This is a genomic window from Streptomyces sp. NPDC085944 (genome assembly GCF_040686295.1).
GTDB lineage: Bacteria > Actinomycetota > Actinomycetes > Streptomycetales > Streptomycetaceae > Streptomyces > Streptomyces salinarius.
The window spans coordinates 1-190,655 of the sequence record NZ_JBFBJX010000016.1 but is presented as its reverse complement, the minus strand read 5'-3'; the positions used below and the strand labels follow the sequence as shown (position 1 = coordinate 190,655).

General features: G+C 72.4%; 147 protein-coding genes, 4 tRNA genes and 9 pseudogenes. 101 read left to right on the top strand and 59 right to left on the bottom strand.

Annotation, left to right across the window (positions count from 1 at the left end):
- Positions 1 to 184 precede the first annotated feature (184 nt).
- Positions 185 to 463, bottom strand: a complete 279-nt coding sequence (locus tag AB0P07_RS28660) for a hypothetical protein (protein ID WP_356199938.1) — start codon at positions 461 to 463, stop codon at positions 185 to 187.
- Positions 464 to 542: 79 nt separating this feature from the next.
- Between AB0P07_RS28660 and AB0P07_RS28655 the strand changes: the two genes are divergently transcribed.
- Positions 543 to 1,298 carry a GntR family transcriptional regulator gene (locus tag AB0P07_RS28655; protein WP_365555584.1) on the top strand — a complete coding sequence of 252 codons (756 nt, stop codon included), beginning with the start codon at positions 543 to 545 and terminating at the stop codon, positions 1,296 to 1,298.
- A 273-nt stretch (positions 1,299 to 1,571) separates the two neighbouring features.
- Here AB0P07_RS28655 and AB0P07_RS28650 read toward each other — a convergent pair whose 3' ends face one another.
- Positions 1,572 to 2,087 (bottom strand): HAD domain-containing protein, encoded by a 516-nt coding sequence (locus AB0P07_RS28650; protein ID WP_365555582.1) that lies wholly within the window; start codon positions 2,085 to 2,087, stop codon positions 1,572 to 1,574.
- Positions 2,088 to 2,328: 241 nt separating this feature from the next.
- Between AB0P07_RS28650 and ettA the strand changes: the two genes are divergently transcribed.
- From ettA to AB0P07_RS28635, 3 genes are read left to right on the top strand one after another with little or no spacing between them, the layout of a single operon-like run.
- Positions 2,329 to 3,993, top strand: coding sequence for an energy-dependent translational throttle protein EttA (gene ettA / locus AB0P07_RS28645; RefSeq protein WP_365555581.1), 1,665 nt, complete (start codon positions 2,329 to 2,331; stop codon positions 3,991 to 3,993).
- A 2-nt stretch (positions 3,994 to 3,995) separates the two neighbouring features.
- Positions 3,996 to 4,406 carry a thioesterase family protein gene (locus tag AB0P07_RS28640; RefSeq protein WP_102931604.1) on the top strand — a complete coding sequence of 137 codons (411 nt, stop codon included), beginning with the start codon at positions 3,996 to 3,998 and terminating at the stop codon, positions 4,404 to 4,406.
- A complete protein-coding gene (locus AB0P07_RS28635) occupies positions 4,403 to 5,116 on the top strand; it encodes a hypothetical protein (protein ID WP_365555579.1) in 714 nt (237 codons plus the stop codon). The genes AB0P07_RS28640 and AB0P07_RS28635 overlap by 4 nt, the downstream gene beginning before the upstream one ends.
- 38 nt (positions 5,117 to 5,154) lie before the next feature.
- Here the strand turns inward: AB0P07_RS28635 and AB0P07_RS28630 are convergent, their stop codons facing one another.
- The 4 genes from AB0P07_RS28630 to AB0P07_RS28615 all read right to left on the bottom strand — a co-directional run bounded on the left by AB0P07_RS28630 (position 5,155) and on the right by AB0P07_RS28615 (position 13,169).
- Complete coding sequence (locus AB0P07_RS28630) at positions 5,155 to 6,114, bottom strand: ABC transporter ATP-binding protein (protein WP_365555577.1); 960 nt, start codon at positions 6,112 to 6,114, stop codon at positions 5,155 to 5,157.
- A gap of 64 nt (positions 6,115 to 6,178) precedes the next feature.
- The gene (locus tag AB0P07_RS28625) at positions 6,179 to 8,911 is read right to left on the bottom strand and encodes an FtsX-like permease family protein (RefSeq protein WP_365555575.1); all 2,733 of its coding nucleotides are present in this window, start codon (positions 8,909 to 8,911) and stop codon (positions 6,179 to 6,181) included.
- 367 nt (positions 8,912 to 9,278) lie between these two features.
- On the bottom strand, positions 9,279 to 12,584 hold the full coding sequence (locus tag AB0P07_RS28620) for an FtsX-like permease family protein (protein ID WP_365555573.1): 3,306 nt from the start codon (positions 12,582 to 12,584) through the stop codon (positions 9,279 to 9,281).
- 171 nt (positions 12,585 to 12,755) lie between these two features.
- Positions 12,756 to 13,169, bottom strand: coding sequence for a globin (locus AB0P07_RS28615; protein WP_061444711.1), 414 nt, complete (start codon positions 13,167 to 13,169; stop codon positions 12,756 to 12,758).
- A gap of 86 nt (positions 13,170 to 13,255) precedes the next feature.
- Here AB0P07_RS28615 and AB0P07_RS28610 point away from each other — a divergent pair, with 86 nt between their 5' ends.
- Positions 13,256 to 14,230, top strand: coding sequence for a methyltransferase domain-containing protein (locus AB0P07_RS28610; RefSeq protein ID WP_365555571.1), 975 nt, complete (start codon positions 13,256 to 13,258; stop codon positions 14,228 to 14,230).
- Positions 14,231 to 14,259: 29 nt separating this feature from the next.
- Here the strand turns inward: AB0P07_RS28610 and AB0P07_RS28605 are convergent, their stop codons facing one another.
- From AB0P07_RS28605 to AB0P07_RS28545, 13 genes are all read right to left on the bottom strand, one after another.
- A complete protein-coding gene (locus tag AB0P07_RS28605) occupies positions 14,260 to 16,092 on the bottom strand; it encodes an FHA domain-containing protein (protein ID WP_365555570.1) in 1,833 nt (610 codons plus the stop codon).
- A gap of 46 nt (positions 16,093 to 16,138) precedes the next feature.
- Complete coding sequence (locus AB0P07_RS28600; RefSeq protein ID WP_365555569.1) at positions 16,139 to 17,521, bottom strand: VWA domain-containing protein; 1,383 nt, start codon at positions 17,519 to 17,521, stop codon at positions 16,139 to 16,141.
- A gap of 113 nt (positions 17,522 to 17,634) precedes the next feature.
- Positions 17,635 to 19,026, bottom strand: coding sequence for a PP2C family serine/threonine-protein phosphatase (locus tag AB0P07_RS28595; RefSeq protein WP_365555567.1), 1,392 nt, complete (start codon positions 19,024 to 19,026; stop codon positions 17,635 to 17,637).
- A gap of 3 nt (positions 19,027 to 19,029) precedes the next feature.
- Positions 19,030 to 21,729 carry a tetratricopeptide repeat protein gene (locus AB0P07_RS28590; protein WP_365555565.1) on the bottom strand — a complete coding sequence of 900 codons (2,700 nt, stop codon included), beginning with the start codon at positions 21,727 to 21,729 and terminating at the stop codon, positions 19,030 to 19,032.
- Between the two features lie 337 nt (positions 21,730 to 22,066).
- Positions 22,067 to 23,404 (bottom strand): hypothetical protein, encoded by a 1,338-nt coding sequence (locus AB0P07_RS28585; protein WP_365555564.1) that lies wholly within the window; start codon positions 23,402 to 23,404, stop codon positions 22,067 to 22,069.
- A 76-nt stretch (positions 23,405 to 23,480) separates the two neighbouring features.
- Positions 23,481 to 24,527: a glutamate ABC transporter substrate-binding protein gene (locus AB0P07_RS28580; protein ID WP_365555562.1), complete on the bottom strand. Its 1,047-nt coding sequence runs from the start codon at positions 24,525 to 24,527 to the stop codon at positions 23,481 to 23,483.
- Between the two features lie 83 nt (positions 24,528 to 24,610).
- Positions 24,611 to 26,005: a hypothetical protein gene (locus AB0P07_RS28575; RefSeq protein WP_365555595.1), complete on the bottom strand. Its 1,395-nt coding sequence runs from the start codon at positions 26,003 to 26,005 to the stop codon at positions 24,611 to 24,613.
- Between the two features lie 274 nt (positions 26,006 to 26,279).
- Positions 26,280 to 27,251, bottom strand: coding sequence for a BadF/BadG/BcrA/BcrD ATPase family protein (locus tag AB0P07_RS28570; RefSeq protein ID WP_365555560.1), 972 nt, complete (start codon positions 27,249 to 27,251; stop codon positions 26,280 to 26,282).
- A complete protein-coding gene (locus AB0P07_RS28565) occupies positions 27,242 to 28,507 on the bottom strand; it encodes a 6-phospho-beta-glucosidase (protein ID WP_365555558.1) in 1,266 nt (421 codons plus the stop codon). The genes AB0P07_RS28570 and AB0P07_RS28565 overlap by 10 nt, the downstream gene beginning before the upstream one ends.
- A 7-nt stretch (positions 28,508 to 28,514) precedes the next feature.
- Entirely contained in the window at positions 28,515 to 29,426 is a 912-nt protein-coding gene (locus tag AB0P07_RS28560; protein WP_365555556.1) for a carbohydrate ABC transporter permease, read from the bottom strand.
- A complete protein-coding gene (locus AB0P07_RS28555) occupies positions 29,423 to 30,367 on the bottom strand; it encodes a sugar ABC transporter permease (protein ID WP_365555554.1) in 945 nt (314 codons plus the stop codon). The genes AB0P07_RS28560 and AB0P07_RS28555 overlap by 4 nt, the downstream gene beginning before the upstream one ends.
- A 6-nt stretch (positions 30,368 to 30,373) precedes the next feature.
- Positions 30,374 to 31,711 carry an ABC transporter substrate-binding protein gene (locus AB0P07_RS28550; protein WP_365555552.1) on the bottom strand — a complete coding sequence of 446 codons (1,338 nt, stop codon included), beginning with the start codon at positions 31,709 to 31,711 and terminating at the stop codon, positions 30,374 to 30,376.
- 63 nt (positions 31,712 to 31,774) lie between these two features.
- A complete protein-coding gene (locus tag AB0P07_RS28545; RefSeq protein WP_365555550.1) occupies positions 31,775 to 32,992 on the bottom strand; it encodes an ROK family transcriptional regulator in 1,218 nt (405 codons plus the stop codon).
- 211 nt (positions 32,993 to 33,203) lie between these two features.
- Here AB0P07_RS28545 and AB0P07_RS28540 point away from each other — a divergent pair.
- A pseudogene (locus AB0P07_RS28540) lies at positions 33,204 to 33,578 on the top strand (TetR/AcrR family transcriptional regulator); the annotation flags it as partial.
- A 158-nt stretch (positions 33,579 to 33,736) separates the two neighbouring features.
- Here AB0P07_RS28540 and AB0P07_RS28535 read toward each other — a convergent pair.
- The 3 genes from AB0P07_RS28535 to AB0P07_RS28525 all read right to left on the bottom strand — a co-directional run bounded on the left by AB0P07_RS28535 (position 33,737) and on the right by AB0P07_RS28525 (position 36,565).
- Positions 33,737 to 34,024, bottom strand: coding sequence for a hypothetical protein (locus AB0P07_RS28535; RefSeq protein ID WP_365555549.1), 288 nt, complete (start codon positions 34,022 to 34,024; stop codon positions 33,737 to 33,739).
- Positions 34,025 to 34,096: 72 nt separating this feature from the next.
- Complete coding sequence (malQ, locus tag AB0P07_RS28530; RefSeq protein WP_365555547.1) at positions 34,097 to 36,244, bottom strand: 4-alpha-glucanotransferase; 2,148 nt, start codon at positions 36,242 to 36,244, stop codon at positions 34,097 to 34,099.
- A 9-nt stretch (positions 36,245 to 36,253) separates the two neighbouring features.
- The gene (locus AB0P07_RS28525) at positions 36,254 to 36,565 is read right to left on the bottom strand and encodes a hypothetical protein (protein WP_061444727.1); all 312 of its coding nucleotides are present in this window, start codon (positions 36,563 to 36,565) and stop codon (positions 36,254 to 36,256) included.
- A gap of 316 nt (positions 36,566 to 36,881) precedes the next feature.
- Here AB0P07_RS28525 and AB0P07_RS28520 point away from each other — a divergent pair, with 316 nt between their 5' ends.
- The 5 genes and pseudogenes from AB0P07_RS28520 to AB0P07_RS28500 all read left to right on the top strand — a co-directional run.
- Entirely contained in the window at positions 36,882 to 37,415 is a 534-nt protein-coding gene (locus tag AB0P07_RS28520; RefSeq protein ID WP_365555545.1) for a PadR family transcriptional regulator, read from the top strand.
- Positions 37,412 to 38,131, top strand: a complete 720-nt coding sequence (locus AB0P07_RS28515; RefSeq protein WP_365555543.1) for an ABC transporter ATP-binding protein — start codon at positions 37,412 to 37,414, stop codon at positions 38,129 to 38,131. The genes AB0P07_RS28520 and AB0P07_RS28515 overlap by 4 nt, the downstream gene beginning before the upstream one ends.
- A complete protein-coding gene (locus tag AB0P07_RS28510; protein ID WP_365555542.1) occupies positions 38,128 to 39,489 on the top strand; it encodes an FtsX-like permease family protein in 1,362 nt (453 codons plus the stop codon). The genes AB0P07_RS28515 and AB0P07_RS28510 overlap by 4 nt, the downstream gene beginning before the upstream one ends.
- A 105-nt stretch (positions 39,490 to 39,594) precedes the next feature.
- Positions 39,595 to 40,248: pseudogene (locus AB0P07_RS28505) on the top strand (class I SAM-dependent methyltransferase); the annotation flags it as partial.
- A 45-nt stretch (positions 40,249 to 40,293) separates the two neighbouring features.
- Positions 40,294 to 40,668: pseudogene (locus AB0P07_RS28500) on the top strand (Uma2 family endonuclease); the annotation flags it as partial.
- Between the two features lie 46 nt (positions 40,669 to 40,714).
- Here the strand turns inward: AB0P07_RS28500 and AB0P07_RS28495 are convergent.
- Complete coding sequence (locus AB0P07_RS28495) at positions 40,715 to 41,251, bottom strand: HNH endonuclease (protein WP_061444733.1); 537 nt, start codon at positions 41,249 to 41,251, stop codon at positions 40,715 to 40,717.
- A 314-nt stretch (positions 41,252 to 41,565) separates the two neighbouring features.
- On the opposite strand from AB0P07_RS28495, the gene AB0P07_RS28490 reads away from it, so the two are divergent.
- Positions 41,566 to 42,687: a mechanosensitive ion channel family protein gene (locus AB0P07_RS28490; protein ID WP_365555540.1), complete on the top strand. Its 1,122-nt coding sequence runs from the start codon at positions 41,566 to 41,568 to the stop codon at positions 42,685 to 42,687.
- Between the two features lie 19 nt (positions 42,688 to 42,706).
- Here AB0P07_RS28490 and AB0P07_RS28485 read toward each other — a convergent pair whose 3' ends face one another.
- Positions 42,707 to 43,207: a MarR family transcriptional regulator gene (locus AB0P07_RS28485; RefSeq protein ID WP_365555538.1), complete on the bottom strand. Its 501-nt coding sequence runs from the start codon at positions 43,205 to 43,207 to the stop codon at positions 42,707 to 42,709.
- Between the two features lie 144 nt (positions 43,208 to 43,351).
- Here AB0P07_RS28485 and AB0P07_RS28480 point away from each other — a divergent pair, with 144 nt between their 5' ends.
- Positions 43,352 to 44,302: an EamA family transporter gene (locus tag AB0P07_RS28480; protein WP_365555536.1), complete on the top strand. Its 951-nt coding sequence runs from the start codon at positions 43,352 to 43,354 to the stop codon at positions 44,300 to 44,302.
- A gap of 107 nt (positions 44,303 to 44,409) precedes the next feature.
- A pseudogene (locus tag AB0P07_RS28475) lies at positions 44,410 to 44,934 on the top strand (DMT family transporter); the annotation flags it as partial.
- 71 nt (positions 44,935 to 45,005) lie between these two features.
- On the opposite strand, the gene pepN (AB0P07_RS28470) reads toward AB0P07_RS28475, so the two are convergent.
- Positions 45,006 to 47,579 (bottom strand): aminopeptidase N, encoded by a 2,574-nt coding sequence (gene pepN, locus AB0P07_RS28470; protein ID WP_365555534.1) that lies wholly within the window; start codon positions 47,577 to 47,579, stop codon positions 45,006 to 45,008.
- A gap of 113 nt (positions 47,580 to 47,692) precedes the next feature.
- Here pepN (AB0P07_RS28470) and AB0P07_RS28465 point away from each other — a divergent pair, with 113 nt between their 5' ends.
- The gene (locus AB0P07_RS28465; protein ID WP_365555532.1) at positions 47,693 to 48,169 is read left to right on the top strand and encodes a DUF1203 domain-containing protein; all 477 of its coding nucleotides are present in this window, start codon (positions 47,693 to 47,695) and stop codon (positions 48,167 to 48,169) included.
- A gap of 11 nt (positions 48,170 to 48,180) precedes the next feature.
- On the opposite strand, the gene AB0P07_RS28460 is transcribed toward AB0P07_RS28465, so the two are convergent.
- Positions 48,181 to 49,197, bottom strand: coding sequence for an aspartate-semialdehyde dehydrogenase (locus AB0P07_RS28460; protein WP_365555530.1), 1,017 nt, complete (start codon positions 49,195 to 49,197; stop codon positions 48,181 to 48,183).
- A gap of 349 nt (positions 49,198 to 49,546) precedes the next feature.
- Between AB0P07_RS28460 and AB0P07_RS28455 the strand changes: the two genes are divergently transcribed.
- Entirely contained in the window at positions 49,547 to 50,083 is a 537-nt protein-coding gene (locus tag AB0P07_RS28455) for a sigma-70 family RNA polymerase sigma factor (protein ID WP_365555528.1), read from the top strand.
- A gap of 1 nt (position 50,084) precedes the next feature.
- Entirely contained in the window at positions 50,085 to 50,822 is a 738-nt protein-coding gene (locus AB0P07_RS28450) for a hypothetical protein (protein ID WP_365555527.1), read from the top strand.
- A gap of 273 nt (positions 50,823 to 51,095) precedes the next feature.
- On the opposite strand, the gene AB0P07_RS28445 is transcribed toward AB0P07_RS28450, so the two are convergent.
- Together AB0P07_RS28445 and pepN (AB0P07_RS28440) are read right to left on the bottom strand one after the other, a co-directional pair.
- On the bottom strand, positions 51,096 to 52,178 hold the full coding sequence (locus AB0P07_RS28445) for a hypothetical protein (protein ID WP_365555525.1): 1,083 nt from the start codon (positions 52,176 to 52,178) through the stop codon (positions 51,096 to 51,098).
- A gap of 323 nt (positions 52,179 to 52,501) precedes the next feature.
- The gene (gene pepN / locus AB0P07_RS28440) at positions 52,502 to 55,126 is read right to left on the bottom strand and encodes an aminopeptidase N (protein ID WP_365555523.1); all 2,625 of its coding nucleotides are present in this window, start codon (positions 55,124 to 55,126) and stop codon (positions 52,502 to 52,504) included.
- Positions 55,127 to 55,310: 184 nt separating this feature from the next.
- Between pepN (AB0P07_RS28440) and AB0P07_RS28435 the strand changes: the two genes are divergently transcribed.
- The gene (locus AB0P07_RS28435) at positions 55,311 to 55,949 is read left to right on the top strand and encodes a DsbA family protein (RefSeq protein ID WP_365555521.1); all 639 of its coding nucleotides are present in this window, start codon (positions 55,311 to 55,313) and stop codon (positions 55,947 to 55,949) included.
- 120 nt (positions 55,950 to 56,069) lie between these two features.
- On the opposite strand, the gene AB0P07_RS28430 is transcribed toward AB0P07_RS28435, so the two are convergent.
- The gene (locus tag AB0P07_RS28430) at positions 56,070 to 56,711 is read right to left on the bottom strand and encodes a superoxide dismutase (protein ID WP_365555519.1); all 642 of its coding nucleotides are present in this window, start codon (positions 56,709 to 56,711) and stop codon (positions 56,070 to 56,072) included.
- Positions 56,712 to 56,864: 153 nt separating this feature from the next.
- Positions 56,865 to 58,250, bottom strand: coding sequence for an amino acid permease (locus AB0P07_RS28425; RefSeq protein WP_365555517.1), 1,386 nt, complete (start codon positions 58,248 to 58,250; stop codon positions 56,865 to 56,867).
- 371 nt (positions 58,251 to 58,621) lie between these two features.
- On the opposite strand from AB0P07_RS28425, the gene AB0P07_RS28420 reads away from it, so the two are divergent.
- The gene (locus AB0P07_RS28420) at positions 58,622 to 59,206 is read left to right on the top strand and encodes a biotin transporter BioY (protein ID WP_362285403.1); all 585 of its coding nucleotides are present in this window, start codon (positions 58,622 to 58,624) and stop codon (positions 59,204 to 59,206) included.
- An 84-nt stretch (positions 59,207 to 59,290) separates the two neighbouring features.
- On the opposite strand, the gene AB0P07_RS28415 is transcribed toward AB0P07_RS28420, so the two are convergent.
- Positions 59,291 to 60,742, bottom strand: coding sequence for an amino acid permease (locus AB0P07_RS28415; RefSeq protein ID WP_365555515.1), 1,452 nt, complete (start codon positions 60,740 to 60,742; stop codon positions 59,291 to 59,293).
- Between the two features lie 207 nt (positions 60,743 to 60,949).
- Here AB0P07_RS28415 and AB0P07_RS28410 point away from each other — a divergent pair, with 207 nt between their 5' ends.
- Positions 60,950 to 61,435, top strand: a complete 486-nt coding sequence (locus AB0P07_RS28410; protein ID WP_365555513.1) for a ribose-5-phosphate isomerase — start codon at positions 60,950 to 60,952, stop codon at positions 61,433 to 61,435.
- A gap of 88 nt (positions 61,436 to 61,523) precedes the next feature.
- Positions 61,524 to 62,333 carry a DNA-formamidopyrimidine glycosylase family protein gene (locus AB0P07_RS28405; RefSeq protein WP_365555511.1) on the top strand — a complete coding sequence of 270 codons (810 nt, stop codon included), beginning with the start codon at positions 61,524 to 61,526 and terminating at the stop codon, positions 62,331 to 62,333.
- Positions 62,334 to 62,343: 10 nt separating this feature from the next.
- Here AB0P07_RS28405 and AB0P07_RS28400 read toward each other — a convergent pair whose 3' ends face one another.
- Complete coding sequence (locus tag AB0P07_RS28400) at positions 62,344 to 63,630, bottom strand: GNAT family N-acetyltransferase (protein ID WP_365555510.1); 1,287 nt, start codon at positions 63,628 to 63,630, stop codon at positions 62,344 to 62,346.
- Positions 63,631 to 63,792: 162 nt separating this feature from the next.
- On the opposite strand from AB0P07_RS28400, the gene AB0P07_RS28395 reads away from it, so the two are divergent.
- On the top strand, positions 63,793 to 65,028 hold the full coding sequence (locus AB0P07_RS28395) for a PP2C family protein-serine/threonine phosphatase (protein WP_365555508.1): 1,236 nt from the start codon (positions 63,793 to 63,795) through the stop codon (positions 65,026 to 65,028).
- Between the two features lie 105 nt (positions 65,029 to 65,133).
- Positions 65,134 to 65,613 (top strand): HD domain-containing protein, encoded by a 480-nt coding sequence (locus tag AB0P07_RS28390; RefSeq protein ID WP_365555506.1) that lies wholly within the window; start codon positions 65,134 to 65,136, stop codon positions 65,611 to 65,613.
- Positions 65,614 to 65,665: 52 nt separating this feature from the next.
- On the opposite strand, the gene AB0P07_RS28385 is transcribed toward AB0P07_RS28390, so the two are convergent.
- On the bottom strand, positions 65,666 to 66,832 hold the full coding sequence (locus AB0P07_RS28385) for an acyltransferase family protein (protein ID WP_365555504.1): 1,167 nt from the start codon (positions 66,830 to 66,832) through the stop codon (positions 65,666 to 65,668).
- Positions 66,833 to 67,544: 712 nt separating this feature from the next.
- On the opposite strand from AB0P07_RS28385, the gene AB0P07_RS28380 reads away from it, so the two are divergent.
- Entirely contained in the window at positions 67,545 to 67,739 is a 195-nt protein-coding gene (locus AB0P07_RS28380) for a hypothetical protein (protein ID WP_007449834.1), read from the top strand.
- Positions 67,740 to 67,813: 74 nt separating this feature from the next.
- Here the strand turns inward: AB0P07_RS28380 and AB0P07_RS28375 are convergent.
- A tRNA-Gly gene (locus AB0P07_RS28375) sits at positions 67,814 to 67,884 on the bottom strand.
- A gap of 163 nt (positions 67,885 to 68,047) precedes the next feature.
- Between AB0P07_RS28375 and AB0P07_RS28370 the strand changes: the two genes are divergently transcribed.
- The 5 genes from AB0P07_RS28370 to clpX all read left to right on the top strand — a co-directional run bounded on the left by AB0P07_RS28370 (position 68,048) and on the right by clpX (position 72,934).
- Positions 68,048 to 68,124 (top strand) — tRNA-Pro (locus AB0P07_RS28370).
- Positions 68,125 to 68,290: 166 nt separating this feature from the next.
- Positions 68,291 to 69,694 carry a trigger factor gene (gene tig / locus AB0P07_RS28365; RefSeq protein WP_365555502.1) on the top strand — a complete coding sequence of 468 codons (1,404 nt, stop codon included), beginning with the start codon at positions 68,291 to 68,293 and terminating at the stop codon, positions 69,692 to 69,694.
- A gap of 392 nt (positions 69,695 to 70,086) precedes the next feature.
- Entirely contained in the window at positions 70,087 to 70,692 is a 606-nt protein-coding gene (locus tag AB0P07_RS28360) for an ATP-dependent Clp protease proteolytic subunit (protein WP_051005918.1), read from the top strand.
- A gap of 50 nt (positions 70,693 to 70,742) precedes the next feature.
- A complete protein-coding gene (locus AB0P07_RS28355; protein ID WP_365555500.1) occupies positions 70,743 to 71,456 on the top strand; it encodes an ATP-dependent Clp protease proteolytic subunit in 714 nt (237 codons plus the stop codon).
- A gap of 191 nt (positions 71,457 to 71,647) precedes the next feature.
- Positions 71,648 to 72,934 carry an ATP-dependent Clp protease ATP-binding subunit ClpX gene (gene clpX, locus AB0P07_RS28350; protein ID WP_365555498.1) on the top strand — a complete coding sequence of 429 codons (1,287 nt, stop codon included), beginning with the start codon at positions 71,648 to 71,650 and terminating at the stop codon, positions 72,932 to 72,934.
- A 64-nt stretch (positions 72,935 to 72,998) separates the two neighbouring features.
- On the opposite strand, the gene AB0P07_RS28345 is transcribed toward clpX, so the two are convergent.
- Positions 72,999 to 73,967: a hypothetical protein gene (locus AB0P07_RS28345; protein ID WP_365555497.1), complete on the bottom strand. Its 969-nt coding sequence runs from the start codon at positions 73,965 to 73,967 to the stop codon at positions 72,999 to 73,001.
- A gap of 138 nt (positions 73,968 to 74,105) precedes the next feature.
- Here AB0P07_RS28345 and AB0P07_RS28340 point away from each other — a divergent pair, with 138 nt between their 5' ends.
- The 18 genes from AB0P07_RS28340 (at position 74,106) to AB0P07_RS28255 (ending at position 100,638) form a co-directional block, all read left to right on the top strand.
- On the top strand, positions 74,106 to 76,730 hold the full coding sequence (locus AB0P07_RS28340) for a valine--tRNA ligase (RefSeq protein WP_365555495.1): 2,625 nt from the start codon (positions 74,106 to 74,108) through the stop codon (positions 76,728 to 76,730).
- Between the two features lie 333 nt (positions 76,731 to 77,063).
- Positions 77,064 to 78,587 carry a folylpolyglutamate synthase/dihydrofolate synthase family protein gene (locus AB0P07_RS28335; protein WP_365555493.1) on the top strand — a complete coding sequence of 508 codons (1,524 nt, stop codon included), beginning with the start codon at positions 77,064 to 77,066 and terminating at the stop codon, positions 78,585 to 78,587.
- A 6-nt stretch (positions 78,588 to 78,593) separates the two neighbouring features.
- A complete protein-coding gene (locus AB0P07_RS28330) occupies positions 78,594 to 78,950 on the top strand; it encodes a DUF4233 domain-containing protein (RefSeq protein ID WP_365555491.1) in 357 nt (118 codons plus the stop codon).
- A gap of 144 nt (positions 78,951 to 79,094) precedes the next feature.
- Entirely contained in the window at positions 79,095 to 79,508 is a 414-nt protein-coding gene (ndk, locus tag AB0P07_RS28325) for a nucleoside-diphosphate kinase (RefSeq protein WP_365555489.1), read from the top strand.
- Between the two features lie 319 nt (positions 79,509 to 79,827).
- A complete protein-coding gene (locus tag AB0P07_RS28320; protein ID WP_007449816.1) occupies positions 79,828 to 80,847 on the top strand; it encodes a rod shape-determining protein in 1,020 nt (339 codons plus the stop codon).
- Positions 80,848 to 81,045: 198 nt separating this feature from the next.
- Entirely contained in the window at positions 81,046 to 82,080 is a 1,035-nt protein-coding gene (gene mreC / locus AB0P07_RS28315) for a rod shape-determining protein MreC (RefSeq protein ID WP_365555487.1), read from the top strand.
- Positions 82,081 to 82,093: 13 nt separating this feature from the next.
- Entirely contained in the window at positions 82,094 to 82,765 is a 672-nt protein-coding gene (gene mreD, locus AB0P07_RS28310; protein ID WP_365555485.1) for a rod shape-determining protein MreD, read from the top strand.
- Between the two features lie 105 nt (positions 82,766 to 82,870).
- Positions 82,871 to 85,180, top strand: coding sequence for a penicillin-binding protein 2 (mrdA, locus tag AB0P07_RS28305; protein ID WP_365555484.1), 2,310 nt, complete (start codon positions 82,871 to 82,873; stop codon positions 85,178 to 85,180).
- Positions 85,177 to 86,373, top strand: coding sequence for a rod shape-determining protein RodA (rodA, locus tag AB0P07_RS28300; RefSeq protein WP_365555482.1), 1,197 nt, complete (start codon positions 85,177 to 85,179; stop codon positions 86,371 to 86,373). Before mrdA ends, rodA begins: the two co-directional genes overlap by 4 nt.
- A gap of 92 nt (positions 86,374 to 86,465) precedes the next feature.
- Positions 86,466 to 88,409, top strand: coding sequence for a TIGR03960 family B12-binding radical SAM protein (locus tag AB0P07_RS28295; protein WP_365555480.1), 1,944 nt, complete (start codon positions 86,466 to 86,468; stop codon positions 88,407 to 88,409).
- Between the two features lie 57 nt (positions 88,410 to 88,466).
- On the top strand, positions 88,467 to 89,561 hold the full coding sequence (locus AB0P07_RS28290) for a hypothetical protein (RefSeq protein ID WP_365555479.1): 1,095 nt from the start codon (positions 88,467 to 88,469) through the stop codon (positions 89,559 to 89,561).
- 140 nt (positions 89,562 to 89,701) lie between these two features.
- On the top strand, positions 89,702 to 90,478 hold the full coding sequence (locus AB0P07_RS28285) for a TIGR03936 family radical SAM-associated protein (RefSeq protein ID WP_365555477.1): 777 nt from the start codon (positions 89,702 to 89,704) through the stop codon (positions 90,476 to 90,478).
- 274 nt (positions 90,479 to 90,752) lie between these two features.
- A complete protein-coding gene (locus AB0P07_RS28280; RefSeq protein ID WP_365555475.1) occupies positions 90,753 to 94,790 on the top strand; it encodes an Rne/Rng family ribonuclease in 4,038 nt (1,345 codons plus the stop codon).
- 144 nt (positions 94,791 to 94,934) lie between these two features.
- On the top strand, positions 94,935 to 95,996 hold the full coding sequence (locus AB0P07_RS28275) for an iron-containing alcohol dehydrogenase family protein (protein WP_365555473.1): 1,062 nt from the start codon (positions 94,935 to 94,937) through the stop codon (positions 95,994 to 95,996).
- Positions 95,997 to 96,216: 220 nt separating this feature from the next.
- Positions 96,217 to 96,537, top strand: coding sequence for a 50S ribosomal protein L21 (gene rplU, locus AB0P07_RS28270; protein WP_007449531.1), 321 nt, complete (start codon positions 96,217 to 96,219; stop codon positions 96,535 to 96,537).
- A 14-nt stretch (positions 96,538 to 96,551) separates the two neighbouring features.
- Positions 96,552 to 96,806 carry a 50S ribosomal protein L27 gene (rpmA, locus tag AB0P07_RS28265; protein ID WP_003976205.1) on the top strand — a complete coding sequence of 85 codons (255 nt, stop codon included), beginning with the start codon at positions 96,552 to 96,554 and terminating at the stop codon, positions 96,804 to 96,806.
- A 110-nt stretch (positions 96,807 to 96,916) separates the two neighbouring features.
- On the top strand, positions 96,917 to 98,353 hold the full coding sequence (obgE, locus tag AB0P07_RS28260) for a GTPase ObgE (protein ID WP_365555471.1): 1,437 nt from the start codon (positions 96,917 to 96,919) through the stop codon (positions 98,351 to 98,353).
- A 245-nt stretch (positions 98,354 to 98,598) separates the two neighbouring features.
- On the top strand, positions 98,599 to 100,638 hold the full coding sequence (locus tag AB0P07_RS28255) for a glycosyltransferase family 4 protein (protein WP_365555469.1): 2,040 nt from the start codon (positions 98,599 to 98,601) through the stop codon (positions 100,636 to 100,638).
- 79 nt (positions 100,639 to 100,717) lie between these two features.
- Here the strand turns inward: AB0P07_RS28255 and AB0P07_RS28250 are convergent, their stop codons facing one another.
- The 3 genes from AB0P07_RS28250 to AB0P07_RS28240 form a co-directional block, all read right to left on the bottom strand.
- Positions 100,718 to 104,281 carry a CDP-glycerol glycerophosphotransferase family protein gene (locus AB0P07_RS28250; RefSeq protein WP_365555467.1) on the bottom strand — a complete coding sequence of 1,188 codons (3,564 nt, stop codon included), beginning with the start codon at positions 104,279 to 104,281 and terminating at the stop codon, positions 100,718 to 100,720.
- A gap of 23 nt (positions 104,282 to 104,304) precedes the next feature.
- Complete coding sequence (locus tag AB0P07_RS28245; protein ID WP_365555465.1) at positions 104,305 to 106,536, bottom strand: bifunctional glycosyltransferase family 2 protein/CDP-glycerol:glycerophosphate glycerophosphotransferase; 2,232 nt, start codon at positions 106,534 to 106,536, stop codon at positions 104,305 to 104,307.
- A gap of 595 nt (positions 106,537 to 107,131) precedes the next feature.
- Complete coding sequence (locus AB0P07_RS28240; protein ID WP_365555463.1) at positions 107,132 to 109,315, bottom strand: hypothetical protein; 2,184 nt, start codon at positions 109,313 to 109,315, stop codon at positions 107,132 to 107,134.
- 696 nt (positions 109,316 to 110,011) lie between these two features.
- Between AB0P07_RS28240 and proB the strand changes: the two genes are divergently transcribed.
- The 5 genes from proB (at position 110,012) to AB0P07_RS28215 (ending at position 115,017) form a co-directional block, all read left to right on the top strand.
- The gene (gene proB, locus AB0P07_RS28235; RefSeq protein ID WP_365555461.1) at positions 110,012 to 111,115 is read left to right on the top strand and encodes a glutamate 5-kinase; all 1,104 of its coding nucleotides are present in this window, start codon (positions 110,012 to 110,014) and stop codon (positions 111,113 to 111,115) included.
- A gap of 133 nt (positions 111,116 to 111,248) precedes the next feature.
- A complete protein-coding gene (locus AB0P07_RS28230; protein WP_365555459.1) occupies positions 111,249 to 111,833 on the top strand; it encodes a hypothetical protein in 585 nt (194 codons plus the stop codon).
- 74 nt (positions 111,834 to 111,907) lie between these two features.
- Positions 111,908 to 113,194 carry a glutamate-5-semialdehyde dehydrogenase gene (locus tag AB0P07_RS28225; RefSeq protein WP_165287974.1) on the top strand — a complete coding sequence of 429 codons (1,287 nt, stop codon included), beginning with the start codon at positions 111,908 to 111,910 and terminating at the stop codon, positions 113,192 to 113,194.
- Positions 113,195 to 113,291: 97 nt separating this feature from the next.
- On the top strand, positions 113,292 to 113,861 hold the full coding sequence (locus tag AB0P07_RS28220; RefSeq protein WP_165287975.1) for a hypothetical protein: 570 nt from the start codon (positions 113,292 to 113,294) through the stop codon (positions 113,859 to 113,861).
- An 85-nt stretch (positions 113,862 to 113,946) separates the two neighbouring features.
- The gene (locus AB0P07_RS28215) at positions 113,947 to 115,017 is read left to right on the top strand and encodes a hypothetical protein (RefSeq protein ID WP_365555457.1); all 1,071 of its coding nucleotides are present in this window, start codon (positions 113,947 to 113,949) and stop codon (positions 115,015 to 115,017) included.
- Positions 115,018 to 115,030: 13 nt separating this feature from the next.
- Here the strand turns inward: AB0P07_RS28215 and AB0P07_RS28210 are convergent, their stop codons facing one another.
- The gene (locus AB0P07_RS28210) at positions 115,031 to 116,188 is read right to left on the bottom strand and encodes a M48 family metalloprotease (protein ID WP_365555593.1); all 1,158 of its coding nucleotides are present in this window, start codon (positions 116,186 to 116,188) and stop codon (positions 115,031 to 115,033) included.
- A gap of 139 nt (positions 116,189 to 116,327) precedes the next feature.
- Between AB0P07_RS28210 and AB0P07_RS28205 the strand changes: the two genes are divergently transcribed.
- The 9 genes from AB0P07_RS28205 (at position 116,328) to AB0P07_RS28165 (ending at position 121,661) form a co-directional block, all read left to right on the top strand.
- Positions 116,328 to 116,489, top strand: coding sequence for a hypothetical protein (locus AB0P07_RS28205; RefSeq protein WP_365555455.1), 162 nt, complete (start codon positions 116,328 to 116,330; stop codon positions 116,487 to 116,489).
- A 143-nt stretch (positions 116,490 to 116,632) separates the two neighbouring features.
- A complete protein-coding gene (locus AB0P07_RS28200) occupies positions 116,633 to 116,800 on the top strand; it encodes a hypothetical protein (RefSeq protein WP_102928644.1) in 168 nt (55 codons plus the stop codon).
- Positions 116,801 to 116,859: 59 nt separating this feature from the next.
- Positions 116,860 to 117,564, top strand: a complete 705-nt coding sequence (gene nadD, locus AB0P07_RS28195; protein WP_365555454.1) for a nicotinate-nucleotide adenylyltransferase — start codon at positions 116,860 to 116,862, stop codon at positions 117,562 to 117,564.
- Between the two features lie 16 nt (positions 117,565 to 117,580).
- Positions 117,581 to 119,422 carry an LCP family protein gene (locus AB0P07_RS28190; protein ID WP_365555452.1) on the top strand — a complete coding sequence of 614 codons (1,842 nt, stop codon included), beginning with the start codon at positions 117,581 to 117,583 and terminating at the stop codon, positions 119,420 to 119,422.
- A 93-nt stretch (positions 119,423 to 119,515) separates the two neighbouring features.
- Complete coding sequence (rsfS, locus tag AB0P07_RS28185) at positions 119,516 to 119,962, top strand: ribosome silencing factor (RefSeq protein ID WP_061444800.1); 447 nt, start codon at positions 119,516 to 119,518, stop codon at positions 119,960 to 119,962.
- The gene (locus tag AB0P07_RS28180; protein ID WP_365555450.1) at positions 119,959 to 120,630 is read left to right on the top strand and encodes a histidine phosphatase family protein; all 672 of its coding nucleotides are present in this window, start codon (positions 119,959 to 119,961) and stop codon (positions 120,628 to 120,630) included. The genes rsfS and AB0P07_RS28180 overlap by 4 nt, the downstream gene beginning before the upstream one ends.
- Before the next feature lie 141 nt (positions 120,631 to 120,771).
- Positions 120,772 to 120,844, top strand: a tRNA-Ala gene (locus AB0P07_RS28175).
- 438 nt (positions 120,845 to 121,282) lie between these two features.
- Positions 121,283 to 121,456: a hypothetical protein gene (locus AB0P07_RS28170; RefSeq protein WP_365555592.1), complete on the top strand. Its 174-nt coding sequence runs from the start codon at positions 121,283 to 121,285 to the stop codon at positions 121,454 to 121,456.
- 132 nt (positions 121,457 to 121,588) lie between these two features.
- A tRNA-Ala gene (locus tag AB0P07_RS28165) sits at positions 121,589 to 121,661 on the top strand.
- Positions 121,662 to 121,716: 55 nt separating this feature from the next.
- On the opposite strand, the gene AB0P07_RS28160 is transcribed toward AB0P07_RS28165, so the two are convergent.
- Positions 121,717 to 123,330 carry an NADH-ubiquinone oxidoreductase-F iron-sulfur binding region domain-containing protein gene (locus AB0P07_RS28160; RefSeq protein ID WP_365555448.1) on the bottom strand — a complete coding sequence of 538 codons (1,614 nt, stop codon included), beginning with the start codon at positions 123,328 to 123,330 and terminating at the stop codon, positions 121,717 to 121,719.
- A complete protein-coding gene (locus AB0P07_RS28155) occupies positions 123,327 to 124,616 on the bottom strand; it encodes a cytochrome b/b6 domain-containing protein (protein WP_365555447.1) in 1,290 nt (429 codons plus the stop codon). Before AB0P07_RS28155 ends, AB0P07_RS28160 begins: the two co-directional genes overlap by 4 nt.
- A 535-nt stretch (positions 124,617 to 125,151) precedes the next feature.
- On the opposite strand from AB0P07_RS28155, the gene leuS reads away from it, so the two are divergent.
- From leuS to holA, 9 genes and pseudogenes are all read left to right on the top strand, one after another.
- Positions 125,152 to 128,040 (top strand): leucine--tRNA ligase, encoded by a 2,889-nt coding sequence (gene leuS, locus AB0P07_RS28150; RefSeq protein ID WP_365555445.1) that lies wholly within the window; start codon positions 125,152 to 125,154, stop codon positions 128,038 to 128,040.
- Between the two features lie 163 nt (positions 128,041 to 128,203).
- A complete protein-coding gene (locus AB0P07_RS28145; RefSeq protein ID WP_365555443.1) occupies positions 128,204 to 128,983 on the top strand; it encodes a hypothetical protein in 780 nt (259 codons plus the stop codon).
- 79 nt (positions 128,984 to 129,062) lie between these two features.
- Positions 129,063 to 129,908, top strand: a complete 846-nt coding sequence (locus AB0P07_RS28140; protein WP_365555441.1) for a DegV family protein — start codon at positions 129,063 to 129,065, stop codon at positions 129,906 to 129,908.
- Between the two features lie 150 nt (positions 129,909 to 130,058).
- Positions 130,059 to 131,129, top strand: a complete 1,071-nt coding sequence (locus AB0P07_RS28135) for a ComEA family DNA-binding protein (protein WP_365555439.1) — start codon at positions 130,059 to 130,061, stop codon at positions 131,127 to 131,129.
- 89 nt (positions 131,130 to 131,218) lie between these two features.
- Complete coding sequence (locus AB0P07_RS28130; protein ID WP_365555590.1) at positions 131,219 to 133,753, top strand: ComEC/Rec2 family competence protein; 2,535 nt, start codon at positions 131,219 to 131,221, stop codon at positions 133,751 to 133,753.
- A gap of 594 nt (positions 133,754 to 134,347) precedes the next feature.
- Positions 134,348 to 134,920: pseudogene (locus AB0P07_RS28125) on the top strand (N-acetylmuramoyl-L-alanine amidase); the annotation flags it as partial.
- Positions 134,921 to 135,572: 652 nt separating this feature from the next.
- Entirely contained in the window at positions 135,573 to 136,454 is an 882-nt protein-coding gene (locus AB0P07_RS28120; RefSeq protein WP_365555438.1) for a YceI family protein, read from the top strand.
- A 67-nt stretch (positions 136,455 to 136,521) separates the two neighbouring features.
- Positions 136,522 to 136,767, top strand: coding sequence for a hypothetical protein (locus AB0P07_RS28115; protein WP_365555436.1), 246 nt, complete (start codon positions 136,522 to 136,524; stop codon positions 136,765 to 136,767).
- 95 nt (positions 136,768 to 136,862) lie between these two features.
- Positions 136,863 to 137,852 (top strand): DNA polymerase III subunit delta, encoded by a 990-nt coding sequence (gene holA, locus AB0P07_RS28110; protein ID WP_365555435.1) that lies wholly within the window; start codon positions 136,863 to 136,865, stop codon positions 137,850 to 137,852.
- A 241-nt stretch (positions 137,853 to 138,093) separates the two neighbouring features.
- Here holA and rpsT read toward each other — a convergent pair whose 3' ends face one another.
- Positions 138,094 to 138,360 carry a 30S ribosomal protein S20 gene (rpsT, locus tag AB0P07_RS28105; protein ID WP_031038253.1) on the bottom strand — a complete coding sequence of 89 codons (267 nt, stop codon included), beginning with the start codon at positions 138,358 to 138,360 and terminating at the stop codon, positions 138,094 to 138,096.
- A 237-nt stretch (positions 138,361 to 138,597) separates the two neighbouring features.
- On the opposite strand from rpsT, the gene lepA reads away from it, so the two are divergent.
- The 4 genes and pseudogenes from lepA (at position 138,598) to hemW (ending at position 146,258) form a co-directional block, all read left to right on the top strand.
- Positions 138,598 to 140,466, top strand: a complete 1,869-nt coding sequence (gene lepA, locus AB0P07_RS28100; protein WP_365555432.1) for a translation elongation factor 4 — start codon at positions 138,598 to 138,600, stop codon at positions 140,464 to 140,466.
- 309 nt (positions 140,467 to 140,775) lie between these two features.
- The gene (locus AB0P07_RS28095) at positions 140,776 to 142,653 is read left to right on the top strand and encodes an AMP-dependent synthetase/ligase (protein WP_365555430.1); all 1,878 of its coding nucleotides are present in this window, start codon (positions 140,776 to 140,778) and stop codon (positions 142,651 to 142,653) included.
- Between the two features lie 195 nt (positions 142,654 to 142,848).
- A pseudogene (locus tag AB0P07_RS28090) lies at positions 142,849 to 144,980 on the top strand (ATP-binding SpoIIE family protein phosphatase).
- 45 nt (positions 144,981 to 145,025) lie between these two features.
- A complete protein-coding gene (gene hemW, locus AB0P07_RS28085) occupies positions 145,026 to 146,258 on the top strand; it encodes a radical SAM family heme chaperone HemW (protein ID WP_365555428.1) in 1,233 nt (410 codons plus the stop codon).
- A 126-nt stretch (positions 146,259 to 146,384) separates the two neighbouring features.
- Here the strand turns inward: hemW and AB0P07_RS28080 are convergent, their stop codons facing one another.
- Positions 146,385 to 147,194: a DUF3097 domain-containing protein gene (locus AB0P07_RS28080; protein WP_365555426.1), complete on the bottom strand. Its 810-nt coding sequence runs from the start codon at positions 147,192 to 147,194 to the stop codon at positions 146,385 to 146,387.
- A gap of 34 nt (positions 147,195 to 147,228) precedes the next feature.
- Positions 147,229 to 147,972: an MBL fold metallo-hydrolase gene (locus tag AB0P07_RS28075; protein ID WP_365555424.1), complete on the bottom strand. Its 744-nt coding sequence runs from the start codon at positions 147,970 to 147,972 to the stop codon at positions 147,229 to 147,231.
- A 166-nt stretch (positions 147,973 to 148,138) separates the two neighbouring features.
- On the opposite strand from AB0P07_RS28075, the gene hrcA reads away from it, so the two are divergent.
- The 4 genes from hrcA (at position 148,139) to AB0P07_RS28055 (ending at position 152,215) form a co-directional block, all read left to right on the top strand.
- Entirely contained in the window at positions 148,139 to 149,155 is a 1,017-nt protein-coding gene (hrcA, locus tag AB0P07_RS28070; protein WP_102932118.1) for a heat-inducible transcriptional repressor HrcA, read from the top strand.
- On the top strand, positions 149,156 to 150,295 hold the full coding sequence (dnaJ, locus tag AB0P07_RS28065) for a molecular chaperone DnaJ (RefSeq protein ID WP_365555422.1): 1,140 nt from the start codon (positions 149,156 to 149,158) through the stop codon (positions 150,293 to 150,295).
- Between the two features lie 88 nt (positions 150,296 to 150,383).
- Positions 150,384 to 151,469 (top strand): nitronate monooxygenase, encoded by a 1,086-nt coding sequence (locus tag AB0P07_RS28060; protein WP_365555421.1) that lies wholly within the window; start codon positions 150,384 to 150,386, stop codon positions 151,467 to 151,469.
- Positions 151,466 to 152,215, top strand: coding sequence for a 16S rRNA (uracil(1498)-N(3))-methyltransferase (locus tag AB0P07_RS28055; protein WP_365555420.1), 750 nt, complete (start codon positions 151,466 to 151,468; stop codon positions 152,213 to 152,215). Before AB0P07_RS28060 ends, AB0P07_RS28055 begins: the two co-directional genes overlap by 4 nt.
- Before the next feature lie 34 nt (positions 152,216 to 152,249).
- Here AB0P07_RS28055 and AB0P07_RS28050 read toward each other — a convergent pair whose 3' ends face one another.
- A complete protein-coding gene (locus tag AB0P07_RS28050) occupies positions 152,250 to 152,627 on the bottom strand; it encodes a hypothetical protein (RefSeq protein ID WP_365555418.1) in 378 nt (125 codons plus the stop codon).
- Positions 152,628 to 152,726: 99 nt separating this feature from the next.
- Here AB0P07_RS28050 and AB0P07_RS28045 point away from each other — a divergent pair, with 99 nt between their 5' ends.
- The 5 genes from AB0P07_RS28045 (at position 152,727) to AB0P07_RS28025 (ending at position 159,124) form a co-directional block, all read left to right on the top strand.
- Positions 152,727 to 153,230, top strand: a complete 504-nt coding sequence (locus AB0P07_RS28045; protein ID WP_365555416.1) for a hypothetical protein — start codon at positions 152,727 to 152,729, stop codon at positions 153,228 to 153,230.
- A gap of 67 nt (positions 153,231 to 153,297) precedes the next feature.
- Positions 153,298 to 156,501 carry a PDZ domain-containing protein gene (locus AB0P07_RS28040; RefSeq protein ID WP_365555414.1) on the top strand — a complete coding sequence of 1,068 codons (3,204 nt, stop codon included), beginning with the start codon at positions 153,298 to 153,300 and terminating at the stop codon, positions 156,499 to 156,501.
- Positions 156,502 to 156,827: 326 nt separating this feature from the next.
- Positions 156,828 to 157,181, top strand: coding sequence for a histidine triad nucleotide-binding protein (locus tag AB0P07_RS28035; RefSeq protein ID WP_365555412.1), 354 nt, complete (start codon positions 156,828 to 156,830; stop codon positions 157,179 to 157,181).
- An 18-nt stretch (positions 157,182 to 157,199) separates the two neighbouring features.
- Complete coding sequence (locus AB0P07_RS28030; RefSeq protein WP_365555411.1) at positions 157,200 to 158,105, top strand: ribonuclease Z; 906 nt, start codon at positions 157,200 to 157,202, stop codon at positions 158,103 to 158,105.
- Between the two features lie 20 nt (positions 158,106 to 158,125).
- Positions 158,126 to 159,124, top strand: a complete 999-nt coding sequence (locus AB0P07_RS28025) for an adenosine deaminase (protein ID WP_365555409.1) — start codon at positions 158,126 to 158,128, stop codon at positions 159,122 to 159,124.
- A gap of 20 nt (positions 159,125 to 159,144) precedes the next feature.
- Here AB0P07_RS28025 and AB0P07_RS28020 read toward each other — a convergent pair whose 3' ends face one another.
- Positions 159,145 to 160,494: an MFS transporter gene (locus AB0P07_RS28020; RefSeq protein ID WP_365555407.1), complete on the bottom strand. Its 1,350-nt coding sequence runs from the start codon at positions 160,492 to 160,494 to the stop codon at positions 159,145 to 159,147.
- Between the two features lie 311 nt (positions 160,495 to 160,805).
- On the opposite strand from AB0P07_RS28020, the gene AB0P07_RS28015 reads away from it, so the two are divergent.
- The 5 genes from AB0P07_RS28015 (at position 160,806) to AB0P07_RS27995 (ending at position 164,969) form a co-directional block, all read left to right on the top strand.
- Positions 160,806 to 162,101, top strand: coding sequence for a glucarate dehydratase family protein (locus AB0P07_RS28015; protein WP_365555588.1), 1,296 nt, complete (start codon positions 160,806 to 160,808; stop codon positions 162,099 to 162,101).
- 306 nt (positions 162,102 to 162,407) lie between these two features.
- A complete protein-coding gene (locus tag AB0P07_RS28010) occupies positions 162,408 to 163,460 on the top strand; it encodes a PfkB family carbohydrate kinase (protein ID WP_365555586.1) in 1,053 nt (350 codons plus the stop codon).
- A 393-nt stretch (positions 163,461 to 163,853) separates the two neighbouring features.
- A complete protein-coding gene (locus AB0P07_RS28005) occupies positions 163,854 to 164,282 on the top strand; it encodes an FG-GAP repeat protein (protein WP_365555405.1) in 429 nt (142 codons plus the stop codon).
- Positions 164,283 to 164,304: 22 nt separating this feature from the next.
- Positions 164,305 to 164,490: an HNH endonuclease signature motif containing protein gene (locus tag AB0P07_RS28000; RefSeq protein WP_365555403.1), complete on the top strand. Its 186-nt coding sequence runs from the start codon at positions 164,305 to 164,307 to the stop codon at positions 164,488 to 164,490.
- Positions 164,463 to 164,969 (top strand): DUF4262 domain-containing protein, encoded by a 507-nt coding sequence (locus AB0P07_RS27995; RefSeq protein ID WP_365555401.1) that lies wholly within the window; start codon positions 164,463 to 164,465, stop codon positions 164,967 to 164,969. Before AB0P07_RS28000 ends, AB0P07_RS27995 begins: the two co-directional genes overlap by 28 nt.
- A 235-nt stretch (positions 164,970 to 165,204) precedes the next feature.
- On the opposite strand, the gene era is transcribed toward AB0P07_RS27995, so the two are convergent.
- The 3 genes and pseudogenes from era to AB0P07_RS27980 form a co-directional block, all read right to left on the bottom strand.
- Entirely contained in the window at positions 165,205 to 166,158 is a 954-nt protein-coding gene (gene era, locus AB0P07_RS27990; protein WP_365555399.1) for a GTPase Era, read from the bottom strand.
- A 65-nt stretch (positions 166,159 to 166,223) separates the two neighbouring features.
- Positions 166,224 to 166,580 carry a cytidine deaminase gene (locus AB0P07_RS27985; RefSeq protein ID WP_365555397.1) on the bottom strand — a complete coding sequence of 119 codons (357 nt, stop codon included), beginning with the start codon at positions 166,578 to 166,580 and terminating at the stop codon, positions 166,224 to 166,226.
- 82 nt (positions 166,581 to 166,662) lie between these two features.
- A pseudogene (locus AB0P07_RS27980) lies at positions 166,663 to 166,911 on the bottom strand (XRE family transcriptional regulator); the annotation flags it as partial.
- Between AB0P07_RS27980 and AB0P07_RS27975 the strand changes: the two are divergent.
- Positions 166,904 to 167,374: pseudogene (locus tag AB0P07_RS27975) on the top strand (MFS transporter); the annotation flags it as partial. The pseudogenes AB0P07_RS27980 and AB0P07_RS27975 overlap by 8 nt on opposite strands.
- Here the strand turns inward: AB0P07_RS27975 and AB0P07_RS27970 are convergent.
- The 7 genes from AB0P07_RS27970 to AB0P07_RS27940 all read right to left on the bottom strand — a co-directional run bounded on the left by AB0P07_RS27970 (position 167,336) and on the right by AB0P07_RS27940 (position 173,462).
- The gene (locus tag AB0P07_RS27970; RefSeq protein WP_365555395.1) at positions 167,336 to 167,710 is read right to left on the bottom strand and encodes an MmcQ/YjbR family DNA-binding protein; all 375 of its coding nucleotides are present in this window, start codon (positions 167,708 to 167,710) and stop codon (positions 167,336 to 167,338) included. The pseudogene AB0P07_RS27975 and the gene AB0P07_RS27970 sit on opposite strands and share 39 nt — an antisense overlap.
- Positions 167,707 to 169,017 (bottom strand): hemolysin family protein, encoded by a 1,311-nt coding sequence (locus AB0P07_RS27965; RefSeq protein ID WP_365555393.1) that lies wholly within the window; start codon positions 169,015 to 169,017, stop codon positions 167,707 to 167,709. The genes AB0P07_RS27970 and AB0P07_RS27965 overlap by 4 nt, the downstream gene beginning before the upstream one ends.
- Entirely contained in the window at positions 169,014 to 169,511 is a 498-nt protein-coding gene (ybeY, locus tag AB0P07_RS27960) for an rRNA maturation RNase YbeY (RefSeq protein ID WP_365555391.1), read from the bottom strand. Before ybeY ends, AB0P07_RS27965 begins: the two co-directional genes overlap by 4 nt.
- A gap of 12 nt (positions 169,512 to 169,523) precedes the next feature.
- Positions 169,524 to 170,603 (bottom strand): PhoH family protein, encoded by a 1,080-nt coding sequence (locus tag AB0P07_RS27955; protein WP_365555390.1) that lies wholly within the window; start codon positions 170,601 to 170,603, stop codon positions 169,524 to 169,526.
- A 105-nt stretch (positions 170,604 to 170,708) separates the two neighbouring features.
- On the bottom strand, positions 170,709 to 172,046 hold the full coding sequence (locus tag AB0P07_RS27950) for a GH1 family beta-glucosidase (protein WP_365555388.1): 1,338 nt from the start codon (positions 172,044 to 172,046) through the stop codon (positions 170,709 to 170,711).
- Positions 172,047 to 172,103: 57 nt separating this feature from the next.
- Positions 172,104 to 172,370: a protealysin inhibitor emfourin gene (locus AB0P07_RS27945; protein WP_365555386.1), complete on the bottom strand. Its 267-nt coding sequence runs from the start codon at positions 172,368 to 172,370 to the stop codon at positions 172,104 to 172,106.
- A 21-nt stretch (positions 172,371 to 172,391) separates the two neighbouring features.
- Positions 172,392 to 173,462, bottom strand: coding sequence for a M4 family metallopeptidase (locus AB0P07_RS27940; protein ID WP_365555384.1), 1,071 nt, complete (start codon positions 173,460 to 173,462; stop codon positions 172,392 to 172,394).
- A 352-nt stretch (positions 173,463 to 173,814) separates the two neighbouring features.
- Here AB0P07_RS27940 and leuA point away from each other — a divergent pair, with 352 nt between their 5' ends.
- Complete coding sequence (gene leuA / locus AB0P07_RS27935) at positions 173,815 to 175,536, top strand: 2-isopropylmalate synthase (RefSeq protein ID WP_365555382.1); 1,722 nt, start codon at positions 173,815 to 173,817, stop codon at positions 175,534 to 175,536.
- Between the two features lie 184 nt (positions 175,537 to 175,720).
- A complete protein-coding gene (locus tag AB0P07_RS27930; protein WP_365555380.1) occupies positions 175,721 to 176,416 on the top strand; it encodes a TerB family tellurite resistance protein in 696 nt (231 codons plus the stop codon).
- Here the strand turns inward: AB0P07_RS27930 and AB0P07_RS27925 are convergent.
- Positions 176,413 to 176,970, bottom strand: a complete 558-nt coding sequence (locus tag AB0P07_RS27925) for a GNAT family N-acetyltransferase (RefSeq protein WP_365555378.1) — start codon at positions 176,968 to 176,970, stop codon at positions 176,413 to 176,415. The two genes, AB0P07_RS27930 and AB0P07_RS27925, sit on opposite strands and share 4 nt — an antisense overlap.
- Positions 176,971 to 177,218: 248 nt before the next feature.
- Between AB0P07_RS27925 and AB0P07_RS27920 the strand changes: the two genes are divergently transcribed.
- The 9 genes from AB0P07_RS27920 to AB0P07_RS27880 all read left to right on the top strand — a co-directional run bounded on the left by AB0P07_RS27920 (position 177,219) and on the right by AB0P07_RS27880 (position 188,245).
- The gene (locus tag AB0P07_RS27920; RefSeq protein ID WP_365555376.1) at positions 177,219 to 177,992 is read left to right on the top strand and encodes an SCO2525 family SAM-dependent methyltransferase; all 774 of its coding nucleotides are present in this window, start codon (positions 177,219 to 177,221) and stop codon (positions 177,990 to 177,992) included.
- An 83-nt stretch (positions 177,993 to 178,075) separates the two neighbouring features.
- Complete coding sequence (locus tag AB0P07_RS27915; RefSeq protein WP_165286906.1) at positions 178,076 to 179,920, top strand: SCO2524 family protein; 1,845 nt, start codon at positions 178,076 to 178,078, stop codon at positions 179,918 to 179,920.
- Between the two features lie 2 nt (positions 179,921 to 179,922).
- Complete coding sequence (locus AB0P07_RS27910) at positions 179,923 to 180,840, top strand: SCO2523 family variant P-loop protein (RefSeq protein ID WP_365555374.1); 918 nt, start codon at positions 179,923 to 179,925, stop codon at positions 180,838 to 180,840.
- On the top strand, positions 180,837 to 181,802 hold the full coding sequence (locus AB0P07_RS27905) for an SCO2522 family protein (RefSeq protein ID WP_365555372.1): 966 nt from the start codon (positions 180,837 to 180,839) through the stop codon (positions 181,800 to 181,802). Before AB0P07_RS27910 ends, AB0P07_RS27905 begins: the two co-directional genes overlap by 4 nt.
- Position 181,803: 1 nt before the next feature.
- Positions 181,804 to 182,784, top strand: a complete 981-nt coding sequence (locus AB0P07_RS27900) for an SCO2521 family protein (protein WP_365555370.1) — start codon at positions 181,804 to 181,806, stop codon at positions 182,782 to 182,784.
- A gap of 83 nt (positions 182,785 to 182,867) precedes the next feature.
- Positions 182,868 to 184,001, top strand: coding sequence for a hypothetical protein (locus tag AB0P07_RS27895; RefSeq protein WP_365555368.1), 1,134 nt, complete (start codon positions 182,868 to 182,870; stop codon positions 183,999 to 184,001).
- 155 nt (positions 184,002 to 184,156) lie between these two features.
- The gene (locus tag AB0P07_RS27890) at positions 184,157 to 186,238 is read left to right on the top strand and encodes an MMPL family transporter (protein ID WP_365555366.1); all 2,082 of its coding nucleotides are present in this window, start codon (positions 184,157 to 184,159) and stop codon (positions 186,236 to 186,238) included.
- Between the two features lie 67 nt (positions 186,239 to 186,305).
- Positions 186,306 to 187,574 carry a histidine kinase gene (locus AB0P07_RS27885; RefSeq protein ID WP_365555364.1) on the top strand — a complete coding sequence of 423 codons (1,269 nt, stop codon included), beginning with the start codon at positions 186,306 to 186,308 and terminating at the stop codon, positions 187,572 to 187,574.
- Positions 187,571 to 188,245 carry a response regulator transcription factor gene (locus tag AB0P07_RS27880; protein WP_365555362.1) on the top strand — a complete coding sequence of 225 codons (675 nt, stop codon included), beginning with the start codon at positions 187,571 to 187,573 and terminating at the stop codon, positions 188,243 to 188,245. The genes AB0P07_RS27885 and AB0P07_RS27880 overlap by 4 nt, the downstream gene beginning before the upstream one ends.
- 10 nt (positions 188,246 to 188,255) lie before the next feature.
- Here AB0P07_RS27880 and AB0P07_RS27875 read toward each other — a convergent pair whose 3' ends face one another.
- Positions 188,256 to 189,152, bottom strand: coding sequence for an NAD-dependent epimerase (locus tag AB0P07_RS27875; protein WP_365555360.1), 897 nt, complete (start codon positions 189,150 to 189,152; stop codon positions 188,256 to 188,258).
- Positions 189,153 to 189,223: 71 nt separating this feature from the next.
- Here AB0P07_RS27875 and AB0P07_RS27870 point away from each other — a divergent pair, with 71 nt between their 5' ends.
- Entirely contained in the window at positions 189,224 to 190,171 is a 948-nt protein-coding gene (locus tag AB0P07_RS27870) for a helix-turn-helix domain-containing protein (protein WP_365555358.1), read from the top strand.
- 7 nt (positions 190,172 to 190,178) lie between these two features.
- Here the strand turns inward: AB0P07_RS27870 and AB0P07_RS27865 are convergent.
- Positions 190,179 to 190,562, bottom strand: a pseudogene (locus AB0P07_RS27865) (alpha/beta hydrolase); the annotation flags it as partial.
- Between the last annotated feature and the right edge of the window lie 93 nt (positions 190,563 to 190,655).

Here is a 190,655-nt window from a genome sequence, read left to right as displayed (position 1 = left end):
CGACGACCCAACAGGCCACCACTCCCACGGAACCACCAGACCTATCCCCGACCAGCGGAAACGCGTCGATCGCGCCCGGAAAGACAACAGCTTCTAACGGCCGGCGGTGCCTGCCCCTTGGAGAGTTGCGCACCCTAGTGAGAGAGAAGGCGCGGCGGATACGGTTGAGCACGCTGTTCAGCTCCTATCGCTGATGGCTCGGTCCCCCGACATCGCCCGTCGTGGGGGCCGCTTTGCGTACGACCGCCCATAAGGTGCGGCCGTTCAAGCTGGTGGCGAGGAGCCCGAAGCGGTCGGCCTCAGCCACCACGTCCAGAACCTCCCGCCATGACTCGGCGGAGAGCGTGTCCGGCACCTCCGCCTCCACCGATGTGTGCTGGTGCTGTTCCTCCACTCGCGTGGAAAGCCCGAGGGCGGACAGCCGGGCGGCGATGGCCGCCGCGCTAACTCCCGAAGCGGGCACAGGGCAGCCTCCGTCATCCAGCGATCACTTTGAGTAAAGCTAGTTAACTAGATTAGAGCTAGTGGACTAGATTTTCCATATGCCTGAGCAGCCGCCCTATCTCCGCGTCGCCGACGAACTCCGGCGGCGGATCGCGGAGCACCTGTGGGAGCCGGGGGACCGTCTGCCCTCTCGCGCGCAGATCGGCCAGGAGTGCGGCGTCGGCGAGAACGTGGTCCGTCGTGCGCAAGAGCTTCTGATTTCCCAAGGCGTGCTGGAAGGCCGCGCTGGGTCGGGTACCTACGTCGCCGAGCCCAGACAGCGGGTTCGGGTGGTGCGTTCGTCGGCGCGCGAGCAGCCGAGCGGGTCGCCCTTCCGGGCCGACATGAAGGCCGTGGGTAGGCAGGGGGACTGGGAGAGTCGGACGGACGCCAAGGTGCCGGCCCCCGCAGGCATCGCGGCGCGGCTCGGGATCGACGAGGGTGAACTGTGCGTGCGGACCGCGTACGAGTTCCTGGCGGACGGCAGGCCGGTCCAGCTGTCGACGAGTTGGGAGCCGTACGAACTCACCGCCGGCACTCTCGTCGTTCTCCCCGAGGGCGGCCCGCATGCTGGAGCGGGCGTCGTGAACCGTATGGCCGCGATCGGTATCACGGTCAGCCATGCCGTGGAGCAGCCAGAGCCGAGGCAGGCGACCGCCGAGGAGGCGTCGCTACTCGGCATCCAGAAAGCTGCCCTTGTCACGCACATCCGGCGGACGTACTACAGCGACGACGGTAAGCCCGTGGAGACTGCGGACATCGTGGTCCCTGCGGCTCACTGCGAGATCGTCTATGAGATCCCAATCAACCGATAGCCACGCCGAGAGTTCGCCGTATGGCCGACGATGCTCTGTCCTGTCCCGAGTGCAAGCAGCCCTTGAAGTCGGGCGGTCTTGTGCTGGTCAAGAGAGACGACGACGGCCGGAGGGCTTGCCGATCTCTGTGGCGGTGCGCTGATCGGCATACCTGGTGGCAGTGGGCCGACCGGCCGGAGGAGCCACTGGAAGTCTGCCCAGTTCCGCAGGTGTTCCGTTGACATCCTGCCCTAGCGTCAGCGGGCCCGTACTTCGTGGAGCCCCGAGGTGTGTTTATCTCGGCGCGACGGCTTCGAGCCATTCGGCGAGCGCGGAGAAGTCCGCGCCATTAAGGCCCTTGGCCGGCTCGACCTGGTGCAGCAGCGACGGCCCAGGGTGGCTGGCGTCGACCCAGAGGCGGTCCATGACGCTGATCTCGTCGTCGATCCAGATGAAGGGTCGGCTGGCGGCCCGCTCGACCATGGGGCGAGTCTTCCAGTGGAGGCCCCGCGGGGTTCCGCCCACGTCGGCGTCCGGCCACTCCAGCACCGGCAGCTTCGGCAGGCCGATGCGCGGGGCGATGACTTCGTTCGCCTCTTCCATCCAGGTCGTCGCCCATACGAGCTGGCAGCCCAGAGCAATGAGGCGCTCCCCGATGCCAGGGTCGAGTCGGGCCAGCAATGGGTTCCCCTCGTCGACGGTCGTCGAGGAGGTGGCAGCGACCTCCGAATGGCCAGCCGACGACCCGAACGGGATCAGTGGGCCGTCCACGTCGAGGAAGAGGAGAGGGCGCTCCGATGAGCTGGTCACGGCAGCACCGTAGCCCCGCGCGGCGGGGGAGCGGCACCCTCGGGCTGGGCCGTCCCTGGGCCGTGCGAGGGTCCCCGAGGCCGATCGGCGGCGACCGACAGTGACAGGTGAGGCTCCGGGGGCATCCAGGAAAGGCCAGGTCAGGAGCCCCGCAGGGAACGCGTTTCCTCACAGCGGTGGCGGTGCGGCAAGATGGGGTGTATCTGCCCACCTGCCTGATCAAGCTGCCGGACGGTTTCTCTTGGCTGAGTACATTTACACCATGCGCAAGGCGCGCAAGGCGCACGGCGACAAGGTGATCCTTGATGACGTCACCCTGAGCTTCCTGCCCGGCGCGAAGATCGGTGTGGTCGGACCGAACGGTGCCGGTAAGTCCACCGTTCTGAAGATCATGGCGGGGCTGGAGCAGCCGTCGAACGGGGACGCCTTCCTGGCCCCGGGTTACACCGTCGGGATCCTGCTGCAGGAGCCGCCGCTCAACGAGGAGAAGACCGTCCTGGAGAACGTCCAGGAGGGTGTCGCCGAGGTCAAGGGCAAGCTCGACCGCTTCAACGAGATCGCCGAGCAGATGGCGACCGACTACTCGGACGCGCTGCTCGAGGAGATGGGCAAGCTCCAGGAGGAGCTGGACCACGCCAACGCCTGGGACCTCGACGCCCAGCTCGAGCAGGCCATGGACGCGCTGGGCTGCCCGCCCGGCGACTGGCCCGTGGTCAATCTGTCCGGTGGTGAGAAGCGGCGCGTCGCGCTGTGCAAGCTGCTGCTGGAGGCGCCCGACCTGCTGCTCCTCGACGAGCCCACCAACCACCTCGACGCCGAGTCCGTGAACTGGCTCGAGCAGCACCTCGCCAAGTACGAGGGCACCGTCGTGGCCGTCACCCACGACCGGTACTTCCTGGACAACGTCGCCGGCTGGATCTGCGAGGTCGACCGCGGCCGCCTGCACGGCTACGAGGGCAACTACTCCAAGTACCTGGAGACCAAGGCCACCCGCCTCAAGGTCGAGGGCCAGAAGGACGCCAAGCGGCAGAAGCGCCTCAAGGACGAGCTCGAGTGGGTGCGCTCCAACGCCAAGGGGCGGCAGGCCAAGTCCAAGGCGCGCCTCGCGCGGTACGAGGAGATGGCCGCCGAGGCCGACAAGATGCGGAAGCTGGACTTCGAGGAGATCCAGATCCCGCCGGGCCCGCGACTGGGCAACGTCGTCGTCGAGGTGAACAACCTCAGCAAGGCCTTCGGGGAGAAGGTGCTGATCGACGATCTCTCGTTCACGCTGCCCCGCAACGGGATCGTCGGGGTCATCGGGCCCAACGGCGCCGGCAAGACCACCCTGTTCAAGATGATCCAGGGCTTCGAGGAGCCGGACTCCGGCTCCATCAAGGTCGGTGACACCGTCAAGATCTCCTACGTCGACCAGAGCCGCGAGCACATCGACCCCAAGAAGACGCTGTGGGCCGTGGTGAGCGACGAGCTCGACTACATCAACGTCGGGCAGGTCGAGATGCCTTCCCGCGCCTACGTGTCCGCCTTCGGGTTCAAGGGGCCGGACCAGCAGAAGGCGGCCGGAGTCCTCTCCGGCGGTGAGCGCAACCGGCTGAACCTCGCCCTCACCCTCAAGCAGGGCGGCAACCTGCTGCTCCTCGACGAGCCGACCAACGACCTCGACGTGGAGACCCTGAGCAGTCTCGAGAACGCCCTGCTCGAGTTCCCCGGCTGCGCCGTCGTCGTCTCCCACGACCGTTGGTTCCTGGACCGCGTCGCCACGCACATCCTCGCCTACGAGGGCGACTCCAAGTGGTTCTGGTTCGAGGGCAACTTCGAGTCCTACGAGAAGAACAAGGTCGAGCGGCTCGGCGCCGACGCCGCCCGCCCGCACCGCGCCACCTACAAGAAGCTGACCCGGGGCTGATCTTGCGGCACATCTACCGCTGCCCACTGCGCTGGGCGGACATGGACGCGTACGGCCACGTCAACAACGTGGTCTTCCTCCGCTACCTGGAGGAGGCACGCATCGACTTCCTGTTCCGCCCGGAGAAGGACTTCAAGCAGGGGTCCGTGGTGGCACGCCATGAGATCGACTACAAGCGCCAGCTCGTCCACCGGCACCACCCGGTCGACATCGAGCTGTGGGTCACGGAGATCAGAGCGGCTTCCTTCACGCTCACCTACGAGGTGAAGGACGGGGACGTCGTCTACGTCCGCGCCTCCACGGTGATCGTGCCGTTCGACTTCGAGACGCAGCGCCCCCGGCGGATCACCGCCGACGAGCGGGAGTTCCTCCGGGAGTACACGGACGCCGAGGAGGAGGCCGTCGCCGCATGACGGTGCTCCACCTCGCCGACGAGGGGGAGGCCGCGGATCTCGCGGCCTTCCTCTCCCGGCTGCTCCACTACGACCGTTCCGCCGCGGTGCGCCTCCAGGCCGCCGGCACGGCCCTCGCCGTCTTCGGCCGGCCGCCCTCCTTCGAGGTGCTGGCCGTGCGCACGGTACGGCTGGCCAAGCCGTACGAGCACGGGCTCGACGCCACGCTGGACGTGACCGTGTCCGCCGGTGAGCTGCTGGAGAGCGTGGACGAGCGGGCGGCCACCGCCCGCGTCCCCGGTGCGGTGACCGGGCCGCCGTGGGCCGGGGTGCTGCCTCCGCGCGGCGGTTGGCGGGCCGAACCGGGACTGCCCGCTCCGGACGCCCTGCGCGCGCTGGTCGCCGCCGCGGTGGCGGAGTTCCGGGCGCGTACGGAGGAGCTCGCGGCCGAGGACCGTACGAGGGCCGCGCTAGACGGCATCGGGCGGGACATCTGGTCCCGGACCGTCGGCGACACCGGGCTGCCGGTGCGGGCCGTGCACGCGGCCCAGTCGCTCGGGTTCCTGCGGCCGCGTGGAGCATCCGGTTCCGAGGCCGGTACCGGCTCCGGCTCCGGCGAGGACGCGCCCCGGCTGTTCTCGTCCGGTGCGTGGCTGCGGTTGCGCACGCCCTTCGGGTCCGTGGCCCTGCGCAGGGCGGGGACCGGAGCCCTCGGCCTCAGCGTGCGCTGAGGCCGGCCCGCCCTTCCCTTCCGGGCGGGGCCACCGGTTCAGTGGTGGGGCTCGCTGTCGTCCGGGCGTACGGCGATGTGGTCGCTCTCCAGTTCCAGGGCGACGCGGTCGCGCATGCCGAGGGCCGCCGTGTAGTCGGCAGGCAGCTGGAGCCGGCCGGCGCGGTCCAGCATGGCGTACTCGCGGGCCACCACCGTCTCGTGGCCGGTCTCGGCGTCCACCTCGCTGCGGCGCAGCACCTCGGTGGAGGTACGGCCGTCGCGGATGGCGACCGTGCGGCGGACCTCGCCGGCCACCGCCTGGTCGTGGGTGACGATGACGACCGTGGTGCCCAGGGCTTCGTTGGCCGTGCGGAACGCGGCGAAGATCTGTTCCGCGGTGTGGGAGTCGAGTTCGCCGGTGGGTTCGTCGGCGAGCAGCACCGACGGGGAGCCGGCGAGGGCCACCGCGATGGCGACCCGCTGCTGCTGGCCGCCGGACATCTGCCGCGGGCGGCGGTCGCGGCAGTCGGCGACGCCCATCAGGTCCAGCAGCTCCAGCGCGCGTTCGGTGCGCGCCGCCCGGCGTCCGCCGGTGCCGGCCAACTGCATCGGGAGGGCCACGTTCTGGGCGGCCGTCAGGTAGGGCATGAGGTTCCGGGACGTCTGCTGCCACACGAAACCCACCACCGTACGGCGGTAGGCCAGGCGGTCCTTCGCCGTCATCGTCAGCAGGTCGCGCCCCGCGACCCGGGCCGCCCCGGCGGTCGGTGTGTCCAGACCGGCCAGGATGTTCATCAGGGTGGACTTGCCGCTGCCCGAGGCGCCGACCAGCGCCATCAGCTCGCCCTCGCGGACCAGCAGGTCGAGCCCCTGCAGGGCCTGCACCTCCACCCCGTCCGCGCTGAAGATCCGTACCAGGCGGTCGCAGGTGATCAGCGCGTCGTGCCCGTAGGCGGGCCGGTCACGGGACGCGGCGGCGCGGCCGGCCAGGTCGGCGAGGGTGGGATCGGTCGTCATCGGGGTACCTCCGTGTCTGCTCCGCGGTCCTCCGCGTCTTCGGCCGCGGTCTCCCGTCGTGCCCTCACCGCGCGTCACCCGCCCGTAGCTCCGTCACCGCTGTGCGCCGGCCCGACCACCACGCCTGGAGCGCCGCCACCCCCACTGCCAGCACCAGTACCGCCACGGCCGGGACGGCCAGCGCCCACGGGTCGACGCTCAGTTCCGCGCGCCCCGCCGGGGACGTCGTCGCCGACACCGCGATGGTCGTGAGGTCGATGCCGGGGGACAGGAGCCGGACGGCCGCCCAGCCGGTCAGGATGCCGCCCAGCGCGGCGGGCAGGGCCTGCGGGAGGGACTCCAGGACGAGCAGGCGGCGGCCCTGGGCGCGGGTGAGGCCCATGGTGCGCAGCCGGGCGAGGAGGGCGGCCCGTTCGGGCGCGGCGCTCGCCAGGGACAGCAGCAGGGCCAGGGCGGCATAGCCGGCCCCGGCGGCCACGGCGGCCGTGTAGATGCGCTCCGCGCCGGACTGCAGCGGCGAGTCCACGTACGTGCGGCGCTCCTCGGAGCGGAGGTGGACGGTGCCGACGCCGTCCGCCGCCCGGTGCAGCGCGCCCGCGTCCAGGCCGTCGCCGGTCAGCAGCACCACGTTCGGCGGGGCGGCCGCGGCGGGCAGCCCGGCCCGGTCCAGGACGAGGAAGTCGTCGCCGTACACGGCCGGGGTCCGGTCACGCACCAGCACGATCCGCAGCGTGGCGAAACTGCCGTCGGCCAGGAGCACCTGGAAGGCGCCGCCGCCCAGCCTCTCGGCAACCGCGGGAGAGGCCAGCGCCGGCAGCACGGCGTCCTCGGAGCCGCCCTCGGCACCGTCGGGCCGCCTCAGCTCGCCCGCGGGGAACGCGCCGAGGCCCGTCCGCCCCGCCAGTGCCGCGTAGTCGGCCGGGTCCACCGCCGCCAGCGGCAGCGTCTGGCGGCCGTCCTGGACCTTGGCCTCGTAGTCGAGGCCGACCTCGGTGACCTCCCGCGCACCGGCCGCCCGGCCGAGCCGGTCGGGCAGCCCCGAGGGCAGCGCCTCGTCGGCCTCCACCCGGGCGTCGGCGCCGACGGAGAGCAGTGCCGCGCTGTCGCGGGCGTCGGCCACGCCGCTGAGGACCGAACCGCCGAACGCCGCCACGGTGAACGCGGTCAGCAGCGCGAGCAGCGGCAGCACCGCGGAGTGGGAGGCACGGCCGGCCCGGGCCAGCGCGAGCGGGCCGACGGCGCCCCGCAGCCGCCGGGCCGGGCGGGCCAGTCCGCGCAGCGGCAGCGGATACAGACGCACCAGCACCAGCGCAGCGATCACCCCGACCAGCACCGGTGCCATCGCCACCAGGCCCCCCGCGCCCTCCGTCGCGCCGCGCCGGCGCAGGATCTCGACCGCACCGAGGGCGAGGGCGACGACGGTCAGCTCGGCGACGGTGCGGCGCCGGGACGGGCGCACGGACGCCACGTCCCGTCGGCCGTCGTGGATCCGTACGGCGTGGTGCGCGGCGGCGGCCCGCAGCGGCAGCGCGAGACAGGCCACGGCGGTGACCGCGGCGGCGGCCCACAGCCCGGGGAGCGGGCGGGCGCCGGGCAGCGCGAGCAGGGCGGCGCCGAAACCCAGGGCGCCCGCGGGCACGGCCACCACCGCCGTCTCGGCGAGCAGCCGCCCCATCAGGCCCCGTAGGGAGGCGCCGCGGGCCCGCAGCAGGGCCAGTTCGGCGCGGCGCCGCTCGGCGGTCAGGCCTCCCACCATCAGCAGGACGACGGCGGCGACCGTGCCAGCGCCCGACGCGGCGACGACGATCAGCGGGCCGATGTCGCCGCGCAGTTCCTCGTACGCGGTGAAGGCGCTGTCGAGGCCGGTCGTGACGTCCGTCAGGGGGCCGATCGTCGAGTGCAGCTGCTCCAGGCCGGGGCCGGACTCCAGGGAGGCGACCGCGGAGCGGAGCCCTTCGAGGTCACGGCTGTGCAGGGTGCCCGGGTCGGTGGCCAGGTGCCAGTAGCGGCTCACTCGGGCCGTGCCGAGGAGCGCGGGGCCCGCCTCCGGGGCGAGCAGCAGGCCGCCGACCCAGTAGGTGGGGTTGGAGGCGCCCATCGGCCCCGGCGTGCGCCTCAGCGAGGGGGCGCGCAGCACGGACTCGACGGACCAGTAGGGACTGCCGGGGTCCGTGGGCGCGACGATGCCGGTGACGCGGACGGTGAGGTCGCGCTCTCCCGGCACGTGGATGACCGAGCCCACCTCGATGTGGAGCGTGCGGGCGGTCTCCTCGGTCACCGCCGCCTCGGCCTCGGCGGTCGACACGGTCGTGCGCCCGCCGGCGGCCTCGGGGAGCCGGCCGGAACGCAGCCGGGCGTGGCCGGCCAGTCCCTCCTGGGCGGCGAGGACCATCTCGGCGGGCAGTCCGTCGGGCCGGGGCAGCCACTTCTCCGGCGTGGGCAGGCTCTCGGTGACGCGGACGCCGTAGGAGGAGCGCTTCTCGTCGACGACGAGCGGGCGCTCGACGATGCCGAGGAGGGACCGGTAGGCGCCGGTCAGCCGCTCGGGCCGGACGCTGTCCTCCGCGTCGTCCACGCTGCCGCCGAGGGCGGGGGCGGCGGACACCAGGACGCTGCTCTCGTCGACCGGTACCCGCTCGACGGCCCGGCGCAGACCGGCGTCCGTGTACCGGTCCAGCGTCCGGGGGAACGCGGCGGCCAGGCACGCGGTCAGCGCCACCAGCAGCGCCAGCGCGACGGCGGCTCCGGGAGCGGTTCGCAGCCGGGTGCGCACCCAGGGGGCGGTCACACGGTTCACCGTCCGGTACCTCCCTGTCCTCCGGGGGCCGCTGCCGGGTGCGTGCGCTGGGCTGCCACTGGGGTGCGGCGCTGCGGTGCGGTGGGGGCGGATGCGGTCGGGGGCGGGGTGGTTACGGGGGTTGCCGTGGGGCGTCGGTGTGGTCGGGGGGCCGCTGCCGGGTGTGTGCGGTGCGCCGTCACTGGGGTGGGGCGCTGCGGTGCGGTGGGGGCGGATGCGGTCGGGGGTGGGGTGGTTACGGGGGTTGCCGTGGGGCGTCGGTGTGGTCGGGGGGCCGCTGCCGGGTGTGTGCGGTGCGCCGTCACTGGGGTGGGGCGCTCCGAGTCGGTGACGGGTGGCGTGGCCCTGGGCGGGGTGGTGGCGGGGTTCACCGGCCGGTACCTCCGTGGTCCTTCAGGGTCACCGTCGTGTCGGTGCGGCGCAGGGCCAGCGCCGCGGTGACCAGGAGCGGCACGACGGCCATGCCGGTCAGCAGCAGGGCGATGCGGTCACCCGGCAGGGCCACCAGGACCTCCGGCACGGGGCGGGTGGCCTGCGGGGTCAGCACGGTCAGCGGGATCACCGCCCGGGTCAGGACCGCGCCCAGGGCGGCGCCGGTCAGCAGGGCCAGGCCGGTCAGCACGCCCTGCTCGGCGGCGACCGTGCGGGCGAGCCGACGGCGCGAGGCGCCCAGGGCACGAAGGACGGCGAACTCGGCCCCCCGCGCACGCAGCGATCCGGCCGCGCTCACCGCGAACCCGACCGCCGCGAGGGCCCCCGCCACCAGGGTCGCCGCGGCGAACGCGGCCCCGGGCCCGGCGCCGAACGGGTCGTCGCGCAGCCGCTCGGCGACCTCGCCGCGCACCAGGACCTGCGTCGGTGCGGTGTCCGGGAAGGCCCGCAGGCCCGCCGCGGCCTCCCCGGTCTTCCCCGGCGCGGTCCGCACCCACCACTCGGTGGGCACGACGGCGGCGGTGTACTCGCTCTGCAACTTCCGGTTCACCGCCGCCAGATCGACCAGCAGGGCACCGCCGGACCGCGCCGAAGCGGTCTCGGCTCCGGTGCCTGGCAGTTCGCGCACGGAGCGAGCGATCTGCACCGGGACGTCGTGGCCGGCGATCAGCACCGTGACGCGCTGCCCCGGGCGGGCGCCCGAGGAGTCGAGGAAGCGGTCGGTGGCCACCGCCGTCACCACGGAGGGCTCCGGCCGGGCGACCCGCAGCCGTACGGTCAGCGCGGTCGTCCGCCAGCTCTCGGGGTCCGAGTGACCCGTGCCGTACTCGACGGCGAGCGGAGCCGAGTCCAGCAGGCGCGGTGCGGTCGGGGCGCCGTCCGGGTCCGGTGTGTCCGACGGCGGCGACAGTTCCCCGACGGCCGTCCAGGCGTCCGGCAGCGGCACCGGCCGAGCGGTCCCGTCGGCTGCCGTGGCCGTCACCCGCCGTACGGCCAGGCGGTGTTCCTCGCCCCGGCCACGCGGCTGGACCACCGTGGACTCGACGCCGGTGAGGGTGAGCGGTCCTGCGGAGAGGTCCACGCCGAGGGTGTGCTCGCGGCCGTCGGCGGCCAGGGAGCCGGCCTGGAGCCGGTACGGGGTGCCCCAGCGGTCCTCGACGGTGACGGTCACGTCGGCCGAGCGGGGGCCGGCGGACGCCGGGGCGGTGTCGGGGACGGTCAGGGCCGCCGTCAGCGCGAGCCGGGCCGTGCCCGCCGGTATGCGCGCGCCCTTCGACGGTTCCCGGGGCGCCATCCCGGCCAGCAGCGCGCGCGGCGACTCGTCGGCCAGGTCCGGCCGCATCAGCATCAGGTCCGCCGCGTGCGAGGTGTCCAACGCGAGCACCGTCGCCGTCCGGTCGCCGGACAGGGAGATCTCGGAGCGGGCGGCGGGAGCGACCTCCGCCACCCCCGGGACGCCCGCGATCAGGTCGGTGCGGCCCGGGCCCGGCGTCCCCGACGCCTGCACCCGGATCGGCGCGCCCGCGCGGAAGTCGGCCTGGTCGTCCTGTGAGCGGGACCACGAGGCGCCCTGGCCGATCGCCATCGTGCCCAGCGCGACGGCGAGCACCAGCAGCAGCACGGGACCCGCCCCGCGCATCGGACGCCGGCTCAGCTGCCAGCCCGCCAGCGCCGCCGCGAGACCGCGCCCGCTCGCCGCCCGGCGCTCCGCGAGCCGCGCCACCAGCGGCAGCAGCCGCAGCGCCAGCACCGTCCCGGCCAGCAGCGCCAGTGCGGGCGTCGCCACGAACAGCGGATCCACGCCCAGGACGCCCGCCTCGTCGGCGTCGCCCGCCGGGCCGGCGGAGGTCTGCTGGTCCAGCTGCCAGTAGGCGATGCCCGCGATCACCAGCAGGCCCACGTCCGCGCCGGCCCGCAACCAGCCCGGCAGCGCCCGGGAACGGCCGCCGCCGTCGGTCTCCGGCGCAAGGGTCAGCGCCGGCAGCGTCACGGCCAGGGTGCACCCGAGGGCCGCCACCGCCGCCACCAGCCACACGGTGCCGCTGCCACCGGCCGCCGGCTCCCAGCCGAGCCTGATCCGGGCCAACGCCCCCTGCCCGGCGAGCAGCCGGACCAGCTCTCCCGCAAGCAGCGGCGCGCAGACCAGCGCGGGCACCGCCAGCAGCAGTGCCTCCAGCGCGGACCCGGCGGCCAACCGGCCCCGGGAGGCTCCGCGCGCCCGCAGCAGCCGCAGTTCGCCCGCCCGCTCCACGCTCAGCAGCCGCGCCACCAGCAGCAGCGCACCGCATGCGAGCAGGACGAGCTGCAGCGCGATGACGAGGAGCGTGGAACGGGAGACCTCCAGCGACCGGTCGAGACGCTCCAGGATCGCGGGCAGGTCGGTCGTCGCCGCGGTGGTGCCGCTCAGCACCTTCTGCTCGCGCAGCCACGCCATGCCGCCCCGGGCCGCCTCCGCGAGGGATTCGGTCCGCCCGGTCGTGAGGGACGCGTAGTCCGCCGTCACCAGCCACCCGGACGATCCCGCACCGACCCGGCCCTCGCTGAGCACCTCCGGCGGGGCGAGCAGCGGCCCATACGTCGTGAACCCGCCCTCCTTCACGCCGCGCCCGCCCAGGTCGTCGAGGCGCCAGTACGGCGATCCGGCGTCGGCCGGCCGGTACAGGCCGCTGACCACGACGCGGACGGCCGGGCCGTCGAGCCGGTCGGTGAGGGTGAGCCGGTCACCGGTGGCGACGCCGACGCGCTCGGCGGCGGCCACGGGCACGGCCACCTCGACCGCGCCGTCGGGATCCTCGGCCCCGCTCCCGGGCATCCGCCCCTCTTCGACGCGGACCTGCTTCGGGTCGAGCGCCGCGAAGAAGGTGAGATCCGGGTTGTCGGAGCGCCCCGTCCCGGGCCGCAGGGAGGCGGGCAGCGCGTACGGGCCCGAGCGCACCAGGGTCCGCACCGTGAACGGCAGCCCGTCGAAGGTCCTCGCGGCACCCTCGCGCACGGCGCGGTCCGCGGCCGACCGCTGTCCGGCCGGTACGTCCGCCTTCACGATCAGCGCCGCCTCGGCCCCGGTGCGCGGGTCGGCGAGGGCGTGCCGCAGGGCGGCGTCGCCGACGGCGCCCGAGTAGGCGGTCAGGGTGGCGAGGACCGTCGTGGTCAGCAGGACGGTGAGCAGGGCCGCGGCCAGCAACAGGCGGTGCGCCCGCGCCCGCAGCAGCACGAACCCGAAGAGTCCGCCGTACCCCGCCACCCCCGGCCCCCCCGCCGCTGTTGTCCAGACCTCTCCGGGATGGTGACAGAGGTGGGGGTGCGGAAGTAAGCGGCCAGGGCTCGGCCTTGACCGGATTGTGACCGGAATCCGGCGTCGGGTGACCGGAATGCGCCCGTCAGTCGGAGAGGGCTGCCGGGTCGGGATCCGGGGTCAGTCCGGGGTGTTGATCATCGACGCCGCCGCGTACGTCAGGTACTTCCACAGCGTCTGCTCGTGCTCCTCGGACAGACCCAGCTCGTCGAGCGCGACCCGCATGTGCTTCAGCCAGGCGTCGTGCGCGGCCCGGTCGACGACGAAGGGGGCGTGCCGCATCCGCAGCCGCGGGTGGCCCCGGTTGTCGCTGTACGTCGTCGGACCGCCCCAGTACTGCATGAGGAACAGCGCGAATCGGTCCTCGGCCGGCCCCAGGTCCTCCTCGGGGTACATCGGCCGCAGGATCGGATCCTCGGCGACTCCCTCGTAGAAGCGGTGGACGAGGCGGCGGAAGGTCTCCTCCCCGCCGACCTGCTCGTAGAAGGTCTGCTCCTGAAGCGTGCCGCGCCGAATCTCATTCACGCCGTCCATGGTCTCAGACCCGGCGGCATAGGACTCAAGACCCAGGACTGGCCCGGACCCTGCCCGCGGCCCCGGCCGGCCCGTACTGTGGAGGCATGGGCGGGTACGAGGACCTGGACAGCCTCGCCGCCTCCGCGCGGGCGGAGCTGGTGCGCGAGATCGAGCTGAGCGGCGCCTGGACGGCCGACCCGGTGTGGCGGGAGGCGTTCCTCGCGGTCCCGCGCCACCTCTTCGTGCCGTACTACTACGTCGGCGTCCGGGGCGGCTACGAACGCCGGTGGGGCGAGCACCCCGACCCCGCCGCCCGCGAGCACTGGGTGCGCGGCGCGTACGCCGACGCCCCGCTGGCGACCCGGATGCGCGACGGCGAGCTGCTCTCCTCCAGCAGCCAGCCCTCGCTGATGGCGATGATGCTGGTCGAGCTGGACGTGCGCGACGGCGACCGGGTCCTGGAGATCGGCGCCGGCACCGGCTACAACGCCGCCCTGCTCGCCCACCGGCTCGGCGCCGACGACCTGGTCACCACCGTCGACCTGGACCCCGAGATCACCGAGTCCGCCCGCCGGCACCTGGACGCCGCCGGGTACCACCCGGCCGTCGTCACGGGCGACGGCGCCCGCGGCGTTCCCGAGCGTGCCCCCTACGACCGGATCCTCGCCACCTGCGAGCTGTCCTCGATCCCCCGGGCGTGGACCGCCCAGTGCCGTCCCGGCGGGCGGATCCTGACCCCGCTCGCCACCGGGCTCGTCGTCCTCACCGTCCGCGACGCCGAGCACGCCGAGGGGCGCTTCCTGCACACGCCCGCGTACTTCGTGCCGCTGCGCGGCGCGGGCCGGGCCGAGCCCGAGACACCGGGCCTGGGCGGCGTACCGCGCCGGGCCCGGGAGGACGACCTGTTCCGCTTCCTGCTGGCGCTGAGCCGGGGCGGCCTCGACCCGCAGGAGGCGTACGCGCTGTGGGACCGCGAGGACGCCCCGCGCCGCGAGCGCTACGGCCTCACCGTCAGCGGCGAACGGGCCTGGGCGTGGCTGGACGACCCCGAGGGGCCGTACGCCTGGCCGTTCGCCTGACGCAGGCCCCCTCGGGCGCACCGCCGTGTCTATCCCCGGCGGATCGTGATCGTCGTCCAGGCGCCTACGTGCACCCGGTCGCCGTCCTGGAGCGGCACCGGCACGAAGGGCTGGATCGGCTCCTCGCCGCCGTTGACCGTCGTACCGTTCGTCGAGTTCTGGTCGACGACCGCCCAGTTGCCGTCCGGCTGCTGCACCAGCACCGCGTGCTGGTGCGAGACGCCCGGGTCCTCCGGCGGCACGGCCAGATCGATGTCCGGGGTGTCGCCGGTGGAGTGCCGGCGGCGGCCGATGGTGATCTGGTTGCCGGTGAGCGTGCGCTGCTGCTCGGGCGAGTACGCGGGCAGGTTCAGGCCCGCGGCCTCGGGGCCGGAGCGCTGCATCATCGCCATGAAGTACTCGCGGTCCGGGCCGATCGTCGCCGACCAGGTGGTCGGCTGCTGGGGCCGCTGCGGCTGCTGCGGGAAGCCCTGGGCGGGGCCGGGCGGGGCCTGCGTGGCGCCGGGCTGAGGGTAGCCGTAGCCGCCCCCCTGGGCCGGACCGCCCGGACCGCCCGGACCGCCGGACGTCGGCGGGGAGAGCACCCAGTCGTCGTCACCGCCGCCGCCGAAGGCCGGGCCGCCCTGCTGCGGGCGGTTGGTCTCCTGCGGGAAGGCGGGCGGGGCCGGGGGACCGGACTGGAACCCCTGCGGGGCACCACCCGGACCGCCCGGACCGCCGGCACCACCGGGCGGGGGCGGAGGCGGGACGGGACGCGAGGGATCGGCACCGAAACCGGGCGGGGGCGGCGGGCCGGAGGGACCGCCCGGACCGCCGAAGCCGCCGGGACCGTTCGGGCCGCCGGGCCGCTCGGGGCCGCCAGGACCACCAAAACCGCCGGGCCTGTCAGGGCCGCCGGGACCGTTGGGCCCGTCAGGAGATCCGGGAGCGCCGGGCCGCTCAGGGCCGCCGGGAGCACCAGGACCACCAGGGCCGCCGGGACCGCCGAAGCCGCCGGGACCGTTGGGTCCGCCCGGACGGCCGGGCCCCTCAGGACCGCCGGGACCTGGGAAGCCGCCGGGACCGTTGGGTCCGCCAGGAGATCCGGGAGCGCCGGGCCGCTCAGGGCCGCCGGGAGCACCAGGACCACCAGGGCCGCCGAAGCCGCCGGGAGCGCCGGGCCGCTCAGGGCCGCCGGGACCACCAGGGCCGCCGAAGCCGCCGGGTCCGCCAGGGCGGTTGGGCCCGTCGGGGTTGCCGAAGCCGCCGGGACCCCCGGAGCCGCCGGGCCGGTCAGAACCGCCGGGGCCGCCGGGGCCGCCGGGGCCGAAGGGGCCGCCGGGTCCTCCCGCAGGACCACCGGCACCGCCGCCCGGGCCCCCGGGGCCACCGCGTCCCGACGGGTCGCTGCCGAACGGCGGCGGGCCCGGGGGAATCGGTTCGGCGGGGCGGTTCATCTGGGACGGGCGGGAGCCCTGGTAGTCGTACGCGTCACCGCCGCCGAAGGACGGGCCCCCCGAGGGACCCGTCGGCGGCTGTCCGAAGTGCGGGGCCGCGCCGGGCGCCGGCGGGCGCGGGGCGGCCGGGGTGTACGACGTGGCGGTGTTGGTCAGGAAGTTCCACCGGCACTCCTCGCAGAACGGCGCACCGCCCTCACGCGGCGTGCGGCACTGCGGGCACAACTGCGGCTCGCCGCCGGGTCCGCCCGGACCGCCACCGGGGCCGCCGCCCGGCCCACCCGGACCGGCGGGCGGCGGGAAGCCGTAGCCGCCGCCGGGCGGCGGGGGCGGTGGAGGGGGCGGCACGGCACCGGCCATGCGGTGACCGCAGACCTCGCACCAGTCGTCGGAACCCGACTGGTGTCCGTTCGGGCAGGTCGGCATGTCGGAGCTTCCCTCTCTTGCGGGCGTGTCGCGCGGTTGTTGTGCGTCACTTCTTTACACGAACAGTCTTGGTGGACCGGGTCTCGAGAGTCATCTCGTCGGCCTCCTCGACCTTCGCTTTCAGTCGCACAGTACCTGCCGCCGCGTCCACCACGTCCACCACCTTCGCAAGCAGTTTCGCCGTATCGGCGTTTCCGGAGGCGCCGGCGAGCTGAACCGCGCGGCCCAGTTTGGCCGTTGCTCCGTCGATGTCTCCCGCTTTGCGCAGGTCCAGCCCTTGCTGGATGGCTTGTGCCAGTTCGGCCTGCCCGGTGTAGTGGGCGACTTGGGGGTTGATCGACGTGGAGGCGGCCATGTCGTCGGTCCACACGGCTCGTACGAGACCCTGCGCGCCGAGGTTCTGGACGCTGCCTCCCCCACTGGCGGCTTCGCTCGAGCGGGAGGTGCCCCCAGGCTCCGGGATGACCAGCAAGACGCGGGCGGCCAGCATCTCCTGGCCGAGCCCGGCGGCCGGTACCTCCACGCAGACGTGGTAGTCACGCGACTCGTCACCCCAGGAACCGGTGGGGTAGTCGCCGGCCCGCGGTCCCGCCTCGATACGGCGGCCGGTCAGCTCCTCGACCGTCGGTGCGACCTGCTTGACGAACTTCACCGTGGTGCCGACCGGCGTCCACAGGCGCAGCGCGACGTCCGCGACCTCCTTGCCCATGGCCGTCTCCATCATCCGCGTGAAGTCGGCGGCCAGACCGGCCGGGTCGGCGACGATGTCGGCGGTGCCGAGCAGGGCGGAGGCGATCCCTGTGACTTCTTTCACTTCCCAGTCGGTGCCCACGCCGCGGGCGTCGCACGTGAAACGCCCGGCGCAGGCGTCGAGCGCCGCTGCGAGGTCCTGCGGCGACTCGTGCTCGTTGCGGCCGTCGGTGAGCAGGATGCCGTGCCGGATGGCGACGTCCGCGGTGGCCAGCAGCCGGTCGGCCAGCCGCAGCCAGGTGCCGATGGCGGTGCCGCCGCCCGCACCGAGGCTGCGCAGCGCCTGCTTGGCCTGCGCCCGGGTGGTGGCGTCGGCGACCGCGAGCCGGCCGCCGCCCGGGTAGACCTCCTTGGCCACGTGCGTGCCGGCCACGACCGTGAAGCGGACGCCGTCGCGCAGGGTGTCGATCGCGGCGGACGTCGCGTCGCGGGCGTTGCGCATCTTGGTCGGCGGGTAGTCCATCGAGCCCGAGCAGTCGACCAGCAACGCCACGGCGGCGGACGGGCCCTGGCCGGGCGAGTACAGGTGGGGCGCGGCGACCGCGCTCCCGATCGTGCCGCCGCCGGTCGCGGTGACCGTGACGATGGCGTTGACCTCGCGGCCGCCCTCGGGCAGGTACTCGTTCTGGTAGACGTCCACCGCGAACTGCGGCACGTTCGACTTCGAGAAATTGGCCATGCCGGATCGCATCCCCCTCTACGTCCCCCCAGCGGGGGTCCTGGCTCGTGGTGCGCGGACCGCCCCCTGCGGTCCGCGAGGCCACCCCTGAAACCCGTACCCGTGCGGGGGCCTCAGGCCGATCCTGCCCCCTGTGGCGGGGCGGGGAACGGCAGGAGGGCCACTGTTACGTTGTCGTGGCCCCCGCCGTCCAGGGCGTGGCCGACCAGGACGCGGGCGCCGTGCAGCGGACGGGTGGCGGCGTCGAGGGGCACGGCGTCGGCCATCTCCTCGGCGGACTCCGCGTAGTTCCACAGGCCGTCCGTGCAGACCACGACCACGCCTGCCCGGTCCGGCTTGAACGACGCCGTGTGCGGCTCCAGTTCATAGGCGTCGGCGCCCAGCCAGCCGGTGATCGCGTGGGCGCGCTCGTCGGCGTAGGCCTCGGCCTCGTTCATCAGGCCCGCGGCGACCATCTGCGCGGCCCACGAGTCGTCCTCGGTGAGCCGGGCGGGCGGGGTGGAGCGGTCGGCCGGCACCCAGTAGACGCGGCTGTCGCCGACCCAGCCGACGACCAGGAGACCGGCGGTGACCACGGCGCCGACCAGGGTGCAGGCGGGCGCGTTCTGGTGCGGGGCCTGCTCGCGGACGGTCGCGGGCTCGTCGGCCAGCGCGTTGACCGCGTGCGAGGCGGCGAGGATGGCGTCGTGCATGGCCTGCTGCGGGTGCGTGCCGCGGGGCAGGGCGCCCAGCAGCGACTCGCCGGCCGCCCGGGACGCGGCGAGCGAGGCGTCGTCGGGGCGGGTCGCCGAGGACACGCCGTCGCAGACGATCGCCACGGAGGCGGGGGCGCCGTCGGGCAACGCGGTGCAGCCCACCGAGAACGCGTCCTCGTTGCGGTGGTGGCGCAGACCGCGGTCGCTGACGGCGGCGATCGGGCCCGACTCCTGCTCCATGTGGTCGCGTTCGCGGGGCTGGGCGTGCCCGCAGTTCTCGCAGTAGCCGTCGCCGTCGACCCGGCCCGCGCGGCAGGCGACGCACACCTTCTCGGCGCCGGGCGGCCCGGCGGGCGGGGCCGGCACCTGCGCGGCGGCGTCCTGCTCGGCGGTCAGCCGCGGGTCGGGCGCCTGCAGGGGGTACTCGTCGGGCTCGTCCGGCCGGTCGAAGCGCACGCCGGGCGCGGCGGACTCCGCGGCGGCCGGCGGGGTCGCGGGCGGTGCCGCCGGCGGGGCGGGCGAGGGCGGTGGCAGCAGGGGCGAGCCACCCGAGTCGGTGCCCGGCAGTTCGGCCGCCGCGTGCACCGGGGCGGGTCGGCCGTGGCCGTCCGAGTCCCGGGCCACGGGCCAGTCCACGCCGTCCGGTGCGGGCACCGCGCCGTTGACGGCGAGAGTGGGGCTGTCCTCGGGCCGCGCGGGCACGACGGACAGGTCGTATCCGCACGCACCGCAGAAACGGTCACCCGACTCGAGGGGTTCCTCGCAGCTCGGGCACTTCGACACAGCGGCCTGCTGGGGCATCTGCGACATCAACTACACCCACGTCCGGGGGCGGTAACGATTGGCACGTTCCACCAGGTCGATCCTCTCCTCGCCGCCACGCGCCAGCCGGGCCAGCGTGCGGTACGAGCGCTCCAGGCCGAAGCGCAGTCCGCGTTCGTCCAGGCCGCTGCCGAGCAGCGTCCGTCCCCCGGCGGCGGGAGGGACGGAACCCCGACCTCCGGAGAGTACCCAGTCCAGCGCGCAACCGAGGACCTCGGCCGACAGTTGCTCGCGCCGCGCCGGATCCAGACCGTACACGTCCAGCGCCTCGACCTGCCGCGCGGCGGCGACCAGATCGTCCAGGAACTCCAGGTCGCCCGCGGCCGCGGTGCGCTGCCGCAGCCGCGCCCGTACGGCCGCCACGCGCGCTCCGGTGCAGTGCACGGACGACTCCGGCACCGACTCCAACGTCCGTACGGCACCGGCCCGGTCGCCACCGGCCAGCTGGACCCGGGCCAGCCCGAACGCCGCGCTGACATGGCTCGGGTCGGAGGCCCACACCAGCCGGTAGTACTCGGCGGCGTTGTCCATCTGCCCCAGCACCTCCGCGCACAGGCCCAGCGCCAGCTTGGGCGCGATCTCGCCCGGGAAGGCGTCGTAGACCGCGTCGAAGGCCAGCGCGGCGTCCTCGTGGGCGCCGGTCACCAATGTGACCAGACCCCGGTACCAGACCACCCGCCAGTCGTCCGGGCGCTCGTCCTCCAGGTCCCCGAGGACGGCCAGCGCGCCGGACGCGTCGCCGTTCTCCAGCCGGGCACGGATCTCCCGCAGCCGCGTCTCGGCCGACGGCGCCGGCGCGGCGGCCAGCGCGGTCAGCAGCTCGGCCGGCGCGGACGCCATCAGGCCTGCCAGGAAACCCGCGTTCGGGTCCGCGGCGTCGACCCGGGGTACCGGCAGCGCGAGCGTCGCGGTCGGCGCGTCGGCCGCCTTGACCAGTGCGGAAGCCGCGGTGCCGAGACCGCCGACGGTGCTCACGGCACCCGGCAGCGACGCGCTCGCGCCGCCCGGCGCCCCCGTCGTCGTGCCCGTCGTGCCCGCGGGGCCGGCCTGCGGGGCGTGTGCGACGGTCCCGCCCGGCGCACCCACGGCGGGACCGGTCCCGCCCGGCAGCCCGGGGCCCGGCCCGCCGGCCGGGACCGGTGCCGCACCAGAGCCGCCCCGGCGGCCCCGCGCACGGACCGGCCTCGCGCCGAGCCGCGACACCTCGCCGTCCAGGCGCGGGAACAGCTCCGTGTCCGTCACCCGTACCTCGGGCCCGAACAGCGTGGAGACGGCGGGCCTGGCCCGGCCCGTCTGCAGCGAGACCACCTCGCGCAGCACACCCGTCAGCTGCTCCGCCATCTCCTGGGCGGAGGCGAACCTGCGGGCCGGATCGGGGTCGGTGGCGCGCACCAGCAGCCGGTAGAACGACTCGTACCGCCGGAAGACGTCGATGTTGTCGGGATCCGGCAGGGAGTCCGCGTAGACGGTGGTGTAGCCCTGGAAGTCGAAGGTCAGCACGGCGAGGGTGCGCCCCACCGTGTACAGGTCGGACGCCACCGACGGGCCGACCCCGGCGACCTCCGGCGCCTGGTAGCCCACCGTGCCGTAGATGGCCGACTCGTCGTCGTCCATGCGGCGGACCGCGCCCATGTCTATGAGCTTGAGCTGGTCCTCGGTCTGGATGGCGTTGTCGACCTTGAAGTCGCAGTACAGCAGCTTGCGGCTGTGCAGGTGACCGAGCGCCTCCAGCGCCTCGATGCCGTACGCGCAGGCCTGTTCGACCGGCAGCGGGTCGCGCCGGCCCTGCGGGGAGCGCCGGGCGTTGGCGATCTCCTTGAGCGACTTGCCGCCGACGTACTCCATGACGATGTAGCCGTCGAGGGAGCCGGTGCGCTGGTCGAGATGCTCGACGAAGTTGTAGATCCGCACGATGTTGGCGTGCTCGATCTCGGCGAGGAAACGCCGCTCGGAGATCGCCGCCGCCATCGCGTCCTGGTCGCCGGTGTCCAGCAGGCCCTTGAGGACCACCCAGCGGTCGGAGACCGCCTTGTCGACGGCGAGGTAGATCCAGCCCAGGCCGCCGTGGGCGAGGCAGCCCACCACCTCGTACTGGCCGTGCACCACGTCCCCGGCCTTCAGCTTGGGCACGAACGAGTACGGGTGGCCGCACTTGGTGCAGAAGCCCTCCGTGCGGCCCGGCCGCTCGCCGCGCGACCGCCCGACTGGCGCCCCGCAGTCCGAGCGGGAGCAGAACCGCTTGCGCTCGGGCACCTCCGGGCGGTCCATGACCATCTCGCGCGGGTCGGGCCGCGGCACCGCCGGCACCTCGACCAGACCGACGCCGAGTCGCCCGCGCCCGGTGGAACCGGCGCCCGAACCCGAGCTGCGCACCGACACCGAACGGCCCGTGGAGCGGCCCGACACGGCGCGCGAGAGCCGGCCCGACACCGAGCGCCGGGACCTCGACGACTGCGACGACGTACGGGAACTGCGGGAGCCGGAGCGGGAACCGCCGCTGCCCGACGAGCCGCGCGAACCCCGGCCCGCCCCGCCGCCTCCGGTGACGCCGGTCGGCGCGGAGCCGAGCGCGCCGCCCGCCGCGACGACCGGCGCGAGACCACACGTGTCGCAGTACAGCTCGCCGCCGCCCATGTCCTCGTAGGTCCCGCCGCAGCCGGGACGCTGACACGTCCGCCCTGCCTCACTCATGACGCTGCCTCCCCCTGCTCACTCCCGCGCAGGCTTGCGCTCCCGCGCCGGTCGCCGCGCGTGCTCGCTCCTGCCCGGGTGCTCGCTCCCGTGGCGGCTGCGGCGCGTGCGTCGGTTCGCGCTTCCGGGGCGTCTGCCGCTCCTGCGCCGGTCGCCGCGCGTGCGCTCGTGCTCGCTCCTGCCCGGGTGCTCGCTCCCGTGGCGGCGGTTGCTCCTGCGTCGGTTCGCGCTTCCGGGGCGTCTGCCGCTCCTGCGCCGGTCGCCGCGCGTGCGCCGGTGCTCGCTCCAGTCCCGGTCCTCGGCGCCGCGCCGGTCCTCACTCCCACCCGGTTCTCGCTCATGTGCCAGGCCCCGTCCGGTCCGCCGGGCCGGCCTGGCCGGGTACGCGAGGGGCGGTACCGGCGAGCAGTTCGGCCGCCGCGTGCTGGTAGCGCAGCACGGCCTGTTCGGCGACGCGCAGGTCGCAGGGCGCGCTCCACAGCATGCGGCGCGCCCTCTCGTACTTCTCGGCCAGCTCCGGGTCCTCGGCGTGCCCCAGCCGGGCCATCTTCGCCTTGTACGCGTCCAGCCGGCCGCGCAGCTCGGCACGGACCGCGAGCGGCGCGGTGACCGCCGTCAACGACTCGCGGGCCCGCAGCAGTTCGTCCTCCGCCTTCTCCTCCAGGGACTCCAGGAGCGGCGACAGGCGGTGCCACTGGGCGTGTCTGCGGTACTCGGCGGCCGCCGCCAGCTGCTCCTGCAGCACGATCGGCGGGCCGCCGACCACCGGCACCTCCGTCGCGGCGATCTTCGCCAGCACCTCGCCGCGTGCGGTACGCGCCTCGGCCAGCGTGCGGTCCGCGCGCGAGAGCACGTCCCGCAGCCGCAGGATCCGCTGCTCCGCGTCCTGGCGCACGGCCAGCACCGCGTCGATCTCCCGGCGCACCTCCTCCAGCGCCCGCGCCTCCCGGTCGTACACCGTGGTGTCGGGGCGGCCGCCGCCCGGCGCCGAACTGCCCTCGGCGGGAGTCCAGAAGGCCAGCGGGTCGCAGACCACCTGCTCGCGCAGCCGGGTCAGGGTGCGGGTGATCCGCTCCAGGTCGTCCCCGGACGGGTGCTCGCCGGGGCGCACGCCGACCGAGTGCGCCAGCTTGCGGGTGCGCTGGAGCTCGGCGGCGAGTAGATCGATCCGGGCGGGCAGCGCCGACCACACCGCGTCGGCGGCGACCACCATGTCCAGGGAGGTCGCGTAGAGCTGGTTCATCCGGTCCACCAGCGTCGCCAGCGTGTACCGCTCGCTGAGCAGGCCAGGACCACCGTGCAGGGTGGGCGCGTTGGCGGTGGCCGCGGCGCCGCCGGACACCGTGACGGCCTCGCCGCGCAGCAGCTCCGTCAGCTCCACCAGGTCCTCGCGGCTGGACCAGCGCCGTCGGGAACGGATCTCCCGGGCGGTGCGCAACGCGCCCGTGTAGGCGTCGAAGTAGGTCCACAGCAGCGTGATCGACGCCTCCGCGGCACTCCAGCGCTCGGCGGTGACGCCGGTCAGCTCGGCGCCCTCGAGGAGCCTGCGGCCCGCGTGGTCCTGGAGGGCGAGGAGCGAGGTCTCGATCGCCTCGTGCTCCGCGCCGAGCCGCGCCAGCGCACGGTCCACCTCGTCCCGGTCCATCACCGGCCCGGCGGGTCCCGTGTCGCCCATCGATCACCTCTCGCCGTAGCGGACTTTCCCGTGCCGTGCGTGTGGTCTCTCCTGGCCTGCGCCGCGCCGCCGGTCGTCAGCTCTCGCGCAGGTACTGCGGGGTCGGCGGCCGTGACTTGGCCGCGTCGTCCATGGTCTCCGACAGCCACCGGTCGTACGAGTGCTGCCACCCCCCGGCCCGGTCCGCGCGCCACTGCTCGAGGACCCGGTTGACCCGGCGTACCAGATCGTCGGCGTCCTTCTTCATCGCCACGCCGTAGTACTCGGTGGTGAAGGCGTCGCCCTTCAGCTCGACCGTCGGGTCCTGCGCGGCCTGGCTGGCGGCGAGGGCGCCGTCGGTGACGACCGCGTCGACCTCGCCGAGCTGGAGCCGTACCAGGCAGTCCAGTTGGTTGGGCACCGTGGTGCGCAGGTCGACGCCCTCGGGCAAGGTGCCGTCCGCCTGGTCCTGCTCCAGCGTGCTCAGCGCCGTCGAACCCGCCGCCGTGCAGATCTCCTTGCCGGCCAGGGTGCCGTCGTAGCCGGTGATCTTCGAGGACTTGGGCGCCAGGACCTGCTGGCCGGTGCGGAAGTAGGGAGCGGAGAACGCGACGTCCTCCAGCCGGTCGCAGTTGATCGTCATCGTGCGGACCACCATGTCGACCCGGCCGTCCTGGATGGCGGGGATGCGCTGGTCGGTGGGGATCGCCTTGAACTGCACGGCGTCCGCGTCGCCCAGGATGTCCTCGGCGATCCGGTGCGCCAGGTCGATGTCGAAGCCCTCCAGTCCGGCGTCGCCGCCGTTGTTCGGGTCGCGGTAGCCCCAGCGGTAGCTGTTCTGGTCGACGCCGACGATCAGCTTGCGCTTCTCGCCCCCGCGGGAGCGGATCTCGTCGATGGTGGGTCCGTCGTCGCCGGAGGGGGCGAGGGTCTGCTTCTCTGGGTCCGTGCACTCCTGCGCGGCCCGCGCCTGACTGCCGTGGGCGACGCCGTGACCGCCCTCGTCCGTGCCGCCGCCACCCCCGCCGTGCGAGTGGACCGTCGGCAGGAGCAGGGCCGCCAGCACCGCGAGGACGCAGGCGAGGGCCATCGCCCCCACACCGCCCCAGCCCTTAAGACCGGTCCGCAACCGCCCAGCACGCATCCTCACGCCCCCTTCCCCGGGCACTGTCTCCATGGGCCTCACCGGCCCCCCTTCCCACCGGCCCGCAGGGCCCGCACCCCGCCTCACCGGTACTCCGACAGCCTGCGGCCGATGCCGATCAGCGCGCCGGCCGCGCCCAGCCCGGCGAGCACCCCGGCGCCCTGCGGCAGGTAGCCCATCGCGTCCAGGCCGTCGCCCGCCGCCTGCTCGAACTCCGCCTTCTCGTGGTCGAGCGCGGTGGCGAGCGCGGCGTCCACGCCGTCGAAGCACTCGACCGTGGCGCCGTCGCCGCCGATCACCAGGTCCAGCGCCTGCTGGTAGTTGCCGTTCTCGTCCTGCTCACGGGCCGAGGAGTGCCGCTTCTTCCACTCCGCCATGTTGCCGTTCGCCGCGCCGACCGGCTGCTCGCCGGCCGCGTCGTCGGCGAGGTGCCCCGCCTCGGCCAGCGCCTTGCCGAGGGCGTCCATGTTCTTGCCGAAGGCCAGGTCGTAGGCGTCGTACGTCTTGCCGTCCACCTTCGTGGTCTGCGCGCCGCGGGAGACCAGGGTCAGGTTCTCGTTGCCCCGGGCCTTGAGGGAGGCGATGCGGGCCTCGTTCAGCGCGTTGAGGGAGCGCACGCCGTGCTCGTAGGAATCGGTCAGGTGTGAGCGGGCGACGCCGTGGCCGACGACCAGCCAGAGCAGCACGATCGCGGAGGCGGCGGTCGCGGCGACCAGACCGTGGTTCAGCACCCGGTTGGTGCGCCGGTAGTGCCGGTGCTGGGCCCAGGCCAGCGTGGCGAGCAGGACCACGCCGAGGGCGATCGCCGCCCAGGGGTGGGGCTTGGCGTCGCCGTAGTCGGCACTCAGCCGCTGGTTCTCCTTCGTGTACAGGTCCTCCGCCGCCGGGAGCATCTCCTGCTGCATCTTCTCGTTGGCGTAGCGCAGATAGGCACCGCCGACCGGGAAGCCCTGCCGGTTGTAGGTGCGGGCGCGCTCGACCAGGCCCTTGTACTCGGGCAGCAGGCGGTTGAGTTCGGCGATGGTCTTCGCCGCCGGGGACTTCGGCTCGGAGTCGGCGGCGGCCGTCACGAGGCCCTCGGCGGCGGCGCGGATCCCGTGGTCGTACCGCGTGCGGGAGTCCTCCGTCTCCTGGCCGCCGGCCAGGAAGCCGCTGGAGGCGGCGGTGTTGGCCTCGGCGAGGGAACGGTAGATGCCGGCCGCGGCGGAGCTGAGCGGCTGGCTGCGGGTCAGCACGTCGTCGGCCGCCGCGGTCCGCTCGTTCATCTGCCAGGCGGTGACGGTCCCGAAGGCGATCACGAGCGCGGCGAGCACCGCGCCGATGACCCGCAGCCGCCCCGGCTCGGTGACCGCCGCCGCGCGCAGCCGGTCCACACCCTCGGCGAAGGCGGTGCGCCTGCGGGGCGGCGCGGACGGCGGGGGAGCGGCGGGCACACCGCCCGAACGCTGCCCCGGCACCGGCGCGGAGCGCGGCGGCACGGCGGGCGGGCCGGACACACCCGGGCCCGGCGGCGGTGCCGCGCTGCCCTTCGGCGGTTGAGTCACTGCTGACCTCCCCCATGGTCATCCGTCGCCGCAAGTATCGCTGCCCGCACCGACATTCGCATCGGCCTTCACCCGATCTTGATGCGATCCCGGCGCAACGAGCAACGCACCACCCCTGCCCATCAATACGCCACGGGAACCGGTTCGGTTCCCGCAGTGGTTCCCGTACCGGTTCCCGTCCGCCGACACGGCGGGTGAAGCGGGAGGTTCAGGCGGCGAAGTGCTCCCGGACCCGCTCCCCGGCCCCGGGCGTCGCGCCCACGTGGTCGAGGCCCAGCAGTACCGCCCCCAGCACCGGTGGCGCCGTCACCACGCGCGGCACCGCCTTGGGGGCGCGGGCCGCCAGCAGTTCCCGTATCCGGCCGTCGAGCCGGGGGTGCCGGGCCGCCAGCACACTGCCGCCCAGCAGCACCGGCGCCGGTTCGGCCAGCAGGTCGAGCCGGGTCAGCGCGACCGTGGCCATGGCCACCACCTCGTCGGCCTGCCGGTCCACGACCGACCGGGCGAGCGGGTCGCCGTCGGCCGCGGTGGCGAACAGCACGGGGGTCAGCTCGTGCCGCCGTACCGGCTCGATCCGCCGCAGGTGCAGGGCCTCGATGAGGGCGTACATGGAGTCGAGGCCGAAGTGCGCGGGCAGGGTCCGGGCCAGCTCGGTCGGCTCCCCCCGGCCGTCCTCCGCGCGCGCGGCGTGCCACAGCGCCTCCTCCGCCAGCCCCCAGCCGCCGCCCCAGTCGCCGGAGATGCGGCCGATCGCGGGGAAGCGGGCGGTGCGGCCGTCGGGGCGCATGCCGACGCAGTTGACGCCCGCCCCGCACACCACGGCGACGCCCAGCGGCTCGGCGACACCCGCCCGCAGGATCGCGAACGTGTCGTTGCGGACCTCTACGCCCGCACCCCACGCGCGCGCGTGCAGTGCGGCGGCCAGTTGCTCCTCCTCCACCGGCAGGTCGGCGTTGGCCAGGCACGCCGACACATGCTCGACGGAGGTCACCCCGGCCGCGTCGAAGGCCCGCGTCACCGCCTCCGCCAGGGCGTCCACGGCCCGTTCGACCCCCACGGCGGGCGGGCGGAAGGCCCCGCCGCGCGCTGTGGCGAGGACCTCCCCGTCGTCCGCCACCACGGCCACGTCGGTCTTGCTGTTGCCCGCGTCGACGGCGAGCACGCCCCCGGTCAGGCCCACGCCAGGTGCTCCCGGTTGTGCGCGATCAGCCGGTCGGTGAGCTGCTCGGCGTACGCGTACTGGCCGACGAGCGGGTGCGCGAGCAGCGCCCGGAAGACCCGGTTCCGCCCGCCGCGCAGGGCCGCGTCCAGGGCCAGGTCCTCGTACGCGGTCACGTTGGCCATCAGCCCCGCGTACAGCGGGTCCACGTCCGCCACCGGCAGCGGGGAGGCACCCTTGCGGCCCACCGCCGCCGGCACCTCGATCACCGCGTCGTCGGGCAGGAAGGGCAGCGTGCCCCGGTTGTAGGTGTTCACCACCTGGTACGGGGAGCCCGCGCCGCCGAGCAGGGCGGCGGCGAGGTCGACGGCCGCCTCGGAGTAGTAGGCGCCGCCGCGCCTGGCGAGCAGCTCCGGCTTCTCGTCCAGGGCCGGGTCGCCGTACATCTCCAGCAACTGCCGCTCCATCTCGGCCACCTCGGCGGCCCGGGACGGCTTGGTGCGCAGCTCGTCCACGACCTCGTCGTGGGCGTAGTAGTAGCGCAGGTAGTACGACGGCACGACGCCCAAGCGGTCCAGGAGCGGCCGGGGCAGGCGCAGGTCGGCGGCGACCGTGTCCCCGTGCTCGGCCAGCAGGCGGGGCAGCACGTCCTCGCCCTCGGGGCCGCCGAGCCGTACGCCGGTCTCCCAGGTGAGGTGGTTGAGGCCGAGGTGGTCCAGGTGGACGTCGGCCGGTGCCACCCCGAGCAGCGCGGCGAACTTGCGCTGCAGCCCGATCGCCACGTTGCACAGCCCGACCGCCCGGTGCCCGGCCTGGAGCAGGGCGCGGGTGACGATGCCGACCGGGTTGGTGAAGTCGATGATCCAGGCGTCCGGGTTGGCCCGGCGCACCCGCTCGGCGATGTCCAGCACCACCGGCACCGTGCGCAGCGCCTTGGCGAGCCCGCCCGCGCCGGTCGTCTCCTGGCCGACGCAGCCGCACTCCAGCGGCCAGGTCTCGTCCTGCTGCCTGGCGGCCTGACCGCCGACCCGCAGCTGGAGCAGTACGGCGTCGGCGCCGTCCACGGCCGCGTCCAGGTCGGAGGTGGTGACCACGCGTCCGGCGTGCCCCTGCCTGGCGAAGATGCGGCGGGCGAGGCCGCCCACCAGCTCCAGCCGGTCCGCCGCCGGGTCGACGAGGACCAGCTCCTGAACCGGCAGCGTGTCCCGCAACCGGGCGAAGCCGTCGATCAGTTCGGGCGTGTAGGTCGAACCGCCGCCGACCACGGTGAGTTTCATGAAGTCATCAACCCTTTACTCCGGTCAGTGTGACGCCCTCGACGAACGCCTTCTGCGCGAAGAAGAACACGAGGATCACGGGGGCCATGACCAGCACGGTCGCGGCCATGGTGAGGTTCCAGTCGGTGTGGTGGGCGCCCTTGAAGGACTCCAGGCCGTAGGAGAGGGTCCAGGCGCCGGGGTTCTCGGAGGCGTAGATCTGGGGCCCGAAGTAGTCGTTCCAGGCGTAGAAGAACTGGAAGAGGGCCACCGCGGCGATGCCCGGCTTCGCCATCGGCAGGACGACCTTCAGCAGGGTGCGCAGCTCCCCGCAGCCGTCGACCTTCGCCGCGTCCAGGTACTCGTCCGGGATGGTCAGCAGGAACTGCCGCAGCAGGAAGATGGAGAAGGCGTCGCCGAAGGCCATCGGGATGATCAGCGGCCACAGCGTGCCGGACAGGTCCAGCTGCTTCGCCCAGAACAGGTACATCGGGATGACGATCACCTGCGGGGGCAGCATCATCATCGAGATCACCAGCATCAGCGACAGGTGCCGCCCCCGGAAGCGGAACTTGGCCAGCGCGTACGCCACCGGGATCGACGACACCACGGTCAGCACGGTGCCGAGGCCCGCGTACAGCAGCGTGTTCTTCCACCAGGTGAGGAAGCCCGGCGTGTCCAGGACCGCGCGGTAGTTGCCCCACTCCCAGGTGTGCGGCCACAGGTCCCGGGTGAGGGCCTGCTGGTCGCTCATCAGCGAGGTGAGGACCACGAAGACGAACGGCAGTGTGAAGAAGAGGGCGGCGGCCACGCCGAGCGCGTGGACGGCGATCCAGTGCAGCAGCACGCGCCGGCGGGCGGTGCGCTCCTCGGCGGGCGGCGGGCTGCCGGCCGCGGCGGGCCGGGCCGGCACCTGGGCCGTCGGTACCTGGGTGGTCATCGGTCACCTGCCTGGATCAGACCGCCCCGGCGGCGCATCAGCAGCGCGGTGAACGCCATGGCCAGCGCGAACAGCACGAGCGCGACCACGCAGGCGGAGCCGTAGTCGAAGCGCTGGAAGCCGAGGTTGTAGACGAGCTGGGGGAGGGTGAGGGTGGACTTGTCGGGATAGCCGGGTTCGAAGGACTGGCCGGAGCCGCCGATGATCCCGGAGGCGACCTTCCCGGCGACCAGCGGCTGCGTGTAGTACTGCATCGTCTGGATCACGCCGGTGACCACGGCGAACAGCACGATCGGCGAGATGTTCGGCAGTGTCACGAACCGGAACCGCTGCCAGGCCGAGGCCCCGTCCAGCTCGGCCGCCTCGTACTGCTCCTTCGGCACGTCGAGCAGCGCGGCCATGAAGATCACCATCAGGTCGCCCACGCCCCACACCGCGAGCGCGGTCAGCGCGGGCTTGGACCAGGTGGAGTCCGTGAACCAGCCGGGCGCGGGTAGGCCCAGGCCCTCCAGGACCGAGTTGACCGGCCCCGTACCGGGGTTGAGGAGGAAGACGAAGGCGAGCGTCGCGGCGACGGGCGGGGCGAGGTAGGGCAGGTAGAAGAGGGTCCGGAAGATCCCGGCGCCGGTCTTGATCTTCGTGATGAGCAGTCCGACCCCGAGCCCGAACACCACTCGGCAGGTCACCATCACCAGGACCAGCCAGAGGGTGTTGCGCAGGGCGGGCCAGAACAGCGGGTAGTCCTGGAAGACGTACGCCCAGTTCTCCAGCCCCCGGAACTCCGGGACGCCGAAGCCGTCGTACTTCATCAGCGAGAAGTACACGGTGGACACCAGCGGGTAGGCGAAGAAGACGCCGAACCCGACGAGCCACGGCGACATGAAGGCCGCCGTCCGAAGCGCCGAGGAACGGCGCTTCGCGCGGAGCGTGTTGGTGGTCATGGACCGCTACTTCGTCTGCTCGATGTCGCGGTCGATCTGCTCGGCGGTCTTCTTCAGACCGGCCTCGAGGTCCTTCACCTTGCCCGACTCGTACTGGTAGCCGAAGTCCTGGAGCGTCAGCTGGTACGTGGCGCCGTTGACGGAGGCCGGCGGGGAGTTCGACTCGGGGTGCTGGGCGATGTCCAGGAAGGTCTCGAACGCCGGGTCGGTCCTCAGGTCGGGCGACTTGAGGGCCGGGAAGGTGGAGGGCACGTTGCGGATGGCGTTGGCGAAGGCGACGACGGCCTCGGTGTCGGTCGTCATGTACTTCACCAGCTCCCACGCCGCGTTCTGCTTCTTGCTCTGCGGGGCGATGCCCATGACGGTCCCGGAGAGGAAGCCCTTGCCGTACTCGTCCGCCTCGTCGTCGGCGACGGGCATCGGCGCGGTACCGATCTCGAAGTCCACGCCCGCGTCCTTCGCCATGCCGAGCCGCCACTCGCCGTCCAGCTGCATGGCCACCTGGCCGGTGTGGAAGGGGTGTTTGGCGCCCCACTCGTCGCCGAAGGTGTTGCGGTACTTCTCCAGCTTCTCGAAGCCGCCGAGGTCGTCGACGAGCTTCTTCTGGTACCTGAACATCTCGGCGAACGCCGGGTCCTTGGCGACGCCGGACTTGCCTTCCTCGTCGAAGTAGGCGTGGTCCCACTGGGACATGTAGTGGTCGACGACGGTCTCGTAGCCGTGGTAGTTCGGCATGAAGCCGAGCTGCTCGTACCCGTCGCCCTTGGTCTTCGTCAGCTTCTTCGCCACCTGGGCGAACTCCGACCAGGTCTTGGGCGGCGCCTTGATCCCGGCCGCCTCGAAGGCGTCCTTGTTGTAGTAGAGGCCGTAGGCGTCGCCGAGCAGGGGCAGGGCGCAGCGCGTGCCCTCGAACTGCGTGTACTCCAGCATCGGCTTCGGAATGAGCGCGTCCAGGTCGAGCTTGGACTTCTCGACGAACGGCTTCAGGTCGAGGAAGGCGCCCGAGGAGCAGAACTTGCCGATGTTGGACGTGGTGAACGAGGACACCACGTCGGGACCGTTCGAACCGCCCGCGCGCAGGGCCTGGTTGAGCTTGTCGTCGTTGATGTTGCCGACGACCTTCACCTTGATGTTGGGGTGCGCCTTCTCGAACCGGTCGACGTTCGCCTGGACCGCCTTCACCTCGGCGGGCGCGCTCCAGCCGTGCCAGAAGGTGATGGTGGTCTCGGCGTTCGGGTCGTCGGAGGCACCGGATTCCGACTGGCCGGTGCAGGCGGTGGCGAGCAGGGCGAGGGAGGCGGAGGCGGCGACCGCGAGAGCCGCTTTTCTGGATATTCCGGGCATGGCGAAGCTCCCAGGGGCAGGGCGGGGACAGGTGGGTGGAGCGAGTGGGGGCGGTACGGGGGTTCAGCGCGAGGTGTCGAAGACCTCGTCGCGGGTGGTCGCGAGCGCGCTCTCCAGCGCGCCGCGCAGGACGGGGTGCTCGGTCACGTCACCGACGGCGAGCCGGGGCCGGGAGGCGGCCAGCTCCTCCAGCTCGTCCCGGACCAGGTCGCGCAGCGCCTCGCCGCCGGCGGTGAGGGAGGTGCCGCTCAGGACCACCAGCTCGGGGTCCAGTACCGAGACGAGGGAGGCGAGGCCGGTGGCCAGGCGGGTGGCGTAGGTCTGGAGCAGCCGGCGGTGCGGGCCGTCGTCGGGGCCGGCCTGCGCGGCGCGGGCGACCAGGGCGGCGGCGACCTCGGTGTACGGCCCCGAGGGCACGTCCGTCACGCCCGACTCCCGGGCCAGTCCCGCCAGCGCCTGGGAGCCGGCCAGCTCCTGGAAGCCGCCGCTGCCGGTACGGCTGACCTTGCGGACCAGCGGGGCACCGGGCACCGGCAGGAACCCGACCTCGCCGGCGCCGCCGGTCCAGCCGCGGTGCAGCCGGCCGCCGAGGACCAGGGCGGCGCCCAGGCCCTCCTGGTTCCACAGCAGGACGAAGTCCTCGTGCCCCCGGGCCGCGCCGAGACGCTGCTCGGCCACGGCGGCGAGGTTCACGTCGTTCTCGTACTCGACCGGCATCGGCAGCGCGGCGGCGAGCTCGTCCAGGAGGGTGGGGGAGTGCCAGCCGGGCAGGTGGGAGGCGTAACGCAGCCGCCCGGTGCCCGGGTCGAAGGCGCCCGGGGTGCCGATCACCAGCCGGTGCACGTCGCTCCGGTCCAGCCCCGCCGCCTTCACCGCGCCGTCGAGGGCGTCGGTGACCTGCTGGACGACGGGGACGGCGGGGCGCCGGCCCGGGGTGGGCAGCTCGAACCGCCCGACCGTGCGCCCGGTGACGTCGGAGACGGCGGCCAGGATGCGGCCCGGGGTGACGTCGAGCCCGGCGGCGTAGGCGGCGGCGGGGTTCACCTCGTAGAGCTGGGCGCCGGGCCCCGGGCGCCCCTCGGTCGTGCCCCCGGCCAGGACCAGCCCCGCCGCCTCCAGCCGGGCCAGCAACTGCGAGGCCGTCGGCTTCGACAGCCCGGTCAGCTTGCCTATCCGGGTCCGGGACAGCGGCCCGTGCTCCAGCAGGAGGTCGAGTGCGGCCCGGTCGTTCATGGCGCGCAGGACGCGCGGGGTGCCCGGCGTACCGGCGGTTCCTGCCATGCGTCTTCACACCTGCCTCTCGACCGCTCAGCCTTTCAGGGGCGGTGGGACAAGTCCACCGCGTGCCTCACGGGAAACGACCTGACCGTGAGCCTGTTCGCGTCTGTTAGGAAAGTTTCCTGTTGGACCGAGAAGGTAGGCCCGCCCGCCGGGAGCCGTCAAGAGACCGCCCCCGGGGCAACGCAGTCGTTACCCGGGGGCGGGGAGAGTGGTCGACCTCGCGCTGCCCGATCTGGCCGGGCTGCCGCGCGAGGAGGTCGGGCGGGCCCTGGTGACCCACTTCCTCGCCCGGTGGGAGGAGGACGAGGTGCTCACGGCGCTGCTGCGGGTCGGGGTCACCAACCAGGCCGGCGCCGAGCGCACGCAGGGCATCTTCCGCGACCGGTTCCTGGCGGTCGCCCGGCGTGGGTGCCCGGACCCCGAGCAGGCCCCCGCGCGGGCCGCGCTCGTCGCGACGCAGGTGCTCGGCATGGCCCTCACCCGGTACGTGCTGCGCATCCCGCCGGCCGTGGCGCTCCACCGCGAGGAGGCGGTGGCCTGGCTGGCGCCCACGCTCCAGCGCTACCTGACGACGCCGAACCCCTGACGGCCGCGCGGATCCCTGACCGGTGCGCGATGCCTCCCGGTCGCCCGAACGCCTCACGGTCGCGCGAACGCCGAAGGGCGCCGCCCCTGCCGGCGTACGGCTGACGCGCGTACGTGCGGCGGGGGCGGCGCCCTCGGTCGAGCGGGGTGGCGGGGAGGTCAGGCCTTGGCGCCGGCCTTGACCTTGGCCTTGGTCTTCGTGGCGGGCGTCTTCACCAGGTGGTCCGGGTGAGACCGGTCCAGGACCATGACCAGGCCCGCGATGATCGCGAACAGCGCGAGCGGGGCCAGGACGTAGAGGCCCAGCGTCTCGACGACGCTCAGGCCGGTGCCGGGGTCGTCGCCGGCGTCGCGCGTCAGCGCGAGCGCGGGGGACGACATGAGCAGCATCATCAGCGTCGTACCGGCTGCCAGGGCGCCGGCGCGCAGGGCGTTCTTCTTGTCCACGGTGCAAAGTTAGCGAACGCTCGCGGCGGCCGCGCGCCCGGGGTGCCCGTACGAGGCCCCGGGCGTCCCCGCTCAGTCGCCCCGGACGGCGCCGCGCCCTCGTCCGGCATCGAGCACGGCATCCCGTACGGCATCGCGTACGACGTCGATCAGGGCGTGCAGCCGGGGCGAGGCGGCCAGGTCCTCCAGGGTCACCGGGCGGCCCTCGGCGTCGGCGACGGGCAGCCGCCAGTTCGGGTACTGGTCCCAGGTGCCGGGGAGGTTCTGCGGGCGGCGGTCGCCGACGGCGTCCGGGAGCCAGATGCCGGCCAGGCGGGCGGGGGTGCGCAGCAGGAACCGGTGCACGGCCTGGATCTCCGCCTCCTCGGCGGGCGTTCCGGTGTCGCCGCCGGTGCCGCGCAGCAGCCCGAGCCCGGACAGGACCTCCAGCCACTCGGCGGTGTCCGCGGCGGCCTCGGCGCGTTCCTCCTCCAGCGGGCGGGTGAGCAGGCCGAGGCGGTCGCGGAGTTCGACGTGTGCGCCGGTGAGGCGGGCGGCGGTGGACGGCAGGTCGTGGGTGGTGGCGGTGGCCAGGCAGTCGGCGCGCCACCGCTCGGGCGGCAGGGGGCGGCCGTCGCCGGTCCAGTCCCGTTCGAACCAGAGCACCGAGGTGCCCAGCACCCCGCGCTCGCGCAGCGCCTCGCGCACCCCGGGCTCCACGGTCCCCAGGTCCTCGCCGATGACGAGGGCACCGGCCCGGTCGGCCTCCAGGACCAGGACGGCGAGCATGGCCTCGGCGTCGTAGTGGACGTAGGTGCCCTCGGTGGGCGGGCGGCCCTCGGGGACCCACCAGAGCCGGAACAGGCCCATGACGTGGTCGACGCGCAGCGCCCCGGCGTACCGGAGCAGGCCGCGCAGCAGCTCCCGGAAGGGCGCGTATCCGGACTCGGCGAGGCGGTCGGGGCGCCAGGGCGGCAGCCCCCAGTCCTGGCCGCGGGAGTTGAAGGCGTCCGGCGGCGCTCCCACCGACATGCCGGCGGCGAAGTACCGCTGCTGGGCCCAGGAGTCGGCGCCGCGCGGGTGCACGCCGACGGCGAGGTCGTGGACGATCCCGACCGGCATGCCGGCCTCGCGGGCGGTGCGCTGGGCGGCGGTCAGCTGGGTGTCGGTGAGCCAGGTGAGGCGGGAGTGGAAGTCGACGCGGTCCATCAGCTCGCGGCGGGCGCGGTCGGTGGCGGCCGAGCGGGGGTCGCGCAGGCCTTCCGGCCACCGGTGCCAGTCGGAGCCGTGGATCTCGGCGAGGGCGCACCAGGTGGCGTGGTCCTCGAGGGCGGTGCCCCGGGCGGCGAGGTAGTCGCAGTAGGCGGCGCGACGGCCGGGTCCGAGGGGAACCCGGTGGAGCAGCTCCAGGGCGTCGCGCTTCAGCTCCCACACGGCGTCCCGGTCGATGAGGGCGTCCTTCTCCAGCACGCCCTCGCGCAGCCGCCCGGCCCGTTCCCGCAGCGCCCGGGCGCGTTCGGGGTCGGGGACGTACGCGAACTCGGGCACGTCCTCGATCCGCAGGTGCACCGGGTCGGGGAAGCGGCGCGAGGAGGGCCGGTACGGGGAGGGGTCGGTGGGGGCACCGGGTACGGCCGCGTGCAGCGGGTTGACCTGGACGAATCCGGCGCCGAGGGCGCGTCCGGCCCAGGCGGCGAGTTCGCCGAGGTCGCCGAGGTCGCCCATGCCCCAGGAGCGGCGGGAGAGGAGGGAGTAGAGCTGGACGAGGAGGCCGTAGGAGCGCGCGGCGGGGACGGGCAGCCGGGCGGGCGCGACGATCAGGTGCGCCTCGGCGGTGCGTCCGTCGGGTGCGGTGGCGGTCAGCCGGTGGACGCCGGACGGCAGCCGCTCGACGCCGTCGTGCCGCTCGCCCTGCTCGGTGTCGACGCGCAGCCGGGTGCCGGCGGGCAGGTCGGTCAGCGCGTCCGGGGTGCCGCCGCCCTCCCAGCGGACGACGGTGGGCGGCAGCAGCCGTTCGCGCAGCTCGGTCTCTCGGGCGGTGAGCGCGGCCCGTACGGCCCCGGGGGTGTCCGCGTTGATGCCGAGGGCGGCCAGCGCGAGGGTGACGGCGGTGGCCGGGGCCTGGACGGTGCGGTCCGGGGAGGGGCGGTAGGAGGTGGCGACGCCGTGCAGGGCGGCGAGCCTGGTCAGTTCCTCGGGAAGATCCTCGGCGGGAGGCTCGGCCGGCTGCGCTGCGGGCATCTGCTTCCTCTACGACCTCGTGGGTTCCGGGACGGGGACGGCGAAGGAGGGGCCGCCCTGCTCCGGCACGTCGGCCGTGAGTTCGGGCGAGGACTCGCTGGTCAGCGGTACGGCGTCGGCGAACGGCGACTCGCTGGTGAGGGGTTCCGCGTCGGGCAGCGGCGGTTCACTGGTCAGCGGGGTCTCGGCGCAGCTGCCGGTGGCGCCGAAGACGCAGTAGTGCGGGGTCTCGGAGGCGGCGGAGGGCTCTGCCCAGGGGGTGGACGGCTCCGCCACGGGTTTCGAGGGGGCCGGCAGCAGAAGGGGCGCCAGTGCAGCCACGGGGGTCTCCTTTGGATCAGGCTCTGGGTCGGACGGTGGAACGGGCCCGTCGTCGGGCCCCGGGTCGGGCGTTGGGTCGAGCACGCTTGTGGCGAGTTATGGCAGCCCCTACCCAGTCCGCGCGAGGACAGGCGCCCCAATACCGCCAACGTGGCCCTGGTCACATTCTCTCTCTTCCGAATTACCGCAGAACCGGCCAAAAAATTCACCTAACCCGAGCGCGGATCGCCCAAACCGGTCACGCACGCACGCCGCTCCCCACCAGATCCCCTTCAGCTATTCACTCAGTACATGTACTCAGTGAATACTGATCCTCATGAGCACCCGTCACATCCTCCTGGGGCTGCTCGCTTCGGGGCCGAGCCACGGCTATGACCTCAAGCGGCGGCACGACGAACGCTTCCCCCAGGCCCGCCCGCTGGCGTACGGGCAGGTCTACACGACGCTGCAGCGCCTGGTGCGGGACGGACTCGCCGAGGTCGACGGCACCGCGTCGGACGGCGGCCCGGAGCGGACCGCGTACCGCGCCACGGACGAGGGAGCGCGCGAACTGGAGCGCTGGGCGGGCGAGATCGCAGCGCCCGCACCCTTCGTGACGAACGAGATCTTCGCCAAGGTCGTCGTCTCGATCCTCACCGGCGGCGACGCGGGCGCCTACCTGCTGGCCCAGCGTGCCGCGCACATGGGCCGGATGCGGGAGCTCACGGCACTCAAGACGGCCCCGGGCGCGGATCTCACCACCGTGCTCTCGGCCGACTACGCCCTCAGCCACCTCGACGCCGACCTCCGTTGGATGACGACCACGGCGGCCCGGCTCACCACTCTCACCACGGAGGTCCGTACCGCATGACACACGGGGACACGGCCACGGCCACGCACGGCACCGCGGCGCCGCCGCTGCTCACGGCCCGCGACCTGGTGAAGGCGCACGGCAGGACCGAGGCCCTGCGCGGCGCCTGCCTCGACCTGCGGGCCGGGGAGATCCTGGCCGTCACCGGGGCCAGCGGCAGCGGGAAGTCGACGCTGCTGCACTGTCTGGCCGGGATCGTGCGGCCGGACGCCGGTTCGGTGACGTACGGCGGCCTGCGGCTGGAGGAACTGCCGGAGAAGCGGCTGAGCGAGCTGCGCCGCACCGACTTCGGCGTGGTCTTCCAGTTCGGGCAGCTGATCCCGGAGCTGACGGCACTGGACAACGTGGCACTGCCCCTGCTGCTGGCCGGCACCCCCCGCGCCGAGGCCCGGGCGCGGGCCGGGGAGTGGCTGGAGCGGTTCGGGGTGCGCGGGCAGGAGGAGTTGCGGCCGGGTGAGATGAGCGGCGGGCAGGCCCAGCGGGCGGCGCTGGCCCGCGCGCTGGTCACCGGGCCGAAGGCGGTGTTCGCGGACGAGCCGACCGGCGCGCTGGACTCGCTGGCGACCGAGCGGGTGATGACGGCGCTGGCGCACACGGCCCGGGATTCGGGTACGGCGGTGCTGCTGGTCACGCACGACGCCCAGGTGGCCGCGTACGCGGACCGCGAGGTCCGGCTGCGGGACGGTGCCGTGTCGCCGCTGGAGGTGACGGCGTGACCACGCTGACCACGGACGTCCGGCTGGCCCGGCAGCTCGTGCACGGCTCGGACCGCCGGGAGTGGTGGCGGATCGCGCTGACGGCGGCCGGGGCGGCGGCGGCGACGGGCTTCGCGCTGGCGGCGGTCGCGCTGGCGTCGGTCCCCTCCGGCTACACCGTCTCCCACCTCCACGGACTGCTGACCGGCTCCGGCACCCGTGGCGGGGTCATCGGCGGCCTGCTCCTGCTGCTGGTCCCGGTGCTGGCCTTCCTGGGCCAGTGCACCCGGATCGGCGCGGTGCACCGCGACCGACGGCTGGCCGGGCTGCGGCTGGCCGGGGCGACGCCGTGGCAGGTGCGCCGGATCGCCGCGCTGGAGACCGGACTCGCCTGCCTGCTGGGCTCGGCGGTGGCCACGGTCTTCTCCGTCCTGTCCGTCCTGCGCCTGTGGAGCGGACCCACGGCCGCGACCTGGGTGGGCTTCGCCTTGGTCGCCGTCGGCGTGCCGGCGCTGGGTGCGGTGGCAGGCGCGGTGGCGCTGCGCCGGGTGGTGGCCTCGCCGCTGGGGCAGGTGCGCCGGGCCGTGCGGCGGACCGGGCGCGGACCGGGCCTGTTGTTCCTGAGCGGGCTGGCGGTACTGGTCGCGGTGGCGCCCCTGGCCATGAACAGGGGCCATGTCGCGGGCAACCGCTTCGACTGGCGCACCCCGCTGACCGTCTTCTGCCTCGTCGTCGCGCTGGGCGCGGGTGCGGTGTGGCTGGCCGGGGCCACGGCCCGGCTCACCGGCCGCCTGCTCGCCGAGCGGGCCCGTACGGCGGCGCCCCTGATCGCGGCGGAGCGCCTGCGCGACGACCCGTGGGCCCCCGCCCGCACCCATGCCGCGGTCCTGCTGGTGACGGTCGCCGGTACGGCGTTCCTGTGCGTCCGGCACGCCCTCCTCGCCGACCTGCACGCCACGGATCCGGACCACCTCGCCGCCGACCTGGCGTACTACACGACGGGCCTGAACCTGACCGGCGCGGCCGTACTCGTCGCCCTGGCGATCACCCTGTCCGGCCTGGCCGTGGGTACCGCCGAGTCCCTGACCACCCGCCGCCGCGCCCTGGCCGCCCAGGTCGCCGCCGGCGTCCCCCACCCGGTCCTGGGCCGCGCCCTCCTCCTGGAAACCGCCCTCCCCCTGGCCCCCGCCCTGCTGCTGGCCGGCGCCGGAGGCATGGCGATCGGCGCCTGGTACGCGGCCCTCACCAGCGACGGCTCCCTCCCGTGGACGGCCCTCCTGGTGGCCCCGGCGGTGTACACGTCCTGCCTGCTCGCCTCGGCAACGGCCCTGCCGCTGCTGAACCGCTCGGTGCGGCCGGGGGAGCTGCGGTACGTATGAGGTTCCCGGCGTGAGCATTCGGCGGGCGACCGTCATCGGGTGCTCACGTTCCTCGCGACGAGGGCGCCGGGGCCAGGACACAGGACGGACCTCACAAGGAAGCGCATGACGTCACTGCCCCACCGGATCCTCCAGGCGCTCGACCGGTTCAACGCCGCTCACCCCTGGGACCACAACGCCCATTACCACCGCTGGATCCTGCGGCAGCTCCCCCGCCGGTTCGGCAGCGCGCTGGACGTCGGTTGCGGCACCGGCGACCTGGCCCGTCTGCTCGCCACCCGCGCCGACGAGGTCCACGGCGTCGACTCCGACCCCGTGATCGTCTCGCGGGCCCGCAGGCCGACCCCGGAGGCGACGGCGGCGTCCTTCACCGTCGCGGACGTTCCGACGGAACTCCCCGCCGGACCCCACGACGTCATCACCTGCGTCGCCACCCTCCACCACCTGCCGTTCACCGAGGCCCTCGACACCTTCCGCAGGCATCTCGCTCCGGCCGGCACCCTGATCGTCGTCGGCCTCTACCGGCCGCAGACCGCAACGGACCACCTGCTCGCCGCGGCCGCGGTCCCCCTGAACGCCGCCACCGGTTGGCTCAAGAACGAGGGCCGGAGCACCGCCCCGCCCACCTCCATGACCGCCCGGACCCGACCGGCCGACATGCCGTTCTCCGACATCACCGAAGCGGCCCGCACGGTCCTGCCCGGCGCCCGACTGCGCCGCCGCCTCTTCTGGCGCTACACCCTCACCTGGCGCCGCCCTGACCGGCTGGCCGGCCCCAACTCCTGCACGAACCGCGCCCACGCCCGAGGCGTGAGGCGGAGTATCAGTCCATACCGCGGCGGCCGCGCCCGGCCGGACGGCGCCCTGGCCCCGGCCGAGGCCTTCGTCGGACAGGGCGAATGGGCCGACCCCGCCCCCGTCCTCATGGTCGTCGAGGTCACCTCGTACGACTCGGACACCGACCGGCGCGAGCGCGTCGACAAGCCCCGGGCCTATGCCGAGACGGGCATCCCGGTGTACCTGCTGATCGACCGGGACACCTGCGAGGTCAAGGTACACAGCCGCCCGGACGGGGGACGGTACGAGACCGTGCAGACACTGCCCTTCGGCAAGGAGGTCCCGCTGCCCGAGCCGGTCGGGATCACTCTGGACACCGAGCCGCTGAAGAACTGGGTGCGCTGGCCCACGGCGGACCGAGGCCCCCGGCGGACACAGGCCCGGAGCGTCAGGCGGAGATGCCGTCGATCCGGGCCATGGCGTCCTCCGCGCCGTACGGCTGCAAGTACGGCAACCAGCGCGGGTCCCGGTGTCCCGTGCCGATGATGCGCCAGGCCAGTCCCGTCGGCGGGGCCGGTTTGTGGCGCAGGCGCCAGCCCAGTTCGACCAGGTGGCGGTCGGCCTTGACGTGGTTGCAGCGGCGGCAGGACGCCACCACGTTGTCCCACGCGTGCAGGCCCCCGCGGCTGCGCGGGATGACGTGGTCGACGCTGGTGGCGACGGCGCCGCAGTACATGCAGCGGCCCCCGTCGCGGGCGAACAGGGCGCGGCGGGTGAGCGGGACGGGGCCCCGGTAGGGCACGCGTACGAAGCGCTTGAGCCGGACCACGCTGGGTGCGGGCACGGTGACGGTCGCGCTGTGCAGATAGGCGCCGGACTCCTCCAGGCACACGGCCTTGTTCTCCAGGACGAGGACGAGCGCGCGGCGGAGCGGTACGACGCCGAGTGGCTCGTACGACGCGTTGAGGACCAGGACATGCGGCACGGGTGCCTCCTTGGGCGTCGGCGGCGCGTGGCTCGCGCCGGGACGATCTGGTTCAGTCTCCCCTCATGGCTGGTCGTAGCGCCACCATGTCCCGGTAACGGGCTGGAAGTGTTTTCGACCACACGGGGCGCGGGACGCGAGCGTGACCAGTCCAAGAACGGTGAGCAGCGTCTCGCCCGCCGGTTTCGGGCCGAACCGGATCCTGTGCCCCGTTAGTGTGGTGCATCTGCCCGTCCGGTGACCCTTCCGTGACCTTGGACCGGACCTCGGACCGGACCGCGCAGGACGGGCCGCCGCACCAGGAGGTTTCCGCCGTGTCCCTGTCCGCCGCCGTCCTGCCCCTGCTGGCCGCCGGTTCGTCGTCCGCGTCGGCTGCGTCGTCGCCTTCGCCGTCTCCGACCCCGTCGGCGCCGACCGTGCCGTCGCTGCGGGAGGCCCACGAGAGCGCGACGAACGCCGCGGGCTGGGTCGAGGAGAACTGGTCGACGTGGCTCGCGATCGGGCTGCGGGTGCTGCTGATCCTGGTGATCGCGGTGGTGCTGCGCGCCGTCGTGCGGCGGGCGATCAGCAAGTTCATAGCGCGGATGAACCGGCGGACCGGGACGTCCGGCACCGCGCTGAGCGGGCTGCTGGTCAACGCCGAGCGGCGCCGGCAACGGTCGGAGGCCATCGGGTCCGTCCTGCGCTCGGTCGCGAGCTTCCTCATCCTGGGCACGGCGGCCCTGATGGTGCTGGGCACCTTCCAGATCAATCTGGCCCCGCTGCTGGCCTCCGCCGGTGTCGCGGGCGTCGCGATCGGCTTCGGCGCCCGCAACCTGGTCACCGACTTCCTGTCCGGCGTCTTCATGATCCTGGAGGACCAGTACGGCGTCGGCGACAGCATCGACGCGGGCGTGGCCTCCGGCGAGGTCGTCGAGGTCGGGCTGCGGGTGACCAAGCTGCGCGGCGCCGACGGCGAGATCTGGTACGTCCGCAACGGCGAGGTCAAGCGCATCGGCAACCTCTCCCAGGGCTGGTCCACCGCCGGAGTCGACGTGACCGTCCGCTCCGACGAGGACCTGGACAAGGTGAAGGAGACCCTCACCGCGGTCGGCGAACGGATGAGCAAGGAAGAGCCCTGGAACGAGATGCTCTGGGGCCCGATCGAGATCCTCGGTCTGGACTCCGTGCTGCTCGACTCCATGGTGGTGCGGGTCTCCGCGAAGACCATGCCCGGCAAGTCCCTCACCGTCGAGCGCGAGCTGCGCTGGCGGATCAAGCGGGCCTTCGACGCGGCCGGCATCGCGATCGTCGGCGGCGCCACCGTCCCGCTGGAGGGCGCCCCGGCCGCCGCCGACCCGGCGGCGGGCGTCGCGGCGCCGTCGGCGTACGCGAGCACCGTGTCGCCCCAGTCCATCGCGGCGTCCCCCATTCCGCCGCCCAGCACCAGCAAGTAACCCCTCGCCTCCCCGCCGCCTACCTCTCGGTACCGGCAAGGAGCTCCCGCAGCAGGTCGGCCAGTTGACCGGCTCGTTCCGGGGCGAGGGAGGACAGCGCCTCGGTCTGGGCGGCGAGGCCCGCGCCGACCGCCTCGTCGATCAGCTCCAGCCCCCGCTCCGTGAGGGTGACCTGCAGTCCCCGGCGGTCGTGCGGGTCGGGGGAGCGGCGCAGCAGTCCCGCCCGTTCCAGCTTGTCCAGCCGGCCGGTCATGCCGCCGGTGGTGAGCATGAGCGTGGCCGACAGCTGCCGGGGGGAGAGCGTGTACGGCTCGCCGGAGCGGCGCAGGGTGGCCAGGGCGTCGAACTCCCCGCGCGAGATGCCGAAGCGGGCGTACGCCTGTTCCATCCGGTCGCCCATCGCCCGCGCCAGCCGGAAGACCCGGCCGAACACCTCCATGCCCGCCGTGTCCAGGTCGGGCCGCACCGCCGCCCACTGGTCGATGATCACGTCGACGGGGTCCTTGGGGTGCTCAGTCATGGGACGAGTATCGAGGCGATGCCGGTCGGCCGCAAGAAAGTAGCTTGACGGAAACTTGCTTGGAAGTAAGCTACTTTCAACCGAGCTTTCTGTGTCGGGTTCTACCGGCCGAGCTGCTTCTCCCGTCCGCCGAAGGGTGCCCTCATGGCCGCCACCCGTCCCACCGTCATCGCGCTCACCGCCCTCGCCCCCGTCTCCTGGGGCACCACCTACGCCGTGACCACCGAGTTTCTGCCGCCCGACCGGCCCCTGTTCGCCGCGCTGATGCGTGCCCTGCCCGCCGGTCTGCTGCTGCTCGCCCTCTCCCGGGTGCTGCCGCGCGGTGCCTGGTGGGTGAAGGCGGCGGTGCTGGGGGTGCTGAACATCGGGGCCTTCTTCCCGTTGCTGTTCCTCTCCGCCTACCGGATGCCGGGCGGCATGGCCGCCGTCGTCGGCTCGCTCGGACCGCTCCTCGTCGTCGGGCTCTCGACGCTCCTGCTCGGACAGCGGCCCACCGTCCGTTCCGTGCTCACCGGCACCGTCGCCGCGTTCGGCGTCAGCCTGGTGGTGCTGGAGGCGGCCGGAACACTGGACGCGCTCGGCGTGCTCGCGGCCGTCGCCGCCACCGCGTCCATGTCCGCCGGCACCGTGCTCACCCAGCGCTGGGGACGCCCCGGCGGTGTCGGCCCGCTCGCCCTCACCTCCTGGCAACTGACCGCGGGCGGCCTGCTGCTCACCCCGCTCGCCCTCCTGGTCGAGGGCGCCCCGCCCGCCCTGGACGGCCCGGCGGTCGGCGGCTACCTCTACCTGGCGCTGGCCAACACCGCGCTGGCGTACTGGCTCTGGTTCCGCGGCATCGGCCGGCTCGCGGCGACGCAGGTCACCTTCCTCGGCCCGCTCTCGCCGCTGACCGCCGCCGTCATCGGCTGGGCGGCACTCGGCCAGGCGCTCGGCCCGGTGCAGCTCGTGGGCATGGCGCTGGCGTTCGGGGCGACGCTGGCGGGGCAGCGGCAGCCGCGCGGGCAGAGGGTCGCGACCACCGAAACGTTCGGCTTCGCTTCGAAGAACGGTCGAAAAGATCCGACGGACCTGATGGGTCCGGCCCTGCGACGGTAGGCCCGCCAGGCCTCCGACCAGGAAAGGACCTTCGTGGCCACCGCCGCCCACCGGAACCGCACCAGAGCGTCACCTCCCGAGAGACCACCGCGACGCGGCCGACGGCGCCCGTCGCTCTCGGCCTCGCGCTCGCCGTCCTCGCCACCCTCGTCTGGTCCGGCGGCTTCGTCACCTCGCGGGCCCTCGGCGACAGCGTGCCGCCGGTCCAGCACGCGTTCTGGCGCTGGGTGGTGGCCCTCGCCGTCGTCGCCCCCTTCGGCGCCCGGCGGGCCTGGCGGCAGCGCCTGCTGATCCGGCGCCACCTCGGCTTCGTGGTCCTCGCCTCCCTGCTCGGCGTGACCGTCTACAACACGCTCGTCCACCAGCAGGCCGGCGTCACCACCCCCGCCGCCAACATGGGCATGATCATGGCGGCGTCCCCCGTACTCATGGCCCTCCACGAACGCGCGGGCGGCGTCCGGCTCGGCGCCCGCCGGGTCGCCGGGCTGGTCATCGCCTGCGCGGGCGTCCTGCTGCTCGTCGGCGGTGACGGGGCGTCCTTCTCGGCCGGTGACCCGTGGATGCTCGCCGCCGCCTGCTGCTTCGGGTCGTACAGCGCGCTGCTGCGCCGCAGACCCGAGGGGCTGGACGGGCGCCGGCCCCGAGCACACGCAAAGGGGGCGCCCCGTGCGAGACGGGACGCCCCCTTCTCCGTACCGACCGCCTACGCGGCCGCCGCCGCGTCCGCCGCCTGGGCCTTCAGGGCGCGCTCCACGCCGGAGCGGGACTCCGAGACCAGGCGGCGCAGGGCCGCGTTCGGCTCGGCGGAGGCCAGCCATGCGTCCGTGCGGTCCAGGGTCTCCTGGGACACCTGCACCGCCGGGTACAGGCCGACCGCGATCTGCTGGGCCATCTCGTGCGAACGGGACTCCCAGACGTCCTTCAGCGCCTCGAAGTAGCGCTCCGTGTACGACGCCAGCAGCTCGCGCTGGTCGGTCTGGACGAAGCCGGCGATGACCGCCTCCTGGACGGCGTTCGGCAGCTTGTCGGACTCCACGACCGACTCCCAGGCCTCCGCCTTGGCCGCCTCGGTCGGGCGGGCCGCCCGCGCCGTGGCCGCGTGGCGCTCACCGGCGGCGGTCTTGTCCCGCTCGTACTCGGCCGCGATCTCCGACCCGCCGAACCGGCCCACGGCCGCGAGGCGCTGCACGAACGCCCAGCGCAGCTCCGTGTCGACCGCCAGGCCCTCGATCGTCTGCGTGCCGTCCAGCAGCGCGTCCAGCAGGTCCAGCTGCTCCGGCGTCCGCGCCGTCGCCGCGAAGGCCCGCGCCCACGCCAGCTGGTGGTCACTGCCCGCCTCGGCGGCCCGCAGGTGGGCCAGCGTGGCCTCGGTCCAGCGGGTGAGCAGCGCCTCGCGGGCGGTCGGGGCGGCGTACTGGTCGATGGCCAGCTTCACCTGGCGGTGCAGGGACTGCACGACACCGATGTCGGACTCCTTGCCGATGCCGGACAGCACCAGCGACAGGTAGTCGCGGGTCGCCAGCTCCGCGTCCCGGGTCATGTCCCACGCCGACGCCCAGCACAGGGCGCGCGGCAGCGACTCGGCGAAGTCGCCGAGGTGCTCGGTGACCACGGCGAGGGACTGCTCGTCCAGGCGGACCTTCGCGTACGACAGGTCGTCGTCGTTCAGGAGCAGCACCGCCGGGCGGGGCCTGCCGACCAGCTGCGGCACGGCCGTCAGCTCGCCGTCCACGTCCAGCTCGACCCGGTCGCCGCGCACCAGCTTGCCGTCGCCGTCGAGGTCGTAGGCGCCGATGGCGATGCGGTGCGGGCGGAGGGTGGGCTCGCCCTTGGCCCCGGCGGGCAGCGCGGGGGCCTCCTGGCGGATGGCGAAGGACGTGATGACACCCGCCGCGTCGGTCTCGATCTCCGGACGCAGCACGTTGATGCCGGCCGTCTCCAGCCACGCCTTCGACCAGGTCTTCAGGTCGCGGCCGGAGGTCTCCTCCAGCGCGCCCAGCAGGTCGGACAGGCGTGTGTTGCCGAAAGCGTGCCGCTTGAAGTACGCCTGCACGCCCTGGAAGAACGCCTCTTCACCGACGTACGCCACGAGCTGCTTGAGGACGCTGGCGCCCTTGGCGTACGTGATGCCGTCGAAGTTGACGAGCACGTCGTCCAGGTCGCTGATGTCCGCCATGATCGGGTGCGTGGACGGCAGCTGGTCCTGCCGGTACGCCCAGGTCTTCATCTGGTTGGCGAACGTCGTCCACGAGTGCGGCCACTTCGAGCCCGGCGCGTCGGCCTGGCAGGCGGCCTCGGAGTAGGTGGCGAACGACTCGTTGAGCCACAGGTCGTTCCACCACTCCATGGTGACCAGGTCGCCGAACCACATGTGCGCCAGCTCGTGCAGGATCGTCGCCGCCCGCACCTCGTACGCGGCGTCGGTCACCTTCGAGCGGAACACGTACTGGTCCCGGATGGTCACCGCGCCCGCGTTCTCCATCGCGCCCGCGTTGAACTCCGGCACGAAGAGCTGGTCGTACTTCTTGAACGGGTACCGGTAGTCGAACTTCTCCTGGAACCAGTCGAAGCCCTGCCGGGTCACGTCGAAGATGGCGTCCGCGTCGAGGTGCTCGGCCAGCGAGGGACGGCAGTAGATGCCGAGCGGGACGGACTGGCCGTCCTTCTCGTACACGCTGTGCACCGAGTGGTACGGACCGACGATCAGCGCCGTGACGTACGACGAGATGCGCGGGGTCGGCTCGAACTCCCAGACGTTGTCCTTCGGTTCGGGCGTCGGCGAGTTGGAGACGACCGTCCAGCCCTCGGGGGCCCTCACGGTGAACTGGAACGTCGCCTTCAGGTCCGGCTGCTCGAAGCTGGCGAAGACCCGCCGCGCGTCCGGCACCTCGAACTGGGTGTACAGGTACGCCTGGTCGTCCACCGGGTCGACGAACCGGTGCAGGCCCTCGCCGGTGTTGGTGTACGCGCAGTCGGCGACCACGCGCAGGATGTTGCGTCCCGGCAGCAGGCCCGGCAGGGCGATGCGGGAGTCCTGGAACACCTCGGCGGCGTCGAGGGCGTCGCCGTTCAGCGTCACCTCGTGGACCGTCGGCGCGACCAGGTCGATGAAGGACTCGCCGCCGCCCTCGGCGACGTCGAAGCGCACCGTGGTCACGGACCGGTAGGTGCCGCCCTCCTGCGCGCCGGTGAGGTCGAGATCGATCTCGTACGAGTCAACGGTCAGCAGCGTCGCCCGCTGCCGCGCCTCTTCGCGAGTCAGGTTTGTGCCAGGCACGCGGTCATCTCCTCGTTATGTGTGGGTTGCGCCATCCTTCCACGTGGCCGGGACGGAGCGCGATGTCCATTTCCCGCCGGTGCCCGGCGCGCCCGCGCGCGAGCCTGGATCCCATGAACGGCCACACCGCACACCCCATCCCGCCGGGCGTCCTCGAAGAGCTCCGCGCCACCGACGACGCGGGCCGCGTCCCCGCCCCCGTGACCGACGACGAGGGCGGCGCCCCGCTGCGCTGCTGCCTGCGCCACAGTCGCGCCGGTGAGCACATCGCGCTCGTCTCCTACGCCCCGCTGCGCCGCCGGGCGGCGGCCACGGGGGCCGACCCGGGCCCGTACGACGAGCAGGGGCCGGTCTTCGTCCACGCCGAGGAGTGCGCGGGGCCGGAGACGGACGGCCTCCCCTTCACCAACTCGCACCGGGTCCTGCGCCGCTACTCCGCCCACGGGCACATCCTGGGCGGGCGGCTGATCGGTGACCCCGGTGCCTTCGCGTACGCCCTCCGGGAAGCGTTCGACGACCCGGCCGTGGCGTTCGTCCACGTCCGGGCCGTCGAGTACGGCTGCTTCCTCTACGAGGTCACCAGGGGCTAGGGGGTGCGGCGTCAGCCCTTCAGCTCCGCCGCCACCAGCTCCGCGATCTGCACCGCGTTCAGGGCCGCGCCCTTGCGCAGGTTGTCGTTGGAGACGAACAGGGCCAGGCCGTTGTCCACGGTCTCGTCCCGACGGATCCGGCCCACGTACGACGGGTCCTGACCGGCCGCCTGGAGCGGGGTCGGCACCTCGGTGAGCGTCACGCCGGGCGCGCCGGCCAGCAGCTCCTTGGCGCGCTCCACGCTGATCGGGCGGGCGAAACGGGCGTTGATCTGCAGGGAGTGGCCGCTGAAGACGGGCACGCGCACGCAGGTGCCGGACACCTTCAGCTCCGGGATCTCCAGGATCTTGCGGGACTCGTTGCGGAGCTTGTGCTCCTCGTCCGTCTCGTGCAGACCGTCCTCCACGATGGAGCCGGCCAGCGGCAGCACGTTGTACGCGATCGGCGCCACGTACTTCTCCGGCTTCGGGAACTCGGCGGCCGAACCGTCGTGGGTCAGCTTCGGGGCGTCCGCGCCGACCTTCTGCACCTGCTCGAACAGCTCGTCCACGCCGGCCAGGCCGGAGCCGGACACCGCCTGGTAGGTGGCGACGACGAGGGCTTCGAGGCCCGCCTCCGCGTGCAGCGGACGCAGCACCGGCATCGCGGCCATGGTGGTGCAGTTCGGGTTGGCGATGATGCCCTTGGGACGGTCGGCGATCGCGTGCGGGTTCACCTCGGACACCACGAGCGGAACCTCGGGGTCGCGGCGCCAGGCGGAGGAGTTGTCGATCACGACCGGGCCCTGCGAGGCGACCTTCTCGGCCAGTGCCTTGGAGGTGGCGCCGCCCGCCGAGAACAGCACGATGTCCAGGCCGGAGTAGTCGGCGGTGGCCGCGTCCTCCACCGTCACGCCGTCCAGCTCCTTGCCGGCGCTGCGTGCCGAGGCGAACAGGCGCAGTTCGGTGACCGGGAAGTCGCGCTCCGTGAGGATCCTGCGCATGACCGTGCCCACCTGACCGGTGGCTCCGACGATTCCGACCCTCACGGTGACTCCTTCTCCGTTTGTGCGCGTGTCTTCACGCGCGCTTTGCTCGGCCGAGACTTTTCCATCATGGGGCGAAGCCCGGCCCGCCTGTCCAGTCCATTGCGCGGTGTGCCCGCGCACTGGGACGCGGCGGCTCGGACATGGGGTGTGGTCCTTGCGCACGAATCCCGGCTGAGCTGCAGAAATTCCGTCGCCCCGCCCCGGCGCAGCAAGCTGTGCTGTTCCGCCCCTGCCCACCCCCTCCCGCCTCACACGGCGATGTGACGTACACCTCTCGCCGAAAGGCGGCCGCCGGGGCGAACGTTTCGGGCTCCGCGCGCGTCGTAGGGGAAACGTGGCCGGGGGAGGAGTGGCTTTGCTGCGCAGGAGGGCCCGCCGCGGCCAGGGGGACGACGTACGCGACGACCCCCTGGACGCGGCTCAGGAACGCCGGGTGCGGGCGGTGCTCGCGCTGGGCGGGGTGCCGCAGGCGGACCTGCCGGACGGGGTGCAGCAGGTCCGCCTGCGGCTGCTGGAGCGGACGGCCGGCGGCCGCGAGGCGCCGCGCGACGTGTCCGCCTGGGCAGCGGTCGTCGCCTCCAACCTGGCCATGGACTGGCACCGGGCCAGGCGCCGCCAGGACCGGCTCGGGGAACGCCTGGCCGCGCTGCGCCAGACGGAGCACCCACGCGACGAGGACACCAGCGTCCTGTCCCTCGCCGTCGCCCAGGGCCTGGACGAGTTGCCGGACGCCCAGCGCCAGGTCCTCGTCCTGCGCTTCTACGCCGATCTGCCGGTGCGCGGCATCGCCGAGGAGCTGGGCATCCCCGAGGGCACGGTCAAGAGCAGGCTGCACACGGCGGTACGGGCCCTGCGCGCCCGCCTGCACGAGGACGAGGTGGTGTGAGATGGCCGCCGAACAGCACCCCGGTGGGTACGACGCGCTGATGGCCGCGATCACGGGCGAGCCGCTGCCGCCGCCGGACGCGGGGGCGGACGCCCGCGGCGAGCACCGGTCGGCGACGGCCGACGTGGCGCTGCTGCGGGAGCAGCTGCACCTGCTCGGCGACGCCCTGGGCGAGCCCGTCGTACGAGAGCGCCCGAAACCGGCGGCGGCACCACCGCCCCGGCGCCGCCCCTTCCGTCCAGCCCTGGGCGTCCTCGCGGCCGCCTGCGCGGGGGTCGTGGTCACGGGGCTGGGCTGGCTGGTGGTGCAGAGCGGCAGCGGTGCCTCGCAGGACGCGGCGAGCGGCAGCGCGGCCGACAAGTCCGCGGTGCGGCCGTCGAGCCCGGCCGCGGGCCAGGAGGCCGCCGCGGTCTTCGGCACCCCCCGCTACCTGGCCTGCGCCCGTCTCGTCGCCGAGGGCACGGTGACCGCCGCCGATCCGGTGCCGGGCGCCGCACGGCACCGGATCACGCTCCGCGTGACGCACACCTACGCACCCGAGGAGAGCACCGGGACGGCGACGACGTTCGTCCTGGACGACACCCTCGCCCGCCTCGCCCCCGGCGACCGGGTCCTCGCCGGCGTCCTGAGGGACCGCCCCACCGCCGACACGGTGCTCACCGGCGACCGGAACATCGCCACCGCCCGCGCCCGGGTCACCGCCTCCCTCCCCGAGTCCCGCACCCTCACCTGCGACTGACCCGGCCGGGGGCCGGCGAAGGGGCGGGCGCCGGGCAACGGCGCACCCGCCCCCTGGGGCCTGCCACCACCTTCCGCGTGCCCGGCGGCGCCCGGCACGCACGCTCGCCGCGCTGCCGAACCACCCACGTGGCTCCTCACCCACTGCCTGGAACGGCCGCTCGCCCTCACCTTCGACGGCGACTGGTCGGGCGACAGCGAGGCGGTGATCGGGGCGGAGTTCCGCGGCGACTGACGGCCGAGCGGCCGCCCCGGTAGTTCCGCGCCCACGGGACTACCGGGGCAGCACCACGACGTACGCGGCGGGCTCCCGGTCCCCGGCCGCCATCAGGGCGGTGCGCACGACGGCCGCCTGGTGCTCCGGACACTCCCGCAGCTTGCGCGGGGTGAGGTGCACGACCGTGATGCCGAGCCGTTCCAGGTGCTCGCGCTTGCGGGCGTGCTCCGCCCAGGCGGCGTCGTCCTCCCGCGCCTGGTGCCCCCGTGTGTCCAGCTCCAGCGCCACCGCCTGCTCGGGCCAGAAGGCGTCCACACCGCCCAGGTGGGGGCCGCCGGGCAGGCGCAGGTCGACGTTCCAGACCGGCTCCGGCAGACCGTGCTCGCGCACCATCCGGTACAGGCGCTGCTCGGCCAGCGCCCGCCCCTCGGCGACCAGCGAGTCCACGGCGTCCACCACGTGCGGGCGGCTGAGCAGCCGGGCCCGGTTCAGCTCCCGCACCACCGCGGCCGGTTCGCAGTGCCCGCCGCGCACCGCCTCCGTCAGCAGCCGGCGCACGGTGCCCGGATCGGTCAGCTCCGCCACCGCGTCCGCCAGCGCCCGCGCCACCGGCGCCACCGGAACCCCGGTCAGCTCCACGGCGGTCGGCAGCGCCGCGGTGCGTACGACCCGCGCGCAGCCCGTCGTACGCAGCCGGCGCAGCCGCGGGACCAGGACGTCGATGAGGTCGAGGGACGGCAGCGGGGGAGTGGACGAGAACCCGTGCAGCGTCAGCGCGGCCAGACCCGTGATCATCGCCTCCGCGTAGGCCGGCACGGGCGGCTGCTCCCCACCCGGCTGGACCGGCACCGAGACGGACACCCCGGGCGCCGCGGCGGAAGCCGTGCCCGAGCCGCGGTCCCGCGCCGCGTAGAGCAGCACCGCGTGCAGGCGCTCCTCGCTGGTCGGCGGGCCCGGGTGCAGCAGGACGACGTTCGGCAGGAGCTGTTGCCAGGGCCCGCCCGGCCGGCACTGCTCGTTGGTCTCGGCGGCGGAGACACCGTGCGCCCGGAGCTGGGCGGCCGTCATCAGCGGACGGCGGCCGTCGGCCAGGTCGTGCAGCGGGCGGGGGCGGGGGGAGAGCGGGGTGTTGTGCGTCATGACCGGCAACTTCCCGCGCCCGATCGGCCCCTTAACCGCTGTTACACGCCCATCGCCGAACCGGGACAAGGCCGGACTAAAGGACGCCTGTTCGGATGCCGAAAACCCCTGGTCCGCCACAGTGCGGCCCAGGGGTTACGGCTGCTATTGCCCGAATTCCGTAACGACGACGGAACGCCAATTCTTTGGCCAAAGCTACGGCGCTCCTGCCACGCCGGGCAGGGCAACGCCCCAAGGGGCGCGGGGCTGCGTCGATGTGCGGTTCCGCCGCGTGGGCGCGATCAACCACGACGCACCCGCACTCGACGACCACCAGAACTTCCCTACGCTCCCCCGTCGCAAGCCTGCGCCCGCAGCCCTCGCGCCAGATCGTCCCGTGCCTCCAGCACCAGCCTCCGCAGCGCCGGCGCCGCCCCCTCGTGCGCAAACAGCCACGCGTCGGTCGCCTCCAGCGTGTCCCGGGAGTCCCGCAGCGACGGGAACAGGCCCCGGACCACGTCCATCCCGATCTGGATGGACCGCTCGGCCCACACCCGCTCGATCGCCGCGAAGTACTTCTCGGTGTACGGCGCGAGCAGCTCCCGCTGCGAGGGCTGCGCGAAGCCGGCGATGGTCGCCTCCACCAGGGCGTTGGAGAGCGCGTCGGACTCCACCACCTGCGCCCAGGCCTGCGCCTTCACCGCCTCCGAGGGCCGCGAGGCCAGGCAGCGCACCTGGTGCCGCTTGCCGGAGGCCGTGTCGTCGCGGGCCAGTTCGGCGGCCAGGACGCCCTCGTCGGCGGCGCCGTGGGCCGCGAGCGGGGCGAGGAACGTCCAGCGCAGCTCCTGGTCCACGTCCAGCCCGTCGATCTTCTCCGTGCCCTCCAGCAGGCCCCGGAGCAGCGCCAGGTCCGCCTCCTCGGCCGCCACCGACGCGAAGAAGCGCGCCCACGCCAGCTGGTGCTCGCTGCCCGGTGCCGCGTCCCGCAGCTCGCGCAGCGCGCCCTCTGCGAGCAGCCGGCCGCCCGGCTCCCGCCAGTCGGGGGCGGCGTAGTGCACCAGAGCCGAGCCGGTCCAGGCGTGCAGCATCTGCAGCACACCGATGTCGGACTCGCGCCCCGCGAACCGCAGCACCAGCGCCGCGAAGTCCCGCGCCGGCAGCAGCGCGTCCCGCGTCATGTTCCACAGTGCCGACCAGCACAGGGCGCGGGCCAGCGGGTCGGTCACGGCGCCCAGATGCTCGCGCAGCGTCGCCAGCGACGTGTCGTCGAAGCGCGTCTTGCAGTACGTGAGGTCGTCGTCGTTGACCAGGACCAGCTCCGGCGCCTCGGCACCGGCCAACTCGGCGACCACCGTGCGCGGACCCTCGACGTCCACCTCGGCGCGCGCGTAGCGCTCCAGCGCGCCCTCGGCCGTACGCCGGTACAGGCCCACCGCGACGCGGTGCGGGCGCAGTTCGGGGTGGGACTCCGCCGCCTCCTGCACCACCGCCAGCTCGTCGACCGTGCCCGCCCCGCTCAGCAGCACCTGCGGCGTGAGCGAGTTGACGCCGGCCGTCTGGAGCCAGGAGCGCGACCAGGCCGCCATGTCCCGCCCGCTGGTCTCCTCCAGGACCGACAGCAGGTCACCGAGGCGCGTGTTGCCGTACGCGTGCCGCTTGAAGTAGCGCCGTGCGCCCTCCAGGAACGCGTCCTGCCCGACGTACGCCACCAGCTGCTTGAGCACGGAGGCGCCCTTGGCGTAGGTGATGCCGTCGAAGTTCAGCTTGGCGTCCTCCAGGTCACGGATGTCGGCCGTGATCGGATGCGTGGAGGGGAGCTGGTCGGCGCGGTAGGCCCACGCCTTGCGGCGGTTGGCGAAGGTGATCCAGGCGTCCTTGAAGCGGGTCGCGTTGACGTTGGCGAACGCGCCCATGAAGTCGGCGAAGGACTCCTTCAGCCACAGGTCGTCCCACCACTCCATGGTGACCAGGTCGCCGAACCACATGTGCGCCATCTCGTGCAGGATCGTGTTGGCGCGGCCCTCGTACGACGCCCGCGTCACCTTCCCGCGGAAGATGTACTCCTCCCGGAAGGTCACCATCCCCGGGTTCTCCATCGCGCCGAGGTTGTACTCCGGCACGAACGCCTGGTCGTACTTCCCGAAGGGGTACGGGTAGTCGAAGTGGTCGTGGAAGAAGTCCAGGCCCTGCTTCGTGATCAGGAAGACGTCGTCGGCGTCGAAATGCGGGGCGAGCCCCTTGCGGCACAGGGCGCCGAGCGGGATCTCCAGCCGGGTGCCGTCCTCGAGGACGCGCTCGTAGGAATCCGTCACGTAGTGGTAGGGGCCGGCCACGACACACGTGATGTACGTCGAGATCGGCTTCGTCTCCGCGAACCGCCACACCCCGCCCGCCCGTCGCCCACCACCACCCTTCTGCGGAAGCGCTGCGCGCCCTTCTTCCCTGCGCTCGCCCGCGCCGTTGGACCACACCGTCCACTCCTCGGGCGCGCGCACCTCGAAGCGGAAGGGGGCCTTGAGGTCCGGCTGCTCGAAGCCCGCGAAGACCCGGCGGGAGTCGGCCGGCTCGTACTGGGTGTACAGGTACACCTCGCCGTCCTCGGGGTCGACGAAGCGGTGCATTCCCTCGCCGGTGCGGGAGTAGGCGCACTGGGCGTCGACCACCAGCTCGTTGTCGGCGGCCAGGTCCTCCAGGGCGATCCGGGAGCCGTCGAAGACCTCGCTCGGGTCGAGGTCGCGGCCGTTCAGCCAGACGGCGGTGACGCTCGGTGCGACCAGGTCGGCGAAGCTGCTCGCGCCGGGCTCGTTGCAGCGGAAGCGGATCGTGGTGACGGACCGGAACGTGCGCGGGCCCTCGCCCTGCGCGTCACCGACGGCCGAGCGCACGTCGAGGGACACCTCGTACCCGTCGACGGACAGCAGTGCGGCCCGCTCCCGGGCCTCGTCGCGGGACAGATTCTCACCGGGCACGGGCGGCACTCCTCGGATGGTGTTCGGTACACGGCTTCGGTATACGACTGGTGTTCCGTGGTGTTCAGTATGCGGACAGCACTGATCCTGCCATGTGCCCCTGACACCCGGCAGCCGGGAATGGGCGGGCGGGCGGGCCGGTTGCCCCGGGAAAGGCATACTCGCGCGCCTCATGAGGAGAGACATGTCGGAGAAGACGCCTGTCGACTTCTGGTTCGACCCGCTGTGCCCCTGGGCCTGGATGACCTCCCGCTGGGTCCTGGAAGTGGAGAAGGTCAGGGACATCGAGGTCCGCTGGCACGTCATGAGCCTCGCCGTCCTCAACGAGGACAAGCTCGACGAGCTGCCCGCGGAGTACCGCGAGATGCTCGAGGTCAAGGCGTGGGGCCCGGTGCGCGTCGTCGCCGCGGCCCAGGAGGAGCACGGTGCGCAGGTGCTCGGCGACCTCTACACGGCGCTCGGCACCCGCATCCACAACCAGGAGCAGGGCCCGGGCAAGGAGACGGTCGCCGCCGCACTGAAGGACGTCGGTCTGCCCGAGTCCCTCATGGACCACTGGGACGGCACCCCGTACGAGCCCCAGCTGCGCGCCTCCCACAAGGAGGGCATCGACAAGGTCGGCCAGGAGGTCGGCACCCCGGTGATCGCCGTACCCGGCGCCGACGGCGAGCAGCTCGCCTTCTTCGGCCCGGTCGTCACCCCCGCCCCCAAGGGCGAGGACGCCGCCAAGCTCTGGGACGGCACCCTCGCCGTGGCCTCCGTGCCGGGCTTCTACGAGATCAAGCGGACCCGCACCAAGGGCCCGGACTTCAGCAACCTGTAGGTCCCCGGCGCACAGGAAGCCCCCGCGAGTCACGTCCTCGCGGGGGCTTCCCTCATTCCGCCTGCCCGGTGAAGGCTGAGAAGACGATCACGAGGCAGGACGATCGGGCGCGGCCGGCTCTCAGGGAGCCAGCAGCAGCGCGTCGGTGCGGGACTTGGCGGCCTCGTAGCGCCTGGCCACGTCCTGCCAGTCGACGACGGCCCACATGGCGTCGATGAAGTCGACCTTCTGGTTCTTGTACTGCAGGTAGAAGGCGTGCTCCCAGGCGTCGAAGACCAGGATCGGGGTGGAGCCCTGGCCGACGTTGCCCTGGTGGTCGTAGACCTGCTCGACGATCAGCCGGCCGCTCAGCGGCTCGTAGGCGAGGACGCCCCAGCCGGAGCCCTGGGTGGTCGCCGCGGCCTTGGTGAGCTGGGCCTTGAAACCGGCGAAGGAGCCGAAGGACTCGGCGATCGCGTCGGCGAGGTCGCCCACGCCGTCCGCCGCCAGCGGCTCGCCGCCGCCGTCACCGGTCATGTTGTGCCAGTAGATCGAGTGCAGGATGTGGCCGGAGAGGTGGAAGGCCAGGTTCTTCTCCAGGCCGTTGATCGAGCCCCACGTCTCCTTGTCCCGCGCCTCGGCGAGCTGCTCCAGCGTGTCGTTGGCGCCCTTGACGTACGCCGCGTGGTGCTTGTCGTGGTGCAGCTCGATGATCTCGGGACTGATCACGGGAGCCAGCGCGGCGTAGTCGTACGGCAGTTCGGGAAGCGTGTAGACGGACATGGCGGATCCCCTCCGACCTTCTTATTGCAAAAGGCTTGCAAGTGCACGCTAGCAGCAAGAGGCGGGGGAGGCGCGGGGGCGTGCCGCGGGCACACGAAAGGGCCCCCGCACGCGAGCGTGCGGAGGCCCTCGGAGGAAAACGGGCGCCTCGCGTCAGCCGAGGCGCGCCCGCCGCCGCTGCCGGGCGTACCCGACGGCCGCCAGGAACAGCGTCATCCCGCCCGTCGAGTACAGCTGCACCCGCGTGTCCGGCTCGCGGGCCATCAGGACGAACACCGCGGCCATGCCGGCCAGCGCCACCCAGGTCAGCCACGGGAAGCCCCACATGCGCACGACCAGCTTCTCGGGCGCCTCCCGCGCCAGGCGGCGGCGCAGCCGCAGCTGCGAGGCGGCGATGAAGATCCAGACGACCAGGATGACCGCGCCGATCATGTTCAGCAGCCAGGAGAAGACGTCGTCCGGCCGCCAGTAGCTGAGCAGCACGCAGCCGAAGCCGAACAGGGAGGAGACCAGCACCGCGATTCGCGGCACCCCGCCCGACACCCGGCCCAGCACCTTCGGCCCCTGGCCCCGCTCGACCAGCGAGTAGCTGATGCGGGAGGCGCCGTAGATGTTGGCGTTCATGGCGCTGAGCAGCGCGACCAGGACCACGACGTTCATGAGCTGCCCCGCGCCCGGGATGCCCAGCTCGTCGAGGGCGGCGACGTAGGGGCCCTTCTCGACCACCTCGGGCGCGTCCCACGGGACCAGGGTCACGATGACCGCCATCGAGCCGATGTAGAACAGCGCGATCCGCCACATCGCCGTCCGTACGGCGCTCGCCACGCCCTTGACCGGGTTCTCCGACTCGGCCGCCGCGATGGTCACCGTCTCCAGGCCGCCGTAGGCGAACACCGAGGCGAGCAGACCGATGATCAGGCCGTTGCCGCCGCCCGGCAGGAAGTCGCCCAGGTGGGAGGCGCCGGGCGAGTCGGTGCCCGGCAGGACGCCGCAGATCGCCAGCACGCCCAGCACCAGGAACAGCGAGATCGCGCCGACCTTGAGGGCGGCGAACCAGAACTCGAACTCGCCGAAGTTCTTCACGGCGGCCAGGTTCGTCCCGCAGAACACCACCATGAACAGCGCCACCCACGCCCACTCGGGCGTGCCCGGCAGCCAGCCGTGCACGATCTGCGCCGCGCCGATGCCCTCCAGGCCGACGGCCGTGCACAGCAGCACCCAGAACGCCCAGCCCGCGGTGAACCCGGCCCACGGGCCGATCGCCCGCTCGGCATGGGCGGAGAAGGAACCGGACGACGGATACGCGGCGGACATCTCGCCGAGCATCCGCATCACCAGCATCACGAGGAGACCGGAGAGCGTGTAGGCGACGACGATCGAGGGCCCGGCGGCGGCGATGCCGGCCCCGGAGCCGACGAACAGCCCGGCGCCGATCACCCCGCCGAGCGCGATCATCGACAGGTGGCGCTGCTTGAGGCCGTGGGAGAGGGAGGCGTCCGCCGGCTGCTGCGGCGCCTTCGTGGTGGTGCTGTTGGACATGGAGCGGCTCGTCCGATGCGTGGGGGAGACGGGTGGGGGTGCCATGGGGTGCTGCGGGGAGAGTGGGGGACGTGAGCGGGGCAAAACGCCCACAGTCTCCGGTCTCGCGCCACCCCGCGACAGCGGCCGCCCACGATACGGACGGGCGGGCCACGCACCGTGACCACCCGGACACGGTGGCCGTCCGCCGTGACGGCCGCCTCATCCCCTCGGTGACCGGTGTCACCCGCACGCGCGTGTATCCCGCACCCTTTGTCGGGAGCCCACCAAGCCGACGAGCGGGCCTTTGTCGAGCGCTGCTGGTGATCGGCTCCGGGCGGCTGGGATAGCGTCGCGGTGTCCCGACATGTCCACACCACCGCGGAGTCCCCATGAGCACCGCTGCCGTTTCCGCCCGCCGATCCGGGCAGGTCCTCGCCGACCTCATCCCCGCCTCCCGAGTCCGGGACGTCGCCCTCGTGGCGGGCGGCGCCGCGCTCACCGGCGTCGCGGCCCAGATCGCCGTGCCCGTGCCCGGCTCCCCGGTGCCGGTGACCGGCCAGACCTTCGCGGCCCTGCTCGTCGGCACCTCGCTCGGCGCCCGCCGCGGCCTGCTCTCGCTCGCGCTGTACGCCCTGGTCGGCATGGCGGGCGTGCCGTGGTTCGCGGAGGGCGGCTCCGGCACCGCCGCCCCGTCCCTCGGCTACGTCTTCGGCATGCTGCTCGCCGCCACGGTCGTGGGCGCCCTGGCCCGCCGCGGCGCCGACCGCTCGATGTTGCGCACGGCCGGCACGATGCTGGTCGGCGAGGCGATCATCTACGCCGTCGGCGTGCCGTACCTGGCCCTCGCCGCCGACATGTCCCTCGGCGCCGCGATCGCGGCCGGCCTCACCCCGTTCCTGATCGGCGACGCGCTCAAGGCCGCGCTGGCGATGGGCGTCCTGCCCACCGCGTGGAAGCTGGCCGACAAGCGCTAGCTGCTTTCCGGGCCCATGAAAAGAGGCTCGCCGGAGCGCGGACGGCGCCCCGGCGAGCCTCTTTCATGTGTCCGCGAAGGCCGGTCAGCCCTTCCCGGTGCCGGCGGCGGCCCGCCGCGCGATGGTCCGCTGCTTGACGAAGGCGACGGTGAGGACGACCGCGGCGACGAGCAGCGTCAGCAGGACGGTGCTGCGCCCGTCGTGCTCGGTGTCGGTCAGCATGTAGCCGAGCACGAAGACGATGACCGCGACGGCCGCCCAGGTCAGGTACGGGTAGAGCCACATCCGCACGACCAGCCTCTCCGGGGTCTCGGCCTGGATGATCCTCCGCAGGCGCAGCTGCGAGAAGCAGATGACCAGCCAGACGAGGAGGGCCACCGCGCCGGAGGAGTTGAGCAGGAAGAGGAAGACCGTGTCGGGGAACTTGTAGTTGAAGAAGACCGCGACGAAGCCGAAGACGACGGACGACAGGATCGCCGTCTGCGGCACCCCGCGCCGGGTGGTCCGGGCGAAGGCCTTCGGCGCGTCCCCGCGCTCACCGAGCGAGAACGCCATGCGCGAGGCCGTGTAGAGCCCGGAGTTCAGGCAGGACAGCACGGACGTCAGCACGATGAAGTTCATGATCTCGCCGGCGTTCGGGATGCCGAGCGAGTCCAGCGCGGCGACGTACGATCCCTCGTCGACGATCGACTGCGCGTCCCAGGGCAGCAGCGTGACCACGACGAAGATGGACCCGAGGTAGAAGACGGCGATGCGCCAGATGATGCTGTTGGTCGCCTTGGTGACGGCCCGCTGCGGGTCCTCGGACTCTCCGGCGGCGAGGGTGGGGATCTCGCTGCCCATGAAGGAGAAGACGACGAGCAGGACGCCGGTCAGGACGGCCCCCGGCCCGTGCGGCAGGAATCCGCCGTGCTCGGTCAGGTTGCCGAGTCCCGCCTGGTCGCTGTCCACGCCCGGCAGCAGCCCGAAGAGGGCCAGCCCGCCGACGACGATGAACGCGGCGATGGCGACGACCTTGATCCCGGCGAACCAGAACTCGAACTCGCCGTAGGAGCCGACCGAGGCGAGGTTGGTGGCGGTCAGCACCACCATCACGATCAGTGCCCACCCCCACTGCGGTACGGCGGGTATCCACCCCTCCAGGATCTTGGCCCCGGCCGTGGCCTCCACGGCCAGCACCACGACCCAGAAGAACCAGTAGAGCCAGCCGATGGAGAATCCGGCCCAGGGCCCGAGGGCCCGGTCGGCGTGGGCGGAGAACGACCCGGAGGTCGGATTGGCGGCCGACATCTCCCCGAGCATCCGCATCACCAGCACCACGAGCGTGCCGACGAGGGCGTACGAGAGAAGGATGCCGGGGCCCGCGGTGGCGATCCCGGAACTGGAGCCCACGAACAGGCCGGCTCCGATGACGCCGCCGATGGCGATCATCGTGAGATGGCGGTTCTTGAGCCCGGCCTGAAGTCCGGATCGGGACTGGGAGGGGTCTGCGGACCCGTCCTCGGGTTCGGTCGTCAAGGTCGGCTGCGAAGTCATGGGGAGGGTTTTCCTTTGCGCCGGTCGAGCACTGTCCCGTACGAGCGGCGTACGAGCCGGACCAGTGAAACGGAGGCGAACGAATTCAGGAACCTTTGAATCCGGATCGTTACTTGAGCTTTCCCTGAGCTTTTAAAGCTTTACATCTCTTTTTCCCAGTCGGCACCCGAGGAGTCCGTGTCCCGGCCCGCGTGTCACACTCGACCCATGCGCGTGTATCTCGGCTCGGACCATGCGGGCTTCGAACTCAAGAACCACCTCGTCGAATGGCTCAAGGCGGCGGGGCACGAGCCCGTCGACTGCGGCCCGCACGTCTACGACGCCCAGGACGACTACCCGCCCTTCTGCCTGCGCGCCGCCGAGCGCACGGCCGCGGACCAGGACGCCCTCGGCATCGTGATCGGCGGCTCCGGCAACGGCGAGCAGATCGCGGCGAACAAGGTGAAGGGCGTGCGCGCGGCGCTGGCCTGGAGCGAGGAGACGGCGTCGCTGGGCCGCCAGCACAACAACGCCAACGTCGTCGCGGTCGGCGCCCGCATGCACACGCAGGACGAGGCGACGAAGTTCGTGGAGACCTTCCTCGCCACCCCGTTCTCCGGCGACGAGCGCCACATCCGCCGCATCGACATGCTCACGTCCTACGAGACGACGGGCGACCTCCCGCCGATCCCGGCCCACCACCCGCAGCAGTAGCAGACCTCCGCCGCCCTGCCGCCCCGCCGCACGCCCGCCGGGGGCGGCACGGTCCGGCGGGAACGGGGCACTGGAAAGGACACCGCACGTGCCAGAGGGGCACACGATCCACCGGCTGGCACAGGACTACGTCGCCGCCTTCGCCCGCACGGCGGTCCGCGTCACCAGCCCCCAGGGCAAGTTCGCCGACTCCGCCGCCCTCCTCGACGGCACCGTCCTGACCACCGCCGACGCCCACGGCAAACACCTCTTCCTCGGCTTCGAGGACCTCCACTGGGTCCACATCCACCTCGGCCTCTTCGGCAAGGTCACCTTCGGACCCACCCCCGCGCCCCCGCCCACGGACACCGTCCGCCTCCGCCTGGCGAACGCCGCCGCCCACGTCGACCTGCGCGGCCCCACCACCTGCGCCCTGATCACGGAACCCGAGAAGCAGGCGATACACGACCGCCTCGGCCCCGACCCCCTGCGCCCGGACGCCGATCCCGCGGCGGCGTACCGCCGGATCTCCCGCAGCCGCACCACCGTCGCCGCGCTGCTCATGGACCAGAAGATCGTCGCCGGCGTCGGCAACGTCTACCGCGCCGAGGTCCTCTTCCGCCACGGCATCGACCCGTACCGCGCCGGCCGGGACCTCACCCCCGCCGAGTGGGACGCGATCTGGCAGGACCTCACCGAGCTCATGCGCGAGGGCGTGCGGAACAACCGCATCGACACCGTCCGCCCCGAGCACACCCCCGAGGCCATGGGCCGCCCGCCCCGTGTCGACGACCACGGGGGCGAGGTCTACGTCTACCGCCGGGCCAACCAGCCCTGCCACCTGTGCGGCGGCCCGGTCGCCACCGCCGACCTCGCCGCCCGCAACCTCTTCTGGTGCCCGACCTGCCAGAAACGGTAGGAGCTTTCGCTCAGAATCCGTGCGGCAGCCACGGCGCCACGTCCGACCCGAACCCCACCGACGCCGCCGCCAGCGCCCCGGACCGCACCTCGCGCACCCGCCCGGCCGCGCCGAGCGAACCAAGGCTCACCCCGCCGAGGTACGCGGCCGCCAACTCCCGTACGGACAGCACGAGATCCGCCGCGTCCGCCGTACGCTCGCAGGACGCCCCCTTCGCGTCGCCGCTCAGCCGCCAACGCCCCGCGTTCCAGGGGCAGAAGGCGTCCTCGACCTCGAACACCACGTCCACCGGCGCCTGGTAGGTCCGCGCCGCGAGCGCCGCCCCCACGTCCACCAGCCGTACGTACAAGGCGTCCCGCAGCGCCGGCCGGCACCGCCGGACGTCCGACACCTGGTGCTGCCACGCCTCGTCGACCGGCCGCCCCCGCACCGTCAGCGTGGAGGTCAGGTCGATGTCGTACAGGAAGCGCCACAACGCCGCCTCGGTCGCCGGGTCCAGGCCGGCCAGGGCGTCCAGGACCACCGTGCCCCTGGGCCCCTCCGGCCCCCAGCCCGGCCGTACCCGGAACCGCGCGAACCCGGTGACCTCGCCGCCCCGCCGCGCGAGCACGCACTGCAGGGGCGAAGCACCGTCCCGCCTGCTCTCCGGGTCCAGCACTCCCAGCCGCTCCCAGCCGGGCCGCCGGGCCAGCATCCCGGGCCGCGCCGGCACCAGCCGCGCGTACACCGCCTCGCACGCGTCCAGCACGTCGGCGGGCGCCGCGTACCGCAGCCGTACGTCATCCGTGCCGGGCGGCACCGACAGCCGGACCCGGCTCGTGTCGATCTCCGCGCCGAGCTCGAAGGTCGCGGCGCCGTAGCCGAACCGGCCGTAGATCGCCGGCTCGGAGGCCGTCAGCACGGCCAGCGGCTCGCCCCAGGACCGTACGTCGTCCAGCTGCCGCCGCATCATCGACGTCAGCACACCCCGGCGCCGGTGCGTGGCGGCGACGCTCACCATCGTCACGCCCGCGGTGGGCACCTGAGCGCCGCCCGGCACGGTCATCCGGAAGGCGAACGCCCCCGCCGTCCCGACGCACTCCTCGCCCGTCCCGGCGCCCTCCCACACGCCGATCGACCGGTCGACCTGCGTCAGCTCCCGGAACAGCGCCAACTCCTCGGCCGGCCCCGCGATCCCGCCGAAGGCACGGATCAGCGTCCCGTACCACGTGTCCCACTCCTCGCGCCGCAGCGCCCGTGGCTCCGCAGCCGCCGTCGTCACACCGTCACCGCCGTCATCACCCGTGAACCGTCCCATGCAGCATGCGTACCAGGACCGCACGAGACGGGCGAGACAATTTCCGCAGGGTTGCGGCGCGGAAGCCGTTCGTGAAGTTCACTGTGAAGTCCGGCCCCGGACGGGGGACAAGTGGGACCTCCCGTGCCAAGCGGCCGGTCCGATGGATAGGGTCCCGAACTAATGGCAGCAGGACGACAGCGGCGCGCGGAGGCCGAGACGTTCACGGCCCGGTGGAAGAAGCAGTGGCACCGGGCCCGCGTCGGCGTGCGCCGGGCCGCCGTCGACTACTTCCGCGGCGACGGATCGGACTGGATCGCCCTCGCCGGACTGCTGCTGACCATCCCCGTCATCGCGGCCACCACGATGGCCAACTCCGTGTGGTGCTCGCCCTCCGCGCTGGTCATCCCGATCGTCGCGGGCGGCCTGCTGCTGCGCCCGGCGAGCCTGCTCGGCCTGTACGCCGCGGCGGCCACCGCGCTGATCGTGGAGTCCGTGCAGCTCGGCCCGTACACCGAGGGACCCTCCCGCGTCACCCCCGGCGTGGTCCTGGTGGTCGCGGCCTGCGGCTTCTTCGGGCTGCTCGTCGCCCAGTTCCGCAGCCGGGTCGGCGTGCCCTGGCGGCGCGGCGGCACCATGCTCTTCGACCTGCGCGAACGCATCCGCGTCCAGAGCAAGCTGCCCGGGCTGCCCAAGGGCTGGCACCGCGAGATGGCGCTGCGCCCGGCCGGCGGCCAGTCCTTCTCCGGCGACTTCGTCGTCGCGGCCCGCACGAACGGCGGCCGGACCCTGGAGGTCGTCCTCACCGACGTCTCCGGCAAGGGCATGGACGCGGCCTCGCGCGCCCTGCTGCTGTCGGGCGCCTTCGGCGGACTGCTGGGCAGCCTGCCGCCGCACGCCTTCCTGCCGGCCGCCAACGGCTACCTGCTGCGCCAGGACTGGGACGAGGGCTTCGCCACCTCCATCCACCTCGTCCTGGATCTCGACTCCGGCGACTACGAGTTGTACTCCGCCGGCCATCCGCCGGGCCTCCAGCTCAGCGCGGGCACCGGCCGCTGGGAGGAGAAGTCGGCCGAGGGGCCGCTGCTCGGCGTGTACGACGGTGCGCAGTTCGACCAGGTGAAGGGCACCCTGCGGCCCGGCGACGTGCTGATGCTGTTCACGGACGGCCTGGTGGAGACCTCCGACCGGGACATCGCCGAGGGCATCGACCGCCTCACCGGCGAGGCCGACCGCTATGTCGCGGGCGGCTTCCACGGCGCGGCCTGGCACCTGATCGAGGCGGTGGCCAAGGACGTCAACGACGACCGGGCCCTGCTGCTGATCTGCCGGGAGGGAGCCACGGCCCAGTCCACGACGGCGACGGACCGAAGGCCCGCGACGGCGACGGACCGAAGGCCCGCGACGGCGACGGACTGAAAGCGCGCGACGGCGACGGACCGAAGGCCCGCGACGGCGACGGACTGAAAGCGCGCGACGGCGACGGACCGAAAGCGCGCGCCGGCGCGCCGACATACTGGGCCCATGCCCCACGACTCCCGTTCCCCCGCCCCCGCGCCGCTCACCCTGGCCGAGGTCGAGGCCACCGCCCGCACCGCCCACGCCGGACAGACCGACAAGGCGGGCCGGCCGTACGCCGAACACCTGCGAGCCGTCGCCGAGGGGGTACGGCAACGCGGCGGCGACGACGAGCAGATCGCCGCCGCCTGGCTCCACGACGCCGTCGAGGACGATGCGCTGACCGAGCGATGGCTGGACGAGGCGCCGCTGAGCCGCCGTACCAAGGACATCGTCCTGGCCCTCACCAAGCGGCCGGGAGAGCCGCCCGAGGCGTACGCCGCGCGGATCCTCGCCACGCCCGGCGCGCCGCTGGTCAAGGAGGCGGACCTGGCGCACAACGCCGACCTCGCGCGGCTCGCCGTCCTCGACGAGGCCACCCGCACACGACTGACCGAGAAGTACACGCGGATGCGCGCACTTCTCGGTCGGGTGGGCGGGGGGTGAGCGACGGGCGCCGCGTCGGCGGGCGGAGCCGGCCGGAGAACTGGACGGAGAGCTAGACGGAGACCTTCTCGCCGCTGCCGTTCGGCGCGGTGGCCTCCGCGGACGCCTCGCGCACGCCGCTGCCGTCCTTGCCCCGCTTCTCCCGGCCCCGGGCGGCGTCGCCGCCGTCCCGCTCGAAGGCCCAGTCCATCCGCGGCTCGACCACGTACCGCATGACCCGCTGGACGGGCTTGGTGCACAACAGGGTGATGACGGTGGCACCGAGGACGGTGAGCCCGATCTCGCCGAGCGGGGTGTCCAGGAAGGAGTGCTGGAACCAGCCGGTGTAGCTGCCCTCCTTCACCAGGAAGCCGTGCAGCAGGTAGCCGTAGATCGTGCCGGCGCCGAGCGCGGTGAACCACATGCGCCGGCCGGGCACCCAGGCGAAGAAGCACGCGGACAGCACCACGGAGCAGCCGAAGATCGCCAGCGTCAGCACCGGCCCGGACCACCAGGGGCCGCCCGTGTCCTGCACGGCGGCGTTGCGGTAGAACCAGCCGGTCTCCATGCGCGGCACCGACCACCAGCCGACCACCAACGCCGCCGCGACCACCGGCACGGACCAGATCCGCGCCGCGCGGCGCCGCACCAGCTGGAAGTGCTCGGGGCGCAGCAGCAGACCCAGCACGAAGCACGGCAGGAACTGCAGCACGCGCTGCATGTTCAGGTCGTTGTCGACGGTGGGCGTCACGGAGGCCAACGCGGCGATGCCCAGGGCGATCGGGAGCGGCCAACGGACCGTCTGCCAGATGGGGGTGGTCAGCCGCCAGACGAACAGCGCGCACAGGAACCACAGGAGGTACGTCGGGTCCAGCAGGCTGAAGTCGCTCTGCGGGTCCTCGCTGACGCGGCGGTGCAGCGTGTAGGCGACCTCGAAGACGAGGTACGGGACGGCGACGCCGGTGATCAGCCGTTTGACGCGCTTGGGGCTCAGGTCGAAACTGCGAGAGAAGTAGCCGGAGATGATGATGAACGCCGGCATGTGGAACGTGTACAGGACCCGGTAGAGGGCCTCCACGGTCCGGTTCCCGTCCAGGATCTGTCCCCAGGCGTGCCCCACACCGACCAGCACGATCGCCAGGTACTTGGCGTTGTCGAAGAACGCGTCGCGCTGCCGGCTCGGCTGGGCGCGTTGGGACGGCGACTTCCGGCCGCCGTCGGATCGCAGCGAGCTAGTCATGCCACCCCCCGCCGAAAACCGGCGAGTAGTCACAGGACCTCGCTGCTCTGGAGGGGGACGAGGCAGCGTAGAACATCTGAGGCACCCTAGCGTTCTCCGTGTGATTCCGTAAAACCCTCGACGTCATTCCTGCATTTCGGGTCCTGAGTACGGTGTGAGTACCGTGCGAGTACCCCCGTATTTCGGGAACACGGCCTCTTCGGGTGCGTGACGGCCCCCACATCGTCTGCTGCCGTGGCGGGCCGAAGCGCCGTCCGGAGCCCTCTACTTGTGGCGACAAGTCCTGACTAAGCACCGCATAAGACCGGCGGGCGACTCCGCTGGAATGTCCGCTTCAATACGCTTACGGGGGTGGTGGGTGATGCTGTGTTCTCCCTGTGAAGACCCTGTCGGTGAACTTGTCGATGCCTCTGCCGAGACCACTGCCGATGTGTCCCCCGCGACAATTCGAATTACCTGCGAACGCGTTGTGTGGGCATGGAAACGAAGCGGTCGGAATTCCTCGTACGGGCGCCCTCTCGAAATCATGTACGGAAAGGTGGAGCCCAGTGCGCCCGCGTGCGCGGGGGAGTGTGCCGTCGGCGGAACCGGCCGGACGATGTGTCAGCCGCCGCATGACGGGGCCCGGTTGGTGGCACGATGGTTCTGGCGGGGGTGTGCGGTTCCGCACCTCCGGGCCGGGAGAGCGGACCGACCGAGGGTGTGATCAGTTGTGGCCATTTCGCTGTCAGTGGTGCTGCTGTTGGCGATCATCCTGGTGGTGCTGCTGCGGGGAGGGTCCATCAAGGCGGGGCCGGCGATCGTCGCGGTCCTCTTCGGCTTCTTCCTGGCCTCGACCGGCATGGCCGACGACATCCAGCGCTTCCTGGACTCGATAGCCGACATGGTCAACTCGATCCAGTTCTAGGCCGCCGGGCCGCCTCCGGAGCGCACGAAGGCCTCCGGCCCGATCCCTGGGGGACCGGGCCGGAGGCCTCTCGGAGCGGGCGACGGGAATCGAACCCGCGTAGCCAGTTTGGAAGACTGGGGCTCTACCATTGAGCTACGCCCGCACAGCGCGCGCCGCAGGTCGGTGACCGCGGCACTGCACGCATCGTAGCGGGTCGACGCGGTTCACCGCACACCCCTTCCGGTCCGCGCCGGACCTTCACGAACGCCCGGGAAACTCTGCGGCCCCCGGTGCCCGGCGGCATGTACCCTCTGTGTCGCACCAGACGGGGTGTGGCGCAGCTTGGTAGCGCGTCCGCTTTGGGAGCGGAAGGCCGTGGGTTCAAATCCCGCCACCCCGACCACCGCCCGATCACCGGGTGATCGCCTTTTGGGCCGTGTAGTCGCTGCCGTTACTATGCAAGCTGCACGCCCGTGTGTCTCAGCGTCTGAAGTCTCCGGGCGGCGAAATTTGCCGGACACTCCGGTTCCGGCAGAACCCAAGAAGTCAGCCACCAAGGAGACCGAACCGTGAAGAGCGCCGTGGAGACCCTGAACCCGACCCGGGTTCGGCTCACTGTCGAGGTGCCCTTCGAGGAGCTCAAGGACAGCCTCGACGCGGCGTACAAGAAGATCAACCAGCAGGTCACGGTGAAGGGCTTCCGCAAGGGCAAGATCCCGGCCCGGGTCATCGACCAGCGGTTCGGCCGCGGTGCGGTGCTGGAGGAGGCGGTCAACGACGCGCTTCCCAAGTTCTACACCGACGCGGTCAACGAGGCCGAGCTGAACCCGCTCGGCCAGCCCGAGGTCGACATCACGGAGCTGAAGGACGGCGAGACGCTGAACTTCACCGCCGAGGTCGACATCCGCCCCTCCATCGAGATCCCGGAGTACTCCGGCATCGAGGTCGAGGTCGACGCCGTCGAGGTCACCGACGAGGACGTCGAGAAGTCGGTGGAGCAGCTGCGCGAGCGCTTCGCCTCCACCTCCCCGGTCGAGCGCGCCGCCGCCGAGGGCGACGTGCTCACCCTCGACCTGCAGGCCAAGGTCGACGGCGAGGTCCTGGAGGACGGCGTCGCCGACGGTGTGTCCTACACCATCGGCTCCGGCGAGCTGCTGGACGGCATCGACGACGCCGTGAAGGGCCTGGAGGCCGGTGGCGAGGCCACCTTCACCTCCGAGCTCAAGGGCGGCTCGGCGGCCGGCAAGGAGGCCGAGGTCACCGTCAAGGTCACCCAGGTCGCCGCGCGCGAGCTGCCCGAGCTGGACGACGACTTCGCGCAGCTCGCGTCGGAGTTCGACACGCTGGACGAGCTCAAGGCCGACAGCCGCAAGCGCCTCGAGAACATGAAGCAGTACGACCAGGCCACCCAGGCCCAGGAGCGCGTGCTGGACAAGCTGCTCGAGCTGGTCGAGGTCCCGGTCCCCGAGAAGCTCCTCGAGGACGAGATCAACACCCGTAAGCACAACCTCGAGCACCACCAGCTCGGCCAGATGGGTCTCGACCTGGAGAAGTACCTGGAGCTCCAGGGCAAGACCGCCGAGGAGTTCGAGACCGAGACCCGCGAGGCCGCGGTCAAGGGCATCAAGACCCAGTTCGTCCTCGACGAGCTGGTCAAGCAGGAGAAGCACAACGTCAGCCAGGAAGAGCTGACCGAGCACCTCATGCGCCGCGCCGCCTCCTCCGGCATGTCCCCCGACCAGTTCGCCCAGGCCGTCGTCGAGCAGGGCCAGGTCCCGCTCCTCGTCGGTGAGGTCGCCCGCGGCAAGGCCCTGGCCTCCGTGGTCGAGAAGGCCACGGTCAAGGACACCAACGGCGAGATCGTCGACCTGGACGACGAGGAGGACGAGGAGACGGAGGCCACCGAGGCCGCCGCCGAGTCCACCGACGCCGAGAAGGCCGACGACAAGGCCGAGGAGAAGACCGAGGGCTGATTCCTCGCGCGTCTCCCCAGACGGACGCAGAACGGGCCCCGGACACATCAGTGCCGGGGCCCGTTCCGCATAGGGCGGGACAGCCCGCCCGAGGGGCACGGGGCCGTATCGATGTGCGGCTCCGCCGTGTGGGCGCGATCAACCACGACGGACCCGCACCCGGCGACGAGGGCGCACCCCGACGGCGCGACCCCGCATCCGCACCCGCACCCCGCGTACCGCTACGCCCGAGGCGAACACCCGCAGAACCGGGATGGCACCGGAGGGTCACCGCGTTAGGGTCCATGAATACGAGGGCAGGGGAGTCCCCGAAAGCGGCTCCAGCCCCGCAGGGAAACGTGAGACGGCCCGGCGCCGTCGTAAGACGAGCAGGTGGATACGTGACGAATCTGATGCCCTCAGCCGCCGGCGAGCCCTCCATCGGTGGCGGCCTCGGCGACCAGGTCTACAACCGACTGCTCGGCGAGCGGATCATCTTCCTCGGCCAGCCGGTCGACGACGACATCGCCAACAAGATCACCGCACAGCTGCTGCTCCTTGCCGCCGACCCGGACAAGGACATCTTCCTGTACATCAACAGCCCGGGCGGTTCGATCACGGCCGGTATGGCGATCTACGACACCATGCAGTTCATCAAGAACGACGTGGTGACGATCGCGATGGGTCTCGCGGCCTCCATGGGACAGTTCCTGCTCAGCGCGGGCACCCCGGGCAAGCGCTTCGCGCTGCCGAACGCCGAGATCCTCATCCACCAGCCCTCCGCCGGTCTCGCCGGTTCGGCCTCGGACATCAAGATCCACGCCGAGCGGCTGCTGCACACCAAGAAGCGCATGGCCGAGCTGACCTCTCAGCACACCGGCCAGACGGTCGAGCAGATCACCCGCGACTCGGACCGCGACCGCTGGTTCGACGCGTTCGAGGCCAAGGAGTACGGCCTCATCGACGACGTCATCCCCACGGCCGCCGGCATGCCGGGCGGCGGTGGCACGGGCGCCTGAGCCATCCCCCGCCCCGAGCCGACCGCCTCAGCCCCTTTACAGGAGACACTGTGAACGACTTCCCCGGCAGCGGCATCTACGACCGCATGCAGGCCACGCAGGACATGCGCGCCGCCGCCTCGCAGGGCCGCTACACCGGCCCCCAGGCCGAGTCCCGCTACGTCATCCCGCGCTTCGTCGAGCGCACCTCGCAGGGCGTGCGCGAGTACGACCCGTACGCGAAGCTCTTCGAGGAGCGCGTGATCTTCCTCGGCGTCCAGATCGACGACGCCTCCGCCAACGACGTCATGGCCCAGCTGCTGTGCCTGGAGTCGATGGACCCCGACCGGGACATCTCGATCTACATCAACAGCCCCGGCGGCTCCTTCACCGCGCTCACGGCCATCTACGACACGATGCAGTACGTGAAGCCGGACATCCAGACGGTCTGCATGGGCCAGGCCGCCTCCGCGGCCGCCGTCCTGCTGGCCGCCGGTACGCCGGGCAAGCGCATGGGCCTGCCGAACGCCCGTATCCTGATCCACCAGCCGTACAGTGAGACCGGCCGCGGTCAGGTCTCCGACCTGGAGATCGCCGCCAACGAGATCCTGCGGATGCGCTCGCAGCTGGAGGAGATGCTGGCCAAGCACTCCACCACGCCGGTCGAGAAGATCCGCGACGACATCGAGCGCGACAAGATCCTCACGGCCGAGGACGCGCTGAGCTACGGCCTGATCGACCAGATCATCACCACCCGGAAGATGGACAACTCCTCTCTCCGCTAGGCGGGAGGCTGTATCGTCTGCCGCTCCTTGGCACGGTTTGACGCGATCCACGTCAAAGGGAACCGTGCCAAGGGGGGCCCGGACGAGGGGCCCGGCAAGGTACCGTCGGACATAAGGCAGCACCAGGAGTCCGCCCGCCGTCGACGTGACGTCGGCGTACGGGAGTCTCCCAGGCGAAGGGGAAGCACACCGTGGCACGCATCGGTGACGGCGGCGATCTGCTCAAGTGCTCGTTCTGCGGAAAGAGTCAGAAGCAGGTCAAGAAGCTCATCGCAGGGCCCGGTGTGTACATCTGCGACGAGTGCATCGACCTCTGCAACGAGATCATCGAGGAGGAGCTGGCCGAGACCAGCGAGGTGCGCTGGGAGGAACTCCCCAAGCCCCGCGAGATCTACGAGTTCCTCGAGAGCTACGTGGTCGGCCAGGAGGCGGCCAAGAAGGCCCTCTCCGTCGCGGTGTACAACCACTACAAGCGGGTCCAGGCCGGCGAGAACGGCGGCGCCCAGGGCCGCGAGGACGCCATCGAGCTGGCGAAGTCCAACATCCTCCTGCTGGGCCCCACGGGCTCCGGCAAGACCCTCCTCGCCCAGACCCTCGCCCGCATGCTGAACGTCCCGTTCGCGATCGCCGACGCCACGGCGCTCACCGAGGCGGGGTACGTCGGCGAGGACGTCGAGAACATCCTGCTGAAGCTGATCCAGGCCGCGGACTACGACGTCAAGAAGGCCGAGACCGGGATCATCTACATCGACGAGATCGACAAGGTCGCGCGGAAGAGTGAGAACCCCTCCATCACGCGCGACGTGTCCGGCGAGGGCGTCCAGCAGGCCCTGCTGAAGATCCTGGAGGGCACCACGGCCTCCGTCCCGCCGCAGGGCGGCCGCAAGCACCCGCACCAGGAGTTCATCCAGATCGACACGACGAACGTCCTGTTCATCGTGGGCGGTGCCTTCGCGGGCCTGGAGAAGATCATCGAGGGCCGGGCCGGCGCCAAGGGCATCGGCTTCGGCGCGCAGATCCGCTCCAAGCGGGAGATCGAGTCCAAGGACCAGTTCGAGCAGGTCATGCCGGAGGACCTGGTCAAGTTCGGCATGATCCCCGAGTTCATCGGCCGACTGCCCGTCATCACCTCGGTCCACAACCTCGACCGCGAGGCCCTGCTCCAGATCCTGGTCGAGCCGCGCAACGCGCTGGTCAAGCAGTACGAGCGCCTCTTCGAACTCGACGGCGTCGAGCTGGACTTCGAGCGCGGAGCCCTGGAGGCCATCGCCGACCAGGCCATCCTCCGCCAGACCGGAGCCCGCGGCCTGCGCGCCATCATGGAGGAGGTCCTCCAGGGCGTGATGTACGAGGTCCCGTCCCGCAAGGACGTCGCCCGCGTCGTCATCACCGCCGACGTGGTCCTCTCCAACGTCAACCCGACGCTGATTCCGCGGGAGTCGAGGGGACGCGGCTCGGGCGAGCAGAAGACGGCGTAAGCAGCGGAACGTCGGAAGGGGCCCGGTCGACCGACCGGGCCCCTTCCGTGTGCTCGCGCCGGCATCAGAGCTTGACGCGAACCTCCTTGCGGAGCTTGGCGGCGGTCTCGGCCGCCTCGTTCGGGTCGGCCTTCTTGCCGGCCGCGATGTCCAGGAAGCTCATCGGCATCACGAAGCCGAGCGTGCTGTGGTCACCCCACACGCAGTACGTCATGGTCATCGACTTCGGCTCGTTCGCTCCGCCGTCCGAGTTGTCGACCTTGGCGTCCTGGCACTTGATGATGGCGCCCTCGAGCGAGTCGGGCTTGTACTGCTTCGGCTCGCCCTGCAGCGTCACGTCCTCGTCGCTGCCGCCCTCCTGGCTCTCCTTCTTCATGTTGGCGAAGAACGCGTCGACGGCCTTCTCCGGGTCGTCGATCGTGCCGTACACGCCGCCGAACATGAGCTGCTTTTCGGCGAGCGGGTTCTCCTCGTTCTTCGCCGCGTAGGAGGCGCTCACGTCCTTGGGGTCCTTGATCCCCCACGACTCGGCGTCCTTCAGGTCGGCGGCGTCCATGGAGCCGCTGTCGCCCTCGCTCTTCGCGTACTCCCCGAGCACCTTCGCCGGAGTCGTCAGCTTGTGCGGCCCGTCGTCGGCGATGTCCGAGCCGCCGCCGCTCCCGCTGCCGCCGAACACGAAGTACGCGCCCACGCCGATCGCCGCCACGACGGCGACCGCGCCGATGATCAGGCCGGTCTTCTTCTTGCCGCCGCCCGGCGCCGGGGGCTGCGGCATGCCGTAGGGCTGCTGGCCGTAGGGCGGCTGCTGGCCGTAGCCGGGCTGCTGGCCGTACGGCGGAGTCTGCGGCGGGACGCCGCCCTGCTGGGGCTGCTGCGGGTAGCCGTAGCCCGGCTGCTGCGGGGGTGCCTGCTGGGGGTAGCCGTAGCCGGGCTGGGGGGCCTGCGGCGGCTGCTGGCCGTACGGTCCCGGCTGGCCGTACGGTCCTGGCTGCTGGGGCTGCCCGCCGTACGGGCCCGGCTGGTTGTGACTCATTCCTGGGTTCCCCCTCAGATGCTTTACGTGGTGCTGACATCCTGACTCAAGCCTGGCGTGCGCAGGTCACCGGGGGCCGCACCGTTACACAGGAAACGCGTTTCGGGACAGGGCCGTGACGCCCGTAAACTGACCCCCGTGACCGAGAACTCTCAGCAGCCGCAGCCCGCGCCCACCACCGAACTGCCGACCCAGTACACGCCGGCCGAGGTAGAGGGGCAGCTGTACGAGCGCTGGGTGGAACGGGGTTACTTCGAGGCCGACGCGAAGAGCGACAAGCCGCCGTACACCGTCGTCATCCCGCCGCCGAACGTCACGGGCAGCCTGCACCTCGGGCACGCCTTCGAGCACACGCTCATCGACGCCCTGACCCGCCGCAAGCGCATGCAGGGCCACGAGACGCTGTGGCAGCCCGGCATGGACCACGCCGGCATCGCCACGCAGAACGTCGTCGAGCGCGAGCTGGGCAAGGAGGGCAAGTCCCGGCACGACCTGGGCCGGGAGGCCTTCGTCGAGCGCGTCTGGCAGTGGAAGGGCGAGTCCGGCGGCCAGATCAGCGGCCAGATGCGCCGCCTGGGAGACGGTGTCGCGTGGTCGCGTGAGCGGTTCACGATGGACGAGGGCCTGTCCCAGGCCGTCCAGACCATCTTCAAGCGGCTCCACGACGACGAGCTGATCTACCGCGCCGAGCGCATCATCAACTGGTGCCCGCGCTGCCTGACCGCGATCTCCGACATCGAGGTCGAGTACCAGGACGACGACGGCGAGCTGGTCTCCATGACGTACGGGGACGGGGACGAGACCATCGTCGTCGCCACCACCCGTGCCGAGACGATGCTCGGCGACACCGCCGTCGCCGTCCACCCCGAGGACGAGCGGTACAAGCACCTGGTCGGCAAGCAGATCAAGCTGCCGCTGACCGACCGCTCCATCCCGGTCGTCGCCGACGAGCACGTCGACCCCGAGTTCGGCACCGGCGCCGTCAAGGTGACGCCGGCCCACGACCCGAACGACTTCGAGATCGGCCAGCGGCACGGCCTGCCCGCCATCGCCGTGATGGACGAGCACGCCGTCATCACCGCCCACGGTCCCTTCCAGGGCCTGGACCGGCTCGAGGCCCGCTCCGCCATCGTCGCCGCGCTGCGCGCCGAGGGCCGGATCGTCGCCGAGAAGCGGCCCTACGTCCACTCCGTCGGCCACTGCTCGCGCTGCAAGACGACCATCGAGCCGCGCCTGTCCATGCAGTGGTGGGTCAAGGTCGGCCCGCTGGCCAAGGCCGCCGGTGACGCGGTCCGCGACGGCAAGGTCAAGATCCACCCGCAGGAGATGGAGAAGCGGTACTTCGACTGGGTCGACAACCTCCACGACTGGTGCATCTCGCGCCAGCTGTGGTGGGGCCACCGCATCCCCGTCTGGTACGGCCCCGAGGGCGAGGTCGTCTGCGTCGGCCCCGACGAGGAGCCGCCGAGCGGCGAGGGCTGGCGGCAGGACCCGGACGTCCTGGACACCTGGTTCTCCTCCGGCCTGTGGCCCTTCTCCACCCTCGGCTGGCCCGAGCAGACCGAGTCGCTCGCGAAGTTCTACCCGAACTCCGTCCTGGTCACCGGCTACGACATCCTCTTCTTCTGGGTCGCCCGGATGATGATGTTCGGCCTCTACGCGATGGACGGCACCCCGCCGTTCCACACCATCGCCCTGCACGGCATGGTCCGTGACCAGAACGGCAAGAAGATGTCCAAGTCCTTCGGGAACGTGGTCAACCCGCTGGACTGGATGGACAAGTACGGCTCCGACGCCCTCCGCTTCACCCTCGCACGCGGCGCCAACCCGGGCGTCGACGTGCCGATCGGCGAGGACTGGGTCCAGGGTTCGCGGAACTTCGCCAACAAGATCTGGAACGCCACCCGCTTCGCGCTGATGAACGGCGCGACGGTCGAGGGCCCGCTGCCGGACGCGTCGAGGATGTCGTCGACCGACCGCTGGATCCTCTCCCGGCTGAACTCGGTCGTCGCCGAGGTCGACGCGTACTACGAGGACTACCAGTTCGCGAAGCTCTCCGACGCGCTGTTCCACTTCGCCTGGGACGAGGTCTTCGACTGGTACGTCGAGCTGTCCAAGACCACCTTCCAGGCGGGCGGCGAGGCGGCCGAGGTCAGCAAGCGCGTCCTGGGCGAGGTCCTCGACGTGACGCTGCGTCTCCTCCACCCGGTCGTCCCCTTCGTCACCGAGACGCTGTGGACGACGCTCACGGGTGGCGAGTCGGTCGTCATCGCCGACTGGCCGTCGGACTCCGGCTTCCGGGACGCGGACGCCGAGCGGGAGATCGAGACCGTCCAGTCCGTCATCACCGAGGTCCGGCGCTTCCGTGCCGACCAGGGGCTGCAGCCCGGCCAGCGGGTCCCGGCCCGGCTGACCCTGGCGGGCAGCGCGCTCGCGGCCCACGAGGCGGCGGTCCGGCAGCTGTTGCGGCTCCAGCCGGAGGGTGACGGTTTCGCCGCGACGGCGACGCTGCCGGTCGCGGGGGTCGAGGTCGCCCTCGACCTCTCCGGGGTCATCGACTTCGCCGCCGAGCGCAAGCGGCTGGCGAAGGACCTCGCCGCGGCGGAGAAGGAGAAGGCCCAGGCGAACGCCAAGCTCGGCAACGAGGCGTTCCTCGCCAAGGCGCCGGACCACGTCGTGGACAAGATCCGGGGCCGCCTGACCAAGGCGGACGAGGACATCGCCCGCATCACCACCCAGCTGGAGAAGCTGCCGGAGGCGTAGCCCGCCGGGGACGCGAGTGAAGGCACCCGGGGCCCTTGCAGGCGCCGGGTGCCTTCGCGTAACCAGGGGCGCGGGGCTGTATCGATGTGCGGCTCCGCCGCGTGGGCGCGACCGGCCACAATGGCGCCGCACGTGCCCCAAGACCCAAGCCAGCCCCTCCGCCGGCGCCCCGCAGGGAATCGCGCAGCCCGGCGCTGACGGGGTGCCGCCGCGCCCACCCGTGCCGCCCCAGCGGCACGACTGCCCGCAGCTGGGCCGCAGGGCGACTGCCCGCAGCTGGGCGCCACGGTGGCTGCCCGTGGTTACGGGGCACCGGGTACGTAGACTGGCCCCGTGAGCGACAACCCCGGCCAGAACGACCAGCCCGACCCCTCCGCCCCCCTCGACTCCTTCGACGAGATCATCGACGCGGAGACCACCCGCGACCCCGACCTCGCCGTCATCGAGGCCGGCAGCCGCACCCTGCGCACCCAGGGCGGCCCCCCGCAGGCCGACATCCCCGGGCGCCCGGAGGACCCCGAGGTGGACGCGGCGCTGCGCGAGGTCGAGACGGAGCTGGCGACCCGCTGGGGCGAGACCAAGCTGGAGCCGTCCGTCAGCAGGATCGCCGCGCTGATGGACGTGCTGGGCGAGCCGCAGCGCTCGTACCCTTCCATCCACATCACCGGGACCAACGGCAAGACCTCCACCGCCCGCATGATCGAGGCGCTGCTCGGCGCCTTCGAGCTGCGCACCGGTCGGTACACCTCGCCGCACGTGCAGTCGATCACCGAGCGGATCAGCCTGGACGGCGCGCCGATCTCCGCCGAGCGGTTCGTCGAGACGTACCAGGACGTCAAGCCGTACGTCGAGATGGTCGACGCGCAGCAGGAGTACCGGCTGTCGTTCTTCGAGGTGCTGACCGGCATGGCGTACGCCGCCTTCGCCGACGCGCCCGTGGACGTGGCCGTCGTCGAGGTCGGGATGGGCGGCTCCTGGGACGCCACCAACGTCATCGACGGGGACGTCGCCGTCGTCACCCCCATCGACCTGGACCACACCGACCGGCTCGGCGGGACGCCCGGCGAGATCGCGGTCGAGAAGTCCGGGATCATCAAGCAGGACGCGACCGTGATCCTGGCCCAGCAGCCGGTGGACGCGGCGCAGGTGATGCTCAAGAAGGCCGTGGACGTCAACGCCACCGTGGCCCGTGAGGGGCTGGAGTTCGGCGTCGTCGCCCGCGAGGTCGCCGTCGGCGGGCAGCAGGTGACGCTGCGCGGGCTCGGCGGCGAGTACACCGACGTCTACCTGCCGCTGCACGGCGCCCACCAGGCGCACAACGCGGCGGTCGCGCTGGCCGCCGTCGAGGCGTTCTTCGGCGTCGGTGCGCAGCGTCCCGAGCCGCTGGACGTCGACACCGTGCGCCAGGCCTTCGCCTCCGTCGCCTCGCCGGGGCGGATGGAGGTGGTGCGGCGCTCGCCGACCGTGGTGCTGGACGCCGCGCACAACCCGGCCGGCGCCCGGGTCACCGCCGAGGCGGTGGGGGAGGCCTTCCAGTTCAGCCGCCTCATCGGCGTGGTCGGTGCCAGCGCCGACAAGAACGTGCGGGGGCTGCTGGAAGCCTTCGAGCCGGTCTTCGCCGAGGTCGTCGTCACCCAGAACTCCAGCCATCGCGCGATGGACGCCGACGAGCTGGCCGCGGTCGCCGTCGAGGTGTTCGGCGACGACCGAGTCCAGGTCGAGCCGCGGCTGCCGGACGCCCTGGAGGCCGCGATCACGCTGGCCGAGGAGGAGGGCGAGTTCGCGGGCGGCGGCGTGCTCGTCACCGGTTCCGTCATCACCGTCGGCGAGGCCCGACTGCTCCTGAGGAGGGGCTGAGAAACCGTGCGTACGCTCTGTGCTTCGACACTGATCGGTGAGTTCTTCGTGATCGGCTTCGCCGGCCTGGTCGCCATGAAGGACCCGGACCTGTCGATGGGGACGGTGTGGGCGGTCAGCGGTGTCGCGATGTTCCTGTGCGTCGCGCTGTGCGGGGTCATCACCCGCCCCGGCGGCGTCGTTCTCGGCTGGGCGCTGCAGGTCGCGCTGATCGCCTCCGGCCTCGTCGTGCCGACCATGTACTTCCTGGGCGCGATCTTCGCCGCCCTGTGGTGGGCCTCCGTGCACTACGGGCGGAAGATCGACGAGGCGAAGGCGAGGTTCGCCGCCCAGGCCGAGGCCTCCGCGCCCGACCCCGCCTGAGGGTGCCGGAGCCCGGCGGACGTGGTGGACGAGGCGGCCGGGCCCGGTTTTCCTGACGCTGCGTGACAGGCGTCGCGACACGCCCGGTAACCTCAGTCATCACCCGCACGACCGCACATCTCGAACCTTTTCAAGGGAGCCCTCGTGACCCAGCGCAGCCTCGTCCTCCTCAAGCCCGACGCCGTCCGTCGTGGCCTGACCGGCGAGATCATCAGCCGTATCGAGCGCAAGGCCGGCTGGCAGATCACCGCGCTGGAACTGCGCACCCTGGACACCGAGACGCTGGAAGCCCACTACGGCGAGCACAAGGGCAAGCCTTTCTACGAGCCGCTGGTGGAGTTCATGGCGTCCGGCCCGGTCGTCGCGATGGTCGTCGAGGGCGAGCGGGTCGTCGAGGGCGTGCGCGCGCTGGCCGGTCCGACCGACCCGATCGCCGCCGCGCCCGGCTCCATCCGGGGCGACTACGGCGTGATCGTCCGCGAGAACCTGATCCACGCCTCCGACTCCGAGGAGTCCGCCGAGCGCGAGCTGAAGATCTTCTTCCCGGACCGGGGCTGATCCTCCTTCGGGACACGCCGGGAGCGCCTTTTTTCTGACGTCACGTCAGCCGAATGGGCCGGGCGGAGCCGGGGCGGTCGCGTAGAAGCGACCGCCCCGTGGCATATGCGCGCCTGTTCGGGGGAACGGATGCCACCGTTGGACCGTCTCCACGAGCGAGGCGGCGCGCCATCTGCTGACAATGACGAAGACCCTCGCGCAGTGTTCGCGAAAGCGCGTCTACGATGGAAGCCTCCACGCGTCACTGCACCCACTTCGCCTACCTGAAAAGCCCTCAAAAGCTCCTGGGAAGGCCAGTCGAATCCTGATGGGGAACTCAATGTCGTTCATCGGCCGTGACATGGCTGTCGACCTCGGGACCGCCAACACGCTGGTGTACGTCAGGGGTCGCGGGATCGTACTCAACGAGCCGTCCGTCGTCGCGATCAACACCAACACCGGTGGCATCCTCGCGGTCGGCGCCGAAGCGAAGAAGATGATCGGGCGCACGCCCGGCAACATCGTTGCCGTGCGTCCGCTGAAGGACGGCGTCATCGCCGACTTCGAGATCACCGAGCGGATGCTGCGCTACTTCATCCTGAAGATCCACAAGCGGCGGTATCTGGCTCGGCCGCGGGTCGTCGTCTGTGTGCCCTCGGGCATCACCGGCGTCGAGCGCCGCGCCGTCATCGAGGCGTCGTCCCAGGCCGGCGCCCGACAGGTGCACATCATCGAAGAGCCCATGGCCGCGGCCATCGGCTCCGGCCTGCCGGTCCACGAGGCCACGGGCAACATGGTGGTGGACATCGGCGGCGGCACCACGGAGGTCGCGGTCATCTCGCTCGGCGGCATCGTCACCGCCCAGTCCATCCGCGTCGCGGGTGACGAGCTGGACAACGCGATCATCCAGCACGTGAAGAAGGAGTACAGCCTTCTGCTGGGTGAGCGCACGGCCGAACAGATCAAGATCACGATCGGTTCGGCGTACGACCTCGACTCCGACGAGCACACCGAAATCCGCGGCCGGGACCTCGTCTCCGGGCTGCCCAAGACCGTCGTCATCTCCGCCGCCGAAGTGCGCAAGGCGATCGAGGAGCCGGTCAACGCCATCGTCGACGCCGTCAAGACGACCCTCGACAAGTGTCCGCCGGAGCTGTCCGGCGACATCATGGACCGGGGCATCGTCCTGACCGGCGGCGGTGCGCTGCTGCGCGGGCTCGACGAACGGCTGCGCCGGGAGACCGGAATGCCGATCCACATCGCCGAGGACCCGCTCGACAGCGTCGCGCTCGGCAGCGGCAAGTGCGTCGAGGAGTTCGAGGCACTCCAGCAGGTGCTGGACGCCTCGCCCCGCAGATGACGTAACACTTCGGTTCCGCCGTACGAGACGATCTCCTCTCGTACGGCGGATCGTTGATATAGAGGGTTGCGGCAGTGGACGTGCGTGAACGGCCCGATGCGCCGCACAGCCCGAAGGGCCGAATCGCCCAATTCCCGAACACCGCCACGTACATTCCGAGATTCCCGAATTCCGACGAGGAAGGCACGGCCGCCGCACGTGAGGGACACGAAAGAGAGCCGGCTGCTCCTGGTACTGCTGATCGCCATCGCGTTCGCACTGATCACGGTGGACATCCGCGGTGGGGAGGACTCGCCGGTCGACGGTGCCCGGCAGGCCGCGGCCAACGTCTTCGGTCCGATCGAGAACGGCGTGTCGTCCGCGGTCGACCCGGTCGGCAACGCCGTCTCCGCGATCCGCGACTCCGGCGACCGGCACGACCGGCTCGCGCGACTGGAGACGGAGAACGCGGCCCTGAAGGCGAAGCTCGGCAGCGACGAGCGCGGCCGCAGTCGGCTCAAGCAGTTCGACAAGATGCTCGGACTCGCCGGAGCCGGGCAGTACGGCATCAAGGGCGCCCAGGTCATCGCCATAGGAGCGGCCCAGGGCTTCTCCTGGACCGTCACCATCGACGTCGGCGCGAACGACGGCATCGAGCGCGACATGACCGTCCTCAACGGCGACGGCCTCGTCGGACGCGTCACCACCGTCGGCCCGAACACCTCCACCGTGCTGCTCGCCAACGACCCGGACTTCACCGTCGGCACCCGGATGGAGTCCGGCGACGAACTCGGCTTCGCATCCGGCCAGGGCAGCCGCCCCCTGCGCGTCGAACTCCTCAACGGCAAGGCCGACGTCAAGAAGGGCGACCGCCTCGTCACCTTCGGCTCCCAGGCCGACAAGCCGTTCGTGCCCGGCGTGCCCGTCGGCACCATCACCCGCATCGACCCCAACGGCGGCGACCTCACCCGCATCCTCGACGTCACGCCGTTCGTCAGCTTCACCAAGCTCGACATCGTCGGCGTCGTCGTCCAGGCCCCGGCGAAGGACCCGCGCGACGCGGTGCTCCCGGACAAGCCGAAGCCGGAGCCCACGCCGACCGTCACGGTGACCGTGACCCCGGGGGCCGACCCCGAGGGCCAGAACCGGGACGGCGAGACCGACGCCACCGGTCAGAACGACGCCACCGGTCAGAACGACGCCACCGGTCAGAACGGCCAGACCGACCAGCAGAACGAGCAGACCGAACCGTAGGAGCCCTCACCCCATGCGCGTCAACCGGATCCTGCTGTCCGTCGCCCTGGTCGTCGTCGCCCTGGTGATCCAGGTGAGCGTCCTCGCCCGCCTCCACCTGCCCGGCGCCGTCCCCGACCTGATGCTGCTCACCGTCCTCGGCCTCGCCCTGGTCTACGGCCACGTCGGCGGCGCCCTCGTCGGCTTCGGCGCCGGACTCCTCGCCGACCTCGCCCCGCCCGCCGACCACGCCGCCGGCCGCTACGCCCTCGTGCTCTGCGTCGTCGGCTACCTCGCCGGCCTCGCCAAGCCCGACAACGGACGGCTCCGCTCGGCCACCGGCCCCATGGTCGTCGTGGTCGCCGCCGCCGTCGGCACCACCCTGCTCTACGCGGGCGTCGGCGCCCTCGTCGGCGACACCGCCGCCCGCCACGTCGGCCTGCCCAGCCTGCTGTTCACGTCCGCCCTGTACGACCTGCTGCTCGCGCCCTTCGTCGTCCCCGGCGTCATGGCACTCGCCCGCCGGGCCGACAACGACCCGCTGGCCGACACCAACTCCGCTGCCCAGAGCCCCGACATCTCCTCCGGCTGGCTCTCCGGCGGCACCGGCCTGCGCATCGGCAGACAGCGCAACGCGCTGCGGGTGAAGACGGCCCGCGCCCGCGTCGCCCGGGCCGGCCGCATCAAGGGGGTCAAGCGCCTGTGACGACACGGCAGCACACCAGCAGCACAGCCATCGTGAGGGGGAGCCAGAACCAGTGACCGCCCACTCGTCGCCCACCGCCACCCTCGACCGGACGGGCTGCGCCCCATGACCAACATCCCCGAGACCGGCCGCAGCACCCGCGTCCAGACCCGCCTCGTCGTCATCCAGATCCTCGTCCTCTCCCTCCTCGCCACCCTGGGCGGCCGCCTCTGGTACCTCCAGATCCGCCAGGGCGACGAGTACGCCGCCGAGGCCTCCGGCAACCACGTCCAGCAGGTCGTCCAGCCCGCCACCCGCGGCTCGATCCTGGACGCCCGCGGCGTCGCCCTCGCCGACAACGAGACCCGGCTCGTCGTCTCCGCCTCCCGCACCGACCTGCTGAAGATGAAGGACGACGGCAAGGCCGTCCTCACCAAGCTGGCCGGCGTCCTCGGCATGAAGCCGCAGGAGGTCATCGACAAGGTCAGGCTCTGCGACGCCGAGACCCCCCAGCCCTGCTGGAACGGCTCGCCCTACCAGCCGATCCCCGTCACCGACGAGGCCACCGTCAAGCAGGCCCTGCAGATCCGCGAGCGCGCCGAGGACTTCCCCGGCATCACCGCCGAACCCATGGCCGTACGCCGCTACGCCGCACCCGGCGGCTCCAACACCGCCCAGGTCCTCGGCTACCTCTCGCCGGTCACCGACGAGGAGCTGAAGAAGGCCGAGGACACCGACTCGCCCTACCTGCGCTCCGACCAGGTCGGCCGCTCCGGCCTGGAACGCCAGTACGACAAGGCGCTGCGCGGCAAGGCCGGCGTCACCCGCTACGAGGTCGACAACCTCGGCCGCGTCATCGGCAAGGCCGAGTCCGACCCCGGCACCCCCGGCGCCAACCTCGTCACCAGCATCGACGCCCGCGTCCAGCGCGTCGCCGAGTACGAGCTGAACGAGGCGATGAAGGCCGCCCGCAAGGAGATGGACCGCAACACCAACCGGCTCTACGAGGCCGACGCCGGCGCGGTCGTGGTGATGGAGGCCAAGACCGGCCGCGTCGTCGCCATGGCCTCCAACCCCGACTACGACCCCAACGCCTGGGTGGGCGGCATCTCCGCCAAGGACTACAAGAAGCTCACCGGCAAGGAGTCCAACTACCCGCTGCTCAACCGCGCCATCCAGGGGCAGGCGGCCCCCGGCTCCATCTTCAAGGTCGTCTCCTCGTCCGCCGCGGTCGAGGCGGGCTACGAGTTCGACGGCAAGTACGACTGCTCCAGCGCCTACGACGTCGGCGGCCAGGTCTTCAAGAACTTCGAGTCGGCCAGCTACGGCCCGATCACCCTCGGCCGCGCCCTGGAGCTCTCCTGCGACACCGTCTTCTACCGCCTGGCCCACCAGGAGTGGAAGAAGGACGGCGGGATGAACCCCAAGGACCCCAACGACTACTTCTACAAGGCCGCCCACCAGTTCGGCCTCGGCGCCAGGACCGGCATCGACCTCCCCAACGAGGTCTCCGGCCGCGTCCCCGACCGCCAGTGGAAGCAGGACTACTGGGAGGCCAACAAGGACGCCTGGTGCAAGTCCGGCAAGAAGGACGGCTCCTACGTCGAGAAGATCGCGTACGAGAACTGCCGCAGCGGCAACAAGATGCGTGCCGGTGACTCCATCAACTACTCCATCGGCCAGGGCGACACCCTCGTCACCCCCATCCAGATGGCCACCATCTACGCGGCCATCTCCAACGGCGGCACCATGTACGACCCGACCATCGGCAAGGCCGTCGTCAGCCCCGACGGCAAGAGCGTCCGCGAGATCGAGCCCACCGCGCACGGCAGGCTGCCCATAAGCAAGGCCACGCTCGCCAAGATGGACGAGGCCCTCGCCGGCGTCGCCAGCCGCGGCACCGCCGCCTGGCGGTTCGCCCAGGTCGGCTGGCCGCAGGACAAGATCCCGATGCACGCCAAGACCGGTACCGCCGAGGTCTACGGCAAGCAGACCACCTCGTGGTTCGCGACGTACACCAAGGACTACTCGATCGTCATGACGATCTCCCAGGGCGGCACCGGCTCCGGCGCCTCGGGACCCGCCGTCCGCAACATCTACGACGCGCTGTACGGCGTCTCCGACGACGGCGACATCGACCCGAAGAAGGCCCTGCTGCCCAAGCCGCAGGCGAGCCTGCCGAAGATCAAGGCGGACGGGACGATCCTCTCCCCGAAGATGCCCAAGGACGTCGTCAAGGAACTCCAGCCCGACGAGAAGGCCTCCCCGGACGAGGAGTACGCCCCCGTCGAGGAAGGGACCCAGCCGGCCACCACCCCCAACCAGAACGGGGAGAACCGCGACACCCGCCGCCACCGACGGCGAGGCGGCGCGGGCGGCGCACGGCGCGGCACCCGGCGCCGCGGCATCGGAAGAGGCCGGAGGGCACGCGCATGACCGGCAACAGCTTCCAGGTCTCCGGATACGGCCCCGACAAGGCCGGCTGGACCCGCCTCTTCGCCCGGGACTCGATGGCCCGGCGCCTCGACTGGCCGATACTGCTGGCCGCGGTCGCCCTGTCCCTGATGGGCTCGCTGCTCGTCTACTCCGCGACCCGCAACCGCACCGAGCTCAACCAGGGCGACCAGTACTACTTCCTCACCCGGCACCTGCTGAACACCGGCATCGGGCTCGCCCTGATGGTCGCCACCGTCTGGCTCGGCCACCGCGCCCTGCGCACCGCCGTACCGGTCCTCTACGGCGCGTCCGTGGCCCTGATCCTGCTGGTGCTCACCCCGCTCGGCTCGACCATCAACGGCGCCCACTCCTGGATCAAACTCCCCGGCGGCTTCTCCCTGCAGCCCTCCGAGTTCGTGAAGCTCACGATCATCCTGGGCATGGCGCTGCTGCTGGCCGCCCGCGTCGACGCCGGGGACCGGCCCCACCCCGACCACCGCACCGTGCTGCAGGCCCTGGGCCTGGCCACCGTGCCGATGCTCATCGTGATGCTCATGCCCGACCTCGGGTCGGTCATGGTCATGGTCATCATCGTGCTCGGCATCCTGCTCGCCTCCGGCGCCAGCAACCGCTGGATCTTCGGACTGCTCGGCGCCGGCACCGCCGGGGCGCTCGCCGTGTGGCAGCTCGGCATCCTGGACGACTACCAGATCGCCCGCTTCGCCGCCTTCGCCAACCCCGCCCTCGACCCCGCGGGCGTCGGCTACAACACCAACCAGGCCCGCATCGCCATCGGCTCCGGCGGGCTCACCGGCTCCGGCCTCTTCCACGGCTCGCAGACCACCGGCCGGTTCGTCCCCGAGCAGCAGACCGACTTCGTCTTCACCGTCGCCGGCGAGGAACTGGGCTTCCTCGGCGCGGGCCTCATCATCGCCCTGCTCGGCGTGGTCCTCTGGCGCGCCTGCCGCATCGCCCGCGGCACCCCGGACCTGTACGGGACCGTCGTCGCCGCCGGGATCGTCGCCTGGTTCGCCTTCCAGACCTTCGAGAACGTCGGCATGACCCTCGGCATCATGCCGGTCACCGGCCTGCCCCTGCCCTTCGTGTCCTACGGCGGCTCCTCCATGTTCGCCGTGTGGATAGCGGTCGGCCTGCTCCAGTCGATCGCCGTGCAACGGCCGATGTCGGCGTAGAGGGGGCGCCCGAGAGGTGAGCGGTAAGGGGGACCGTCCCAGCCGGGTTAGGCTGGATGGTCCCCCTTGTCAGCACACAAAGGTCCCGTGAGATGCCTGCCGAAGCCTCCCCGGCCGCCGAGTCCGTGTTTTCGCAGCTCGAAGCCCTGCTGCCGCATGTGCAGAAGCCGATCCAGTACGTCGGCGGAGAGCTGAACTCCACGGTCAAGGAGTGGGAGTCCTGCGACGTCCGCTGGGCCCTGATGTACCCCGACGCCTACGAGGTCGGCCTGCCCAACCAGGGCGTCATGATCCTCTACGAGGTGCTCAACGAACAGCAGGGCGTCCTCGCCGAACGCACCTACAGCGTCTGGCCGGACCTCGAGGAGCTGATGCGGGAGCACTCCGTCCCGCAGTTCACGGTCGACAGCCACCGCCCGGTCGGCGCCTTCGACGTCTTCGGCCTCTCCTTCTCCACGGAGCTGGGCTACACCAACATGCTCACCGCCCTCGACCTCGCGGGCATCCCGCTGGAGGCCAAGGACCGCGGCATCGACGACCCGATCGTCCTGGCCGGCGGCCACGCGGCCTTCAACCCCGAGCCGATCGCGGACTTCATCGACTGCGCGGTCATCGGCGACGGCGAGCAGGCCGTCCTGGAGGTCACCGCGATCATCCGCGCCTGGAAGGCCGAGGGCCGCCCCGGCGGCCGCGAGGAGCTCCTGCTCCGCCTGTCCAAGACCGGCGGCGTCTACGTCCCCGCCTTCTACGACGTCGAGTACCTCCCCGACGGCCGTATCGCCCGCGTCGTACCCAACCGCTCCGGCGTCCCGTGGCGGGTCTCGAAGCACACCGTCATGGACCTCGACGAGTGGCCCTACCCCAAGCAGCCCCTGGTCCCGCTCGCCGAGACCGTCCACGAGCGCATGTCCGTGGAGATCTTCCGCGGCTGCACCCGGGGCTGCCGCTTCTGCCAGGCCGGCATGATCACCCGCCCGGTGCGCGAGCGCTCCATCACCGGCATCGGCGAGATGGTCGACAAGGGCCTCAAGGCCACCGGCTTCGAAGAGGTGGGACTCCTGTCCCTCTCCTCCGCGGACCACACGGAGATCGCCGACGTCGCCAAGGGCCTCGCCGACCGGTACGAGGAGGACAAGATCGGCCTGTCCCTCCCCTCCACCCGCGTGGACGCCTTCAACATCGACCTGGCCAACGAGCTGACCCGCAACGGCCGCCGTTCCGGCCTCACCTTCGCCCCCGAGGGCGGCTCCGAGCGCATCCGCAAGGTCATCAACAAGATGGTCTCGGAGGAGGACCTCATCCGGACCGTCGCCACGGCCTACGGCAACGGCTGGCGCCAGGTGAAGCTGTACTTCATGTGCGGCCTGCCCACCGAGACCGACGACGACGTCCTCCAGATCGCCGACATGGCCACCCGCGTCATCGCCAAGGGCCGTGAGGTCTCCGGCTCCGGCGACATCCGCTGCACGGTCTCCATCGGCGGCTTCGTCCCCAAGCCCCACACCCCGTTCCAGTGGGCCCCGCAGCTGTCGGCGGAGGAGACGGACGCCCGCCTCCAGAAGCTCCGCGACAAGATCCGCGGCGACAAGAAGTACGGCCGCTCCATCGGCTTCCGCTACCACGACGGCAAGCCCGGCATCGTCGAGGGCCTCCTCTCCCGCGGCGACCGCCGCCTGGGCGCCGTCATCCGCGCCGTCTACGACGACGGCGGCCGCTTCGACGGCTGGCGCGAGCACTTCTCCTACGACCGCTGGATGGCCTGCGCCGCCAAGGCCCTGGAGCCGACCGGCGTCGACGTCGACTGGTACACCACCCGTGAGCGCGGCTACGAGGAGGTCCTGCCCTGGGACCACCTGGACTCCGGCCTCGACAAGGAGTGGCTCTGGGAGGACTGGCAGGACGCCCTCGACGAGACCGAGGTCGACGACTGCCGCTGGACGCCCTGCTTCGACTGCGGAGTGTGCCCGGCCATGGACACGTCAATTCAGGTCGGCCCGACCGGCAAGAAGCTGCTGCCGCTGACCGTGGTCAAGTAGGGACACTCGGCGCGACGCCGCGGGATCCGGAAGGGGTTCCGCGGCGTCTTCGTGTTCATGGTGGATCTGGAGAAGGCGCCCGCGGCGCGGCCGCAGGGGGAACCGGTGCGCCGGCCGGACGCCGAGGGGTGTCTGGCCGTGGCGGTCCGGGTTCCGGTGCGGATCGTCGTGCTGGTGCTGGTCGTGCCGGTGCGCATGGTGTGGGACGCGCTGGTCGTCGTGGGGCGGTTCCTGCGGGACACGGTGCTGCGTCCCGTCGGGCGGGCGCTGGCGTGGCTCGGGCGAGCGGTCTTCGTGTGGCCGCTGGTCGCGTTGTGGCGGTATGGCGTCGTGCCGCTCGCCAAGGGCGTGGCCCGGCTGGGGAGCGTGCTCCTCGTCGGGCCGGCGGTCTGGCTGTACCGGTGGGTGCTGACGCCGGCCGGGCACGCGCTCGCCCGGTTCTTCACGCGGGTGGGTGCGGTGCTCGCGGCGGTCGGGCGCGGGCTGTACGCCGGTCTCGCTCGGCTCGGGCGGTACCTGGTCGTCGTGCCGGGGGAGTGGTGGTACCGGTGGGTGCTGACCCCGGTGGGGCATGTACTCGCCCGGTGCGGCAGGGGGCTGGTCCGGTGCGCCGGGCAGGTCGCGCGGGGCGTGGGGCTCGTAGTCAACGGGGCCGGGTTCGTTCTGTACTGGGTCGTCCGGGTGATGCTGGTGCTGCCGGCCCTCGCGGTGTGGCGGTGGGTGCTCGCTCCCGTCGGCCGGGCCCTCGCCGTCGTCGGACGGGAGGTGTGGGACGCCCTCGGACACGCCTGGCGGATCGCCGGGTACGTCTCGCGTGCCGTCGGGCGGTTCCTCGGCGCGCTCCTGCGGTGGACCGTGGTGGAGCCGGTGCGGTGGGTGTACCGGAGCGTGCTGACCCCGGTGGGGCACGCCGTGCGGGACGCCGTGCTGCGTCCCCTCGCAGAGGCCGGGCGCAGCGCCGGGCGGGCGGCCCGGCAGGCGCTGGCCTCGGCCCGGCGCTCCGCCCGGCAGGCGCGTGCCGACGTGCGCCGGATGCTCTTCGGTGAGCCCGCCGGGCGGCAGCCGGTGGACCGGCGGGAACTGCTGGACGCGCAAACGCGTACTCTAGAAAAGAGGACCGGGCGCGAACCCTCCCCGCCGACGCGGGGATGATCCCGACTGCACCACACCGGGAAGGCGTCAGCCGGAGTGCTCCCCGCCACCGCGGGGATGCGTCCCGGTCCCGACCGCCGTACACAAGGAGAAGTCCCCTGGGCAAGCGACAGCCCGTAGGCCCGCCGCCCGTTCCCGCGGTGCAGCGCATTCGACTGCGTTACACCAAGCGCGGCCGCCTCCGGTTCACCAGCCACCGTGACTTCCAGCGCGCCTTCGAGCGTGCGCTGCGCCGCGCCGAGGTGCCGATGGCGTACTCGGCGGGGTTCACACCGCACCCGAAGGTGTCGTACGCCAATGCCGCACCCACCGGCACGGGCAGTGAGGCGGAGTATCTGGAGATCGCGCTCACCGAGGCGCGCGACCCGGAGCGGCTGCGGCTGCTCCTCGACGAGTCGCTGCCCGCCGGGCTCGACGTCGTCGACGCGGTCGAGGCCCGGACCTCCGGGCTCGCCGACCGGCTGACGGCCTCCGTGTGGGAGCTGCGGCTGGACGGGGTGGAGCCCGCCGAGGCCGAAGCCGCCGTCGCGGCGTTCACCGCGGCCCCGGCGGTGGAGGTGCAGCGCCGTACGAAGAACGGCGTCCGCACCTTCGACACCCGCTCCGCCGTCGCGCATCTGGAGAGCGTCACCACGCACGGCTCACCGGCTGATAGGCCGAGCGACCGGCCCTGTGCGATACTGCGGCTGGTTGTTCGGCACGTGACGCCTGCCGTACGACCCGACGACGTCCTGTCCGGTCTTCGCGCCGTGGCCGACCTGGCGCCGCCGGTCCCCGCAGCGGTGACCAGGCTGGCGCAGGGGCTGTTCGATGAAGAGACCGGTGCGGTGACCGACCCGCTCGCGCCCGACCGCGAGGCGAAAGCGCCCGAGCCGCAACCGGCCGCCGCTTCCGCCGCCGCGAAGGCGTCGGCGTAAGGAAGGTTCCGCGTAGGGACGGACGTCGTAGCGCCGCCCTCGAACTCGGGAGCCACCTGGGTCGGGCAGCGCACCGACCACAAGACTTTCGCCAGGCCGTGCACGACAAGGGGTACGGAACCGGCGAGACAAGACACGGATGAGCTTCCGAGCGGCGCCCGCGCCCCGGACGGCGGCGACCGCGCACCGCGCGAGCCGCGGACGTCACCGGCGGTCGACATGTCGATGCCGGACCGGGCGCGGCGCCCGGGAGCCTGACGGGAGAAACCCCCGCATGCTCGAACCGACCGAACCCACCGGGTCCGCGACCAGCTCGACGGACACCGAGTCGAACACCCCCAGCGACACCCTGCCGCCGCGCCGTCGGCGCAGGGCCGCGTCCCGCCCGGCGGGTCCGCCGTCCGGTGCCTCCGAGGCGCCGGCGGAGACCGTCGCGCCGGCCGAGTCGGCCCCCGCGGAGCCCGCAGAGGCCTCCGAGCCGGCCCCGGAGCCGGCCGCCCCCGCCCGGCCGCGGCGCCGTGCGGTGCGCCGTGCCTCCGCGCCCGCCGGGGCTCCCGCGTCGGCGGAGGCGGCCGAGACCGTCGTGCCCGCGGCCCCCGCCGCCGAGACGCCGACGCCCGCCGAAGAGGCGGAGGAGGCGGAAGAGGCAGCGCAGACCACCGAGACCGTCGCGGCCCCCGCCGAGAGCGCCGCGCCCAAGGGGCGTACCCGGCGTCGTGCCACGCGCAGCGTGACCTCGGCCGCTGAGCCCGCCGCCGAGCCAGCCACCGCCGTGGCCCCGGAGCCGGTCGAGGCGCCCGCGCCCGCCGTGGAGGAGACCCGGGGCGAGGCCGACAGCGCCGCGCCCAAGGGCCGGACCCGGCGTCGTGCCACGCGCCGCGTCTCCGCCCCGGCCGAGGCGCCGGTCGAGGCCGCCGAAGCGGGCGAGACCGAGGCCGCCGCCGCGGCCCCCGAGCCCGCGAAGTCCGCGAAGTCCGCGAAGTCCGCGGAGCCCGCCGCCCCCGCCGCCGCGCCGGCCGAGAGCGCCGAGTCCGGCGAGGACGCCGCGCCGCGTCGTGCGCGCCGCCGCTCCACCCGTAAGGCCGCCTCCGGTTTCGCCGCCCCGGCGCAGTCCGCCGCCGCGGCGTCCGACGAGGCGGACGCCCCCAAGCGCCCCTCGCGTCCGGCGGTCGCCGTGTTCCAGGCGCCCGTGTTCGCCGAGCCCCAGTTCCAGACGCCCGAGCGGGCCGCGGCCGAGGCCGCCGCCGAAGCGGCCGGTGCCGAGTCGGCGAAGCCGGCCGAGGAGAGCGCGGAGGCCCCCGAGGAGCAGCCCGCCGGCTCGCGTCGCCGCCGCAAGCGCCGGGGCGCCGCCGCCGAGGAGGCCGCCGAGGAGCGGGTCACCGCCGCCGTCACCCGGGACGAGCCCGAGGCCGACGCCGACGCGAAGACCGACGACGAGGCCGAGTCCGACGCGTCGGGCGACGACCACGACGACGCCGAGGGCTATGAGGAGTCCGGTTCGCGCCGCCGTCGCCGCCGTGGCGGCCGTCGCCGTCGCCGGGGTGACGCCGCGGACGGCGACCTGACGGACGGCGAGGTCGACCAGGCCGCCGCCGACCGGGCCGATCAGGACGCTGCGGACGCCGCCGAGCAGGCGGAGGAGGACGCCGAGGACAACGGCGAGGAGGCCGCCGGCGACAGCGGTGGCTCCAGCAGCCGTCGTCGCCGTCGTCGCCGCCGCCGGGCCGGGGACGGCTCGGGCGAGGCCGAGTCCTCCACCGACGACCCCGAGCGCACCGTCGTCAAGGTCCGCGAGCCCCGCCCGAAGCCCGAGCCGTCCGACGAGGTGCAGTCCATCAAGGGCTCCACCCGTCTGGAGGCCAAGAAGCAGCGCCGCCGTGAGGGCCGCGAGCAGGGCCGCCGCCGGGTGCCGATCATCACCGAGGCCGAGTTCCTGGCCCGCCGCGAGGCCGTCGAGCGCGTCATGGTCGTCCGCCAGCACGGCGAGCGCACCCAGATCGGCGTCCTGGAGGACGGGGTGCTCGTCGAGCACTACGTCAACAAGGAGCAGGCCACCTCGTACGTCGGCAACGTCTACCTCGGCAAGGTGCAGAACGTGCTGCCGTCGATGGAGGCCGCCTTCATCGACATCGGCAAGGGCCGCAACGCCGTCCTGTACGCCGGTGAGGTCAACTTCGAGGCGCTGGGCATGGCCAATGGGCCGCGCCGCATCGAGTCCGCCCTCAAGTCCGGCCAGTCGGTCCTCGTGCAGGTCACCAAGGACCCGATCGGCCACAAGGGCGCCCGCCTGACCAGCCAGGTCTCGCTGCCCGGCCGCTACCTGGTCTACGTGCCCGAGGGCTCGATGACCGGCATCAGCCGCAAGCTGCCCGACACCGAGCGCTCCCGCCTCAAGACGATCCTGAAGAAGATCGTCCCCGAGGACGCGGGCGTCATCGTGCGCACCGCCGCCGAGGGCGCCAGCGAGGACGAGCTGCGCCGCGACGTCGAGCGGCTCCAGGCGCAGTGGGAGGACATCCAGAAGAAGGCCAAGGGCGGCAGCTCCAGCGCCCCGACGCTGCTGTACGGCGAGCCGGACATGACCGTCCGGGTCGTGCGCGACATCTTCAACGAGGACTTCTCCAAGGTCGTCGTCAGCGGCGACGACGCCTGGCAGACCATCCACGGCTACGTGTCCCACGTGGCACCGGACCTCGCCGAGCGGCTGTCCAAGTGGACCAGCGAGGTCGACGTCTTCGCCACGTACCGGATCGACGAGCAGCTCGCCAAGGCGCTGGACCGCAAGGTCTGGCTGCCCAGTGGCGGTTCGCTGGTGATCGACCGGACCGAGGCGATGGTCGTCATCGACGTCAACACCGGCAAGTTCACCGGTCAGGGCGGCAACCTCGAGGAGACGGTCACCAGGAACAACCTGGAGGCGGCCGAGGAGATCGTGCGCCAGCTGAGGCTGCGCGACCTCGGCGGCATCATCGTCATCGACTTCATCGACATGGTGCTGGAGTCCAACCGGGACCTGGTGCTGCGGCGGCTGCTGGAGTGCCTGGGCCGGGACCGGACCAAGCACCAGGTGGCCGAGGTGACCTCGCTGGGCCTGGTCCAGATGACCCGCAAGCGGGTCGGCCAGGGCCTGCTGGAGTCGTTCTCGGAGACCTGCGTCCACTGCAACGGCCGCGGTGTCATCGTCCACCTCGACCAGCCGTCCGCGGCCGGTGGCGGCGGCGGCGGTGGCAAGCGCCGCAAGCGGGCGCGGGCCGGGGCCGACCAGCCGCACGAGCACGAGGCCGTCGCCGGGGTCGAGACCGGCCCGACGGCGGAGCAGGAGGCGGACACCGAGTCCGAGGCCGAGGTCGCCGCCGAGGTGGCCGAGCCGGTCGCCCTCCCGGCGCCCGACTTCAGCGCGGACGAGGAGCTGTACAGCAGCGCCGCCGAGGCCGAGGCCGCCGCCACGCGCGGTCGTGGCCGGCGTCGCGCGAGCCGTCGGGCGTCCGCCCCGGCGGGCGCGCCCAAGGCCGCGAAGAGCGGTACGCAGACCGGTACGGCGAAGGCCGAGGAGGTCGCGCAGGCCGAGGCCGCGCCCGCCGAGGCGCCGACCGCGCAGGACGTCACGGTGCGGGAGGAGGTCGAGCGTCCCGTGCGGCGCGAGCCCGCCGCCGAGGTGCTGGCCGAGCCCGCCGCCGTCGAGGACGCCGTTTCCGGCGCCCCCGCCCCGGCCCCGGCCGAGTCCCCGGCGCCCGCGTCGGACGAGGCCGCGCCCAAGGGCCGTACCCGCCGCAGGGCGACCCGGAAGGTGTCCGCACCGGCCGGTTCGCCCGAGGGTGCCGAGGCCGCGGTCCTGACGGTCCCGGAGACGGCCGGCACGGTGGCCCCGGTGGCCGAGCAGCCCGCCGAGCCCGAGCAGGCGCCGCAGGCCCCGGCCGTCGGCGAGGCGGCCGAGAGCGCGGCCCCGGCCCGTCCGCGGCGCCGGGCGGTGCGCAAGCCCACCACCGCCACCGCGTCCGAGGAGGCGGCCGTCACGGTCGTCCCGTCGGCCACGGCGGAGGAAGCCCCCGAGGCACAGCCCGAGGCCGACGAGGCTGCTCCGGCCAAGAAGGCGGCGGCCCGCAAGACGGCCAAGAAGGCGACGGCGAAGAAGGCCGCCACCAAGAAGACGGCGGCCAAGAAGACGACGACCGCCAAGAAGGCCACCGCCAAGAAGGCGGCCAAGACGACGACCGCCAAGAAGGCCACGGCCAAGAAGACGGCGTCGAAGAAGACCGCGGCGGCCGCCCAGCAGGCACCGTCCTCGGTCACGGCCGCCACCGACGAGGGCTGATCCTGCGCCCGCCTGATCCGGCACCTGTCGCAAAACGTGTGGCCCCGTCCGTTCGGATTCCGTTCGGACGGGGCCGCACGTTTCCCCGGACGTTCCCGGGCGCATCATCAACGACAGGCCCCGCCCCCGAGGAGAGAAGATCCCGTGCCGGTACTGACGAGGCTCATCCCCTCGCCGCTCGTCGTGGACGTCCGGCCGGGCGCCCTGGCCGACCTGGCGAGCGTCCTCGCGGACCAGCGGATCTCGCAGTCCGGGACGCTGGCCGTGGCGATCAGCGACGGCTCGGGGGCGCGGCTGCGCAGAAGGCTGGAGCCGTCCCTGCCCGGCGCCGACTGGTTCGAGGTCGGCGGCGGCACGATCGACGACGCGGTGCGGCTGGCCGACGGGATGAAGTCGGGGCGCTACGACGCGGTGGTCGGCCTCGGCGGCGGCAAGGTCATCGACTGCGCCAAGTTCGCCGCGGCCCGGGTGGGCCTGCCCATGGTCGCGGTGGCCACCAACCTGTCCCACGACGGCATCTGCTCGCCGGTCTCCATCCTCGACAACGACGCGGGCCGCGGTTCGTACGGCGTGCCGACGCCCATCGCGCTCGTCGTGGACCTCGCGGTGATCCGGGAGGCGCCGATCCGGTTCGTGCGCTCCGGCATCGGCGACGCCGTCTCCAACGTCTCCGCCGTCGCCGACTGGGAGCTGGCCCACCGGGTGAACGGCGAGAAGGTCGACGGCCTCGCCGCCGCCCTCGCCCGGCAGGCCGGTGAGGCCGTGCTGCGCCATCCCGGCGGCTGCGGCGACGACGGGTTCCTGACCGTGCTGACCGAGGGCCTGGTGCTGTCCGGCATCGCCATGACCATCGCCGGGCACACCCGACCCTCGTCCGGGGCCTGCCACGAGATCAGCCACGCCCTCGACCTGCTGTACCCCGGGCGCGCGGCCAGCCACGGCGAGCAGGTGGGCATCGGCGCCGCCTTCGCGACGTATCTGCGCGGCGACCGGGAGGGCTCCCTGCTGATGGCGGACACGCTGCGCCGGCACGGGCTGCCGGTGACGGCCCGGGAGATCGGGTTCGGCGACGAGGAGTTCGTGCGGGCCGTGGGGTTCGCGCCGCAGACCCGGCCCGGCCGGTACACCATCCTGGAGCACCTCGACCTGTCGCCCGCGCGGGCGACGGAGGCGTACGCCGAGTACGTCGCGGCGGTCTCCGGCTGATCCCCGGCGGCCCTGGTGGCGGGCTCCGGGGGCCCGGTTTGACCCCTGTCGTGCGGCCCCGTAATCTTGACCGTCGGCGTGTCGACTGACGCGTCACATCCCCGTAAACCTCTTTCCTTCCGGGTGTGCCCTCGCGGGCTGTGGCCGGGAGAGGCCGTCCGTGTGTCACCGGGCGGCTGGACTGCGGGGGTGCCGTTCCGAGCGAGAGAGTGAGATCCGCGTGTACGCCATCGTGCGCAGCGGTGGTCGCCAGCACAAGGTTGCTGTCGGCGACATCGTTGAGGTTGACAAGATTTCCACCGCCCAGGTCGGCGACACGGTCGAGCTCTCGACCCTGCTCGTCGTCGACGGCGACGCTGTGACCAGCGACCCGTGGGTGCTGGCCGGCATCAAGGTCCAGGCCGAGGTCGTGGACCACCACAAGGGCCAGAAGATCGACATTCTGCGCTACAAGAACAAGACCGGCTACCGCCGTCGTCAGGGCCACCGCCAGCAGTACACGGCGATCAAGGTCACTGAGATCCCCGCGGCTGCGAAGTAAGGGACTGAGGAGACATGGCACACAAGAAGGGCGCATCGTCCACCCGGAACGGTCGCGACTCGAATGCCCAGCGGCTCGGCGTGAAGCGCTTCGGCGGTCAGGCCGTCAACGCGGGTGAGATCCTGGTCCGCCAGCGTGGCACCCACTTCCACCCGGGCGCCGGCGTCGGCCGTGGCGGCGACGACACGCTGTTCGCCCTGCAGGCCGGTGCGGTGCAGTTCGGCACCCACCGCGGCCGCAAGGTCGTGAACATCGTCCCGGTCGCCTGACCGGACACTTTCGCGAGGCGGGCCTCACTTCCCCGAGGGGAAGCGGGTCCGCCTTTCGCGTGTTGACCAAGAGACATTCCCGCAGTAGGCAGTAACTGGAGGCACATCCCATGACCACCTTCGTGGACCGCGTCGAACTGCACGTCGCCGCGGGTAACGGAGGCCACGGCTGTGCCTCCGTCCACCGTGAGAAGTTCAAGCCGCTCGGCGGCCCGGACGGCGGCAACGGCGGCCGGGGCGGCGACGTGATCCTCACCGTGGACCAGTCGGTGACCACGCTCCTCGACTACCACCACTCCCCGCACCGCAAGGCCACCAACGGCAAGCCCGGCGAGGGCGGCAACCGCTCCGGCAAGGACGGCCAGGACCTGGTCCTGCCCGTGCCCGACGGCACCGTCGTCCTCGACAAGGCGGGCAACGTGCTCGCCGACCTCGTCGGCCACGGCACCTCCTACGTCGCCGCACAGGGCGGCCGGGGCGGCCTCGGCAACGCGGCGCTGGCCTCCGCACGCCGCAAGGCCCCCGGCTTCGCGCTGCTCGGCGAGCCCGGCGACCTCCAGGACGTCCAGCTGGAGCTGAAGACCGTCGCCGACGTGGCGCTGGTCGGCTACCCGAGCGCCGGCAAGTCCTCGCTGATCTCCGTGCTGAGCGCGGCCAAGCCGAAGATCGCCGACTACCCCTTCACGACGCTCGTCCCGAACCTGGGCGTGGTGACGGCCGGCGAGACCGTCTACACCATCGCCGACGTCCCCGGTCTCATCCCGGGGGCCAGCCAGGGCAAGGGCCTCGGTCTGGAGTTCCTGCGGCACGTGGAGCGGTGCAGCGTGCTGGTGCACGTGCTGGACACGGCGACGCTGGAGTCCGAGCGCGACCCGCTGTCCGACCTGGACGTCATCGAGGCCGAACTGCGCGAGTACGGCGGCCTGGACAACCGGCCCCGGATCGTCGTCCTCAACAAGATCGACGTGCCCGACGGCAGGGACCTGGCCGAGATGGTCCGGCCGGACCTGGAGGCGCGCGGCTACCGGGTCTTCGAGGTGTCCGCGGTGGCCCACATGGGCCTCAGGGAGCTGTCCTTCGCGCTGGCGGAACTGGTCGCCAAGGCGCGTGCCGCCCGCCCGAAGGAGGAGGCGACGCGTATCGTCATCCGGCCCAAGGCCGTGGACGACGCGGGCTTCACCGTCACCCGTGAGGAGGACGGTCTGTTCCGGGTGCGCGGCGAGAAGCCCGAACGCTGGGTGCGCCAGACCGACTTCAACAACGACGAGGCCGTCGGCTACCTCGCCGACCGGCTCAACCGCCTCGGTGTCGAGGAGCGGTTGATGAAGGCGGGCGCCCGCAGCGGCGACGGCGTCGCCATCGGCCCCGAGGACAACGCGGTCGTCTTCGACTGGGAGCCCTCGATGTCGGCCGGGGCCGAGATGCTCGGCCGCCGCGGCGAGGACCACCGCTTCGAGGAGCCGCGTCCCGCCGCTCAGCGGCGCCGGGACCGGGAGGCCGAACGGGACGAGGTCCAGCAGGAGTTCGACGGCTTCGAGCCGTTCTGATCCCTCCGTGACAGCCCCGCGCGGCGCCGTCCGGCCGCAGGGGTGACGACGCGCACAGCCGCCCGTGGAACCTCTGTCCCGCGGGCGGCATCTTGCTGTGCACAGGGTTACACAGGTGTGTCGGGGTCGTGACCCGCCGCCGGGCAGCCGTGTGTAGTTTGTGAGGAGCATGTGGCCACACGTACGACCAGGGGCGGGGGACCGCTGGTGGCCAGCCGGTTCCGGGAGCAGAGGGAAGCCGAAAAGTGAAGATCGCATTTCTCGTTCGGGATCTGTGCCACATGGGGGGCGTGGTCAGCGCCACGCAGAACCTCGCCGGGGCCCTGGCCGAGCGGCACGACGTCGAGATCGTGGCGCTGCGCAAGGTCCGCGACGAGTCGTACTTCCCGCTGGACCCGCGGGTGAAGGTCCGGGCGCTCACCGACATGCGGCCGCACTCCCCGGTGTCCGACGTGGACAACCCGCTGTCGGACAAGTTCCCGCTGATCTACCCGCTCAACGTCGGTGCCAAGACGCCGGTGGTGAGCCGGCTCGCGGAGCTGCGGCTGCTGGAGTACCTCGACACCACCGACGCCGACGTCGTCGTCAGCTCCAGCCCGCGCAACACGATCATGCTGGCGCAGGCCCCCGGTGACTACCTGAAGGTCACCCAGGAGCACTCGATGCCCGCCATCTACGCCACGGACATCAAGCAGCGCCTCTTCCCGGCCTACCGGCACCTGGACGCCCTCACCGCGCTCACCCCGGAGGAGGTCGCGGCGCTCGCCCGGCAGGTGCCCGCGGTGCGCAACCGCCTGGCGGTGATGCCCAACTGCGTACCGGCGTCCACGATCCGCTCCAGCGGCACCAACAAGGTGATCGTCTCCGCCGGTCACCTCACCGACAACAAGAACCACGCCCTGCTCGTCGAGGCCTTCGCCAGGGTCCACGCCGAGGCACCGGAGTGGACCCTGCGCATCTACGGCCACGGCGCCGAGAAGAAGAAGCTGCGGGCCCGCATCGAGGAACTGGGACTGTCCAACAGCATCCTCCTCATGGGCCAGACCTCGCCGGTCACCCCGGAGTTCGGCAAGGCGTCGATCTTCGTCCTGCCCTCCAAGCGGGAGGCCTTCGGCAACGTCCTGGTCGAGGCGATGGCCGCCGGACTGCCCGTCGTCGCCACGGACGCCGACCACGGGCCGCGCAACGTCCTCACCGACGGCGAGGACGGGCTGATCGTCCCAGGCGGCGACGTGGCGGCGATGGCCGACGCGATCCGGCGCCTGGTCAAGGACGACGAACTGCGCCTGAAGATGGCCGCCGCCGGTATCCGCAACGCCGAGCGCTTCCACGAGCGGGCCAGCCGCGAGCGCTTCGAGGCCATCCTCAAGGAGGCCTTCGCCCGCAAGGAGCTGCCCCGCCACGCCACCGCCCGCGTCGACCGCGAGGGCTCGGTCCACGTCGCCGTGGGCACGCTGCCGCCGAGCGCCGGGCAGGCCGACCTCGTCGTGCGCAGGGGCGGTGCCGGTGCCGCGGAGCACCGCTTCCCCTTCTCCGCCGGGGGCGACGCCGTCGTGCCCTGGGACGCCGGGCTCGCACACGGCACCTGGGAGCTGGCCCTGGCCACCCGCGAGGGCGAACGCGAGGTGGCGCTCACCACCGACGGCTACGGCTGCGACACCCGGGACCTGCTCGCCGTACGGCTGCCGCGCACGCAAGGGCCGTCCCTGGCGCTGATGCTGCCGCACCGGCACGAGGACGGCGGGCTGCGGCTGCGCAGCGCGCTGCGCGAGGTGCACGCCGAGGTCGGCCCGGTCAAGGTGGACGAGCGGACCGTCGCCGTACGCGCCGAGCTGTGGGGCGCGCGGCCGACCGCGGGCGCCGTCGTCGAGGCCGTGCACCGGCGGGACAAGGAGCGGGTGCTGACCTTCCCGCTGCGCGACGAGGGCGACGGCTGGGTGGCCGTGGACGTCGACTGCGCCACCCTGGTGCGGGAGCACACCGACGAGGACGAGAAGGAAGTCATCTGGGACCTGTCGCTGCGCACCGCGCCCGACGCGCCCCGGGTGCCGCTGGCCAAGCTGGCGACCGACGTACTCCAGCCGATCAACGTGTTCACCTTCCCCCGCCCGGTGCTCAGCGAGACCGTGGCGGCGGGGCCGACCGTGCTGACCCGTGCCGTGCGCAAGTCCCGCCGGGCGCTGGGCCAGACGCCCGCTCCGCTGCCGCCCACCCGCCGGCGCACCGAGCTGCGGCCCTACTTCACGGCCGCGTGCCAGCTCTCGGTGAAGACCGTCCGGCTCTGAGCCGGCCGCACGCGAAAGGGGCGGGGCCCGGAGGATCACGATCCTCCGGGCCCCGCCCCTTTGCCTTGGCGGCAGCGGGTCAGCCCTCGCGGGCCTGCTCGATCATCCGGTCGACGACCCGCGCGGACGCGTTGCCGTCGTCCAGGTCGCAGAACAGGTGGTGGAAGCGGTCGAACCGCTCCTGGTACTCCGCCCGCACCTGGTCGATGTCCCGGATCGCGTCGACCAGCTCCTTGGAGTTGTCGATCAGCGGACCGGGCGAGTCCTGCTCGAAGTCGAAGTAGAACCCGCGCAGCGTGTCCCGGTAGTGCTCCAGGTCGTACGTGAAGAACAGCATCGGCCGCTTCAGGTGCGCGTAGTCGAACATCACCGACGAGTAGTCCGTGATCATGATGTCCGCCGCGATGTAGAGGTCGACGATGTCCGGGTACTCCGAGGCGTCCCACACGAAGCCGTTGCCCGCACCCGGCACCGCGTCCACCACGTTGGAGTGGCGGCGGATCAGCAGCACGTGGTCGTCGCCGAGGCGGCGCTGGGCGTCCTCGAGGTCGATGCGCAGGTCGAACAGGTACTGACCGGCGCTGTGCGACTGGTCGTCGCGCCAGGTCGGCGCGTACAGCACGACCTTCTTGCCCTCGGGCAGGCCGAGTGCCTTCCTCACCCGCGCCGTGATCGCGTCCCGGTCGGCGGTGTACAGGTAGTCGTTGCGGGGGTAGCCCGCCTCCTGGATCTCACCGTCGTAGGAGAACGCCCGCTTCAGGATCGGCGTGCTGAAGCGGTTGGAGGACACCAGCAGGCTCCACTGCTTGGCCTCCAGCGCCAGCTTCTCCTGGTAGCGCCGGTCGAAGTGCAGGGTGTCGATGTCGTGCCCGATCTTCTTCAGCATCGTGCCGTGCCAGGTCTGCACGATCGACTGCCCCGGGCGGCGCACGATCCAGTCGGGAAGGTGGCCGTTGGTGACGATGTAGCGGCTGGAGGCCAGCGCCTCGTACCACTCCGTGCCCCACATGCGAACCTTCTCGATCCCGTCCGGCAGGTTGACCTGGCCGTCACGGACCGCCCACAGGTGCTTCAGGTCCGAACCGCGCCGCACCAGCTCCTCGTACATCGCACGCGGGCTGTCCGAGAACTGCTTGCCGTTGTAGCTCAGGTAGAAGACCTGGTCCTTGAGCGGCTGCTGGAACAGCCGCTCGTACACCGTGCGGCGCAGCTCCCTCTGGCGGTACGGGCCACGCTCCAGGTCGCTCAGCTCGGAACGGGCGTTGAGCTGCGGGAAGTCGCCCCAGCGGTTCTCCAGCCAGTAGCGGCGGCCGTTCAGTTCGGCCTGGACCGGGAAGGAGTCCGAGGCCAGCCGGTCGGTCACGAAGGCGACGTCGGGCACGCCCTCCTCGTCGGGCCGCAGGAAGAGGTTCCAGCGGCCGGCCCGCAGCGGGACGTCGCCCGCGCCGCCGAGGCGGCTCGGGTCGAAGGACACCTCGAAGCGTCCGCCGTCCAGCCACCGGGTCTCGACGAAGCGCTCCTCGTAGCGGTTGCGCGGCTTGAGCAGGAAGCGGGAGCCGGACAGCCGCGGGTCGGCGTGGCCGGTCAGAGCGATCTTTCCGTCGCGCACCGCGGCCGAGTCGAGCACGGCGCGGCGGGTGCGCCCGGAGAACTTCAGGAACCCGGTGTGGCCCGCCACGACGGCCAGCTCCACCAGGTGCGACTGGGTGCCGAGGGACTCGGGCAGCGGGAACTCCGCGTCGGCCAGACCCTCTCGCATCACGGTGCCGAAGCGGCGCTCCTTGCCGTGGGCGTCGGTCGCGACCAGCACCGTGGACCAGGTCCGCTTCTCCGGCTGCGCCTTCTCGTCGACGCCCTCGTGGAAGATCAGCGCCACGTCGGCGACCGGCACCTCGACCGAGAAGGCCTGCTCGGCGCCCGAGCGCTCCACGGCGACCGGGTATTCGAAGGTCTCGGCGCCCTTCTGGTTCTTGACCCGCAGGACCACCTGCTCGTCCGCCGCGAGGGGCTCGCGGATCTCACCGGTGACCTTGATCCGGTCGCCCTCGAGGGTGCGGCCGGTGATCAGGGCGCGGACCTTCTCGATCCGCAGCTTCAGCGCCCCGCGCTCCACGGCGGGCAGCATCCGGAAGTCCGGGCTCAGCCAGTGGTACGGCGGGAAGTTGCAGGCCGCGCCGCCGCTGGAGTGGACCGCGTGACGCCGCACCAGACCGGAGGCGAAGATGCCGAGGCCCACGTGCCACACGGCCTCCTGCCACTCGCCGCCCTTGCGGAGCCTGGCGGGGTCGATGGTGACCTCCCAGCCGGCCCACTCGTAGTTGTAGCGGTCCTGGCCGGAGTCGGTGGTGACCTCGGGGCGGGGCAGGTTGCGGGCCGGCAGCAGGATGCGGCGGCGGGAGCGGTCCTTGCGCAGCTGGAGCACCTTGACCGAGGCCTTGCGCGTGGGCAGGTCGATCTTGTCGATCCAGGCGTTGCCGGACAGCACGAGCTTGCCGCCGGACCAGCTCACCTCCTGCAGCGGGGCGCGCATGTTCAGGTGCTGGTCGATACGGAGCGCGCCCTTGGGCAGGTGCAGATCCGCGCCCTCCAGGGAGGGGAACGAGGCGTACTTGCGGACCAGGCCGCTGACCTCGGGCGTCTCCTTGCGGCGCTGGCCGGCCAGCAGGGCGATCAGCTCCTCCATCTGGTGCTTGCGCACCAGCAGCCACTGCACGCGCAGCTCGGCCGGGAGGTCCATGACGACCTTGGGGTCGATGCTGTCGAGGAAGCGGTTGGCCGAACGCAGGAACTCCGCCCGGTACTCCGCGTCGCCGTCCGGCACCACGTTGAGGAAGAGCCGCAGGTCGTCGCGGAGGACACGGGTGTCGTACTCGCGCTTGAGGCGGGCGTAGGTCTCGCCGGGCTGGTCGGCGAGGAAGGCGCTGATCTCCATCACGGAGGTGACCCGGTCGCGCACACCCGCCGGGTCGGTGCGCCGCTGCGTGATCGACGGGGCGGACTCGCCCTCGCGCAGCCGCCAGTAGTAGCAGGGCTCCGAGATGACGTCGACGCTCTCGGCCAGGTAGTGGGCCCGCATGGTGACGGGGGTGTCCTCGTACAGCCGGCCCTCGGGGAACGCGAAGCCGTGCTTCTCCCAGAAGGTGCGCCGGAAGACCTTGTTGCAGGCGATGCGGTCGGCGACGAGCTTGGCGTAGCGGGATATGTGGGTGCCCAGCCGCGCCTCCCCGGCCAGCATCCGCATCAGCGGCACCTGCCAGGACTTCTCGCCCCTGAGGTGGTAGACGTTGCCGGTCGCGAAGTCCGAGCCGCTCTCGTCCAGGCTGCCGACCATCAGCCGGTAGGCGTCCGGCGGGATCAGGTCGTCGCTGTCGACGAAGGTCAGGAACTCCGACTCGGGCGCCAGGTGCGTCATGCCCGTGTTGCGGGCCGCGCCCAGGCCGCCGTTCTCCTTGCGTATCAGCTTGAAGCGCGAGTCGCGGGAGGCGTACTCCTCGGCGATGGCGGCGGAGCCGTCGGGCGAACCGTCGTCCACCATCAGGACCTCGAAGTCACGGAAGGTCTGTGCCGCGAGCGAGTCCAGACAGGCGGGGAGGTAACGCTCCACGTCGTAGATGGGGACGATGACACTGAGCCGAGGGGCCATGGCTTGGTGGTCTCCTTTCGGGGTCAGGCCCGCTCGACCAGTTCGAGCGCCTGGGCGGGGGTCGGGGCGTGGTGGCGTTCGTCGAACGGGACGATGGGCGGCAGGCTCTCTTCACCGAGGAAGACGCGTCGCACGACCCGTTCGGCTGCGTGTCCGTCGTCGAATTCGCAGAAACGCCGGCGGAAGGCGTCCCGCCGCTTCGCGGTCTCCGGGCTGTCGTACGCGCCGGAGGAAAGCAGCTTCAGCAGCTCCGCCTGCGTCGTGGCCACCGCGCCGGGCGGTTCCTGGAGCAGGTCGAAGTAGGTGCCGCGCACCGCCGAGTAGACGTCCCAGTCGGGGACGTAGCTGATGATCGGGCGGTCCAGCACGGCGTAGTCGAACATCGCCGAGGAGTAGTCCGTGATCAGCGCGTCGGCGGCGAGGTACAGCTCCTCCACCCGGGCGTGGCCGGAGACGTCGACGACGCGGCCGGTGCGGCGCAGCTCGTCGACGTGCGGGGAGTTGCCGTAGAAGTAGTGGCCGCGCACCAGCAGGGTCGCGTCGGGACCGAGTTCGCGGGCGAACCGGCCCAGGTCCAGGGGCGGGGTGAAGCCCGGCTGGTACTCGCGGTGCGTCGGCATGTACAGGAAGGCCTTGGCACCGTCGGCCAGGCCGAGCGCGGCGCGGGCCGCGCGCACCTCCTCGGCGCCGGCGTTGACCAGCACGTCGTTGCGCGGGTAGCCGGTCTCCAGCGTGGTGTACGAGCAGGGGTAGACCCGCTCCCAGACCACGGTCGAGAACTGGTTGGCGCTGATGCTGTAGTCCCAGCGGTCACACCGCTCCAGCAGCTTCTCGAAGTCCATGTCGGTGGAGGCCGGGTACTTCTGCTGGTCCAGGCCCATCGTCTTGAGCGGCGTGCCGTGATGGGTCTGCACGTGGATCTGGCCCGCGCGCTTGACCACGGAGTCCGCGAAGTTCACGTTGTTCACGAGGTACTTGGCGCGGGCCACGGCCGCCCAGTAGTCGCGCGAGCCCACGCGGACGACGTTCACACCCTTGGGCACCCGGCCCGCGTCGTCCGCGCGGACCGCCCAGACCCGGCGCATGTGCGGGGCCAGGCGGGCCAGTTCGGCGTCGATCGCGGCGGGGTTGCAGGAGACGCTGCGGTTCCAGTAGGCGGAGAACAGCACCAGGTTGTCGTCCAGCGGCAGCCTGAGCTGCGACTGGTAGAAGGCGCCCATGGCGCCGCGCTTGGAGCGGTTGAGCGCGGTGCGGGTGCCGGTCCTGACCCGCTGGCGCAGCTTCACCGCCGCCAGGGCGCTCATCATGGTCGCGTAGGCGTCGCGCTCCAGCATTCCGTACTTGTGGCCGCGGCCGCCGCCCGGGCGGGTGAAGCCCTTCGGCACCCGGGCGCGGTAGTCGGCCGAGGCCCGGTGGAAGAACTCGGCCCGCGCGTCCTGCGGCAGGCGGCCCGGCCGCTCCAGGACGGTCAGGTAGTGGTCGACCATCTTGCGGAACAACGGCGCACGCCACTGGGCGAGTTCCTCGTGCGCGTCGAGGTAGTCGAAGACCCGCTGGTACTGGTCGAAGACGTCGAAGTGCTTGCGGCTGACCGTCTTGAGGATGTTGCCGCCCTCGCGCCGCTGCCGGTAGTACACGCAGACCCGGTCCAGGACGGCGATCCGCTCGGTGCTGATCAGCGAGCAGAACGTCCAGGGGGCGTCCTCGTAGTAGCCGGGCGGGAAGGTGAGCCCGGTGCGGGTGACGAAGTCGCGGCGGTAGGCCTTGTTCCACACGATCTGGAGCAGGTCGAGCAGTTGGGGGCGCTCGGCGAGGGAGAAGGTGTCCGGGCCTTCTTCCCCGAGCAGGTCGGCCCGCAGGTTCGGGCGGACGCGGCCGTCCCAGTAGGTACGCGCGTAGTCGAAGATCAGGATCTCGGGATCGCCCGTGGCCTCGATCCGGTCCCGAATGGCCGACAACGCACCGTCCGACAACGTGTCGTCACTGTCCAGGAACAACACGTAATCGCCGGTGGCCTTTTCCAGCCCGGCGTTGCGTGCGCGACCCAGTCCCACGTTTTCCGTGAGGTGGATCACATGAATTCGGTCGTCGCGTTTCGCGTACTCGTCGAGAATGGCCCCTGACCCGTCGGGCGAGCAGTCGTCGACCGCGATGATCTCGAAGTCCGTGCAGTCCTGCCCGAGTATGGAATCAAGGCACTCGGGCAGATAGCCCTGCACCTTGTACACGGGGACAACGAGAGAGAGTTTGGGCATCCTTACAACCTGTTCCGAGAACTGACCACGGGACCGCGGGCTGGGACCGGAACGCGCTCCGGGCACTGCTCGGGCCTGGGGCGCGCCGCCGCATCAGCGTAAAGGATTCACGCGGAGTTTCCGCGGGCACGGTAGTCGGACACCCTGTGCCCCGCCGCAGCGGAAAATGGCCGCACCGGCCGCCCGAATGGGCCGCGTCGAAGCGGCCGGAGAACTTCCTCACATTCGACCCCCCTGACCTCTTTATAGGCTTGCGCCGCTTTTCACCCCATGTGTCCGATTCGATTTCCGCGGTCCGTGGGCGAGTCCTCACCCGGTGCGGATGGGCGGCGGACAGGGGAACGAGCTGGCTGGTCACGGGCGGAGCCGGGTGCGGCGGGGCGCACGGGGCCCGCGCTCGGGCCGGTACGGCGACGGTCCGGGCGGGACGGCACGCCTCGTCCTCGACGTGCCCACCGGCGGCACGGTCGTGCGCGGGGGAGTGCCGTCGGCGGCGGGGGACGGGCGGACCGCCCCGGCCGGAGGGCGTGTTTCGTGACCATGCTGTGACAGGAGCGGTGCCCGCCGAAGCGGGAGAGAGGGGGGCAGGGAGGCGCTACTGGACGCGGCCGTGCGGCTCCGGGGCCGCGGAGGGGGCGGACGGCCCGACCGGTTCGTGGCGCGGGCCGGGCACGGGGAGGTCCGCGGCGAGCCGCTCCGCCCTCCTGGCCCGGTGCCGCACCGCCGCGGCGCACAGCTCCCGCACCGCACCGGCGAAACGCTCCCGGGACGGCGGTTCGGCCGGGCCCAGCAGGCGCTGCGCCAACGCGGCGCGCTCCCCGGCGAGTTCGTCGAGCTCCGGATGCCGCACCGACGCCAGCAGCGCCGGCACCCCGGACGCGTCCGGCGCCAGCACGGTCGCCGCGGCCACCGTCGGGTACGACTTGCGGAACACGTCCTCGGCCAGCCCGCTGGTGTTGGCGACCGCGTACGGCTTGCCGCTCGCCAGGAAGTCGCTGACCACGCTCGACACGTCGCTGATCAGCAGGTCGGCCCGGTTGAAGCAGGCGTACAGCGGCGGGCGGACGTCCGTGACGACCTGGTGCTCCCACTCGGGCAGCGACGCCCAGTACGCCTCCTCCCACGCGGCCTCGGTCCGCCGTACGGCCGCCGCCCGCCCGGCCTCCGGCGCCGGCTGCCGCAGCATCCGCTCCGCCTGGTCCGCCGCCGACCGGAAACCGGCCGCGGCGAGTCGGTCCAGCTCCGCCGCCCGCCGGGCCAGGACACCGGCCGCGGAGGCGTCCGGGCGGGGCCCGCCCCGTCCCCGGTTCGCCGTCCGCACCAGCTCCCGGATGCGCAGATCGGCGGCGCGGGCCCGCGGATCCACGGAGCCCGTCAGGGGGTGCGGCTTGTACAGCAGCCGGACGTCCGGGTCCGCGAGCAGCGCCCGCACCAGGTTCTCCCCGGCCTCGATCACCGACGTGTTGCCGGGGTTGCCGTCCCAGCCCTCCCAGGTCGGCGCGTAGAGCACGGTCGTGAACGCCCCGGGCGCGGGCGGCCCCGCGTACGGCCGTACGGCGTCCAGCTGCGGGCGGCCGATCTCCACCACGTCCTTGTCCTCGACGCCGACCTCCGCCAGCGCGTACCGCTCGCGCGCTGCGGGGCCCGCCACCCACACCTCGTCGTACGCCTTCGCGTACGGGTTGCACGAGGACAGCTTGTCGCTCTCCCCGTGGTTCACGAAGGCGTGCTTGATGGTCGGGATGCGCAGGACCTGCGAGGTCTTGCCGGAGTTGGACGGGTGGAGCAGGACCCGGAGCGTCGAGTGCTCCAGGCGCATCAGCGTGGACACCTTCGGCAGGCACACCACCGGGATGTCCGTCGCCGCGATCCGCTGCACCATGTGCCGCTCCCGCAGCACGATCACCGGCCGCCCGTCCAGGCCGGCCAGCGGCTCCAGCCACATGTTCGCCTGGTACGCCGAGGAGGCCCCGCCCGAGAAGTAGAGGCCGACGGTGGGCCGGTACCGCGCCAGCCACGCGTCGAACCAGTCGAGCACCTCCTGCTCCCCGGCGGGCCGGCGGCCCGGCAGCAGCCGCAGCAGCAGCGCGCCCAGGCCGGTCAGCGCCAGCGCCAGGGACAGTGCGAGCCCGGCCGCCCCGTACTCCGGCGCGTCGGTCGCCGCCGTGGCCAGCAGTCCGGCCGTCGCGGGCAGCCCGAAGGCGGCCAGCCGGTGCCCGGGGCGGCGCAGCAGCGCCGGGGGCGCCGGGGTCAGCCGCAGCGCCGAGGCGTCGATGTTCCGGGTCACCACGGGCAGCGTGCGGGTGCGCCGGACCAGGACGGACACCGCCTGGATCGCCCAGTGCAGCGCGTAGAAGACGAGCAGCCCGGCGACGAGCGGGGCGTACACCCCCTCGCGGTGCTGCTCGCCGAGGCGCAGCAGGCCCACCACGAGCAGCAGGTCCCGCAGGACGTGGCGGACGGTGACATCGGCGTGCGACTTGGCGAACAACGACACCATGCCCCGCTGCCACCGGTACAGCGCCCCCTCGGCGGCCAGCGAGGCGGCGCTCGCGGCCAGCAGCAGCGGCACGTGCGGCAGCAGCGCGCCCAGGGCCTGCGCGGCGAAGGCGGCCGCCAGCACACCCAGGACCAGCAGCTTCACTGCGGCCCGCCGCCCGGGCAGGCGGAGGCGGGGACCACGGGGCCGCCCGGAGGACCGGAGCGGGCGGCGGAGACGGCGGCGGGGCAGGTGGGGCGGGGATAGGGGCACTGCGGTCGCTCCAGGCTCGTCGCGCATCGGACAACCGGGTTAACGCCCGGTGACCGCCCGACGACACGCGCGTGTTGACGCCGGGCCTTGACGGGCCGGGACGCCGCAGGCAGGAGCGGGGTCCGCACGCGCGGGCGAGAGGGGGTGTGCGGGTGTGGGCGCTGGCGGGGTCGTGGACGTGGCGCGGTACGCGCGCGGGTGCGGTGTGATGCGGGGGCGGGCGGGGTGTGGGGCGGGTCTGTATGGGTGAGCGAGGGGGCGTGTGAGGCGTGGACGCTGCCGGAAGCGGGGCCGTGGACGTGGCGCGGCACGCGCGCGGGTGCGGCGGGGTGCAGGGCTGGGGTGGGGTGCGGCGCGGTGCGAGGTCTGCATGGTGGGCGAGAGGGTGCGGGTGTGGACGCTGCCGGAAGCGCGGGTCGTGGACGTGGCGCGGCACGCGCGCGGGTGCGGTGGGACGGAGGGCGGCGCGAGGGTGTGGTGGGGATGCGGACCGGTGCGGGTGCGGCGGGTCCGGGCGGGGACGCGACGGGTCGGGTGCGGAGGTGGCAGGCGCGGTCGAGGCGGCTTCGTCGCCCCCTGTCCGCAGCGTGAACTCTGGTGCGGCGCGTGTTCGCCTTCGCGTAGATTGCCCGGCGAGCGCAGGGATCGGCGCGTGTCGACGGGAGAGGCGGACGGGCCGTGGCAGGGGCAAGGCCGGGGACAGGGCCGGGTGCGAGGCAGGCCGTGGGCGAGGCCCGCAGGATCGTCGTCAAGGTCGGGTCCTCCTCGCTGACCACCGCCGCGGGAGGCCTGGACGCGGACCGGGTCGACGCGCTCGTCGACGTGCTGGCCAAGGTGCGCGGGACGGACAAGGAGATCGTCCTCGTCTCCTCCGGCGCCATCGCCGCCGGCCTCGCCCCACTGGGCCTGCGCCGCCGCCCGCGCGACCTGGCCCGCCAGCAGGCCGCCGCCAGCGTCGGCCAGGGGCTGCTGGTCGCCCGCTACACCGCCTCCTTCGCCCGTTACGGCGTCCGCGTCGGCCAGGTGCTGCTGACCAGCGACGACATGAGCCGCCGCGCCCACCACCGCAACGCCTCCCGCACCCTGGACAAGCTGCTGGCGATGGGCGCCTTCCCGATCGTCAACGAGAACGACACCGTCGCCACCGACGAGATCCGCTTCGGCGACAACGACCGCCTCGCCGCCCTCGTCGCCCACCTGGTCCACGCCGACCTGCTGGTGCTGCTGTCCGACGTGGACGGCGTGTACGACGGCGACCCGAGCCGGCCGGGCACCTCGCGGCTGGCCGAGGTGCGGGACACGGCCGACCTCGCGGGCGTCGACATCGGCAGCGCGGGCAAGGCCGGCGTCGGCACCGGCGGCATGGTCACCAAGGTCGAGGCGGCCCGCGTCGCCGCCGCCGCCGGCATCCCCGTGGTGCTGACCAGCGCGGTCCACGCCGCCGACGCCCTGGTCGGCGGCGACACCGGCACGTACTTCCACGCCACCGGCCGCCGCTCCGCCGACCGGCTGCTGTGGCTGCAGCACGCCTCCGCCCCGCAGGGGGCGCTCGTCCTCGACGACGGCGCCGTGCGGGCGGTCGTCGAGGGCCGCAAGTCGCTGCTGCCGGCCGGCATCGCGGGCGTCGAGGGGGACTTCGCCGCGGGCGACCCCGTCGAGCTGCGGGACGGCGCCGGCCGGGCGGTGGCCCGGGGACTGGTCAACTTCGACGCCAAGGAGATGCCCCGGCTGGTCGGCCGCTCCACCCGGGAACTGGCGCGCGAACTCGGACCCGCGTACGAACGCGAGGTCGTACACAGGGACGATCTGGTGATCCTGCACCCGTAATGGGTCGAAACGTCCCCGAATCGACGGTGGACGTTCCGCAAAATCGCCCCGCGAGCCCGCGCGGCCTGCTCAACTTTCCTCAGGGACAAGCCCGGCCGACCACCGGGCCGAGCCGTGTGTGAAGGAGGCCGTCGTGAGCGGAGTACGCCCTGGGCCGCCGACGCCTCGCGGTGGTACCGCCTCCCGGGGCGGCACGGGCGCACACGGCGGCACCGGCGCACGCCCCGGCGGCGCCCGGAGCGCGAACCGGGCGCCCGGCGAGGAGCGGGCGCCTGCTGAGAAGCGTGCGCCCGGCGAGAAGCGTGCGCCTGCTGAGAAGCGTGCGCTCACCAGCGTCGCCGCCGGTGACCGGTTCCGCGGCGAGGAGCCCGAGGACACCCCGCGCCTGTGGCACGTCACCCTCAGCGTCTCCGGCGCCCGCGCCCCGCTCACCGAGGTGCGCCGGGCGCTCGAACAGCTCGCGCACGACCACCCCTTCCTGCTGACCAGCCGCTACGCCGACGACCACGCCGAGATCCGGTACTGGGAGGAGGCCCGCGACCTGCACGACGCCGCGGCCGTCGCCCTGCGCCTGTGGGGCGAGCACCGGCAGACCGCGGGGCTGCCGCCCTGGGAGATCGTCGGCTTGGAGGTCATCGACCGGGCCACCTACCACCAGCGCATCGCCGCCGGGTACGGGCCCGCGCCCGCGACCCCCGTCGGCGTGCACCCGTTTTGACCCCCTCTGGCGGCCTATCTCGCGGGATGGGACGGCAGGCGACCGCCCCGAACGCGCGCATTACCCTTCCCTCCATGACCACGCTCTCGCCGTACGACTCGATGTCACCCGTCACCCGGGCCGCCTACCGGGCCAAGTCCGCCGCGGCCGACCTCGCGCCGCTGCCGCGGGCCGCCAAGGACGACGCGCTGCTCGCCGTCGCGGACGCGCTCGAGGTCCGCACGAGCGAGATCGTCGAGGCCAACGCCCAGGACGTGGCCAAGGCCCGCGCCGCCGGGACCAGCGAGGCCATCATCGACCGGCTCACCCTCACCCCGGAGCGGATCCGCGCCATCGCCTCCGACGTCCGCGACGTCGTCGCGCTGCCCGACCCGGTCGGCCAGGTCGTGCGCGGCAACACCCTCCCCAACGGCATCGACCTGCGCCAGGTCCGGGTGCCGCTCGGCGTGGTCGGCATCATCTACGAGGGCCGGCCCAACGTCACCGTCGACGCCGCCGCCCTCTGCCTGAAGTCCGGCAACGCGGTACTGCTGCGCGGTTCCTCCTCCGCCTACCAGTCCAACACCGCCCTGGTCCGGGTGGTCCGCGACGCCGTGGGCGGGGCCGGGCTGCCCGCCGACGCCGTGCAGCTGGTGCCCGGCGAGAGCCGCGACAGCGTGCGCGAGCTGATGCGGGCCCGCGGCCTGGTCGACGTGCTCATCCCGCGCGGCGGAGCCTCGCTGATCAGCACCGTCGTCCAGGAGTCCACCGTCCCCGTCATCGAGACCGGCACCGGCAACTGCCACGTCTACGTCGACGCGCAGGCCGACCTCGACATGGCCGTCGACATCCTGATCAACTCCAAGGCCCAGCGCGTCAGCGTCTGCAACGCCGCCGAGACTCTCCTGGTCCATCAGGACGTCGCCGCCGACTTCCTGCCCCGCGCGCTGGACGCCCTCGCCGAGGCCGGGGTCACCGTGCACGCCGACGAGCGCGTGATGGCGTACGCGAAGGACTCCAGGGCGACCGTCGTCGAGGCGACTCCCGAGGACTGGGAGACCGAGTACCTGTCGTACGACATCGCCGCGGCCGTCGTCGACTCCCTGGACCGCGCCGTCGAGCACATCCGGCTGTGGACCTCCGGGCACACCGAGGCCATCGTCACCACCTCGCAGCAGGCCGCCCGGCGCTTCACCCAACTGGTCGACTCCACCACCGTCGCGGTGAACGCCTCCACCCGCTTCACCGACGGCGGCCAGTTCGGCTTCGGCGCCGAGATCGGCATCTCCACACAGAAGTTGCACGCCAGGGGCCCGATGGGGCTGCCGGAGCTGACCAGCACCAAGTACATCGTCACCGGCGACGGACACGTCCGCCGCTGACCGCCGGACGGCGGGGACACCGTTCGGTGCGTCTCACCCACCGGGAGAATTCCCCCGCCGTCTGCCCAAAACGACCCCCCAGGTCTAGGCTGGACCCGTGCCGGAGGACGTGGGGGGCACGCCGTTCCCGGACGGCAGGGAGCCCGACGACGACCACGACCGCGGGGTGTCGGACGAAGAGTTCGCCTCCGTGGTCTTCGACGAGGCCTTCGTACAGGCGGCCGCGGTGCACGAGCCGACCGCCGTCGAACGCCTCCTGGCCGCCGCGGAGGCCAGAGCCGAGGCCACCGAGGCCGAGGCGGCCCGCCGCGGCCGCAGCAGAGCCGAGCGCTACGACGACGGGTACGGCGATTTCGGCCATGATCCCGACCTCGACGACCCGGACGACGACCGCGACCCCCTCGACCGCCCCTACGGCGCTCCGGCGGCCTACGGCAAGCAGGTCCGCTGGCACCGCCCCGTCGCCTGGCTGCTCGCCCTCGCGATGGGCATCGGCATGGTCGCGCTGGCCTTCGTGGCCGTCTACCGGGGCGCCTCCTCGGGCGGCGGCCCGCAACAGGTGCCGCCGCCCGCCTCCACCGGCCCCGAACAGGGCGGCACCGTGACGCCCTCGGCCTCCGCCGACTACTCCCGGCCGGCCGTCTCCGTACTTCCGCGCAGCCCCTGACCTGCCCGCCTACGGCCGCCAAGCTGTCCCAACTTGACCTGCACCGGCGCGTTTACGCGACCTTCCCGAGACCCACTCTGAAGGTATGGCAGGGCTTGGCGGTCCGCCCGGAGGGACGCCCGAGGGCGGCCCCGGAGGCGGAGAGGACGAATACCGATCCGTCGTCTTCGACGAATCGTTCGTGCGCGCTGCCCGGCTCCAGGAGTTCTCCGCCCAGGAGCGCATCACCGACCACGCGCCCGCCGTACGCCGTCGCCCGCCGCTGCGCCGGGCCGGACTGTCCCGGCAGGCGCTGATCCTCGTCGTCCTGATCGCCGTCGCCTTCGGCACCGCCATCTACATGGGCGTACGGCACCCGTACCAGAGCTCCGCCGGAGGGCGGGCCGTCGAACCGGTGCGGATGACCGTCGTCCCGCTCGCCCCGCGGGAGAGGGTGCCCGGCGCCGACGACGCCGCGGTGCTGTTCGCGCACAGCCCCGCCGCGCACTTCAGGACCGCCGCCGAGGGCGTCCCGCTGCCGGGGGCCCGGCGCACGGCGCACTTCTCCGAGGACCAGGTGGTGAACGCGCTCACCACCGCCAAGAACTACATCGTCCGCTCGGCGCTCGACCCGGACGTGCTCGGCGGCGGCCAGGTCCGCTCGGTGCGGGTGCTGCTGGACCCGGACCAGCTCCGGCAGTTCGACGAGAGCATCACGAGTCCCGCCGCGGACGGCCGGCACGCGCCCACCGGATGGCTGATCCGCTTCGACCCCGCCCACGCCGAGCTGGCCGACCCCGAGATCCGGGTGGACGGCAGCCTGCGGGTCGTGGAGAGCGACGCGTCGACTCTGGACGTCACCGCCGACCACACCATGGTGTACGCGCTGCGGCCCGCCGGTGACGCCCGGGCCGAGGAGTCGCTGTTCACCGTCCGGCGCGAGCTGCACTTCCGCTTCGACCGCGACGACCTGCGCCTCCACCAGACCCGGCTCGTCGCCTCCTACGTCCAGGCCGGGCCGCTGTCCTGCGCCGACGACTCGGCGAACCACCTCCGCCCGCTGCTCGCCGGCCAGCAGGCCGGGGTCGGCGCCCCGCGCGGCACCGATCCGTTCACCTCGGACGACGCCCCCGCCCTGTGCGGCACCCTCGCCGAGGGCGCCCAGCCGAAGGGGTGAGCGGGGCGGGGCGTCAGGCGCCGTCCCGCGGCGACCGGGGACCCTCGCCGTCGGACCCGGTACCGCCCTCGGGTCCCTCGGACCCTTCGGGTCCCTGCGCCGGGCCGCCGCCGTCCTCGGGCGGCCGCGGCTGGGAGCCCCCGAAGCCGCCGAAGCCGCGCCGCATCCGGTCGCCGAGGTCGCCGGCGCCGCCCGCGATGTCGTTGACCAGCTTCATCAGCGGGTCCTTGGAATTGCGCACGTGCGTGGCGTAGTGGGACGCCGACTCCCGGAAGGAGTCCCGCACCGAGGCGTCCTTGTCCTCGTCGCGCCGCGCGTAGTGGCCGTCCATGGTCCGCTGGTACTCCCGGGAGGCCGCCCACTTCTTCAGCTCGGCGGCCCGGACCGTGGTGAACGGGTGCGAGCGGGGCAGCACGTTGAGGATCTTCAGCACGGAGTCGCGCAGGTCGCCGCCGGCCTCGTACTCGTCGGCCTGCTCCAGGAACGCGTCCACGTTCATCTCGTGCAGATGGTTGCCGCCCGCGATCTTCATCAGGCCCCGCATGGAGGCCTGCAGGTCCTGGCCCACCAGCAGTCCCGCGCGGTCGGCGGACAACTCCGACTTGCGGAACCACTCGCGCAGCGCGGTCACGATCGTCATGATCGCCACGTTGCCCAGCGGGATCCAGGCGACCCGGACGGCCAGCGAGGTCAGGAAGAGCAGTATCGTCCGGTAGACCGCGTGCCCGGACAGGGCGTGCCCGACCTCGTGACCGACGACCGCCCGCATCTCCTCCTGGTCGAGGAGCTCCACCAGGCCCGTGGTGACGACGATGATCGGCTCGTCCAGGCCGATGCACATCGCGTTCGGAGCCGGGTCCTGCTTGACGTACATCGCGGGGACCTTCTCCAGGTCCAGGATGTAGCAGGCGTCGCGCAGCATGACGTTCAGATGGGCGAACTGCCGGTCCGAGACGCGCACCGAGTCGGACAGGAACAGCAGCCTCAGACTCCGCTCGGGCAGCAGGCCGCTGAGCGCCTTGAAGACCGTGTCGAAGCCGCTCAGCTTGCGCAGCGCCACCAGCGCGCTGCGGTCGGCCGGATGCTCGTAGGCGCGCGAGGAGATCCCGGGGAAGCGCCTGCGCTGCCTGCTCGGCATCTTCTCGTGCCCGTTGTCGTGGCCGTCGGACATCTCTTCCCCCATGCACGTGTGAGACCTGTACGCAGGTCTGGCCTTTACGAACCCTTGTGCGGGCCTTTGCGCCCCCGGAGCCGGGCCCAGCCTAGGCGGAGATACCGTGGACGGGCAGTACGTCGAAGGAGTCCACACCATGCAGCACATCCCCCACGCCGACTGGCTCGCCGGGGCCGCGACCGCCGCCGAGCAGCAGGGGCCGGGGAATCTGCTCCGGATCGTCCTGATCGTGATGGTGGTGGGCTGTGCGCTGACCGCGTGGTTCCTGCTGCGGGGGTACAGGCAGAAGGACGACTGAGAAGATCCGAAGGTTCCCCCGGACCCGTCACGGCCGGTCGTCGCCCCGTCCCCAACGGCGGAGTCGGCGTGATCGCCCGCGGGACGCCCGCATACGATGAGCGGACGTCCAGTCCCGCCCACACCGGATAGGTCCTGCCGACAATGAGCCTTCCCCTCAGTGCCGCCCAGTTCGTCACCCTCGCCGCAGAGGGCGGCGAGGAGCACGGCGGCAATCACGAGAGCCTCAGCCCCTACGTCACCGGCTTCGGTGCGCTCATCATCCTGCTGCTCCTGCTGTGGATCACCACCCGGTTCAACCGCGACCGCTGAGCACGCGGCCGAGTGGGCGCGACCGGTTCGTTCCGGACGGGCCGGTAGGGTCTGCTCGCATGGGAGAGCACGACACGCCTACCGGCCCGGCGCACGCGCCGGCGCGCGGCACGCAGAACGCGGTGCCCGCCCGCGCCACCGGCCCGGTCAGGGGTCCGGGCGACGGACCGCCGCCGGGCAAGCGACGCCTGGGCGTCATGGGCGGGACCTTCGACCCGATCCACCACGGCCACCTGGTGGCCGCCAGTGAGGTCGCGGCGCAGTTCCAGCTCGACGAGGTGGTGTTCGTGCCGACCGGGCAGCCGTGGCAGAAGAGCCACCGCGAGGTCTCGGCGGCCGAGGACCGCTATCTCATGACGGTCGTAGCAACCGTCGAGAACCCGCAGTTCTCCGTCAGCCGCATCGACATCGACCGCGGGGGCCCCACCTACACCGTCGACACCCTGCGCGACCTGCGCGCCCTCAACCCGGACGCGGACCTGTTCTTCATCACCGGGGCCGACGCCCTCGCCCAGATCCTCACCTGGCGCGACAGCGAGGAGCTGTTCTCCCTCGCCCACTTCATCGGCGTCACCCGGCCGGGACACACCCTCACGGACGCCGGACTGCCCAAGGGCGGTGTCTCGCTCGTCGAGGTCCCCGCCCTCGCCATCTCCTCCACGGACTGCCGCGCGCGAGTCGCCCAGGGCGATCCCGTCTGGTATCTGGTGCCGGACGGAGTCGTGCGCTATATCGACAAACGCCACCTGTACCGCGGCGAGTGAGCCGAGAGGGGCCCCGGTGAACGACGGATACGACGCGGGACACGGCGACGACCAGTACGAACTCGTCGGCTACGACGAGTACGGCCGCCCCGTGTACCGCCAGGCCCAGGGCCACCCCCAGGGTCAGGTGCCGGGCCGGCCCGGCGGGCAGCAGCCGTACGACCCGTACGGCCGGCAGCAGGACCAGTACGGCCGGCAGCAGGACCAGTACGGGCAGCAGCAGGACCAGTACGGGCAGCAGCAGTACGGACAGCAGCAGGGCTACGGCTACGACCCGTACGCCACGGGCACCCAGCCGCCCGTCCAGCAGCCCTACGACCCCTACGGCTCCCAGGGCGGCTACGACACCGGCCGGCAGCCCCCGCAACAGCCCGCGCCCGGCTACGACGCCTACGGCGGCCACCCCGGCGCCCCGCACGGCGGCGGCCCGGTCCCGCAGCAGCCGTACGACCCCTACGGCCGGGCCGCGAGCAGCGGTCCGCAGCCGCGGGTCGCCGAGCAGACCGCCCGCATCCCGCAGCAGGCGGCCCCGCCCGAGCAGCGGGAGCGGGCGGACCCCGACGAGCCCTCCACCGCCGGCGGTGACTACCGCACCGAGCAGTTCGCCTTCGTCGAGGAGCCGACCGGCGACTCCGAGGACGTCATCGACTGGATGAAGTTCACGGAGAACCGCACCGAACGCCGGGAGGAGGCCCGCCGGCGCGCACGCACGCGTGTCGTCGCCCTGGTCGTCGTCCTGGCACTGGTCGCGGTCGGCGGCGTCGGCTACCTCTGGTACGCCGGGAAGCTGCCCGGAACGTCCTCCTCCGACGACAAGACCGGCGGCACCACGGCGGCGGGCGCCCAGAAGCGCGACGTGATCGCCGTCCACCTGCACGACACCAAGGGCGGCGGCACCTCCACCGCGCTGCTGGTGAACAACACCACCACCAAGCAGGGCACCGCCGTGCTGGTGCCCAACGCGCTCGCCCTGACCGGCGACGACGGCAGCACCACCACGCTCGCCAAGTCCGTCGACGACGAAGGCCCCGACGCGACGAGGACCTCCCTCGACTCGGCCCTCGGCACCGACATCGAGGGCACCTGGCGCCTGGACACGCCCTACCTCCAGATCCTCGTCGACCTGGTCGGCAACATCGAGGTCGACACCGACGCCGACGTCCCCGACCCCGAGTCCAAGGACAACGGCGCCGCGCCCCTCGTGCACAAGGGCGAGGGCCAGACCCTCAGCGGCAAGACGGCCGTCGCCTACGCCACCTACCGGGGCAAGGGCGAGGAGGCCAACGCCCAGCTGCAGCGCTTCGGGCAGGTCATGCAGGGCGTCCTGCGCAAGATGTCCTCCGACCCGCAGGCCGCGACGACCACCGTCCAGACCCTCGGGATGATCCTCGACCCGCCGCTGACCGAGAACGACCTCGGCACCTTCCTCGCAGGGCTCTCCGACCGCGCCAAGGGCGGCGACTTCAAGACCGCGCTGCTGCCCGTCCAGGACGACGGCCGGCTCAGCGCCGAGGCCAGTGACAGCGTCGTCAAGGACGTCCTCGGCGGCACCGCCAAGAGCCCCGACGAGGACGCCGCGGTCAGCGTCTCGGTCCGCAACGCCACCGGCGACGAGGACCGCACCGGCAAGGCGCGCGTCGTCCTCCTCAACGGCGGCTTCACCTTCGTGTCCGGCGGAACCGCCTCCGGCACCGAGGCCACCTCGAAGGTCGTCTACGCGGACGCCGCCGACCGGGAGAACGCCGTCCAGGTCGCCAAGACCCTGGGCCTGCCCACCGGCTCCGTCTCGAAGGGGAAGGTCTCCGCGAACGCACGGGTGTCGGTCGTACTCGGCCAGGACTACAAGCCGGCGTCGTAGGGGCGGGAGGGGCGGACGGTTTTTTCACGTGGGCCCGTGTCGGCGGTCGTGAGACCCTTGAGGTCAACCGACCGCCGACCCGAAAGCCAGGCAGTGACCGCGACCGACCGCTCCATCGAACTCATCAACGCCGCCGCGCAGGCGGCGGCCGACAAGCTCGCGCACGACATCATCGCCTACGACGTCAGCGACGTGCTGTCGATCACGGACGCCTTCCTGCTGGCCTCCGCGCCCAACGACCGCCAGGTCAAGTCCATCGTCGACGAGATCGAGGAACGGCTGAACAAGGAGCTGGGCGCCAAGCCGGTGCGCCGCGAGGGCGACCGCGAGGCCCGCTGGGTCCTGCTCGACTACGTCGACATCGTCGTCCACGTCCAGCACAGCGAGGAGCGCGTCTTCTACGCCCTGGAGCGGCTGTGGAAGGACTGCCCCGAGCTGGACCTGCCCGCCGACGCCAAGGAGACCCGCGGCAAGGCGGAGGAGCACGCCAAGCTCCAGGCCGCCGAGGAGGCGACGCACTCCGACGAGGACTGGCGATGAGCGCCACCGGCGAGGTGACGGCCGGGAAGCCGGGCCGCGGCCGGCGCGTCATCCTGTGGCGGCACGGCCAGACCGCGTGGAACGTGGAGCGCCGCTTCCAGGGCAGCACGGACGTCGAGCTGACCGAGACCGGCGTCGCCCAGGCCCGCCGCGCGGCCGGGCTCCTCGTGCACCTGAGGCCCGACGCGATCGTCGCCTCCGACCTCTCGCGCGCCGCCGCCACGGCGGCCGAGCTGTCCGTGCTCACCGGCCTCGCGGTGACCCTGGAGGAGGGCCTGCGGGAGACCTACGCGGGCGTCTGGCAGGGCCTGACCCACGAGGAGATCATCGCCAGGTACGGCGACGAGTACGCGGCCTGGAAGCGCGGCGAGCCCGTGCGCCGCGGCGGCGGCGAGCTGGAGACCGAGGTCGCCGACCGCGCCGCCCCCGTGGTGCTCCGGCACGCCGAGAAGCTGCCCGAGGACGGGACCCTCGTCGTGGTCAGCCACGGCGGCACGATCCGCACCACCATCGGCCGCCTGCTCGGTCTGGAACCGCACAGCTGGGAGAGCCTGGGCGGCCTGACCAACTGCTGCTGGTCCGTCCTCGGCGAGGGCGCCCGCGGCTGGCGGCTGCTGGAGCACAACGCCGGCACGCTGCCGGAACCGGTCCTCGGCGACGACGTCTGAGCCGGTGCCCGGTCCCTGGCCGGTGGGCCAGGGACCCGGATTTCACTTTCCGGCAGGTCGCAGGCTAAAGTTCTTCTTGTTCGCCCCGCCGAGCGGAGCGGACGAAGAGAAGGACCATGCGGCCCCGGTCGCGTGGCACCAGGGGCTATAGCTCAGTTGGTAGAGCGCCTGCATGGCATGCAGGAGGTCAGGAGTTCAATTCTCCTTAGCTCCACAGCCCACGGACGAATCCCGTCCCCTTCGGGGGGCGGGATTTTTCGTCTCCGCCCGCTTGAGCAACACGCGTCCCACAGGCGTATACGTCGGTGGGTCTCCGTGTCCGGACCGGTACTGAGGCGTCGCTGACCGGGTCGGCCCGGCCGTGGCAGAATCAAACGGCCGGAAGGGGACCGCGGCCCGACGGGAGGGAGTGGCGATGCCTGGGAGCATCCTCGAGGAGGTCGGTCACCTCCTCGGCGGAGCGGTGGCGAGGAACACACTCACCCGTCTCAGCTGCCCTTCCTGCGGTTCCCGGCACGTGGCCCAAGTCCTCGGCGACAACGGCGGAATCTCTTACGTGTGCACGGCCTGCGGCCACAGCTGGAGCTGAACGATGGGTGCACACAGGCGGAAGTGCGACTGGTGCGGCAGCGGCACGCCCATCGTGCGCGACATGGAGCCACTCAACCCCGACTACCAGTACTGGTGCGAGGAATGCGCGCGGGCGCTGATCATAAAGGGCGACCCCATCGAGACGTACCGGGAACTCGAGGGCGAGCCGATCTACGGCCGGCTCCTGGAAGAACACTGCACACTCAAGCGCTTCTACTCCTTCGTGACGGCCTGACGGCCGGCCGTCTGCCGGGTCGCCGAGCCGGCAAGAGGGTAAAACGGGCAAACGGGAAACGATTTGGTGTTGTGCCCGGTCGACCGTGTAATGTTGGCGTCGCCGCCGGGGAAGCCGGGCGGCACGAAACAAGGGGCTATAGCTCAGTTGGTAGAGCGCCTGCATGGCATGCAGGAGGTCAGGAGTTCAATTCTCCTTAGCTCCACACTTCACAGGGAAACCCCCGGATCCTCGATCCGGGGGTTTCCTCGTTCCCTGCCTCAGCGGCCGAGCGCCCGGCGGCCGCGCCCCTGGGACAGCACCGGCAGGTTGGTGCGCGAGGACGGAGGCTGCGTGCGCGTGTCCTCCTCGATGCGCAGCGCCAGCGCCGGGCAGCGGCGCACCGCTCGCACCGCCTTGGCCTCCGCGAAACGCGGCACCTCGGCCTGCGCCACGGTCGGGAAGCCGTCGGCGCCGAGCTGGAAGACCTCCGGCAGGATGTCCGCGCACAGCCCGTGGCCCCGGCACAGCGTCCAGTCGACGAAGATCTTCTGGCGGCTGGGGCCGTTCTCCTCACCGCCGCCGCCCGGGATGCCGGTCGGGGTCCTGCCTCCCTCGAAGAGCGGCAGGACACCCTCCACGGGCCGTCCGCAGCCGTTGCCGAGGACATGGGCGGCCAGGTCGTCCGTGAACGCCTTGACGGTCGACTCCAGGAACATCGCCGAGCCGTCCGGGTGCGAGCAGGCGCCGCGCCGCTTCACGTTCTTCGCGACCTGCTTGACCGCCTCGAGCGCGGCCGGGCCGCCGCCGTTCAGGATGTCCTCCAGGCCCCGAGCGGCGGCCGGCAGCCCCAGGTAGCAGGGGCCGCACTGGCCCGCGCTCTCCTCGGCCAGCCACTGCGCCACCCGCAGCGACTCGCCCAGGGGGCAGGTGTCCTGACTGATCGGCAGGATCGCGCCCGCCCCGAGCGAGCCGCCCACCTGCTGCAGCGAGTTGCGCGAGACGATCGCCTCGTCGACGGTCGCCGCGTCGATCCACTTTCCGTGGTAGCCGCCGGTGAGCACGCCCTGCGGCACCGGCGGGGCGCCGGCCAGCTGCAGGACGTAGCGCAGCGGCACGCCCGTCGGGGCCTCGATCACCATCGGGCGGGCCACCGCGCCGGAGACCGTGAGCATCACGGTGCCCGGCTCGTCGTACAGGCCGGTGTTGCCGTAGCGCTCCGGGCCGATGCGGGCGGCGATCGCCAGCTGGGCGAAGGTCTCGGCGTTGGACAGCAGGGTCGGCGCGCCGCCGACGCCGCTGCGGGAGGCGCTCACCTTGCGGCCGGGCGGGATCGCCGGGCCGCCGTCTATGGAGCGGATCAGCGAGGCCGCGGCGCCGGTGACCATGCGCACCGGATTGCGCTGCACGCGCGCGCGGAGCGCGGACCGTCGGCCGTTGCTCAGGCCGCGCTCGGCCAGAGCGGCCTCCATGGAGCGCTGCGTGGACTCCCGGGTGACCCCGATGACCAGCGTGCGGGCGCCCATGGCCTCCGCGCACAGCAGCGCGCCGTCCAGGATCAGGTGCGGGGCGCGGTTGATCAGCACCGTGTCCTTGCGGCAGGCCGGCTCGTCCTCGCTGCCGTTGACGACCACGACCGGGCGTACGCCGCGCTTGATCGCCGCCTCGGCGACCGAGCGCAGCTTCTTGTGGAAGGGGAAGCCCGCGCCGCCGCGGCCCTTCAGGTTGATGCGTTCGGAGAGCTGCGCGAGCTGCTCCCCGCCCATCGGTTCGAGCGGACCGTGCACCTTGAGGTGCATTGGCAGATCAAGCCGCTCGACAAGGTCGAAGCCCGACGTGAGCTGGGGAAGCCCGACCACGCGGACCTCGGGGACGTCGGGCAGGGCCTCGTTCAATTCGAGCCTCCGGAAGGCGTGTTCCAAGGTTCACCGGAACCCGGTGCGTCGAAGTCGCGGGACTGCGACGGCGCACCGGGGGTTGGTTCAGGGGTGGGACCGCTGTTGTACGTGTCGTCCGGGTAATACGTGTCGTACACCGCGTTCGTCTCACGGGTGTCGTACACGTCACTCGATCCGTAGCCCGAGGCGTACGGCGACGCGTACGTCGCGGAGTGGTCCGCGCCGGGGGCCGTCGCGTCCGTACCGCCGTGGACCGGGATGGTGTGTCCCGTGTCGTTGAGCGGGTCGTAGTGCGACGGAGGGGCCTCGCCGACCGGGGGCGGCGACGGTATGGGCCAGCTGCCCGAGGTGCTGCCGCCGTCCACGACGGGCATCGCCTCGGTGGGTCGCAGGTCGGACGGCAGCGGGGCGGCAGAAGCGGCCGGGTCGGCCGTCAGCGGCGGCCGGCGTGCGCCCGAGGGCGCGGACACCGCGCGGTAGGCCGCCGCGAAGCCGTCCGCGGGCTCCGGCGGAGTGAGGCGCTCCGCGGTCTCGTACAGCGGGGCGGACGGGGCCGCGCCGCGTGACCGGGAGGCCCCGGCGCGCTCGTGGCCCGGCAGGGCGGCGGCGTCCCTCGGCCGGCTCTCCGCCGCATCCTCGCGCTCCTCGCGGATGGGCCGCCCCCCGGTCCCGAGGAGGGCGGCGATCCGGTCGGCGACCTTGCGCCTGACCGGGCGGGGCGCCGCGCGCAGCGCCAGGGCCGCCATGACGCCGACCACGGACAGGGCGTACAGGACCAGGAAGACCGGTTTCGCCGCTCGACCCGCGTAGAGCCCGTGCAGCAGGGCCAGGCACCAGGCCGGGTAGGCCAGCATGTGCATCGCCCGCCAGCGGGCCGCCACGGGGGCCGGGGACGCGAAGCGGTTGCGCAGGGCTCCGGTGACTCCCACGAAGATCATGAGCATGCTGGCCAGGGTGCCGAAGCCGATGAGGACGGCCCGGCCGCCGAACGCCTCGTCGTCCGTGGCCAGAAGCCCGAAGGGGAGGACCGCGGCGACCCAGGTGGTGTGGTCGAGCACGAGTTTGACCACGATGTGCACCAGAAGGAACACGACCGAGGCGACGGCGGTGGTCCGGTGCACCGCCTGGGCCAGGATCCGCTGCCGGGTGTCGAGGACGATCCGGTCCTGGGCGAGCAGACCCCAGATCACCGAGCAGCTGAGGAAGACGAGGGAGAGGACGCCGGCGCCGAAGTTGAGGAACTGGGCGAACGTGTCGTCCACCGTGCTGTCGTTCGTCACCACGGCCGGCCTCCCCACGTCGGGGACGTGAGGGGAGGCCGCGAACTGGTGTCGCGCGGACGGATCGGGGGAGGGTTCATGGGGGCAACTCCGGAGCGGTTCGGGAAAGCGGTCCCGCTGCCGCACTCTAAGTGGCGCCATACCCGTGGGTAGGGGGTTTGAGTTATTGCGTTGTTATCAAATGACCGCGCGCTCGTACTGGTGTCCCTTAGTGGTCGTTACGCGAAGTAACCTTTGACCTTGGTTCAGGCCGGGCTCCGGTTTCCGGACCCCGGCCACCGGATTCCGGCCGCGGCACGTGGGCCGGAAGCGCCTCGCGGCCCGCGCCGCGACTGCGGTACCCTGACGCCATGCGTGCCGTACGCCTTCTGCTTAGCGAGCCGCGCTGATCAGTCCCGACCCCGGTCGAAGTCCGGTGGCCGGAATCGGCGCGGCGTCCCCTCCTGTGCGAGGGGATTTTTCATTTCCCGGCCTTCGCAGCCGCTGGTCATGAAGGTCGCAGCCGCTGGCAGAGACGATCGATGGAGCTTTGAGGATCATGAGCGAGACGAACCCCGCGGCGACCGCCCCTGTGTCGGCGGACGCCGCGCCGCACCGCTACACGGCCGCCATGGCCGCCGAGATCGAGGCACGCTGGCAGGACTTCTGGGACGCCGAGGGCACGTACGCCGCACCGAACCCCAAGGGCGACCTGGCGGGCGACCCCGAGCTGGTCGCCCGGCCCAAGAAGTTCATCATGGACATGTTCCCGTACCCGTCCGGTGCGGGCCTGCACGTCGGCCATCCCCTGGGGTACATCGCCACCGACGTCTTCGCCCGCTTCCAGCGGATGACCGGCCACAACGTCCTGCACACCCTGGGCTTCGACGCCTTCGGCCTGCCCGCCGAGCAGTACGCGGTGCAGACCGGCACGCACCCGCGCGTGTCGACCGAGGCCAACATGGAGAACATGAGGTCCCAGCTGCGCCGGCTGGGCCTGGGCCACGACAAGCGCAGGTCGTTCGCCACGATCGACCCCGAGTACTACAAGTGGACCCAGTGGATCTTCCTGCAGATCTTCGACTCCTGGTACGACGACGAGGCGAAGAAGGCCCGCCCGATCGCCGAGCTGGTCGCGCAGTTCGAGGCCGGTGAGCGGGCGGTGCCCGGCGGGCGCACCTGGAGCGCGCTGACGGAGGCCGAGCGTGCCGACGTCCTGGGCGAGTACCGCCTGGCCTACGCCTCCGACGCGCCGGTCAACTGGTGCCCCGGCCTGGGCACCGTGCTGGCCAACGAGGAGGTCACCGCCGACGGCCGCTCCGAGCGCGGCAACTTCCCCGTCTTCAAGTCCAAGCTGCGCCAGTGGAACATGCGCATCACGGCCTACGCGGACCGGCTGCTGGACGACCTGGACCAGCTGGACTGGCCCGAGGCGATCAAGCTGCAGCAGCGCAACTGGATCGGCCGCTCCGAGGGCGCCCGGGTCGACTTCCCCATCGACGGCGAGCGCATCACCGTCTTCACCACCCGCCCCGACACCCTGTTCGGCGCGACCTACATGGTGCTGGCACCCGAGCACCCGCTGGTCGAGAAGTTCACCCCGGACGCCTGGCCCGAGGGCACCCGCGACGCGTGGACCGGCGGCCACGCCACCCCGGCGGAGGCCGTCGCCGCGTACCGCGCGCAGGCCGCCTCGAAGTCCGACGTGGAGCGGCAGGCCGAGGCCAAGGACAAGACCGGCGTGTTCATCGGCGCGTACGCCACCAACCCGGTCAACGGCGAGCGGGTCCCGGTCTTCATCGCCGACTACGTCCTGATGGGCTACGGCACCGGCGCGATCATGGCCGTCCCCGCCGGCGACCAGCGCGACTTCGAGTTCGCCCGCGCCTTCGAACTGCCCATCCGCTGCATCGTCGAACCGACCGACGGCCGCGGCACGGACACGTCGACGTGGGAAGACGCCTTCGCCTCCCACGACGCGAAGATCATCAACTCGGCCAACGACGCGGTCAGCCTGGACGGCCTGCCCGTCGTCGAGGCCAAGGAGCGCATCACCGAGTGGCTGGAGCGCACCGGCGCCGGTGAGGGCACCGTCAACTTCCGCCTGCGCGACTGGCTGTTCAGCCGCCAGCGCTACTGGGGCGAGCCCTTCCCGATCGTCTACGACGAGGACGGCATCGCCCACCCCCTGCCCGCGTCGATGCTGCCGCTGGAGCTGCCCGAGGTCGAGGACTACTCCCCGCGCACCTTCGACCCCGACGACGCGGACACGCGGCCGGAGACCCCGCTGTCCCGCAACGCGGACTGGGTCAACGTCACCCTGGACCTGGGCGACGGGCCGAAGAAGTACCGCCGCGAGACCAACACCATGCCCAACTGGGCCGGCTCCTGCTGGTACGAGCTGCGTTACCTGGACCCGCACAACAGCGAGCGCCTGGTCGACCCCGAGATCGAGCAGTACTGGATGGGCCCGCGCGAGGGCCTGCCGCACGGCGGCGTCGACCTGTACGTCGGCGGCGCCGAGCACGCCGTCCTGCACCTGCTGTACGCGCGCTTCTGGTCCAAGGTCCTGTTCGACCTGGGGCACGTCTCCTCGGCCGAGCCGTTCCACAAGCTGTTCAACCAGGGCATGATCCAGGCCTACGTCTACCGGGACAGCCGCGGCATCGCCGTACCGGCCGCCGAGGTGGAGGAGCGCGACGGCGCCTACTACCACCAGGGCGAGAAGGTCTCCCGGCTGCTGGGCAAGATGGGCAAGTCCCTGAAGAACGCGGTCACCCCCGACGAGATCTGCGCCGAGTACGGCGCCGACACGCTGCGCCTGTACGAGATGGCGATGGGCCCCCTGGACGTGTCCCGGCCGTGGGACACGCGCGCGGTGGTGGGCCAGTTCCGGCTGCTGCAGCGGCTGTGGCGCAACGTCGTCGACGAGAACACCGGTGAGCTGTCGGTGGTCGACGTCGCGGAGGCCGACATCGACGCCGACACCCTGCGCGCCCTGCACAAGGCCGTCGACGGCGTACGGCAGGACCTGGAGGGCATGCGGTTCAACACCGCCATCGCCAAGGTCACCGAGCTGAACAACCACCTGACCAAGGCCGGGGGTCCGGTCCCGCGGTCGGTCGCCGAGCGCCTGGTGCTGCTGGTCGCGCCGCTGGCCCCGCATGTCGCCGAGGAGCTGTGGCGCAAGCTGGGGCACCAGTCCTCCGTCGTCCACGAGGACTTCCCGGTCGCCGACCCGGCCCACGTCGTCGACGAGACCGTGACCTGCGTCGTCCAGATCAAGGGCAAGGTCAAGGCACGGCTGGAGGTCGCCCCCTCCATCTCCGACGACGACCTGGAGAAGGCCGCGCTGGCCGACGAGAAGGTCGTGGCCGCACTGGGCGGGGCCGGGATCCGGAAGGTGATCGTGCGGGCACCGAAGCTGGTGAACATCGTCCCGGCATAGCCGGTGACCGGGGCGCCCCGGGCGTCCCCTACGGGTCGGGTGCGGGCAGGTTCGGGGTTCTCGCGGAACCCTGGGCCTGCCCGCTGCGTTTACCGTGGAAGAGCGGCGCGACCGGCGTCGTGGACCGCCGGTGTGCGGACCGGACGTCCCAAGGAGGAGCCTCGTGGAAGCAGCGCTCACCGTGTTCGCCCTGCTCTTCCTGCTCGCCGTGGTGCTGGGCGTCTACGCCACGGTGAAGGCCGTCGGCGCTGCCAAGCGCAGCGTGGACCGCGGCATCACCCAGGCCCGCCGCACCGTCGAGGACCACACCCTGCGGGCCAAGTCCCTCGTCCAGGTGGGCCCCGCGGCCGAGCTGGCTCAGCTGCGGCTGACGCTGCGCACCTCCATGCGGGCCACCCAGGACGCGCTGCACGCGCGCGTGGCCGAGGACGCGTCCCTCAAGGAGTCCCTCGCCCTCTTCGAGCGGCTCAGCGCGCACGGCTTCGAGCTGGACGGCGAGCTGCGGCGGCTGGAGTCCGAGCCGGACCGCGCCACCCTGGCCGAGCGCCTCCCCGAGCTGCGCGAGCGGACCGAGCGCGTCACCCGGTCGGCGGACGCCCTGCGCTGGGCGGCCCGCGACCGCGCCCGCCGCTTCGCGGACGACGACCTGGACTCGCTGAGCGCCCAGATCGACGTGGAGGCCGGCGCGCTGCGGCACTGGACGCAGACCAGGACGCAGGCGGAGACGGCGGCAGGGACCGGCCCGGGGGAGGGCCCGCCCACCACGCCGCCGTCCTGGCCCGAGGCACCCTCCGCCGACGCCCCGTCCACCCGGCAGACCTGGCCGGACTCCTCGGCACAGGGTCCGGCGGAGGGCGACCGCGCCCGCCCGGCCATCACCCCGCCCGCCGCGAGCCCGGTGTACCCGTGGCAGAAGAAGGCCCGCCCGGAGAGCACGACCTGAACCCGGTCAAGGTCCTGTGAACGCCCGGTGGTCGGGGCCGGACTGCCGTACGGGCACTACGCCAGGTAACCTCCAGCTCATGTCCCGCCATGTCGCTATCGTCACGGATTCAACGGCCTACCTCCCGGCCGAGACGATGGAGCGGCACGGCATCACCGCGGTACCCCTGACCGTGGTCCTGGGTGACCGTGCCCTGGAGGAGGGGACGGAGATCTCCACCCGCTCCCTGGCCCAGGCCCTGCAGAAACGCCGGCCGGTCACCACCTCCCGCCCCGGCCCCGAACTCTTCGCCGAGACCTACCGCCGGATCGCCGAGTCCGGCGCCGACGGCATCGTCTCCCTGCACCTTTCCGCCGAACTCTCCGGCACCCACGACGCGGCCGTCGTCGCGGCGCGTGACGCCGCCGTCCCGGTCCGGGTCGTGGACACCGGGATGATCGCGATGGCCCTCGGATTCTGCGCCCTCGCCGCCGCGGAGACGGCGGAGGCGGGCGGCACGGTGGACGAGGCCGTCACGGCCGCCGAGAAGCGCGCCGCGGGCACCTCCGCCTACTTCTACGTCGACACCCTCGACTATCTGCGCCGCGGCGGCCGGATCGGGGCGGCCCAGGCGCTGTTCGGCTCCGCGCTCGCCGTGAAACCGCTGCTGCGGCTGGAGGGCGGACGCATCGAACCCCTGGAGAAGGTCCGGACGGCGTCCAGGGCGATCGCCCGGCTCGAGGAGATCGCCGCCGACCGGGCGGGCAGCGCGCCCGTCGACGTCGCCGTCCACCATCTCGCCGCCCCGGACCGGGCTTCGGCCCTGGCGGACCGGCTGCGGGAACGGGTGCCCGGACTGTCGGACCTGCATGTGAGCGAGGTCGGTGCGGTGATCGGCGCGCATACGGGGCCGGGGCTGCTGGGGGTTGTGGTCTCGTCGCGGTGAGGGCGCGGGCGGTGGACGGCGGGTGGTGGGCGCCGCGGTGAGCCGTTCCTGTCACGCGTGAGAGGGGCGGAGTTTTCCACAACCCGTGGGTAGTCCCCGGCAATTGACCATGATCATCGCGAGGGTGTCGAGGTGCCCGATCCTCGTCGCATGGCTCTTCGATCACGCTCACGCACCGCGTCCGCGACCAGCGGCCCGGGCCGCGCCCCGGCCTCCGACGGCCGCCTCGCCCACCGCCGTGCACCCGGCTCACGCGCCCACGCCCGCCCCCGCTCCCACACCCGGCACGGCCGTCGGCAGGCGCCGCCGGAGGAGCTGCGGCGGCGGGCGGAGGCGTTGTTCGGGGAGCGCGCCGAGCACGCCGGGCACGAGGAGGCGCGGGGCGAGTCGGGCAAGGGGCCGCCCTTGCCCCGCCCTGATGCCCCCGGCGACACCGACACCGACACCGACGCCGGCACCGGTGACGGTGGCGGCCCCGGTGGCGGTGGCGGGGCCACGACGACCTGGCGGGAGCGGACCGGGCCGGCGCTGCAGGAGCGTATGCCGCTGTGGCTGCAGACACGGTGCGGGCTGGAGCGGCGCAGCGTGGTGGCGCTCTCGGTGCTGCTGGTCGTCGCGGCGGTCTTCGCGGTGCAGCACTTCTGGTCCGGCCGCACCCAGCCGGTGGCGGCCCCCGAGGTGGTGCGGGAGGCGGCGGCGTACGGAGCTGCGACACCGGGTCCGGCGACCGAGGACCGCACCACGGCCGACGAGCCCGAGCCGGGTGCCGCGCCCACGACCGGGGCGGGGGCCGAGATCGTGGTGGACGTCGACGGCAAGGTCCGCGAACCCGGCGTTCACAGCCTCCCGGCGGGTTCCCGCGTCGAGGACGCCCTCAGAGCCGCCGGGGGCGTGAAGCCCGGCACGAAGACCGACGGACTGAACCGGGCACGCTTCCTGGTGGACGGCGAGCAGGTGATCGTCGGAGCGTCCGCGCCCGCGCCCGGATCGGGGACTGCGCCCGGCGGGCAAGCGGGAGCGGGGCCCACAGCGCCGGTCTCCCTCAACACGGCGACCGCCGACCGACTCGACACCCTCCCGGGCGTCGGCCCGGTCCTCGCCCAGCACATCATCGACTACCGCACCCAGCACGGCGGCTTCCGCTCGGTGGACGAACTGCGCGAGGTCAACGGCATCGGCGAACGCCGCTTCGCCGACCTGCGGGACCTGGTCCGTCCATGAACACGGACGCGGTGCGAGTGGAGCGAGTGGACCGGCCGGCGGCGGCACCAGGACCGCAGGAGCCACTCACGAGGCCCCCGCGCGCCGCCGTGCACGCCGCCTCCGGCCACCGGCTGGGCGCGGCCCATCCCCGGCAGGAGGGTCCGGCGGACCTTCGCCTGGTGCCACCTGCCCTGGCGGCATGGGCGACGGCGGCGCTGGTGCTGGACGTGCCGGCCGGCTGGGCGACGGGTGTGGTGACGGGCGCCCTGCTCCTGGCCGGGGCGCTGCTTCTGGGGCCGGCGCGCGGACGGGCCCGCACACTCGTAGCCGCCGCCTTGTTCCTCTGCGTCGCCGCGTCCGCCGCCTCGGCCGCGCTGCACGGCGCGGACCTGCGCAGGGGCCCCGTGCCTGAGCTGGCGCGGCGGTACGCCACCGTCACCGCGGAGGTGGAGGTCACGGCCGATCCCCGCCTCACCCGGCCGCGCGTCCGGGGCAACCGCGCGGTGCCGCCCACCGTGCTGATCGAGGCAGACGTGCGACGGGTGAGCGCGAGCGGCAGGACGACGGCGTCGACCCGGACGCCGGTCCTCGTACTGGTGGACGCAGGCGGGGAGGGAGGGAAGGGCGGGGAAGGCCGGGAGGGTGGGGACGACGGGGAAGGCGGGCGGTCCCGCACGCGGCCCGCCGCACCCGCCCGCTGGCTGAACCTGCTGCCGACCACCCGGCTTCGTGTCACCGCCCGCCTGTCGCCCCCGAGGACGCGCGGCGACCGGATCGCCGCGGTGCTGCGCGTGCGGGCCGGCGGGCAGGCACCGGAGGTGGCGTCGGGGCCTTCGACGGCGCAACGGCTCGCGGGCCGGTTGCGGACCGGCCTGCGCGAGGCGACCGAGGACCTGCCGGCGGACGCGAGGGCGTTGCTGCCGGGCCTGGTCGTCGGCGACACCTCACGCGTCACGCCGGAGTTGGAGGAGGCGTTCAAGGAGACCGACCTGGCGCACACGCTGGCCGTGTCCGGCGCCAACTTCACGATCGTGCTCGCGCTGCTCCTGGGACCGCCGGCCCTGGCCCCACGCAGCGAGCGCCGAGGCCTGGCCCCCCGCCTCGGCCTGAGCCTGCGCACGACCGCGCTGCTCGGCGGACTGCTCGCGCTCGTCTTCGTCGTCGTGTGCCGGCCCGACCCGAGCGTGCTGCGCGCGGCCGCCTGCGGCTCCGTAGCCCTGCTAGCCCTGGCCACCGGACGCCGCAGATCCCTGCTCCCGGCCCTGGCGACGGCGGTACTGCTCCTGGTGCTCTACGACCCCTGGCTGGCCCGCAGCTACGGCTTCCTGCTCTCCGTGCTGGCCACGGGCGCACTGCTCACGATCGCTCCCCGGTGGAGCGCGGCGTTGCGCAGGCGCGGAGTGCCGGCCCGGCTCGCGGAGGCGCTGGCCGCCGCGGGAGCCGCACAGGCCCTGTGCGCACCGGTCGTCGCGGTGCTGTCGGCGCGGGTCAGCCTGGTGGGGGTGCCGTGCAACCTGCTGGCGGAGTTCGCGGTGGCCCCGGCCACGGTCCTGGGCTTCGCGGCGCTGGCGACGGCGCCGGTGGCGATGTCGCTGGCCAGGACTCTGGCCTGGTGCGGAGGCTGGCCGGCCGAGTGGATCGCGGGGATCGCGCGCACCGGGGCCGCGCTGCCCGGCGCGGGTGTGGACTGGCCGGGCAGCTGGGCCGGGGCGGCGCTGCTCGCCCTCGTCACGGGGGCCGCGCTGCCGGCAGGCAGACGACTGCTGCGGCACCCCTGGTGGTGCGGCGTCTGCGCGCTGCTCCTGATCCTCGTCGTGGTGCAACCGCCCCCACTGGCTCGGGTGATCAAGGGCTGGCCCCCACCCGGTTGGCGGATGGTGATGTGCGACGTGGGCCAGGGCGACGCGCTGGTCCTCGCCGCGGGAGAGGGGACGGCCGTGGTCGTGGACGCGGGACCCGACCCCGCCCTGGTCGACCACTGCCTGCGCTCCCTCGGCATCACCCGCGTCCCCCTCGTGCTGCTGACCCACTTCCACGCCGACCACGTGGCCGGGCTCCCCGGGGTGCTGCGGGGCCGCTCGGTGGGCGCCATCGAGACGACCGCCCTGGAAGAGCCCCCGGAGCAGGCCGGGTTCGTCCGCAGACAGGCGGACTCCCGGGACATCCCCGTGCGGCACGCCACCGCTGGGGAACAGCGCCGCTCCGGCCCGCTGTCCTGGCAGGTGGTGTGGCCCCCGCCGAGCCCGCCGACCACCACGGCACCGGGCACGGAGGGCGGCCCCAACGACGCCAGCGTCACCCTCCTGGTCCGGACGGCGGGCCTGCGCCTGCTCCTCCTCGGCGACCTGGAGCCCCCGGCTCAGCGGGAGCTGGCCCGCTCCCCGGCGGCAGCGGCGTTGAAGGGCGTCGACGTGCTGAAGGTGGCCCACCACGGCTCGGCGCACCAGGACTTCGCGTTCCTCCGCCGCGTCGCCCCGCGTCTGGCCCTCATCAGCTGCGGAGAGGACAACACCTACGGCCACCCGGCCCCCGGCATGGTCGCCGCCCTGCGCGCCCAGGGAGCGACGGTGCTCCGCACGGACCGGGACGGGGCGTTGGCGGTCGCCGGTACGGGGAGGGAGCTGCGGGTGGCGGGGGACTGAGCCCCCGGGTCGCTACTCGGTCACCTCCGCGGACTCGTAGGCGGCGGAGCCCGGGGACACGCAGGCGAACCAGTTCGCCGTGGGGAAGCCGCGGACGGACCGGAAACACCTGAAGGAGTCCATGAGCCGGCGCAACCGTTGCCTCAGTACACGGACTTCACCGAGACCCTCCCCCTGGCCGGGCGTTCCGGCAGCGTTCCCGTGCGCCGTCGGAGGAGTAGGCCGGGTGGGCACCGGGAATCCCAAGTCCAGGACGGAAGCGGAAATTTCCGACCCGGCACGGAAGAAGGCGCGAAAGGCGCACGTACCGTACAGCCGCCGACTTGCCCGGTCACGACCGTCCCCCCACCCTCACTTCCATCCCCATCCCCATCCCCACCCCCCACCCCCCACCCGCATCCCACGACCGCGAAAGCCGTGTGAGCGGCGCCCACTTCACTGCAACGGGCTCGTCGACGGAGGCCCGACCGACCTGTAGAAGGAGAGTCCCATGCCCCAAACCCCCATGCAGGGGCACACCGTTGTGCACCGGCCCGGCGAGGGCGACCGGCAGGCCGCCCGGCCGTCGTCGGAGCGTGGCTGATGGCGAATCCCATGACCGCGGGCAGCTTCCTCAAGGCGCTCAAGGCGGAGGGCCTCACCGTCGTCGAAGTGGGCGACTGGAGGAGCCACAACCGCAACCACAAGGGGCCGTGGGGCCCCGTCAACGGTGTGATGATCCACCACACCGTGACCCGGGGCAGCGCCTCCACCGTGGAGATCTGCCGCAAGGGCTACGCGAGCCTGCCCGGTCCGCTGTGCCACGGCGTCATCACCAAGGACGGCCGCGTGCACCTGGTCGGCTATGGCCGCGCCAACCACGCCGGCCTGGGCGACGACGACGTCCTGCGTGCCGTCGTCGCGGAGAAGCCGCTGCCCCGGGACAACGAGGCCAACACCGACGGCAACCGCCACTTCTACGGCTTCGAGTGCGAGAACCTCGGCGACGGCAAGGACCCGTGGCCCGCCGCGCAACTGGACGCGATCGAGCGGGCCGCCGCGGCCGTGTGCCGCCACCACGGCTGGAACGAGCGGTCCGTCATCGGCCACCTGGAGTGGCAGCCCGGAAAGATCGACCCGCGCGGGTTCACGATGGCGTCGATGCGCGCCCGGGTCGAAGAACGCCTCAACCACCCTGCCGGCTGGACGCCCGGCGATTTCGAGGAGGACGACATGCCGCGAGCGATCAGCCGGTCCGAGAGCGACGACCAGGAGATCACGCCCCGGAAGTGGACGACGCTCACCGTGGACGGCAGGGACCTGCTGACCGGCGCGACGCACTACCAGGCCACGGCCTACGTCCGGGCGGTCGTACCCGCCGGATCCACGCTCCAGGGCCGCTTCTACCACCTGCGTCCGGACGGAACCCGATGGACCGGTCCGATCGTCGAGCGCCTGGGCACCGACGGCAGCAGCTTCCCGGACTTCGGCAACAGCGGCTCGATCGTCGCCAACGAGCGACTGCGCTTCGAGTTCGTCTACTACCCGCCCGACTCCGGCGACGAGGCCCCGGTCACCGTCACGAGCGTGAAGGTCCGCGGCCTGTACTGGGACAGGTGACACGCACCCGGCCCGGCCGGCCGTCGGCGCGACCTGTGTCCCCGCTGTGAGAAATCCCTACCGGTGCGGGGAAACCGGCGCACACGGGGCCACTCCCGCGCACACCCAGCACATGCGACGGTTTCCCGTGATGTGGCCCCGTGTTGCCCCGAAAGCCACATCGGTGATCGAATGTTTCTCCGTCAACTAGTTTTTCGATGTCGTGCAGAGGGTGTCGCCCATGATCGGCCGCTTGCTGGGAAGCCGAACGAAGCGGATGCAACGGACGGGACCCCTGGCCGCGGTGCACACCCCGCCGGACGCGGGAGCGCTGAGCTGTCGCGTTCTCGACCCCGTCAACGCCCCGGTGCCGCACGCGGAGTTCACGGTCAGCGACACCACGGGGCGCAAGGTGGTCGGCGGAGGCACGGACCCCTTCGGGTCGTTCGTCGCGACGGTGCCCGCGGGGGAGTACCGGCTCGCCGTGTCCGCCGAGGGCTACACCCCGTACCGTGCCTCCGCGACGGTCGTCGAGGACACGCTGGCCTCGCTGGGCGACGTGACGCTCCAGGTGGCCCAGCCGCCGGAGCTGCCCGCGGCGGGCGACTGGGAGATCGAGCCGGCGCACTCCTCGATCGCGTTCACCGCGCGGCACATCGGGCTGGCCCGGATCCACGGCCGGTTCAACTCCTTCGCGGGCGCGGTGCGGATCGCCGACGACATGGAGCAGTCGGCGATGCACGTCGTGATCGACGCGGCGTCCATCGACACCAACGTGAAGATGCGCGACGACCATCTGCGGTCGGCCGACTTCCTGGACGTGGAGCGGTTTCCGACCCTGGAGTTCTACAGCGACAGGTTCACCCACCGCGGCGGCAACCGCTGGGCCGTCACCGGTGCGCTGTCCCTGCACGGCGTGACGCGCACGGTCACGCTGGACACGGAGTACCTAGGTCTCGGCAACGGCATGGAGGGCGAGACGCGCGCCGCCTGCCGCGCCACCACCGAGCTGCACCGTGACGACTTCACGGTGAGCTGGCAGACGATGCTGGCCCGCGGAATCGCCGTGGTCGGCCCCAGCATCCGCATCGACCTCGACGTGCAGACCGTGCCCAAGGGCTGACCGTCCCCCAAGGGCCGGCCGTCCCCGAAGGCCGACCGTGCCCGGGGGCTGACCGACAATGGCTCCCGTGAGCGACGTGAGACATGTACTGGTACTGCCCGACCGGGACGCCGCGGAGGAAGCGGCCCAGGCGCTCGGGGAGCGGTTCGGCATCGACGAGGAGCCCCGGATCCTCCGGGACGCCCTGGCCGGTGAGGACGACGCCGAGGACGCCCAGTGGCTCGTCGTCCTGCGCGACGACCGGGAGGCGCTGGACCCTGGCGAGCTGGACGCGTTCGCGGGGGAGTGGGAGGGCTGGCGCGAGGAGCCGTAGGGCCCGCCCGAGCGCGCACCCGTAGGCCCCGCCGGAGCCGTGCGCCCGACAGCGTCCGTCCGGCGCTGTCAGTGGTGCGTGCGATGCTTGTCGCGATGGCCAGGAAGACTGCGAACGACGACCCTCTCGCCCCGGTGACCCTTGCCGTGGGCCAGGAGGACCTCCTGCTCGACCGTGCCGTGCAGGAGGTGGTGGCCGCCGCCAAGGCCGCCGACGCCGACACGGACGTACGCGACCTCACCCCCGACCAGCTGCAGCCCGGCACCCTCGCCGAGCTCACCAGCCCCTCGCTCTTCGCCGAGCGCAAAGTCGTGGTCGTCCGCAATGCGCAGGACCTGTCCGCCGACACCGTCAAGGATGTCAAGGCGTACATCGCCGCCCCCGTCGAGGAGATCACCCTCGTTCTGCTGCACGCGGGCGGCGCCAAGGGCAAGGGGGTGCTCGACGCCGGCCGCAAGGCGGGCGCCCGCGAGGTGGCGTGCGCGAAGATGACCAAGCCCGCCGACCGGCTGGCCTTCGTGCGCTCGGAGTTCCGTACGGCCGGGCGGTCGGCCACGCCCGAGGCGTGCCAGGCCCTGGTCGACGCGATCGGCAGCGACCTCAGGGAGCTGGCCTCGGCGGTGTCCCAGCTGACCGCCGACATCGAGGGGACCATCGACGAGGCGGTCGTCGGGCGGTACTACACCGGACGGGCGGAGGCCTCCAGCTTCACGGTCGCCGACCGGGCGGTCGAGGGACGGGCCGCGGAGGCGCTGGAGGCGCTGCGCTGGTCGCTGGCGACCGGAGTGGCACCGGTGCTGATCACCAGTGCCCTGGCCCAGGGCGTGCGGGCGATCGGCAAGCTGTCCTCCGCCCGCGGTGGACGCCCCGCCGACCTCGCCCGCGAGCTGGGGATGCCGCCCTGGAAGGTCGACCGCGTCCGGCAGCAGATGCGCGGCTGGACCCCGGACGCCGTCTCCGTGGCCCTGCGAGCGGTGGCCGAGGCGGACGCGGGCGTCAAGGGCGGCAGCGACGACCCCGAGTACGCCCTGGAGAAGGCCGTGGTGACCATCGCCCGAGCGGCGCGTTCCCGGGGACGGTCGTAGGCCCACCGCGCTCGGCCCCGCACTCGGAACACACCGAAGGCCCCGGCGTCCGTCCTGGGGAAGGACGGTCACCGGGGCCTTCGGATCAAGCTCGCGGATCCATGCCCGCGTGGCGAACGCAGGCCGCGCATGGATCCTTGGTGCCGGACGGGAGCGGATGAGAGAGGGCCCGCTCTGGGTCCCTCCGGCGATCAGACCAGATGAAACCAGCTGAACCGGATGAATCCGGCCAAGGGGGAGTTCAGCCCTTGAGCGCGCCGACCTTCTGCGCCAGCGCCGACTTCTTGTTGGCGGCCTGGTTCTTGTGGATGACGCCCTTGGAGACGGCCTTGTCGAGCTCGCGCGAAGCGACGCGCTGGTACTCGGTGGCCTTCTCGACGTCACCCGCGGCGGCGGCCTCGCGGGCCTTGCGGATCGCGGTCTTCAGAGAGGACTTGACCGACTTGTTGCGCAGCCGGGCCTTCTCGTTGGTCTTGTTCCGCTTGATCTGGGACTTGATGTTCGCCACGAATGAGCCTTTGCAGGTTCAGGCACGAGGCCGCGAGGGTCCCGTGCCGGTGATTTCTTGAAGGAGTGCCTCACGCTGAGAGGGCAAGAGACACAGCCCCCCACACTACCAGCGGGTCGTCGAGGGTCCCAAACCCATCCCGGGTCCCCACCCGTGGGACCATGGAGGCTACGTATCGATCCGACCCGAGACCCGAGACCGCAGACACTGCGGACGCCTCAAGAATCAGGACCCTGCGTGCCCGCGATCCCCAGCCATGTGCCCGAGCCGAGCCGTACCGACCCGGCGCTGATCCGCAACTTCTGCATCATCGCGCACATCGACCACGGCAAGTCCACGCTCGCCGACCGGATGCTCCAGCTGACCGGTGTGGTCGAGCAGCGGCAGATGCGCGCCCAGTACCTCGACCGCATGGACATCGAGCGCGAGCGCGGCATCACGATCAAGTCCCAGGCGGTGCGGTTGCCGTGGGCCCCGTCCGACGACAAGGGCACCACGCACATCCTCAACATGATCGACACCCCGGGCCACGTCGACTTCACCTACGAGGTGTCGCGCTCGCTGGCGGCGTGCGAGGGCACCATCCTCCTCGTCGACGCCGCCCAGGGCATCGAGGCCCAGACCCTCGCCAACCTCTACCTGGCGATGGAGAACGACCTCACGATCATCCCCGTGCTGAACAAGATCGACCTGCCGGCCGCGCAGCCCGAGAAGTTCGCCGAGGAGCTGGCCAACCTGGTCGGCTGCGACCCCGACGACGTGCTCAAGGTCTCCGCCAAGACCGGCCTCGGCGTCGACGCGCTGCTGGACAGGGTCGTCGCCGAGGTCCCGGCGCCGGTCGGCGTCAAGGACGCCCCCGCCCGCGCGATGATCTTCGACTCCGTCTACGACTCCTACCGCGGTGTCGTGACGTACGTCCGTGTCATCGACGGCCAGCTCAACAAGCGCGAGCGCATCCGGATGATGTCCACCGGCGCCACCCACGAGCTGCTGGAGATCGGCACCAACTCGCCCGAGATGCTCTCCGCCGACGGCCTCGGCGTCGGCGAGGTGGGCTACCTGATCACCGGCGTGAAGGACGTCCGCCAGTCCAAGGTCGGTGACACCGTCACCAGTCAGCACAAGGGCGCCGAGGAGGCGCTCGGCGGCTACAAGGACCCGAGGCCCATGGTCTTCTCCGGCCTGTATCCGCTGGACGGCTCCGACTACCCGCTGCTGCGCGAGGCCCTGGACAAGCTCCAGCTCAACGACGCCGCCCTGGTCTACGAGCCGGAGACCTCCGCCGCCCTCGGCTTCGGCTTCCGCGTCGGCTTCCTCGGCCTGCTCCACCTCGACGTGGTCCGGGAGCGGCTGGAGCGCGAGTTCAACCTCGACCTCATCGCCACCGCGCCCAATGTGGTCTACCGCGTGATCATGGAGGACGGCACCGAGCACACCGTCACCAACCCGAGCGAGTTCCCCGAGGGCAAGATCAACGAGGTCTACGAGCCGGTCGTGCGCGCCACGATCCTGGCGCCGACCGAGTTCATCGGCGCGATCATGGAGCTGTGCCAGACCCGGCGCGGCACCCTGCTCGGCATGGACTACCTCTCCGAGGACCGGGTGGAGATCCGCTACACCCTTCCCCTCGCGGAGATCGTCTTCGACTTCTTCGACCAGCTGAAGTCCAAGACGCGCGGCTACGCCTCCCTCGACTACGAGCCCACCGGCGAGCAGACCTCCAGCCTGGTCAAGGTCGACATCCTGCTGCACGGCGACAAGGTGGACGCGTTCTCCGCGATCACCCACAAGGACCAGGCGTACGCGTACGGCGTGCGGCTCGTCGCCAAGCTCAAGGAGCTGATCCCGCGGCAGGCCTTCGAGGTGCCGGTCCAGGCCGCCATCGGCTCCCGGGTGATCGCCCGCGAGACCATCCGCGCCATCCGCAAGGACGTCCTCGCCAAGTGCTACGGCGGTGACATCTCCCGCAAGCGGAAGCTGCTGGAGAAGCAGAAGGAAGGCAAGAAGCGGATGAAGATGGTGGGTTCCGTGGAGGTTCCGCAGGAGGCCTTCATCGCCGTCCTGTCCAGCGACGACAGCGCGGGGTCGGGCAAGGGCAAGAAGTAACCGCCGCACCGCACGCCGAGTCCGGGCGAAACGGACACCGAGGGGCCCGTCGCACGAAAGTGCGGCGGGTCCCGTCGCATGTCACGGGCGCGCATCTGTAGGAAGTGACAGGGCGCGGGCTCTTACGCGGGGGCCGGTCGCCCTCTACTCTGATGCCTGCCCCGTAGTTACTCGTGAGTTAAACAAGTGATCGGGCAACAGTCCGACGCGCCGCTTGACCACGGTCCGAACAACCGTCCGAGAGTGAACCGGCCACACCTGAGCCAGCCGCAACGAGCCAGCCGCACCGTCGCGGGCCCGGAGGATGTCGTGAGCGACACACAGACACTGATCGAGAACCGTCCGCCCTCCGTGGCGGGACTCTTCCTGGAGCGGGTGGCCGCCACGCCGGACGCCGAGGCGTACCGCTACCCGGTGCCGCCGGCCTCGGGCGAGGGCCCCGACGACTGGAAGTCGCTGACCTGGGGACAGGCCGCCGAGCGGGTGTACGCGATCGCGGCCGGCCTGATCGAACTGGGCGTGCTGCCCGAGCAGCGCGTGGCGCTGGCCTCCTCCACCCGCCTGGAGTGGATCCTCGCCGACCTCGGCATCATGTGCGCGGGCGCGGCGACGACCACCGTCTATCCGCAGACCAACGCTGACGAATCGGCGTACATCCTCTCCGACTCCGAGAGCCGGGTGCTGATCGCGGAGGACGCCGCGCAGCTGGCCAAGGCGAGGGAGAAGAAGGCGGAGCTGCCCGACCTCACCCACGTGGTCGTGGTCGACGCGACCGGCGCGGACACCTCCGAGGAGTGGGTCCTCACCCTCGACGAGCTGGAGCGCCGGGGCGCGGCCCGCCTGGAGACGGACCCGCAGCTGATCAAGGAGCGGGTCGGCGCGCTCACCGGGGACCAGCTCGCCACCCTCATCTACACCTCCGGCACCACGGGCCGGCCCAAGGGCGTCCGCCTCCCGCACGACAACTGGTCGTACATGGCGAAGGCGATCGCGGCGACCGGCCTGGTCACCAAGGACGACATCCAGTACCTGTGGCTGCCGCTCGCGCACGTCTTCGGCAAGGTGCTGACCTCCGGCCAGATCGAGGCCGGTCACGTCACCGCCGTCGACGGCCGGGTCGACAAGATCATCGAGAACCTGCCGGTCGTCCAGCCGACCTACATGGCGGCCGTGCCCCGCATCTTCGAGAAGGTCTACAACGGCGTCGCGGCCAAGGCCCGCGCGGGCGGCGGGGCCAAGTACAAGATCTTCCAGTGGGCCGCCGGCATCGCCCGCGAGTACGCCAAGGTCACCCAGGACAACTTCAAGCGCACCGGCACCGCGAGCGCCCCCGCCGGCCTGCGCACCAAGCACGCCGTCGCCGACAAGCTCGTCTACGCCAAGATCCGCGAGGCCTTCGGCGGCCGGCTGCGCGCCTGCGTCTCGGGCTCGGCCGCCCTCGCTCCCGAGATCGGCTACTTCTTCGCCGGCGCCGGCATCCACATCCTGGAGGGCTACGGCCTCACCGAGTCCTCCGCCGCCTCCTTCGTCAACCCCGGCGAGGCCTACCGCACCGGCACCGTCGGCAAGCCGCTGCCCGGCACCGAGGTGCGCGTCGCCGACGACGGCGAGATCCTGCTGCGCGGCCCCGGCATCATGGAGGGCTACCACAAGCTGCCCGAGAAGACCGCCGAGGTGCTGGAGTCCGACGGGTGGTTCCACACCGGCGACATCGGCGAACTGTCGCCCGACGGCTACCTGCGCATCACCGACCGCAAGAAGGACCTCATCAAGACCTCCGGCGGCAAGTACATCGCGCCCGCCGAGGTCGAGGGTCAGTTCAAGGCGGTCTGCCCCTACGTCTCCAACATCCTGGTCCACGGTGCCGACCGGAACTTCTGCACCGCGCTCATCGCCCTCGACGAGATCGCGATCACCGAGTGGGCCAAGGAGAACGGCCTGGAGGGCAGGCCGTACGCGGAGATCGTCGCGGCGCCCGCGACCGTCGAGATGGTCGACGGCTACGTCCAGCAGCTCAACGAGGGCCTGCAGCGCTGGCAGACCATCAAGAAGTTCCGCCTGCTGCCCCGCGACCTCGACGTCGAGCACGGCGAGATCACCCCCAGCCTCAAGCTGAAGCGCCCGGTGGTGGAGCGGGAGTACAAGAACCTGATCGAGGAGATGTACGAGGGCTCGCGCGAGGCGTAGCGCCCGCTGGGCGCGGCAGATGTTCGAAGACGGCCGGTTTCCGTTCGGATTCCGGCCGTCTTCGAACGTTCGCCCAGCACGGTTCTCACCCATCGCGGCCCACTTCGGTAACTCGGCGCTTATGGGCGGGACCGGTCTGTCACTCTGTCGGCATCGAGTGTGAGGAATTCGCACGAACTGCCCGGGGAGATGTCCATGTCGGCCATTCCGAGGCAGCGGGAGACCGCCTCCCGCGCCGGCGCGGCGGACGCGCGCGCCGCTGAGGCATCCGCCGGGGGCTCTGACGGCTCCTCGGGCGAGGGTTTCGGGGAGCGCTTCGAGGAGGAGTGCGCGCGGGCGCGCGTGACCCTGCTGGGCAGCTCCCTGGCGCCGGGCGCCGCCCGCGCGATGGCGCGCGCCGCGCTCGCCGACTGGGCCGCGCTCGGACTGCCCGGCACGGAGCACCTGACCGAGCACCTCACCGCCGACGTCCTGGTCGTCGTCAGTGAGCTCGTCACCAACGCCGTCGTGCACGCCGGCACCGACGTCGAGGTGGTCCTCCGGGTGGAGGGGGCGGGCACCCTCGTCGTCGAGGTCGCGGACCGGCACCCCTCCCGTGCCCCGAGCGGCGGCGGCGACCACGAGACACCGCACGACCCCGCCGAGTACGGGCGCGGCCTGCGGCTCGTCGCCGCGCTCGCGGAGGCCTGGGGCATCACCTATCGCCCGGGCTCCAAGACGGTGTGGGCGCGGCTGCCGGCCGGCGGCGCGGAGCCCGTGGCCGGCGCCGGTCTCGCCGAGGCCACGGCGGCCGGGTCGGGCGTCGAGGGCGTCGGGCCGTCCGGGGCTATGGAGCGAACCGGGACGTACGCCGGGGGCGCTCACGGCACGACGCCCGCGGGCGCGGCGGCGCCGGCAGGCCCCGACGGCCCGCACGGCGCGTCCGGCGTGCCCGCGCGGCCCGGCCGGCGCCGCTCCTGCGACCGCGAGTGGCTGGGCCGTGGCGCGCTGTCCTTCCTCGCCGAGGCCAGCGACCTCCTGGCCGGACAGCTCGACGAGGACCTCGTCGCCTCCCTCGCCGGCCAGCTGATCGTGCCCCGGCTGGCCGACTGGTGCGGGGTGTGGCTGGAGGACGAGACCCTGGGCCGGGGCGCCTGGAGCGACGACTCCGGGGCGTGCGTCGGAGCCCGGCTGGCCCGCGTGTGGCACGCCGGCGAGGGTCACCTCGACGAGCTGCGCGCGGCCCTGGAGAAGGAGCCGCCCCGCCCGCGCGACCCGTGGCGCTCCGGTCCCGTCGGCCACCCCTGGCCCGCCGAGGCGCTCGGCACGCACGGCACGGCGCTCGCCTACCGCCTGGTCGCCGGCGGACGCCCCCTGGGCACCCTGGTCATCGGCCGGGCCGGCCCACCGGACCGGACCCCGGACCCCCGGACGCCCCCGACACCGCCGGCCACCTGGGTTCTCCCGGCTTCCCCGACGAGATCACCGGCCTGGTCGAGGACCTCAGCCGCCGGGTGGCGCTCGCCATCGGCGCCGCCCGCCAGTACGCCCGGCAGGCCACCATCAGCGCCGTCCTCCAGCGCGGCCTGCTGCCCGGCGCCGTGGCCGAGATCCCCGGTGTGCGCAGCGCCCTGGTCTACGAACCGCGCGACAAGGGCGGCCCCAGCGGCGACTTCTACGACCTCTTCCCGGCCGGCGACGGGCGCTGGTGCTTCGCCGTGGGCGACGTCCAGGGCAAGGGCCCCGAGGCCGCCGTCGTCATCGGGCTGGCCCGGCCCTGGCTGCGGCTGCTGGCCCGCGAGCAGTACGGCGTCCCCGACGTCCTGGACCGCCTCAACCAGCTCCTCCTGGACGACGCCACCGAGGCCGCCGACGCCGCCGCCCGCGCACTGGTCGCCGCCGGAGGCCCACCGGTTGCCCCGGGCGACGGACCGCAGACCCGTTTCCTCTCCCTCCTCTACGGCGAGCTGGTCCCCTTCGAGGGCGGCGTCCGCTGCACCCTCGCGTCCGCCGGACACCCGCTGCCGCTGCTCCTTCGCCCCGACGGCACGGTGAGCGCCGTCGCGTGCCCGCAGACCCTGCTCGGCGTCGTCGAGGACGCGACGTACGTCAGCGAGAGCTTCGAGCTGCGCTCCGGCGACACCCTGCTGTGCGTCACGGACGGGGTCACGGAGCGGCGCAGCGGCTCCCGCCAGTTCGACGACGACGACGGGCTCGCCGAGGCGCTGGCCGGCTGCACGGGCCTGGACGCCGAGCTGGTCGCCGAGCGCATCAGGCGACTGGTGCACGAGTTCGGGCCCAGGCCGCCGGAGGACGACCTGGCGCTGCTGGTGCTCCAGGCCGAGTGAAGCGGCGGGCAGGGGGATGCTCGTGGGTGCGGGACAATGGAACGCATGCCCTCCGCACTCCCCGACGGCGAACCCGTCCCCGCCGACGGTGCCCTGCCCGCGTCCGCGCTCGCCGGGGCCGCCGACCGCCCCCTCGGCTTCTACCTGCACGTGCCGTACTGCGCGACCCGCTGCGGCTACTGCGACTTCAACACCTACACCGCGACCGAGCTGCGCGGCACCGGCGGTGTCCTCGCCTCCCGCGACAACTACGCCGACACGCTCGTCGACGAGGTCCGCCTGGCCCGCAAGGTGCTCGGCGACGACCCCCGCGAGGTCCGCACGGTCTTCGTCGGCGGCGGTACGCCCACCCTGCTGGCCGCCGGTGACCTGGTGCGGATGCTGGGTGCGATCCGCGACGAGTTCGGCCTGGCGCCGGACGCCGAGATCACCACGGAGGCCAATCCGGAGTCGGTCGACCCGGCGTACCTCGCCACCCTCCGCGAGGGCGGCTTCAACCGCATCTCCTTCGGCATGCAGAGCGCCAGGCAGCACGTCCTGAAGATCCTGGACCGCACCCACACCCCCGGCCGCCCCGAGGCCTGCGTCGCCGAGGCCCGCGCGGCCGGCTTCGCCCACGTCAACCTCGACCTGATCTACGGCACCCCCGGCGAGTCCGACGACGACTGGCGCGCCTCCCTGGACGCCGCGCTCGGCGCCGGACCCGACCACGTCTCGGCGTACGCCCTGATCGTCGAGGAGGGCACCCAGCTGGCCCGGCGCATCCGGCGCGGCGAGGTCCCCATGACCGACGACGACGTCCACGCCGACCGGTACCTGATCGCAGAGGAGACCTTCGCCGCGGCGGGCTTCGACTGGTACGAGGTGTCGAACTGGGCCACCTCCGACGCCGGGCGCTGCCTGCACAACGAGCTGTACTGGCGGGGCGCCGACTGGTGGGGCGCGGGGCCGGGCGCGCACTCCCACGTGGGGGGCGTGCGGTGGTGGAACGTGAAGCATCCCGGGGCGTACGCGGGCGCACTGGCGGCGGGGAAGTCGCCGGGCGCGGGGCGCGAGGTCCTCACGGACGAGGACCGGCGGGTGGAGCGCATCCTGCTGGAGCTGCGGCTGCGGGAGGGCGTGCCGCTGGCGCTGCTGCGGGAGGCGGGGCTCGCGGCGGCTCGGCGGGCGCTGTCGGAGGGGTTGCTGGAGGAGGGGCCCTACGAGCAGGGGCAGGCCGTGCTCACGCTGCGCGGGCGGCTGCTGGCGGACGCGGTGGTGCGGGACCTGGTGGACTGACGGGTCATCCCCGCTTCCGCGGGGAGCAGGGACGGCTCGGCCGTGTGGACGAACTGATCGACGGACCATCTCCGCGACGGCGGAGAGCAGGCCACCAGGCCCGGTCTGCCAGCGACCGGACCACGTTCAAGACACGGTTACATGATCAATGAGTCGTTCCACACTGCCCAGCAGCTCCGGCTCCAGGTCCTTGTACGAGTTCACCCGGGCCAGGATCGCCTGCCACACCGCGCCCGTGTTCTCCGACGGCCAGCCCAGGGCCCGGCACACCCCGGTCTTCCAGTCCTGACCGCGAGGCACCCTGGGCCAGCCCTCGATCCCCACCGACGACGGCTTCACGGCCTCCCAGATGTCGATGTACGGGTGGCCCACCACCAGCGCGTGCTCGCTGGTCACCGACTCCGCGATGCGCCACTCCTTCGAACCCGGCACCAGGTGGTCCACCAGGACGCCCAGCCGTGCGTCCGGGCCGGGGGCGAAGTCGGCGACGATCGACGGGAGGTCGTCCACGCCGCCCAGGTACTCCACGACGACGCCCTCGATGCGCAGGTCGTCGCCCCAGACCTGCTCGACCAGCTCGGCGTCGTGCCGCCCCTCGACGTAGATGCGCCCGGCGCGCGCCACCCGCGCCCGTGCGCCGGGGACGGCGACCGAACCGGACGCCGTACGGGAGGGCCGTACCGGGCCGGAGGACGACGACGGCCGCACCAGCGTCACCACCCGGCCCTCCAGCAGGAACCCGCGTGGTTCCAGCGGGAAGACGCGGTGCTTGCCGAAGCGGTCCTCCAGGGTCACCGTGCCCGCCTCGCAGCGGATCACCGCGCCGCAGAACCCGGTGCCGGGCTCCTCGACCACCAGACCGGGGTCGGCCGGCACCTCGGGAACGGGCTGCGGTTTCTTCCACGGAGGGGTCAGGTCGGCGGAGTACTGGCGCATTCTGCCGACGATACGAGGAACGCCCGCCCGGTGGTCAGCGCGACACGCCGAACCGGACGGCCAGCGCGTCCCGTTGGGCCCGCACGAACGCCGCGTCCACCACCGCTCCGTGACCCGGCACGTACAGCGCGTCGTCGCCGCCCAGGTCGAGCAGCCGGTCCAGGGCCGCCGGCCAGCCGGACGGCACGGCGTCGGGGCCCGCCTGCGGCTCGCCCGACTCCTCGACCAGGTCGCCGCAGAAGACGACGGCCGGGGAGCCGGGCACCAGCACCGCCAGATCGTGCGACGTGTGCCCCGGGCCCACGTCGGCCAGCAGGACCTGACGGCCACCGCCCAGGTCGAGCCGCTGCTCGCCGCGGACATCCTGCCGGACAGGGACGAGCGCGTCGGCCGCCTCCCGCGCCGCCCGCGCGTCCAGCCCCTCCGCCACCGCGTCCGCGCGCAACGCCTCCCGCCCCTGTCCGCCCGGCGCGAACAGCGCGCCCGTACCCGTCGCGCCGTACGCGCCGTACGCCTCCGCACCCTCGAACGCCGCCGCGCCGAAGACGTGGTCGAAGTGCGGGTGGGTCAGCGCGAGATGTGTCACACGGTGGCCGGCGAGCCGCCGCGCCGCCTCGTGCAACCGGGCGCCCTCCGCCAGGCTCGACCCCGCGTCCACCATCAGCGCCCCGCCCGCGCCGAGCACCAGGCCCGCCGTGCAGTCCCAGCCCGGCAGCCGGCACCGCCCCACCCCGTCCGCCAGCCGCTCCCAGCGCAGCTCTTCCCAAGTCACCGTCACGGCGACGACGCTAACGGCATCGTCACGGCCTTGCCGGGGGCGTACCCCACGGCCGTACACTGGGCCGGGGAAGTCTGGCACTCGCGAGTCGTGAGTGCCAGGGCAGACAGGTCAACGCAGGCCAGACAGGCCGAAACGGGCGGACGACAGCTGGAGGTGCGCGCCGATGCTCAGTGAACGCAGGCTCCAGGTGCTGCGCGCCATCGTCCAGGACTACGTCGGCACCGAGGAGCCGGTCGGTTCCAAGGCCCTCACCGAGCGGCACAACCTCGGCGTCTCCCCGGCCACCGTGCGCAACGACATGGCGGCCCTGGAGGACGAGGGGTTCATCGCCCAGCCGCACACCAGCGCCGGGCGGATCCCGACCGACAAGGGCTACCGGCTCTTCGTCGACAAGCTGGCCGGCGTCAAGCCGATGACCGCGCCCGAGCGGCGTGCCATCCAGAACTTCCTGGAGGGCGCCGTCGACCTCGACGACGTGGTGGCCCGCACGGTGCGGCTGCTCGCGCAGCTCACCCGGCAGGTCGCCGTCGTGCAGTACCCCTCGCTGACCCGCTCGACGGTGCGGCACGTGGAGCTGCTCTCGCTGGCGCCCGCGCGCCTGATGCTGGTGCTGATCACGGACACCGGCCGGGTCGAGCAGCGGATGGTCGACTGCCCGGCGCCGTTCGGCGAGGCCTCGCTGGCCGATCTGCGGGCCCGGCTCAACAGCCGGGTCGCGGGACGCCGTTTCACGGATGTCCCGTCTCTGGTGGAAGATCTTGCGGAGCCCTTCGAGGCCGAGGATCGCGGTACGGTCTCCACCGTGCTCTCCACTCTCCTGGAGACGCTGGTCGAGGAGAACGAGGAGCGGCTGATGATCGGCGGCACCGCCAATCTGACCCGCTTCGGGCACGACTTCCCCTTGGTGATCCGGCCGGTGCTGGAGGCACTGGAGGAGCAGGTCGTGCTCCTCAAGCTGCTCGGCGAGGCGAAGGATCCGGGCGTGACCGTACGGATCGGTCATGAGAACGCCCACGAGGGACTCAACTCAACGTCCGTCGTGTCGGTCGGCTACGGTTCGGGCGGCGAGGCGGTTGCCAAGCTCGGCGTGGTCGGACCGACCCGCATGGACTACCCGGGAACGATGGGAGCGGTACGCGCAGTGGCACGGTACGTCGGACAGATCCTGGCGGAGTCGTAGGTGGCCACGGACTACTACGCCGTACTCGGCGTGCGCCGCGACGCTTCACAGGACGAGATCAAGAAGGCGTTCCGGAGGCTCGCCCGCGAGCTGCACCCGGACGTCAACCCCGATCCGAAGACCCAGGAGCGGTTCAAGGAGATCAACGCCGCCTACGAGGTGCTGTCGGACCCGCAGAAGAAGCAGGTCTACGACCTCGGCGGCGACCCGCTCTCCCAGGCCGGGGGCGGCGGTGGCGCCGGCGGCTTCGGCGCGGGCGGCTTCGGGAACTTCTCGGACATCATGGACGCGTTCTTCGGTACGGCGTCGCAGCGCGGGCCGCGCTCGCGCACCCGCCGGGGCCAGGACGCGATGATCCGGATCGAGGTGGAGCTGGACGAGGCCGCCTTCGGCACGACCAAGGACATCCAGGTCGACACGGCGGTCGTCTGCAACACCTGCAACGGCGAGGGAGCGGCGCCCGGCACCTCGGCCCAGACGTGCGACATGTGCCGCGGCCGAGGCGAGGTCTCGCAGGTCACCCGGTCCTTCCTGGGCCAGGTCATGACATCCCGCCCCTGCCCGCAGTGCCAGGGCTTCGGCACCGTGGTCCCGACCCCGTGCCCGGAGTGCGCGGGCGACGGCCGGGTCCGCTCCCGGCGCACCCTGACCGTGAAGATCCCGGCCGGTGTCGACAACGGCACCCGGATCCAGCTCGCGGGCGAGGGCGAGGTCGGCCCCGGCGGCGGCCCCGCCGGCGACCTGTACGTCGAGATCCACGAGCTGGCGCACTCGACCTTCCAGCGGCGCGGCGACGACCTGCACTGCACGGTCACCATCCCGATGACGGCGGCGGCCCTCGGCACCAAGGTGCCGTTGGAGACCCTCGACGGCATGGAGGAGGTCGACATCCGGCCGGGCACCCAGTCCGGCCAGTCGATCCCGAAGCACGGCCGGGGCGTCACCCACCTGCGCGGCGGCGGCCGCGGCGACCTCATCGTCCACGTCGAGGTCACCACCCCGGGCAAGCTCGACCCCGAGCAGGAACGCCTCCTGCGCGAGCTGGCCAAGCTGCGGGGAGAGGAACGCCCGCAGGGGCAGTTCCAGCCTGGGCAGCAAGGCTTGTTCTCGCGGCTGAAGGACGCGTTCAACGGGCGGTGACGGGCCCTCCGGGGATGCGGATGCTCCTGGCGTATGCCAACGGAAGCCCGGATTCGGACTTGTGCGGAGGACGTGACAACATGCCGTCATGTCCTCCGCACTGACCGATCTCTTCCCCTACCCGATCGTGCAGGCACCCATGGCGGGCGGCGTCTCCGTGCCCCAGCTCGCGGCCGCGGTGTCCGAGGCGGGCGGGCTGGGCTTCCTGGCCGCCGGGTACAAGACCGCGGACGGGATGTACCAGGAGATCAAGCACCTGCGGGGACTGACGAGCCGGCCCTTCGGCGTCAACCTCTTCCTCCCGCAGCCGGAGGCGGCCGACCCCGCCGCCGTCGACGTCTACGCCCACCAGTTGGCCGGAGAGGCCGCCTGGTACGAGACGGAGCTGGGCGACCCCGACAGCGGCCGGGACGACGGCTACGACACCAAACTCGCCGTACTCCTCGACAACCCCGTGCCGGTGCTGTCCTTCCACTTCGGCGTCCCGAGCCGTGAGGTCGTCGACTCCCTGCACCGCGTGGGCACCTTCGCCCTGGTCAGCGCGACGACCGCGGACGAGGCCCGGGCCGTCGAGGAGTCCGGCGCCGACGCGGTGATCGCGCAGGGCGCGGAGGCCGGCGGCCACCAGGGCACTCACCGGGACAACCCGGAGACCGGAGGTGCGGGCACCGGGCTGCTGTCGCTGGTCGCCCAGGTCAGGGAGACGGTGAGCCTGCCGATCGTCGCCGCGGGCGGCATCATGCGCGGCGCCCAGATCGCCGCGGTCCTGGCGGCCGGCGCGAGCGCGGCCCAACTCGGCACCGCCTTCCTCGCCACCCCCGAGTCCGGCGCCCACGACCTGCACAAGCAGGCGCTGACCAACCCGCTGTTCGTGCGCACCGAACTCACCCGCGCCTTCTCCGGCCGCCCCGCCCGCGCGCTGGTCAACCGCTTCCTGCGCGAGCACGGCCCCTACGCCCCCGCCGCCTACCCCGAGGTGCACCACCTCACCTCGCCGGTCCGCAAGGCGGCGGCGAAGGCGGGGGACGCGCAGGGCATGGCGCTGTGGGCGGGACAGGGCCACCGGATGGCCCGGGAACTGCCCGCCGGACGGCTCGTGGAGGTGCTGGTGGCCGAACTCGCCGCCGCCGGGACAGCGTTGTCGGGCTATGCGACGGGAGGCGGCGGCCGATGACCGCACCGGTGTTCGTGGTCGACTCCCTGCGGCCGGAGGACCTGCCCGCGGGCGAGTACGTCCTCGACGGACCCGAGGGACGGCACGCCGTCTCCGTGAAGCGGCTGCGCGCGGGCGAGGAGGTGGTCCTCACCGACGGGCGCGGTCGCTGGGCCGAGGGCGTGGTCGAGGCGGCCGAGGGCAAGGACCGCCTCGTCGTCGCCGTCCCGGACGGCGTGCGCGAGGAGCCCGCCGAACAGCCGCGCGTCACCGTCGTCCAGGCCCTGCCCAAGGGCGACCGCGGCGAGCTGGCCGTCGAGACGATGACCGAGGTCGGCGTGGACGCGATCGTGCCCTGGGCGGCGTCCCGGTGCATCACGCAGTGGAAGGGCGAGCGCGGTCTGAAGGCGCTCGGCAAGTGGCGGGCGACGGCCCGGGAGGCCGGCAAGCAGTCCCGCCGGGTCCGCTTCCCCGACGTCGCGGACGCGGCGACGAGCAAGCAGGTTGCCTCACTTCTGGCCGAGGCCGACTTCGCCGCCGTACTCCACGAGAGCGGCGACGCGCCCCTGTCCGTCGCCGAACTCCCCGCCGCCGGCCACATCGTGCTGGTCGTCGGCCCGGAAGGCGGCGTGTCCCCGGAGGAGTTGGCGCTCTTCGCCGAGGTCGGTGCCCACCCCTACCGCCTGGGCCGCAGCGTCCTGCGCACCTCCACCGCGGGCACCGCCGCGACCGCCGTACTCCTGGCCCGCACCGGCCGCTGGTCCTGACGGCGCCCGGCGCCGGACCCCGTGCCGGTTCCGGTCAGTCGTCGTCGGCGGCGACCACGGCGGGGAACAGCTGCCAGCCGTCCAGCTCCACCGGCCGACCCCCGGGCCCGGGCAACGGCGCCCGCCGCCCGGCCTCCTCGACCAGCGCCCGTACGGCTCCGGGTTCGCGCAGGTTGAGCAGGTTGCCGCGATCGTCGCCCACGCAGCCCTCGTACCAGTGGCCGCCCTCCGTGGTCCAGTGGCCGGAGTCGGGAGCGCCCGCGCGAAAGACGAACCGGACCCGGGCCCCGTCCCGGTGGAGCGTCAGCGCGTCCCGCCGGACGCCGTCGCACCCCCGCTTCTGCCGGTGACTCCACAGCCAGGTGGTGCCTGCGTCCACGACGAGCCTGCGCTGCCTGCGGTCGTCACCCATGGCGCCCGCGGTAGTGAGGAGTGGCCGTATGCGCCCTACCGTCGGCTCCCGGGCGGTGGCAGGATGCCCTCCATGGGGGCATTGAGGCGGATTTGGCGCATGGCTCCGGTGGTCGTCGGCTCGGCCGTCGTCGTCGGTGGGGTCGTCGCGTGCGAACCGGGCGGACTCGGCACCGCGACCGTGGCGTACACGACCGACCAGACCGTGACCCGCGAACTGGAGCGGCAGAAGGCGGAGGTGCGCTGGCTCACCTGCACCGCCTCCTACGGCGACAAGGGCACCACGGCCTCGGCGTCCGATGACGCGGTCGCCTCCGTCCACTGCGAGGGCAGGACCGACGCCGGCCAGGACATCACCGTCGACGGCAAGGTCACCAAGGTCGTCAACGGCGCCTGCGTGCGCGGGAACCTGACCGCGAAGGTGGACGGCAAGCAGTGGTTCCGGGTCAAGGGCCTGGGCAACTGCGACGCCACCGGGGCGCCGCCCGCCGACCGGCCCTCCCAGGACCGGCCCTCCCAGGACCGGCCCGGGCCCACCGTGACCGTCACCCGGACCGTCTGGTGTCCCAAGGACCCGCACTGCGGCCCGGTCGAGGGCAAGTGACCGGACGGCGGCCATGGCCGGGAAGTGATCCAAACCTCTGTCGGCGGGCCGCGCCCCTGCATAGGGTATGGACGTGACTCAGCCCGCAGCGCCTGCCTACCTCCGCTTTCCGCACCCGCACGGCGAGTTGGTCGCCTTCACCGCCGAGGACGACGTGTGGCTCGCCCCGCTCGACGGCGGCCGAGCCTGGCGGGTCAGCGCCGACAACGTACCGGTGAACCACCCGCGCATCTCGCCCGACGGCACCACGGTCGCCTGGACCTCCACTCGCGACGGCGCCCCCGAGGTGCACGTCGCCCCCGTCGAGGGCGGCCCCGCCAAGCGCCTCACCCACTGGGGCAGCAGCCGGACCCAGGTACGCGGCTGGACCGCCGACGGCCGCGTCCTCGCCCTGAGCACCTACGGCGAGGCCAGCCTGCGCCGCAGCTGGGCCCGCGCCGTCCCGCTCGACGGCGGGCCGGCCACCACCCTGCCGTACGGCCCCGTCGGCGACGTCGCACAGGGCCCGCACACCGTGCTGCTCTCCGCACCGATGGGCCGCGAGGCCGCCTGGTGGAAGCGCTACCGGGGCGGCACGGCGGGCAAGCTGTGGATCGACCGCGAGGACGACGGCGAGTTCGTGCGCCTGCACGCCGACCTCGACGGCAACATCGAGTACCCGTTCTGGGTCGGCGACCGCATCGCATTCCTCTCCGACCACGAGGGCACCGGCGCCCTCTACTCCTCCCTCGCCGACGGCTCCGACCTGCGCCGGCACACACCGATCGACGGCTTCTACGCCCGCCACGCGGCCACCGACGGCACCCGTGTCGTCTACTCCTGCGCCGGTGAGCTGTGGACCCTCGACGACCTGGACGGCGCCGAACCGCGCCGCCTGGACGTCCGGCTCGGCGGCGCCCGCGTCGACCTCCAGTCGTACCCGGTCAACGCCGCCCGCTGGTTCGGCTCCGCGTCCCCCGACCACACCGCGCGCGGCAGCGCCGTCGCCGTACGCGGCGGCGTGCACTGGGTCACCCACCGCTCCGGCCCCGCCCGCGCGCTCGCGGTCACACCCGGCGTGCGCAACCGGCTGCCGCGCACCTTCCGCGCCGAGGGCGAGGAGTGGGTGGTGTGGGTGACGGACGCCGAGGGTGACGACGCCCTGGAGTTCGCGCCCGCCACCGGACTCGCCCCCGGCGCCACCGCACGGCGCTTGGCGGCCGGGCAGCTCGGCCGGGTGCTGCACCTCGCCGTCGCCCCCGACGGCAGCCGCGTCGCCGTCGCCTCGCACGACGGGCGGGTCCTGCTCGTCGAACGCGAGACCGGCGAGGTCCGCGAGGTCGACCGCAGCGAGGACGGCGACGCCTCCGGCCTCGTCTTCTCGCCCGACTCCGCCTGGCTCGCCTGGTCCCACCCGGGTCCGGAGCCGCTGCGCCAGCTCAAGCTGGCCAACACCACCGACCTGTCGGTGAGCGAGGCGACGCCGCTGCGCTTCAACGACTACTCGCCCGCCTTCACCCTGGACGGCAAGCACCTGGCCTTCCTCTCCACCCGCTCCTTCGACCCGGTCTACGACGAACACGTCTTCGACCTCGCCTTCGTCGAGGGCGCCCGCCCCTACCTGATCACCCTCGCCGCGACCACCCCCTCGCCCTTCGGCCCGCAGCGTCACGGCCGCCCCTTCGAGACCCCGGACCGCGAGGAGACCCCCGACAGCGAGGGCACCCCCACCACCCGCATCGACATCGAGGGCCTCGCCGACCGCATCGTGCCCTTCCCGGTCGAGGCCGCCCGCTACTCCCGGCTGCGCGCCGCCAAGGACGGCGTCCTGTGGCTGCGCCACCCGCTCACCGGTGTCCTCGGTGCCTCCCGCGCCAACCCGGAGGACCCCGACCCCAACACCGAGCTGGAGCGGTACGACCTCGCCCAGCAGCGCGTCGAGCACCTCGGCGGCGACGCCGACCACTACGAGGTCAGCGGCGACGGCAAGCGGGTGCTGCTGTGGACCGACGGACGGCTCAAGGTGGTACCCAGCGACCGGCGGGCCTCCGGCGACGAGGACAGCGACACCAACATCACCGTCGACCTGGCCCGGGTCCGCCAGACCGTCGAACCGGCCGCCGAGTGGCGGCAGATGTTCGACGAGACCGGCCGCATCATGCGGGACCACTTCTGGCGGGCCGACATGAACGGTGTCGACTGGGACGGTGTCCTGGACCGCTACCGGCCCGTCCTGGACCGCGTCGCCACCCACGACGACCTGGTCGACCTGCTGTGGGAGGTGCACGGCGAACTCGGCACCTCGCACGCCTACGTCACCCCGCGCGGCGGCCACGGCTCCGGTGCCCGGCAGGGCCTGCTCGGCGCCGATCTCTCCCGCCACGAGGACGGCACCTGGCGCATCGACCGCGTGCTGCCCTCCGAGACCTCCGATCCCAACGCCCGTTCCCCGCTCGCCGCGCCCGGTGTCGCCGTGCGTGCCGGGGACGCGATCGTCGCGGTCGCGGGACAGGCCGTGGACCCGGTCACCGGGCCCGGACCGCTGCTCGTCGGCACGGCGGGCAAGCCGGTCGAGCTGACCATCTCGCCGTCCGGCGGCGGGGAGGTGCGGCATGCCGTCGTCGTCCCGCTCGCCGACGAGGAGCCGCTGCGCTACCACGCCTGGGTCGCCGACCGGCGCGCCTACGTCCACGAGAAGTCCGGTGGGCGGCTCGGCTACCTGCACGTCCCGGACATGCAGGCCCCCGGCTGGGCCCAGATCCACCGGGACCTGCGCGTGGAGGTCGCCCGGGAGGGCCTGGTCGTCGACGTCCGCGAGAACCGCGGCGGGCACACCTCCCAGCTGGTGGTGGAGAAGCTGGCCCGGCGCATCGTCGGCTGGGACCTGCCGCGCGGGATGCGGCCGTCCAGCTATCCGCTGGACGCGCCCCGCGGGCCGGTGGTCGCGGTCGCCAACGAGTTCTCCGGCTCGGACGGCGACATCGTCAACGCGGCGATCAAGGCGCTGGGGATCGGGCCGGTCGTCGGCGTCCGCACCTGGGGCGGCGTCATCGGCATCGACAGCCGCTACCGGCTGGTGGACGGGACACTGATCACGCAGCCGAAGTACGCGTTCTGGCTGGAGGGGTACGGCTGGGGCGTGGAGAACCACGGCGTCGACCCCGACGTCGAGGTCCCCCAGCGCCCGCAGGACCACGCGGCGGGCCGCGACCCCCAACTGGACGAGGCGATCACGCTCGCGCTGGCGGCCCTGGAGGAAACCCCGGCGAAGACACCGCCGAGCCTGCCCTAGCCTGCGGCGCCCGTGACCAAGGCTGCGGGCAGTCGCCACGCCCCCCAGCTGCGGGCAGTCGTGCCGCTGGGGCGGCACGGGTGGGCGCAGCGGCACCCGGCAAGCGCCGGCGAGCGCACCCACCCGAGGCCCACCACGGCGCGCGGTGCACGTGCCGGCTCGGGCGGGGAGCGCGGCCCGGCGGAACGGGGTGCCGCCCGCGCCCACCCGTGCCGCCCCAAGCGGCACGACTGCCCGCAGCTGGAGGGACGGCGGCACGACTGCCCACAGTTGCGGCGGTGGCCGATACGATGCCTCCAGAAGATCACCGGCGTGAGGAGAGCCAAGTGGCTGGCGAACCACAGGACGACTGTCTGTTCTGCAAGATCGTCGCAGGGCAGATTCCCGCGACGATCGTCCGCGAGACGGACACCACCGTCGCGTTCCGGGACATCAACCCCCAGGCCCCCACCCACGTCCTCGTGATCCCCAAGGCCCACCACCAGGACGCCGCCGCCCTCGCCGCCGAGGCCCCGCAGCTCGCCGCCGACGTCCTGCGCGAGACCCAGGCCGTCGCCGGCGACGAGAAGCTGGACAGCTACCGCATCGTCTTCAACACCGGCAGCGGCGCCGGCCAGACCGTCTGGCACGCGCACGCCCACGTGCTCGGCGGCCGCGGCCTAGAGTGGCCCCCCGGATAGTCCGAGGCGGCAGACACCGTGTCCGTACGCGAACTCGTCGTCCTCGGCACCGCCAGCCAGGTCCCGACCCGGCACCGCAACCACAACGGCTACCTGCTCCGCTGGGACGGCGAGGGCATCCTGTTCGACCCGGGCGAGGGCACGCAGCGCCAGATGCTGCGCGCCGGGGTCGCCGCCCACGACCTGAACCGGATCTGCGTCACCCACTTCCACGGCGACCACAGCCTCGGCCTCGCCGGCGTGATCCAGCGCATCAACCTCGACCAGGTCCCGCACGAGATCACCGCCCACTACCCGCGCTCCGGGCAGCGCTTCTTCGAGCGGCTGCGGTACGCCACCGCCTACCGCGAGACCGTCGTCCTCACCGAGGCCCCGGTCGCCGACGACGGCCCGCTCGCCCTCACCCCCGCCTACACCCTGGACGCCCGCAGGCTCTCCCACCCCGTCGAGTCGTACGGCTACCGGCTCACCGAGCCCGACGGCCGCCGTATGCTGCCCGACCGCCTCGCCGCGCACGGCATCAAGGGGCCCGACGTCGGCCGCATCCAGCGCGAGGGCTCGCTGAACGGCGTACCCCTCGACGCGGTCAGCGAGGTCCGCCGCGGCCAGCGGTTCGCGTTCGTCATGGACACCCGGCTCTGCGCGGGCGTGCACGCGCTCGCCGAGGGCTGCGACCTGCTGGTCATCGAGTCGACCTTCCTCGACGAGGACGAGGCGCTCGCCACCGACCACGGCCACCTCACCGCCGGGCAGGCCGCCCGGGTGGCCCGGGACGCGGGCGTACGGCACCTGGTGCTCACCCACTTCAGCCAGCGCTACTCCGACCCAGAGGAGTTCGAGCGGCAGGCGCGCGCCGCCGGTTACGAGGGGGAGCTGACGGTGGCCAGGGACCTCACCCGCGTCCCGGTTCCGAAACGCCGGTAGAACGGTCGTACGATGCTCTGATGCCCCTGCCCAAAGCTGAACTGCACCTGCACATCGAAGGCACCCTGGAGCCGGAGCTGGCCTTCGCACTGGCCGCCCGCAACGGGGTCGCGCTGCCGTACGCGGACGAGGACGCCCTGCGCGAGGCGTACCGCTTCGAGGACCTCCAGTCCTTCCTGAACCTGTACTACGAGCTGATGGCCGTCCTGCGCAGCGAGCGGGACTTCGAGGACCTGGCCAACGCCTACCTCGCCCGCGCCGCCGCGCAGGGTGTCCGGCACGCGGAGATCTTCTTCGACCCGCAGGCCCACCTCGCCCGGGGCGTGGAGATGGGCACGGTCGTCGAGGGGCTGTGGCGGGCGCTGGGCGCCAGTCGAGAGAACCACGGCGTCTCCACCCGGCTGATCCTCTGCTTCCTGCGCGACGAGTCCGCCGAGTCGGCGATGGCGACGCTGGACGCCGCGAGGCCGTACCTCGACCGCATCACCGGTGTCGGCCTGGACTCCGCCGAGGTCGGCCATCCGCCGGTGAAGTTCCGCGAGGTGTACGAGGCCGCCGCCGCCCTCGGGCTGCGCCGGGTCGCGCACGCGGGCGAGGAGGGGCCGCCCGCGTACGTCGTCGAGGCCCTCGACGTCCTCGGCGTGGAGCGGATCGACCACGGGCTGCGCTCGGTGGAGGACCCGGCGCTGGTCGAGCGGCTGGTGCGCGAGCGCGTCCCGCTCACCCTGTGCCCGCTGTCCAACGTGCGGCTGCGCACGGTCGACACGCTCGCCGACCACCCGCTGCCCGCGATGCTCGACGCGGGCCTCATGTGCACGGTGAACTCCGACGACCCGGCCTACTTCGGCGGTTACGCGGGCGACAACTTCGACGCGGTGCGCGAGGCCCTCGGCCTCACCGGGGAGCGGCTGCGGGAGCTGGCCCGCAACTCGTTCCTCGCCTCCTTCCTGGAGGACGACGAGGAGTTGCGGGCGCGCTGTCTCGCGGAGGTCGAGGCGTACGAGTTCCCCGCCGCGTAGCGGTTCCCGCGCGCGTGGTCTCAGCCCGTCCCGGACCCCGGCGCGGCCGCCGCCTGCCGGGGTCCCGCCGTGTCGTAGGCGCCCTGGACGGCCACCGCCGGGGCCTCCACGTCGATCTCCACCACCGGCTGCTCCACGGCGCCGACCTCCGGCACCGCACCGCTCGGCGTGCCCGTGGCGGCGGCGACCAGCGCGGCCGGGGTGCCGCCGCGGCGGCGGATCGCGCCGGGCAGCAGCGGGCGTCCGCCGGTGTGCAGGGCGACGGCGGTCATCGGCGCGGCGACCAGCAGCAGTCCCGCGCCGAGCACCAGGCCCATGCCGGCGTACCCGGCGTGCGCGGCCAGCGTGGTGCCGGTCAGCGGACCGGCCGCCGTGCCCAGCGAGGACGCCGAACCGACGAGGACCGCCCACCGGCCGCGCGGGTCGAGCGAGGCGGCGAGGCCGATCAGGTACGACAGGACGACCGGGTACAGCGTGTTCCAGGCGATCTGGCCGGTCGCGAAGGTCGCGGGGGCGGTCGCGGACGCGGTCAGCGCGATGCACACCGCGATCAGTGCGGTGCCCCCGCCTATCGGCATCGCCCGCCCCAGCCGCGGCCCGAGGGCCCCGGCCGCCAGCACGCCGACCAGCCCCGCGCACAGTGCGGCGGCCAGGACGGCTCCGAGTGCGGCGTCGCCCAGCTTCGCCTGCGTCAGTCCGATGCGGCTGCTGACACCCCACAGCGAGTTCTGCGCGAGCGACCAGAGCAGGACGGTGGCGGCGAGGGCCAGTCCCGAACGGCGGTGGGGGAGCGGGGCGGTGCTTGCGGTGCCGGGCCCGCCCGCCGACGTGGCCGCGGCGCCCGGCAGCCGGTCGGTCAGCGGCCAGACCACGAGCGCGGTCAGCGCGATCGCGGCCAGCGGCAGGCCGTGCGACCGGCCGAAGTGCGGGATCGTCAGGTACACCGCGCCGGCCAGCGCCGACACGCTCAGCAGGCCCGCGGTCGAGGCGCGGTGCGGCTGGTGCTCGGCGGCGATCCGGCCGGCGGCGACCGTGCTGGCCGTCCCCGAACCGAAACCGCCCACGACCGCGCCGACGACGACGGCAGGGACGGCGGTGGTGCACGCGGCGGCGCCGTAGCCGAGGACGGCCAGCGCGAGCCCGAAGCGGGCCAGTGTCCGGGCGCCGAGCTGCTGGATGCGGGAGGCCAGCAGGAAGCCCGCGGTCGCCGAACTCAGCAGCAGCGCGCTGCCGACGGCGCCCGCCTGCGTGGTGGACAGCGGAAGGCTGGTGTCGAGTCTGCCGACGGTGGTGGGCAGCAGATACGGAGGCAGATACCCGGCCGTGAAAAGGGCGACGAGGGGCCAAGGAGTGGTGCGGGGGGCGAACACGGGCGTTCCCAGGGCATGCGAAAGGGACGGTGTGAAGGGAGGGGGCGACGACCCGTCGACCGAGAGGGGCGCGCGGGCAATTTGTATCAAGCGCGGGGTGGCGTGAAACAGGTGGGCAGGTGTGATCTAGGTCACATAGTTGTTTGTGAGGCTGAGGGCTGGGTAACAGAGGCGGCTTGCATCAGTGGAGCGAGCCGGTTCCGGCAGCGACCGACCTGCGGACTCCTGCTGCGCGCGGACGAGTCATTGACGCCGCGCATTCACTTACATAGCGTTCATTCGCATACATGGACGAAGGAAAGGGTGCCCCTGTGTCCGCCGACCTCACCGTCACGGCCGTCCGCCTCACGCCGATCCTCGTCGCGGACCCGCCGCTGCTCAACACCCAGGGCGTGCACCAGCCGTACACCCCCCGGCTGATCGTCGAGGTCGAGACCGCCGGCGGGATCACCGGCGTCGGCGAGACCTACGGCGACGCCAAGTACCTGGACCTCGCCCGCCCGTTCGCCGACCGGCTGGTGGGCCGCCGGGTCAGCGATCTGAACAGTCTGTTCGCCCTCGCCGACGAGGTCGCCGTGGACGACTCCCGGGTCTCCGGACAGGTCGACGTCGGCGGGCTGCGCGGCGTCCAGACCGCCGACAAGCTACGCCTTTCCGTCGTCTCCGGCTTCGAGGTCGCCTGCCTCGACGCCCTCGGCAAGTCGCTCGGCCTGCCCGTGCACGCCCTGCTCGGCGGCAAGGTCCGCGACGCCGTCGAGTACAGCGCCTACCTCTTCTACAAGTGGGCCGACCATCCCGAGGGCGTCGCCTGCGAGAAGGACGACTGGGGGGCCGCCGTCGACCCGGCGGGCGTGGTCGAGCAGGCCCGCGCCTTCACCGAGCGGTACGGCTTCACCTCGTTCAAGCTCAAGGGCGGCGTCTTTCCGCCCGACGAGGAGATCGCCGCCGTCAAGGCCCTCGCCGCGGCCTTCCCCGGCCACCCGCTGCGCCTGGACCCCAACGGCGCCTGGTCCGTGGAGACCTCGCTCAGGGTCGCGGCGGAACTCGGGGACGTCCTGGAGTACCTGGAGGACCCCGCGCTCGGCACCCCGGCGATGGCCGAGGTCGCCGCGCGGACCGGCGTGCCGCTCGCGACCAACATGTGCGTGACGACGTTCGCGGAGATACCGGAGGCGTTCACCAAGGGCGCCGTCCAGGTCGTGCTCTCCGACCACCACTACTGGGGCGGGCTGCGCAACACCCGGCAACTCGCCGCCGTCTGCCGCACCTTCGGCGTCGGGGTCTCCATGCACTCCAACACCCACCTCGGCATCAGCCTCGCCGCCATGACCCACGTGGCGGCCACCGTGCCCGACCTCCGCCACGCCTGCGACTCCCACTACCCCTGGCAGTCCGAGGACGTGCTCACCGAACGGCTCACCTTCGAGGCCGGCAAGGTCGCCGTCTCCGACGCACCCGGCCTCGGTGTCCAACTCGACCGCGACAAGCTGGCGTTCCTCCACCGCCGCTGGCTCGACGACGACGGCACCCTCCGCGACCGCGACGACGCGGCGGCGATGCGGGTCGCCGACCCCACGTGGGTCACCCCGTCCGTGCCGCGCTGGTGAGGGGCCGTCCCGCTTCCTGCGCCGGGTTGTCGGCGGTGTGGTGCACACTGGCCTGAACCGCACCATGCCAGGGAGCGCACCGTGACAGCCTCCTCCGTGTCCACTGTGTTCGTGTCCACCGCCCCGGAGCCCGCCGTGCCGGCCGAGCCCGCCGTGCCGGCCGAGCCCGCCGTGCCGGCCGAGCCCGCCGTGCCGGCCGAGCACGCCGTGCCGGCCGAGCACGCCGTGCCGGCCGACGGGCGGACGCACCGCCACACCCAGGGCGAGGGAGCGCACCGACGGCGCGAGGCCGATCCTCTCGCCGCTCTGCGCACCCCGCAGGACCCGCCCTGGGACGTGTACCTGACGGGCACCGTCTTCCTCGACGTGATCTTCACCGGGCTCGACTCCGCACCGGTGCGCGGGACCGAGTCCTGGGCCCGGGGGATGGGGTCGAGCCCGGGCGGCATCGCCAACATGGCGACCGCGCTGGCCCGCCTCGGCCTGCGCACCTCGCTGGCCGCCGCGTTCGGCGACGACCACTACGGCGACTACTGCTGGGACGCGCTCGCCCGGGGCGAGGGCATCGACCTGTCCTGGTCCCGCACCGTGCCCGGCTGGCACTCGCCGGTGACGGTCTCGATGGCGTACGACGGGGAGCGCACGATGGTCTCCCACGGTCACGAGCCGCCCCCCGAGGAACCGTCCCCGGACTGCCCGCCCGGCGCCCGTGCCGCCGTCGCCTCCCTCACGCCCGGCGTCAGCTCCCCCTGGATCGCCCAGGCCGCCGCCCGCGGCACCCGGGTCTTCGCCGACGTCGGCTGGGACGACACCGGCGCCTGGGACCTGGCCGCGCTGCCCGACCTCGCGCACTGCGAGGCCTTCCTGCCCAACGCGGAGGAGGCCATGCGCTACACCGGCGCCGGCTGCCCCCGCGCCGCCGCGCACGCCCTGACCGAGCACGTGCCGCTCGCCGTGGTCACCCTCGGCGCGGACGGCGCCTACGCGGTGGACCGACGCACGGGGGAGAGCGCCGAGGTCCCCGCCATCGAGGTGGAGGCCCTGGACCCGACCGGCGCCGGGGACGTCTTCGTGGCCGGCTTCGTCACCGGCACCCTGGCCGGCTGGCCGCTGGCCGACCGCCTGGCCTTCGCGGGCCTGACCGCCGCGCTGTCCGTGCAGGAGTTCGGCGGCTCGCTGTCGGCACCCGGCTGGTGCGAGATCGCCACCTGGTGGCGCAAGGTCCAGTCGGTCGAGGGCCAGGACCCGACGGCCCTCAGCCGCTACGCGTTCCTGGCCGGTCTGGTCCCCGACGTCCCACCGGGTTCCTGGCCACTGCGCCGCGCGGTCCCGACCATCGGCTTCCGTCCCCCGGCCTGACGCTCGCCCGGTCGGCGCCGTGGCGGGGGCGTGCCCTCCCCAGCGGCTGCCGGCGCGGGCCGGCACCTGCACCGGAAGCCGACCCCGACCCCGGCTGCGTGCTGCTCCGAGGCGCCCCTTTCACCCGGCCGCCGTGCCGCTGCGAAGGCCGTCGCCCGTGCTTCTCGGACCGAGCCGGGTCCGTCCCGGTCCGAACTCGCCGGATCGCCCGAGGAACCCGCACGACGACCCTTTCACGCCCTTTTCTGGCGGGAGCGACGGGGGCGTCGCGGATTCGACAATCCTGTGATTGATCGATGTGCGATCTGTGGTGTTTCTGTGACGCTGACGGAGGGGCGGGTCGGCATGAGGGATACACCCGAGCGCGGAAGCGTCTGGTGTCCCGTGGTCACGGTGTTCACGCTGGTCGGGCTCATGACGGTCGCGGCACCGGACAGCCCGGCTTCGGCGGTGGCCGCCTGCGGGGCGGGTGGAGTCGATGCGGACTTCAACGGCGACGGTGTGCGTGACGTGGTCGTTGCCGACCCGGAGGCGACCGTCGGCGGCAAGCAGCGCGCCGGTGCCGTGACCGTCGTCTACGGCGGTACGGGACTGGGGCCCGAGCGCTTTGACCAGGACAGTGACGAGGTGCGGGGCAGTGCTCAGGAGGGGGCCGAGTTCGGCCTCAGCCTGGCGCAGGCGGACCTGAACGGCGACGGATGCAGCGACCTCGTCGTCGGCGCGCCCTACACGGACGTGGTGGACGCGCAGGACGCGGGAGCCGTGCACGTTCTCTTGGCTGTCGAAGCCCTTTACGCCAGCAGGAAAAGGCAAAGTCGTTGACGCCAATAAGCAGAAATATGGGGTGCCTACCTGCGAAATATGTGGCAAGGAAGTGACTCGCCCAGCGAAATCCCAACGCGGGGTGACGCCCCCTAAGGATGAATGGCAGATAGACCACGTCGTGCCTAAGTCGCGTGGCGGATCGGGGGATCCCTCCAACGGGCAGCTACTGTGTCGGGTATGCAACAGGGCCAAGTCGGACAATTGACAAGAGGGTCAGTGATGAGTGAACAACCTCATGTAAACGCGAACGCAATCCAATCGAAAATTCGCGAGGACATTGCGAGGGAGGGGTGGAGTTGGATTTGGGTATTCGATCCGGACGGGAAGTTGTCACCCTTCGCGTACACTATCGGGTTTGCGGCTACTTTCGGCCATCCGGAGATTGTCGTTGCGGGCCTTCCCGAGGGGGCCTCTGAAGGCGTGTTGAGCTCCGCTCACGCGGAACTCGAAAGTGGGGCAATATTCAGCGACGGAAGTGTCTCGGACGGTGTTCTCGAGGCGTTCGCCGTGCGTTTCCGGTCGGTGTCGGTAAGCGCGCAGCCCGATGTTCTCGTGCAAGCCACTGAGTTCTATGGTGGTCGAGAGTTTGAGGTGCTTCAGCTGTGTTGGCCAGATAAGGATGGGAATTTTCCAGGCGATCCGGGTGCGTCCGCATGGCTGAATGCTCGGCAGTCCCTGAAGTAGCGGGCGTCGTTCTCGGCCTCAACCAGCCAGGACGGGCGGCCAGGAACCTATTGGGTACCGGATCATGCCAGAGACTTCGTGCCGACCCCGAGAGCGGCGAGCTCTGGATTGATTGGCTGCTTGAGATTCGGGACGTTGTCGGGTGAGACCGTCAGCCCACCGGCTTGTACGCTTGCCGGGCACGCGGCCGACGGCCCTGCCCGCCCTGCTCAGTCGGTAGGCCGGAAGGTCAGAATCAGAACCCGAGGCGCCGCAGCTGCTTCGGGTCGCGCTGCCAGTCCTTGGCGACCTTCACGTGCAGGTCCAGGAAGACAGGCGTACCGAGGAGCGCCTCGATCTGCTTGCGGGACTTGATGCCGACGTCCTTGAGGCGCTTGCCCTTGGGGCCGATGATGATGCCCTTCTGGCTGGGGCGCTCGATGAAGACGTTGGCGTGGATGTCCAGCAGCGGCTTGTCGGCGGGGCGGTCCTCGCGCGGGAGCATCTCCTCGACGACCACCGCGATGGAGTGCGGCAGCTCGTCCCGGACGCCCTCCAGCGCGGCCTCCCGGATCAGCTCCGCGACCATGACCTGCTCGGGCTCGTCGGTCAGGTCGCCCTCGGGGTAGAGCGCGGGGCCCTCGGGCAGCATCGGGGTGAGGAGGTCGGCGAGCAGGTCCACCTGCTGGTTGGCCGTTGCGGACACCGGGACGATCTCCGCCCAGGTGATGCCCAGCTCCTTGCCGAGCTGGTCGACGGCGATCAGCTGCTCGGCCAGGGTCTTGGAGTCCACCAGGTCGGTCTTGGTGACGATCGCGATCTTCGGGGTCTTCCTGATCCCCGCCAGTTCCTTCGCGATGAAGCGGTCACCCGGGCCCAGCTTCTCGTCGGCGGGCAGGCAGAAGCCGATCACGTCCACCTCGGCCCACGTGGTGCGCACCACGTCGTTGAGCCGCTCGCCCAGCAGCGTGCGCGGCTTGTGCAGCCCCGGGGTGTCCACCAGGATCAGCTGGGCGTCCTCGCGGTGCACGATGCCCCGCACCGTGTGCCGGGTGGTCTGCGGGCGGTTGGACGTGATCGCCACCTTCTGCCCGACCAGAGCGTTCGTGAGGGTGGACTTGCCCGCGTTGGGGCGGCCCACGAAGCAGGCGAAGCCGGCCCGGTGAACAGCCTCGGCCGGTTCTTCGGATGACTGGGTACGAACGCTCATGGCGCCCATTGTCCCTGATCCCCGAAGCCCCGCCGTACCACGGTCGCCCGCCGGGCCCGCGAGCGTCAGCCCGCGCTGACCGTCTCCCGCACCGTCCCGTCGGGCGAAGCCACCAGCACCGGCGTCTGTGGGCCGCCCAGGTCGCGTACCGCCGCCCGGTCATCCGCCGACGCCGACTCCGCCTCCGTCACCACGGCCGCCGCCTCCAGGGACTGAGCGCCGGACGCCACCGCCATCGCCACCGCCGTGCGCAGGGCGCTGAGCTGCAAGGAGTCCAGGGCGACCGTACCGGCGACGTACGTGCGGCCCGTCTCGTCGCGTACGGCGGCGCCCTCGGGCACGCCGTTGCGGGCGCGGGCCGAGCGGGCCAGGGTGACGATCTTGCGGTCCTCGGGGTCGAGGCCGGGGGTCTCGGTGGTCATGGGGTGAGCATACGTAGCCCCGCCGGGCGCCGGTCCGCTCACCCCGGCACCGGTCCGCTCCCGCCCGCGCACCGGCCCGTTCTCACCCCGCCACCGGGTACATCGCCCCGCGGCGCCCCTCCGGCGAGGCCAGCCACTCCAGCTTCGCCGCCGTGTTCGCCTCGTCCAGCGGCGTGTGCAGCACGATGGTCAGATCGGGGCGGGCCGGGACCTGCAGCGCCGTCGACTCCAGGCTGAGCAGGCCGACCAGCGGGTGGTCCAGCTCCTTGCGGATCTGCCCGGCGTCCTCGATGTCCCGCTCCTCCCACAGCGTGGCGAACTCGGTGCTGGCCGCCGGTTCCTTCGCGCCCCGCGTCATCGGCCGCTTCGGCGCGCGGCGCACCCTCGTCGGCGCGCTCGCCGGGCAGGGGACCCTCGGCCTGTCCCTGCTGGCCCTGGGGGAGGGCGGCTGGTCGGTGCTCCTGGCCACCGCCGCCGTCTCCCTGGCCAGCATGTGCCACCTGGGCGCGATCATCGCCTACGGCCTGACCGTCACCTCCGGCGTCCCCGACGAGGAGCAGGGCCTGGCGACCGGCCTGGTCACCTCCACCCAGCAGGTCGGCATCACCGTCGGCATCCCGCTGCTCGGCGTGCTCGCCACCACCGCGACCGACCTGCGGTCCGGCGTCCACACGGTGCTGGTCCTGGACGCGGTGATCGCGCTGGTGGCGGCCGTACTGGTCGCGGTGTGGCTGCGCGGCAGCCGGGCGGCGGGCTCAGGGACGGTCGAGGCGGAGCCGGTCGGCGCGCGGTAGACCGGCGACGACCAGGTCGTACGAGTCCTCCACCAGCTCCCGGACCACGCGGTCCGGGAGCCTTGCTCCGTCCGGCCCGGCGCCCACGGTCACCGTGTTCCAGTGCCGCTTGTTCATGTGCCAGCCGGGCACGATCAGGCCCGGGTGCTCGCGGCGCAGCCGGAGCGCGTCGTCCGGGTCGCACTTGAGGTTGACGGTGAGCGGGTCTCCGTCCAGCGAGGTGAGCGCGAACATCTTCCCCAGCACCTTGAAGACCGAGGTCTCCGGGTTGAAGGGGAAGTCCTCCACCGCGGCGTTGAAGGACAGGCAGAAGTCGCGCAGCTCCCCGGGGGTCATTCGGACCCGGCCTCCTCGGCCGTAGCCGGCTTCTGTGCGGCGACCGGCTCCACCAGCACCGTCACGATCTTGTTCCGGCGGCCCGCGGCGGCCTCCGCCGTCAGCCGCAGCTCCCGGCCGTCCGGAAGCTCCACGATCGAGGACGCCCCGGCGATCGGGACGCGGCCCAGCGCCTTCGCCAGCAGACCGCCGACCGTCTCCACGTCCTCGTCGTCGTACTCGTCCAGGCCGTACAGCTCGCCCAGGTCGCCGATGTCCAGGCGCGCGGTGACCCGGAACCGGTCCTCGCCCAGCTCCTCCACCGGCGGCAGCTCCCGGTCGTACTCGTCGGTGATCTCGCCGACGATCTCCTCCAGGATGTCCTCGATGGTGACGATGCCGGCCGTGCCGCCGTACTCGTCGATGACGACGGCGACGTGGTTGCGCTCCTTCTGCATCTCGCGCAGCAGGTCACCGGCGTTCTTGGTGTCGGGCACGAAGGACGCCGGGCGCATCGCGGTGGAGACCAGGTCGCTCTCCGCGTCCCGGCTGATGTGCGTCCTGCGGACCAGATCCTTCAGGTACACGATGCCGACGACGTCGTCCTCGCTGTCGCCGGTCACCGGTATCCGGGAGAAACCGGAGCGCAGGGCGAGGGTGAGAGCCTGCCGGATGGTCTTGTAGCGCTCGATGACGACGAGGTCGGTGCGCGGCACCATGACCTCTCGCACCAGCGTGTCGCCCAGCTCGAACACCGAGTGCACCATGCGGCGCTCCTCGGCCTCGATCAGCGACTCCGCCTCCGCGTAGTCCACCAGCGCCCGCAGCTCCGCCTCCGAGGCGAAGGGGCCCCGGCGGAAGCCCTTGCCGGGGGTGAGCGCGTTGCCGATGAGGATGAGCAGCGAGGGGATCGGGCCCATGATGCGGGCCAGCGGCAGCAGCACGTACGCCGCCGCGGTCGCCGTGTTCAGCGGGTGCTGGCGCCCGATGGTGCGCGGGGAGACCCCGACGGCGACGTAGGAGAGCAGCACCATCACCGCGATGGCGACGATCAGCGCCTCGCCGGTGCCGTCGAACTGTCTCAGGCAGGCGTAGGTGACCAGCGCGGCGGCCGCCATCTCGCAGGCGACGCGGACCAGCAGCGCCACGTTGAGGTAGCGCGTCGGGTCGGCGGCGACCTGGGCGAGCTTCTCGCCGCCCCGGCGCCCGGAGCGCACCGCCTCCTCGGCGCGGAAGCTGGAGACCCTGGCGAGCCCCGCCTCGGCGCACGCGGCCAGCCAGGCGACCACCACCAGGGCGACGGCGCCGGCGACGAGCGGGAGACTCATGAGACCGTCGGGGCCGGGGACGGACCGGTCAGGCCGCGCTCCGCACGCCAGCCGTCCACGATGGCGGCCTGCAGACCGAACATCTCGGCCTTCTCGTCGGGCTCCTCGTGGTCGTACCCGAGCAGGTGCAGCACCCCGTGGACGGTCAGGAGCTGGAGCTCCTCGTCCATGGAGTGCTGCGTCGGCGCCTCCGCGCCCTGCTTGGTGGCGACCTCCGGGCAGAGCACGATGTCGCCGAGCAGACCCTGCGGCGGCTCCTCCTCGTCCTTGGACGGCGGGCGCAGCTCGTCCATCGGGAAGGACATCACGTCGGTGGGACCCGGCAGGTCCATCCACTGGATGTGCAGCTGCTCCATGGCGTCGGCGTCCACGACGATCACCGAGAGCTCGGAGAGCGGGTGGATGCGCATCCGCGCGAGCGCGTAGCGGGCGATGTCGAGGATCGCCTGCTCGTCGACCTCGGTTCCGGACTCGTTGTTGACGTCGATCGACATGGTCGTGCTGGTCTACTTCCCCTTGGCCTTGGCACCGTGTCTCGGTGTCCGGCCGCCGTTGTGGCCGCCGTTCTCGGTGCCGTTCCTGCTGTCGTACTGTTCGTAGGCGTCGACGATACGGCCCACCAGCTTGTGCCGGACGACGTCGTGCGACGTGAGCCGGGAGAAGTGGACGTCCTCGACGCCCTCCAGGATGTCCTGCACCTGCCGCAGACCCGACTTCGTGCCGCCGGGCAGGTCGACCTGGGTCACGTCACCCGTGATCACGATCTTCGAGTCGAAGCCGAGCCGGGTCAGGAACATCTTCATCTGCTCGGGGCTGGTGTTCTGCGCCTCGTCCAGGATGATGAAAGCGTCATTGAGAGTTCTGCCCCGCATGTACGCCAGCGGTGCGACCTCGATCGTCCCGGCCGCCATCAGCCGCGGGATCGAGTCCGGGTCGAGCATGTCGTGCAGCGCGTCGTACAGCGGGCGCAGATACGGGTCGATCTTCTCGTACAGCGTGCCCGGCAGGAAGCCGAGCCGCTCGCCGGCCTCGACCGCCGGGCGGGTCAGGATGATGCGGTTGACCTGCTTGGACTGCAGGGCCTGCACCGCCTTGGCCATCGCCAGGTAGGTCTTGCCGGTGCCCGCGGGGCCGATGCCGAAGACGATGGTGTGCTTGTCGATCGCGTCGACGTACCGCTTCTGGTTCAGCGTCTTGGGGCGGATCGTGCGGCCGCGCGAGGACAGGATGTTCTGCGTGAGCACCTCGGCCGGGGTCTCCCGGCCGTCGCTCTCCCCGTCCTCGCTCGCCTTGAGCATGGCGATCGAGCGTTCCACTGCGTCCTCCGTCATCGGCTGCCCGGTGCGCAGCACCAGCATCATCTCGTCGAACACGCGCTGTACGAGGGCGACCTCATGCGTGTCACCGACGGCGCTGATCTCATTGCCCCGGACGTGGATGTCGGCCGCCGGGAAGGCCTTCTCGATCACGCGCAGGAGGGAGTCTCCGGAGCCCAGTACGGTCACCATCGGGTGCTGGGCGGGGACGGAGATCTGTGCTTTCGCCTGCCCCTGCGCGGGGGTGCGAGCTGAGGGTGTCTGAGTCATGGGCCGGCGCTCTAGGCCTGCTCGTCCTCCTCTGCGGCGTGCGCCGCGTGACGGGTGTGTCTGCTGTCTCCAGCGTACGACTCCCCGTCCACAGGGCCGAGCCGTTTATCCGACCGGTACCCGCCGCTGCTCGGCGAGCAGATCCCGGAACCAGCCGTACGACGCCTTGGGCGTGCGCTCGAGCGTCTCGAAGTCCACGTGGACCAGTCCGAAGCGGCGGGCGTACCCCTCGGCCCACTCGAAGTTGTCCAGGAGCGACCACACGAAGTAACCGCGCACGTCCACGCCCGCCTCCACCGCCCGGTGCAGGGCGCGCACGTGCCCGTCGAGGTAGGCGATGCGGTCGCGGTCGTCGAGGCCCTCGTAGGAGCAGCCGTTCTCCGTGATCACGACCGGCGGGAGGCGGTCGCCGTAGCGCTCGCGGAAGCCGGTGAGCAGCTCCGTCAGCCCCTCCGGGACCACGGGCCAGCCGAAGTCCGTCAGCGGCCGGCCTTCGATCTCATGCACCGAGAAGGGCAGTTCGGCCGGGAGCGTCACCCCGCCGAACTCGATCTCGGCACCCTGCGGGGCGCCCACCCGCGTCGGCGCGTAGTAGTTCACGCCGTACCAGTCCAGGGGCTCGGCGATGATCTCCAGGTCGGCCGCCGCATCACCCGGCATGAGGTCGCCGATGCCCTCCGGATACCGCCCGGTGAGGAGCGGGTCGGCGAACATCCGGTTCAGCAGGAGGTCGTAGAACTCCGCCGCCTCCCGGTCCGCCGGGTCGTCCGAGGCGGGCCAGGTCGGGCCGTGCGAGTTGGCGATGCCGACGTCCGCGGCCCCGGCCGCGCGCAGGGCCCGGACCGCGAGCCCGTGTGCGAGCAGCTGGTGGTGGGCGGCCGGCAGCGCGTCGAACAGCAGCTTCCGGCCGGGGGCGTGGGTGCCCAGGGCGTGGCCGAGCAGGGTGTGCTCGGCGGGCTCGTTGAGGGTGATCCACTTGCCGACCCGGTCGCCGAGGCGCCCCGCGACGACCGACACGTACTCGGCGAACCGGGCCGCCGTGTCCCGCTCCAGCCAGTCGAGGCCGGCCGGCAGGTCCCAGTGGAAGAGGGTCGGCACCGGCCGCACGCCCGCCGCGCACAGCTCGTCCACCAGGCGGTCGTAGAAGTCGAGGCCGCCGGGGGAGTCCACCCGGGGCCAGGAGACCGAGAAGCGGTAGGCGTCCACGCCGAGGTCCGCGAGCAGGGCCACGTCCTCGCGGTAGCGGTGGTAGTGGTCGCAGGCCACGGCCGCCGTCGAGCCGTCCTTCACCCGCCCGGGCCCGGCCGTGAAGGCGTCCCACACGGACGGCCCCCGCAGCCCGGCCGCACCCTCGATCTGGTGCGCGGACGTGGACACGCCCCACAGGAAGCCGTCCGGGAACCGCGGCATCGGCTGCGCCGACATCGCGTCGTCAGTCGCCATGCGCGGATCATCCGTACCCGCGGTGAGCGAAGTCAACGCCCGTGCACGCGGGCGGCGTTACGCGCCCTCCTTCAGCACTCGCGAGATCAGGGCCCGCTGCTCGTCGGTGAGCCGGGGATCGGCGGCGTACACCGTCCGCCCGTCCACGGTGAGCTGGTAGCTGAACCCGTCCGGCACCCCGACCGGTGGAGTGCTCCGGCCGTCGGCGACCGCCCGCTCGGCCAGGGCGTGCCACTCGCCCGCGTCGGGGCGTCCCGCCGTGTCGACCTCCGCGTGGCGTTCGATGCCCGCGAAGCCTCCTGTGCGCCTCACCTGAATCCGCATGGACCCGTGTCTAGTACGGAACTACAGCGTCCGCACCCCGACCTGCTCCCAGGCCTTGCGCACCGCCTCCAGCTCGTCCGCGTCGCCGTACCGCTCCCGGGCGGCCTTCAGGGTCAGCGTCGCGAAGTCCGCGAACAGCGCGTCCTGGGCCAGCTCGCCGCCGGTCAGCACGTCGTACCAGATCTGTCCGGCCCGCTCCCAGGCGTGCCCGCCGAGCGCGGTGGCGAGGAGGTAGAAGGCGTGGTTGGGGATGCCGGAGTTGATGTGCACGCCGCCGTTGTCCCGGCCGGTGCGCACGAAGTCGTCCATCGTCGCGGGCTGCGGGTCCTTGCCGAGCACGTCGTCGTCGTAGGCCGTGCCCGGCGCCTTCATGGAGCGCAGCGCCTCGCCGGTCACGCGGGGTGCGAGCAGCCCGGCGCCGATCAGCCAGTCGGCCTCGGCTGCGGTCTGGCCCTGCGCGTACTGCTTGACGAGGGAGCCGAAGACGTCCGACACCGACTCGTTGAGCGCGCCTGGCTGGCCGTAGTAGGTCAGGTTGGCGGTGTGCTGGGTGACGCCGTGGGTCAGCTCGTGGCCGATCACGTCCAGGGCCACGGTGAAGTCGAGGAAGATCTCCCCGTCCCCGTCGCCGAAGACCATCTGCTCGCCGTTCCAGAACGCGTTGTTGTACTCGCGGTCGTAGTGCACGGTCGCGTCCAGCGGCAGCCCGGCGCCGTCGATGGAGTCGCGCCGGTACACCGTGAGGTAGTGCTCGAAGGTGGCGCCCAGCCCCGCGTGGGCCCGGTTCACCGTGGCGTCCTGGCCGGGCTCGTCGCCCTCGCCGCGCACCTTGCGGCCCGGCAGGTCGGTGCCGTGCCGGGCGTCGTAGACCGTGCGCTGCGGCTTGCCGGGCTCGGCGCCGGCGAGCGGGGCCACGGAGGGGGCGCCGATGACCGTGGTCAGACCGCGGCGGGTGCGCTCCAGGGCGTCGCGCTGGAGGGTGCGCCGGGCGGGCCCGGCGAGCACGGGATCCGCGTGCTGGGCGAGCCGGTCGAGCACGTGGGGCGGCACGATGGTGCAGAAGACGGGCTGGAAGCCCCCGTATGTCGTCATGTCCGGCACTTTCGCACTGTGTGACCGAGCTGTCACCACCTGCAACCACGATTGGTGCACGACGGCGCCAAGGTGCCTCCGTGATCCGGCCACGAGTGGTATACGGCACTTTTTGTCCCGGTTCCGTCGTCGGTCCCGCATACTGATACGAACCCGCGTGACCCGCGTGACTCGGCTAAGGTGCTGGGCATCATGCGATTCGGGCTGCTTCTCCTTAGCTGCCGCGGCGAGGGCCTGTAGAGGCCGACTCCCTCCCCGCGGAGCTTGGTGGTGCCGTCGGCCGTCCTTCCGGACACGCGGACGACGCGGACACCGCCGAGATCCGCGGACATCACGAGGAGCCCACGCCATCATGGCCAACCGCCAGCAGCCCAGCCCCATGCCGACCGTCAAGTACCGCGGCTACGACCAGGTCGACATCGCCGACCGCACCTGGCCGGACCAGCGGATCACCACCGCTCCCCGCTGGCTCTCCACCGACCTGCGCGACGGCAACCAGGCCCTGATCGACCCCATGTCGCCGGTCCGCAAGCGCGCCATGTTCGACCTGCTGGTCACGATGGGCTACAAGGAGATCGAGGTCGGCTTCCCGGCCTCCGGCCAGACGGACTTCGACTTCGTACGGTCCATCATCGAGGACCCGGACGCCATCCCGGACGACGTCACCATCTCCGTACTGACCCAGGCCCGCGAGGATCTGATCGAGCGCACGGTGGAGTCCCTGAAGGGCGCCAGGCGGGCCACCGTCCACCTGTACAACGCCACCGCCCCCGTCTTCCGCCGGGTCGTCTTCCGCGGTTCCAAGGACGACATCAAGCAGATCGCGGTCGACGGCACCCGCCTGGTCATGGAGTACGCCGAGAAACTGCTGGGCCCGGAGACGGAGTTCGGCTACCAGTACAGCCCCGAGATCTTCACCGACACCGAGCTGGACTTCGCCCTGGAGGTGTGCGAGGCGGTGATGGACACCTACCAGCCCGGCCCCGGCCGCGAGATCATCCTCAACCTGCCCGCCACGGTGGAGCGTTCCACGCCGTCCACGCACGCCGACCGCTTCGAGTGGATGGGCCGCAACCTGTCCCGCCGCGAGCACGTCTGTCTGTCCGTCCACCCGCACAACGACCGCGGAACGGCCGTGGCGGCGGCCGAACTGGCGCTGATGGCCGGCGCCGACCGGATCGAGGGCTGCCTGTTCGGGCAGGGCGAGCGCACCGGCAACGTCGACCTGGTCACCCTGGGCATGAACCTGTTCTCCCAGGGCGTCGACCCGCAGATCGACTTCTCCGACATCGACGAGATCCGTCGCACGTGGGAGTACTGCAACCAGATGGAGGTCCACCCGCGCCACCCGTACGTGGGCGACCTGGTCTACACGTCCTTCTCCGGCTCCCACCAGGACGCCATCAAGAAGGGCTTCGACGCGATGGAGGCCGACGCGGCGGCTCGCGGGGTCACCGTCGACGACATCGAGTGGGCCGTCCCCTACCTGCCGATCGACCCCAAGGACGTCGGCCGCTCCTACGAGGCGGTCATCCGCGTCAACTCGCAGTCCGGCAAGGGCGGCATCGCCTACGTCCTGAAGAACGACCACAGCCTGGACCTGCCGCGCCGGATGCAGATCGAGTTCTCGAAGATCATCCAGGCCAAGACGGACGCCGAGGGCGGGGAGATCACCCCGACCGCGATCTGGGACGTCTTCCAGGACGAGTACCTGCCCAACCCGGACAACCCCTGGGGCCGCATCCAGGTCGCCAACGGGCAGACCACGACCGACCGCGACGGCGTCGACACCCTCACCGTCGACGCCACGGTCGACGGCGAGGAGACCACCCTGGTCGGCACGGGCAACGGCCCGATCTCGGCGTTCTTCCACGCGCTGCAGGGCGTCGGCATCGACGTACGGCTGCTGGACTACCAGGAGCACACGATGAGCGAGGGCGCCTCCGCGCAGGCCGCCTCCTACATCGAGTGCGCCATCGGCGACAAGGTGCTGTGGGGCATCGGAATCGACGCGAACACCACACGCGCCTCGCTGAAGGCCGTCGTCTCCGCCGTCAACCGCGCGGCGCGCTGACCAGCCCAATCGGCGGCTTGAGGTCCCGCTCGCCGGAATACGGCGGGCGGGGCCCCGTCATATACCGGCCATATATCTGTGATGGTCACGAAAAGGTCTCGTCCCGGGTACTGACTCCACGTCGGTGATGTGGCTAACATCACGCCAGCGCGACGATGCTGTCGCGCCGTTACGGAGGTGCGACGTGCTGCCTGGACGGGGACCGAACGGCCGAGCTGCCCGGCTGCCACGCATCCTGGGCACCCGCACCGCGTGGACACCCGTGGGCGACGGCGAGTTCTTCTGCCCCGGCTGCGGCGGCGACCGCAACTACACCCGGCTCACCGGCCACCGCCGCTTCACCGTGCTCGGCGTGCCCGTGCTGCCCCGAGGCGAGTCGGCGCCGGCCGTCGAGTGCGCGGCCTGCCGCCGTCACTACGGCACCGACGTCCTCGACCACCCGACCACCACCCGCTTCTCCGCGATGCTCCGCGACGCCGTCCACACCGTCGCCCTCGCGGTCCTGACCGCGGGCGGCACCTGCTCGCGCACCTCGCTGGAGACCGCCGCCGTGGCGGTGCGCGCGGCCGGCTTCGAGGACTGCACCGAGGACCGGCTGAACGCGCTCGTCGAGGCGCTGGAGGCGGACACCGGCCGGGTCCGCGGCGAACCCTGCGTGCCGGGCCTGGCGATAGAACTGCACGAGGCGCTGGACCCGCTGGCCCCGCACCTCGCCGCCGTCGGCCGCGAGTCGATCCTGCTGCAGGGTGCCCGCATCGCCCTGGCCGACGGCCCCTACACCCCCGCCGAACGCGACACCCTGGCCACCGTCGGCGCGGCCCTGACCATCTGCTCCGACGACGTCACCCGCCTCCTGGAGTCGGCGGGGACGCCGTCCTAGGGCAGGCCCTGCTCCGGCGCGAGGTCCAGCCGCATGATCTGGCGGTGCATGCCCGGTCCGAAGTAGTCCGGACGCAGCCCGCCGTCGGGTTCCTCGGGACGGAATCCCAGGGAACGGTAGAGGAAGATGGCAGCGAGGTTGGCGGGCTCCACGGTGAGGCGGACCACCTGTATGCCGTCCCGGCGCAGGCGGCTCAGGGCCTCCCGCATCAACTCTCGGCCCAGCCCGTGGCGGCGCCGGTCCATGGTGACGCACAGCCCGAGTATCCAGCTGTCCGTACCGAGCGTCCGGGTGGCGGCCAGGACGTAGCCGCGCAGCCGGCCGGTGCCGTCGTCGAGGACCAGGAAGTGCTCCTCGTACATGTCGAAGAGCTGGCGCAGCAGGAACCCGGGATAGGCGAATTCCTGGAAGACCTCCTCGTCCAGCCGACGCAGCTCCGGCAGATCGGACTCCCGCGCCGTGCGCAGTTCCAGTGCCAGGTCGTCCGGTGACGGACCGGGTCGGGTGAGCGGGTCCTGGTGGTCGAGGGAACGTTCCAGCGGTTCGGCGGTCATGCAACCCCCTGGTCTGCGTCAACTCTCGGGCATCCGTGCCGCACTCGGTCGAGTGAAGGACCCTTGTGGCGGCCTGTGTCTGCTTCTGGCTAGAGTGAGCGTCCAACTTCCGTCATGCAAGGGCGAGTTCAGGTGTGCGACCATGCGCCCGACGTGCGCCGGGCGGATGAGGATGGCGTATTCCCGTGCTGGTCCGTAGTGGCTGCGCCACTTAACGTGAACAGTGCTGGGGACGTGTCCAAAATCGAATGGAACGTGGCAGGGTGACTATGGATCGCAACGCCGACGCGCCGTGGTCGAAGTTCGATCCAGAGGTGTACGTAGACAACAACTACCGGACACCACTCGAAGTGGACCTGCTGATCGTCCGGTTGATGCGCGACTATTTCACCCGCTGTTTCGACGGCGCCTCCCCGCGCACCGCGCGCGGCATCGACGTCGGCGCCGGCGCCAATCTCTACCCCGCGCTGTCCATGCTGCCGTGGTGCGAGAAGCTGCTCCTGCTGGAGTATGCGCATCCGAACGTCGAATACCTGGAGAAGCAGGTCTCCCCGGCCGGGTACGACATCGCCTGGGACCCCTTCTGGGACGTGCTGCGCGAGGTGCCGGCCTACGCCGCCGTCGAGCCGAGACCGCTGGTGGCCGACATCGTCCGGGTCGAGCGCGGCAACCTGTTCGACCTGGAGGGCGGGGACCGGCGCTGGTCCCTGGGGACCATGTTCTTCGTCGCGGACTCGATGTCCGAGGCCCCCGAGGAGTTCCACCGGGGCGTGCGGTGTTTCATGAACGCGCTGGACCAGGGGGCGCCGTTCGCCGCCGCCTTCATGAAGGAGTCCCTCGGCTACCGCGTCGGCGAACACGACTACCCGGCCTACCGGGTGAACGAGGAGACGGTCAGGCAGAGCCTGGAGCCGTTCACCGCGGAGCTGGAGATCCACGATCTGCACCACTCGGTGCGGCCGGGGCACGAGGGAATGCTCCTCGCCCTGGGACGGCGCAATTCGCAGATTGCCGCCCCGTAGGAACGGGGACATGCACAACGGGGACATCACAACGGGGACGCTGCCGAACACAGGGCAACGAGATCTGTACGAGGGGTGCGGGGATGCAGATCAAGCCACGCCAGCACCTGCTGGACATCTGGCAGGCCATGGCCCGTCATTCGTTCGACGACGGCAAGCTCGTCCGGGGGGACACCGACGGACTGAGCAGCGTCGCGGACGCCGAACGCCTGCTCTGCCTGCTGTATCCGGCCACCGAGGTCCCCGCCTTCCGTCTCGACCAGCCGGACACCACCGAACGCGACGTGCTGCGCGCCCTGGACCGGGTCGGCAGCCGGCTGGAGATCCCGCCCAATCTGATCGCCGCGCTGTCTCAGTTCATGCGTACCCACACCGGCACGGACGACAGCCCCACCTTCTCCGGCGGACACTACTTCCGCCCCTCCGAGCCCGGCGGCACCGTCAGCCACGAACAGCGCCAGCTGGGAGTGGTCGACTCCTACTCCATGTCCGTCACGCTCTGCCTCGCCACCCTCGGTTTCCTCAAGGTCTACGAGGGCACCACGACCCGGCCCGAGGTCCTCAAGGCGATCGCCGAGCTGAGGGAGGCCACCAACGACCGGCTGACCTCCGCGATGGTCAGCCTGCTGCGCTCCTTCGCCGTGAACGTCTTCGACGCCGAGTCGGAACAGGGCAAGCGGCTCATCCAGGTCATCGGCCAGGGCGGGCAGTCCGACCGGATCGTCCTCCAGCAGTTCTCCCGCCGGTTACGCCCGCTGCGCGCCACCATCATCGAGAGCCTGTCGCGAGGCATCCAGGTCGACGAGGGCATCCGGGACGAGAGCCAGCTCTTCGAGTGCGGCTGGGCCTGGGGCATCGTCGAGGACGCCCCGAAGATCACCGACCTGAATGCCGACGTCCCCGGCCAGCCCGACGGCATCGCCGACCGGCTGCCCTACGTGTACTTCACCGTCGTCGCCCTCGACGGCATCCAGGACCTCTTCTCCGACCGCACCCTCACCCTCGGCCTGCTCGACGAGGACCAGCAGAAACTCGCCGAGATGCTGCGCCTGCGCTGGGAGCTGAGCCAGCAGTACTGGTCCGCGATCGCCCGCTTCGGCGGCGAGCGCTGGCCTCTGGAGGACCTGCCCTGGCAGACCACCGGCCTGCGCCTGGAGTCCGAGTACTTCTCGCTGACCGTCGCGGCCATCCTCGTCCACGATCTGGTCCGCCGGAAGGCGACCGACGACGACCTCACCCGCACCGTCGCCATCATGGAGCGTCTCGCCGACCGCGGTCGGGTCACCAGCCGCATGACCAAGAACGACCCGACGCTCCTGCTCCACACCCCCGGCGTCACCATGCCGCTCGCCGGGTCCGAGCGCACCGGCGGCCAACTCCTGTGGCGGATGACCGACTTCTCCGCCCAGCTGCTCAAGCGGATCATCCAGCTCGCCGAACTCTCCCGGAACATCGGCGCCCAGGACCGACTGCTCCGCCTCGCCGAGCAGTCCTTCGAGCACCTGTGGAAGCGGCGCATCGACGAGGAGGAGGGCGCTGGCCTCTGGGACAACATCCAGGCCGTCTACCCCGAGGCCCAGGACGCCGGACTGCGCATGTCCTGGAGCATCACCGAGCGCGTCACCGAGTGCCTCGTCGCCGCCCGCATCCTGTACGAGCAACAGCCCATCCGCAGCCCCGAACTTGCGGAATTGGCACGTGAGTTGTTGAGCGAAGCCACTCACCTCTTCGGTAAGGAGCAGCTGGAGGCCTCCGCCGCCCCCGACGGGAGCAGAGCCCGGGCCATGCGGAGCATCGAGAGCCGCCTCGACCACGCCCGCAGCCTGGTCGACGACCGGCCCGCGACCGCCTTCGCCCTGGCTCTGCCCGTGCTCCAGGAACTCGACACCCTGGCCCAGGCCAGGGGCGCCGCGGCTCAGGAGGTGTGAGGGTGCTGGTCTTCGCCGCCTCCGACAAGGGAGGCACGGGTCGCTCGGTCACCAGCGCCAACCTGGCCTACCAGCGTGCCCTCACCGGTGACCACGTCGCCTACGTCGACTTCGACTTCGGCTCGCCCACCGCCGCCGCCGTCTTCGACGTGCCCGGCGCCATGCGCGGCACCGAGGAACTCGGCCTGCACTCCTACCTGGAGGGCGAGACCGCCGAGCCGGTCCGCATCGACGTGTGGCGGCAGACCGAGCACCCCCTCCTGCGTACCCGCCCCAACCAGTCCGGCCGCCTGGTCCTGTTCCCCGGCGACGCGGGCGGCGGCGAGTTCGCCACCGGCGAGGAGGCCCTGGAGCGCTGCGTCGACCTGCTGCTCAAGCTCAACAACGAGTTCGACGTCACTTTCGTCGACCTCAGCGCCGGCCGCAGTTACGCCGTCGACATGGTCCTCGACGCCACCGCCCACCCCCGGATGCGCAACGTCCCCTTCCGCTGGCTGGTCTTCCACCGCTGGACCCGCCAGCACGTGATCGCCGCCTCCGGACTCGTCCATGCCGAGCACGGCATCATCGGTGGCGGCGTCGAGCGCGGTCACGACGAGGACGACCTGCGCTCCGCGATCCGCTTCGTGCGGGCCGCCGTGCCCGACCCCGAGTCGCCCCTGTGGTCGCAGGGCTCCACCGCCCAGGCCACCTGGATGCAGGCGTGCGACGAGGCGCTGCGCCGACTCGCCGCCGAGCACCGCATCGGCGACAGCGTCGTCCTCGGCATCGTGCCGCTGGAACCCATCCTCCAGTGGCAGGAGCAGCTGATCACCGAGGAGGACGTCCTCTCCACCCAGATAGCGAACAAGGAGACCCTGGAGGCACTGGAGGAGATCGCCCGGCGCCTGACGGACGACACCCACTGGGGGCGGCTGTGACCGAGCCCGTGTTCCGCGAGACCGCCGCCGAGCCGCGCACCCAGTCCGTGCCACTGGCCCATCTCTCCGTGGAGCTCGGCCACCTCTACATGGAGGACTTCGAGGCCGGCCCGGAGCGGCTGCGCGCACACTTCGCCGAAGTACGGCCCTGGGTGGAGGCGGCCCGTACCGCCGCCACCGCCCGGTCCGGCGGCAAGCGGCCCCGGATCAGCACCTGCTTCCTCATCGACGACTACTTCACCCGTTTCTCCACCCCCGCCGAGGTCGTCCCCATGCTGCTCGCGGAGGCCGAGCGGGCCGGACTGACCGTCGACTACCTGGCCCGCGAGTCCGGCTGCGCCGTCACCGGCAAGGTCCCCGTCGCCGAGGCGGTGGCCGCCCGCATCGTCGAGTCCCCGCCGCCCGGCAGCTACGGCCTGCGTCCGCCCGCCGCGCAGACCGGCTGGCTCGCCAACGGCGAACGCAGCCCCGTCGCCCGCGCCCCGCAGGCCATGAAACGGGCCGTGCCCTGGCAGCCCCCGCACGAGACCGCCGCCCGCCGCCACTCCGTCTTCCTCGACGTGGAGCTGTGGAGCGACGACGCCGACGGACAGCGCCTGTGGTCCTGCCCCTTCCTCGCCGCCGTCTGGCAGCTCGCCCGCCTCGGACTCCTGCGCAACGAGGGCGAGGCCGTCCTCGCCCCTCAGCCGCACATCCCCGGCGGCTTCCCCGACCGGTGGGACGATCTGCCCACCCTGCTGAAGCTCCACGACCGCGCGGACCCCTTCGCCGCCTACCGCACCTGTTCCGTCCTGCCCAGCCGGTTCCTCCCCGTCGAGCACGCCGTCCGCGTGATCCTCGACCAGGTCGAGGTCGACCCGGGGGCACTGGCGCAGGTCGCCGACCGCTCCGGGAAGGAACGCATGCCCGTCCCCGACTCGGTCGCCGACCGCCTCTCCTACGTGTACTACTCGGGGCCCTGAAATGGCGCCGCGGCAGAGCACCCCGCCCGCCGTCCTCGCCTGCGGCGAGATCCGCACCTGCCTGCTGCCCGCCCGGCAGGCCCTCGACATCCGATCCGCCGCCCAGCTCCTCGGCCTGCGCGCCGGCGAACGCGTCCTGCTCTCCGAACGCCCCGGCCTCTACGCGCGTTCCCCCGACACCCTCACCGGCGTCGACTGCCCCCTGCCCAGCGCCAACGGCGCCCGCGTCCGCGCCGTCGGCACCGTCACCGCCCACGCCGCGCTCACCGAGGGCCGCGTCCTGCAGACCTCCGCGCACTGCCGCCTGCCCGGCACCGGACCCGACCAGCGGCGGCCCTGGGGCGAGTACCTGGTGCGGCCCGGCGTCGTCGAACCGCTCGGCAGACTCCCGCACGAGGCGGTCGCCCAGGGCGTCCTCGGCGGCCCCCGCCACGGCGACCTCGACGTCGGACTCATCGCCGACGGCCTGCTCACCCGCGTACTGCGCCACCCCCTGCTCGACCAGCGCCCGCCCTTCCGCTCCCGTCCCAGCCGGCTGCGCTGGGCGGCGCTGCCCGCTCCACCCGGCGAGGGCCCCTCCCTGGAACGGTTCACCCTGGCCGAGGACGAACTGCGCACCGTGCGCCTGCGCGTGCCGGAAGGTACCTCCGGCACCGAACTGGCCGCGCTCTGCGACGACCTCGCCCTGCACGACTGGCTGCTCACCACCGTCGTCCGCATGCTCGACGGCCTCCGGCTCGGCGCCGGAGCCGCCCAGGACGCCGACACCGTCGTACGGACGCTGCGCCCGGCCGTCGACCACCTGCTGCACCTGTGGATGCCCGGCGCCCGGGTAGGCCGCGAACTGGCCGCGCTGTGGGACCCGCTGGAGGAGCGCCCCGGCTTCACCCGGCAGTGGCAGGCCCTGGTGCAGCGCATCCGCGACCAGCTCACCCTGCACGCCATTCCCGCAGCCCACCGGGAGGTGGAGCCCGCTCCCTGACCGCGCCCCGCCACCCTGCACGCACATCCCCGCACACCCGTCCCCGCACGATCCGACGCGCATCCCAACGGGGGGAGAGCGAGATGAGCACGGCACAGTCACCCCGACCCGACGACACGCCCCGTACCACCCACCCGATCGACCCGAGGGGGGATTCCCCCTGGGCCCGCATGCTGCTGGTCGCCCTGGTCGTCGGCGGCCTCTTCTGGAGCGTCGCGGCGCTGCTGGACCCGGACGACGGCACCCTGCGCCAGTTCCTGGCCGCCGTGCTCTGCGCCGGCGCCGCCCTGGCCGTCCAGTATGTCCTCGGTCTGGCCCCGCGCCCGGGACCGCAGGTGCTGGAGAAGGACACCCCGCTGGAAGAGCACATCCGGCGGGTCGAGGACGCCCTGGCCGAGAACACCGCCGCCGTCCGCGAGGGTCTGAGCCGGTACGACACCGAGTTGAAGTCGGACCTGAGCCGGCACACCGAGGACGTCAAACAATTGGTCGAGACCCACGTCACCCAGGTCGACCACCGCCCCGCCGAGGCCGCCCGCACCCTGGACCCGGTCCGTATCGACAGCGTGCCCGACCTGGCCAAAGGCTTCGCCGACGTCCTGCTGCCCGGCCCCTCCATCCTGCACACCTTCGTCCACCTGGAGATGTCCCGGGTGGTCGGCCACATGGCCGACCTCACCAACCTGAGCGCCGAGTGCCCCGGCGAGAACCACGACTGGATGCTCACCCTCACCCGGGCCGCTGAACAGTCCATCCTTGCCACCAGCACCTCCGTCGACCGGCAGTTCTGGAACAGCGAGCCCGCCGGCCGCTACCTCGACGCCCAGCAGGCCGCCATCGACGAACAGGGCATCGCGGTACGCCGTCTGTTCCTGCTGGAGAGCGCCCGCGAACTCGACGACCGGCTGCTGCGGCTGTGCGAGGAACAGGAACTGCGCCGCATCGAGGTACGCGCGGCGGTCCTGCCCGAACTGCCCCCGCACCTCCAGCGCGGCACCACCAACGACTTCATCCTCTACGACGAGGAGGTGTCGTTCGAGATCGAACAGGACCTGCGCGACGTCAACGTCCGCACCCGGCTCACCGCGCGCCAGGAATACGTACGGGACCGGCTCAAACGCTTCAGGGAACTCTGGGACGCGGGCATGGGCCTGCGCGAACTCGAGATGCGCGTCGACGACGAGGAGGACGGCAACTGGATGGTGGACCGGGCCTGAGTGCGGCCGTCCTCATTACTCCCCGGGGAGTAACGGACGGCCCCGCGTCTCCCCGGGCAGTAGCCCGGAGTTCGCCCTCACGCCCGACGCGTCGGCACCCCGCCGCCGGAAGTCTGGAGATCTACCCAGACACCCACCGGAGGGAGGCCCGTCAGATGGGGGCCACGACGACAGGCGCGGGGCGGCGGCGGGCCGTGCCCTGGCTGGTGCTCGGACTGTGGATCGCCGTGCTGGCGATCGCCTCGCCGTTCGCGGCGAAACTCGGCGACGTGCAGCGCGACCGGGCCGTCGACTACCTGCCCGCGAGCGCCGACTCGACGCAGGTCGCCAAGATCCAGGAGCGGCTGCCGGGCGGCGAGGCCACCGAGATGGTCCTCGTCTACCACCGGGACGGCGGACTGACCGCCGCCGACAAGAAGACCGCCGCCGGGCAGGTCGCCGAGATCGCCGGCGCGCACGAACTCACCGGGCGTCCCGTCGGCATCCCGTCCAAGGACGGCACCACCCTCATGTACCCGGTGGCCTCCACCGAGCCCGGCACGGACGAGAAGGCCCGCGACGCACTCGTCAACGACGTACGGGACGTCGCGAAGGGGGGCGACGGGCTCAGCGTCGAGGTGGGCGGGGCGGGCGCGCTCGCCACCGACGCCTCCGAGGTCTACAACTCCCTGGACGGCCCGCTGCTCTACACCACCGCCGCCGTGGTCGCCCTCCTCCTGATCCTCATCTACCGCAGCCCCTTCCTGTGGCTCGTCCCGCTCGCCGTCGCCGGAATGGCCGACTACCTCTCCATGGGCGTCGCCTACGGCCTGAACCAGGTCTTCGGCACCGCCGTCTCCGGCCAGAGCAGCGGCATCATGACCATCCTCGTCTTCGGCGTCGGCACCGACTACGCGCTGCTGCTGGTCTCCCGCTACCGCGAGGAACTGCGCCGCATCGAGCGGCCGTACGACGCCATGCTCGCCGCCCTGCGCGGCTGCGGGCCCGCCGTGCTCGCCTCCTCCGGCACCGTCGCCGCCGGCCTGCTGTGCCTGCTCGCCGCCGACCTCAACTCCAGCCGGGGCATGGGCCCCCTCGGCACCGTCGGGGTGCTGTGCGCGCTGGCCGCCATGCTGACCCTGCTGCCCGCGCTGCTGGTGCTGCTCGGCCGCCGTGTCTTCTGGCCGCTGGTGCCCCGCCACGGCAGCACGCCCAAGGCCCGCCGCTCGCTGTTCGCCGCGATGGGCAGCTCCGCCGAACGCCGGCCCCGCACCGTCCTGGTGGGCGGCGCCGTCCTGCTCGGCGCCCTCGCACTCGGCACGTTCGCCCTGCCCGGCAGCATCAAGCAGGAGGACTCCTTCACCACCCGCCCCGACGCGATCGCCGCCATGGAGACCCTCGCCGACGCCTTCCCGGAGTCCGGCACCCAGCCGATCACCGTCATCAGCCCCACCGACCGCGCCGGCGCCGCGCTCGCCGAGATCCGCGCCACCGACGGAGTCGAGAGCGCCGAGGCCGGCCGCAGCGGCGACGGGTGGACCGAGCTGACCGTCCTGGCCTCCACCCCGCCCCAGTCGGCCGCCGAGACCGCCACCATCGAGGAACTGCGCGACAAGCTCGACGGCTCCTACGTCGGCGGTCCCAGCGCCCAGCAGATCGACCTGGAGGACACCAACGCGCGGGACACCGTCATCGTCGTACCGATCGTGCTGCTGTCGGTGCTGCTGATCCTCACCGTGCTGCTGCGCTCGCTGGTCGCGCCGCTGATCCTGGTCGCCGCCGTCGTCGCCGTGTGGGGCGCGGCCCTCGGCATCGGCGGCCTCGTCTTCGAGCCGCTCTTCGGCTTCGAGGGCACCGACCCCGGGCTCGGCCTGCTCTCCTTCGTCTTCCTGGTCGCCCTCGGCGTCGACTACGGCATCTTCCTGATGCACCGGATGCGCGAGGAGGCCCTGCACGGCGCCGAACCCACCGAGGCGGCCCTGTCCGCGCTGCGCACCACCGGCGGCGTCATCGCCTCGGCCGGGCTGGTCCTCGCGGCCACCTTCGCCGTGCTCACCAGCATGCCGATGGTGCAGCTGGTCGAGCTGGGTTTCGTCATCGCGGTCGGCGTCCTGCTCGACACCTTCCTCGTCCGCACCTACCTGGTCACCAGCGCCAGCGTCGCCCTGCGGCGCCGGGTGTGGTGGCCGGGGCGGCTGTCCCGGGAGCCCGGACCGTCCTCGCCGGACGGCGGCGTGCGGGAAACCGTCGGTGTCTGAGGTGCCGGACGACCGGAGCGCGCCCCTCCCCTCCCGGTGGGGCGCGCGGGTCACGGAGTATGGACGCGTGCACCCCACCACCGAGGCCGCGTCCCGCCCCCGCGTCGGCGAGCGGGTCATCGCCGCCATCAACCGCGACCCGCGCACCGCCCCGCACGGCACCCGCAACGACGCCGTGCTCGCCGCGGTCCTCCTCACCGGCGCCGTCTGCCTGGCGCTCCTCACCCACGAGGCCCAGCGCCCGGACGCCCTCGGCTGGACGCTGCTGGTCGCCGCCCACGTCCCGATCGTGTGGCGGCGGCGCCGTCCGCTGCTGGTGCTCGCGGTGTTGATGGTCCTGGTCGTGCCCTACCACGCGATGGACAACAACCACACCGCGATCGGCCCCGCCTCCTACGTGGCCCTGTACACCCTGGCCGTCACCGGCCGCCCCCTGCGCACCGTCGTGACCGGCGTCGCGGTCCTCACCGTGTCGGTCAGCATCATGCTCACCGTCAACACCCACCAGGCCCTCGAACTGCTCCGTATCTCCGGCTGGGTGATCGCCATCCTCTTCTGCGGCATCGACATCCGCTACTACCGCCAGTACGTCGCCGCCATAGTGGAGCGCGCCGAACGCGCCGAGCGCACCCGTGAGGAGGAGGCCCGGCGGCGCGTCGCCGAGGAACGCCTGCGCGTCGCCCGGGACCTGCACGACCTCCTCGCACACAGCATCACCCTCATCGGCGTGCAGACCTCCGTCGCCGCCCACGTCCTGACCGCCGACCCCGAACGCCTGGACCGCGCGGCCGTCGCCAAGGCCCTCGACGACATCGCCGAGACCTGCCGCTCGGCACGCGGCGAACTGCGCACCACCCTCGAAGTACTCAGGGCGCAGGACGCCGCCGCCGTACCCGACGCCCGCGGCCCGCTGCCCGGCCTGAGCGGCCTGTCGGACCTGGCGCGGAGCGCCCGGACGGCCGGAGCACGCGTGGACCTGTCGGTGGACGCCGACGACGTCCCGCCGGCGGTCGGTGCCGCCGTCTACCGCATCACGCAGGAGGCGCTGACCAACGTCGTACGGCACGCCGGGCCGAAACCGTCCGTCCGGGTCGAGGTGCACGCCGGGCCGGGCGCCCTGCGCCTGTCCGTCACCGACGACGGCACCGGCCCCGACCCGTCCCGAACCCCCGGCTTCGGCCTCGTCGGCATGATGGAGCGGGCCCGCAGCGTCGGGGGCACACTCGACGCCGGACCGCGCCGGGGCACCGACGGCTTCGAGGTGACGGCCGTACTGCCGACCCCCGCCACGCCCCTGACGACGACCACGACGATCACCTCGGAGAGAACCGCATGACGATTCGCGTACTGCTGGCGGACGACCAGAACCTGGTCCGGGCGGCGTTCGCCCTGCTCGTGGCGTCGGCCCCCGACATGGAGGTGGTCGGCGAGGCGGGCACCGGCCGCGAGGCCGTGGAGCTGGCCCGCGCCCAGCGCGCCGACCTGGTCGTCATGGACGTACGCATGCCCGACCTGGACGGCATCGAGGCGACCCGGCTGATCGCCGCCGACGAGGACCTGGCAGGTGTGAAGGTGCTGGTCCTCACCACCTACGACACCGACGAGAACGTCGTCGAGGCGCTGCACGCGGGCGCCTCCGGATTCCTGGTCAAGGACACCAAGCCCGCCGAACTCCTGGACGCCATCCGCACGGTGACGGCGGGCGACGCGCTCCTGTCGCCCGGCCCGACGGCCCGCCTGATCGAGCGTTTCCTGCGCAGCCCGTCGGCGCTCCACCCGTCCGGATCGGGCCCCGACTGCCTTTCGGACCGGGAACGCCAGGTCCTCACCCTGGTGGCCCGGGGCCTCAACAACACGGAGATCGCCGACGCCCTGGGCCTGAGCCCGCTCACCGCGAAGACCCACGTCAGCCGCATCATGGGCAAGCTGGAGGTGCGGGACCGGGCCCAACTGGTCATCGTGGCCTACGAGTCGGGCCTGGTGACGCCGGGCATCGGCACCGGCTGACCTGACCCTGCTAGCGGCTCAGCACCTCCCCGAGCACGTCGTCCACCGGGGTGGCGCTCACGCCGAGGATCTTCTCGGTCTCGGAGTAGTCGATGACGAACGGCCGGCCGGGCACGGTGAGTACCTCGTGCATCTCCGCCCAGAACGGCTCGGTGAACGCCAGCAGGGTCAGGTCGCGTTCGGTCAGTTCCTCCATGCGGGGTTCCGGTGCGCCCGCAAGATCGGCGAGCCGCCCGGCCAGCTCCCGCACCGACAGGGTCGAGGTGGGCACGTGCCAGGCACGGCCGTACGCCTGCTCGTTGCGGCTCGCGGCGACCAACGTGCGTGCCGTGTCGCCGATCGCCGAGTAGCTGTGCGGCACGTCGAGTTCCTGCGACACCAGGGCCAGTCTGCCGTCCAGGACTTGCCGCTGCACCATGAGGCCGAACACCGAGAAGGCGCCGGCGCCGTAGAACTGGGCGGCCCGCACCTCGGTGACCTTCACCCCCGAGGCGGCGGCCTCCTCCCAGACCCGCGCCCTGGCCCGCCCCTTGGGGCCGGTCGCCGCCAGGGGGAAGTCCGGCCTGATCGGCCCGCTCACCGGACCGTAGGCGTAGAGATTGCCGAGCATGACGTACGCGGCCCCGGTCCGCCGCGCCGCGCCGAGGAGCGACGCCGACAGGATCGGGAACTGCTCGGGCCAGCGGTGGTACGGCGGCGCGGCCGTGGTGAAGAGGGTGTCCGCCCCCTCCGCCAGCTCGGTGAGCCGATCGGTGTCGGTCGCGTCCGCGGCGACCCTCTCGACGAGCGGGTGGTCGGGCCCGCCCCCGGTCCGGCTGACCATCCGCACCCGCTCACCGTCCTCGGCGAGAAGAAGAGCGGTCTTCGACGCCGCGGCCCCACGACCCACGATCACATGAGTTTTCATGCCGACCACGGTGCCGCTCCCCGGCCTCGTGGAATAGTGGCCACAATGCCAACCATCCGGAGGTTCTGGCCATGCATCGCGTCGCCGCCGTCGTCGTGCCGCCGGTCCTGAGCTTCGACGTCTCGATCCCGCTCATGGTGTTCCACAACGCCGAGCACTACGACGTGCGTGTGTGTACGGCGCGCCCCGGCCCGACGCCGACCGTCGGTGGCCCCGACATCGTGGTGCCGGACGGCCTGGACGCGATGGCGGGCGCCGACACCGTGATCGCCGTCGGCAGCGGCGGCGAGCAGGCTCCCGCGGAGGTCCTCGACGCCCTGCGGAAAGCCGCCGCCGGCGGCGCACGCATCGCCTCCCTGTGCACGGGGGCGTTCGTCCTGGCCCAGGCCGGTTTGCTCGACGGGCGCCGCGCCACCACCCACTGGGGACTGGCCGACGACCTCGCCGCTCGCTTTCCGGCCGTCGACGTCCAGCCCGACCTCCTCTTCGTCGAGGACGGCGGCATCTTCACCTCGGCGGGCGCCGCGGCCGCGATCGACCTGTGCCTGCATCTGGTCAGGGTCGACCACGGCGCGGCGGCCGCCAACACGGCCGCGCGGCTCGCGGTCGTCCCTCCCGTACGGCCGGGCGGCCAGTCCCAGTTCATCGAGACCCCGCTGCCGCCGGAGCGCGGCACCTCACTCGCCCCCACGAGGGCCTGGGCGCTCGAACACCTCGACCGCTCGCTCACCCTGGCCGACCTGGCCGGTCACGCCAGGACCAGCGTGCGCACCCTCACCCGGCGCTTCCACGCGGAGACCGGCCTGAGCCCCCTCCAATGGCTGCTGCACCGGCGCGTCGACCGGGCCAGGGAGCTGTTGGAGACCACCGAGCTACCCATGGACCTGGTAGCGGGGAGGAGCGGTCTGGGCAGCGCGGACTCCCTGCGCAAGCACATGGTCGGCCGGGTCGGACTCACTCCCACGGCCTATCGCGCGAGCTTCAGCCGGAAGGCCGGCCACCCGGCCAGGGTCACGTGACGAACCGCTAGCGGCAGCGTACGTCGGAGGCCGGCCGCTGGCCCGTCGCCAGGAAGCGGGAGACCGTGGCGTCCCCGCAGGCGTTGCCGTTGGCCAGGTAGGAGTCGTGGCCGGTGGAGTTCACCGTCACCATGACCGCGCGCCGGCCGAGCGCCTCGCGCATCCGCAGCGCGCCGGTGAGCGAGGTGTTGACGTCCCGTTCGTTCTGGACGAGCAGCACGTTGGACGGCCCGCGGTCGGTGATCCGCACCGGTGCCTCACGCGGCGGGTACGGCCAGGCCGCGCAGAGCATCGCGTTGCGAGGCATCCCGGCGGTCAGCGGGTACTTGGCGCGGCTCTCGGCGACGTCCTTCTGGTACGCGGCCGCCGTGCGGGGCCAGGCGACGTCGTGAGGCTGATCCCTTGGAGTGGACACCCTGACAATGGATCTTGATGGTCCAGGAAGGGATGTCCAGGTGGGACGCCAGTCTCCGTACCCGGAGGA

Coding starts and splice junctions, on each gene's coding strand:
- AB0P07_RS28060 (WP_365555421.1), top strand. CDS start 150,384: ATGTCCTCCGCACTGACCGATCTCTTCCCCTACCCGATCGTGCAGGCA.
- AB0P07_RS27880 (WP_365555362.1), top strand. CDS start 187,571: ATGACGATTCGCGTACTGCTGGCGGACGACCAGAACCTGGTCCGGGCG.
- AB0P07_RS28595 (WP_365555567.1), bottom strand. CDS start 19,026: ATGTCGCAGATGCCCCAGCAGGCCGCTGTGTCGAAGTGCCCGAGCTGC.
- AB0P07_RS28245 (WP_365555465.1), bottom strand. CDS start 106,536: ATGCCCAAACTCTCTCTCGTTGTCCCCGTGTACAAGGTGCAGGGCTAT.
- hemW (WP_365555428.1), top strand. CDS start 145,026: ATGCCCTCCGCACTCCCCGACGGCGAACCCGTCCCCGCCGACGGTGCC.
- AB0P07_RS28630 (WP_365555577.1), bottom strand. CDS start 6,114: ATGACGACCGATCCCACCCTCGCCGACCTGGCCGGCCGCGCCGCCGCG.
- AB0P07_RS28180 (WP_365555450.1), top strand. CDS start 119,959: ATGAGCGCCACCGGCGAGGTGACGGCCGGGAAGCCGGGCCGCGGCCGG.
- AB0P07_RS28520 (WP_365555545.1), top strand. CDS start 36,882: ATGAGCACCCGTCACATCCTCCTGGGGCTGCTCGCTTCGGGGCCGAGC.
- AB0P07_RS27895 (WP_365555368.1), top strand. CDS start 182,868: ATGAGCACGGCACAGTCACCCCGACCCGACGACACGCCCCGTACCACC.
- AB0P07_RS28345 (WP_365555497.1), bottom strand. CDS start 73,967: ATGAGTCACAACCAGCCGGGCCCGTACGGCGGGCAGCCCCAGCAGCCA.
- AB0P07_RS28320 (WP_007449816.1), top strand. CDS start 79,828: ATGTCGTTCATCGGCCGTGACATGGCTGTCGACCTCGGGACCGCCAAC.
- AB0P07_RS28050 (WP_365555418.1), bottom strand. CDS start 152,627: ATGGGTGACGACCGCAGGCAGCGCAGGCTCGTCGTGGACGCAGGCACC.
- rpmA (WP_003976205.1), top strand. CDS start 96,552: ATGGCACACAAGAAGGGCGCATCGTCCACCCGGAACGGTCGCGACTCG.
- AB0P07_RS28120 (WP_365555438.1), top strand. CDS start 135,573: ATGATCGGCCGCTTGCTGGGAAGCCGAACGAAGCGGATGCAACGGACG.
- AB0P07_RS28600 (WP_365555569.1), bottom strand. CDS start 17,521: ATGGCCAATTTCTCGAAGTCGAACGTGCCGCAGTTCGCGGTGGACGTC.
- AB0P07_RS27950 (WP_365555388.1), bottom strand. CDS start 172,046: ATGGCGACTGACGACGCGATGTCGGCGCAGCCGATGCCGCGGTTCCCG.
- AB0P07_RS28430 (WP_365555519.1), bottom strand. CDS start 56,711: ATGTCCGTCTACACGCTTCCCGAACTGCCGTACGACTACGCCGCGCTG.
- AB0P07_RS28615 (WP_061444711.1), bottom strand. CDS start 13,169: ATGGACGGCGTGAATGAGATTCGGCGCGGCACGCTTCAGGAGCAGACC.
- AB0P07_RS27915 (WP_165286906.1), top strand. CDS start 178,076: ATGCAGATCAAGCCACGCCAGCACCTGCTGGACATCTGGCAGGCCATG.
- AB0P07_RS28200 (WP_102928644.1), top strand. CDS start 116,633: ATGAGCCTTCCCCTCAGTGCCGCCCAGTTCGTCACCCTCGCCGCAGAG.
- AB0P07_RS28565 (WP_365555558.1), bottom strand. CDS start 28,507: ATGAAACTCACCGTGGTCGGCGGCGGTTCGACCTACACGCCCGAACTG.
- AB0P07_RS28610 (WP_365555571.1), top strand. CDS start 13,256: ATGGGCGGGTACGAGGACCTGGACAGCCTCGCCGCCTCCGCGCGGGCG.
- AB0P07_RS28465 (WP_365555532.1), top strand. CDS start 47,693: ATGAACGGCCACACCGCACACCCCATCCCGCCGGGCGTCCTCGAAGAG.
- mrdA (WP_365555484.1), top strand. CDS start 82,871: ATGACCAACATCCCCGAGACCGGCCGCAGCACCCGCGTCCAGACCCGC.
- AB0P07_RS28415 (WP_365555515.1), bottom strand. CDS start 60,742: ATGACTTCGCAGCCGACCTTGACGACCGAACCCGAGGACGGGTCCGCA.
- AB0P07_RS28555 (WP_365555554.1), bottom strand. CDS start 30,367: ATGACCACCAACACGCTCCGCGCGAAGCGCCGTTCCTCGGCGCTTCGG.
- AB0P07_RS28040 (WP_365555414.1), top strand. CDS start 153,298: ATGGACGTGACTCAGCCCGCAGCGCCTGCCTACCTCCGCTTTCCGCAC.
- AB0P07_RS28360 (WP_051005918.1), top strand. CDS start 70,087: ATGCCCTCAGCCGCCGGCGAGCCCTCCATCGGTGGCGGCCTCGGCGAC.
- hrcA (WP_102932118.1), top strand. CDS start 148,139: ATGCTCAGTGAACGCAGGCTCCAGGTGCTGCGCGCCATCGTCCAGGAC.
- AB0P07_RS28485 (WP_365555538.1), bottom strand. CDS start 43,207: ATGACTGAGCACCCCAAGGACCCCGTCGACGTGATCATCGACCAGTGG.
- holA (WP_365555435.1), top strand. CDS start 136,863: ATGGCCAGGAAGACTGCGAACGACGACCCTCTCGCCCCGGTGACCCTT.
- AB0P07_RS28390 (WP_365555506.1), top strand. CDS start 65,134: ATGCCCCACGACTCCCGTTCCCCCGCCCCCGCGCCGCTCACCCTGGCC.
- AB0P07_RS28025 (WP_365555409.1), top strand. CDS start 158,126: ATGCCCCTGCCCAAAGCTGAACTGCACCTGCACATCGAAGGCACCCTG.
- rodA (WP_365555482.1), top strand. CDS start 85,177: ATGACCGGCAACAGCTTCCAGGTCTCCGGATACGGCCCCGACAAGGCC.
- AB0P07_RS28240 (WP_365555463.1), bottom strand. CDS start 109,315: ATGCGCGACGAGCCTGGAGCGACCGCAGTGCCCCTATCCCCGCCCCAC.
- AB0P07_RS28215 (WP_365555457.1), top strand. CDS start 113,947: ATGGCAGGGCTTGGCGGTCCGCCCGGAGGGACGCCCGAGGGCGGCCCC.
- AB0P07_RS28515 (WP_365555543.1), top strand. CDS start 37,412: ATGACACACGGGGACACGGCCACGGCCACGCACGGCACCGCGGCGCCG.
- AB0P07_RS28295 (WP_365555480.1), top strand. CDS start 86,466: ATGCCTGCCGAAGCCTCCCCGGCCGCCGAGTCCGTGTTTTCGCAGCTC.
- AB0P07_RS28290 (WP_365555479.1), top strand. CDS start 88,467: ATGGTGGATCTGGAGAAGGCGCCCGCGGCGCGGCCGCAGGGGGAACCG.
- AB0P07_RS27995 (WP_365555401.1), top strand. CDS start 164,463: ATGCAACAGGGCCAAGTCGGACAATTGACAAGAGGGTCAGTGATGAGT.
- leuS (WP_365555445.1), top strand. CDS start 125,152: ATGAGCGAGACGAACCCCGCGGCGACCGCCCCTGTGTCGGCGGACGCC.
- AB0P07_RS28385 (WP_365555504.1), bottom strand. CDS start 66,832: ATGACTAGCTCGCTGCGATCCGACGGCGGCCGGAAGTCGCCGTCCCAA.
- AB0P07_RS27900 (WP_365555370.1), top strand. CDS start 181,804: ATGGCGCCGCGGCAGAGCACCCCGCCCGCCGTCCTCGCCTGCGGCGAG.
- AB0P07_RS27940 (WP_365555384.1), bottom strand. CDS start 173,462: ATGACGACATACGGGGGCTTCCAGCCCGTCTTCTGCACCATCGTGCCG.
- AB0P07_RS28585 (WP_365555564.1), bottom strand. CDS start 23,404: ATGGGCGACACGGGACCCGCCGGGCCGGTGATGGACCGGGACGAGGTG.
- AB0P07_RS27955 (WP_365555390.1), bottom strand. CDS start 170,603: ATGACTCAGACACCCTCAGCTCGCACCCCCGCGCAGGGGCAGGCGAAA.
- AB0P07_RS28055 (WP_365555420.1), top strand. CDS start 151,466: ATGACCGCACCGGTGTTCGTGGTCGACTCCCTGCGGCCGGAGGACCTG.
- AB0P07_RS27925 (WP_365555378.1), bottom strand. CDS start 176,970: ATGACCGCCGAACCGCTGGAACGTTCCCTCGACCACCAGGACCCGCTC.
- AB0P07_RS28605 (WP_365555570.1), bottom strand. CDS start 16,092: ATGCCGACCTGCCCGAACGGACACCAGTCGGGTTCCGACGACTGGTGC.
- AB0P07_RS28205 (WP_365555455.1), top strand. CDS start 116,328: ATGCAGCACATCCCCCACGCCGACTGGCTCGCCGGGGCCGCGACCGCC.
- AB0P07_RS28425 (WP_365555517.1), bottom strand. CDS start 58,250: ATGTCCAACAGCACCACCACGAAGGCGCCGCAGCAGCCGGCGGACGCC.
- AB0P07_RS28410 (WP_365555513.1), top strand. CDS start 60,950: ATGCGCGTGTATCTCGGCTCGGACCATGCGGGCTTCGAACTCAAGAAC.
- ybeY (WP_365555391.1), bottom strand. CDS start 169,511: ATGTCGATCGACGTCAACAACGAGTCCGGAACCGAGGTCGACGAGCAG.
- mreD (WP_365555485.1), top strand. CDS start 82,094: ATGCGCGTCAACCGGATCCTGCTGTCCGTCGCCCTGGTCGTCGTCGCC.
- AB0P07_RS28420 (WP_362285403.1), top strand. CDS start 58,622: ATGAGCACCGCTGCCGTTTCCGCCCGCCGATCCGGGCAGGTCCTCGCC.
- AB0P07_RS28210 (WP_365555593.1), bottom strand. CDS start 116,188: ATGTCCGACGGCCACGACAACGGGCACGAGAAGATGCCGAGCAGGCAG.
- AB0P07_RS27920 (WP_365555376.1), top strand. CDS start 177,219: ATGGAACGTGGCAGGGTGACTATGGATCGCAACGCCGACGCGCCGTGG.
- AB0P07_RS28140 (WP_365555441.1), top strand. CDS start 129,063: ATGTCCCGCCATGTCGCTATCGTCACGGATTCAACGGCCTACCTCCCG.
- AB0P07_RS28280 (WP_365555475.1), top strand. CDS start 90,753: ATGCTCGAACCGACCGAACCCACCGGGTCCGCGACCAGCTCGACGGAC.
- AB0P07_RS28450 (WP_365555527.1), top strand. CDS start 50,085: ATGGCCGCCGAACAGCACCCCGGTGGGTACGACGCGCTGATGGCCGCG.
- nadD (WP_365555454.1), top strand. CDS start 116,860: ATGGGAGAGCACGACACGCCTACCGGCCCGGCGCACGCGCCGGCGCGC.
- AB0P07_RS27870 (WP_365555358.1), top strand. CDS start 189,224: ATGCATCGCGTCGCCGCCGTCGTCGTGCCGCCGGTCCTGAGCTTCGAC.
- AB0P07_RS28480 (WP_365555536.1), top strand. CDS start 43,352: ATGGCCGCCACCCGTCCCACCGTCATCGCGCTCACCGCCCTCGCCCCC.
- AB0P07_RS28550 (WP_365555552.1), bottom strand. CDS start 31,711: ATGCCCGGAATATCCAGAAAAGCGGCTCTCGCGGTCGCCGCCTCCGCC.
- AB0P07_RS28445 (WP_365555525.1), bottom strand. CDS start 52,178: ATGACGCACAACACCCCGCTCTCCCCCCGCCCCCGCCCGCTGCACGAC.
- AB0P07_RS28590 (WP_365555565.1), bottom strand. CDS start 21,729: ATGAGTGAGGCAGGGCGGACGTGTCAGCGTCCCGGCTGCGGCGGGACC.
- AB0P07_RS27875 (WP_365555360.1), bottom strand. CDS start 189,152: ATGAAAACTCATGTGATCGTGGGTCGTGGGGCCGCGGCGTCGAAGACC.
- leuA (WP_365555382.1), top strand. CDS start 173,815: ATGGCCAACCGCCAGCAGCCCAGCCCCATGCCGACCGTCAAGTACCGC.
- AB0P07_RS27965 (WP_365555393.1), bottom strand. CDS start 169,017: ATGAGTCTCCCGCTCGTCGCCGGCGCCGTCGCCCTGGTGGTGGTCGCC.
- AB0P07_RS28545 (WP_365555550.1), bottom strand. CDS start 32,992: ATGGCAGGAACCGCCGGTACGCCGGGCACCCCGCGCGTCCTGCGCGCC.
- AB0P07_RS28045 (WP_365555416.1), top strand. CDS start 152,727: ATGGCTCCGGTGGTCGTCGGCTCGGCCGTCGTCGTCGGTGGGGTCGTC.
- AB0P07_RS28135 (WP_365555439.1), top strand. CDS start 130,059: ATGGCTCTTCGATCACGCTCACGCACCGCGTCCGCGACCAGCGGCCCG.
- AB0P07_RS28560 (WP_365555556.1), bottom strand. CDS start 29,426: ATGACCACCCAGGTACCGACGGCCCAGGTGCCGGCCCGGCCCGCCGCG.
- era (WP_365555399.1), bottom strand. CDS start 166,158: ATGAGCGTTCGTACCCAGTCATCCGAAGAACCGGCCGAGGCTGTTCAC.
- AB0P07_RS28655 (WP_365555584.1), top strand. CDS start 543: ATGCCTGAGCAGCCGCCCTATCTCCGCGTCGCCGACGAACTCCGGCGG.
- obgE (WP_365555471.1), top strand. CDS start 96,917: ATGACCACCTTCGTGGACCGCGTCGAACTGCACGTCGCCGCGGGTAAC.
- AB0P07_RS28400 (WP_365555510.1), bottom strand. CDS start 63,630: ATGGGACGGTTCACGGGTGATGACGGCGGTGACGGTGTGACGACGGCG.
- AB0P07_RS27890 (WP_365555366.1), top strand. CDS start 184,157: ATGGGGGCCACGACGACAGGCGCGGGGCGGCGGCGGGCCGTGCCCTGG.
- AB0P07_RS27945 (WP_365555386.1), bottom strand. CDS start 172,370: ATGCGGATTCAGGTGAGGCGCACAGGAGGCTTCGCGGGCATCGAACGC.
- AB0P07_RS28080 (WP_365555426.1), bottom strand. CDS start 147,194: ATGCGCCAGTACTCCGCCGACCTGACCCCTCCGTGGAAGAAACCGCAG.
- AB0P07_RS28395 (WP_365555508.1), top strand. CDS start 63,793: ATGGCAGCAGGACGACAGCGGCGCGCGGAGGCCGAGACGTTCACGGCC.
- AB0P07_RS28250 (WP_365555467.1), bottom strand. CDS start 104,281: ATGGCCCCTCGGCTCAGTGTCATCGTCCCCATCTACGACGTGGAGCGT.
- AB0P07_RS28635 (WP_365555579.1), top strand. CDS start 4,403: ATGACGGTGCTCCACCTCGCCGACGAGGGGGAGGCCGCGGATCTCGCG.
- AB0P07_RS28435 (WP_365555521.1), top strand. CDS start 55,311: ATGTCGGAGAAGACGCCTGTCGACTTCTGGTTCGACCCGCTGTGCCCC.
- AB0P07_RS28225 (WP_165287974.1), top strand. CDS start 111,908: ATGACCACGCTCTCGCCGTACGACTCGATGTCACCCGTCACCCGGGCC.
- AB0P07_RS27985 (WP_365555397.1), bottom strand. CDS start 166,580: ATGACCACCGAGACCCCCGGCCTCGACCCCGAGGACCGCAAGATCGTC.
- AB0P07_RS27970 (WP_365555395.1), bottom strand. CDS start 167,710: ATGACCCCCGGGGAGCTGCGCGACTTCTGCCTGTCCTTCAACGCCGCG.
- AB0P07_RS28580 (WP_365555562.1), bottom strand. CDS start 24,527: ATGCGTGCTGGGCGGTTGCGGACCGGTCTTAAGGGCTGGGGCGGTGTG.
- AB0P07_RS28170 (WP_365555592.1), top strand. CDS start 121,283: ATGGAGCCACTCAACCCCGACTACCAGTACTGGTGCGAGGAATGCGCG.
- malQ (WP_365555547.1), bottom strand. CDS start 36,244: ATGCCCGCAGCGCAGCCGGCCGAGCCTCCCGCCGAGGATCTTCCCGAG.